Genomic DNA, 225304 nt, shown 5'->3' with positions numbered 1-225304 from the left:
CTCCAACCGGTCATCGCGGGGGGCGGGGTTTTGCGCACTCCTGGCGGGTGGCCATCGCTCGCGACACCGGTATAAGGTTATCACTGGTGTTGAAATCTGAGGGAGAGGGATCACCATGAGCGGTGTCGCGCGCATGCACTCGGTCGTGCTCGACTGTCCGGAACCGAAGGCCCTGGCGGACTTCTACGCCGGGCTGCTCGGCTGGAAGGTCGCCTCTGAGGAGGAGGACTGGGTCACGCTCGCCGACGACCAGGCCCGTCTCGCCTTCCAGCGGGTCCCCGAATACGTGCCGCCGGCCTGGCCGTCCGCCGAGCACCCGCAGCAGTTCCACCTCGACCTGACCGTGGACGACATGGCCGAGGCGGAGAACCAGGTGCTCGCATTGGGAGCCGTCAGGCACGAGCACCAGCCCGGTGAGGGAAGCGGCTGGACGGTCTTCCTCGACCCGGCCGGGCACCCGTTCTGCCTGGTCACCGAGTGAACCGACGCCTCAGCTCAAGCGCCGGTGGCGGCCTTCTCCCGCGGCGTGCGTGCGAGGCGCCGCAGGACGAGAAGGCCGCCGATTCCCGGCAGCCAGGCCAGCGCCTTGCCGGTCGGGTCGCACCCGCCGTCGCGGGCGGCGGCCACGACGACGACCAGGTACGCGCAGCCGTGCAGGGGGCCGACGAACGAGGAGACGGGCGGCAGGTGCACCGTGGCCAGGTTGACCAGGAGGACGGCCAGGGACCCCAGCTCGACGGCGGCTGCGACGCGCAGGGCGGAATGCGGGCGTGGCATGGTCAGACTCCCGTGGTCGAGCCGGGGCGGACGATCATCAGCACCGTGACGGCCGCCCACAGCAGGTTGAAGACACCGGTCGGCATGGCGAGCCGCGCCACCCCGTCGCCGGCGTCGGCAGGCGTGGAGTCTCCGGCGGTGAGCCGCGCGAGGACGGCGTCCTGGCGCGGCAGGATCGCCAGGGCGAGGATCGCGGCCGCCGCGGCGGTGAGCAGGATGGACGCGATCACCCACGCGTCGCGCAGCACGCCGAGGCCGCTCGCCGTGGCGAACCCGAAAACCGGTACGGCCAGGCCCGCGACGGCGTAGACGCGGCAGATGCGATGCAGCACGCGGAGCGTGGCCACGCCGCCGGCCCCGGTGCCCCGACCCGCCGCGCCCCGATCCGTTGAGCCGCGATCCGTTGAACCGCGATCCGACACGGCCCGATCCGGCACGCGACGTGCGGCAGACGGGAACATGCTCGCCGCCACGGCGACAGGGCCGACCGCGAGGATCGCGGCGAGGACGTGAACGGCCAGGAAGAGCTTGGTCATCGTGCACGCTCGCCGATCAGCGGGCGGCCGACGCGGACGGGCGGCGCGGACGGGCGGCGCTCGCGCCAGACGACGCCGCGCCGTTCATGGGCGAACAGCCGTTCCACGTCGCGTGCGACGTGCGGCCCGAACTCACGCTCCACCAGGTAGAGACCGAGGTCGAGGCCCGAGGTGACACCGGCGCCGCTCACCAGGTCGCCGTCGTCGACGACCCGCGCGTCCACCGCGACCGCCCCGAAGGCGCTCAGCGTGTCCAGGCCCATGTGGTGACCGGTCACGTGACGACCCGGGATCAGCCCCGCCATCGCCAGGATCAGCGAACCTCCGCAGACGGTGGCGACGGTGACGCCCTCCCGCCCGAGCGCCTCGCCCATGAGCCCGGGCAGGCCGGTCGCGAGAGCGCGGCCGAGCCGCGCGGTGACCGTCCCCTGGCGCTCCTCCTCGGTGAGGCCCTCCTCCTCGCGCACGTCCCCGGCCGCTCCGGGAAGGACGACCAGGTCGGCGCGGGCCGGGTCCAGCCGCGCCGTGGCCCGCAGCGACACACCCGGAACGCCGCCGGTCACCTCACGGGGTCCCTCCGCCGTGACGAGCGTGGCGGTGAGCGGGGTCCGCGTGAACATCGCGGCCGCCGTCAGGACCTCGTACGGCGCGAGAACGTCCAGGGGATCGAACCCGTCGAACAGCACGAACTGGGCCAGCATCGGCATCTCTCCTTGTCGTCGGCGGTGCGGTCACCAACCGTAGGAGTGCGGCCGAGGCTGATCCCAGAGGCGAGAACGACAAAGACCAACGGATTCCCGCCAGCAGCTGTCACCTGAGGCGTCGCAGATCTGCCCTGGATTCGTCACTGGCGGGATTCCGTCTATCGTGGCGATCGTGCACACCGTGGCGATCCTGGCGCTGGACCATGTCGTGCCGTTCGATCTGGCGACCCCCATCGAGGTGTTCGGGCGCACCCGCCTGCCGGACGGCCGGCGCCCCTACCGCGTGCGGGTGTGCGGGCCCGCCCCCGAAGTGGAGACCGAGGCGTTCGCCCTGCGCGTGCCGTACGGCGTGGACGCGCTGGCGGAGGCCGACACGATCATCGTGCCCGGCTGCTCGGAGCGGGCGGGGCCGCCCCCGCCCGAGGCGCTGGAGGCGCTGCGCGACGCGACCGCGCGGGGCACCCGCCTCGCCTCGATCTGCGTGGGCGCGTTCATGCTCGCGGCGGCCGGGCTGCTGGACGGTCTGCGGGCGACCACGCACTGGGCGGCGGCGCCCGCGCTGGCCCGGCGGTTCCCGCTGGTGGACGTGCGGCCGGACGTGCTCTACGTCGACAACGGGCAGGTGCTCACCTCGGCGGGCGCGGCCGCCGGGCTCGACCTGTGCCTGCACATGATCCGGCGCGACCACGGCTCGGCCGTCGCGGCCGACGCCGCCCGCCTGTCGGTCATGCCGCTGGAGCGGGAGGGCGGTCAGGCTCAGTTCATCGTCCACGAGCACCCGCCGGTGCCCAGCGGTTCGCTGCTGGAGCCGGTGCTGGCGTGGATCGAGGACAACCTCGGCCGCGACCTCACCCTGCGGGAGATGGCGGCCCGCGGCGGGATGAGCGAGCGGACGTTCAGCAGGCGCTTCCGTCAGCAGACCGGCACCACGCCGTTGCAGTGGCTGCTGCGCGCCCGGGTCCGGCGGGCGCAGTATCTGCTGGAGAACACCGACCACGGCATCGAGCGCATCGCCGCACAGGCCGGTTTCGGGTCGCCCACCGCGTTCAGGGAGCGGTTCAAGCGGGTCGTGGGGACCACACCGCAGGCGTACCGCTCCTCGTTCCACTCCTCATTCCACGGGGGCCCCGCCGCCACCTGAAGGCCACGGGCAGGCGCAGGGGCGGCGGCGCGGAGCTACGAGACCGGCTCCGCGCCGCCTGTTTCAACGGGGTGGCTCTTCGCCGCGTGTCACATAGGTGGCTCTTCGCCTCCGGTGTCGCCCGTGGTGGCCATGCCGCCCTCCGTCGCGGCGGCCTCCTCGTCGCCGTCCGCGCCGAGCGCGCCGCCGATCGCGGCGATGGCGTGCACGAGGCGCACACCCGAGCCGTCGCGGCGGCCGAGTTCCTCGGGCAGCGGCACCGGCTTGCCGGTCGAGGAGACCGCCTTGACCGGCGCCGGGCCGGCGTAGGCGTGCAGCAGGACGTCCTCGCCCTTCAGGAAGCGCTGGGCGCGCACGCCACCGGTCGCGCGTCCCTTCGGCGGGAAGTCGGCGTAGTCGGAGATCTTGCCCGCCCCCATCTGCGTGCCGGGCAGGGCGGTGGAGGACCCGGCGATCGTCACCACACGCGCCTCCCGCGTGGGATCGACCACGCCGAAGAAGACCACCTTCGCGTCGCCGTCGAGGCGCACACCGGCCATGCCGCCCGCCGGACGTCCCTGGGGGCGTACGACGGAGGCGGGGAAGCGCAGGAGTTGGGCGTCGCTGGTGATGAACACGAGGTCGTGGTCGACGGAGGTCAGCTCGACGGCGCCGACCACCACGTCGCCGTCCCGCAGTCCGATCACCTCGAACTCGTCGCGGTTGACCGGATATTCGGGCACGACCCGCTTGACCACGCCCTGGCTGGTGCCGACCGCGAGCCCAGGCCCGTCAGGGTCGAGCGAGCCCAGCCCGACGACCCTCTCGTCCGGTTCGAGGGCGACGTACTCCGACACCGGATGCCCGCCCGCGAGCGAGGGCGGGTTGGCCGAGGGCGGCAGCGCGGGCAGGTCGAGCACCGAGACCCGGATCATCCGGCCGCTGGAAGTCACCACGCCCACCTCGCCGCGCACGGTCGAGCGGACCACCGAGACCAGCACGTCGTGCGCCGCCCGGTCGCCCTCGCCGGAGATCGGCGAGGCGTCGGTCGTACGGGCGAGCAGGCCGGTGGACGACAGCAGCACCAGGCAGGGATCGTCGGCCACCTCCAGCGGCACGACGGCGGCCCTGGCGGCCTCCGACGACTCGAGCAGGACCGTGCGGCGCGGCGTGCCGTACGTCTTGGCCACTTCGGCCAGCTCGGACGACACGACCTTGCGCAGCCGGTCCTCCGAGCCGAGGATCTCGTTCAGCTCGGCGATGTCGGCCTGGAGCTGCTCCTTCTCCCGGTCGAGCTCCAGCTTGTCGTAGCGGGTGAGGCGGCGCAGCGGGGTGTCGAGGATGTAGTTCGCCTGGATCTCGCTCAGCTCGAAGGTCTCCATGAGCCGCGCGCGGGCCTGCGCCGTGTCGTCCGAGTTCCGGATGACCTGGATGACCCGGTCGATGTTGAGCAGCGCGATGATGAGGCCGTCGACGAGGTGGAGCCGTTCCTCGCGCTTGCGCAGCCGGTACGCCGAGCGCCTGCGCACGACGTCGAGCCGGTGGTCCACGTAGACCGACAGCAGTTCGCGCAGGCCGAGCGTGCGCGGCTGACCGTCGACGAGGGCGACGTTGTTGATGCCGAAGGTCTCCTCCATCGGCGTCAGCCGGTAGAGCTCCTCCAGCACGGCCTCCGGGTTGAAGCCGTTCTTGACCTCGATGACCAGGCGCAGGCCCTTGTGCCGGTCGGTCAGGTCCTTGAGGTCGGCGATGCCGGTGAGCTTCTTCGCGTTCACCAGCTCTTTGATCTTGGTGACCACCCGCTCCGGGCCCACGTTGAACGGCAGCTCGGTGACGACGATGCCCTTGCGGCGCGGCGTGACCTGATCGATCGTCGCCTTGGCCCGCATCTTGAAGGTGCCACGGCCGGTCTCGTACGCGTCCCTGACGCCGTTCAGGCCGATGATCGTGCCGCCGGTCGGCAGGTCGGGACCGGGGACGAAGCGCATGAGCTCGTCGAGCGTCGCGTCCGGCTTCCTGATCAGGTAGCGAGCCGCCGCGATGACCTCGCCGAGGTTGTGCGGGGCCATGTTGGTGGCCATGCCGACCGCGATGCCGGAGGCGCCGTTGACCAGCAGGTTGGGGAACGCCGACGGCACGACCGACGGCTCGGTCTCCTGGCCGTCGTAGTTGGGCTTGAAGTCGACGGTGTCCTCGTCGATCGACTGCACCATGAGCATGGCGGCCGGGGCGAGGCGGGCCTCGGTGTACCGCATCGCGGCGGGCAGGTCGTCGGGAGAGCCGAAGTTGCCGTGCCCGTCCACCAGCGGCAGGCGCATCGAGAACGGCTGCGCGAGCCGTACGAGCGCGTCGTAGATGGCCGAGTCGCCGTGCGGGTGGAGCTTGCCCATCACCTCGCCGACGACGCGGGAGGACTTGACGTGCCCGCGGTCGGGCCGCAGGCCCATCTCGCTCATGGAGTAGAGGATGCGGCGCTGGACGGGCTTGAGTCCGTCGCGCGCGTCGGGCAGCGCGCGCTGGTAGATCACCGAATAGGCGTACTCAAGGAAGCTCGTCCGCATCTCCGCGGAGACGTCGATGTCGACGATCCGCTCCTCGAAGTCCTCGTCCGGCGGGGGTGTCGTCGTGCGTCGGGCCATGTCGTGGTTTCCTGCGTGTCGAGGAGCCGGCCCCCGGCCGTCGGGACCGGGGAGGGCGAACGTTAACGGTGGACATCAGTGGTGGACATCGAACATTCTGCCGAGAGTTCACCCTGTTCGCGACTCACCACCATACTGCCGGGCCCACGCCCGCCGTCCCGGCTTCCCCGGCAGGACAGCCCTTGCGGCCCGGAAACGGTCAGTCGCGGGGGCCGGCGCCGGGCCAGGGACCGGGCGTCTCGCCCTCGTCCTCGTCGCCCGGCATGTTCAGCTTCTCGTCGTAGATCCGGAAACCCCGGGCCTTGTAGTTGGCGAGCGCGGCCGGTCCGTCGAGAGAGCAGGTGTGCACCCAGACCCGCCGGGTGACCTCCCGTCCCGGCCAGCGCTCGGCGAGGTCCCAGGCGCGGGCCGCGGCCTCGCCCAGCAGCCACCCACCGAGGCCCTGCCCGATCGCGTACGGCAGCAGCCCGAAGTTGACGATCTCGATCGTGCCGCCGTCCTGGGCCACCAGTTCGGCGTACCCGGCGGGGGTGCCGCGCACCCAGGCCACCCAGGTCTCGACGCCCGGCCGGTCGAGCCAGTCCTTCCACTGCTTCCAGGTCCACGGCAGCCGGTTGGTCCACTGCCAGTCGCCGCCCACGGCCGTGTAGAGGAAGCGGCTGAACTCCGGGCTGGGGACCTCGGCGCGGACGACCTGCGCGGGGAGCGCGGGCGGCCGTCCCGGCCGCAGGTCGGCGGGGCTGGTCTGTTCGAGATACCAGGTGGTCACGTCCATAGCGGGATTCATCCAACCACGACGCCCGCCCGGGTCGGTCCGGCCGCTTCGCGGTCGCGGCGGAAACGGTCGGCCGGACCTGGTACCAATGGGCGGGTGAGCGAAGAAGAGGTGATGCTGCGGGAAGAGGCGGAGGCCCGGCTGCGGGCGCTCGCCGGCGATCAGGCGCGGCTGCGCGACGACCAGTGGGCCGCCATCAAGGCCCTGGTCATGGACCGCAGGCGGGCGCTGGTCGTGCAGCGCACCGGCTGGGGGAAGTCGGCCGTCTACTTCATCGCGACCGCGCTGCTGCGCGAGCTCGGCGAGGGGCCCACGGTCATCGTCTCCCCGCTCCTGGCGCTGATGCGCAACCAGATCGCCGCGGCCGAGCGGGCGGGCATCCACGCCGAGACGATCAACTCGGCCAACCCCGAGGAGTGGGAGAAGGTCTACGGCCAGGTCGCCGAGGGCGCGGTCGACGTGCTGCTGGTCAGTCCCGAGCGGCTGAACAACCCCGACTTCCGCGACAACGTGCTGCCCGAGCTCGCCGGCAGCGCGGGTCTCCTGGTGATCGACGAGGCCCACTGCATCTCCGACTGGGGCCACGACTTCCGGCCCGACTACCGCAGGCTCCGCACCCTGCTGGCCGAGCTGCCGCCGGGCATCCCCGTGCTGGCCACGACGGCCACGGCGAACGCCCGGGTCACCCGCGACGTCGCCGAGCAACTCGCCGTCACGCAGGAGTGGGACGAACTGGCCGGCGGCGAGGTGTTCGTCCTGCGCGGCCCCCTGGAGCGGGAGAGCCTCCACCTGAGCGTCGTACGGCTGGGCGGCGCCGACCAGCGGCTCGCCTGGCTGGCCAGGACGCTGCACGAGCTGCCGGGCTCCGGCATCGTCTACACGCTGACCGTGGCCGCGGCCCAGGAGATCGCCGCGTACCTGCGCGAGCAGGGCCACACCGTCGCCGCGTACACCGGGCAGACCGAGCCGGCCGACCGGCTGGCGGCCGAGGAGGACCTGCTCGGCAACCGGGTCAAGGCGCTGGTGGCGACCTCGGCGCTGGGGATGGGCTTCGACAAGCCCGACCTGGGCTTCGTCATCCACGTGGGCGCCCCTGCCTCGCCCGTGGCGTACTACCAGCAGGTGGGCCGGGCCGGGCGCGGCGTGGAGCGGGCCGAGGTCATCCTGCTGCCCGGCCCCGAGGACCGGGAGATCTGGGCCTACTTCGCCTCGCTCGCCTTCCCGCCGGAGGGCGTGGTCAGGGCGACGCTGGAGGCGCTGTCCGAGGGGGGAGTGCTGTCCACCGCCGCACTGGAGACGAGGGTCGACCTCAGCCGGAGCCGGCTGGAGATGATGCTCAAGGTGCTCGACGTGGACGGCGCCGTACGCCGGGTGAAGGGCGGCTGGGAGGCCACCGGCGAGCCGTGGAGTTACGACACCGAGCGCTACGCCCGGGTGGCCGCCGAGCGCCGGGCGGAGCAGGAGGCCATGCTCGGGTACATCGCGACCACGGAATGCCGGGAGCAGTACCTGCGCCGCCACCTCGACGACGACTCGGCGACGCCGTGTGGCAGGTGTGACAACTGCACCGGCGCCCACCGTTCCGCCGAGGTGCCGGACGAGGCCGTCCGGGCCGCCCAGCAGCGGCTCGCGCGCCCCGGTGTCGAGATCGAGCCGCGCCGCCAGTGGCCCACCGGCCTGCCGGACCTGAAGGGGCGGATCAAGCCGGAGCTGTCCGCCGAGCCGGGCCGCGCGCTCGGCCGCCTGACCGACATCGGCTGGGGCACCCGGCTTCGCGAACTGTTCGCGGCGGGGGACGGGCCGGTGCCCGACGACGTGTTCGCGGCCGTCGTCGAGGTGCTGAAGTCATGGGGGTGGGAGCGGCGGCCGGTCGCGGTGGTCGCGGTGCCGTCGGGCACGCGACCGGCGCTGGTCGGGTCGCTCGCCGAGCGGCTCGCCCAGGTCGGCCGGCTCGAGTATCTCGGGGCGCTCGGTTATCGAGACGGGCCGCCCGCCGCCAGGCACAACAGCGCCCAGCGGGTGACGGCCATCCGGGGGACGCTCGCGATGCCGCGTGACGTCGCCGCGAGGATCGCGGCGGCGGGCGGGCCGGTGCTGCTGGTGGACGACCGCGTCGACAGCGGGTGGACGATGGCGCTGGCCGCCGCCCAGGTCCGTCACGCCGGGGCGCCCGCCGTGCTGCCCTTGGCCCTGGCCGTCACCAGCTGACCACCTCCCGAGCCCAGCCCCGGGGCGGACCGGCGCGCCCCTGAGACACGGGCCCTCACAGGCCGGCCCTGACACACGGGCCCTGACACACGGGCCCTGACACACGGGCCCTGACACACCGGCCCTGACACACGGGGGCGGCGAGCCGAGGCCGGGCTCCGGGACGGGTCAGGGTGAGGTCAGGGTGATCACCCCATCCCGGGGCCGCGCGTGGTCGCCAAACTTGTCGCCATGAGATCACTTGTTGCGGCTCCGGCCCTGGTCGGCGCGTACGGCGTCGCCCGGATCGCCGACGGATTCGACGGCAGCCGGGGGCCCGGCCTGGCCTGGACCGTGGGCCACCTGTTCTTCCTGGCGGCGTTGATCCTCTTCGTCCGGATTTTCGGGCGGCTCCGGACGATGGCCGGCGGCGGCGTGACGGCCACGGCGGGGTACGCCGCCGGCCTCGCCGGCGCGCTGGCGCTGGCCGCGCAGTTCACGATCGACATCGTGGTCGGCCTCCTGTCCGCCGACCACGACGCGATGGGGCCCCGCTTCGACGCCGTCAAGGCGATCCCGGGGGTCGAGCCGGTCGTGTACACCGTCGTGCCGTTGCTGTTCTACGCCGGCATGGTCGCGCTGGTGGCCCGGCTCGCCGCGGGGCGGCGGGTGCCGTGGTGGAGCCCGGCGCTGGTGCTCGTGCAGGCAGTGCTTCCGCTCGCGAGCAAGGACCTGATCCCGCTGGCGGCGGCGCTGCTCCTGCTGGCCTTCGTGCCGCTGCTGCGCCTGCGGCCCGCGCAGCCGGTCGTGCTCGTGCGAAGCCCGTTCTGAACCGCGCCGCTCTGACCAGGCCGTTCTGAACCGGGCCGTTCTGAACCGGGCCGTTCTGAAATCCGGGTCAGAGACGGGGGCGGGCGCCGAGGTTGGAGATGCACTTGGCGGCGAGGGCGTTGCCCGCCGCCAGCGCCTCGGCGGCCGGCTTGCCGTCCAGCCAGACGGGCAGGAAACCGGCGGCGAAGGCGTCACCGGCGCCGGTGCCGTCCACCACCCGGTCGACGACCTCGGCGGGCGCCCGGACCGGTTCGGGACGGCTGTTGGAGTACCAGAGCGAGCCCTCGGCGTTGAGCTTGATCACGACCTGCGGGAACCAGGCGGTGAGCACCTTGGCGGCCGCGGCGGCGTCGTCCCTGCCGGTGAGCACCTTGGCCTGGTCGGCGTTGGCGAACAGCAGCTTCGCGCCGTCGGTCCACTCGAGGAACGGCTCGGCGCCGGTCCGCTCCAGCGGGGCGGAGGAGGCGCAGTCCACGGAGATCGACATGCCGGCGCGCCGGGCCATGTCGAGCGCGGCGATGCCGGCGTCGCGCGACCCCTCGTTGATCAGCGTGTAGCCCGACATGTGCAGGTGGCCGCCGGTGCCGAACAGGTCGCGCGGCAGGTCCTCGGGGGACAGCGCGGCGTTGGCGCCGGGGTCGGACAGCATGGTCCGCTCGCCCTTGTGGGTAACGAGCACGACGCAGGTGCCGGTCGGCCGCTCGGGGTCCATGACGAGCCGGGCGTCCACGCCGTACCCCATGAGCTCCATGTCGCGGTTGCGGCCGGTGATGTCGGCGCCGCGGCGGCCGATGAAGGCGACCTCCGAGCCCTCCACGGCCAGCCAGGAGGCGATGTTGGCGCCGGAGCCGCCACCGTGCATGGTCACGACGGCCGGGGTGTCGCTCGCCCTAGCAAGAGGGAACTTCGCGCGGGCGACCGCGTCCGTCATGAGATCGCCCACCACGACGACCCGCGTCATGATGTCACCACCTTGCCAACTGCTTGTGGAGGTGAGCCATGCCCTAGGAGGGGCGGCGTCCTCTCCGTGCTGTGAGGCTGACGTCCAGAAACCTAACAGCTTCCAGGGGCGTCGTGGGGTGGAGAGCGGACAGACGGGCACAGTCGATGCACAAGCGTTGCCCAACTTGCCACGTCAGGGCTGGTAGATCCCCTATAAGCGGATCCAGAAAGCGGGCCCTCCAGTCGTAAGGAATGTCTCAATACAGGCCAAGCCGGACACCGCTAGCCTCGATTGCGTGCACCCTCAGTACCCCGCCCACTGGGAGGCGGACGTCGTGCTGTCCGACGGCGGCACCGCCCACGTCCGCCCGATCAGGCCGGACGACGCCGACATGCTGCGCTCGTTCTATTCGCGCCTGTCCGCGGAGTCCATCTACTTCCGGTACTTCGGGCCGCGGCCGCGGCTGACCGACAAGGACGTGGTCTGGTTCACCAACGTCGACTACGTCAACCGGGTCGCCCTCATCGCCACGATCGGCACCGAGATGGTCGCGGTCGTACGGTACGACCGGGTGCAGCCGCGCGACCACGCCGAGGTGGCCTTCCTGGTGGAGGACGCCCACCAGGGCAGGGGCGTGGCCTCGGTGCTGATGGAGCACCTGCGGGCCGCCGCGCGCGAGCGCGGGATCAAGACCTTCATCGCGGACGTGCTGCCGGGCAACCACCGGATGATGGGCCTGTTCCGCCAGGCCGGCTACACGGCGCAGAGCCAGTTCGAGGACGGCGTCGTGCGCATGACGCTCGACCTGTCCAGCACCGAGACCGCGCTGGAGGTCCGGCTCGCCCGCGAGCACCGCGCCGAGGCGCGCTCGATCGCCCGCCTGCTGACGCCGGAGTCGGTCGCGGTCATCGGCGCGAGCCGCGAACCGGGCGGCATCGGCCAGACGGTCCTGCGCAACCTGCTCGCCGCCGACTTCACCGGCCCCGTCTACCCCGTCCACAGGCACGTACGGGCGGTGGCCGGCGTGCGGGCCTACCGCAGCGTGTCGGCCATCGACGGCGAGGTGGACCTCGCCGTGCTGGCCGTCCCCGCCGAGGGCGTGCTCGAACTGGTCGAGGAGTGCGCGGAGAAGGGCGTGAAGGGCCTGGTCGTGGTCTCCTCCGGATTCGGCGAGACCGGGCCCGAGGGCCGCGCACGCCAGGAGGAGCTGGTCCGCATCGCCCGGGCGTACGGCATCCGGGTGGTGGGGCCCAACTGCCTGGGCATCGCCAACACCGACCCCGCCGTACGGCTCAACGCGACGCTCGCGGCGACCCTGCCGGGGCGGGGGAGGGTCGGGTTCTTCAGCCAGTCGGGCGCGCTCGGCACCGCGCTGTTGCAGCGGGTGGCGCAGCGCGGCATGGGCATCTCGACGTTCGTCTCGGCCGGCAACCGGGCCGACGTGTCCGGCAACGACCTCCTCCAATACTGGGAGGAGGACCCGGCGACCGACGTGATCCTGCTCTACCTGGAGTCCATCGGGAACCCGCGCAAGTTCACCCGGCTGGCCCGGCGGATCTCGCGGTCCAAGCCGATCGTGGTGGTCAAGTCGCGGGGCGTCCCCGGCGGGCACCGCGCGCCCGTGCTCGCGCTGCCCGACACAGCGCTGAGCTCGCTGTTCGCGCAGGCCGGGGTCATCCGGGTGGACGACCTGGTCCAGCTCTTCGACGTCGCCCAGCTCCTGGCGCACCAGCCGCTGCCGGCCGGGCCGCGGGTGGGCGTGGTCGGCAACTCCGACGCGCTCACGCTGCTCGCGGAGGAGGCGTGCGCCGGCGCCGGCCTGCAGCCGAGTCTCCCGGTGAACCTCGGCGCCCGCGCCGGAGCGGCCGAGTTCGCCGAGGCCCTGCGGAGCGTCCTGCCCGAGGTGGACGCCGCCGTCGCGATCTACATGCCGCCGATACCCGGCGACTGCCGTGAGGTGGCCGAGGCGCTGCTGGAGGTCGCGCGGGAGTCGGGCAAGCCGGTGCTGGCCACCTTCCAGGGCGAGCTGGGCATGCCGGCCGAGCTGCGCGTGGCGGGCGGCCCCGGCGACGACTCCCCTCAGCGCGGGTCGATCCCGTCGTACCCCGCCCCGGAGGAGGCGGTCCGCGCGCTGGCCCACGTCGTGCGGTACGCCCACTGGCGCAGGCAGCCGCCGGGCACGGTCGCGTCCGTCGAGGGGATCGACACCGCCGCGGCGCGCGAGATCGTCGCCGCCGCCCTGGTTGGTGAGGGGGCGGCCGGTGAGGGGGCGGACGGCGAGGAGCGGGAGATCGACGCGACCGCGCTGCTGGCCTGCTACGGCATCGAGGTGTGGCCGGCGCACGTCGCCGCCGACGCCGAGGAGGCCGTCGCCGCCGCCGAGCGGATCGGCTGGCCCGTGGTGGTCAAGTCGGCCGACCCGGAGGACGCGCGCCGCGCCGGCACCGTCCGCATCGGCCTCGGCGAGCCCGCCGGGGTCCGGCAGGCGTACGCCGACCTCGCCGCGCTCCTCGGGCCCGGCACGCCGCTCGCGGTGCAGCGCATGGCGCCGCAGCCCTCGGTGCCCACCGTCGTCGGCGTGACCCAGGACCGCTACTTCGGCGGGGTCGTCACGTTCGGCCTCGGCGAGGTCACCGCCCGGCTGCTCGGCGACCAGGCCTACCGCCTCGCGCCGCTCACCGCCGAGGACGCGGCGGGGCTGGTGCGGTCGGTCCGCGCCGCGCCGCTGCTGTTCGGCGAGTACGGCTACCAGGCGGTGGCCGTGGAGGCGCTGGAGGAACTGCTGGTGCGGGTGGGGCTGCTGGCCGACGCCCTGCCCGAGGTCGCCAGGATGGACCTCGACCAGGTCCTGGCGGGCGCGTCGGGAGTGGCCGTGCTCGGCGCGCGGGCCGTCCTGCGGCCCGCCACCGCGTTGCGTCCCGACGTCGGGCCCCGCCGCCTGAGCTGATCGGTGCCATCTGATCTGATCGGGCCGGCGTCACGCCGTGGGCGGAAAACCCGTCCCGTCGGGGTGTGAAACAGGTGTCCCTTACAGGGCAGGATGGACCCATGAGGGAAACCCGAGTCTCCGCCGCGGGCTTGCGCGAGGCCATAGATCGCAGCGGCTACTACCCGGATCTGGTGGCCGACGCCGTCGACTCCGCGCTCGGCAACGAGCCGGTCACGGCGTACGTCGTGCATCACGAGGCCACGTTCGACCCGGCGATGGAGGTGCGCAGGCACGTCACGGTCCTGGTCCTTTCGCCGACCCGGCTGCTGGTCTGCCACACCGACGAGCACCCGCCCGCCGAGGGCATGCCCGCCTCGCACGCCTCCACCACCACCGAGGCGGTGAGGCTCAGCCGCATCCAGTCGGTCGCCGTGACCAGGGTCGTGCCCGACCCCGCGTCGTACGCGCCGGGCGTCCCCCCGACGGAGGTCACGCTGACGATCGGGTGGGGCGCGATCTCCCACGTCGATCTCGAACCGGCGACCTGCGGCGACGAGAACTGCGAGGCCGACCACGGCTACACCGGCGCGATCACGGCCGACGACCTGTCCCTGCGGGTCAGCGAGGCGGCCGACGGTCCCGAGGCCGTCACCCACGTGCTGGCGTTCGCGAAGGCGCTGTCGGAGGCCACCGCCAAGGCGGCGACGGCCTGACCGTCCCCCCTCGAGCCGCCGGGAGGTGACGTGATCGACCCCCAGCCCTCGGGAGCTCTGCCCGGGGAGCCGCCCGTGGCGTCGCCGCCCGTGCCCGTGCCGCCTGTGCCCGTGCCGCCTGTGCCCGTGCCGCCTGTGCCCGTGCCGTACGTGCCCGCGTACGGCACGGCCTCGCTGGCCGATCTGCCGGGCTCGCTGCTCGCCTCCCTCGGGCTGGCGGCCGACGACACGCTGGCGCTGGAACCGGCCCCGCGGGTGTGCCTGTTCCTCGTGGACGGCCTCGGGGCCGAGCTCCTTGCCGCACATCCCGGCGCCGCGCCGTTCCTGTCGGCCCATCTGCGGGGGACGCTCACGGCCGGCTTCCCCTCCTCGACCCCGACCAGCCTGGCCACCCTGGGCACCGGAGCCCCGCCCGGGGAGCACGGCATGGTCGGCATCCAGATGGCCGTGCCGGGAGAGGGGCGGCTGTTCAACTGCCTGCGCTGGACCGCCCCCGGCCTGTCGATCGACCCGGACGTGTGGCAGCCCGCGCCGACTGTCTACGAACGGATGGCGGCGGCGGGGATCGAGCCCGTCTACGTGGCGCCCGCCTCGTTCGACGGCACAGGACTTACCCGCGCCGTCTACCGGGGCATGCGCCACCGGGCGGCCGAGAGCCCCGGCGAGCGTGTCGAGTCCGTGCGGCAGGCGCTGCGCGAGACCAGGTTCGTCACCGTCTACTACGGCGAGGTCGACCGCGTGGGGCACTTCAGCGGGTGGGGCAGCGGTGAATGGCTCGAACAGCTCGCCGTCGTGGACCGCATGGCCGAGCGCATCGCCGGGGCGCTGCCGCCGGGCGCGGTCCTGTACGTCACGGCCGACCACGGCATGATCAACGCGACCGACAAGGTGGACGTGGACCACCGCCCCGACCTGCGGGAGGGCGTGCTCATGCTGGGCGGTGAGGCCCGCGCCCGCCACGTCTACACCTCTCCCGGCGCGGCTTCCGCGGTGCTGGAGACCTGGCGGGAGGCCCTGCGCGGACGGGCCTGGGTGGTCACCCGCGAGGAGGCCGTCGCGGCGGGATGGTTCGGCCGCCGCGTCCGGCGTGAGTGGCTCGGCCGCGTCGGCGACGTGGTGGCCGTGCCGTACGGCGAGTGCGTGATCGTGGCCTCGGCCGTGGAGCCGGTGGAGTCGTCCATGATCGGCTACCACGGCTCGCTGACCCCCGCCGAGCAGAACGTCCCGCTTGTGGAGATCCGTCGCTGACGCGCCCGCAGATCTGCCGCTGACGCCTCTGCGTATCTGCCGCTGACGCTTCTGGGAGATCCGCCGCTGATCCGCTTGCCTTCTGATCAACAGCCTGGACTGCTCAGTTTGAGGTGTACAGTCTGAACTGTCTTTCTGGCTGTCTTCCGGGAGGAGTCCCATGAGCGATGCCGTCTCGGAGGCGGCGGCGCAGGCGGCCGGCGACGCCTGGGTGGCGGTCAGCCGGCTCGTTCGCAGGCTGAGAGAGCTGGACGCGGAGGGAGACCTCAGCTCCGGCCAGGTCTCCGTGCTGGTGCGGCTGGCCAAGCACGGCCCGGCGTCGGCCAGTGAGCTGGCCGCGGCCGAGCGGGTCAGGCCGCAGTCCATGGCGGCGATCGTCCAGGCACTGGAACGGGCCGGGCTGGTGGAACGCCACCGCGATCCCGAGGACGGCCGGCGTCAGCTCGTCACGCTGACCGAGCTGGGGCGCGAGCGCCGCCTCGACGACCGGAGGGCGCGCGAGGCGTGGCTGGCACGGGCGCTGCAGGAACACTGCACCGAAGCACAGCTGCGCACGATCATCGAGGCGATGGCGCTGCTGGACGCCGTGGCCCAGTCATGATCAAGGAGCGGGCGTGACCCGGGTTCCGGCCGCCTCCCGGGCCGGGCGCCGATCGGACGCCGGCGGCTTCGACCGCCGGCTGATCGCCCCGATGATCCTGGGCTCGATCCTGAACCCGATCAACTCCTCGATGCTGGCGGTGGCGCTCGTCCCGATTGGCCGCTGGTTCCACGCCTCGCCCGCGCACACCGCGTGGCTGGTGACGGGGCTGTACCTGGCCACCGCGGTCGGGCAGCCGGTCATCGGACGGCTGGTGGACACCTTCGGCCCACGGCCGCTGTACCTGACCGGCACGGCGCTGGTCGGCGTCGCCGGGCTGCTGGGCGTGTCGGCGCCCAGCCTGGGCGTCCTGATCGTGTCCCGGGTCCTGCTCGGGATCGGCACCTCCGCCGCCTACCCCGCCTCGATGTTCCTGCTGCGGGCCGAGGCCGACCGCACCGGCATGCGAAGTCCCAGCGGAATCCTGGCGGCGCTGTCGATCTCCAACCAGGTCGTCGCGGTCGTCGGGCCGACCCTGGGCGGTCTGCTCATCGGAGCGGGCGGCTGGCATCTCATCTTCGCCGTCAACGTGCCGCTCTCGGCCGCCTGCCTCGTCCTCGGCGCGCGGCGACTGCCCCGCCGCGTCACGACCTCCTCCGCGGCCGCCCGGCCCGGCGGGGGACTGGACGTGATCGGCATGGCGCTGTTCGCCGGCACGCTCACGGCGTTCATGACGTTCCTGATGAACCCGGCGTGGGGGCTCTGGTGGCTGCTGATGATCGTCGCGATCACCGGGACCTGCTTCGCCGTAAGGGAACTGCGGGTGGCGCAGCCGTTCCTCGACCTGCGGGTGCTGGGCGGCAACCTGCCGTTGCTGGCCACGTACGGCAGGCAGTGGCTGGCCTACACGACCTCCTACGCCTTCATGTACGGGTTCCCCCAGTGGCTGCAGGACGGCCGGTCGCTCACTCCCTCGGCCGCCGGGCTGCTGCTCCTGCCCATGTCGGCGATGGCCATCGCCGTGACCGCCCTCACCGGCCGCCGCGCCGAGGTGCGCGGCAAGCTCGTCGCGGGCGCCGCGGCGCAGATCGCCGGCTGCGCCGCGCTGCTGACGGCCGGCTCCGGCAGCCCGATGTGGCTGCTGGCGCTGATCGGCGCGTTCGTCGGCGTCGCGCAGGGCCTCAACGGGCTGGCCAACCAGAACGCGCTGTACGCGCAGGCCGATCCGGCCCGCATGGGCTCCTCGGCCGGGCTGCTGCGCACATTCGGATATCTCGGCGCGCTGAGCGCCTCGGCCGCCGACGCGGCGTTCTACCGGCACGGCGCCACCACGCTCGGGCTGCACCACCTGAGCCTGCTCCTGCTGGGCGTCTCGGTCCTGTTGCTGCTCGGCATCCTCGCCGACCGGTCGCTCCGCCGCGTCGGCCGTACCTGACCCTCTGTTCACATGGCACAAAGGGAGATTTCCATGCCCGTTACCACGCTCGACCCCAGGACCGCGCTCGTCGTCGTCGACCTGCAGAAGGGTGTGCTGGCCGTCCCCGGCAGCCCGTACTCCGCCGCGGACGTGCTCGCCCGGACGGTCCGGCTGGCCGAGGCCTTCCGCGCGCGCGACCTGCCGGTCGTCCTCGTCCGCGTCACCGCCGCGGCCGACGGCTCCGACGCCGTCCCGGGACGCACCGACCTGTCACGCCCCGGGCGCGCGCGGCCCGACGGCTGGGACGAGATCGCCGACGACCTGGCCGGACATCCGGGAGACGTCGTCGTCACCAAGCGCAACTGGTCGGCGTTCTACGGCACCGACCTCGACCTGCACCTGCGCCGCCGGCGCGTCACCCAGATCGTGCTGACCGGGGTGGCCACGAGCATCGGCGTCGAGTCCACCGCCCGCGCCGCCCACGAGCACGGCTACCACGTCACCCTGGCGACCGACGCCATGACCGACCTCGACCCCGAGGCCCACCGCCACAGCGTCGAGAAGATCTTCCCGCGCCTCGGCGAGACCGGCACCACCGCCGAGATCCTCAAACTGCTCGCCGCGACCGCGTCCTGAGGCGCGTGGAGCCCCGTCGGCTTGACACAATGGCCGCGGCACCGTCCGACAGATCCAAAGGCGAGGGGATGGCATGAGCCCGCTGATCACTCCTGAGGAGCTCGCCGCGATCGGCGACGCCGCGATCCTCGACGTCCGCTGGCGGCTGGGCGGACCGCCCGGCGTCGAGGCGTACCGCGAGGGCCACATCCCCGGCGCGGTCTTCTGCGACCTCAACGCCGATCTCGCCGCCCCCGCCGGGCCCGCCGGACGGCATCCGCTGCCCGCGCCGGAGGCGTTCCAGGGGGCGATGCGCCGCCTCGGGGTGTCCGAGGGCCGGCCGGTGGTCGTCTACGACGAGGCCGACTCGACGGCGGCGGCCAGGGCCTGGTGGGCGCTGCGCTACTTCGGCCACGGCGACGTGCGCGTGCTCGACGGCGGGCTGCGGGCCTGGACCCGGGCCGGGCTCCCGGTGACCAAGGACGAGAGTCCCGTCCCGCCGGGCGACTTCACCGCGCGGCCGGGCGGGATGCCGGTGCTCGACGCCGATCAGGCCGCCGCGCTGGCGTCCGACGGCGTGCTGCTCGACGCCAGGGCGGCCGAGCGCTATCGGGGTGAGGTGGAGCCGATCGACCCGGTCGCCGGGCACATCCCGGGTGCGGTCAGCGCCCCGACCACTGGGAACGTCGAGCCCGGCGGGCGATTCCACAACAGGGAGTTCCTCCGCGAGCGCTTCAACAGCCTCGGGGCGGTCGAGGGCGTGCCCGTGGGCGCGTACTGCGGGTCGGGGGTCACGGCCGCCCACGAGGTGCTCGCACTGGAGATCGCCGGGCTGCCGGCCGCCCTGTACGTCGGCTCGTGGTCCAACTGGGTCGCCGACCCCGGCAGGCCGGTCGCGACCGGCTGACGGGGTGCGTGGTGGCGCGACCGTGGGCGCCCGCTGACCGGGACGCGGAGCGCGTCAGGCACCGCCGTCGGTGAGGGTGCGGCGCGTCAGCGGGCGACGAGAGGCTCGTCGCCGGCGCCGAAGCAGACGAAGCCCGGCACTGCCGTCTTCTCGGACGCCTGGGCCAGCGCCTCGGCGGGGGAGCGGCCCTCTGCCAGCAGCGTGTGGAAGAGCGTCATGAGCGTCAGCGCCTCGTCGTCGCGCACCGGCACCACACCGGCCACCACGCACGCGGCGTCCCCGTTGCGGGCGGCGCTGTCGAGGAAGGCCCCGGCGAGGCCCAGCGCCGCGCCGTCCACCGGGGCGTGCGCCATCCCGGCGTCGCAGGCCGACAGCACGACGAGACGGGGGATCCGCCGCGCGGTCAGCAGGTCGTAGGCCATGAGCGGTCCGTCGTCGAGCGTGATCTGCGACAGCATGGGCCCGCGCGGACTGAACATCCCATGGGCCGCGACGTGGAGCACGTCGGCCCGCTCAAGCGCGCGGAGCGCCTCCGCCCTGGTGGCGCCGACGCGCCGCGCCCGCGCGTGCGCGGCGGCGACCACGTCGGCCTCGGCCGCGGCGTGGTCGAGCCCCGGTCCCGCGAGCGACAGCACCAGGGGGACGCCGGCCGGGCCCGGCCGCGGGGCGAGCCACGCGGCGGCGTCGGCCGCCACCGACACCGGCCGGCCGCGCAGCGAGGGAAGCAGCGGCCAGGGCAGCGTGCACAACGCTCCGGTGGGCACGACCGTCACCGGCCCGCCGGGCCGGCTCCCCGCTGACATGAGGGTGCCGGGACCGGACAGGAGAGCGCGGTCGAGCGCGGACAGCTCGCGGGCCGTCCCCTCGTCCACCACCCCGGGAAGATCGCCCGCGTCACGCGCGGCATCGCGCAGGGTGTCGAGCAGAGCGCGGCGGCGCAGGCCGTACCGGATCCGTACGGTCGCCTCCACCGCCGCCTGGTAGGAGCCGAGGGCTCGCAGCGCGCATCCCTCTGACCCGGCTGTGACGGCGAACAGGTCGTCGCCGCGCCGCACGAGCTCCACGAGGAGCCCGGACCCGGCGGGCAGGAGACCGTGGAGCACTGACGTGGGAGCCGCGGCGCCGCGCACGACCGCCCGCCATCGCTCGGCCCACTCGAGCACCGTCCGCGCGTCCCCCGTCCGCCGGGCCCGGTCGAGGGCGATCTCCAGGCCGAACGCGGCGAGATCCTCGGCCGGCCGCGCCGCGTGCACCCGCAGTTCCGCGTCCCGCGCCAGGTCGCGCTCGCGTGGACCGACGTCGCCGCCCGGGGCGTGCACGGCCTCGATGCCCCGTGCCGTGGCCGCCAGGGCCCGATCGAGGTCTCCGTCCAACCGGTGCCGCATCGCCACCGCGTGCCAGCGTACGAGCGGGCGGGTGGCGGTGGCGGCGACGAGATCGAGCTGCGGGCGGGCGGTCGTGATCGCGCCCAGCCGTACGGCCGCCGCCGCGGCGGTGAGCCGCAGCGCCGCCGAGGCCCCGGGCCAGCCGCACGCCGCGAGGTCGCCGGCGCAGGCGACGAGGTCGGTGACCAGGCTCTCGGCCCCCGCCGCGTTCCGGCTGCCGCCGGCCTGGGCCTCCGCCGCCGCGTCCCGTGCGTGCGCGGCCTGCGGGGCGGGAGTCTCCGCGAGGCGGGCGCGCAGGACCACCTCCCTGGCCAGGGGCAGCCAGGCCGTCCTGCCCTGCGCGTCCAGCTCCGCGAGCGCCGTGCGCGCCGTCGTCTCGGCCAGCGGGGCGTCCCCGGCGAGGAGCGCGGCCTGGGCGAGCAGCAGCCGCGCGCCGGGGAGCGCCGCCTGCGCCCCGGCCGCCACCAGTTCGGGCACGGCCTGTTCGAGCAGCGTGCGCGCCTCACCGGGCAGTCGCGCGGCCACCAGCGCCTCGGCGAAGTCCGTGCGCATCACGGCGAGCCGTTCGGGGAAGCCGAACAGCGTGGCCTCGGCCGCGCGGTATCGCGCGAAGGCGGCGGCGATGTCGCCGCGCCGGGCGGCCACGAACGGCAGGTTGCCCTCCGCCAGCATCGCGACGTGATCCAGGCCGGCCGACCTCGCGACCCGGGCGCACTCGGCCAGGTCGGCCTCGGCCTCGCCGTACTGATCGAGATAGGTGTGGGCGAGCCCGCGGTTCAGCAGCCCGCCCGCCCGGAAGCGGGGATCGTCGTCCAGCAGGCCGATCGCCCGGTCGCAGTGCCGTACGGCCTCCTCGTGCCGTCCCAGCAGGATCAGGGCGACCGACCGCTGCACGCCGAGCCTCGCGAGGTCCGCTCCCGCGAGATCCCGCTCGGCGAGGTCGGCGAGGCGCAGCCCGCCCTCGGGGTCGCCGAGCTGGGCCCTGACCGTGACGAGCGACATCCTGGCCTGCGCCACCCGGCGCGGGAACCCCCGCCCCGCCGCGATCGCCTCCTCCAGCCGCTCTCCGGCGAGTTCGAGGTCGCCCAGCTCGCGAGCCGCCAGCGCCGCCGCGCGCAGCGCCACCGACGCCGCCTCGCCGTACGCGCCGGCGGCCAGGTCCAGTACGGCTCTCGCCTCCCCGAGGGCCAGCCGAGGATCGGTCGCGGAGAGCCGCACGGCGGCCTCGGCCCTGTCGAGCAGCAGGTCCCCGGAAGAAGTCATGGGTGCACGTGGATCCAGCGGGTGAAGACGGGAGGGTGGCCGGGCCGGTGGCAGACGACGCTGACCCACCCGGGCGGCAGACCGGCCACCGCGAAGTGGCCACTGCCGGAGGGCACGCGGACCTTGGCGATGTGCGGTGTCCGCACCTCGATCCTGGTGTCCGGCCCGGGCGTGGGGGACACCTGACCCGCCACCTCCATGCGCCCGCCGGTGACGGCCGTCTCGACGTCGATGACCAGGTCGTTCGCGCTGAAGCGCCGGACGCCGGCCTGCGCCGCCCCGGCCTCGGGGGAGGAACGGGCTCCCGGCGGCACGGGGAGGTCGACCGGCCCGGCGGGCACGCCTCCGGGCACCCGCAGGCCGAAGACCGCCCGGGCGGCGGCCGACACGCCTTCCGGCACCGGATCGGCGCCCGCTCCCATGCGCAGGGCCGCCAGCAGGTATTCCTCTCTCAACGGGTCTCCTCCTCCACGAGAGCGCGCAGGCGGGCCATACATCGGGCCCGGGTGGGGCCGATGCTGCCCACCGGCAGGTTGAGACGGACCGCTATCTGGGCGTACCGCGCCTCGGGGTGGAGCACGTAGAGGCGGATGAGCGACCGGCACGGCTCACCGAGCAGGTCGAGCCTGCGCCACACCTGCCTGCCGAATTCGGCGTCCACCACCGCGGCCGTCGGGTCGGGCAGCGCCGTGTCCGGCACGTCCAGGTCGGAGACCACCTCCCCGCGTGCTCTGCGGCTGAGCCGGGCCGCCTCGTGGCGGGTCGTGGTGACGAGCCACGCGCCGATCCGTTCGGGGTCGCGGATCGCGCCCGCGTTCTCCACGAGCCGGAGCCATGCGCCCTGCACGGCGTCGGCCGCGTCGGCGGCGCTCAGCCCGAACGCCCGGGCGACCGCCCACATCCTGCCGTCGAATCGGGCGACCAGGTCCTCCCAGGAGGCCTGGTCGATGATGGCGATGGAGTCGTCTGTCGACATATGTCACTCTGCGCGATCGGGGGGAAGCTTATGGTGACAGGAACCCTATCGATCTCCGCTCGTCACGACCACCCCGAGATCCGCGATCCGCCGGCCGCCGTCGAGCAGGCGCCGTACGGCCCGGCCCGGCGGGACCTCCCGGCACAGGCGGGCGAGTGCGCCGGTGACGACGGCGGCGGCGAACGAGGTGCCGCTCCAGGTGGCGTAGCCGTGGAAGTCGCCGAAATCGAGGAAGCTGCTGGCCAGGCCGACGCCCGGGGCCCAGACGTCCACCCAGGGGCCGTAGGCGGAGAAACCGGCCCTGACGTCGCCGTCGAGCGCGCCGACCGCGACCACACCGGGCAGGGCCGCGGGCCAGAAGGGACGCGACGACGCGGTGTTGCCCGCGCACGCGACGACGGCGGGGAAGCCCGCGAGCGCTTCGGCCAGCCCGAGGGGCGGCGCGTCGTCGAAGGTGTGCCCGCCGAAGGAGAGGTTCACCACGTCGGCCCGGTCGCCGCGCAGCGCGGCGAGCGCGCGCAGCAGCGCCGCCTCGTCGCTCACGCCGTCGCTGTCGAGAAAGCGCAGGACGCGCAGCCGGACGCCGGGCGCGTGCCGCTGGATCAGCCCGGCCACGAACGTGCCGTGCCCCGCCTGCCGGTCGCGCGCGCCGTCGCCGTCCGCGTCGGGCGTCTCGGCGATGTCGTCGCTGTACCACCGCGCCAGCCAGGGGTGCGGCGCCAGGCCGGTGTCGAGGACCGCCACGGTGACCTCGCCGGGCTCACCCGGCTCGTACGGCGGCGCCGCCGCCGGCAGGGGCGGTCCCCCGGGCCCGCCGAAGAACAGCGGCTGGCCGGACAGGACGTGGTTGGGGGAAGCGGCGTGCCCGCGGTCGCGGAGCGTGGCCGTCAGGTCGATCACGTCGGTGCCCGGCGGCAGCCGTACGCGATGGACGCGGCCGGCACCCGGAAGGGGCTCGGAGCCCAGGGCCCACCGGGCGACGGCGGCGGGGGAGGAGGTCAGGAGTTCGTCCGGCCGGATGAGAACGGGCCGTCCCGGGAGGGGTTCGACGAGCCGGCTGCGCATCGGGGAGCCTTTCCGTGATGGTTACGGAACGCGTCCTTCCCGATTCAGTTGGTCGCCAAGCGCCAATCGGTATGACCCCCCTCTGGTGCCAGGCTGCGACGGACGGTAGTCTCTCCTACAGTCATCCAACCGTGATCATTCCAAGTGTGAGGCCGTTGGGGAAGGCGCACCTCATGCGAATTGGGAGGTCCGGTGGCTGCTGCTCGTGGCGTCCTGTACGTCCACTCGGCTCAGCCTGCGCTGTGCCCGCACATCGAGTGGGCCGTCGCAGGCGTTCTTGGCGTTCCCGTCGACCTGACGTGGACCGCCCAGCCCGCCGCGCCCGGGACCCTGCGGGCCCAGGCCGAGTGGGAGGGGCGTCCCGGCACGGCGGCGGCGATCACGTCCTCACTCATGGGCTGGCAGCGCATCCGCTTCGAGATAACCGAGGACGCCTCGCCGGGCGTGGACGGCTCCCGGCACGCCTACACACCGACGCTGGGCGCCTTCACGGCGGTCGTCGGCGCGAACGGGGACATCCTGATCCCCGAGGACCGGCTACGCAACGTGATGCTGATGGCCGCCCAGGGCCGGGTCGTCCTCGAGGAGGAGCTCGACCGCCTGCTGGGCAAGCAGTGGGACGAGGAGCTGGAGTCGTTCCGGTACGCGGGCGAGGGCGCGCCGGTGCGCTGGCTGCACGCGGCCGTCTGACGCCTTTTTATGCGGATGGTGATAACAATCCGCCCTTGCGCCTTGTGAAAGCGACATAGAAAGTCGTCTTTTTCGCAGATATACCGGGACTCATCCACGTCCGCACCCCCCGACGCGGACCCGAGGAGGAGTCCATGAGCGTTCTTGCCCGGCGCCTGGCGATCGGCGTGGCGGCGGCGGCGCTGCTGGCCGGCTCGGCGGCGCCCGCCCACGCGGCCGCCGCCTACGACTACCACCCGAGCGACGCCGACTGGGCCGACTGCCCACGGCTTCCGGCCGGTGCCACGCCCGACACCTGGAGTTGCATCTTCATCATCACCGTGGGCGGCTCGATCAAGCTCGGCTCGATCACCCAGGACATCAGCGAGCCGCTGCGGATCACCGTCGCACAGGGCAAGCTCGCCGACGGCAGCACGGCGGCAGCGTTCGGCAGCGTCGCCGGCGGCCGGATGAAGGTGCCCGGCGGCCTCATCGGCAAGCCGTTCGAGGTGCCCAAGCTCACCGACGTGTACGTGGAGACCCAGGGCACCGGGAAGGTCGAGGCCGGCCCGATCTTCCCGACAAACGTCGGCATCAAGATCCGCATGATTCACTCGCTGCTCGGCAAGAAGTGCTACATCGGGAGCGACGCCGCTCCGATCGTGCTGAACCCCGAGGTCACCTCGCTGGACCTGACGTCCATCGACGGGACGCCGGTCTTCAAGGTCGCGGCCAAGGACACGACGTTCGCCGTGCCGAAGGCGTCGGGCTGCGGCCTCAACTGGGGCCTGGTCAACACGGCCGTGAACCTGCGGGCCGGGCTGCCCTCGCCGAGCGGCAAGAACGCGGCCGACTTCCAGTGGTTCGTCCGCGGCAAGTCCTACCTGGAGCTTCCCCAGCTCACGTCCTGACCTCCTCCGCGTCCGCCCGGTCCCCACCCGTGGAGGCCGGGCGGGCGACGGCTCAGGCGAGCCCGTCCAGGACGGCGATGTCCTCGGGGGACAGGCACAACCGGGCCGCGGCCATGTTCTCCTCCTCGACCTGTTCGCGCAGCCGCTCCGGCTCCGCGGCGGCCTCGAAACCGCGCCACTCGTCGCGGACCACGCCGACCTTGGTGGCGATGACCAAATCGTCAGGATAAGGGTGCAGGGCCTGCCTGATCAGGTCGTTGGCGACGTGCGGGCCGTAGAAGTCGCTGGTGTCGATATGGGTGACGCCCAGCTCCACGATACGAAAGCGCCGGCCCCCGGATGCGGGGACCGGCGCCTTCAGTGCGTCGTCAGAGCGGGATGTTGCCGTGGGCCCCCCGGGCCGGGGTGGCCTGGGCGAGCACCCGGGCGATCGCGCCGCGCGTCTTGGCCGGCTCGATCACCTCGTCGATCACGCCGAGGTCGAGGGCGCGCTGGAGGCCGCCCGCCGCCTTCTCGTGCTCCTCGGCGAGCCGGGCCTCGAGCGCGGAGCGCTCCTCCTCCGGGGCGGCGGCGAGCTCGCGCCGCTTGAGGATGCGCACCGCGGCGACCGCACCCATGACCGCCACCTCGATGGACGGCCAGGCGAACACCCGGGTCGCGCCGAGCGAGCGGGAGTTCATCGCGATGTACGCGCCGCCGTACGCCTTGCGGGTGATCAGCGTGACGCGGGGCACGGACGCCTCGGCGAACGCGTGCAGCAGCTTCGCGCCCCGCCGGACGACCCCGTCGTGCTCCTGGCCGACGCCGGGGAGGTAGCCCGGCACGTCCACGAGCACCACCAGCGGCACCCCGAAGGCATCACACATCCGGACGAACCGGGCGGCCTTCTCGGCCGAGGCGGAGTCGAGGCAGCCGCCGAGCCGCATCGGGTTGTTGGCGATGACGCCGACCGTGCGGCCGCCGAAGCGGCCCAGGGTGGTGACGATGTTCGGCGCCCACTTGGGGTGCAGCTCCACGCCGGGCTCGTCGAGCAGCCCGTTCACCAGCGGATGCACGTCGTAGGCGCGGCGGGGGTTGTCGGGGAGCAGGTCGCTGAAGTCGACCTCGTCCACCTCGCCGCGCACCCGGCCCTGGTGGCCGAGCAGGCAGGCGAGCTGGCGGGCCCGCAGCATCGCCTCGGGCTCGTCCTTGGTGACGACGTGGACGACGCCGCTGCGCTTGCTGTGCGGCTCCGGACCGCCGAGGGCGGCCATGTCGATCTGCTCGCCGGTGACGCTGCGGACGACGTCGGGGCCGGTGACGAAGATGCGGCCCTGGTCGGCCAGGATCACGATGTCGGTCAGGGCCGGGCCGTACGCGGCGCCGCCGGCCGCCGGGCCGACGACGACGGAGATCTGCGGGACCAGGCCCGACGCCTTGGTCATGGCGGCGAACACGCGGCCCACGGCGTGCAGCGACTCCACGCCCTCGGCCAGGCGGGCGCCGCCGCAGTGCCAGAGGCCGATGATCGGCACCCGCTCGCGCACGGCCACGTCGTAGGCGTGGACGATGTGCTCACAGCCCTCCGCGCCCATCGCGCCGCCCTGGACCTGGGCATCGCTGCAGAACGCCACGACCGGCACACCTTCGATGCGCCCGGTCACCGCACGCACGCCGCTCTTGTCCTCGGGGCTGATCGGCCGGATCGAGCCCTCGTCCAGCAGGTGGCCGAGGCGCACCAGGGGGTCACGATGGTCGACGGCGGCCGCTCCGGCGGCATCGGCCACCGTCCTGCTGTCCAGCACTGTCATTCGAGACTCCCTTGTCAAACCGTCGTGAAGGCCACGGCGACGTTGTGTCCGCCGAACCCGAAGGAGTTGTTGATCGCGGCGAGCTGGTCGCCCTCGAGCTTGCGGGGTTCGCCGCGTACGAGGTCGACTTCGATGCCGTCGGCCGGGTCGTCCAGGTTCGCGATGGCCGGCACGATCCGCTCGTGCAGGGCGAGAATGGTGAAGATCGACTCGATGCCGCCGGCGCCGCCGAGGAGGTGGCCGGTCATCGACTTGGTGGCGGTGACGATCGCGTGGTCGCCGATGGCCTCCTTGATCGCACGGGCCTCGATCTCGTCGCCGAGCGGGGTCGATGTGGCGTGGGCGTTGACGTGGACGACGTCCGACGGGGCGAGGTCCGCGTTCTTGAGGGCCCGGAGCATGGCCTCCGTGCCGCCCTTGCCGTCCGGGTCCAGCCCGGTGATGTGGAAGGCGTCGCTGGTGTAACCGGCTCCGGCGGCCACGGCGTAGATGCGGGCGCCGCGAGCCAGGGCGTGCTCCTCCGACTCCAGCACCACGATGCCCGCGCCCTCGCCGAGCACGAAGCCGTCGCGGCCCTTGTCGAACGGGCGGGAGGCGCGCTCGGGCTCGTCGTTGCGGGTCGACATGGCCCGCGCCGCGGCGAACGACGCCACGTTCAGGCCGTGGATCGCCGCCTCGGTGCCGCCGGCGACCACCATGTCGGCCCGGCCGGAGCGGATCATGTCGATGCCGTAGCCGATGGACTCGGCGCCGGTGGCGCAGGCGCTGACCGTGGCGTGCGCGCCGGCCTTGGCGCCCAGCTCGATGCTGATCCAGCCGGCCGAACCGTTGGGCATGAGCATGGGCACGGTGAACGGCGACAGCCGGTTCCAGCCCTTCTCCCGGTAGAGGTCGTAGGCGGAAAGGATCGTTCCGATTCCGCCGATGCCGCTGCCGACCACCACGCCCAGACGGTCGCCGTCCACCTCGGGGGCGCCCGCGTCCTGCCAGGCCTGCCTGGCGGCGATCAGGGCGAACTGCTCGGCGCGGTCGAGCCTCCTGGCCTCGGGCCGGGGAAGCACCTCGCCGGGGTCGACGGCCGCCACACCGGCGAACTTCACCGGCACGGTGTCGACCCAGTCCTCGGTGAGCGTGCGGATGCCCGACCGCCCCTCGAGGAGCGCCGACCAGGTCGATGCGACGTCTCCACCGAGGGGCGTCGTCGCGCCGAGCCCGGTGACTACGACACGTACCCGGTCCTTACTCACTTGTCTGCACTCCTCTTGGTAATCAGGGCGTGAAAGGGGGCCGGACGCGCCCTGTCGCCTCGCCGGAGGCGGGGGCGGGCACGTCCGCGCGACCGTCGTACGGCGAAGGTCAGGCCTGGATGAAGTTGATGACGTCCTTGACGGTCTTCAGGTGCTTGAGCTGGTCGTCGGGGATCTCGACGCCGAACTCGTCCTGGGCCGCGACGGCGATCTCGACCATGGAGAGCGAGTCGATGTCCAGGTCGTCCACGAAGCTCTTCTCCGGGGTGACCTCGTCGGCCGAAATGCCGGTGATCTCGTTGATGATCTTGCCGAGGCCCGCGAGGATCTCCTGCTCGGTCAGTGCCATGTCGCGACTACTCCTTGGATTTACTGTCTTCCGGGTTTCCTGGGTTGCCCCAGCTCTGTACGGCAGGCCGTACAAGTTCCTCAGGGGATCTCGATCACCTGGGAGGCGTAGGTGAGGCCGGCGCCGAAGCCCAGCAGCAGGGCCAGGCCGCCCGACTGGACCTCGCCGCGCTCGATCATGCGCGAGAGCGCGAGCGGGATCGACGCGGCGGAGGTGTTGCCGGCGAGCACGATGTCCCTGGCGACGACGGCGTTGTCGGCGCCCAGCTTGCGCGCGATGGCCTCGACGATCCGCAGGTTCGCCTGGTGGGGAACGAAGGCGGCCAGGTCGGCGGGGTCCACGCCCGCACGCTCGCAGGCGAGCTTGGCCACCGGGTGAAGCGCGGTGGTGGCCCAGCGGAACACCGTCTGGCCTTCCTGGTAGAGGAAGGACTGACGGTCCTTGATCATGATTGCCTCGGCCTTGTCGCCGGCGCTGCCCCAGGCCACCGGGCCGATGCCGGGCCGGTCGGAGGGGCCCACGACCGCGGCGCCCGCGCCGTCGGCGAAGATCACGGCGGTCGACCGGTCTTCGCCGTCGACCCACTGGGTGAGCTTCTCGCTGCCGACGACCAGCACGTTGGTCGCCGAGCCCGACCGCACCGCGTCGGACGCGGCGGCCAGCGCGTAGCAGAACCCCGCGCACGCGGCGTTGAGGTCGAAGGCGCCGGGGGCGGTGATGCCGAGCCGGTGGGCGACGCGGCCGGCGGCGTTGGGAATCGGGGCCTCGATCGTGCAGGTCGCCACGATCACCAGGTCGATGTCGTCGCTGGACAGGCCGCTGGCCGCCAGGGCCTTGCCGCCGGCCTGCACCGCGAGGTCGATCTCCGACTCCTGCGGGCCCGCCACGCGGCGTTCCTTGATGCCGACGCGGCTCTGGATCCACTCGTCGTTGGTGTCGAGCCGGGCGGCGAGGTCGTCGTTGGTCACGACCTGGGCGGGCTGGTAGCCGCCGAACGCGAGAATCCTCGCCGCAGGGGCGCCTTGACCGAGCCTCACTTCAGCACCTCCCGTGCGGTGTCCAGGTCGGCAGGGGTCTTGAGCGCCACTGTCTTCACCCCGGGCAGGGCCCGACGGGCCAGGCCCGTCAGCGTGCCGCCGGGCAGCAGCTCGATCATGGCGGTGACGCCGCGCTCGGCCATCGTCGCCATGCAGGCGTCCCACCGGACCGGGTTGGCGACCTGATTGACCAGCCGGTCGAGGAACTCGCCTCCTCCTGCGACGGCCGCGCCGTCGGAGTTGGACAGCAGCGTGACCGACGGGTCCGCGGGGGTGAGGGCCGCGGCCTCGGCGCGCAGATGGTCGACGGCGGGGGCCATGTGGACGGTGTGGAAGGCTCCGGCGACCGCCAGGGAGCGCACCCGCGCCTTCTCCGGCGGCTCGGCCGCGAAGGCCTCCAGCTGCGCCCGAGTGCCGCCCGCGACGATCTGGCCCGCGCCGTTCATGTTGGCGGGGGTCAGTCCGTGCTTGGAGATCGCGGCGAGGACGTCCTCCTCCGCGCCGCCGAGCACGGCGCTCATGCCGGTCTCGGTGACGGCGGCGGCCTTGGCCATCGCCCGGCCGCGCTCGCGCACCAGGGCGAGGGCCTGCTCGGGGGTCAGCACCCCGGCCATCGCGGCGGCGGCGAGTTCGCCCACGCTGTGCCCCGCGACCATGTCCGGCCGGACCCCGAGAGTCTCGAACGACGCCAGGGCGGCCGCCACAAGCAGGGGCTGGGCCACGGCGGTGTCGCGGATCTCGTCGCCGCCGGCGGTCGTCCCGTACGTCACGAGATCGAGCTCCACGATCTCCGACCACGCGGAGATTCGGTCGCGGAACTCGGGTATCTCGAGCCACGGACTGAGGAATCCTGGGGTTTGGGCGCCTTGGCCCGGAGCGACGATGACGAGCACGTACTCAACCCTGCCCTGTAGAGGTTCACCACACCGATGGAGATCCGAACGAACTTTGTGGCCGCCGCGTTGTGGGGTACCTACAGTTTCGGTGTCGAGAAGATTAAGGCACCCGGCTCAGGTTACGGACAGGCGCCCGAGTATGAGACCCACCTGGAGGGTGAATGCGGACCGCCCCTCCGTGGGCTGGTACCCGGTCAGTTCCGTGATCTTACGTAGACGGTACCGCACGGTGTTGGGATGGACGAACAGCAGCCGGGCCGTCGCCTCAAGGGAGGTTCCCTGCTCCAGGTACGTCGCGAGCGTGTCGAGCAGCGGAGTCCCGGCGAGCGGCTTGTAGACGTTCTCCACCAGCTGGGCCCTGGCGTCCTCGTCACCGTCCAGCGCGCGCTCGGCGAGCAGGTCCTCGGCGAGGACCGGGCGCGGGGCGTCGGGCCAGCCGGCCGCGGCGCGCAGACCGGCGATGGCGGCGCGGGCCGAGCTGGCCGCCGCATGCAGGTCGGGCACCTCCGGCCCGATCACGACGGGCCCGGGGCCGAAGCGCGCCACCACGCCGCGGGCCGCGTCCTTGACGCCGTCCGCGCCGCCCACGATGACGATGAGCCGGTCGCCCTGCACCCCGGCGAGCAGCTCGTGGCCGAGGCGCCGCCCCTTGTCGCGCAGCCCGTCGATGACGCTCTGCGGGTCCTCGTCGGGGGCGTACCCGGCGAAGACGACGACGGGCGCGGAGGTCCAGCCGAGCGCGGCGGCCCACGAGTGCAGCCCGTCGTCGACCTGGCCGCGCACCAGCGCGTCCACGATCAGCGCCTCCAGCCGCGCGTCCCACGAGCCGCGCGCCTCGGCCTCCCTGGCGTACACCTGGGCGGCGGCGAAGGCGACGTCGCGCGTGTAGCGCAGCATCGCGTGCCGCAGCAACTCCGCGCCGCCGGGCGCGGCCAGCTCCTCGACCTGGGCCTCGACGACCTCGACGACGATGCGGACGAGGTCGACCGTCTGCTGGAGCGACACGCTGCGCTTGAGCTCGCGCGGCGCGGTGCCGAAGAACTCGATGCTCGGCGTCGGCCGCCCCTCGCCCGCGTGGCCGAACCACTCGACGAACGCCGCGATGCCGGCCTGTGCCACCAGGCCGACCCACGACCTGTCCTCCGCCGACAGCGCGCGATACCAGGCCAGCCGCTCCTCCATCCGGGCCATCGCGGCCGTTCCGAGACTGCCCATGGCCCGGTCGAGCCGCCGCGCCGTGTCTTCCCGGATCTTGTCGCTCATCGGCACACCGTCTCCGGCCATCCGGACGACGTCGTCGCTCTGCCCGTCCGTACGCACCTGTCCGCCGTTCCACGCGCCCCGCTCGCTCACGCCCTCTAGCGTGCCAGGTCATCCCGGTGATCGTGCCGTACGGGGGTGTGGAGGGTGTCGCCGCAGGTCGGAACGGCGGCCCGCGGCCTCAGGCGCCGATGCGGTGAAGGACGACGATGTCCTCCCGGTCGAGGCGAAGCTCGTAGCCCTCGGTCAGGTAGCTGTTCACCACGCCGCGCAGGTCGTTGTTGACCGAGGCCACGATCCAGGGCGTGCCCCGCTTCTGGTAGTCCCACCACAGCACGGTCGTCCGGCCGGACAGCCGCGCGCCGAAGTCGTCGCTCGCCTCCACCACCACGCCGTCGGGGACCATGCTCATGGCCTGCTCCCTGGCCGCCGTACGCGGATCGGGGTGGTAGAAGTCCGGGCTCATCAGGTTGTCGAACGGCCGGTAGGGAACCGTGGTGACAGCGACCGCGAAGACCGCGGCGGCGTAGGCCAGCCGCAGGCCGTGCCCGGGGCGCGGCACCCCGCGCCGCTCCAGCCACCGGATGAGCCGGGCCGCGCCGTCCACCCCGGCCATCAGCAGGATCACCACCACGAACGCGTCGTAGTGCCAGCCGGTCGACCACCAGTTGTCGGAGTCGGCCAGCAGCCGCTCCAGGATGAGCGGCAGCGCCGCCAGGACCAGCGGGGACAGCAGGCACAGGAACAGCGCCGGCCACAGCAGCAGGCCCCAGGTGTCCCACTTCGAGTGGTCGTCGAAGAGCATGGCCACGAACGCGTGCGGCCGCGTCACGGCGCTCCACAGCATCTGCGGCAGGTCCTCGCCGAGCTTGGAGTAACGCGTGTAGTAGGCCGGGTTGCCGCCCGCCAGGGGGATCACGAACTTGCGCACCACCTCGAACACGGCCACCCCGGTGAACGCCAGCCCGGCGCCGAGCCTGCGCTGCCCGGTGAAGAACAGCCAGACGCCGATGCCCGCCACCATGAGGCCCAGGTCCTCCTTGGTGAGCAGCAGGCCGAGCACCGCGAGCACGCCGGGCAGCCGCCGCCCGGCGTGCAGCCGCTCGATGGCGATCGCGCTCAGCAGCGGCACGAAGGCCACCTCGTGGAACTCCACCGCCGTCGCCTGCGCGACCGGCCAGGAGATGGCGTACGCCACGGAGACGAGGTAGGCGTGCGGCGTGCCCAGCACGCGGCGGGTGAACATCCACACGAACGGGATGGCCAGGGCGAACAGCACGGCCTGCGCCACGAGCAGCGTCTCGGGCCCGTTGTGCAGCCAGTAGAGGGGTGCCAGCACGGCCAGGATCGGCGAGAAGTGGTCGGCGAGCTGGATGTAGTCCATGCCGAAGCCGCCGGTGACCCCGCGCAGCGGCACCGTGGGCGCGGAGAAGTGTGAGTATCCGCGCACCGCCTGGTCGAAGATGACCAGGTCGTAGGTGGCCACCTGGAAGTGGGCGAACCTGAGCAGCGAGAGGGTCCAGTTCAGGGCCGACGACAGCGCGCAGAGCACGGACACCGCGATCAGGTGCCGGTTGGACCTCAGGAACCGCGCGGCGGGGTGCGGGGCCGCCGCGCCGTCCGGCTGTTCCTCCGGTTCGACGGCGGCCGTGGCGCCGGCGGTGTCTCCAGGCTCCGCCTCGCCGGCTGCCCGGGTGCCTGCGGTGTCTCCGGGCTCCGCGACGGCCGTTCCGTCCACGGCGGCTGCCTCCAGGGTGTCGTCGGGGTCGCTGCCTCTCCGGGGCGGCTCCTCCGCCGGTTGCCCGGACGTCGCGGTCCCCGTGATCACGAGGAGGAGAGTAGGCCCTCCGGGCGGGAACGGTCTATACGGGCGTATCCCCGGAAACGCCTTAATGGGACGTACGACGCTCCCACCTGGGCCTCCTCACGCGCGCCCATGAATCTTTCACGGGCGTCGTCCCGGGGCGTCCCCCGGTGTCGGCGGGTCAGATGACGGCGACGGCCGTGATGAGGCCGATGAAGAAGTGCGTCACGCCGAGGAGGACGGCGGCGGGCTGCAGCGTGGTCTCCCGGACCAGCTCACGCACCGAGATGCCGGCGACCTTGTCGAAGGCCACCATGCCGAGCGTCTGCACGGCGATGCCCACCAGGCCGAACACGAGCGTCGCGAGCAGGCCCTCGCGCAGCGCGCCGCCGGACGACCAGATGGAGGCCGCCACCACGAGTCCGACGCCGGCGACGCTGGAGGCGGCCAGCACCGTGGCGTTGGGATTGCGGTCGGTACGGATGACCTTGCTGAGCCGCCCGGGCGTCGCCAGGTCGATGACGTAGAACCCGGCGACGAGCAGCAGCACGCCCAGGATGGCGTACGCGAGGATCGCCAGGGCGCCGTGCGTGAGCACGTCGGCGATGGAGGTTGTGGTGTTCACGGGGGGCCTTCGCTTTCAGCCGTGGATGCGGTGGGGGACGAAAGAGGACGTGTCGTCGGTGACGAGGCCGGAGGTCTCCCGGATGCCGAGCCCGGCCGACTCCTCGTCGACCATCCACGCCCCGAGCACCGGACGCCAGCCGTCGAAGTCCGGCAACGGCAGGAACTCCTGGTAGACGAAGCCCTCCCTGCCGTAGTCGCCCTCGGTCTCCACCTCGACGCCCGGCGCGGCGATCCGCATCGAGGCGCCCTCGCGGCCGAGCAGCGGCTTGCGCACGTATCCGGGGCCGCCGGCCAGTTCGCGGGGACCGTCGAGGTAGGCGGGCAGCAGGTTCGGGTGGCCCGGGTACAGCTCCCACAGGATCGCCAGCAGAGCCTTGTTGGACAGCAGCATCTTCCACAGCGGCTCGATCCACGTCATCGAGATCTGCTGCGCGAGCGCGTGCGGCGCGAACGGCTCCGCGACGATCCACTCCCAGGGATACAGCTTGCACAGCGTGCGGACGACCCGGTGCTCCATGTCGACGAACCGGTGGTTGAGCGCGTCCCAGCCGATGTCCTCCATGGCGATCGCCGCCGTGACCAGCCCGGCCTGCTCCGCGGTCTCCTGGAGGTAGCCGATGGTCATCGCCTCCTCGCCCGTCTCGTCGGCGCTGGTCCACGCGAAGTGGGCCGGGCCCGTCTGGAGCGTGAGGGACTTCCAGCGGTCGACAAGGCGCTCGTGGATCGAGTTCCACTGGTCGTCTTCGGGATACACGTCCTTCAGCCAGAACCACTGCACGACGGCGCTCTCGACCAGGCTGGTCGGCGTGTCGGCGTTGTACTCCAGCAGCTTGGCCGGTCCCGCGCCGTCGTAACGCAGGTCGAACCTGCCGAAGACGTGCGGGTCGCGCCGCCGCCACGACTCCGCGACGGCCGCACGGCAGTGCGGTGGGATGCCGAGGTCGGCGAACCTGCCGGAGGCCACGATGTGGTCGGCCGCGGCCAGGCACATCCGGTGCAGCTCCTCGACCTGCTCCTCCAGGGCGAGGACCTCGTCCATGGTGAAGACGTAGTGGACGCTCTCGTCCCAGTAGGGCCGGGTGAGGCCCTCGGGGTGGGCGGAGCGATGGAACGCGAGCCCCTGCGACTCGATGAGGGCGGCCCAGTTCTCCCTGGGCGCCGAGGTCAGCCTGCGCACGTGCCGGCCCCGCTCAGCCGCCGCCGCCGAAGTGGAAGCCGAAGCCGCCCCGCTGCACGACCCGCCCCGACCGGGTCGTGATCTGGGCGTCGGCCGGCCGGACCGTCGTGCCGTGGTAGACCCGGCCGCCCACGTGGCTGCCGCCGTAGTACCAGCGGTACGCGCCGTGCGAGCCGTAGTAGTGGCTGCCACCGCTGCCGTCGTCGTCGCAGTAGTCGTCGTCGACGACCACGTACGACCCGTCCGGATTGAGCGTCGAGGTGTCCACGCAGTCGGCGCCGACCTCCTCGTAGTCGTCCTGCGCCGCGCAGAAGCCGACGACGAGGACGGACAGCACGCCCAGGGTGCCGAGTTTGATCGCCGTGGAGGACTTGATGCCGCTCGACGGCGGCGGCGTCTCCGGCCGCGGCGTGCCCATCGCCATGGGATGGGTGGGCAATGAGGAGCCACCGGGTGGCGTCGTCTTCGGTGGGGGGCTCTCCCCGGGTTCTGCCAATCGGGCTCCTGCTGTCGAGATCGGCACACATTATCGTCTCGCTGGACGAACGGGACAGGCAGCCGCGGGGTTCCTGATCGGTCTGTTATCTCCGCCCGGCTGAGATGCCGTACGCCGGGTAGCGTCCCGGGTGTGGATCCCGTCGAGGCACTGAAGCGCATCGCCTTCCTGCTGGAACGGGCCGGCGAGCCGACCTACCGCGTGCGCGCCTTCCGGGGCGCCGCCGCCGCGATCGAGGACCTGCCCCGGGAGGAGCTGGTACGGCTCGCGCGCACCGGCGGCCTGACCGACATGCGGGGCATCGGCAAGGTCACGGCCCTGGCCGTCACCGAGGCGCTGGACGGCGCCGTGCCGACCTACCTGCGGCGGCTCGAGGACACCAAGGACGTCGACCTCGACGAGGCCGCGCAGGCGCTGCGGTCGGCGCTGCGCGGCGACTTCCACAGCCACTCCGACTGGTCGGACGGCGGATCGCCCATCGCGGAGATGGCCGACGCCGCCCGCGCGCTCGGTCACGAGTACCTGGCGCTGACCGACCACTCGCCCCGGCTGACCGTCGCGCACGGCCTGTCCGCCGACCGGCTGCGGCGGCAACTCGACGTGGTCGCCGAACTCAACGAGCGGTACGCGGGGGACGGCGGCCCGCCGTTCCGGATCCTGACCGGCATCGAGGTGGACATCACCACCGACGGCTCGCTCGACCAGGAGCCGGAGCTGCTCGAACGGCTCGACGTCGTGGTGGCGAGCGTCCACTCGCTGCTGCGGATGGAGTCCGCGGACATGACCCGGCGGATGGTCGCGGCGGTGGCCGACCCCAACGTGGACGTCCTCGGGCACTGCACCGGCCGGGTCGTGCGCGGACGAGGGCGGCCGGAGTCCCGGTTCGACGCCGAGATCGTCTTCGAGGCGTGCCGGAGGTTCGGGGTCGCGGTGGAGATCAATTCGAGGCCCGACCGGCTCGACCCGCCCAAGCGCCTGATGCGGCTGGCGTACGAGATGGGCTGCGAGTTCGCGATCGACTCCGACGCCCACGCGCCCGGCCAGCTCGACTGGCAGCGGTTCGGGTGCGAGCGCGCGGCCCTGTGCGGGATACCGCCCGACCGCATCCGCAACACCCGCCCCTGGGGGACTGCTGCGGACTTGGGGTGATAGTGCTGTGGCGCCCGAGTGAGGTGTGTTGGGCGGGTTTCGCCGGACTGATCGACGTAGCGTCGAATCATGAAACGCCGCGACGCGCTGGTGAAGGAGCTGGAATCCGCCGGATGCCTGTCGGCCCGCGAGCTCGCCTCGCGCCTCGGGGTCAGCAAGAGCACCGTCGTGCGCGACGTCGCGAAGCTCCGGGAGGCCGGTGTCCCGATTCGGCTCGACCAGGGCGGGTACGCGCTCGCGGGCCCCGAGTCCGTGAAACGCGCCATCGACAGGGCGCTGCGCGGGCGGCACGTGCTGCGCCTGGAGTATGTGAACAGCAAGGGCGTGCCCACCGTCAGGGACGTCGAGCCCAGCATCTGCCTGGGTGGCCGGGGCGGGCACTGGTATCTGGTGGCCTGGTGCCGGTTACGCGACGACGTGCGCGTCTTCCGGCTCGACCGGATCTCCTGGGCCGAGGTCATGGACGAGCGCTTCCCCGAGCCGGGCCGCGACCGCCTGGCCGAGCTCGCCGAGGCCGTCGGCGGCTGAGTCGCCGCCCCGCGGCGCTGGGAGGCGGCGCGGGTACGACCGGAAACGCGGGCGGCACGGCCGGGGCCGGACGCGGCTGGTGCGGCGGAGTCGTGAGGACCCGCGAATCCGTGAGCCGGGTGGACGGGCGTCGCTCGGGTGTGCCCGTTCTGACGTGCGCCGATGCGCGGGAGTCGAACGCGTCAGCGAGAAATGTCGGTGGGGTGGCCTACCCTCTGCGGCGTGAACCGTACCGACCGGCTCTATGCGATCGTCGAGGACCTGCGGGCGATCTCCCCGCGCTGCCGGTCCGCGCGTGAGCTCGCCCTGCGCTTCGAGGTGAGCTCGCGGACCATCGAGCGGGACATCTCCGCGCTGCAGCAGGCCGGCGTGCCCATCTACGCGGAGGTCGGGCGCAGGGGAGGGTACGCGCTGGACAAGAGCATGTCCCTGCCCCCGCTCAACTTCACCCCGGCTGAGGCCGTGGCGGTGGCGATCGCCCTCAGCCGCACAGAACAGCAGCCCTTCGCCGACGAGGCGCGCAGCGCGCTGCGCAAGCTCGTCGCCGCCATGCCCGGCCCCGAGGGGGAGCGGGCCCGGCAACTGGCCGCCCGCGTGCAGATCCTCACCGACGACAAGCCGGAGTCCCGATACACCGGGTCGATCGGCAGGGTCATCGAAGAGGCCCTGCTCAAGGGGGTCGTCCTACGCATCCACTACAGCGACGCGCAGGGCGTGCTGACGACGAGGGAGGTGGAGCCCGGGGCGTTCGTCGGCGGGCGGAGCGGGTGGTGGTATCTGGTGGCCTGGTGCCGGCTGCGCGACGCCGTCCGCGTCTTCCGGCTCGACCGGATCGCCGATGCCGTCCTCACCGAGGATCCGGTGCCCGGCCGGCCCCTGGAGGCGTTCGACGCCGGCGTGCCCGACATGATCGCACGCACGCCGGTGCTCGACTGACCGTTGATTCGAAAGAATGTTCGCGAGTTTCTGGAAACGCCGACAGGGGGGTGTCGCCGAAGGGCGGGAGGCTCTACTCACACGACGGACCGGCCATGGTCCACCGAGCACCTTCCCCGCTCGCCACGCCGTCTGCCGGTGCCGTCGCGTAGGAGAGCGAGCGCCTGCATACAAGGCAACAGAGAAAGAGGCCGACGATGACCACTCCCGCCGCCCCCGCCGTCAACACGGTCGCCTGGTTCGAGATCGCGAGCGACGACCCCGAGGGGGTCCAGCGCTTCTACGGCGACCTGTTCGGCTGGCGGTTCCGGACCGACGAGGACTCGGCCGCCATGGGTATCGACTACCGGCTCATCAGCTACGCCGGTGACGAGGAGATGCGCGGCGGCGTGTTCGGCACCCGTGGCGACATGCCCGGCCACGCCGTCTTCACCGTGCTGGTGCGGGATGTGGCCGAGACCTGCCGGAAGGTGGAGGCACTGGGCGGCAAGGTGCTCAGCCAAGTCGTGGGCAACGAGAGCGGTCCCGACTTCGCCTACCTCCACGACCCGTCCGGCAACCTCTTCGGCGTCTTCGCTCCGGCCGGTGCCTGACCGGCCGGAGCGTACCCAGGCCGTCCGAACGCCCGCCGGGATCCCCCGTGCTTCCCCTGCGGCGCCTTTCCCCCGGGCCCTTCCCCTCCGGGCCGTCAGGGCGCTCGGACGGCCGTTCCCCGCCACCGCCGGTCGGGTGGGGTCCGCCGGCCGCCCGTTCGAGGTGCCGATACGGGCGGCCGGCGGCGGCGCGTCGCCACGCATGCGGTGGCGGTGCCTGCCAGGTGGCCGGCGGTGCGTCGCCTCCGGTGAGGTGGCGGTGTCAGGCGGCCGGACGCGCGACACCACGCGTGCCGCGGCGGTGTCGGGCGGCCGGCGGCGGGGTCTCGTCACGCCTCCGGCGGGCGGTGCTGCAACTGGCGGCGCAGTTCGGCGATCTCCCGCTCCAGGTCGGCGACGTCCGGGGCGTTGGAGTCGGCCGGGCCCTGGCCCGGTGAGGCCTGCGGCCGCTGCTGTCCATAGGGCGAGGGAGCGGGACGCACGTACTGCGTCGCGCCGTCGGGCCGCTGGGGATCGTAGCCCCCGCCCGGCCGCTGGGGATCGTAGTCGCGCGGGCGCGGAGCCTCGTAGCCTCCCGCCGTCCGCCCGGGCTGGTGGCCGTTGGCCGGCGGCAGGCTCTGCGGCTGCCAGCCCTGTGGCAGCACCTGGCCGTTCACCGGCTGCCGGTCATAGCCGCCGCCGACCTGCGCCGGGTAGCCGCCGCCGTTGATCCCGGGGTAGGGCCCGCCGTACGCCGGCGAGGGCGACTGGTCCTGCGGGGAGGAGGGGGCCTTCTTGCGCCTGCGCATGAGGACCAGCAGCAGGAGACCGCCGCCGACCACGATCAGGACACCGGCGCCGATGGCGATCCACAGCCACATCGGCTGCGGGGTCTCGTCCTTGCCGGACGAGATCGCCTGCTGGGAGTCGGTGATGTACTTCGCGACGTACGGGTGGCTCGGGAACAGCGCCTGCACCTCGCGGAACTTCGGCAGGGCGTCCTTGTAGTGCCGCTGGAAGAAGTCGTCGAGCGCCTCGTTGTACTTCGTCGTCGTCAGCGACGCGGCGGGCTTGACGTTCTTCTCGTTGAGCTTCTCCTTGATGATCGAGACCGGGAGCACGAAGCTCTCGTTCTCCGACGCCTCGCCGTTCTCGCTCACGGTGCCGGCGATCAGCATGCCGACGACCTTGCCCGCACGGCTGAAGACCGGACCACCGGAGTTGCCGTGGTAGGAGGGCGCCTGCGTCTGGATGTACGGCACGCCTTCCTGCGTCGTGCGCTTGGCGTTGTACGGCCCCTCGGTGAGCGCGGGGTCGAGCTTGGACTCGACGCTGAACCACGGCGTGTTGGTCACCAGGCCGGGAAAGCCGCTGATGTAGAGCGTGTCGCCGGTCTGCACGTCGGCGTCGTCGCCGAGCGGCACGGTCGGCAGGTTCTGCTGGCCGTTGACCTTGAGCAGCGCGAAGTCCTTGCCCGGGTAGCTCTCACCGACCGACACCAGCTCGGCCGGGACCTCCTTCGCCGTCTTGTCGACACCGCCGCCGGGCAGGCTCTGCAGGACCGACAGGCTCTTCTGCAGGCCGCGGATCTCCAGGTGGGTGCTGTTGAAGGTGACGTAGATCTGCTGGACGAGCTCGATCATCTCCTTGTCGGCCTCGAAGTTCCGCAGGGCGTTGATCATGTCCTTCGCGTCCTGCTTGTTGAACTTCTCCAGCGCCTGCTGCGCGAAGGTCTGCGACAGCTCCTCGTCGCTCATCTGCACGCAGTGCGCGCCGGTGACCATGTAGCCGTCCGGGGTCACCCACCAGCCCGTGCACATACCGCCGACCTGGGCCTTGACGGTGCGCTCCGGGCCGACGGGCTGGAGGTACCGGTCGACGTCGGCCGCCACGCGCTGGAAGAGGAACTTGGCGATGCTCCGCTCGTCGGAGGGGATCTTGCCGGCGAGCACGGCCTGGGTGGCGTCGTTGGTCAGCTGGTCCCAGGCCGCCTGCTTGGCCTGGCTGCTCGGGACGACGACCTCGCCCGAGTACGTGATGCTCGTGAGCTGCACGGCCGGGTGGGTGCGAGCAGCCAGCCGGGTGCCGACGGGGACCTCGTCCCCGGTGTCCGCCGAAGCGGGAGCGGCCACGACGAGCAGGGCGAAGGCCGCCATCGCGGCCATCCCCCCGGTCAGTCTGCCGAAGTATTTCCTGAGATTTCCATCCACGGCAGCAAGCGTGATGGAACGGTCTTGTTTATTGCTTGGAGGTGGCTTGGGACCGGACGGTACCGCACTGCAAGGTTGCTTTCGCGCCGCTCAGGTGCGGTGCGGGCGCGGGAGACGACGGCGGCCCCCGCCGGAACGGGGGCCGCCGGACGATCCGCGGATCAGACGCCCATCGACTGGGTGTCGTTGGTCTCCGGGGTCTGCTGAGCCGACACCTCGGTCACCCCGTTCTTGAGGTGGTAACGGGCGACGGCCTCCTGCAGCGTCTCGGCCTTGACCTCGCCGCGCCGCACGAGCTGGGTCAGCACGGCCAGTGTGATCGAGGCCGCGTCCACGTGGAAGTGGCGGCGCAGCGCCGAACGCGTGTCGGACAGGCCGAAGCCGTCGGTGCCGAGCGAGGTCCAGTCACCGGGCACCCACTGGGCGATCTGGTCCGGGACGGCGCGCATGTAGTCGCTGACGCCCACGAAGGGCCCCGGCACACCCGTCAGCTTGCTGGTCACGTACGGCACGCGCTGCTCGGCGTCGGGGTTGAGCAGGTTGTGCTCCTCGACGTCCAGGGCGTTCCTGCGCAGCTCGCTCCAGGAGGTGGCCGACCAGACCGAGGCCGACACGCCCCAGTCCTCCGCCAGCATCCGCTGTGCCTCCAGCGCCCACGGGCCGGCGACGCCGGACACCAGGATGTTCGCCTTCGGCCCGTCGCCCGTCGCCGGGGCGTAGAGGTAGAGGCCCTTGAGGATGCCCTCCACGTCCACGTTCTCCGGCTCGGCCGGCTGCGGGTAGGGCTCGTTGTAGACGGTCAGGTAGTAGAAGACGTCTTCGGGCTGCTCCCCGTACATCCTCCGCAGGCCGTCCTTGACGATGTGCGCGATCTCGAACGCCCACGCCGGGTCGTACGAAACGGCGGCGGGGTTGGTCGAGGCGATCAGCGGGGTGTGGCCGTCCTCGTGCTGCAGGCCCTCGCCGTTCAGCGTGGTGCGGCCGGCCGTCGCGCCGAGCAGGAAGCCCCGGCCCATCTGGTCGCCGAGCTGCCACATCTGGTCGGCGGTCCGCTGGAACCCGAACATCGAGTAGAAGATGTAGACCGGGATCATGTGCTCGCCGTGGGTGGCATACGAGGTGCCGACCGCGAGCACCGAGCCCATCGAGCCGGCCTCGCTGATGCCCTCGTGCAGGATCTGACCCTCGGTCGACTCCTTGTACGACAGCAGCAGCTCACGGTCGACCGCCTCGTACGTCTGCCCGTGAGGCGAGTAGATCTTGGCGGTCGGGAACATCGCGTCCACACCGAACGTGCGGGCCTCGTCCGGGATGATCGGCACGAACCTGGCGCCGATCTCCTTGTCCCGCATGAGGTCCTTCAGCAGGCGGACGAACGCCATGGTGGTGGCGACGTTCTGCTTGCCGGAGCCCTTGCGCAGGCCCGAGTAGACGGGGTCGCCGGGGAGCTTGAGCGGCTTGGCGCGTACTACCCGCTTGGGCAGGTAGCCGCCGAGCGCCGCCCGGCGCTCCTTCATGTAGGCGATCTCGTCGTTGTCCTCGCCGGGGTGGAAGTAGGGCGGGAGGTCGGCCTCGAGGTCCTTGTCCGGGATGGGCAGGTAGAGCCGGTCGCGGAACTCCTTGAGCTCGGCCTTGCTCATCTTCTTCATCTGGTGCGTGGCGTTGCGCGCCTCGAAGTCCTTGCCGAGCGTCCAGCCCTTGATCGTCTGGGCCAGGATGACGGTCGGCTGGCCGACGTGCTCGCGGGCCGCCTTGAACGCGGCGTACACCTTGCGGTAGTCGTGGCCGCCGCGCGACAGCTTGCGGATGTCGTCGTCCGACATGTGCTCGACCATCTTGCGCAGGCGCGGGTCGCCGCCGAAGAAGTTCTCCCGGATGTACGCGCCCGACTCGACCGAGTAGGTCTGGAACTGTCCGTCGGGCGTCGTGTTCATCTGGTTGACCAGCACGCCGTCGACGTCGGCCGCGAGCAGCGGGTCCCAGTCACGGCCCCAGACGACCTTGATCACGTTCCAGCCGGCGCCGCGGAAGTACGACTCCAGCTCCTGGATGATCTTGCCGTTGCCGCGCACCGGGCCGTCGAGCCGCTGCAGGTTGCAGTTGATCACGAAGGTGAGGTTGTCGAGCTCCTCGCGGGCCGCGACGCCGATCGCGCCGAGCGACTCGGGCTCGTCCATCTCGCCGTCGCCCAGGAAGCACCAGACGTGGCTGCGGCTGGTGTCCTTGATCTTGCGGCTGAGCAGGTAGCGGTTGAACCGCGCCTGGTAGATCGCGCCGATCGGGCCGAGGCCCATGGAGACCGTGGGGAACTCCCAGAAGTCCGACATCAGCCGGGGGTGCGGGTAGGAGGGCAGGCCCTTGATCCCGTGGGACAGCTCCTGACGGAACGCGTCGAGCTGGGGCGCGTCGAGGCGGCCCTCCAGGAAGGCCCGGGCGTAGATGCCCGGCGCCGCGTGGCCCTGGATGAAGATCTGGTCACCCGACTCGCCGTGGTCCTTGCCGCGGAAGAAGTGGTTGAAGCCCACCTCGTACAGCGAGGCCGCGGACGCGTAGGTGGCGATGTGGCCGCCGACGTTGGTCCGCGCGTTGGCACGGGTCACCATCACCGCCGCGTTCCAGCGGATGTAGGCACGGATGCGGCGCTCGACGTACTCGTCTCCCGGGAACCAGGGCTCGCGCTCCGGGGGGATGGTGTTGATGTAGTCCGTGCTGCGCAGGCCGGGCACCCCGACCTGGTGTTCGCGGGCGCGCTCGAGCAGCCGGAGCATCAGGTAGCGGGCCCGGGTTCGGCCCTCGGTCTTGATGACGTTGTCGAGCGATTCGAGCCATTCGTTGGTCTCGCTCGGATCGACATCAGGCAACTGGCTGGGTAGGCCGTCACTGATGATCGAAAAACGCTGGCGTCCGGAAGCCACTGGGTCTCGCCTTCCGAGAATGGACTTTGTCTCGTCGGATCTGTTACGTCTGTGTTGCCTGCTGCGATGCGGTCAGCGCTTGATCGCGGCGTTGCGGTCTTCTTCCATCCTGTCTCGTCCCACCGGAAAGTGCATCTCTACTGCCCGGTAACCGAACCGTCCGCGCTGGCTGCGGGGCAGGTGTTGGCCTAGACCACCGATGGTAGGACGATTTTTACCTACCATCCATTCCCGGTCGCCGCCGGGGGCGCCGCAAGGTCGCCTGCGTCACATCGTGCCTGGTCGGAACCTCCGTACCCGGCCTGACCGCGCCCTACCCGGAACGCCGGGCGAAGTCGCCGCGCGGTCGCGGTCGTAGCCGTCCCGCCATTGTCTTGGGGACCTTCCGCCTCGCCTGTCTCCACGTCTCCGGCACGTTTCCGGGGGTGCGCGGGCGGGGCCGGGGCGGCGTGCCGGCCACGTAACGTTTTGGTATGAGTTGTCCCTTCCTCTGAGGAGAGGGGGGTTTCTCCTCTTTCCAGGTGGCGATAGCCGTACCAGGCTCTGGAGAGAGGGGGATCGAGATGCACGCAACGGTAGGGGACCGGCTGGTGGTGCACGGTGCCGTCGTGGGCGACCACGAGAAGCACGGTGTGATCGTCGAGGTCCGCGGTCCAGAGGGCGGCCCGCCGTTCCTGGTGAGGTACGAGGACGGGCACGAAGCGCTCGTCTTCCCCGGTCCGGACGCTGTCGTCCTTCCAGCTCAGCGCGAATCGTAATATCGCGGATGTGAAATCGACGGTGATCGAGGTGCGGACCGGCGCGCGCGAGCGCGTGCACGACATAACGAAGGAGTGCGCCGATTTCGCGCGCGAGTGCGGGGGAGACGGGCTGCTGCACGTCTTCGTTCCGCACGCGACGGCGGGCGTGGCGCTGCTGGAGCTCGGCTCCGGCAGCGACGAGGACCTGCTGGCCGCTCTGGGGGACCTGCTGCCGGCGGACGACCGGTGGCGGCATGCGCACGGCTCTCGTGGGCACGGAAGGTCGCATGTCATGCCCGCCTTCATTCCGCCGTACGCGACCGTTCCCGTCCTCAAGGGCGGGCTGGCGCTGGGGACCTGGCAGTCGGTCGCCTTGATCGACCTCAACGTCGACAACCCTGACAGGCGTGTTCGTTTGTCGTTTTTGACCGATTAAGAGATAACGGTGCGGGTCACCCGCCGTGGCGACCGTTGACGACGGCGGGTCGCAGCGTGTGGACTGTGCCGAAGCATGGCTCTCAACGAGCCGGGACAACCGCAAGACATGGGCGGGGTCACCCCAAGCAGGAGGGATAAACGTGAGCGCGACCGCGGGTCAGGCGCAGGACGAACGCGGCCTGGCCGAACGACTCGGCCTCAAAGCCGGTCAGGTGGTGCAGGAGGTCGGCTGGGACGAGGACTGCGACGAGGCGCTGCGCCAGTCCATCGAGGAGCTGACCGGCAACGAGCTGGTGGACGAGGACTACGAGGACGTCGTCGACGTGGTGCTGCTCTGGTGGCGTGACGGCGACGGCGACCTCTTCGACGCGCTGAGCGACGCGATGACCGCACTCGCCGACGGAGGCCAGATCTGGCTGCTGACCCCCAAGGCGGGGCGCGAGGGCCACGTGGAGCCCAGCGACATCGGTGAGGACGCGGCGACCGCCGGGCTGTCGCAGACGAGCAGCGTGAGCGCCGCCAGGGACTGGTCGGGCACGAGGCTCGTCGCCCCGAAGGCTCGCCGCTGAGTATTGCCCTGCCGTACGGCCCGGGGATGCCGTACGGCAGGATGATGGGCGGACACCTGGGGAGGGACTGCTCATGGCGATAGAGGTCGGGCAGCAGGCTCCGGATTTCGCACTCAAGGACCAGCACGGCGTTCCCGTGCGCCTCTCCGACCTGCGGGGCAAGACGGTCATGCTCGTCTTCTATCCCCTGTCCTTCAGCCCCGTCTGCCACGGCGAGCTCGCGGCCATCCGCGACGAGCTCGCCGACTCCCTGTCTCCGCATGTCCAGGTGCTGGCGGTGTCGGTCGACTCGATGTTCAGCCAGCGCGCCTGGGCCGACCAGGAGGGCTTCTCTTTTCCTCTGTTGTCGGATTTCTGGCCCCATGGTGAGGTCGCCCGGGCGTACGGTGTCCTCGATGAGGACAGGGGACTCGCGCTCCGGGGCACGTTCATCATCGACGGCGAAGGCGTCGTGCGCTGGAAGGTCGTCAACCCGATCGGTTCCGCACGCGATCTCGACGAGTACCGGAAGGCGCTCGCGGAAATCTGATCGTTTCATTGCCCGCCCCCGGGCACTGACATATTCGACTCCGACTCCGACTCGCCCCATTGGAGGCCACGATGCCCTGCTACAGGTGCGGGGCCCGGCAGACCGATCCCGTCCGCGGCGCCAGCCCATGGAAGCGCGCGGTGCGCCGCGAGGCGCAGGTCCTCGTCTGCCCGGACTGCCAGCGTGTGCACGACCTCGATCTCGACACGTGCGCCTCGTGCGGCTCGATCGCGCTGATCTGCCGCCTGGGGGAGATCGAGTGCCGCTCCTGCGGCGAGGTGCGGCTCGCCCGTGCCGGTGAGCCGCTCGTCACGGCCGGCTCGCCGGGTTCCGGTCGCATGCCCGGCCTCGCCGCGGAGGTGGAGGCGGCCCTCGACCGCGTCCTGGGCCGCTCGTGACCTACGTCGTCGCCCTGGATGTGGGGGGCACCTCCATGAAGGGCGGCCTGGTCACCCGCGACGGCGAAGTCACCGTCCTCGCCGGGCGCCCCACGGGCCGCGAACACGGTCCGGACGCGGTGGTGGAGGCCGTGCGCGCCTACGTCGGCGAGATCGCCGACCTCGGCCGCTCCCGGTACGGCGTCGAGCCCGCCGGGGTGGGCCTGGCCGTCCCGGGCATCGTCACCGCGTCCACCGCCGTCTACTCGGCCAACATCGGCTGGCGCGACGTGCCCGCCGAGGCGTTCACGCCGCCCGGCGTCCCGGCGCGGCTCGGCCACGACGTCCGCACGGGCGGCCTGGCCGAGAGCGTCTTCGGCGCGGGCCGCGACGTCGCCGACTTCCTCTTCCTGCCCATCGGCACCGGCATCGCGGGCGCGGTGGTGCTCCGCGGCGAGCCGTACGGCGGCGCGCACGGCTGGGGCGGCGAGATCGGGCACGCGTCCGTCTGGCCGGCGGGGGAGAAGTGCGCCTGCGGGCAGATCGGCTGCCTGGAGACCTACGCCTCCGCCTCGGCCGTGGCCCGCCGCTTCACGGCGCGCTCCGGCCGTACGGCGACCGCGAAGGAGGTCGTCGAGCTCGCGGTCGCGGGAGACGCGGTGGCCGCCGAGGTGTTCGGCGAGGCGATCGAAGCCCTGGCCATCGCCCTCGCGTCGTACGTGCTCGTGCTCGACCCGGCCCTGATCGTTATCGGCGGCGGCCTGGCGGAGGCCGGTGCGGCCCTGTTCGAGCCGTTGCGGGAACGGCTGGCCGGCCGGTTGACCTTCCGGGAGCCCCCGCCCGTACGCCCGGCCGCCCTGGGCCCCCGGGCGGGCATGCTGGGGGCGGCCCTCCTCGGCTGGCAGGCGGCGGGAGACGACGACGCGGGCGCCGACTGGTCACTCGATGTGCTGAGAGGCGGGTCGGTGTCGTAAGGTGTAGTCCGGTCCGGGCGGTTAGCTCAGCGGTAGAGCACTCGCCTTACAAGCGAGGGGTCACTGGTTCGAACCCAGTACCGCCCACCAGGTGAAACGGCGTGTTGTCGATCTTGTTTTCGCGGACCGAGTGACTATCTGAGTGACTACGCCTCGAAGAGGCTGTCCATCTTCTCAGCGCCCTGCATGAGCACAGGGCGGATCTGCTTGCGGTAGACGGTCTCGGTGACCACGGTGTTCCGATGGCCGACGAGACGGGAGATGTCCTCGATCGGAACGCCGGAGTCCGACAGCAGCGAGACGAAGCTGTGCCGCATCTCGCGTGGAGACCAGTCCTTGCCAGGGAGATCGGCGTCGTCGAGGATCTTGCGGAAGTCGCGTCGTACGTTGTGCGCGGTGAGTGCTGTGCCGTTCTTGGTGCGGAAGACGAGATCGAACTCGGTTGAGGCCTGCTTGTCGGCCAGGGCGTGAAGAGCGTCGACGCAGAGCCGGGGCAGCTTGAGGGATCGGCGGGACTTGACGGTCTTGGTGTCGCCCTTCTGCCGGACCGAGCGCCAGACGTGGATGGCGAACTCCTCGTGGCCCCAGCCGGCCTCGGCGACAGGCAACCACGCCTGCCGCTTCTCGTCGTAGGCGACGACGTGTGACCAGGTGAGCGCGCGAAGCTCCTCGGTCCGAGCGCCGATCAGCAGCGAGAGCACGATGTACGCACGCATGCGCGGCGTGGCCTTGGCCGTCTCGTCGAGGATGGCCTGAGCCTGCGCCAGGGTGAGCGCCTTGGAGGGACGACCGGCGCGCCCTTCGGGGATCTCGCAGAGGTCGACGACGTTTCGTTTAACCTTGTCGCGGCGCATGGCGCTCTTGACCGCGCGGTTCAGGATGCCGTGGATCAGCTTGAGTGATCGTGTGCTGAGCTCTCCTTTCTTGCTGGCCAGCCAGGAGTCCACGTCCTCCACGGACAGGTCACGCAGCTTGCGCGCGCCGAGCGCCGGGAGGACGTGGGTCTCCGCGAATGTCGCGTACATCCGGACCGTGCTGGGGGACCGGCCGCCCAGGCCGTGAGCGAGCCAGTAGGTCACGGCGTCGCTCACGGTGTAGTTGGTTGGGGCGATGGCCAGCCCGTCCTCGTGGTCGCGGATGATCTCTTTGAGTTTGGCCTTGGCTTCGGTCTTGGTCTTGCCGCTGGCCTTCTTCACGATGCGTTTCCCCGCAGGGGAGTAGCCCAGGGTCACCGAGGCGATCCAGCGTTGCCGCTGTTCGTCCCAGTGCAGGCCGCAGTCTCCTTTGCTGCGTCGGGCGGTCATGATGCCTTCCTTGCCTCCTTCTCCAGTAGCCGGATGTAGTCGTCGATGGCCGAGGCCGGGATGAGCCGGGTACGGCCCTGGCGGACGGAGCGAAGCCGCCTCGAGCGGATGAGTTCGTAGATGACGCTGCGACTGAGGCTGAGCAGGCGCATCGCGTCAGGGATGCGGTAGAGCCGCCGATCGGCGGATGGGGGTGGGGTCATCCGCCCTCGCGCTCTGCCCTGATGGCGCGGGCGGTCTGGACGCGCTGGCGGATGCGTTCGGCCATGATCGCCTCGCCAGGCGTGTGGCCGATCCCGGCCAGGCGCCAGTGGCCAAGGACGAGCGTGGTCGCGTCGCCGAGGTCGGGCAGCCCGTGGCGTTCGCGTGCTTCGGCGGCTCGGTGCTGGGCGCGAGCGCCGCGCAGGTCGCCGAGCTTGAGGGAGTAGGCGCGGCTCTTGCTGGAGAAGTGACCCCGGAAGCCGAGCATGTGCGCCCATGGCCGCAGGCGCAGGGCGGCGAACTCCGGGCGTCCGCCGAGGTCCCAGCAGGTGCGGATCATGCGCAGGGCGTGGTCTGTGACCGGCAGTGCGTCCAGGTGGAGCCCGGGTTTGAGGCCGGTTCCGTGGCAGCGCCCGCAGGTAGCGGTCAGGGCGAGCCGCCCACGACCGCCGCAGGCCGGGCACGACACGCGGTGATCGACGGTGCCGGAGGCTTCCGCACCCTTGGTGGCGTACTTGGCGATGTAGCCGGCCACCGCCCGTTCGCTGACTCCTTCCGCCTTCTCCTCAAGGAGGATGGGCCGGATGTCGAGCTGGTCGCCCCAGGTCAGCTCCCACTGTCCGAGTTCGCTTTCGGGTGAGGAGAGACGGACACGGGCGACCGCAGGTGGGACCGCCCGTACGAGCAGGTCGTGATCGGCCCATACGGGAGGGGGTTCAAGGGCTCCTGCTGGGCCGTCGAGACGAATGACCGCGTGGAAGTGGACCAGGCCGCGCCGCTGATACTCGGCAACCTTGGCGAACGAGACGCGCACCTCCTTGCCGAAGGCACGGCGGCTCATTCCCATCTGTGCGGCCAGCTCTTGCCGCATGGCCAGGGTGAAGCGGTGCCACAACGCGCCCGCGTGTGCCTGCCAGAGGACGGCCCCGATGTAGTCGTAGCAGTCCGGGCAGATGGGCTGTCCGAGCCGGTCATCTCGTGGTTCGTGCCGGGCATGACAGCCGACCGGCCGCCCGTGCTCGCACACCTTGTCACGCCTCCGGGGACGGCAGGCACTTCCGTCCCGGTGGGAGTGGACCGGGCCGAAGGACGGCGCGGTCAGCGTGACGAAGGCCCGCGGATGGGAGCTGACCGTCTCCGGGACTCCCTTGCCGCCCGACAGGCCAGCGCGGATCAGGTGGAAGGTGTCTGCCAGGTAGACCTCCGAGCAGGCCGGGCACACCGAGGCGCGCCGGTTGCCGCAGGCGATGAGCAGGCGACCGCCCGGCTCGTCGGCTGTGGTGTAGCTGTGCAGGACCTCGCCGGTGCCCGCGTCCACGATGGCCGACTCGCCGGCCAGGTGGATCGGGTGAGAACAGCCGCCTGTCGCGGCCACCATCGAGCGCCACCGGTCATAGCCGGGTGCGTTGATGACCCGAACGAGGTCGGTCATCCAATCGTGTTCGTCGTTCGCGCTCATGATCGGTACTGGCTCTCCCCTCGTAGCGTGGAGACCTGACCTAAGGAGAAGGTTGGGTCGTGGGAGAGACCAGACGCAGGTTCGATCCGGAGTTCCGGGCGGGTGCGGTGCGCATCGTCCGTGAGACGGGTAAGTCGATCGCCCAGGTCGCAAGGGACCTGGGAATCAACTCGGGCACGCTGGCCAACTGGGTGCAAATGGACCGGCTGGCCCGAGAGCAGGACAGCGGTTCCGGCGGAGAGTTGGCCGAGTCCGAGCGTGAAGAACTCGCGCGGCTGCGCAGGCAAAAGGCCGAGTGGGCCAAGGAACGCGCTGAGCTGGAGATGGAGCGTGATGTCCTCAAGCGCTCCGTGGTCCTCTGGGTCAAGGAAGCGACGGGCCGGTGAGCGTGGCGGCCTTCATCGCTTCCCAGAAGACCGAGCATGACGTTCCCCATGTGCTGACCTGCCGGGTCTTGGGTGTCTCGCAAGCCTGGTTCTACAAGTGGCGCGATCGGGCGCCGACCGCCCGCCGGCAGCGGCAAGACCGGTTGGATGAGGCGATCGCGGCACGGTTCACCGCCTCCGCCGGGACTTACGGGTCCCCGCGAATCGCCCGGGATCTGCACCAGGACGGCTGGCGGGTCTCGGTCAACACCGTGGCGGCGCGGATGGCCGAACTCGGTCTGGTCGCCCGCGAGCGCCGCAAACCCCGAGGGCTGACCAGGGCGGGGAAACGGGCCGCGGCGCCGGATCTGGTGCGACGGCAATTCACCGCGATAGCGCCGGACGTGCTGTGGTGCGGCGACGTCACCGAAATCCCCACCGGCGAAGGCAAGCTGTATTTGGCGACAGTGGAAGACCTGTTCTCTCGCCGGATGCTCGGCTATGCCATGTCCACCCACCACGACGCGGCCCTGACCATCGCTGCGCTGCAGATGGCGGCCGTCACCCGCGGCGGCACCATCGAGGGAGTGATCTTTCACAGCGACCGCGGCAGCGAATACACCGCCGCCCGTTTCCAGGCCGCTTGCCGGCACTGGGGCGTGGTGCAATCCATGGGCCGGGTGGGCTGCGCCCTGGACAACGCCGCGGCCGAGTCGTTCAACTCCACCCTCAAAGTCGAGTTCGTGCGCCGGCACCGCTTCGCCACCCGGGACCAGGCACGGATGAAGATCGCCATCTGGATCGCCGACTTCTACAACCCGCGCCGGCGCCATAGCGCCGCCGACGGCCTACCCCCGATCGAGTACGAGCAACGGATCATGGCCGCCCGAGCGACCGCCACGGCGGGGGCTCACGAAGCCATCGCCGCATAGAAACGTCTCCACGGTTTCAGGGGATTGCCACCACCGTTGGGTCCGTGGCGACTTACGCCCGGACCACCAGCGGTAGCATCGGCCATCTGTCCAGACAACCAGTTCGACCCACACAGACACAAGGGCGAGCCCATACCCCTCGTGAACATCAGTCCGGATTCCGAGAGCCGCCAATTCGTCGGTCAATCGTTCAGCGGCTCGTGATGGCGTTGTGGGTGTTTTACCTCGTGCGTGAATGGGACGGAATCCCGCCATGGTCGGGTGCATGGTGCAACGCTATGAGCAGGCGCAACAGGCCCGGAAGTGTGATTTCGTGTCACTTCCTGATGCCTGTAAGTGGAAGTGACACGGCCGGTGTCACAAGTCAGTATTCGAGTCGCACAAAGTCAGCGAGATCGCGCATGTCGTCGGTGAGGGCGCGCCGCTTGCCGATAATTCCCTGGAGGATGTCTCGGGCGTATCGCTGGTTGGTCATCTATTCCGGGGCGTCATGCCGGACGCCTCGCAGGATGTCGAAGGCTTCGCTGTGCCGGTGCATCCGGCGGTGCGCCTCGGCCACGTCGAGGAGATGACGGTTCCGGTTGTTGGAGGTTGGCCGCAGGTCCGTAACCGGGATCGTCTGCGAGAGCTGGAGGACCTTGTCCGGCCGATCCTCGATCATGGCGTTCTCCACGCGCTTCATCGCCACGGTGATCGGGCCAAAGGCGCGCAAGAAGTCCTCGTCCGGCGTCAGGTCGCGCCCCATCGCGACGGCTGCGGTTCGCGCAAGGCGGATTGTGTCATCTGCTTCGCCGGGCCGGTTGTCGCGGATGGCGGCTGCCGAGGAGCGAAGCAGGAGCCATCCCCAGGCGGATAACTGGTGTGGCGTCGCACGAGAGATCCGGGGCTCCACGTCGTCAGCCCACTGTGTCGCCATCTGGCGGGCTTCGTTGAGCCGCCCCTGGCGCAGGAGAAGCCAGCAATGGGTGCCGACTGTCGCCGCCGCGTCCAAGGGGTCGTTCATGTCGTCCATGGCCCGCGACAGCGCGAACTCGGCTTCGTCGAACTGACGCGTCTGGGTCATCAGCCAGCCGACAAGGTGCAGCAGTCTGCCTCGTACGTGGCGCGCTGACAGGTCCGCCTCTACCAGCGCATCGGCGTCCCGAAGCATCACCGGCAGCATGGCCGCGATCTGCGAATAGCGGTCCTGCTTCCACAGCGGCATCGACGCTTCCAGGGCTGAGCCCAGTCCTTCTCGGGTCGGCGCCTCTAAGAGCGGACCTTCGAGGCCATACAGCGCCCGCCGTACCGGCCCCCACAGGTCGAGAGTCTGCTCGTCGGCCGGCTCTGCGTCGTGCCGCATCATCAGCGAGGTCGTCGGCACCTTGAGGGCCACCACTATTTTGCGCAGCGTTTCCAGCCGCACGTCTCTCCGGGCGTCCTGCTCAAGCTTGCGGATGAGCGAGGCGGACACGCCGGCAAGGTTGGCGAGGCCCTGCTGAGTCAGGCCCCGGCGCTTCCGGACGCTGCGGATGCGTTCGCCTATCGTCGCCACGAATCCATGCTAAAGACAGCCCGCTCAAGCGTGGCGTGATCACCAAACCTACCCATACACAAGCTGTGGCGAGGCGGGCAGCAGAGGCAGGTGGGGCGCATGCCACCCCGCCGATACGACCTGTATCCACAGGATGAAATGCCGAGTTCCGTCTCTTGAAGGCGACGAAAATATGCCCATCTCATAGCTACTCGGTCTCTCTTCTGCCCTCATATCGTACGTTCAGCCGATACCTCCGTTTCTCCTGGCGAGGGGTGCGAATGGGACGCAGGGCATGGGTTGAGCGCTGGTTCGACGCGTGGTTTCAAGATCGGGTCGAACGTCAACTTGACGCACGGGTGGATGCGCGGCTCCAGGTGTGGGCCGACACCTACCTCAAAAATCAACTCGACGCTCACTTCGAGAGTAGATTCGACGAGCAATTCGGCGCCTGGGCTGACACCCATCTGAAGAGTCTCCTCGATGGCTACTTCACTGTTATGGCTACGGACTTCGTGGAGCACAAGTTCGACATCCGCTTCTTCACTTGGGCTGATACCTGGGCCGACGCGAAACTCAAGCCACGCCTCGATTCCCACTTCGATAGCCGGCTCAAGGAGCGACTCGACACTCATATTCAAGCGCGCGTCGCCAACCGCATCAGCCATCACATTGACCGTCGCATCGCAGAATGGCTTCACGCGACGCGGACCAAGCCGCCTGAGAGGACAGAACCCGGCGTAGACGACGCCCAGACGCCAGCGCCCGCGGAATTGGAGCCGGCGGCAACTCTGGTTACAGCGGCGGAGTTGGCAAGCCTCCTGAGGAAGGCGCATATCAGAGCAGCTCACGTGCGGAGGCTTCTGAGGGGGAACGAGGCAAGCAGCGGCCGGCCACACCGGTACCGGCTGGGCGATGCGGCCGCATCGATACTGCTCCGCAAGGCAAAGCCTGTGAAGGGGAACGAGCGCAGGCACCTTCGGCGGCAGGACCCGTGACAGTGCTGCCGAAACTTCTGCATGAGGCGGAGCCCCGTCCGTGATTCTGGGACTGCTGTTACGCCGCTCTCCTCCCCACCTCGTGTCGGCCCCGCCCCCAACGATCTTTCGGTGGCCGGGTTACGCCCGATGCTCGTGCCCTCGTCACGCTGCAGACCTAGACTGAGGGCATGAGCGTCATGCGCGAGGAACTGCACTACCTCGTGGACCAGTTGCCGGAGTCGGAGCTACGCCCGGCTCTGGAGTTGATTCGCGGCCGTCTGGACGAGCCTGCCCCGGTGGAGCGTGACCTTCCGTTCTTCGCGTCGTTCGAGGCCGAGCCGGACCTCGCCGAACGCCACGAGGAGATCCTGCGCTCCGAGATGGGCCGCTGACGTGCTCCTGTGCGACACCGGCGTCCTTCTCGCTGCTGGCAACGCCAAGGACGAGCACCACCAGGCCTGTCTCAAGCTGCTGCGCCAGGCGGAGGGGCCGTTGCTTGTGCCGTCGCCGGTGATGGGAGAGGTCGGCTACCTCTTGGAATCGCGTGTCGGCCCGCAGGCTGAGGTCACGTTCCTGAAGTCTTTCGGCGGCAACGGGTTCCACGTGGCTGAGTTGGAGGACGAGGATCTTCCTCGGATGGCGGAACTCGTCGAGAGGTACGTCGATCTTCCTCTCGGATTGGTGGACGCTGCCGTCATCGCGATCGCGGAGCGTCTGGGGCTGAGGGAGGTCGCGACAGTCGACCACCGGCACTTCCGGATCGTGCGTCCACGCCACGTCGAGGCCTTCACGCTGTTGCCCGGCTGATCACGGACGCTGCCGCCTGAGTGACTATCTGGGTGACAATCGCGGTGGACGAGGCCGGACGGCGGTGGACAACGGGGGACCGTAGGCCCAGGTCAGGGCGGGTAGCGGTGCTGGTCCCGCCCGTTCCTGGGTTGACTTACAAGCGAGGGGTCACTGGTTCGAACCCAGTACCGCCCACCAGCAATAACAAGCCCCGTAGCGATCACGCCACGGGGCTTCGTGCCATCAACGTGCCATTAGCTTTGGATCTTGGCTGTTTTGATCTTGCGATTCATCGCGTCGGCGATGCCCTTGTCCGCCTCCGCCGTGCGGTGCTGGTAGATCATCGCGGCGCGCACACTGTCATGGCCCATGCGTGCCATCAGGTCGCGGAGTGAAGCGCCGGCACTGGCCGCGATCGTGTTCCCGGTGTTCCTTGGCTCGGGAGCGCGTTGGCGATGACGGCTTAGCCGTGCCCGCCGGGTCCGTCTTCGAGGCGCTTCTCCTCCGCTCTCCGACGGGTGGCGCAGCGCGGGTGTCGATCGCGCCGGGGACGCCCAGGGCTGCACGTTCCGCTCGCCGGCGCTGAGCGGACGGGACAAGGGCAGGACTGCGAAAATGGCCGTACCTGACAGAAGATCGGAGCCGGGATGGACATGCGCGCAGAGGTGGAGTGGGTGGACTCACGGGAGAGGCTGCCGGGGGACGGAATGCCTGTGGCCGCCGCGATCACGGGCCGTTTCGTGTCCGACGATGCGGACGAGCTCGATCTGAACGCCGGGCAGGATTTCTGGCTGGTGAGGCCGATGTACTTCACCACCCGTCACTTCGATGAGGACGGGCGTGAGCACCACGACTGCTTCGTCGACTCTGACGGGGTCGTCCGTTTGCCCTACGGCCGGGACCGTGACGACCCACAGGAGTGCGACGATCCGATCACTCACTGGGCCGAGCTGCCCACTCTGCCGGGCACGACCGTGCATTACCTGGTGGGCGAGGAAGCGAGGACCGCTCGCGAGAACGCCCTGGGCAAGGGGATATAACGGCGTTTATGGCGCGCTCGCGATCACATGAGTCCCGCCAGCATGGCGTCGGCACCACCATTCCGGAACGCGCCGACCAGGTCCGCGACCCGGCTGCGCAAAGGCCGCCGAGGCAGGCGGCCACTCGCCTGGCGGCAGCTGCACCGTACAGGGATCGAGGTGGCGGCTGCACGGTTGCCCGGCTGATGCGCGCACTCGTCCTGCACGGCGCGTCTGCCTGAAGCTACTTGGCCATCCAAGGCTCGGCTCGGGCCGTACCCGCTGGTGCCGAGGACGGTAGAGCTGGGTCCGGAGGGCGAACCACGCTTGGGAGTCATTGGCGATCGGCTGGGCCGCGCTGGGCACCCGTACGTACACTGGCGGCATGAGCGCGCAACCGCAGGAGTTCACCCCTGAAGGTCCTCTTCCGGAGAAGAATCTGCGTGCCATCCGTAGAGCGTTGGTCGTACCCCAGGACCGAGAAGGGCCCGATCCTGTCGCCCAAGAATAGATCGCGGCCCTGCCAGACGATGCCTTGCGGTATCTGGCCGGAGTACTGGACCTGATTGAGTTTGAGCCCTGGGCCGGTGGACCGCAGTCGCCAAGCAAGCTCGACGGCAATATGAGGGTCATGCCGTTTGGGGAGCGCGGGCTGGTGACCTATCTCGTATTGGAGCCCCAGCGCGAGGTGTATATCGTTCGCGTGCAGTGGATCTAATCGTCCGGCTGCTTTCAAGCATGGCAGCACTGGGCGACTATCCGGGTGACAATCGCGATGGACGTGCCCGGACGGCGGTGGACGATGATGGACGTATGCCCAGGTCAGGGCAGGTGGCGGTGCTGGTCCTGCCCTTCCTGGGTTGATTTACAAGCGAGGGGGCATTGGTTCGAACCCAGTACCGCCCACCTGCGAAAAGAGTCCCGTTCCGATCTTCGAAACGAGGCTTCGTGCCATTGACGTGTCAATATCTTGGATCTTGGCACTTTGGTCTTGCGGTTCATCGCGTCGGCGATGCCCTTGTCCGCCTCCGCCGTGCGGTGCTGGTATGCGCAGCAGTTCGCGGGTGTCGGGGTCGAAGAACATGAGCGTGTGCTCTTCGATCCGGACGGTGGCGCGCCGGCCGCCAGGATCTCGGCGGCGAGCACGATGGGCCCCGCGAGGCTGACCGTGCCGGCTCGGCTGACGGTCCGGTCCACCTCCACCGTGGTGCCCGGCTCGGCGGCCGGCAACGGCGCCGGCCCACCCCCCCGCTCGCGGGCGAGTTTGGCCAGGCCGGCGGCCAAGCCTTCAGCTGGGCCTACGCTGCCCGGTTTTTCACGACGCAGCGGTAAGTGCCGATTCGGAGGTGTCGGTATCTGTCGCCTGGTCGGCGGATTCCGGCCGTTGGACGCGTCGGCTGATCGCTGAGGCGAGCACGACCGAGGCCAGCAGCAGCGGTGTGGTGAACGCGACGAAGCCGAGGACGCGTCTGATCGCTGTAGCCACGCCAGCCAATGCGATCACGGCGGGATGGGTGCGGGGCCAGTCCAGCAGCAAGGCCCATATGCCGATGTTCTCGACGTAGTCGAGGACGGTCATGGCAACTGTCGGCACCAGGACCGGCCACCATCGGTCGCCATAGCGGCGGGCCAGCAGTGCCGTTGCCACCACAAGCAGCGCGGCGAGGGCGGCCGGATATGCCAGGTCGAGCAGTTGCTGGTGCAAGTACGCGGTGCGGCCGGCAGGGCCGCATGCGGTCAGCATGGCCCGGGCCTCCTGCAGGGTCCACCAGCTGCGGACGTCCAAGGGCGGCAAATCGGCGCAGGCGCGGCTCACCGCCGCGAGGGAGCCGGCCGAGCCACCGAACATGAGCCCAGCCAGTGGGAGGTAGACGGCTGCCGGCACAGCGAGGTGGCGAGGACGGACGAAGGAGATGATTGAGCGCAGCACGGGGGTCGCCATCACTTCAGTTAGTGCTGTTCATCCGCTGGATCACCGATCGCGACGCATCGCCCGCCAATCGTCGCTGACCGGCCGTCATCCAACACAGCTGCCGACGGTACGCCAGGAACGGCAGCGCCGGCAGACCGCGGTCTATTGCCGCGGAGCGTGAGCGTCGCCTCGTTCGGAACAGTCAGGACTGCCAAACATCCGGGCGTTTCGCGGCGCTCGTGGACCGGCCGCGCTGAGTGACTATCTGGGTGACAATCGCCAGGGACGGGCCCGGACGGCGGTGGACGACGGACCGTACGCCCAAGTCGGGGCGGGTGCCGGTGCTGGTCCCGTCCCTTCCTGGGTTGACTTACAAGCGAGGAATTACTGGTTCGAACCCAGTACCGCCCACCAGCGAAAAGAGCCCCGCCTTCCGACAAGGGAAAGCGGGGCTGGCGCCATTGAATCGACGTGCCACTGCCTTTGACTCTCGACTTCCGGGCATCGGTGACCAGTCCGAAATCTCGAAGCCGCGGGAGGGGATGGCTGGTGGCCTGTGGAGGCGGCGGTTCAGGCGACCTTGACGGAATGAGAGCCGACGCTGATCGTCACCTGAAGGTGTCCTCCCAGGGCGTTCGCGTAGGCGCGAAGGGTTTCTATCTCCATAACCTCAGGATCGCCGTTCTCGATTTGGGAAACACGGGATTGCGAGATGCCCAGGGCAGCGGCAATATCGGCCTGAGTCTTCCCTAGTGCCTTACGCAGTTCCTTCAGGTGATGTCCGGCCACGTACGCATCCAGCTCAGCGTCGGCTGCGGCCTGCCGGGCAGGATCGGCCAGCTCCGGATGGCGGCGGTGCGCCTCCGCCTTGACTTCGCGCCAGCTACGAGCAGGGCTCATCTCGGTCTTCCTTCGCCATGTCTGCGCGGTATTGGGCGTAGCGGTGCTTGGCCAGAGGGATTGCCTCGTGGTACCAGCGCGACCATCGTCCAGCCTTGTCTCCGGCTACTAGAAGGATCGCTTCCCTGTCTGGGTCGAAGACGAACACGATCCTGATCTCTGAGCGGCCTCGGGAGCCGGGGCGCAACTCCTTCAAATTGTTCAGGTCGTCGTCTTCTAAGGTGTCCACGAGCGGACGGCCCAAAGCCGGGCCGACCTCGGCCAGCCGGTCGATGGCCCGTTCGACCAAGGTCGCGGTATGAGGGTCGGTCTCGCAGAGCTTGAGGAACCAGTCCTCAACCGGTTCGAGCAGTACGACGTTCCAGGCCACACCTCGGAATATAACCTCTGGCTTCTACCGCTGTCAGGCTACTGCACGGGTTCCCTGCGCTGCCGACCAGGGCTGGCGAGTGAGGCTTGCCGAGAGAGCCTCGTGCGCTTCTCGGTACGGGCTTCGCCGATAGCGACAGGTGACTATCTGGGTGACAATCGCCGTGGACGAGCCCGGACGGCAGTGGACGACGATGGATCGTACGCCCAGGTCGGGGCGGTGGCGGTGCTGGTCCCGACTCTTCCTGGCTTGACTTACAAGCGAGGGGTCACTGGTTCGAACCCAGTACCGCCCATCAGCAATAACAAGCCCCGTAGCGATCACGCCACGGGGCTTCGTGCCATTACCGTGCCATCAGCTTTGGACCTTGGCCCTTTTGATCTTGCGATTCTTCGCGTCCGAGATGCCCTTGTCCGCCTCCGCCGTGCGGCTGGTAGATCATCGCGGCGCGTACGCTGCCATGGCCCATGCGGGCCATCAGGTCGCGGAGGGAAGCGCCGGCACTGGCCGCGATCGTGTTCCCGGTGTGGCCAAGATCGTGGAAGTGGAGCCCGGGGACGCCGATCTTCTTGGTCGTCTCACTCCACTTGACCGCCCGGTGGAAGTTGCTGCGTCGCAGGATGCCGCCGTTCGCCCCGGTGAAGACGAGCGCGACCGGTTCTGGCTCGGTGAACGGGTCGAGGCGCTGACGCAGCGCCGGAATGATCGCCTCCGGGATCGCCCCCGTTCGCAGACCGCCATGGGACTTGGGCGGCCCGACGAGGAGTTCGCCCGTGTCCAACTCGACATGCTGTTGCCGAACGCTGACGGTCCCGGCCTTCAGGTCCAGGTCCATCCGCCGCAGTGCCGCGACCTCGCCCCACCGCAGACTCGCGAAGGTGGCGAGCAGGATCAAGGCGGTGGCGCACCGCGCCGCCGCACCCCCGCGCCGTCCTCCCCACGCTGCGCGTGCGGCCTGGGAGCCGTTCTCGCGCGGGGGACGCGCGGACCGCCGCGCGCCCGCCGCGCCGCACCAAGGCACTGCGCCGACCGCCAGCACGCCACCGCGGCTCACTGCCCCCGTAGCTCTGTTGACCCTGATGGTCACCGCGGCATCCACACCTTCCATCTCCTGGGTGTCGAGCGCGGAATACGAAGCCGTATGTCACCCTGACGCGCGTAACGAAGAATGGGACCCTAAACGCAGCGGAGAGTGGAACCGGCCATTCGACATCCACAGGAGAATAGAGCTACTTGTGGTTGAACTCGTGATGTCGCCGGGTGGCTTAGGTGGGTCTGATTGTCGGGCCGGTCTCGGCGAGGCGGCCGTCTATGACCAGACCGCTGGCCGCCGCTGATTACCTGGTGCGCTCAGTGCGGTCGTCGTACTCTTCGCGGGCGGTGATGACTTCTTCGATGTGCAGCACGGACCACTCCGTGAGCGCCTTCAGCGGTTCCCGTAGCGTCTGGCCGAGCGCGGTCAGCTCATACTCCACGTGCGGCGGCACCTCTGGGTAGACGGTCCGGCTGACCAGCCCGTCGCGTTCGAGGGTGCGCAGCGTCTGAGTGAGCATCTTCTCGCTCACGCCCGCCAGCGCCTGCCGGAGATGACCGAACCGGGAGGTCCCGTTCCGGCCGAGTTCGCCCAGCACGAGGACCGCCCACTTGCTGCCGATCTGGTCGAGCAGGTCCCGCGACGGGCAGCCGCGCTCGTACGGATCGAATGACGGCATGGGCCCGGTCGCATTCTCGACAGCAGCCATACGGCTCACCTCAATGCTTTCGCTGCGGTAAGTACCCTACCAAGAAGTGGCTACTCCCCAACAGAGAGTGTTCAGGTCATTCTGTGTTCCATCCCGCGGCGGACGGACCGCGGCAGGCGTGCGAGGCACGCGCGGAAGGAAGGAATGACCATCATGCCGATCGTCGTCACTGGAGCCACCGGCCAGCTGGGCAGGCTCACCGTCGAGGCACTGCTGCGGCGCGGGATCCCGGCCGCGGACATCATCGCGACCGGCCGGGACATCGCCGGGATCAAGGATTTGGCCGACCGAGGCATCACGGTACGCCGCGCCGACTTCGCGGACACGAACGGCCTGGCCCAGGCATTCGCGGGGGCGGACAGGCTGCTGCTGATCTCGGCCTCGGTCCCCGTGGGCGAGCGGGTCGCCAACCACCGCCGCGTGATCGACGCCGCGGCATCCGCAGGCGTGTCGCTAGTGGCGTACACGAGCACGACGCACGCGGACACGGCCACCACCGTCATCGGTGCCACGCACAGCGAGACCGAGGCGTATCTGCGGGACCGCGGAATCCCCAGCGTGCTGCTGCGCAACGGCTGGTACTTGGAGAACTACACCAGCCAACTGCCGCAGATCCTGCAGAACGGCGCGGTCGTCGGCGCCGCAGGCGAGGGGCGGATCAGCGCCGCGTCCCGCGCCGACTACGCCGAGGCCGCAGCGGTCGTCCTCACCACTGAAGGCCACACCGGCGCCGTGTACGAGCTCGGCGGCGACGAATCCTTCACCCTGACTGAGCTCGCCGCCGCGATCTCCGCTGCGGCCGGAAAGCAGGTTACCTACGCTGACCTCCCGGTGGCCGACTTCGCCCAGGTACTGGACGCCGCGGGCCTACCCGCCGAGCTGGCGGAGGTCCTCGCTGACGCTGACCGCGGTATGAACCGCGGCGAGATGTACACCGACTCTGGCGACTTGCGCCGCCTGATCGGCCGCCCGCCCGTGACCCTGGCCGAGGCACTCGCGGCCGCCCTGCATTACTGAGGTTGAACTCGTGATGTGGCCGGGTTGCTCAGGTAGGTCTGATTGCCAGGCCGGTCTCGGCGAGGCAGCCGTCTATGAGTTCGCTGCGGTACTGGATGTGCCGTAGGCCGCGCCGGATGCGCTGGACGAGGTGTTCAGGGGTACTGAAGGCGACGTTGGAGAGCCAGCCGCGTCGCAGGAGGGACCAGATCCCCTCGACTGGGTTGAGGTCGGGTGCGTAGGGCGGCAGATAGTAGATGGTCAGCCAGTCCCGGGCCTCGGCGAACTTTTGCAGGTCGGCGGCCTTGTGGACGTTGAGGTTGTCCCAGACGAGAACGATCGGGCCACCGAGCTGCTGGTGTGCTGCGATCAACAGGTCCCGGTAGTCGCGCCAGGAGAAGCTCTTGCGCCCATCGCGACGGCCGTCGTCATGGCGGGGCCGGTAGATGAGCCTGGAGCGGCGACCGGGTTTGTAGCAGGTCAGCGCGGCGATGGAGATCCGTCTGCGGGAGCGGCCGCGGACCCGCACCACCGGGGTCCGGCCGCGCTGTGACCAGGTCTTCGCGTGCGGCGGCGTCATGGAGAATCCGGCTTCGTCCTCGAAGACGAGCCGGGCTCCACGGGCCGCCGCGAGTCTTCCGCGCAGGGCCACACCTCCTTGACCCACCCGGCCACCACCCCGTCGTCCCGCTCCATGGCCCGTCGGGCCGGGACCTGCCAGGACCAGCCGTTACGCGCCAGCAGTTTCCGCACGCCCTGGATCGTGTAGGCCATGTGAAAGCGCCGACCGATCACCGTCTTGATCCGCGCCAGTGTCCAGCGCTGGTCCTCCCAGCCGTGCGCGGTCGGCCCCTTGGCCAGCTCCGCCTCCAACTGCGCGAACTGCTCCTGGCTCAGCCTCGGCAGCGATGCCGGCCCCTGCGACCGCAGGGCCCGCGGACCGCCCTGCTCCCACTTCTGCCGCCACCGTTGTACCGAGCGGACGTTGACGCGCAGGGCCTTGGCGATGACCGAGCTCGCCTCGCCCTGGGCGAACCGCTCGGCCGCCTTGAGCCGTAACTCCTCGCGGAACTGCTGCCGTTCGGCAGTCAGCCCGCCTCCTTGTGGATATCGCATGCTCCGGTGATACCGCACGGACGACGAGCCATCAGCCCCTACGACACCACGAGTTCAACCTCAGTAACCAGGCATGGGGCGATCAAGATGCGAAACATCGTTCTCTGCAGGACGATCCCTTGACCTGTGGCCAGTTCATTGCGCCTCCGGCGGGGGCCTCAGCTCCGGGATGATCGCGACGAGCACGAGCCGGGTCCGTAGTGGCTGAGGTGGGCCTGATAGTCCCGCCTGCCCCGACCCAGGCAGAGCCCAGCAGCCCGACTCCTCCAGTTCAAGCCCGTCCGTGACCGTTGGCATCTGGTGATCGAGGAACGGCGGCCGGTTGAGGTAAGCGCGAGGACGGGCTCGGCCTTCCGTCGCCGGCCCGCTGCCGCTTCGCGGTGGGTCGAGGCAGACGGGAAGATCGGCCCATGGACGACCGGCGTCAGGCCGCGATGGGACGCGACCCTGCTCCTCGTGCCGTCGCCGGTCATGGGAGAGGTCGGCTATCTCCTGGAGTCGCGTGTTGGTCCACAAGCCGAAGTCGCGTTCCTGAAGTCGTTCGGCGGCAGCGGCTTCATGTAGCCGAGCTGGAGGACGGGGATCTTCCTCGGATGGCGGAACCCGTCGAGAGGTACGTCGATCTTCCTCTCGGGCTGGTGGACGCCGCCGTCATCGCGCCGCTTTCGGGTGCGCCGACCGGCTACGCCGCCACCGCTCGGCCGCCGCAGCGGACGTCGCCGGTCGACGCGGACAGGATCGGCTGGATGTTCGCGGATACCTCGCGGGTTGATCCTCTTCGGCGCAGTGGCGGGTCTGGTGCACGGCCGTGGTCAGTGGCCGGGGTGGACGAGGCCGCATTCGTAGGCGAAGACCACAGCCTGGACTCGGTCGCGTAGACCCAGCTTGGCGAGGATGCGGGTGACGTGGGTTTTGACCGTTGGCCCGCTGAGGTAAAGTTCCGCGGCGATCTCTGCGTTGGAGCGGCCTCGGGCGATGAGCCTCAGTACCTCGAGTTCGCGCGGGGTCAGCGTCTCGAGCCCGGCTGGGCGGTCAGAGCCCCGCCGTGGGCGGCGGACGTAATCCTCGATCATTCGCCGGGTGATCTCTGGTGCCAGTAGTGCCTCGCCCGCGGCGACCGTACGGACGGCCCCGGCGAGCTCGCGCGGCGGTGCGCTCTTGAGCAGGAAGCCGCTCGCTCCGGCCCGCAGCGCCTGGTAGACGTACTCATCCTCATCGAATGTCGTGAGTATGAGGATGCGCGCCCGGCAGGTGCCGCCGTTCAGCAGGTGGCGCGTCGCCTCGATGCCGTCCAGGCGCGGCATGCGGATGTCCATGAGGATGACGTCGGGCTGCAGCACGGAGCCTCGGTCAACGGCCTCGATGCCGTCGACCGCCTCGCCAACCACCTCGATATCGTCCTGACCCTCCAGAATCGAGCGGAAACCGCCGCGTACGAGGGCTTGGTCGTCGACGAGCAGGACCCTGATCATCGCTGACCCGCCTCCAGCGGCAACTGTGCCGTAACGGTGAAGCCACCGCCGGGCGTGCCCGCTGTCTCAAGCGAGCCACCGTAGAGCCCGACCCGTTCGCGCATCCCGATCAGGCCGTGCCCGACGCGGCTGGTGTCGGCTCCGCCCCGCCCGCCTGTTCGCCCGGTGTCGCGGATGCTTACCCGTACGGACTGATCGTCGTAGTGCAACCTGACGTACGCGGTGGTCGGCGCGGCGTGTTTCAGCACGTTGGTGAGCGCCTCCTGCACGATCCGGTAGACGGTCAGGTCTACGCCGGGTGAGAGCGGGCGGCCCGAACCCTCCACGGTGAGCTCGACCGGCAGGCGGATCGCGGCCATGTGGTCGACCAGTTCGGCCAGGTCGGCCGTGCCCGGCTGCGGCTTGAGCGCGAGCTGGGCCCGTTCCCCGCGCAGCAGGCCGAGCATGCGCCCGAGTTCGCCTACGGCCTGCCGCCCGGTTTCCTGCACCGAGCGCAGCGGTGCTCGCGCCTTCTGCGGGTCGCGGTCGAGCAGGTCCTCGGCGGCGCCCGCTTGGACCACCATGACGCTGACGCAGTGGGCCACGATGTCGTGCAACTCACGCGCGATGCGGGCGCGCTCGTCGGCAAGCGCGACTCGGATCGCTTCCTCGCGCTCGGCCTCCAGCTGCCGGGCCCGGGCGCGGTCGTCGGAGTGGCTGCGGGCACGGGCACGCAGCACCCGGCCGGCGACGAAGCACACCGCCAGCGGCACCGCGACGAACGGGATGTTGCCGACGGTGCCGGACTCCGGGTTGCGCAGGAACACTACGACCAAGCCGGCGCCGACGGCCGCCACGCCGATGAAGGCCCGCGCCGACACGCTGTGCCGGGCCACGGAGTAGGTGGCGACCAGGATGGGCAGGAGATCGCCCCACAGCGTGACCGTCAGCGGCGTCACCAGCATCGGCCCGGCGATCGCGACCGCGAGGATCACGGCAGTGGCGAGCGGCGTCACCCGGCGCAACGCCAGGATCGAGGTCGCCACCAGCGTGGAGGCGACCACGGCCGGCATCGGGCCGTACGGCGCCGAGTTGTCGAGATGGAACGCAAGGTCGGCCTGGGCGAAGCCGGTGATCGCAAGGGCGAGCAGCGCGTCCGGGAGCAGCCCGGCCGGCCTGTGCCGCAGCCACGCTTGCGCCGGCGACTCCACCCGGGCCCGGGCCGGGTTTGTCACGTCCATCACACCCGCAAGTTACCTACGGGCGCGCTCGCGTGGCGTCATCCGCAGGTCGCATTTCCGGCAGCGTGGTTCGCGACCGGGGTATCAACCGGTGCCGACCCCGGTACGACGACGCCGCGGGTGCGCAGGGCCGACGCTGAGGACGCGCCGCCGACGGACGGCATCGCGCACAGCGCCTGGCGCTGCGAACCATGGAGGAGACCATGACCGTGAACGTGAGACGCCTCGCCGGGTGGGCGCTCATCGTCGGCACGATCGTCGCGGGGGCGGGCTACCTCGCCGCCAACCTGCTCGCGCCGGGCAGCGGCGACGAGGTGTTCCGCTACCAGAACTGGCCGCTGTTCGAGGGGATCGCGCTGGTCGGGGACGTCGTCATCGCGCTGGGGCTGCCGGTGATCCTGACCTTCGCCGGGCGTGCGCCGAAGCTGCACATCGTCGGCTACGCCGGCATATTCGCCGCGCTGGTGATGCTCAATGTCGGCGAGGGCACCACTGAGGCGTTCGTCAAGCCGTATCTGGTCGGCCACGGCGGCATCCCCGCACAGGAACCGCCGGGTTTCGCGGTCTTCGAGGGTGTCGCGCTCCTGGCGCTGGTCGTCGGCTCGATCTGCCTCGGCATCGCTGTGCTGAGGGCGCGGATGCTGCCGTGGTGGATCGGGATCGCGTTGATCGTCTCTTGCCTCCTCGGCGCCCTCGGGCTGCCCGGGGCCTGGTTCCTGGTGCCCGACGGCGTCTTCTTCGCGGCGCTGTTCGCCATCGGCGTCTTCGCCGTGCGGGGGAGGCCGGACCATACCCCCGCGACGGTCGGGCAGGCGCCTGCCGGCATCCGGGATTGATCTTTTCGCCCTGGCGTGGAGGCGGCGCCTGTTCCTACCGAACACCCTGAGCCGGCGCTTCGCGGGTCCAGGCTTGAACCAGGGCTACTCCATCAGTCGTAGGTGGAGATCTCGATGAGGTTGTGGTCCGGGTCACGGATGTACAGGCTGGTGATCGGACCGAGCGCGCCGGTCCTGGGAACCGGACCCTCTTCTATGGGTACGCCCGCGGCGGTCAGGTGAGCGGCCACCTGGTCCAGGGGCGAATGGGTGATCAGGCAGAGGTCGGCGCTGCCCGGCACGGGGCGGAGGGCGTGTGGCCGGATCTCGTGCCCGGCCTGGTGCAGGTTGATCTTGCTGGAACCGAAGGCGAGCGCGTGGCGGCCACCGCTGAAGGTCACCGGCTCCATTCCGAGGGCGTCCCGATAGAAATCGATCGTCCGGGGGATGTCCGCCACGGTCAGGACCAGGTGATCGAGGCTCGCGATGCGGACGGCGAAGGTCTCCTTGACGGCCTCCCAGGCGACCGGTGGCAGGAGAACCCGGTTACGGGCGAAGAACGCGTGAAGCGCGGCCCCGTGTTCCGCGCGGATGTCCGCGTTGTGCTGGGCGACGTCGATCTCGTTCGCGGCTGTGATCAGGATGAACGCTCGGAGTTCGGCGACGGAGGGGTCAACCGGCCGGCCTATGAAGCGGTCTACGAAGCGCAGGGCGGGATAGGTGGCTGCGCGGTCGCAGGAGGCGTAGAGATACACCAGCGCCTCGGCCGGGGCCCCGATCACCTCGGCCAGCGCGGCGCGATCGGCGAGGTCGAGGAGCGGGTGGTCGAAGCCGTCTGTGCCGTAGGTGGCGTGACACAGACCGGCGAGCTGCACCTCTTCAGGCGCGTCCCAGTCCTTGAGCTGGGCGGCGACACGGTGCAGGTGCTCCAGGAGCGTGCCGCCGGGGTGAGGGATCTCGGCGGCGCCCTTGGAGGCGAGGAATGCTGTCGAATCCGTAAAGGTATCCGCTGTCATGTTCGCCTTGTATACACCGGCGGGTGAGACCGACGCGGACAGGGGCACCCACCCGATGCGGGCCCAGCCTCACCGGCCCACCTGGAGGAGAACATGGCGGCCGCCGACCTGATCCTTTCAGACGACGACCTCGCCGTCTTGGACACGCTCGCCTGATCAGGCCCCTCCGCCGGACGAAGCGGGCCGCAGCCGGTACCGGGTTCGATCAGTGCGGCGTACAGTCCGAGACGGTCCAAAGCCGGCGAGGAGCGCCGGCGGGGCCGGAACGCCCGACAGCGACGACGCTCACTGGAGGCGTGTGATGACGCCCGCTCGCCCGGCCGTTCGCCGCGGTGCCCGTTATGCCGCCGCGCGCACAAGCACGACCAGAACGCAGGACCCCTCCCTGCGATGGCAGATTCTGGTACTGATCGTCGCGGGCGCCTTCGCCGTGCACGCCAACGGCCTCGGCAACGGCTTCATCTATTTCGACGATCCTGAGGGCGTGGTGGACAACGTCTCCATCCGGGAGTTCAGCGGGACCAACATCGGCCACTGGTTCACCACGCCGCTGCAGTTCATGTATACGCCGCTGGTGTACGTGTCGTACGCGATCGACTATCTGTTCGGCCACGGCGCGATCGGCATGTACCACTTCACGAACCTGATACTGCACCTGGCCAATGTGGCGTTGGTGTTCGTGTTGTTCCGCCGGCTCACCGAGCGCGCTTTCCTGGCCTGCTTCGTCGCGGTGGCGTTCGCGATCCATCCCGTGAACGTCGACACGGTCGCCTGGATCTCCGCCCGCAGCAACTTGCTGGCCACGCTCTTCTCACTGGCCGCGCTCCTGGTCTACCTGCGTTACATCAGGTCACAGCGCTGGCAGCCGTTGGCATGGTCCGTGGTCCTGTTCGGGCTGGCCGCGCTTTCCAAGTCGACCGCCGTCGCGCTTCCCCTGGTGTTGTTCCTCGTGGACCACCTGCAGGGCCGCAGGCCGAGCCGACGTCTGTTCCTGGAGAAGATCCCGTTTCTCGTCATCGCCGCGATCACGGTTCTCGTCGCGCTGAACGTACGGCAGGATGTGGTCCCGCAGCACGGGTACACCGTTGTCGACCGGATCCTCCTGGCCTGCTCGGCGTTGGTGAACCATCTGGTGCAGTCGATCTACCCGTTCCATCTGTCCCTCGTTTACGAGTACCCCCACAAGCCCTTCCCCTGGTACCTCTACCTTTTCCCGTTGGTGCTCGCGGCCGGGGCCGCCGCTTTGTGGCTGGTGAGGCCGGCTCGCAAAATCGTCGTCTTCGGGCTCGGATTCTTCGCGGTCACCATCGCGCCGACCCAGGCCGTGCTTCTCATCGACGGCTACCACGCGAACAGATATGCGTACCTGCCGTATCTCGGCATCTTCCTCATCGCCGGATATTTCACGGACACAGCGCTCCGGCACCGTGATCGCAGGCTGCGTTTCGGCGCGATCGGGGCGACCGCGGGGTTCGTGATCCTCTTCGCCACGCTGACCATCATCCGGAACACGGCCTGGCGGAACACGGAAACCATCATGAGCGACGCCATCGCCGAAGAGCCCGGCGTTGCGTTGACGTACAACAGCCGGGGCATCGCCAGATTCCGCGACGGAAACTACGCCGACGCCACAGCGGATTTCGAGCGTACCGTCGAACTCGACCCGGACTTCGTCCTGGCGCACCACTACCTCGGCATGATCAAGTACCACGACCGTGACTACACCGGGGCACTCGGCGAGCTCGACTATGAGGTGTCGCGGCTTCCGACCTTCGCAGCCGCCTACAACGAGCGCGGTAAGGTCAAAATCGCTCTGCGTGATTACTCGGGCGCGTACGCGGACCTTTCCACGGCCATCGCCTATGACCCGCAGCTGGCAGAGGCCTACTACTCCCGGGGAGCGGCCGGGATCGGGCTGGGTAACCCGCGCGGGGCGATATCCGATCTGAACGCGGCGATCGGACTGATCCCCCAATACGCCGACGCCTATTATCAGCGTGGAGTGGCCGAATCCCGGCTGGGCGACACCGGTGCCGCCTGCGCCGACTGGAACGCGGCGGTGTCCCTCGGCAACCCCGATGCGAACAAATCCCTCGCCGACAACCACTGCGCCGGTTGACCATATGGTCTCGGCGCGTCTCCTCGAGATCTCACCCGGACCCGGCATCGAACAGATGGCGGCCCTCCCCGAGGAGGCCTTGCGATATACGGCCCGGGTGCTCAACCTGTGCGGCTCCGCTTGACCTTGACACAGTGACAAGGTCTTGACTGTCGCCGAGGAGGTGGTGGTTCCGATGACCACACCGGAAGACGACACGAACACGTTGAGAGCTCTTCAAGCGCTGGAGAGCAGCAGCTCGTCGGTGCGGCTGCAGGCAGTGCTGGCGGCCGGCACGACCCCGGACCCGCGGTTCGTCGACAAGCTCGTCGAACGATGCGCGATCGAGCCCGATTTCTACGTGCGCGACATGCTCACGTGGGCGCTCACCCGCCACTCGTCATCGATGACGGTTCCGAAGCTCATCGAAGAACTTCGCTCGGAGCGTGCGCAGGCGCGAAGCCAGGCGTTGCACACGCTGTCCAAGATCGGGGATCGGCAGGCATGGCCGGCGATCACACGGGCGCTGCTGACCGACACCGACGACGAGGTGGCGCGGAGCGCCTGGCGAGCAGCGGTCGTGCTCGTGCCCGAAGGTGAAGAACCCGAGTTGGCCGGGGTGTTGGCGACACAGCTGGGACGCGGTGAGCGTGAGACGCAGTTGAGCCTCAGCCGGGCGCTGATCGCGCTCGGTAAGGTGATCACACCGCCCCTGGACGCCGCGATGACGAATCGCGACCCTCGTGTGCGTCAGCACGCGATCGCCACGGAACGGCTGTTGCGCAACCCGGAAGCCGGATTCGAGTTCGCGATCGAGGAGGCGAAGCGCGTCGCAGTCCTCGGCACGGCCGGCCAGGAGGGGTGACAGGCGGTGTTGATCGGTGATGTGGCACGACGGTCCGGGGTCAGCGCCCGCATGCTCAGGCATTACGAATCGCTCGGCCTGGTGCGGCCAACGGGTCGTACCGAGGCCGGCTATAGGGAGTACTCCAGCGAGGACATCCAGCGGATCTTCCATATCGAGATCCTGCGGTCATTGGGGCTGTCGCTGCGCGAGGTCGGGCGTGCGCTGGATGATCCCGGCTTCACGCCCTCGGAACTCGTCGACGACCTCATCCGCCAGACGCGAGAGCGCATCGCGGCCGAGACGGAACTGCTCACGCGACTGCGTCGGATCGGTGCCGCGGAACCCGCCGGCTGGGAGGACGTCCTCCGGATTGTGGCACTCCTCCAGGCCTTGGGGTCGGAGAGCGCCGGGAAGCGCCAGCGTGCGGCCCTGTCCTCGGTCGAAGAGGTTTCGGTGCCGGTGGAAGCTCTGGTCGAGGCAGCGCTGAGCGAGACGGACCCGAACGTCGCCGGAGCCCTGCGATGGGCTCTGGCGCGATCGGGCGACAGCGGAGTGGCGCTGCTGGCGGAGGGCCTCGACTCACCAGTGGCCGCGGTGCGGAAACGGGCCGTCCAGTCCATCGCCGAGATTCCGAGCGGTGCGGCCACCGCGCTGCTGCAGCAGGCCCTCACGAACTCCGATGTCGTGGTTCGCAGCTGTGCGGCTCTGGCGCTCGGGGCACGTGGAGCAGCCGACGCGGTCCCGACGCTCATCGACATGATCGTCGAGGGGACGAACGACGTCGATGCGGCCGATGCGCTGAGCACGCTGGCGAGTGACCCCGCGTTGACGGAGCAGATCGCTACCAGGCTCGTTGGCTGCCTCGCCCAGAGCGGCATCGAATCGTCCGCACGTCGACGGCTGACACAGGCGCTCGCGGACATCCCGGGGATCACGACGTCGCGGGCCCTCGCAGATCTGTCGGACGACGAAGACCGTGCCGTTGCGCTTACTGCGACATACCTTCTCAAACTGCGCAGCGCGCAATGACGGATGACCGGCAACGAGCCCAGGGCGCCCGGCACCGTCCCACTTCTGATCATTCGGCGAGATATCACGATCGGTCTGCAGCATGCAGTTGTTCCGGCATGGCCGACAAGACGTGGGGGACGGGGAAGTCGCGCAGGGGGCGGAACGGGCTGAGCAGCAGGACGGCGAGTGAGAGGAGCTGGATGACGGCCATCAGCATCAGGGTCTCGCGTACGCCGACCGCCTCGCCCAGCACACCGCCGAGCAGCCCGCCGAGGGGGATCGCGCCGTAGTTCAGGGCCGAGGCGCTCGCGGTGATCCGTCCGAACAGTTCGGCCGGGCAGTAGTGCTGGCGGAAGGTGCTCGTCAGGATGTTCGAGGCGACGATGCCCAGGCCGGTGCCGAAGCCGGCGGCGGTGAAGAGAACCAGTCCCGTGCCGCCGCTGCCGATCGGCCCGAGCAGAGCCATCGGTGCGGCGAGGGCCTCGCACAGCAGGAATCCCCGTGCCGTTCCGAATCGCGTGGCCGTCCGGCCGGACAGCGCGGCGCCGAAAAGGCCGCCCGAGCTTGCCACCGCCAGCACGACGCCCACCTGTCCTGCCTCGGCGCCGAGGTCCCGGGTGAGGAACACGACCTGGATCGACGAGTAACCCATCAAGGCGATGTTGGACATCGCGCCGAAGGCCGTGAGTGTGCGCAGGTAGGGGTCGCGGACGACGAACCGCAGCCCGTCGCGGATCTCTGCGCGCAGCCGCCGTTTCGCGGCGCCCTCCCGGCGGGTCTCGCGCGTGCCCACGGAACGCAGGCACAGCACGGCGATCGCGAAGCTGACCGCGTCGGCCAGTACGCCGCTGACCGCGCCGAACCACTGCGCGAGCAGCCCTGCCAGCCCGGGACCGGCGATCTGCGCGGCCGATTCGCTGCCCTGGAGCTTGGCGTTGGCTTCCAGCAGGCGCTCGCTCTCGACCAACACGGGCAGGTAGGCCCGGTAGGCGAGGGTGAAGAACACCTTCGCCGCACCGCCCGTCGTGGCCGCAACGAGCAGGTGCGCCGTCGTCAGCGCGCCGAGCCATGCCACGATCGGCACGCTCGCGAACACCGCCATGGACACGCTGTTGCACACCAGCATCACCGGCCGTTTCGGCATCCGGTCCACCCATGCGCCCGCGGGCAGTCCGACCAGCAGCCACGGCAGCCAGGCGGCCGCGGTCAGCAGCCCGACGGTCAGCGGGCTCGCGTGCAGAGTCATCACGGCGACCAGCGGAAGCGCCACGCCGCCGACGGAACTGCCGAGCGTGCTCGTCGTCTCGCCGATCCACAACAGCCGGAAGTCGCGAGTCCCCAGCAGTCCGCCGCGTACGATCGGCGTCGTGGTCACGGCCGGCCCGGCACGGCGCGGACGGTGAGGAAGACCAGCTTGCGTTCTTCCCCGTCGTCGGGAACCTCCCGGTCGGCCAACGAGGCGAACAGGGCGAATATCTGCTCTTCCAACTCGGCGAGCTCGGCGACCGACAGCCTCGCCCAGTGATCGGTGGTGAACGCCGCTCGCCGCCACGGCTCCGGGTAGCCGTCGCGCTCGGCGAACCACTGCCGTACGAGCGCGGTCTGCCGGTCGAGGACGAGCGATTCCGCCGCCGCGGCCACGGGATCGTCGGGGAAGTCCGACGCCGACCAGCTGAGGACGTCCGGCGACCTGCGCCACCAGCGCTCCCGGCGGTCACGCGCGAGCTCCGGCACCTCCTCGACGAGTTCGCTCGCGGCGAGGACCTTCAGATGATGGCTGATGTTGCCGACGGCCTGCCCGGTCCTGTCGGCGAGCACCGACGCCGTCGAGGGCCCGTCCACCCGCAGGATGTCGAGCAGCCGCCGGCGCAGCGGGTGGGACATCGCGGCGAGCACCTTCGAGTCGCGTACTTCACGCGTTGGACGATCACTCACCTGCCCACCCTAGAAGCACAAGAGATGTTGTGCAACAGCTCTTGTACGTCTGGTTGGATCGCCGCTTGACGCCCGGACGGAGCTGGAGCGCGTAGCCGACGGGGACGACCGCGAGCCGTCTTTTGCCAAGGCGAGGCACTTCGGGAACCATGAGAAAACCGTGCTTTGCGTAAATTGAGTAGCCGATATTCGACGCACCGAGGGCGCCCTATGGCTACTTTCTGGGACCTCAAGCACTGGTTGGCCGACGCGATCAACAGTCACGACATACCGGGGATTCTCTGCTGCTACAGCCCCGGCGCCGTGTATGTCACGCCGTCAGGCGTGGCGGAAGGCCACGACCAGATCGCCTGGATGTACGAGCAGTTCTTCAGGGCCTTTCCGGACTTCCACGCGACGGCCTGGTTCGAGCTCGGCGACTGTGACAACCCCGCCGTCACGGAATGGACCTATACCGGCACCCATAAGGGGCCTTTCCTGTTGCCGGACGGGCGCGAGATAGAGGGAACGGACCGTCACATCACTCTCCGCGCCACCTGCTCGACCTTCGTCAGGGACAGCAGGATCGTCACGCACCGCGAATACTTCGACCAGCTGGAGCTCTACAGCCAGCTCGGCTTCGGGCTGACGAAGATCGAGCACGGGTGACCGCGGCCGGGAGGCGTCGTCCTCCCGGCCCGGATCGGCGTTCGGCGGCAGGCTGGTCACACCGTCACAGCGCGGAGACGATCTCCTCGACGCGTTGCCTGGCGTCGCCGAAGAGCATCCTGCTGTTGTGCCGGAAGAACAGGGGGTTCTGCACCCCGGCGTAGCCCGTGGCCATCGACCGTTTGAAGACGACCACGTTCTCGGCCTCCCACACGCGCAGGACGGGCATCCCGGCGATGGGGCTGTCCGGGTCCTCGACGGCCCCCGGATTGACGGTGTCGTTGGCGCCGATGACGAGGACGACCGACGTGGTGGCGAAATCGTCGTTGATCTCGTCCATTTCGAGCACGATGTCGTACGGCACCTTGGCCTCGGCGAGCAGGACGTTCATGTGACCGGGCAGGCGGCCGGCGACCGGGTGGATGCCGAAGCGCACCTCGACGCCGCGGTCCCGCAGTTTGCGGGTGAGGTCGGCGACCGGATACTGCGCCTGCGCGACCGCCATGCCGTACCCGGGGGTGATGACGACGGACTTGGCCTCCTTGAGCAGGTCGGCGGTCTCGGTGGCGGTGATCTCCTTGTGCTCGCCGTAGTCGTGGTCGCCGGCTGGGCCCGCCTCGATGCCGAAACCCCCGGCGATCACGGAGATGAACGACCGGTTCATCGCCTGGCACATCACGTACGACAGGTAGGCGCCGGACGAGCCCACGAGGGCGCCGGTGACGATCAGCAGGTTGTTGTCGAGCAGGAACCCGGACGCCGCGGCCGCCCACCCCGAGTAGCTGTTCAGCATCGAGACGACGACGGGCATGTCCCCGCCGCCGATGGAGGCGACCAGGTGCCAGCCGAGCAGCAGCGCCACGGCGGTCAGCGCGATGAGCAGCCCGAGGTTCGGGGAGATCACGAAGAGCACGGTCAGGACCGCGAACGCCGCGAGCGCGCCCAGGTTCAGGTGGTTCTTGCCCGGCAGCATCATCGGGCGGGAGTCGATCCGGGCCGACAGCTTGAGGAACGCGACGACCGACCCGGTGAACGTGAGCGCCCCGATGAACACGCCGATGGACACCTCGGCGTGGTGGACGCCCAGCAGCGAGCCGGGGACCTCCGCCTGCGCCCCGCCCCCGTTCTCGACCTCCAGGAAGCCGTTCCAGCCGACCATGACGGCGGCGAGGCCGACGAAGCTGTGCAGGATGGCGATGAGTTCCGGCATGGCGGTCATCTCGACGATCCGGGCCCGCCAGAGCCCGACGGCGGCGCCGATCGCCATCGCGGCCAGGAGCAGGACCACCGCGAGGGTCTCGCCGCCGTCCGCGGCGAGGACGACCGTGGCGGCGAGCGCGATGACCATGCCGGAGATGCCCAGCACGACGCCGGAGCGTGCGGTCTCGTGCTTGGACAGGCCGGCGAGGCTGAGGATGAACAGAAGGGCGGCGACGATGTAGGCGGCCTGTGCGGCCGTGGTGAGGGTCACGGTCAGCTCCTCGTGAACATGCCGAGCATGCGCCGGGTCACGGCGAAGCCACCGACGATGTTGATGCTCGCCAGCAGGATGGCGACGAACGACAGGACGGCGACGACCGTGTCGCCCTGGCCGATCTGGAGCAGCGCGCCGACCACGATGATCCCGGAGATGGCGTTGGTGATCGACATCAGCGGCGTGTGCAGCGCGTGGTGGACGTTGCCGATGACGTAGTAGCCGATCACGATCGACAGGACGAAGACGGTGACGTGCTCGATCAGCGTGTTCGGCGAGAAGGCGGTCAGGAGGAACAGCGCGGCGGCGACGGCGGCGGTGACCAGATGGCGTCGCCGTCCGGGCGGCGACGGCGGTCTCCCGGCGGGAGCCGCCGCCGTTCCCCGCACCGGGGTGGCCGGGGCGGCCGGGGCGGCGGGGGCCGCGCTCACCGGCACGGGCGGCGGCGGCCAGGTCTTCTCGCCGTCGCGGACGACGGTCATCGCGCGCTGCACGACGTCGTCGAAGTCCAGCACGAGCCTGCCGTCCTTGCCGGGGGTGAGCAGCTTCATCAGGTTGACGACGTTGGTGCCGTAGAGCTGCGAGGCCTGCGCCGGCAGCCGCCCCGCGAGGTCGGTGTAGCCGATGATGGTCACGCCGTTCTCGGTCACGACCGCCTCCCCGGGACGGGTGCCCTCGACGTTCCCGCCCTGCGCGGCGGCCATGTCGACGACGACGCTGCCCGGGCGCATGCGTGCCACGTGCTCGGCCGTGAGCAGCCGGGGGGCGGGACGTCCGGGGATCAGGGCGGTGGTGATGACGATGTCCACGTCGGCGGCCTGCTCGGCGTACATCTCGGCGGCGCGGCGGTCGTAGTCCCGCGAGGTTTCCCGGGCGTACCCGTCCGTGCTCGTCTCCTGGGCGACCCCGACGTCGAGGAACTCCGCGCCCAGCGAGCGCACCTGCTCGGCGACCTCGGGACGGGGGTCGGTCGCGCGTACGATCGCGCCCAGGCTGGTCGCCGTGGCGATGGCCGCCAGCCCCGCCACGCCCGCGCCCGCCACCAGGACCTTGGCCGGGGGGACCTTCCCCGCCGCGGTCACCTGGCCGGTGAAGAGCCGCCCGAACGCGTGCGCCGCCTCGATGACGGCGCGATAACCGGCGATGTTCGCCATCGAGCTCAGCACGTCGAGCGACTGCGCACGGGAGACGCGCGGCACGGCGTCCATCGCGAGCACGGTGATCGGCCGTCGCGCGAGCGCGTCCACCAGATCGGCGTTCGCCGCCGGGCCGATCAGGGAGACGAGCGTGGCTCCCTCGCGCAACGCCGCGGTCTCGTCCGCCGACGGCGCGTTCACCTTCAGCACGACGTCGGCGTTCCAGGTCTCCTCGCGGCCGGCGATCCGCGCCCCGGTCCTGGCGTACGCGTCGTCCGTGAAGCCCGACCGTCTGCCGGCGCCCGATTCGACGATCACCTCGTAGCCGAGCGAGACCAACTGCGCGACGGTGGCCGGGGTGGCCGCCACGCGTGTCTCGCCCGGCGCCGATTCGGCGACCACGCCCAGGCATTGCGCTGAGTGACTCATCACGATCCTTTCTGTCGGGCGGGTCGTCGGGTTGGCCGACCCTGCGGTCGCCGCCGTCCTCCGCTCACTCGTGGGTCGCGGTGGTTGGAACGGCGGCATGCCACGCGTCGCCGTACGGGCGGCGGTGAAAGGGATGGATGCGATTTGACGTGAATATCGGGGAAATTGTCCCGACTTCCCTGCGTGCGGATCAAGGTGTACCTGCCGGTGGTTGTCCACACGGCATGAGTCCTCGGATCTCCCAGCTCACCGGGCGCTCAGTTCCCCGGGCGCTGCAACTTTCATCCGAGGCGCCGGCCGCCCCGGCTCGTTTCGGCGGAAACCCGAGGTCATCGGCGGCTCCCGCAGGCGGCGCCGGCGTCGCTCTGGCGCGGGGCCTCGGGTGGTTGACATCATTGCCGATCATGGGCGCGGCCGCCGCTCGCCGCGTACGGCCCAGGGGAGCAGCAGTGGTCCGGGGGATGGACCCCGCTTCGAGGCGGAAGGACACCGTGCTTTGAAGCGGTAGGACACCGCGCGGCGAGGACCGGCAGGTGCGAGAGGAGACGGCACGTGACGGCTTTCGTCCAGGAAGCTGAGCACGACCCCGAGCGTGGGGAGCGAACCGGGCCGGACACGGAGGCCGCCGGGCACTCGGACTTCCCCGCCGGCGGGGGCGCCGCAGAACCGCTGTGGCGCAGCGCCACCGTCCGGGACGCCCTGCTGCTGTGGGTGGGCACCAGGGCGGGCATGCTCCTCGTGGCGGTCTACGGAATCCTGATCGTCTCCGGCCAGAACCACGCCCCGCTGCTGGAGCGGTGGAAGTTCTGGGACGTCGACCTGTTCCGGAAGATCGCGGAGTTCGGCTACGACGGCGACCCGAAGCTGGAGCCCGATCCGGGGCTGCCGGCGTTCTTCCCCGGCCTCCCGCTGGCGCTGCGGCTGGTCCACCTGGTGGTGGACGACTGGACGCTGGCCGGGCTGATCATCTCGTTCGTGGCCGGCGCGGTGGCCGTGGTGGCGCTGGCCCGGCTCGCGGACTTCGAGGGGCCCGCCGGGGCGGGGCGCTGGGCCGTCCTGGCGCTGTTGCTGTGTCCTCCTGCCGTCTTCCTGTTCGCCGGCTACACCGAGGCGCTCTTCCTCGCCTTCGCGCTGCCCGCCTGGCTGGCGGCCCGCCGCCGCACCTGGCCGCTGGCCTGCGCCCTGGCCGCCGGAGCTTCCTGCGTACGGATCACCGGACTGTTCCTCGCCGTCGCGCTGATCGTTGAGTTCGTCGTGAGCCGCATCCGGAGGGACGGCTGGGCGGGCTGGTGGCGGGGGGCCTGGCTGGCGCTGCCGTTCGCGCCGATCCTCGCGTACGCCGCCTACCAGTACTCCCGTACGGGTGACTGGCTGGCCTGGAACAACGCGCAGCAGACCGGATGGGGGCGGAAACCGGTCTGGCCTTGGGAGGCGTTCCGCACGACGTGGGACTCGACCGGCGGGGACGGCGGGTTCGCGCCGATGTTCCGTCTCGAGATCGCGGCGGCGATCGTGGGGGTGCTGCTGCTCGTCTGGCTGCTCGTCACCCGCCGCTGGGCGGAGTTCGTCTACGTCGGGCTGCAGGTGGGCGCGCTGGTCACCTCCACGTTCTACATGTCGATCCCCCGGTCGGCGCTGCTGTGGTGGCCGCTGTGGGTGCTCATCGGCCGGGCGGGCGCCCGCCACCGGTCGGTGATCATCCTCTATGCCGCGGTGATCGGGCCGCTCATGGTGCCGATGATGATGTCCTTCCTCAACAGCTCCTGGACCGGCTGAACCGCCGCCCGCCGCGCCCCGCCCGCCTGGGGCCGGCCGGCTCACTCGCCTAGGGAGTCCACCTGGACGCGGCACACTACCCCTCGCTGGAGGGAGAAATCAGATCGTTAGCAAGATCCTCGTCGCCCGATAAATGCAGATGCGGGCGCCTGATCCAGCTCGGCAGGATGGCGAGGTGGATCGACAACTGCTCAGCGCCATCGCCCATCGTGATCATCCCATCGCCGCGCCCGTCTCGGCCGCCAACCTCGATCGGCTGCTGCGCCGCGCGGCGCTGCCGGAGGGAGCACGCATCCTCGACCTGGGATGCGGCGAGGGCGAGTGGTCGCTCCGGGCGCTCGAACTCGTCCCGTCCGCCCGCGCCGACGGCGTGGACATCTCCCCGCACGCCGTGGCGGCCGCGAACGAGGCGGCCGTCAGGCGAGGGCTGGCCGACCGGCTGACGCTGCACACGTCGCCGGCCGACGCCTTCACCGCCGCCCAGCCGTACGACCTGGGGTTGTGCGTGGGCTCGACGCACGCCTTCGGCGGGCTGACGGAGACGATGGAGGCTCTCGCCCGGTTCGTACGGCCCGGCGGCCTCGCACTCGTGGGGGAGGGGTACTGGGAACGCCCTCCCGCTCCCGAGGTCGCGGAAGCGATCGGCGAATATCCGGATCTCGCGGGCACGGTGGAGGCCGCCGAGTCCAAGGGCTGGCTGACCGTCTACGCCCACGTGAGCGATCTGGCGGAATGGGACGAGTACGAGTGGTCGTGGACCGGCACGCTGGCGCGCTGGGCCGCGGACAACCCCGGCCCCGACGGTGAGCAGGCCCTCGCCGTGATGAGGGAGCATCGCGACATGTGGCTCGACGGCTACCGGGGTGCGCTCGGTTTCGTCACCCTGCTCCTCCGCCGCATGTGACCCCCCGCGATCAGCGCCGCAGCAGCCCTACCAGGCGGAACCCCGCGAGGACGCCGACTCCGAGGTGGGCCGTGACGAGGGCGATCTGGAAGACCCGCTGGCCCGCCGTGAGGTCGGCGGCGTAGCCGCCGTCGTAGAAGCCGGACATGAAGGCGAGCACTCCTGCGACGACCAGGAGGGCCGAGGCGGGAACGGCGACGCCGCGGCGACGCCGGGTCGCGCCGACGACCAGCAGGACCTGCGCGATCATCATCGGAATCGGCGCCGACAGCCGCGCCTGCGGCCCGAGGGCGTCGAGCAGGGTCGGGCTGAGGCCCGCGGACAGGGAGATGATCGCGCCGGCGACGTCCATGGCGAGCAGCAGGCCCACGCCGGCGACGAGCGCGGACGAGAGCGGGCGGGCGGCGGGAACGGTGGTGGGTGTGGCGGTGGGTGCGGACATGTCCTCTCCTCGAAGAACGTGGTGAAGGGTTGCGGATTCGAGGGTCCTGCGGGGGACGTCCGGCGGGCATGAGCCGCCGGTCCTGCGCGGGACGGGACATCTCGTCCCGTGACGACGGGACACGCGGATGGCAACATCCCCCTCATGACGGACAGATCGGCCCGGCGCGCCGCCGTGGCGGCGGGCGCACTGCTCGTCCTGGTCCTCGGGACGCTGGTCGTCGAGCCCAGGCTGCGGCAGTTGGGCGTGACGGGGATCGTCGAACGGTTCGACGCCTTCCGCGCGGTCGCGGCGCTGTCGTTCGGCGTGCCCGGCCTCTTCGTGGTGGCGCAGCGGCCGGGGAGCCGGGTCGGCTGGGTGATGGTGGTCGTGGGGACGGCCCAGGGGCTCGGGCTCGCCCTCGGCGCGTACGGCCTGCTCGGCATCAACGACGGCACCGGCCTGCCGGGGGACGAGTGGGCGATGTGGGTGTCCAACTGGGTGTGGATCCCCGCCTACCTCCTGGTTCCGACGATCTTCTTGCTGATCTTCCCGGACGGCCGCCTCCCTTCGCGCCGCTGGTGGCCCGCGTCGGCCGGGGCGTACGCCGGCATCGGGGTGAACACGCTCGACTGGATGCTCCGCCCGGTGACCTACGAGCAGGTCCCCGGGCTCTTCCCCAAGGGGTACGACGGCGTGCTGGCCGGGCTCACCGGGGTTCCGGACGCCCTCAGGACCGCGGGCACGGTGTGCACGGTCGGCGCGGTGCTCGCCGCGGTCGGCTCGCTTGTCGGCCGTTACCGGTCGGCGGACGATGAGGTGCGACGGCGGCTCCAATGGGTGCTGGCCGCCGCGCTGCTGACGGTGGGCCTGCTCGGCGTCGCCCTGTTCGTGCCGTGGGGGCCGGTCATCGTGGCGCTCGCCGCCGTCCCGCTGCCGGTGGCGGTGTCGGTGGCCGTCGTCGCGCACCGCCTCTGGGACCTCGATCTCCTGCTGTCGCGCGCGCTCGCGTTCGGCGCCGTCAGCGTCGCACTGCTGGCCGCGTACGCCCTGGTCGCGGCCACGCTCGGGAACGCGATCGGCTCCGGCGCGTCCGCGCTGATCGTGGCGCTCGCGGTGCACCCTCTCTATCTGCGGGTGTCCGTCGCCGCGAACCGCCTCGTGTACGGCGATCGCGACGACCCGGCGCGTGCGCTGCGTCGCCTTGGCGTGCGGCTTTCGGACGCGGGTGCGCCGGGTGACCTCCTGGAGCGGATGGCCGCGGAGGTCGGGCGGGTCCTGCGCATCCACTATGTGGCCGTCGAGGAGCCGGGTGCGGTCGTGGCCTCCTGGGGACGCCCGAGCGGCGCCGACACAAGTGAGAGCGTTCCGCTCCTCTACCAGGGCGAGCGGGTCGGCACGCTGGTGCTGGGGGAGCGGCTGCGCCCCAAGGACCGTGCCCTGCTGGCGCAGCTCGCGCCGCACGTCGCGGTGGCCGTGCGGGCGCACCGCCTCGGGGCCGATCTCGAGCGTTCGCACGGGCGGCTGCTGGCGGCCCGGCAGGAGGAGCGTGACCGGCTGCTCTACGAACTCCACGACGGGCTCGGCCCCACGCTGGCGGCCCTCGCGCTGCAGGTGGACCGCGGCAGGCGCCTGGTCGACACCGACCCCGAGGGAGCCAAACGGGTGATGGACGAGCTGTCGGGCCGCATCCGCGGCACGGTCGAGAACGTCCGTGCGATCGTCAACGACCTGCGCCCGCCGCCCCTGGACATGCTGGGGCTCACGGGCGCGCTGGCCGAGCTCGGCAGGGGCTTCGCGGGCGACCTCGCGGTCGAGGTGGAGGCCCCGCCCGACCTGCCCGCCCTTCCGCCGCCGGTCGAGCTGGCCGCCTACCGGATCGCGGCCGAGGCCATGACGAACGCCGTACGGCATGCCATGGCGTCCAGATGCACGGTCAGCCTGCGGGCGTGCGACGCGCCGGGCGTTCTGGAGCTGCGGGTCGACGACGACGGCGTCGGGGTGGGGGCTCCCGCCCGCCACGGGTTCGGCCTCGCCTCCATGCGGCGCCGCTCCGAGGAGCTCAACGGCACCTTCGAACTGCTCGACCAGGCCGGGGCGGGCACGCACCTGGTCGTACGGCTCCCGCTGGCGGTCCGATGATCCGCGTCATGGTGGTGGAGGACCACCCGGTGTTCGCCGAAGGGCTGGTCGCGCTCTTCCGCGATCTGCCCGAGGTGGAGGTCGCGGGGGTGGCGAGCACCGGCGAGGCGGCCGTCGAGCTGGTGGACCAGGTCGCTCCCGACGTCATCCTGATGGATCTGCATCTGCCGGGCATGAGCGGGATCGAGGCGACGTCCCGCATCACGGCCCGGCATCCCGGCGTGGCCGTGCTGGCCCTGACCATGCTGTCCGACGACGCGTCGATCCTCGCCGCCGTACGGGCCGGCGCCCGCGGCTACCTGCTCAAAGAGGCGACGCCCGCCGACATCGTGCGCTCGCTGGAGGCGGTGGCCTCGGGACAGGTCGTGTTCGGCGCGGCGACCGGAAGCCGGGTGCTGGCCGCTCTCACCGCGTCGGCCGTACGGCCCCGGCCGGTGCCCGAGCTGACGGAACGCGAACTGGAGGTGCTGGACTTCGTCGCAGCCGGTCTCACCAACCACGCCATCGCGCGGCGCCTGTATCTGAGCGAGAAGACCGTACGCAACCACGTGTCGAACATCTTCGCCAAGCTCGGCGTCTCCGATCGCGCCGCGGCGGTGGCGCGCGCCAGGGACGCCGGCCTCGGCGGGCGGTAGGGGTCCGGAGAACAGCAGGTCATGCCGGTGCTTCAGCCGGAGGGGCGGCGAATCGTCAAGGACGTTCAGCGGTCAAAAGCACCGGGAACCGCCGAGGTATGTCACCGCGGCGAGTGCGTACAGTGAGGAGGTGCTGATCCATCCCTGGGACTCCGCCACCGACGAGGAGGCGCTGGCCTTCGTCCGCGCGAACGAGTTCGGTCACCTCATCGCGTCCGGACGCGACCGCGACGTGCCGGTGGTCGTGCCGACACAGTTCCTCCTCGCCGACGCGTCCACGATCCTGCTGCACCTCGCCCGGCCGAACCCCGTCTGGTCGGCGATCGAGGAGAACCCCGCCGTGGTCATGGCCGTGGCCGGCGACTGGGCGTACGTCGAGGGAGCGTGGAAGGCGCTGCCCGGCGCCGACGAGGATCCCCGGCTCGGCGTCCCCACGACGTACTACGCGGCCGTCCAGCTGGTCTGTCACGCGGAGATCGTCGACGACCCGGACGGGAAGCTCGGCATCCTGCGTGCCCAGCTCGCCCGCCTGGACCACGGCCTCGCCGACCCCGCCGAGCATCACCGGCGTCTGCCGGGCATCCGCGGCCTCCGGCTGGCCGTCCAGAAGGTCAACGGCAAGTTCAAGTACGGCGGGAACGTGGACGAGGCCCACCGCCGGTACGTCGCGGAACGCCTCGCGGAGCGGGGCGGCCCCGGCGACCGTGCGGCCCGCGAGCACCTCCTGCGCCGGCTCGGCTGACACCCGGAGAAACCGCTGGCGCGTCGATGTCACCCGGCGGCGGACCGAACTCGCCCTGCGGGCGGGGCGAGCATGAGACGCCGCCGCGGGAGCCGGGACGCCGCCGAGGCCGACGCCCGGGAGCGGGACCACAAGACCGCAGAGAGCCGGGGCTGCACGCCGGACTCCGACAGCTCGGAGTCGCGCAGTGAGTAGGAGGCGGTATGTGGCAAGAGGGGTGCCGGGCGGCTACCGGATCTGGGACAACAAAGCCCGCCGATGGTGGGGAGATCTCTACGAGCTGTGCCCCGACGATCTGCTCGACGAACTGAACGGCGGCGCGGACCACGAGAAGATCACCGCTCTGCTCAAACGGTACCGAGCCCTCAAGCGCTGATCAGCCGCCTGCGTCGGGGATCGAGGTCGGAAAGCATGCCGTCCAGAGCCCCGTGCGGCGCCCGTCCGTCCGCCCGCCCGGCGACGTCCTTGAGCCTGCCGCTCACCCACTCGTTGCGCCCCGTGATCTCCGGATATCCCGGCTGCTCGATGCGCCAGGTGTGCCGGAGCGGACGCTTCGGCGGGATCCGCTTCACGGTGCCGATGACCTGGCCCTGACCGTCGTGCACGACGTGGTGGCGCTTCCTGTCCACCTCCCGGGGAGGTGCGACGTAACAGAGCGGACGCCGCTGGGCGGCGTCCTCGAAGAGGGTCGGCTCCGGAGCGGCGGGCAGCCCCTGGGACCGCCCGGAGGCGACATACGCGCATGGTGCGAGGACCTTGTCGAACTTCCCTCCGCGGGGCACCCGTACCGCATGGGCCCCCTGGCTCTCCGTATTGCGCTCGGGCGTCTCCGGGCGCTCCACACTGCTGAATCACCGGGGATGCGCGACTTGTCGTACCGGAGGTGTAGAAGTGTGGCGTGGTTGCTGAGACGACCTGGGCGCAGGTGCTCGCCTGGAGGCTGAGACGGCAGTTCGTCGGGCCCGCGGGCGGCGGCGACGCGGTGGCGATCGCCCGGCGGCTGTGCGGGGTGCAGGCGCAGGTCGCCTCGTCGGCGGCGCTGGCCGTGGCCGTGCGGCATGCGAGCCCGCGCCCGGGGGAGATCGAGGACGCCCTGTGGCGTGACCGCACGCTGGTCAAGACCTGGGCGATGCGCAGCACGCTCCATCTCCTCCCGGCCGACGAGCTGCCCGCCTACCGGGCCACCCTCGGGGCGCTCCGATTCTGGGAGAGAGCCTCCTGGCAGCGCGGTCACGGGGTGTCCGCCCGGGAGATCGAGGCCGTCCTGGACGCCGTTCCGCGCGCGTTGTCCGGCCGGGTGCTGACCCGCGAGGAGCTGGTCGAGGCGGTCATCGAGGTGACCGGGGACGCTCACCTGAGGGAGGCCCTCACGTCCGGGTGGGGCGCGCTGCTCAAGCCGCTCAGCTTCCTGGGCGAGCTGTGCTACGGCCCGCCGCGTGACCGCAGGGTCACCTTCACCACGCCGGCCGACTGGCTTCCCGGCGGCCGGGGGGAGGCGCTCTCCCCGGAGGAAGGGGGAGTGCGCGTGCTCCGGGCGTTCCTCGGCGCCCACGGCCCGGCCACCCCCCGGATGTTCGACGCCTGGCTGTTCCGCGGCGTCACGCCGAAGGCCGTCCTGCGCGGCTGGTTCGGGGAGCTCGAGGGTGAACTCGCGCAGGTCGAGGTGGAGGGCATGCCCGCCGTGCTGCCGGCGGAGCTTCTCGACGACCTGCTGGCCTGCCCGCCGTCGGAGGACGTGCCTCTGCTGCCCGGCTTCGACCAGTTCATCCTGGGCGCGCCGCGTGACCTGGAACCGCTCCTGCCGAAGGCCGTACGGCCCAAGGTGAGCCGGGCGGCGGGGTGGATCTCGCCCGTCGTGATCCATCGGGGCCGGGTGGCGGGTGTGTGGGAGGCCAAGGAGGGGCGTCCGGTCGTGGAGCTCTTCGAACCGGTGCCGGAGCACCTCCTGGCCGAGGAGACCGACCGGATCGCCATGCTCCTCGACCGGCTGTAACTCACCGGGCGGGCCGGTCAGGTCACCTCCTCGCGGAGCACGCGGACCAGGCCGACGGCCATGGGGATGACGATCCAGAAGACGACCGACGTCGCGAGGCGGGCTCCCTCGCTCCAAGTCATGTCGCCGCTCATCAGCGGAGTGGCGGTGGTGTTGAGGTCGAGCCATTCGGCGAGGGTCGCGCCGACAGAGCCGAGCCTGCCGACGACGGCCCACAGGACCGGAGCCGAGAAGTTGATCACGATCGCGGCGGGCGCGTTGAGAAGCAGCGCGCCGAGGGCGAGGCCCGCCGCGGCCACGAGGACGTTCCCCCCGGTCCAGCCGAGCAGCCCGAGCGGCTGGACCTCCCAGACGGCGGCCATGTTCCGGACCTCGGACACGACGGCCGTGGCCGGCACCGCGACCAGCATGGCGAACAGCGAGAGCGCCACCGCCGCGAGCAGGGGCGGCAGGCATTTGGCGGCGAGGACGCGATGGCGGCGCGGTTCGAGCACGAAGGTGGTCAGCGCCGTGCGATGCGCCCGCTCGCCGGTCACCGTGAGGATGCCGAGCACCGGGAGCAGGGTGCCGAGGGCGATCCCCGCCGTGCCCACCAGGGTCTGCAGCTTCGGCCCGACGACGGCGCCGCGCGCGACGACGGACGCGATCACCAGTCCGACCATGATCAATGAGATGATCTTGCCGCTTCGGGTGTCGACGAGCTTGCGGGCTTCGACCGCGAGCAGCCTGCGGAACGGGACCGGCGTGTCGGCGTTCATCTTGTCGTCCTTCGTGACGGGGCTCGATGCGGCCCCCGCGATGTCGTTCAGGTGGTGGTCGGCGCGGGTCATGCGCTGCCCCGGCCGGCGCCGGTTCCCGGGGACGCGGTGGCGCCCGGGCTCCGGTCCGTGTGCGCGGTCAGTTCGAGGAAGGTCTCTTCGAGGCCACGGCCCCGGCTGAGTTCGTCGGCCGTGCCCTGGGCGAGCACGCGTCCACGGCCGATCATCACGATGTGGTCCGCCACCTGTTCCACCTCGTGCAGCAGGTGCGAACTGAGCAGCACGGCGCACCCGGCCTCGGCGAGGTCGCGCAGCAGCCGGCGCATCCAGTGGATGCCCTGGGGATCCAGGCCGTTGGCGGGCTCGTCCAGGACGAGAACCTCGGGAGCGCCGAGCAGGGCGTGCGCGATGCCGAGCCGCTGGCGCATTCCGAGTGAGTAGCCGCCGATCGTCCGCCGGCTCTCCCGCTCGGTCAGCCCCACCAGGTCGAGCACCTCGCCGACCCGGGTGCGCGGCAGTCCGAGCGTCATCGCGCCGAGCGTCAGGGCCTCCCTGCCGGTGCGGCCGGGATGCTGGGCCCCGGCGTCGAGAAGGGTGCCGACCCGCAGGCCCGGGCAGGCCATCTCGGCGTACGGCAGGCCGAGCACGGTCGCCGAACCGGAGGAGGGACGGGCGAGCCCCACCAGGATGCGCAGGGCCGTCGACTTCCCGGCGCCGTTGGGCCCGAGGAAGCCGGTGACGCTCCCGGCCCCGACGGTGAAGGTCACGTCGTCGAGCGCCTTCACTTTCCCGTAGATCTTGCTGACGTGTCTGAACTCGATCACGCTGCCCAGTCCACCGCGAGGGCGGACGCCGCCGCATCGGACCGGAGTCCGCCGCGTCTCGACGCGGGGCCCGGCCGTTCGGCCGCGGGCGATACCCACGGTTGTCCACAGGTCGACCCAGGTCGCTAAGACCTGTTCTTTGTGGTCCCTAAGCTGTGGGGCTGTGCACGGCCGACCGGACTACCAGCCACCCCTGGACAGGCAGGGTGTCGCGCTGCGCTACCTGTGCGCAGTGGTGCCGATGCTCTTCCACGGCACGGTGCTGGCCTGGCTCGTCCTGCACGACGGCGGCCGTCTCCCGCAGGCGCTGATCGACACGACGCTCGGCCTGATCGGGCTGGTCCTGATGCGGTGGCGGCGCCGCTGGCCGTGGCAGATCGCCCTGGCGACCGCCCTGCTGACCACGTTCTCGGCCACGGCGACCGGTCCCGCGCAGGTCGCGTACGTGTCCCTGGTGACCCATCGCCGATGGAGCCGGACGGTCCCGGTCGCGGTCGTGTCCGTGGTGTGCCTGCTGGTCAGCGGGGCTCTGGGCGGCATAGACCAGGCCACGGTCGTCTCCTCGGTGTCGGGGCTGACGATTCTCGGCGGGCTGACCGTCTTCGGCCTCTACCTGCGCGGACGCCGCGACCTGGAGCTGTCCCTGCGCGAGCGGGCGCGGGCCGCCGAGCGGGAGCAGCGGCAGCGGATCGACCAGGCGCGGCTGGCGGAACGGGTCAAGATCGCCCAGGAGATGCACGACGTGCTCGCGCACCGGATCTCCCTGCTGGCGATGCTGGCCGGCGGCCTGGCCTACCGGACCGACCTCGGCCCGGAGCAGACGCGCGAGGCCGCGCTCGCCATCCAGGAGAACGCGCACCAGTCGCTCAACGAGTTGCGCACGGTGCTGCGCACGCTCCGCGACGACGGCGCCGTGGAGGCGCCGCAGCCCAACCTGACCCATCTGGACGCGTTGTTCGGCGAGGTCCGCGCCGCCGGCCAGCAGGTCGAGGTGGACGACAGCATCGACGGCCGGGAGTCGCTGCCCGCGCAGACGGGGCGGCACGCCTACCGGATCGTGCAGGAGGCGCTGACCAACGCGCGCAAGCACGCGCCGGGCGCCAGGGTCACCGCCGAACTCGGCGGACGGCCGGGGGAGGGCCTGAGGATCCGGGTGACGAATCGCACGCGCTCCGGCTCGGCCCCCGGCCCGGGCGGCAGGCTGGGCCTGGTGGGCCTGGCGGAGCGGACGAGGATGGCCGGCGGCACCCTGAGCCATACGATCCAGGACGGGCGATTCATCCTTGATGTCCGATTGCCATGGGAGGCTGCGGATCGTGACCCGGCTGGTGATAGTGGATGACGACGCGATGGTGCGGACCGGGCTGCGTCTCATCCTCGGCGGCGAACCCGACCTCGACATCGTCGGCGAGGCCGAAGACGGGCTGCGCGCCATGGACGTGATCCGCGACCTGCACCCCGACGTGGTGCTGCTGGACATCCGGATGCCCAACCAGGACGGGCTGACCACCACCGAACTGCTGCGGGCGCGGACCGGCCCGCCGAGGATCCTCGTGCTCACCACGTTCGACGCCGACGACATGGTGCTGCGGGCCCTCCGGCTCGGCGCCGACGGCTTCCTGCTGAAGGACACCCCGCCGCCTCGGATGATCGAGGCGGTCCGTGCCGTGGCGAAGGGCGAGCCCGTGCTGTCGCCGAGCGTCGCCCGGCAGGTGATCGCCGCGGCGACCGGCGGGTCCGGACCGGCCCTTCCCCGGGCGCGAGAGGAGCTGAGCAGGCTCACCGAGCGCGAACTCGAGGTCGCGGTCGAGGTGGCGCACGGCAGGTCGAACGCCGAGATCGCCGAACGTCTCTACATGAGCGTCGCCACCGTGAAGGCGAACATCACCAGGATCTTCGCCAAGCTCGGCACCGACAACCGCGTCCAGGTGGCGATGAAGGTGCGCGACGCCGGTCTCCTGTGAGCGCACTCCTTGACCGCGTCCGCGCCCGCCGGTCCGGCTGCGACGGCCCGCGACAGCACCGGCGCCGGGTGGAGGCCGCGTGTGCGGCCGCACGACAACCGGGAAGCCGAGCGGGCGATCAGTCCAGCGAGACGGCGGGGGAGGGCAGGTGCCGGTCGAGCTCGTCCCACAGACCCGGCGGGATCGGGAGGGTGGCGAGGCGCAGCGTCTCCTCGATCCGCTCGGGTTCCGAGACGCCGACAATGGTGGACGCCACCCTGGGGTCGCGCAGCGAGAACTGCAGCGCGGCGGCGGCGAGCGGCACGCCGTGCGCGTCGCAGACCCGTCGCATGGCGCGGACCGCGTCCCGGACGGACTCGACGGTGTCCCGGTAGGCGTAGCGGGGCTGGGCGTCGGGTCCCTTGACCAGCATCCCGCCACCGTACGGCGCGCCGTTGACGAAGGCGACGCCGCGATCGCGAGCCTCGTCGAGCAGCGGGCCGGCCTCGCGGTTCACCAGCGTCCAGCGGTTGTGGCTGATCACGGCGTCGAACACGCCGGTCGCGACGAATCTGCGCAACAGGCCGACCGGGCCGCCCGCGATGCCGAGATGGCCGGCGACGCCGGCGTCGCGCAGCGCCACCAGCGCCTCCACCGCCCCGCCCGGGCCCATGGCCTCCTCGAACGTGATGTGGAATTCGGGGTCGTGCAGGTACAGCAGCGGCACGTGGCCGACGCCGAGCCGCTCCAGGCTCTCCTCGGCCGAACGGCGCACGCGCTCGCCGGAGAAGTCACCGGTGTGCGGGTCCGCGTCGACCTTGGTGGCCAGGACGAACCCGGCGGGGACGCCGCCGCGGTGGCGGACCACGGCGCCGATGCGCCGTTCTGCGCTGCCGCCGCCGTAGTTGTTCGAGGTGTCGAGGAAGTTGAACGGCCCGTCGAACACGGCTTCCACCGTGGCCCGCGCGCGCTGCTCGCCGACCTCGTACCCGTACAGGCCCGGCATGCTCGCCAGAGGACTGGTCCCGACGCAGATCGGTGTCACCGCCAGGCCGGTGCGCCCGAACGGCCGGCGCAGCGCCGGTTCCGGGACCGGCAGGTCGTCGGGGGGATCGAGGGGCATCGGGGGGCGTCCTTCCGTCACAGGCCGTCGCCCTCACCGGGGGCCGGCCGGGCCACGGCCGCCGAGGCGAGCCGGTGTCCTTCGGCCAGCCGGGCCAGCACGGCGTCGGTCGCGGCGTCGGGCCGGGTCTCCTCGGGATGGGCGGACCGCCAGGCGTGCAGCCGCCTGGCCCCTTCCGGCCAGGTGACGACCGGCCGGAACGACGGGACGAACCGCCTGATCTTCGTGGTGTCGAACACGGCGGTGTGCTGGAGGTCGCCGACGATCAAATCGGACCAGAACCAGTCCGGCGCGACGAGCGGCAGGAACTCCGCGGGCAGGTGGAGAAGCCGGGCCGGTGTCGCGGCCGCCCGCCCGACGACCTCGTAGATCTCGTTCCAGGTCAGCGCCTCGTCGGAGGTGATGTGGAAGTCCTCGCCGAGCGCCTGCCAGGTGCCGATCAGGCCGACGAGGCCGACGGCGAAGTCGTCCGCGTGCGTCAGGGTCCACAGGCTGGTGCCGTCGCCGGGCACCACGATCTCGTCGCCGCGTGCGACTCGGTCCCACGCCGTCCAGTCGCCCGGCAGCGGCGGGTGCGCGTCGTCGTAGGTGTGCGAGGGGCGCACGATCGTGACGGGGAAGTCGCGCTCCTCGTAGGCGCGGCGCAGGACGTCCTCGGCCGCGATCTTGTCTCGTGCGTACGCGAGGTAGGGGTTGCGCCGGGCGGTCGACTCGGTGAACGGCGCCCGGCGCACCGGCTTGTGGTAGACGGAGGCGCTGCTGATGTAGACGTACTGGGCGGTGTGGCCGTCCAGCAGGTCCACCGCCGCAGCGGCGTCCTCGGCCGTGTAGCCGAGGAAGTCGACGACGCAGTCGTAGGCACTCCCGGCCAGGGCCCGGCTCAGCGCGTCGCGGTCCCGCACGTCGGCGGTGAGCGTCGTGACCCCCTCGGGCAGGGGACGGCGCCGGGCGGTGTGGCCCCGGTTGAGCACGTGGACGTCAAGGCCCCGGCGCACCGACTCGGCCACGCAGGCCGAGCTGATCGTTCCGGTGCCGCCGATGTAGAGGACCTTCACGCGGACTCCGAATCATGTGGCGGCGACGGGCCGTGCCGCACCCGGTCCGGCGGGTATCGGCCGACCCGAAATTTTCGGGAGGTTTGTGAAAATTGTCGGTTTCGGCAGCAACCTAGGGCGTGGCGTCGTTTCGCGTCAAGAGCGCCCGCCGCTGGACACCTCAGGTGCCGGCCCACCTGCCGGTGGCACCGCCTAGAGCCGTCTCGCCACCATCTGGAAACCGGCCGTGCAGAGATCGGCGGGGTGGCCCTCGTACCGGACCCCCATGATCGCGACGCGCGGGTTCCACGATTTGTAGAGATCGACTCGTGCCTCGGTCCAGGTGTACTGGTCGTGCATCAGACAGCCTTCCTGGCCGTCCGTGGTCTGGGCGTGAATGTTCAGCTTGACGGTGTCGCCGAATTTCCCGCGGATCTTGACTGTGTTGTTGTTCTTCGAATAAGCCGTCCGGCACCAGCGGTACGTTTCGGTCTGGCACATGGGACGGTCGGCCACGTTGAAGTTCGTCGAACTTCCGATGAACACCGGGAAGTCGGGATCGTCGGTGCTGGACCAGTTCTCGGTGCGGTTCCAGTTGAGCGGACCCCGGTCCCACGTGCCGATGTTGCGCACGCGGTAAGGGCCGACGACCTCGCCGCCCTCCACGCTCATGGACGCGTTGATCCGTTCCCAGGCCCCGCACTCGGGCATGGGGTGGGGCCCGATACGGCCGCCGCCGACAATCGGGCCGGTCGGATCGCAGCTGCTGCGTTCGATGAAGGAGAACGAGCGCCAGGTGACCTCGAGTTCGAAGTCGGGGTCGGTGGCGGCGGCGGGGGCGGCCGGCGCGATGGCGGCTGCCGCCGCGAGGGCGAGCGCGGACACGCCGACTCGGGTTCTGCCGAAGGTGTTCGCCATTGTTTTATTCCGATTCTCTCGGGTCGCTGTCGCCTCTCATGTTTCCGGCGGCCCGCCGGGAAAGGGATATCCAGAAAGGGGTGGCTTCTCCGGGGCAGTGGCCATATGTATGCGGGGGGAATTACCGGTTCGTGAGCGCGTTTCGTCGTTCAGCCGGCCACGAGGTCGCGGATGCGCGCGGCGTACCCGCGGGGGTGGGTCGTGCTGCCGTTGTGCCCGCCGGGGAACTCCCGCGCCTCGACGCCGAGGAGTACGGCGAGCTCCTGCGCGCACCGGTAGTCGAAGACGTGCCGGGGCGTGGTGCGGCCGACGGCCGGGACGACGCGGACCGGGGTGTCTCTCAGCGCGGCGACGTCCAGCGTGTCGCGGGCGATCGCGGTGAAGTCGTTGCGGATGAAGAAGTCGAAGCCGGCCCGCCGCCGGTCGTTCAACGGGTGCGGGGTCAGTCCGGGCTCGGTGTCCTGGGCGACGGGGTCGATGCCGAGCGTTTCGGCGATCTTGACGAACGCGTCGGCGAGGCCCCGCTCACGGTAGAGGTGCTGCAGCTCCTCCAGCTCCCGCACGTGATGGGCGCGTTCGGAGGCGGGCAGGAGACCGGGGGCGACCGGCTCGTGCGCGATCAGGGTGTGGAGCTGTTCGGGATGCTCGACGGCCAGGTGCAGCCCGATGACCGCGCCGAAGCTGCATCCGAGCATGTGCGCCGGCCGGTCGGTCACGGCGGCGAGCAGGCGGTGGACATCGTCGACATGGTCGGCCATGGTCGCGCCGCCGCCGGAGTCGTCAAGGGTGCTGCGGGACAGGCCGCGCCGGTCGTAGGTGATGACGGTGTGGTCGCCGGCGAGGTGCCGGACCAGGTCGGTGGTGCGGTCCGCGTCGCCTTCCCCGCTCTGCGAGATGAGGAGCGCGGGCCCGGTGCCGTGCACCTCGTAGTAGATGGTGGCGCCGTTCGTGCGGAGCATGCCGTTCATGAGTCGTCCTCTCGGATCAGGTGATCAGGACCATAACCCATCAAGTCTGATGCATCAAGTCTGATGTATTGTGGAGCGGTGAACGGAGTAGATCTCTTCCTGCTCGGCAGGACCCTTATGAAGATCGGCGAAGAGGCCATGCCGGTCGGGGACATCGGCCCGTCGAGAACGACGCAGGCCGCCAGTGTCCGGACCGTGCTGGTGGTCGTCGCCGACCTGCGCACTCATCCGGAGACCTCGGTCGGGGAGATCGCGGCCCGCACGGGGTTGCCGCAGAGCGCGGTGTCGGGAGCCGTCGCCCGGCTGAAGGAGGCCGGGGCGGTCGTGACGGCCCCCGATCCGGCCGACCGCCGCCGGGTCGTGATCAGGCAGGCCGAGCGGTCCGCGCGCGTGGAGGCCGTGCGGGCGGCCGGTGTCGAGGGGCCCCTCGCGGCGGCTCTGGGCACCGACGACCCGGCGCAGGTCGCCGAGGTCGTCGCGGCGCTCGAGTTCCTCGCCCGCCGCCTCGCGCCGGGATCGGATCCCCGCCGTCCCTGACGCCCGGGAACCGGCCTCATCCGCCGCCGGGCCGCCGCTGAGTCGGCCGCCGCCGGCCGTGTTCCCGGCGCCGAGCTTCCGGGCTCTGATAATCCGGGGAGGTCACCAGCCGGACGGCCCGGGCGGCGAAGACGGAGCCGCTGACGACGTTCACTCAGGCCGCGCACAGGTGCGGGCACCGGCGCACCGCCGTGATCCGCGTGCTGAGACGGCGGGTCAGCGGGACTTCACGCCGAGACGGGCGGCGCGGGCGGTCAGGTAGCCGCGCTCGGGCAGGCTGGCCGTGAGGCTCGCCGCCGCGCGGTAGTCCTCGGCGGCCGCCGTGAGGTCGCCGGCCATCTCCAGCAGGTGCGCGCGCGCCGCGTGCAGGCGGTGGTGCCTCGCCAGCGGGCCGCCGGCCAGCGGTTCGAGCAGGGCCAGCCCGGCGGTGGGGCCGTGCACCATGGCGGCGGCGACGGCGCGGTTGAGGGAGACCATCGGGTTGGGCGACATGCGCTCCAGCAGGCCGTACAACGCGAGGATCTGCGGCCAGTCGGTCTCCTCGGCGGTCGCCGCCTCGTCGTGCACCGCGGCGATCGCCGCCTGGATCTGGTAGGGCCCGGCGGCGCCCCGGTGCAGGGCGGCCGTGAGCAGCGCCGTGCCCTCGGCGATCGCCTCGCGGTCCCACAGGCCGCGGTCCTGCTCCGCCAGCGGGACGGGGACGCCGCCCGGACCGGTCCTGGCGGGTCGCCGGGCGTCGGTCAGCAGCATCAGTGCGAGCAGCCCGGCCGCCTCACAGTCACCGTGCGGGAAACCCCGCAGCAGGCGGTGCAGCGTCCTGGCCAGCCGGATCGCCTCGCGGGACAGCTCGACGCGGTGCAGGCCGAGGCCGCCGCTGGCGGCGTACCCCTCGTTGAAGACGAGGTAGAGCACGTGCAGCACGGCGGCGAGCCGCGCGGAGCGCTCCTCCGGCTCCGGCATGCGGAACGGCACCCCCGACGCCCTGATGCGCTGCTTCGCCCGGCTGATCCGCTGCGCCATCGTCGCCTCGGGCACCATGAAGGCCCTGCCGATCTCGGCCGTGGTCAGCCCGCCGACGGCGCGCAGCGTCAGGGCGATGGCGGACGCCGGCGTCAGCGCGGGGTGACAGCTCAGGAACAGCATGACGAGCGTGTCGTCCCCGTCCGCCTCGTGCGCCAGGTCGGCTGCCGGGGAGGTCCGATGGTCGGCGGGAGCCCGCGCGGCCACCAGTTCCTCGCGGCGGCGGCGTGCCTGCTCGCCCCGCACCTGCTCGATCATCCGCCGGTGGGCGACCTGGACCAGCCAGCCCTTCGGGTTGTCCGGCACGCCCTCGCCGGGCCACTGGGCGAGGGCGTCGAGCAGCGCCTCCTGGACCGCGTCCTCGGCCGCGTCGAAGTCGCCGAACCTGCGGGTGAGCACGCCGACGACCCGCGGCGCCAGCGGGCGCAGCAGATCGTCGACGTGCGGGTGCGGGGCGTTCACAGTTCCTGAGGCGGAGCCGCCATCACCTGACGCACCTCGATGGGCATGTTGAGCGGCTCGCCGGTCAGGCCGGGCGCCGCCGAGATGTGGCCCGCCAGCTCGTACGCACGCTCGGGCCCCTCGCAGTCGATGATCCAGTAACCGACCAGGAACTCCTTCGTCTCGGGGAACGGGCCGTCGGTGACGACGGGGACGCCGCCCTCGCCGGCCCGCACGATCCGCGCCTGGTCGGGCATCGCCAGCCCCTGGGCGTCCACGAACTCGCCGGCCTCGACGAGCCCGCGGTTCACGTCGTGCATGAACTCGATGTGCGCCGTGATGTCCTCCGGCGACCAGGTGTCCATCGAGGAGATGCCGCTCCGCGGGCCGAACTGCATCAGCAGCATGTACTTCATGTCGCGCTCCTCCTGCCGCCCGCCCCTCGCGGGCGCGCTCACCCCTGGGTAGAAGCCGGCTCCCCGCTTCTCGACATCCTGTCGAGAAATCTCAGAGATTTCTTCCAGCCGATCTCAGGGACACGGCTCAGAGGGACACGGTCACCTCGGCGTCTCCGGGCTCGTCCAGGGTGAACGCGACGGACCGGCCGCCGGCCGTGATCTCGTACTCGCCGAGGAAGCCGTCGAAGCGGACGCGGCCGTCCGCGTCGGTGACCATCGTCGTCGGCGGCAGCCACCACTCGCCCTTGACGAGCGAGCGCAGCGCGTCGTACGACGGCTTGGGGGTGCCGTCGGCACGGACGAAGCCGCCCGGCGCGCCGAGCCAGCCGCCGTCCGACAGGCCCCAGTAGGTCATGGCCTCCACGGCAGGGTGGGACAGCAGGGTCTTGTAGTGGCGCACGACCTCGTCGGCCTGGCGGGCCTCTCCCTCGGGCGTGGTCGGCCACTCGGGGATCTGGTAGTCGTTCAGGTCGACGATCTCCTCCGGCATGATGTGGCCGGAGACGATCGTCGTCTCGGTGAAGTGGATGGGCAGGCCGTACCGCGCGAAGCGGTCGATCGTGGCGAGCGTCTTCTCCTCGCCCCAGTAACCCTGGTGCATGTGGCTCTGCAGGCCGAGCACGTCGATCTTTATGCCCGCCTCCAGCACACCCTCGATCAGGCACTCGTACGCCGCGGACATGTCGAAGTCGTTGAGCAGCAGCGTGGCGTGGGGATTGGCCTCGCGGGCCGCGTCGAAGACCATCCGGACCATCGGGATCCGGCCCATCTCGCGGCAGATCCGGGTGATGCCGTTGTCGTACTTGTCGAAGATCGGCATGATGACGACCTCGTTGATGACGTCCCACATGTCGATCACGCCCGCGAAGTCGGTCATGTCGCGCCGGATGCGGTCCACCTGGGCCTTGGCGATCTCGGTGTTCGACAGGTCCATCAGCCAGTCGGCGGTCTCGGTGTGCCAGGCGAGCGGGTGCCCCTTGACCGGGACGCCCCGGTCGGCGAACCACCGCGCCGTGGTGAGCAGCCGCTCGGTGTCCGGGCGGCCCCGGACCGGCTCGAACTGCCCCCAGTAGAAGGGCAGCGTGGCGAAGTTGAACAGGTCGAACCACAGGTCGGCGACCTGCTGGGACCCGGCCGCAGGAGCCTCGCCGAGCGACCGCCGCTCGCCGGTGTCGGTCGCGGTCTCGCCGTTGGCCAGCGGGATGAAATCGAACCCGATGCAGCCGAACAGGAACTTGTGCCCGCGCTGCGCGACGACCACCTCCTGATCGGCGAGGGGCGCGCCGTTCGCGGTCACGGTGAGCGTGGCGCCGGCGGTGCGGTGCTTCCTGATCAGCGGGTCGGGGTCGACGGCCCCGGAGCTGGACGCAGGGTGGGACGACATCGAGCGGCCTCCAGGGATGCTCAAAGCGGAGAAGTCCCCTCCGGGAGCCTCCTCGCCCCCGCCGGAGAGGTCTGTGATCCCGAGCACGTTAACGCTCTTGACGCTCGAAAGCACACAGACCTCTCCATCGATGCGATCAACGGCCGAAGTAGCGCGTTCAGTGGATGAAGCGGGCGGCGGGCTCGCCGCGCAGTCGTCCCTCGGGCAGCCGGCGGCCGCACAGGACCAGCACCAGATCCTGCGCGGCGCCGGACAGCGGGGTGCCCGCTCCGAGCGACCAGTCGACGTCGTCGGCACGCAGTTCGACGCCGTCCAGGTCGACGCCGAAATACTTGCGGCTCCGTGGGGACAGCGCGTTGCCGAGCAGGACGCGCAGCCGGTCGCCGGGAATCCGCCGGTCGATCCCGAGCGCCACGGTGATGTCCATGCCGTGGATCACGTCGTGCGACAGCGCCCCCGCGTAGCCGCCGCCCGGAGGGCGCCAGGGGTGCTCGGCGTTGTCCCGCAGGCACGCGGTCAGCTCTCGCGGGCCGAGCGCCGCCGCGTCCCGGCGGGCGATCCGGTCGGCCAGCCGGTCGAAGTTTCCCCGGGCCCTGACGAGACCGGCCAGCACGCTCAGCCCGGAGTGCCGGTAGGGCATCGTCATGTGGGCCACCACCTCCCGCACCCGCCACCCCGCGCACAGCGAGGGTGCGTCCCACGAGTGCGGCGGCAGCTCGCTCAGCAGGTCCGCCAGTTCGCGGCGTTCCGCCGCGATCTGCTGCCGGATATCGGTGTCCATTCGTTCGTCGCCCTTCCGGTCGTGTCCGTCCGTACGCCCACCCGACGAACGGACACGGCCCGGATGGACACCTTCCGCGTCAGCAGGGAAGAGCACAGGGGAAGCCGGTGGCGATCACTATCGGACCTGACGCCGAAGCGTCAGCCGAGGGCGGCGAGGCGACGGGCGAGGTAGCGGCGCTCGGCGTCGGTGGCGGCCAGGCCGGCCGCCTCCCGGTAGGCGTCGGCGGCCTCGGCCGTACGGCCCAGGCGGCGCAGCAGGTCGGCGCGGGCCGCGGGCAGCAGGTGGTAGCCGGTCAGGGCGCCCGTCTCCCGCAGGGCGTCGACCAGCGCCAGGCCCGCGGCCGGGCCGTGCGCCATGCCGACCGCCACCGCGCGGTTCAGCTCCACGACGGGCGAGGGGACCAGTCGCCCGAGCCGCGCGTACAGCACGGCGATCTGCGCCCAGTCGGTGTCCTCCGGGCGGGCCGCGGTGGCGTGGCAGGCGGCGATGGCGGCCTGCACCTGGTAGGGGCCGGGCCGCCCCCGCCGCAGCGTGCCGTCCAGCAGGGCCACGCCCTCGGCGATCTGGCCGGCGTCCCACCGGCCGCGGTCCTGGTCCTCCAGCACCACCAGGTCGCCGGCCTCGTCGAGGCGGGCGGCGCGGCGCGCGTGGTGCAGCAGCATCAGCGCGAGCAGGCCCGCCGCCTCGGGCTCCTCCGGCATCAGCCGGACCAGCACCCGGGCCAGGCGGATCGCCTCGGCCGAAAGGTCGTGCCGTACGAGGTCGGCGCCAGCCGTCGCCGAGTAGCCCTCGTTGAACAGGAGATACAGCACGGCGAGCACCGCCGGGAGGCGCTCGGGCAGCAGGTGCGCGGGCGGCACCCGGTAGGGGATGCCCGCGTGCCTGATCTTCTGCTTGGCCCGGGCCAGCCGCTTGGCCATCGCCTGCTCGCCGACCAGGAACGCCCGCGCGATCTCGGGCGTGCCGAGCCCGGCGAGGGTGCGCAGGGTCAGCGCCACCCTGGCCTCCAGCGCGAGCGCCGGATGGCAACAGGTGAAGATCAGCCGCAACCGGTCGTCCGGCACGTCCGGCTCGTCGCCGGCGTCGTCGTCGTCCATCCTGAGCACGCCCGCCACCTCCCGTAGCTTGGCGGCGCCGGTGGCCTCGCGGCGCAGCAGGTCCACGGCCCGGTTGCGCGCGGCGGTGGTCAGCCACGCCCCGGGCCGGCGCGGCACGCCGTCGCGCCGCCAGGTCCGCAGGGCCTGGGCGAAGGCGTCCTGCGCGCACTCCTCGGCCAGGTCCCAGTCGCCGGTCCAGCGGATGAGGGTGGCCACGACCTGCCCCCACTCCTCCCGGAAGGCCCGGTCGACGGCGGCCTCGACCGGCGGCGTCACAGGTCTATGAGCGGCCGGATCTCGATCGTGCCGTACGCCGCGGCGGGATGGGCGGCGGCGATCTCGATGGCCTCGTCCAGGTCGGCGCACTCGATCAGGCAGAATCCGCCGAGTTGCTCCTTGGTCTCCGCGAACGGCCCGTCCGACAGCAGCACCTCGCCCTCGCGCACCCGCAGCGTGGTGGCGTCGCTCGGCGGGCGCAGCCCGGCGCCTCCCCGGAGCACGCCGCGCTCCGCCATCCTCTCCGACCACCCGCCGCACCCGTCGTCGGCGTGCTCCGCCGCCGACTCGTCGCCGCAGATGAGCAGCACGTACTTCATGCGTCCTCCTCAGGCCGGTATCCCATCATGTCCGTACGACGAACGGGGACGGCAGGAACGGACACCTCTGTACGGGGAACCGGGCGGCGGGACGGGTCGTTGGCAGCGGTGAACGACCCGCGACCAAGGGAGTGATCGGTGTTCCGCAAGCTGATGGCCGCGCTCGGGGCCGGTGTCGAGGTCGACACGGTGCTGCGCGACCCGCACGTCCGCCCGGGGGAGACCCTGTACGGCGAGGTCCGCTTCAGGGGCGGATCGTCCGACCACAAGGTGGACGGGATCACCGTCGACTTCACCGCCGTCGTGGAGGTCGAGCACGGCGACCAGGAACACCACTCGACCTACAGCTTCCTGCGGGCGCCGGTGTCCGGGCCGTTCGACCTGCGCGCGGGGGAGGCCCGCACGCTGCCGTTCGCGATCCCGGTGCCGTGGGAGACGCCGGTCAGCGCGGTCGGCGGGCGCCCGCTGCCCGGCATGCGGCTCGGCGTGGCCACCGAGCTGGCGCTCGCGGGCGCGCTCGACAAGGGCGACCTCGACTCGCTGTACGTCAACCCGCTGCCCGCGCAGGACCACCTGCTGGGGGCGCTCGTCCACATGGGCTTCCACTTCAAGCGGGCCGACCTGGAGCGCGGCACGCTCCGGGGCTCGACCATGCCGTTCTACCAGGAGATCGAGTATCACGCCGGTCCGGAGTGGCGGCGCCACTTCAACGAGCTGGAGCTGACCTTCATCGCCGGACCGCACTCGATGGACGTGATCCTGGAGGCCGACAAGCGGGGCGGCTTCCTCACCTCCAGCCACGATGTCTACAACCGCTTCCGCGTCGGCTACGGCGACAACCCCGGCAGGGTGGAGCAGGCGCTGCGCGACGGCCTCGCCGCGATGGCCCGGCACCGCGGCTGGTTCTGATATCCCGTACGGCTGATCTAGCCTGGCGGGCATGGACGAGATCTGGCGGTTGGGCGAGTGCTGCCACGCGCCGGTCTACTTCGCGCCCGAGGCGAAGGAGGTCTACGCCGCCGCCGGCCTCAAGGGCTTCTGGATGGGGTATTTCGCCTCCAGGTCCGCCGCGCTCGGCCCGGTCTCCCCGCAGGTCGTGACCGCCGCGTTCTACAACTTCGCCCCGTCGATGGTCGCCCGGGCGATCCCCGACGCCTGGCGGTTCTGCGCACCGGAGGAGGTGCTGGCGGCCCGTCGGGAGGTGGCCGGCCGGTGCCTGCGCCGTCTGCTCGGCGACCTCGCCGATCACCCGGACGTGCGGGAGGCCGCGGGCCTGGCCGGGGCCGCGGTGGAGGCCTGCCCCGCCGCCGGGCGGGTGCTGTTCGCGGCGCACGCCGCCCTGCCGCCGCCCGGCGAGCCGCTCGCGGCGCTGTGGCACGCGCTCACCGCGTTGCGCGAGTTCCGCGGCGACGGGCACGTGGCCGCCCTGGTCACCGCGGGGATGGACGGCTGCGAGGCCAACGTCGTCGCGTCGGCGCTCGGGCTCGTGCCGCCCGAGCAGCGGGCCTACCGGGGGTGGACCGAGGAGGAGTGGCGGGCCGCGGCCGACCGGCTGCGCGAGCGCGGCGTTCTCGACCGCGAGGGAGCCGTGACCGAGAAGGGCCGGTGCGAGCGCGACGCCGTCGAGGCCGCCACCGAGCGTCTCGCCCGGGCGCCGATGGACGCCCTGGGCGAGGCGGGGGTGGCCCGGCTCGCGCACCTCCTGCGCCCGCTCGCCACCCGGATCATCGACGGGGGAGGGGTGCCCTTCCCCAACGCGATGGCCATGCCCCGCCCCTGAACGCCCTGGCCGTGAACGCATTCGGTCCGCGGCGCGGCGTGTCTCGTGCGGGGTCGGCCGGGGGATGCCGGACGAGGCCGGCCGGAGGATGGTCGTGCCGGTGGCCGTCGAGGACGGCGTGGTGGTCCACACCGTCGCGGGGCAGCGGGTCGGCGTGCACGATGGCGGCCGTCAGCCGGGGGATGGCGTGGATCAGGTTGTGCTCGGCCTCGGCCGCGACCCGATGGGCCTCGACGACCGTGGCCGCCGGGTCGACGACGACCTCGCACTCGGCCCTGAGCCGGTGGCCGATCCAGCGCAGCCGCACCTGGCCCAGGCCGAGCACGCCGGGGGTGCCCCGCAGGGTCGCCTCGGCACGGTCCACGAGAGCGGGGTCGACGGCGTCCATCAGCCGCCGGTACACCTCCCGCGCCGCCTGCCGCAGCACCATCAGGATCGCGACCGTGATGAGCAGGCCGACGGCGGGGTCGGCCCAGGTCCAGCCCAGGGCCGCCCCTCCGGTTCCGGCCAGCACGGCCAGTGAGGTGAAACCGTCGGTGCGGGCGTGCAGTCCGTCGGCGACGAGGGCCGCCGAGCCGATCTCACGCCCGACGCGGATGCGATGGCGGGCGACCAGCTCGTTCCCGGCGAAGCCCGCCAGCGCCGCCGCCGCGACGGCCCACAGGTGGGAGACCTCTCGGGGCTCCAGGAGCCGCCCGATCGCGGCGTACGCGGCGGCGATCGAGGATGCGGCGATCGTCATGACGATGACCACGCCGGCCAGGTCCTCGGCCCGTCCGTAGCCGTAGGTGTAGCGGCGGTTGGGCGGACGGCGGCCGAGCAGGAAGGCGATCCCGAGCGGCACGGCGGTCAGGGCGTCGGCCGCGTTGTGCAGGGTGTCGCCCAGCAGCGCCACCGACCCCGACAGGGCCACCACCGCCGCCTGGACCAGCGTGGTCGCGCCGAGACCGGCGAGCGACACCCACAGCGCGCGCATCCCCCGGGCGGACGACTCCATCGCCGGGTCGACCTTGTCGGCGGGCTCGTGCGAGTGCGGGCGCAGCAGGTGCGCCACCCGCGCGCGGAGCGTCTCCACACCGTCTTCATGCCCGTGCCCGTGCCCGTGCCCGTGCCCATGGCCGTGCCCGTGCCCATGGCCGTGGCCGTGGCCGTGGCCGGGGGCGTGGCCGGGGGCGGCCTGTCGCTGCCTCATGGCACCCACGATGCCGTGGAAAATCCGCCGCAGCATCTCGACAAGAGCAGTCGCGGCGCAGTTGCGAACGCCCCGCACCTGCCCCGTCCACCGGCAACCCGCCTGCGGGCGCTCCGGCGTCAGGCCGGCGCGTCGCCCGTGCGGCCGGCGTCCCCCGCGACCGCACGGATCTCGCGCAGGAGCGCCTCGCTGCCGCTCACGAGATGGGTCAGGCCGAGCCGCCGGTGCGCGTCCCGCCCGGCCTCCGCGTGCGCCAGGGCGGCCGGAACGTCGCCGGCCCGGTGCAGGAGCCGGGCGACCACGTCGTGAAGCGTTCCCCACGACAGGCAGCCCGTGCCCATGGTCATGAGCTCGCCGGCGATCGGCCGCAGCTCGCCGAGCAGCTCGTGCGGGTCGGGCCGGCCGAGTTCGGCGGCGACCAGGGCCCACTGCCAGGCGACGAACTGCCACGTCCAGTCGCGTGGCCGCACGGCGCCCCAGCGGTCGATCAGTCGATGGGCCAGCTCGTGGTCGCCCGCCTTCAGCGCGGCGAGGACGGTCGTGGGCCGCGCGATCATTTTGGAATCGTCGGCCGCGGCCTCGACCAGGTCCGGCAGCAGTGGGCTGGGCCGTCCCTGGCACCAGTCGGCGTAGAACGCGTAGATCAGCTTGAGGACGTCCGGCCCCCACAGGCTGGTGCGGCGGAAGCTGCCGGTGCCGATGACCGCCTGCCGGTCCATCTCCGCCCAGTCGCCCGCCAGCATCGCCCGCCCGGCCGCGGCGTACGCGACCTGCGTCTCGATCTCCGGCATCCGCACTTCGGCGGTGAGCCGCAGGCAGCGGGCCAGCTCGGCGTCGTAGTCGGCGAGCATGCCCGCCTTCAGGAACTTGGGCATGCGGTGCAGGCGGGCGACGATCTCGGTGGCCCTGGGCAGGCCGGGGAGTGCCAGCATCTCCTCGGCCGCCCGGTAACGCTCCTCCTCGTGCTCGGGCGTCCAGGCCGCGATGACGAAGTTGTTCAGCGTGCGGGCCAGCAGCAGGGGGTCGCCGGTGCGCCGGGCCAGTTCCACGGCCTCCAGGGCGTGGCGGCGGCCCTCCTCGCGCCGGTCGCCGTAGTACAGCTCGACGCCGAGCGTGCCGAGCAGCTCCGCGCGGGTGCGCACGGCGTCCGGGCCGAGCCGGGAGAGCCGGTCCTCCAGCACGGTCACCATGCGCTGGTCCACCACGCCGTACGAGCGCCAGTTCCACAGAGTGACGCCGCCGAAGACGGTGGCCGCCTCGATGACGGCGGCGTCGTCGCCGATGCCGGTCGCGAGCGTCACGGCCTCGTCCAGCGCGCCGCGCGCCCCCTCCACATCGCCGGTCACCCGCCGGGCCTTGCCGAGGCCGATCAGCAGGGCGCAGCGGGTGGCCGCGGGCCCGGCGGCGCAGGCCTCGAGGGCCTGCTCCCAATAGAGGACGGCCTCGTCGTAGGCGAGCCGGGCCGTCGCCTGCCCGGCCGCCTCCATGGCGTACAAGACGGCCTTGTCCGCGTAGCCGACCCGGGCGGCGAGCCCGAAGTGGTGGGCCAGCGCGGGCAGCCGCGACGCGGCCTCACCCCACCGCAGGGTCTCGATGGCCTCGCCCACCCGGCCGTGGAGCTGGGCTCGCTGCCTGCGGCTGAGCCCGGAGTACAGCGCCTCCTGCACCAGTGCGTGAGAGAAGCGGTAGTCCCAGCCGCCGTCCACCTCGACCAGCAGCCCGGTCGCGACGGCCGGTTCGAGCAGCATCATCACCCGGGCGCCGCCGGCCCCGGTCGCGGTCTCCAGCACGTCGGCGTCCACGTCCCTGCCGATCACGGCGGCCGCCCGCAGCAGGGTCTGGGAGTCCTCCGGCAGCCGCGACACCCGCTGGTTGATCACGTCGCGCACGCCGTCGGGCACCGCCAGGGCGAGCACGTCCGCCACGCCCACCCGGCCGTCGGGATGGGTGCTGGTCAGCAGGCGCAGCAGTTCGCCCAGGAAGAACGGATTGCCACCGGTCCTGTCGTGCAGCGCGGAGGTGAGCACCGGCCCGGGGCCGGCCCATCCCGCCTCGCGCAGGTAGTCGGCGATCTGCTCGGGGGTGAGCGGAGCGACGGTCATCCGTTCGGTGCCGCGCTGGCGGGTCAGCTCGCCGAGCGCCTCGGTCAGCGCCTGCCTGTCCACCGCCGGCTCGGGCCGTACGGTGGCCAGGACGAGGAGCGGGACGCGATGCAGGTCGGCGCCCAGGAAGGTGAGCAGCTTCAGCGAGGCGGCGTCGGCCCAGTGCAGGTCCTCCACCACGACCAGCACCGGGGCGGCGCAGGCCCGCCGCGTGAGCGCCCGCGCCACGCTGTCGTGCAGCAGGAACCGGGCGGTGTCGGGGTCGGCCGTGTCCGTGCGGTCGCCGTCCGTGCGGTCGCCGTCCGAGAGGCGGTGGGCGAGCCTGGCGAGGTCGCCGCCCGCATCCCCGGCCTCCCCGGCCTCACCGGTACCCGGAGCCCGCCCGGTCGCCGGAGCCCTGTCCACAGCGAGAGCCTGGGCCGTTCCCGGAGCCTGTGTTCCCGGCGCAGGGCCCGCGCCCAGGGCGTTGAGCGCCTGGATCCAGGGCCAGAACGCGGGGGCGCCGCTGCCCTCGACGCACCTGCTCCAGGCGACCGCTGCCCCGCGCTCGGCCGCCATGCTCGCGGCGGCCTCCGCCAGGCGGGTCTTGCCGACGCCGGACTCCCCGCTCACCAGGAACACCCCGCCCACGCCCCGGCGCAGGTCGTCGAGCCGCTCGGCGATCCGGCGCAGGTGCGGCTCCCGCCCCACCAGTCCCGGCACGGCCGCGTCCCCGGCGTTCTCGTACTCGGCGGTCCCGTCCCCGGTGTTCTCAGCTGCAGCGCCCCGCACGCCCGCGCCCGTGCCTTCCCGCGCGACTGGGGCCGGCGCCGGCGGCACGGCGGCCACGGGGGCCCACATGCCCGCCAGGGACTCGTCCTGGGCGAGGATGGCCTGCTCCAGCCGCCGCAGTTCGGGACTCGGGTCGAGGCCCAGTTCGTCGCCGAGCAGCGTGCGGCAACGCTGGTAGGCGGCCAGCGCCTCGGCCTGCCTGCGCTCCCGGTAGAGGGCCCGCATGAGCAGCGCCCACAGGCCCTCGCGGTAGGGGTCCTGTTCGAGCAGGCGCTCGGCCTCGACCGTCACCTCGGCCGCCCGCCCGAGCGCGAGCAACGCCTCGGCGCGTACGGTCAGCGCGTGCAGGCGGGTCTCGCTCAGGCGGGCGACGGTCGACCGGGCGAACGGCTCGTCGGCCAGGTCGGCCAGCGGCTCGCCCCGCCACAGCGCCAGCGCCGGGCCCAGGATCCGCTCGGCCTCCTCGGGACGGCCCGCGGCCAACGCGGCGTGCGCGGCCTCGGCCGCCCGGCCGAACCGCTCGGCGTCGACCTGGTCCGGCTCGATGTCCAGCAGGTAGCCGGGCTCCCGCGTACGCAGGACCCGGGCCGGGGAGCGCGGGCTGCGCCGGGGTTCGAGCGTCCTGCGCAGATGGGAGATGTACGCCTGGAGCGTTCCCGTGGCGCTTGAGGGCGGCTCGTCCCGCCACAGCCGGTCGATGAGCTGGTCGAGCGGCACGACATGGGGAGCGTTCAGCAACAGCAGCGCCAGCACGGCCCGCTGCTTGCGAGGCCCGAGGTCGAGGATCGTCCCCGTGCCGTCGGCGACCTCCAGCGTGCCGAGAAGGCGGAAGTCCAGAGCGGGGCCCTGGCGGCCGTCCAGGCCCGGGCGCGGCGCCGGTAGCCGCGCGCCGTCGATGCTTGTGCGCATCACAACTCCCGAGAGAGCCAGGCGGCCCAGGGCCGGATTTCTGGCTCATCATACCCATATGTCCGCTCGTTCTCGCGGGAGAGACCGCGGTCCGTGTCGTCCCTGAAACCGGCGCTCTCCAGCAGGGCGCGCAGGCCGTCGTCCCCCGCCCCGGGGAGGAACCACACGGCCCGTACGCCGTCCGCGCGCAACTCCATCAGCAGGTCGTCGAGCAGGCGGCGGCCCAGCCCCCGGCCGCGGTGCGGCACGGCCACGGTGAGCGCGTGCAGCAGGGCCCACTCCGGGACGTGCCGGGGCGCCCCGGTCTCCAGGAGCGCGGCGGCGAGCGGGGCGGCGCCGGCCGGCCGGCCGAGGTCGGTCAGCACGTAGAGCCGGCACCGGGCGGCCGGCGCCTCGCGCAGGACGTGTTCCAGCGCCGGTCCGATGATCCGGGCTCCCGGCGCGCCCGCGTGCGCCGGCACCTCGCGCAGCAGCAGTGTTCCCGGTGACGTTCCCGGTGATGTTCCCGGCGACGCGGCGTACCGCGGCCGGCGCTTCTTCGACGGCGACGACATCGCCCCAGCGTGCGCGGGCCGTTTTGGACACTCCTAGTGCGTCTCTAGGAACCCTTTTGAACGCCCCGCAGAACCCCCGCCCGGAAGGCGCAAGAGAACACCAAGACCCGGCTGCGACAACTGTCCCCGTCACAGACGACGACATCCGGAGGACGGACATGCACAGCACCATCGAAGACGCGCTGCGGGGACAGGTCGCCGGCCGGGTCCTGCTTCCGGGACAGGACGGGTTCGAGGAGGAGGCCGCCGGGTTCAACCTCGCCGTGCGCCACCGGCCCGCCGTGATCGTCGCGGCGCGGGACGCCGGCGACGTGGCCGCGGCCGTACGGCTCGCCGCCGCGCACGGGCTGCCCGTGGCCGTGCAGTCGACCGGCCACGGCGCCGTGCAGGCGGCCGACGGCGCGGTCCTGGTCAGCACCCGTGCGATGCGGGAGGTCGTGGTGGACCCCTCCGCCCGCACCGCCACGATCGCGGCCGGCTGCACGTGGGGTGAGGTCGTCACCGCCGCGGCGCCGTACGGCCTGGCCCCGCTGTGCGGCTCGGCGACCGGCGTCGGCGTGGTCGGCTTCACGCTCGGCGGCGGCATCGGGCCGATCGCGCGGACCTTCGGGTTCGCGGCCGACCACGTGCGGGAGCTCACCGTCGTCACCGGGGACGGCGTGGTGCGCACCGCCGACGCGGTCCGCGAGCCCGACCTGTTCTGGGCGCTGCGCGGCGGCAAGGCCGGATTCGGCGTCGTCACCTCGATCACCGTGGACCTGCTGCCGCTCACCGGCCTGTACGGCGGCGGCCTGTTCTACGCCGCCGAGGACGCCGGGCGGGTCCTGCACGCCTACCGGAGCTGGGCCGGCACGCTGCCGGAGACCACCACCACCTCGGTCGCGCTGCTGCGCCTGCCCCCGCTGCCCGAGCTGCCGCCGCAGCTCAGCGGCAGGTTCGTCGTCCACCTGCGGGTCGCCCACGTGGGGGACGGGCAGGAGGCCGAGGCGCTGCTGGCCTCCATGCGGGCCGTCGCCGAGCCGGTGCTCGACGCCGTCGGCCCCCTGCCGTACGCGGCGATCGACTCCATCCACCAGGACCCGACCCAGCCCATGCCGGTGGCGGAGCGGGGCGCGCTGCTGCGTGAGCTGACGGCGGAGGCCGTCGAGGCGCTGCTCGCGGTCGCCGGCCCGGCCGCGCGGGTCCCGCTGGCCGTGGTCGAGCTCCGTCAGCTCGGCGGCGCGCTCGCCCGCCAGCCCAAGGAGCCCAACGCCGTGGGCGGGCGCGACGCCGCCTTCACGCTGCTCGCCATCGGCGCGCCGGTGCCCGAGCTGATGGACACGGCCGTCCCCGCGGCCGTACGGGCCGTGATCGAGGCCCTCGAGCCCTGGTCGACCGGGGGCGCGCTGATCAATTTCCAGGGCGGCGCCCTGGCCCCCGAGCAGATTTCCCGGGCCTGGCCGGTGGAGACGCTGCGGCGGCTGGCGAAGCTGCGCGAGGTCTACGACCCGGCGAACCTGTTCCGCTTCGGCCACGTCGTCCCCCGCCAGGGCTGAGCATGGTCCTGTGAAGGATGCTCGTGTGCTCGGTGTCGACGCGTGCAGGGCGGGCTGGATCGGGGTGGTCCCGCCCGCCGGCCCCCGGGACGGGGGTGCGGCGCGCGCCTACTTCGCGCCCCGCGTCGCGGACCTGGTCGCCCTGGCGGACGCGGACGGCGAGGTCGCCGTCGTGGCGGTGGACATGCCGATCGGCCTGCCCGATCCATACCCCGATGCTCACTCCGGCGACCCTCAGGGCCGGACCCGCCGCCGGGCCGACGTGCTGGCCCGCGCGGAGCTCGGCCCCCGGTGGCGGTCGGTGTTCATGACACCGGTGCGCGCCGCGCTCGAGGCGGACGACTACGCCTCGGCCGTGGCCCTCAACCGCCGCCTGGCCGGCGAGGGCGTCTCCCGCCAGGCGTTCGGGCTCAAGGAGAAGCTGCTGGAGGTCGAGCGCTGGGTGCGGGAGGCCGGCAGGCGCGTCGTGGAGGTCCACCCCGAGCTGAGCTTCGCCCGGCTCGCAGGGGCGCCTCTGCCGCACCCGAAGACGACGTGGGCGGGCGCGGAGCGGCGGCGTGAACTGCTGGCGGCGGCGGGCGTCGTGCTCGCGGGCGACCTCGACAGGGCCGGGGCGACGGCGGGGGTGGACGACGTGCTCGACGCGGGCGCCGCCGCCTGGACCGCCCTGCGGGTCGTGTCCGGGGAGGCGCGGCCCCTGCCCGATCCTCCCGAGGTCTTCTCCGACGGCATCCCTTGCGCCATCTGGGCCTGACGGCCGTGCCATCCGGAGCCCGCACGGCCAAGGCCGTACGCCGCGTCCCCCGGGGGGTGCGGCGTACGGCCGGGGAGATTTCAGGCGAGATGCTCGGCGAGCCGGTCGAAGAACTGGAGCCAGCCCGCCTTCGCTGCCTCGGCGTGCGCCTCGTCGGTGTTGTAGCCCTCCTGCCTGAAGCTTATCTCCGTGCGGTCCCCGAGGTCGGTGAGCGTGACGGTCGCGACCGAGGCCACGGCGCCCTCCCGGTTGTCCGGGTCGCCGGTGGTGAACACCAGCCGCTCGGGCGCCGCGATCTCCCGGTAGACCCCGCCGAGAGGGGCCTTGGCGCCCTCCGGCGACACGAGGCACGCGCTCCACTCGCCGCCGGGCCGCAGGTCCATGGTGATCAGCGAGACCGGAGTGGTGAAGCCGCGCGGGCCGAACCACTCGCTGAAGCGCTCCGGCTCGGTCCACGCCTTGAAGACGGCCTCGCGGGGAGCGTCGAGGACGCGGGTGATGGTGTATTCGAGGTCAGGGGTGTTCGTCATCGTCAGGCCCTTCGTGGTCAGGAGTTCGGACGTGCGTTTTCGCTGGGAGGTCAGGGGAAGAGCCGGGAGAGCCAGGACCGCCAGGCGGCCTCGACGTGCTCCTGGTCGGCGTCCTCGGCGAAGACGTGGTGCCCGAGGACCACCACGTTGCCCCGCTGCGGACCGGAGTGGATGAACCGGTAGAGCCCGTCGGCGGTCCGCACGCCGAGGAAGGTCGGGAAGCCGGTGTAGTCGACCACCCCGTCCTCCGGCGCCAGCCCGTCCACCGCGAGCCGCACGGGGTCGCCCAGCCCGACCGTGGCCGGCAGGCCCAGCGCGTCCTTGATCGCCGCCCAGGCCGGCGCGTTCTCGGCCGCCTGGGGGCGTACGGCGGACACGACCGTGGCCGGACGCCCGCGGAAGTACGTGAGGTACTGCGCGAGCTTGTGCAGGTACATGTCCCAGCCGACGCCCATCGCCTCGAACTCGGTCTCCCAGTCGTCGCCGAGGAAGCCGTGCTGGACCAGGCGCAGGACCGTGCTGCCGTGGTCGCGTCCCTCGATGAGGTACTCGAACGCCATGAACGTGCCGTCGGGGTTCTCGTCGCCGCGGTACGCGAACCGCTTGCCGGGCTCGTACCCGGTCACGGTGGTGCCCTCGCTGTTGCCGAACATCGTGAACCGGCCGCGGCCGCCCTCGACGGGCTCGATCTCGGTGCGTCCCATGAACCAGGAGTCCACCCCCGGGCCGGTGGCGATCGCGTCCCAGACCTGCTCGGGGGTCGCGTCCAGCTCGATTTCCTTGCGCAGTTCGAACTCGTGAGGCACGCTTCAGCGCTCCTGTATGTCGGCCGTCCGGGGGACGGCGGGATGGACGGCGACGACCAGACGGTGCTCGCGCCCGCCTTCGGCCGAATCGTCGTGGTATTTGCTCACGAGCGCGGCCACGGCGGCCGACAGCTCCTCGGCGAACGCGGCCCGGTCGGCGGCCGAGGCGAAGCGCACCCGGCCGTCGATGGCGAACGTCGCGAGCTTCTTGCGTGCCTGGGACGCTCCGACGATCAGCGTGCCCACGTCGCGTACGAGCTGGGCGGCGAGCGCCAGCAGCCACCGCGCCGACAGCCGGTCGGGTGCGCGTGACGGATCGGGCGCGACCGACGCCAGCGCGGCGGGAGAGATCACGAACGACGCCGCCGTCGCCCGCATGACCCGCTCGTTGACGTTGCCCTTGCGGCGCTCCTCGACCAGCTCCACGAGGCCGTGCCGCTCCAGGGTCTTGAGATGGTAGTTCACCTTCTGCCTCGGCAGCCCTACCTTGGCCGCCAGCATGGTCGCCGAGCTGGGCTCCGTCAGCTCGGCGAGCAATCGCGCCCGCATCGGATCCAGTGAGGCCTCCGCCGCCGCCGGATCCTCGATCACCGCCACGTCTTTCATGCCTCAAGGATGGCTTCCGACAAACTATTTTGTCAAGGCAAAGAGAGATGTCGGTGTCGAACCCGCACTGGTGCGGTCGTCCACCTCCGCATCGGCGATTCACTTCAAGAAGGCGAACAGGAGGGTTCGTATGGGCAGGCGCAGGAACGAAATGACTGCCGTCGAGGCTCTGACCGTGGCGCTCACCACGGTCGGCACCTTTCAGGGTTACGTGCAGCATGCCGACGCCAAGGTCGCTACCGTCACCACCGTGCACCTCGGAGCAGCGGCCGTGGCGGCCACACAGATGGGGGCGCTGGCCGGCCTGCGAGCACCGGGAGCGCCTATCGCACTGGGCGTGGTCGCCGTTGTTCTGGTCGCGCTCTATGTCGCGGGGTTCCTCGTCGCCGGCTATCACCTCGTCCAGGGCTTGCGTCCTCGCCTGGGCGGACCTGGCGGGCCGAACAGGTTCGGCCTGGCCGGTCCTCGAAGTGGATCGTCGGGGGTGAGCGTCGTGCAGCAGGAACGGGAGGCATGGCTCCTCGTGAGCACGCTGGCCGAACTGAGCCGTGAGAAGCACCGCAGGGTGGGACGAGCGCTGCCGTGGACGGCCCTCATGCTCGTCTCCACCCTGCTGTGGCTTGCGCTGGGAGCGCTCTACGGCTGACCGGACCCGCTCGGCAGCAGCGGGTCGGGGTCAAGGGGCGGCACCGCCAATCCGAGCGCGGTCATCGCGCTCCGCAGAGCGCTCTCACTGCCGACGATGAGTTCGTAGACGTCGCCCTGCCGATGAGAGCTCACCAGCTTGTCGAGTTTGTCGATGAAGTGGGCGGCGGTGTCCTCGCCCTTGTCGAGCATCTCCGCAATGATCGCCGCCTTGGCTTGGGGCTGCTCGGCCAGTCTCACGGCGTACCTCGTCAGGTCGCTCCTGCGGGCCCCGGCCAGGAAACGCTCCCAGGCGAGGCGCACCTCCTCGGCGGTCTCCGCGCGGCGCTTCGCCTCCGCGACCTCGCAGTCGACCTGATAGAGGCGGCGCGCGCGGTCTCGGAGCAACTGGCGCACCTCTTCAGAGGGCCTTACCTCGGCCCGTGCCGTCCACCGCAGGATCACACGCCTGTCATGTCGCGACAGCCGGCTGAGGAAATCGTCGAGGACGCTGTTCACCTCACGTTCGGCGTCCTCGGATTGGTACGGCGAGTGCCTCCGCGCGATCGCACGAGTCTCGGCGCGAACGCGTCCCTGGACGTGGTCGCGCTCGGCCGCGTCGGGACCTGCCTGCCAGCGCCGGCCCACAGCGGACCATGCGAGGGAGACCGTGACGTCGAAATCGAAGACGTCTCCTCGCGCCGGGGCGGTGAACGAGAGCTCGTTCACATCCTCCGCCGTCTCCTCACCAGTAGTGGGCATGCTGTAACGGATGAGCCACATGATGCTCAGCTCCCTTCGACGAGCTCGGCGAGCCGGCCCGCGAGCCCGGCGTCGATCTCTCCGGTCCGGTGCCAGAGCCGGAGGTGAAACAACAGGGGTGCCCGGACGTCGACGGGCGGCCTGGTGAGGACCTCGGAGAGGACGCCGCGGACCCCGGCGTCCGTCTCCCACGTCGCGAGCCAGTCGCCCAGCACGCTCCATGCCTCCGGTGTGAGAGCGGCCCCGGTGTCCTTGGTGACGGCCAGGTCCAGGATGTGTCGCCAGAGAGCGACTAGGTCGACGGCCGCGCCGGGATCCGCTGCGAGATCGAGGACCTTGGCCCCTTCGGGAGAGGCGAGCATCCGCACGAACGCGAGAGCCGCGGCGCTTGTGAGGCCAGGTAGATCGCTTTGGGCCGACCATTGGGCGAGGGCGGCGATGATCCTCCTGGTGTTGTCGGGGACGTCGCCGACACCGCTCCGATGGGACGTTCTGTTGCTCCCGAGTTGGTGGATTTGCGCGATAGAGAGGGCGACACGCTGTGGAAAAGCCCGCGCATTGGTCTTCGCGATGGTGGCGAGGGCCCGGAGCGCCTCATCGACCCAGTAGGCGCCCAGCCACGACCCGAGGGCCCGGATGACGACGGACTGTTCTTTGCGGCTGCCTCGGGCCCAGCGTCCTAGGCACTCGAAGACACGCGCGGTCAGATCGGGGTCCTTGGCCGCCGAGCCCAAGGTCCAGGCCGCCAGCTCGTGGGTCAGGTACCGCTCGCTCTGGCACCATGTGCTCAGAAAACGTCGCTGGATGGCAAGGAAGTCGTAGGTCGCCAGCAGACCGATTGCTTGGGCCGCCCGCATCTGGACGCCAGGATCCTTGTCCTCGGTCAGCTCGCCTAGCCAGGTGAGCAGGGGCTCGTGAATCGTGGGCTGTTCCTCCCAGACCACGCGGAGGACGGTTCCGGCCATGCTCGGATCGGGGAAGTCGACAACCTGCCCATCTCCGCCTCGTCTGGGTGACAGCAGAGTGATCTCCGCAAAGCCGAGCCAGTCGCTGAGCTGCTCCCAGACGTGCGGCTGGGGCGGTTGCTCAATCGTCGTCTGCCGAGCCAGCTCCTCCTCGATCAGCGTGGCCAGTTTCACGGTCTGGGCGGCCACGACGGCCGATGGCGCTCCACGCAACACCGCACTGGCGATCATGAAGCAGCGTGCCCTGCGGGGAGTCTCCACCGCGAGGAGGTCCTGCGCTTTCCGGCGCCGCTGCTCGGGCAGGCTGTCCAAAATCTCGTCGAGCGATCGGTCTTCAAGCAACCCTCTGGCCACCCGCAGGGCGAGCTCTCGCGCCTTGCGGGGGCACCGGTAGCCCGCCAGCGTCTCCCGGACCAGTTCGTCGGCCGCCGTCTTGCCGGCCCACTCCTGGGGATGGGCCTCGCCGCCCTCGTGTAACTCGTGAGCCAGCCAGTTGACGAAAATCTGATCCATCGGTGGCGGCTCGTGGTCGACGGCCCAGTCATGTTCGGGGAACTCGGGGCTGGCCAGGACGACGACGCGGGCGCGGGCTCGTTCGGCCGTCCTCCGGAGGTGCCCAAGCATCTGGTCGGGGCGACCGTTCCAGGTCGCATCGTCGCCGACCTGGAGAAGATATCCAGTCGCCTCGTGCAGGTCGCCCGGAGCTAGGTGGAGAGGGTTCCCGCTCATCTGCAGCCAGGCGAGACGGCCGTCGTCACCGCTCCAGCGTGCGAGGGCGGCCAGGGCGGTGGTCGGCTGCCCGGCCCGTGGCTCACCGCGCAGCAGCAGCACATGCTCGCTGTCGAGACGCGCGAGCAGTTCGCCGTACGACTTGGTCGGGACGTGACAGCGCCGGATGACGCCGACCTCGCGTGCCGACACGGCCACAGTGAACACGGCCCTGTCCTCCGCGGTCACGCCGAAGAAGTACTGGTCGCGTCCTGCCGCGTTGACCGTGCCACCGTCGGTCGCCCGGTGCGAGGCACCTCCGATGTCGTCGCCGCCGATAACGGTGTCGGCGTAAAGCGCGTCGAGGTTTTGCGCGGAGATGCGACTCTGCCGCTTCTGCTCGCTGAGCTCCTCATGCAGGTCACGCTGGGTGTTCTGCTCCGCGCCACCGTCCGGTCCGCGCTCCTTCTCGCCGCGTGTCGGTTCGATGGCCGGGGCTTCTTGCTCCGCCATCAGTGCCCCTCGCGCCAGTTACCTATGATCTGGTCCCGGCCGGGGGCGTTCACAATCCCGTGGCCGTCGGCCCGGTGCGAGGCCCCGCCGATCTGGTCACCGTGGACGATGAAGGGGGTGCGCCAATCCTCCTCGCCATGGCTGGTCTCCGTCGCCGGGCGAGGCACTTGCGATGTGCCGGGCGCTTCAGGGACGAAGGCATTCAGGACGCTGAGCGTGCCGATGTCATGTCCCGGCACGTGCAGGTACGCCGTGCAGGAGTGCTCCTTGACCCGCACCTGGACGGGCCGATAGGCATGTGGCTCGCCCAGTCCCTGGCTGATGTAGTCGTCGTACACCCGATCGGAGACGATCAGAGCCAGGTCTGCGGCCGGGCAGGCGTCGAGGGCCCGCCTCACTGGGGCGGAGTCGAGGAGCCGGGCCTGCTGTACGGCGTGGCGGCCGGCGACCCCGTTGGCGGCGCCCAGATGGACGGGGCCGAAGTGGACGGCCATGCGCAGGCGCATGCGCGTCCAGAACGGACCGGCGTGGCGCCGGTTGTACAGGCCGAGTTGCCCGTCCAGTTCACGGACGAAGCCGCCGACGAGCACGCCGAGGTGCGCGTGGGGCGGGAGCCAGGAGAACTCGCCGTCCCCTTGGGGCTGACGCTCGGTCCACGTCGACCTGTCGAGACCGGCCTCGGCCGCGGCGGTGTCAAGCACCCGGATGAGGGCTTCCTGAAGGTGAAGTTGCTGCTGGTCGTTGCGCCCACTGTACTTCTCGATGTCCACCGCGATCATCGCGTGAGAGGTGGGCATGGGAGGGTGAGTCATCGTGCCTCCTGGCTGGTCTGCGTCGGCCGCACCACGATGACTCCGGCGGGCTTTTCGCAGCCCGCATTGATGCGGCTTTCAGCCGGGCGATTGGAGTCGCAGGTCGGCGAAGTCGGTCAGGCCGTCGAGGTCCCTGATGATTACGCCCCGGTGCCGTTGCAGCACGAGACCGCGTGAGGAGAGGTCGTGCATCGCCTTCTGCACCGTGCGTTCCTTGATTCCGATGAGCTCGCCCAGTTCGGTCTGGGTGACGGGCACTCCGATGTCGATGCCCTCGCGGCGGGGCCGCCCGTGCCGTACGGCGAGATCGACCAGTATCCGGGCCAGACAGATATCGGCCTCGTATCCCGCGAAGTCGAGGCGCCGACGGTTGGCGAACCGCAAACGATCGATCGTGACCTGGCTGAGGACGGCGGCGACTTCGGGAGTGCGGGCGAGATGAGCCGTGAAGACGGGACCCTTCAGAACACAGACGAGAGATCGTTTGCAGGTGGTCACCGTGGCCGTTCGCGGGTGGTCCGTCAGAGGGGCCATCTCGCCCACGATGTCGCCGCTCGCCCGGATCGACAAAAGCGTCCTGGAGCCGTTCTCCGTGGATGCCGTGACCTTTACCAGCGCGTCGACCAGCAGGTAGACCGCATGGCCGGGGTCGCCCTCCCGGATCAGCATATGTCGGCTCGGATACGTCAGCAGGGAGCCGAGGCGGAGGAGTTCCTCACCCGCCCGCACCGGGAGCAGGTCGAGGAACGATCCATGTAACCAGGTACGCCGCTCAGCACTCTGCGTCATGCCGACACCTCCAAGCGGGAGTATGACCGGCGCGATCCGTTGCGTCACCGAGGCCGAGCGCCAAGTCTGCCTTATCTACTCATTACGCCTATAACGTTGTGCGACTGATCTGTCACGCGATGTAATCACATCGGCGATGGGCCGGACCTACTGGCTCCGAAGGAGTGAATATGACGTTCACAGCTATGAACCCCACGTCCATGGCGACCACGCTGGGGTACGGCGCTCAGCACCAGATCTCGCCCCTGCAGCAGCTCGGTCAGCAGATCCCGGCGATGCAGCAGCAGCTGTCGCCGCTGGCGATGATCCAGCAGGAGGAGCACATCCTCCCGCAGGAGCACCTGGTGAGCCCGGTGACCTTCTGGACCAAGGTCGCGCGGTACAGCGTGCGTTACGGCGCTCCCGCGGCCCGCCAGATGCTGGAGGGCGTGCTCTACCAGCACCAGGTCCGGGAGCAGATCCAGCAGCAGGTTCAGCAGCAGATGCTTCCGCCGCAGGTTCTGCAGGCCCTCCAGGCCATCCAGGCCCAGGCCCAGCAGATCCCGCAGGTTTACGGCCAGCCGTACGCCACCCAGGCGTACGCGCAGCACCCCGGCCAGCAGGCCCTTCAGTTCGGCGCCCCCTCCATCCACGGGGCGTACGGGCAGCAGGTCCCGCTGACCATGCAGCCGCTGTCGCAGGTCTACGGCCAGGCCTACGGCCAGCCGTACGGCCAGCTGCACCAGCAGGCCGCTCAGCAGGTCCCGGTGCCGGCCGGTGCCGCACTCTGATCGGAGGAACACCGTGGAGTCGATGGGTCCCGGGATGGGTCCGGTGACGCCCCCGGCCGTGGGAGTCGCGACGGGGCATCCGGCGCCGGTCGCGCCGCTGCAGGCGCACTGTGCCGTGACGCTCCAGCGGCTGTACGGCTGGCTGCAGGCGTCACTCCCGCAGGCGCCCCAGGTCGCGGGGATCATCCCGCTGCTGGTGCAGGCGGTACAGCTGTACCGGGCCGGGCGGTACGACGCGTGCCTGGCGCAGATCCAGTTCGCGCTCGGCGCCGTCACCCCTGGACGGCCCACCGTTCCACTGCTGTGACGTGATCACCTCGGTGGCCCGGACCGGTCGGCGGCCGGTCCGGGCCCCCGCCGTCCCGAGACCGGCGAAATGTGATGACAGAGCCTGAACTGCCCGCCGCGCCGTACGGGGTGCGGCCGGCCACACCAGCCTGAGCTGGGGAGAGTCGGAGACGTTGTGACCAATAACGACAAGCCCAAGGACGGAAGCGAGGAGCCGCGCCCGGCGTCCCCGCGGGGGCGGCAGGCGTCCCGCCAGGCGCCGCAGCCGGTGGAGTCCCGGCCGCGGCGCTACATGGTGGCCGCGATGCCCCAGCCGCACCCGGCGACGCCGGGAGCGGCCGCGCCGGCTCTCGACGGCGACACGGTGCGCAGGCTGCTGGAGGACGACCCCGAGGTGCGCGTGCTGCGCCGCCTGCGGGGGACGGCGGGGAACCCGGGGGCTCAGGCACCCGGGTTCCCCGCTGTGGTCGTGGCGGAGACGACCGCCGAGCACGTCGAGGCGCTGCGGCGGCAGTATCCGCAGCTCTACTTCGAGCGCGACCGGCTGCTCAGCTACAGCGACGTGCCCCAGCCGCCGCGCAGGCGGCGGCCCGCACCGGCGGTGGTGCCGCCGGGCGTGGAGAGCACGTTCGCCTTCCTGGTCAGGGACGCGGACGGCACGCCGCTGCCCGGCGCGAGCGTCCTGGTGACCGGGCACGGCTGGCCGGCCCAGACGTCCACCGGGGCCGACGGCCGCGCGGTGGTCACGATGGTGGGGGAGACCCCGGAGTCGATCACCGGGGTGACGGTCCGGCCGCGCTCCGGCTACTGGAGCGTCCACATCGATCGCCCCGCCCTGTCCACGACCCGGGACAACCTGATCGAGCCGATGCCCCTGTCGGAGACCTTCAGCGGTTTCCCCGGCAAGCAGGTATTCGGCTGGGGCCAGCAGGCGATGAACCTCGACCGCCTGCCGCCCACGCTGCGCGGCGCGGGGGTCAGGGTCGCGATCATCGACTCCGGGGCCGACATACGGCACCCCGACCTGCGTGACCGCGTCCGCGCCGGCGTCGACCTCGTCGGCGGCGAGCCGGACGGCTGGTCCGTCGACGCCGCCTACCACGGCTCCCACTGCGCGGCCGTCGTCTCGGGCGCCGACGACGGCCACGGCGTCGTCGGCTTCGCGGTCGAGGCCGAGGTGCACGCCTGCAAGATCTTCCCGGGCGGGCGGTTCAGCGACCTCATCGAGGCGCTCGATTACTGCATCGAGCAGCGGATCGACGTCGTCAACCTGAGCCTGGCCAGCAGGCACCACTCCCCGCTCGTCGCCGCGAAGATCGAGCAGGCGCGCGAGGCGGGGGTGGCGTGCGTGGTGGCCGGCGGCAACGACGGAGGACCGGTCGGCTTCCCCGGCATCCTGCCCGGCGTGCTGACCGTCGCGGCCGTCGGCAAGGCCGACGCGTTCCCGCCCGGCACCGCCCACGAGGCCGAGATCCACGGGCCGATGACCGGCGACGGCTACTTCTCGCCGCGCTTCACCTGCCACGGCCCCGAGATCGACGTGTGCGCCCCGGGCGTGGCCGTCCTGTCGGCCGTCCCTCCGGACGGGTACGCCGCACTGGACGGCACCTCCATGGCCGCGCCGCACGTCGCCGGCCTCGCGGCCCTGGTGCTCGCCCACCACAGCGACTTCCGGGGCCCCTTCAGCGGACGGGACGCACGGCGGGTCGATCACCTCTTCCACATCATCAAATCGAGTTGCGTCCCGCTGAACCTCGGCGACCTCCACCGCACCGGCGCGGGGATGCCGAACGCGCTGCGCGCTCTCGCGCCCGCCCTCGCGCAGATCACGCCCGAGCCGGTCGAGGCCGACACGCTGCTCGGGCAGCTCACCGCCGAGATGACCGGCGCGGGACTGCTCGCGTCGGCGGCCTGGGGACCGGGCGGCGACTCCGGGCATGCGGGCCATGGCGGCCAGGCGGGCCCGGGGACGCAGCCCGGCATGGCGGCGTGCGGCGCGGGCACGACGGCCAACGGGCCGGTGCCCGGCGGTCTCGTCACCGGCGGCCCGCGCGGGCGCGCCACGTCGGCCGGGGGCGGCGTCCCGCCAGCGGACCAGGGCGGAGCGCCCGGAGGGGCGGGGACACGGGGCAAGCGAGGGGGAACACGCGCGGCCAGGCCGTACGTCACCGGGCCCGGCGGGGGCCGGACGCCCGGCGGTGCGGCGGGCGACGTCCCGGCAGGTCCCCGTATGGCGAACGGCACGCCGACGGCCGGGACCGGCCCGGCCGGAGGCGAGCAGGCCGCCATGGCCTGGCTGAAGGAGGAGATGCGGGCCGCGGGGCTCCTCGGCGACGACCCGGCCGACCCCGCGGAATGAGGACGCCGCGCAATGAGGACGCCGTGGAATGAGGACGCCGGTGTAATGAGGGCGTGCTGCGCGGACTCCCGGGGGCTCGGGCGGAGCCCCCGGGCGCCGGCTCCGCTGCCGGGCCCGTCCCCGGCGCTCCGGCCTTAAGCACGCGGATGGCCGGAGAACGGGCCGGGGTCTCAGTACGACTCGTAGGCGGGACCGGCGAGCTGGGCCACGTCCTCCGCGCCATCCCCGATGAGTTTGGCCCCCAGGTCGGCGAGGGCCCGTCCGGCCGCCAGTTCGTCGCCGATCTCGGGCACGGGCCGGTCGGACGGGTTGCGGCGGGCTCGGCCGACGCTCTCGTGGCGTCGTCCCGCGGGCGTGTAGAGCACGGCGGTCGCGGTGGTGACGTCGTCGTTGTCGTCCTCGTTCACGAAGATCTCGACGGTCCAGCGCTTCGATTCCATGTCGGACCACCTCCAGGACTCCAGCATCCCTCCCGGCCGCGCGGCCCCGGCACCGGCCCCGGGCCGAGGACCTACGACCCTGGAGGGGCGCGGCCGCCGGTGGTGACATGGAGGAGGTTCCAGGTCGGAAAGGCCAGTGAGGAAGGAAGGAGCGCCCATGCCCGGCCCGATCATCGTCGGCACCGACGGTTCGCCCGCCGCGACGGCCGCCGTGCGGTGGGCCGCGGACGACGCCGCCCGCCGCGGCTGCCCGCTGCGCTTCGTCTCCGTCGTGGACCACTGGGCGTACGGCATCCCGAAGTTCCCCGCCTCGGGCGGCGACCCGCTCACCGCGCACGCCGAGCGGGCGCTGTCCGCCGCGGAGGCCGTGGCCCGCGAGCGGCAGCCGGACGTGAAGATCAGTACGGAGATCATCGAGGGCATCCCCTCCCGCGTCCTGCGGGACAAGGCCAAGGAGGCCGTCGAGATCGTGCTCGGCAGCAGGGGACTCGGCGGCTTCGCCGGCATCGTCGTCGGCTCGGTCAGCACCCACGTCGCCGGGCACGCCCCCTGCCCGGTCGTCGTCGTACGGCCCGGGTGGAGCGGCGAGAGGGGGGAGGTCGCCGTGGGCGTGGACGACTCGCCCGAATGCGAGCCCGCCCTGGCGTACGCCTTCGAGCAGGCCAGGGCGCACGGCGACGCGCTGCGCGCCGTGCACGCCTGGCAGTTGCCCGCCCATCCGCTCGCGCCCGAGATCACCTATGACGTGGAGGAGGTGCGCGAGGCCCGTCAGCGCGTGATGCGGGAGAAGCTGGCGGACCCGCGGAGGCGGTATCCCGAGGTGCCGGTGCGCGAGGAGATCGCCTACGGGCATCCGGTCGACGCGCTCGTCCAGGCATCACGCGGGGCCGACCTGCTCGTGGTCGGCTCCCATGGCCGGGGCGCGCTGGGCTCGGCGATGCTCGGCTCGGTCAGCCGGGGAGCGCTGCACCACGCCGAGTGCCCGGTCGCCGTCGTACGGTCCCCGTCGGCGCCCTGAGCCTGCCCTGAGCCTGCCCTGGGCCTGCCCTACGACGGCCCTGGCCCGGCCAGGCCCTACGCAGGCCAGCGGGCCCTGAGCCGGGCGAGCTCGGGCCCGTCCGCGCGGCGGACGGGCCCGGCGTGGGCGCCCTCAGCTCTGCTGCTGCTGCCCGGCTCCCGGCTTCTCGATCGGGATTCGCCTGCGCTCCTCCCGCTCCTCGGCGAGCCGCACGCTCACCTCGAGGAGTCCCTTGTCATAGGTCGCCTTCACGTCGTTCTCGTCCGCGTTCGGCGGCAGCACGACCGACCGGGTGAAGGCTCCGTACCGGAACTCGGTGCGGTGCGCCTGCCGCTCCTCGTGGCGCCGTTCGGCGTGGATGGTCAGCACACCGTTCGACACGCTGATCTCCACGTCCTTGTCCGGGTCGATTCCGGGCAGTTCGGCGCGCAGCACGTACCGGTCGTCCTTCACGTAGTCCTCAAGCCGCATCTGCTGCCCGGCCATCGGCCGGAGCGCGGCCATCGGCGCCTCCAGCAGGTCGAACAGGTCGGGAACGAGACCTCTGGACTCCCGTCTCATCGGAACGCTCATGCCTGTCACCTCCGTCCGGCAAGACTCATCATGAGAGAAATACCCGACAGAAATCAGACAAATCGCCACGACTGGGCCGCTGTCCGGCCCGTGATGCAGGATGGTGATCATGCTGCCAGAACGGCTTTATCAGGGCACCGGCCCCGGCCCGATCACTCCGGACGGGTGCGCGGTCGACTACTACGCGACGCTCACGCCCGCCGGCGAACCCGAGATCGTCCACGCCGCGATACCGGAGGGTGCGGCGATCCTCGAACTCGGCGCGGGGGTGGGCCGGATCACCCACGCCCTCCTCGCGCTCGGCCACGAGGTGGTCGCCGTCGACGAGTCGCCCGAGATGCTCGCGCACATCCACGGGGCGGAGACGGTCCTGTCCCGCATCCAGGACCTGTCGCTGCCCCGGATGTTCGACGTGGTCCTGCTGATGTCGTACGTGATCGACACCGCCGACGACGACCTGTGCCGGGCGTTCCTGCGCACCTGCCGCCGCCATGTCGACTCGGACGGGTGCGTGATCCTCCAGCGCCAGCCGCCCGAGTGGTACGACACGGTGGGGCCGTCCGAGACGCGCCGCGACGGACGGGTGATCCGGATGACGGACGTGAGCCGGCCCGAGCCGGATCTGCTCGACGCGACGATGGAGTACGTCGTGGGGGACCGGCGATGGACGCACACGTTCGTCAGCAGGCGCCGCACGGACGACCGGTTCGAGGAGTTGCTGCGCGAGGCCGGGCTCACGATGGAGGGCTTCCCCGGCGGGGATCGTGGATGGGTGCGGGCGGTGCCGGCATGACGCGACCGGCCCGCGGCGAAAGGAGCGCGTGATGAGGTTCGTACGAGAAGGCGAGATCAAGGCCACCCGGCCGGGACCGGACAGGTTCACCGACGGGGTGTGGGAGGCGGAGGCGCTGAAGGAGGTGGAGCCGGACGGCCTGCGCGCCCAGCGTTTCTCCTACGAGCCGCAGGCCCGCTCGGGCTGGCACACCCACGACGGGGAGCAGGCGCTGTACGTGCTGTCGGGACGCGGGGTGGTGACGCGCTGGGGCGAGACCGAGGGCACGCTCATCGGGCCGGGCGACTGGGTCCACGTGCAGCCGGGCGAGAAGCACTGGCACGGCGCCGCCGACGACGACACGCTTGTGCACATCGCCGTCACGGCGAGCGGCAAGACGCACTGGCACGGGCCGGTGACCGACGAGGAGTACCGCGCCGGACTGGGCTGAGCGGCGGCGGGACGGCTTCGGCGGCCGTCGGCCCGGCCCCGAGGGTCCCCGGGTGAGAACGGCCGGACGTGTTCCGGCGGCCGCCGGCCGGTGAGAACGGCCACGATGAACGCAGGATTCGACTACCCGGAGCCGCCCGGCTCGGTGCGCCCGCTGGAGCGCACCGGCGCCTTCCGCGTGTACGCCGATCCCGCCGATCTGCTGACGCGGCTCGACGAGGTCGGCGTGCGGGTCCGTTCCTGACGCGCCTCAGCCGGTGACGCCTGACGGGCCTCAGCCGGTGACGATGACGAGGTCGGCCCGGGAGCGCACGTCATGGCGGGCGTAGTACCGCTCCTCCTGCTCGGCCCAGCGCCGCCAGTGGGGCGCGTACAGCTCGCCGTCGCGGGCGAGCGCCCGCGCCCGGCGGACCTCCTCACCGGCCTCCAGCCACACCAGCCCGCTGAGGTACGGCCCCGCCTCGCGGGCGCCGGAGCCCACGCCCTCGATCACGACGGCGTCCGCCCCGGCGATCTCGTGCCATTCGGCGTACCGGCCCCGCGTCCAGTCGTAGCGCCGCCAGCGTGCCCGGCCCCCGCGGCCCAGGGGGCGCAGCACCCACTCCAGCAGGGCGTCCACCCCGGCCTGCAGGCCGTCCCAGCCGTCGTACAGGTCGTCCATGCGGACGACCGGCGCGGTGAGCGCCGCGGCCACGGCGACGGCCAGCGTCGACTTGCCCGCACCCGAGCGTCCCTCGACGGCCAGGACGCGGATGCCGGCCCCGCGGGCGGGCCGCGTACACAGCCAGCGCGCGACGGCGGCGGGATCGGGGGTCACGCGCGCCGAGCCTAACGGAGGCGCCGCGTGCCGATTTCCATCACCCCTGACGGGGGCTGACTCCCGCCATGGACAGGCCGAGCAGTCGCTGCGCGTCGGCGGCGGGATCCGGGTGGTGTTCCGTGGCGAGGGCGATACCGGTGATCAGGGCGAGCAGGTCGCCGGTGGTCACGCCCGGCGCCAGCGCGCCGTCATCCGCGGCGCGGCGCACCAGCGGCTCGCCCGCCTCAGTGAGCTGCGCCGAGCAGCAGTGCTCCTGCGCCGCGTCGGGGCCGGCCGCCCGGTCGCGGGTCAGCGCGGTGGCCAGCCCGCGGATGGTCGCGGCGTCCGCGAGGACGGCGCTCAGCCATTCCAGCAGCGCGGCCCGGGTGTCGGCCCTGCCGGTCAGCTCGCGGGCGTGCGCGCACAGGGTTTCGACCCGCTCGCGGAAGACCGCCTCCAGCAGCGACTGCCGATTGGGAAAGTGCCGGCGCACCGTGGCTGATCCGACTCCCGCGGTGCGGGCGATCTGCTCCAGGGACGCGTCGGGGCCCTCTGCGGCGATCGCCTCCTTGGCCACGGCGAGCAGGCGCGCGTAGTTGCGCCGGGCGTCCGCACGCTGGACGGGCATGGTGTCACCTCATCGGTTGCTAAGTGGCGGGGTCCGCCGTATTGTACCGAAGCATAAACGGCGGGCCCCGCCGTTTCTTTGCTCGCCCCAGGAGGGCCTCATGGCAATCGATTCCGCACCCGTTCTGGTCACCGGCGCCACCGGCCAGCAGGGGGGCGCCACCGCCCGTGCCCTGCTGGCGAACGGCGTCCCTGTCCGGGCACTGGTCCGCGACCCCGCGACCGAACGAGCGAGGGCGGTCGAAGCACTCGGCGCCGAGCTGGTCACCGGCGACCTCCGCGACCGTGACTCCGTGATCAGGGCCGCGCGAGGAGCCCGGGCCGTCTTCTCGGTGCAGATGCCGCCGTTGCGGGCAGGCGCCTTCGACTTCGAGGGCGAGCTGGTCCAGGCCGTCAACCTGGTCGAGGGCGCGCTGGCCGCGGGCGTGCCGCAGTTCGTGCACACGTCCGTCACCGGCGCGGGGCGGCACACCGAGGCCCCCGGCTGGGCCGAAGGCCGCTGGGCGTCGCTGGAACCCGCCCTCGCCGCCAAGGCCGCCGCCCAGGATCGCGTGCGTGAGGCGGGCTTCACCCACTGGACGATCATCAAGCCGGGCTTCTTCATGGAGAACTTCCTCCCGTCCGCGGCGTACCTGCTTCCCCGCGGCGTCGAGGGGGGCATCGTGACCGTGCTGAAGCCCGGCACCCGGCTCTCCCTCGTCGCGGTCCACGACATCGGCGCGGCGGCCGCCGCGGCCTTCGCGGCACCGGAGCGGTTCCACGGCGTCGAACTGGAACTGGCCAGTGACCACCGGCCGATGAAAGAGATCGCCGCGGTCCTCTCCCGGGCTCTGCGCACCGAGCTGCCCGCGCCCGACATGACGGTGGAGGAGGCGGTCGCCGCGGGGATGCCGGGCTACGGCGTCGCCGTACACGAATTCATCAACGTGGTCGGTCAGTCCGCCCGCCCGGAGTACGCGCGGGCCCTCGGCATCCCGCTCACGACCTTCGAGGACTGGGCGCACGAGCGCCTGCGGGCCGTGGCCTGACGCCTCCCGCAACGGCCGGGGGTGGTCGCGCAGCGGCCCGGAGGGGCCGTCCGGTCCCTCCGGGCCGCTTGTGGAAGCCCTTGCCCGCCCTCGCTACACGCCGGCGCGGGTGGGGCGGCGGATGTCGCTGCTCTGCTCCTGCCACTCGGGGGTCTCCTGCCCCTTCTCCTGGGCCATCTCCTCCATTCGCAGGGCGACCCCCATTGCGAAGAAGGTCGGCGCCCACTCGCCGACGAACAACGCCCAGCGGTCGGCGCGCTCTATGCCGGCCGCCTCGTACTTGTTCGAGACGATCCATGAGGCGATCGACATGCCGATCGACCCCAGAGCGGCGCTGTACATGTGATTGGAGCGCAGTCCCATCTTGTGGAGTGTCCTGATCATGCGTGTCCCCCTTGTGGTGATTTGCCCCGATTCGGGGCGTACCCGGCCTGTCCTCACGTAACCCGGCCGGTCCCACGACGCCGTGCGATACTCGCGACCGCGCATGAGGCGGGGGCGGCTGGGTAGCCGTCCAGCCGGACCAGGAGGTTAGTCATGGAAGTTCTGGGCATCGACGTCGGCGGTTCCGGGATCAAGGGCGCCACGGTGGACACGGCCGCCGGCGTGCTCACCCGGGAGCGCCTGCGCATCCCGACGCCGCGGCCCGCCGCGCCGGGGGCCGTCGCCCAGGCCGTACGCGAGATCGCGGAGCACTTCTCCTGGACCGGTCCGATGGGCGTCACCTTCCCCGGAGTGGTCCTCGACGGGGTCGTCAGGACGGCGGCCAACGTGGACAAGTCGTGGATCGGCGTGAAGGGCGCCGACCTGTTCGGCGAGCAGACGGTCGTGCTCAACGACGCGGACGCGGCCGGCGTCGCCGAGATGACCTTCGGCGCGGGCCGGGACCGGCACGGGGTCGTGCTCATGCTGACCTTCGGCACCGGCATCGGCAGCGCGCTCTTCGTGGACGGCACGCTGGTGCCCAACACCGAGTTCGGCCACATCGAGATCCGCGGCAAGGAGGCCGAGCACCGCGCCTCCGACCGGGTGCGCGAGGAGGAGGACCTGGGCTGGGACAAGTGGGCCCGGCGCGTGGAGGAGTACCTCAGGCACATGCGCGACCTGCTGTCGCCCACCCTGATCGTCGTCGGCGGGGGCGTGAGCAAGAAGGCCGACAGGTTCCTGCCGTATGTCGATCTCGGGGACACCCCGGTGGTGCCCGCCGTGCTGCGGAACGAGGCCGGGATCATCGGCGCGGCGATGGCCGCCGCGGGGGCCGCCCGCATCCCCTGAGCGATAGAAGTCCCTTATTCCTACCTGGACAGCGGGTAATATCGCTGCCATGATGATCCCATGAGTTCCTCGGGGAGGTTGACCCAGCGCCGGCACATCGACCTGCTGCGCGTCTGCGCCGCCGCCTGTTGACGACCGCGGTCACCACCGTCCGGTACGCCACGAGGCAAGGAGAGGGGCATGTCCCACCAGAACGTGATCGACTTTGTGGAGCGCAGGCGCGAGCAGGGCCACGAGCCCCCCGACATCGGGCAGGGGTCCGTGCTCGGCGTGCTGCCGGTGCCGGAGGCCGGCGCCGTGCTGATGATCGTGGGCTACCTGGTGCCCGCCGCGGTCGCGGCGGACGCGCCGGAGCCGCCGGCCGCCGCCCTGCAGCGGCGGGCGACCCCCGGCGAGGAGGAACTGGTCCTGGACCGGGCCGCGCGGGTGGCCCGGGCCGATGGCGAGGAGATCGAGCTGACCTTCCGCGAGTTCGAGCTGCTCGACTATCTCAGCTCGGCCCCAGGCCGGGTCTACAACCGCCGCCAGCTCATGGCCGCCGTCTGGGACCGGTACGACGACGAGGGCGGCCGTACGGTCGACGTGCACGTCCTGCGGCTGCGCCGCAAGCTGGGCCGGCACGCGGGCCGGATCGTGACGGTGCGCAACGTGGGGTACAAGTATCAGCCGTCGCGCCGCCGCTGACGCCGCCGGGAAAGGGCCGCCGGAAAACGGCTGGCAGATCGGCGGGGGGTGTTGCCTATCCTTGAGCATGGAATGAACACGCTCGCCGATCTCCAGGCCCGCCTCCCCGACCTGATGCTGCGCGACCAGCGCAGGCTGCGCCGCCGTCTCGACGGCATGCGCCGGGTCCGCGACCGCGCCGCCCGCCAGTCCGTCGTCCAGGAGATCGCGGGGGACGTGGAGGCCGCGGAACGCCGCGTGGCCGCGCGCCGCGCGGCCCTTCCCGCCCTCAGCTACCCTCCCGAGCTGCCGGTCAGCCGGCACAAGGACGACCTGCTCACAGCGATCAGGGACCACCAGGTCGTCATCGTGGCCGGTGAGACCGGCTCGGGGAAGACCACCCAGATCCCCAAGATCTGCCTGGAGCTCGGCCGGGGGGTCCACGGCCTCATCGGCCACACCCAGCCGCGCCGCATCGCCGCCCGCACGGTCGCCGAGCGCATCGCCGAGGAGCTGTCGATCGAGCTGGGGGAGGCGGTCGGCTACAAGGTCCGCTTCACCGACCACTCCAGCGACGGGACGCTGGTCAAGCTGATGACCGACGGCATCCTGCTCGCCGAGATGCAGACCGACCCGATGCTGCTGCAGTACGACACGCTGATCATCGACGAGGCGCACGAGCGCAGCCTCAACATCGACTTCATCCTCGGCTATCTCAAGCAGCTCCTCCCCAAGCGGCCCGACCTCAAGGTGGTCATCACCTCCGCGACCATCGACCCCGAGCGGTTCGCCCGGCACTTCGCCCGACCGGGCGGGGAGCCGGCGCCCGTGATCGAGGTGTCCGGACGCACCTATCCCGTGGAGGTGCGCTACCGCCCCGTCGACGAGGACGACGACCAGACGCAGGCCATCGTCGACGCCGTGGACGAGCTGTGCGCCGAGGGGCCGGGCGACATCCTGGTCTTCCTCAGCGGCGAGCGGGAGATCCGCGACACCGCCGACGCGCTCAAGGGCCGTCCCGAGGAGGTCCTCCCGCTGTACGCGCGGCTGTCGGCCGCCGAGCAGCACCGGGTCTTCCAGTCCCACCGGGGCCGGCGGATCGTGCTGGCCACCAACGTCGCCGAGACCTCGCTGACCGTTCCCGGCATCAAGTACGTGGTCGATCCGGGCACGGCGCGGATCTCCCGCTACAGCCACCGGCTGAAGGTCCAGCGGCTGCCGATCGAGCCGATCTCCCAGGCGTCGGCCAACCAGCGCAAGGGCCGCTGCGGCCGTACGTCGGACGGCGTGTGCATCAGGCTCTACTCCGAGGAGGACTTCCTCTCCCGGCCGGAGTTCACCGACCCCGAGATCCTCCGTACGAACCTGGCGAGCGTCATCCTGCAGATGACCTCGCTGGGCCTGGGCGACATCGCGGCGTTCCCGTTCGTGGAGCCGCCGGACAGCCGTCAGGTCAGGGACGGCGTCAACCTGCTGCTCGAGCTCGGCGCCCTCGCGGACAAGGCCGCGGGCCGGGAGACGGGGAAGGGCACCCAGCTCACGCCGCTCGGGCGCAAGCTGGCCCAGCTTCCGGTCGACCCCCGCCTCGCCCGGATGGTGCTGGAGGCGGACAAGAACGGCTGCGCCCGTGAAGTGATGATCGTCGCGGCCGCGCTGTCGATCCAGGACCCGCGCGAGCGGCCGGCCGACAAGCAGCAGGCGGCCGACGAGAAGCACCGACGCTTCGCCGACAAGGAGTCGGACTTCCTGACCTACCTCAACCTCTGGAACCACCTTCGCGACAGGCAGAAGGAGCTGTCGTCGAGCGCGTTCCGGCGGCTGTGCAAGGCCGAATACCTCAACTACCTGCGTGTGCGTGAGTGGCAGGACATCGACAGCCAGCTCCGCCAGGTGGCCAAGACGCTGGGCATCGTGCCCAACAGCGTGCCCGCCGACCCCCAGCGGATCCACCAGTCGCTGCTGGCCGGCCTGCTGTCGCACATCGGGGTCAAGGACGTCGTCGAGAAGCGCAGGCAGGACGGCCGCAGGCCGATCACGGAGTACATCGGCGCCCGCAACGCCCGCTTCGCGATCTTCCCCGGCTCGGCCCTGGCCAAGGCCCAGCCGCAGTGGGTGATGTCGGCCGAGCTGGTGGAGACCTCCCGGCTGTGGGCCCGGGTCAACGCCAAGATCGAGCCCGGGTGGATCGAGCCCCTCGCGCAGCACCTGGTCAAGCGCACCTACAGCGAGCCGCACTGGGAGAAGGACCAGGCCGCCGTCGTCGCGCTGGAGAAGGTCACGCTGTACGGCGTGCCGATCGTGACCGAGCGGAAGGTCAACTACGGCCGCATCGACCCCGAGCTGAGCCGGGAGCTGTTCATCCGGCACGCGCTGGTCGACGGCGACTGGCGCACCCACCACAAGTTCTTCCACGAGAACCGCAAGTTGCTCGAGGAGGTCGAGCAGCTGGAGGAGAAGGCCCGCCGCCGCGACATCCTCGTGGACGACGAGACGCTGTTCGACTTCTACGACCAGCGGATCCCGGCCGACGTGGTCTCGGGCAGGCACTTCGACAGCTGGTGGAAGAAGGCGTCGCGGGAGACGCCCGAGCTGCTGACGTTCTCGCCGGAGATGCTGGTCAACGACAGCGCCGGGGTCAGCGCCAGGGACTACCCCGACGCCTGGCGGCAGAACGGCCAGCGGATGCGCCTGACCTACCGCTTCGAGCCCGGCGCGGTGGAGACGGGCGAGGCCGACGGCGTGACCGTCCACATCCCGCTGGCCGTGCTCAACCAGGTCGACCCGACCGGCTTCGACTGGCAGATCCCCGGCCTGCGCGAGGACCTCGTCACCGCGCTCATCCGGTCGCTGCCGAAGAACCTGCGGCGCAACTTCGTGCCCGCCCCCAACTACGCCAAGGCCGTGCTGGAACGCGTACGGCCCGGCGGCGAGCCGATCCTCGGCGCGCTGGAGCGCGAGCTGCGGGCGCTGACCGGGGTGGAGGTGCCGCGCGACGCGTGGGCCCTCGACCAGCTCCCCGCCCACCTGCGGATCACCTACCGGGTGATCGACGACCGCAAGCGCACGGTGGCCGAGGACAAGGACCTGGAGGCGCTCAAGCGGCGGCTCGCGCCGAAGCTGCGCGCCACGCTGTCGAAGGCCGCCGACGACCTCGAACGCGACGGCCTGCACGGCTGGACGATCGGCACGCTGCCGAAGGTGTTCGAGCAGGGCAGGATGCGGGCCTACCCGGCCCTGGTGGACGAGGGCACGAGCGTCGCGGTCCGGATGTTCGAGACCGAGCGCGAGCGCGACAGGGCCATGTGGGCGGGCACCAGGAGGCTGCTGCTGCTCAACGTGGTCAACCCGGCCAAGGCCATCCTGCGGACCCTGGCCACCGCGCAGAAGCTCGCGCTCAGCCGCAGCCCGCACGGCGGGGCCGCCGCCTTGTTCGACGACTGCACCGCGTGCGCCGCCGACACGCTGATGGCGGGGGCGGGCGGGCCCGTCTGGGACGAGGCCGGGTTCGAGCGGCTGCGCGACCACGTGCGGGCCTCGCTGTTCGAGACGACCGAGGAGGTCGTCTCGCGCGTGGAGCGCGTCCTCGCGGCCTGGCACGCCGCGCAGAACCGGCTCGGCGCGCTGGGCGGCGGCGTGGCCGATCTCAGGGCCGACATCGCCGACCAGCTCGACGGGCTGGTGCACGACGGGTTCGTCACCGAGACGGGCTACGACCGGCTGCCGGACGTGCACCGTTATCTGCGGGCGGTCGAGCGCCGGCTCGACAAGCTCCCGGACGACCCCCACCGCGACCGTGAGTGGATGCACCGGGTGCACGACGTCGAGGACGAGTACCGTGACCTGCTCGACCGGCTGAAGCCCGCCGAGCGGGACGCCAAGGCCGTGCGGGACATCCGGTGGATGATCGAGGAGCTGCGGGTGAGCTTCTTCGCCCAGCAGCTCGGCACGCCCACCCCGGTCTCCGAGAAGCGCATCCGCAAGGCCATGCAGCAGGTCGAGTCCGCCGCCCGGGCCGGCTGACCCGAGCCTTCGACCTGGGCTGCTGGTCTGTGCTGCTGGTCTGTGCCGCTGGCCTGGGCGGCCGGGTCTCCGTTCAGCGACCCAGGGCGGCGCCGATCAGCGCGCGAGGGTCGGCCGCCCCGGCGAGCACGCCCGACGGGAGCAGGTCGATCAGGTGGGCGTGGCCGAAGTTGGAGCCCCACTCCACCGTCTCGACGGCGTGCCCGCGCTCGCGCAGGCCGTCCGCCCACGGCGCGCCCTCCTCGACCTCCACGACGGGGGCGGACCGCCAGGTGTCGAAGCCGGTGCCGCTGCCGAGCGCCCAGCGCGGCGCGGCGATCACCTCGCCGGGCGTCTGGCCGTGCGCGAGCAGGCGGGTGACCAGCTGCAACAGGATCTGCGGCTGCGCGTCGCCGCCCATCGTGCCGAGGACCGTGCGCAGCGTCCCGTCCGGCCGGGTGACCAGCGCCGGGCACAGCGTGTGGGGCGGACGGCGGCCCGGGCCGTACTCCGCGGGATGGCCGGGCGTGAGCGAGAAGCCGATGCCGCGGTTGTGCAGGTTGATCCCGGTGCTGGGCTCGAAGAGCAGGCTGCCGAAGCCCGACGCGTTCGACTGGATGAGCGAGACGCCCATGCCGTCCCCGTCGACCACGCACAGGTACGTCGTGTCGCCAGGCCCGGCGGGAGCGTCGGGCAGGGGGGAACGCCGCTCGGGGTCGACCAGCGCGTGGCGGGCGGCGGCCGTGCCGAGCGGCGCGGCGGCGGCCTCGTGGAGGACGTCGAGCCGGTCGTGCCCGGCCGCCCTCGCCGACTCCACCAGCAGGTGGGCCCAGCGCGGGTCGGCCGGGTCGGCGGGCGGGCCGAGCTCGGCGAGGATCTCCAGGGCCAGCAGGAGCAAGTAGCCCTGGGAGTTCGGCGGAACGGTCCAGATCCGGTGCCCGAACACCTCGACGCTCAGCGGCTCCACCCAGTCGGCGTTCGGCCGGGCCAGGTCCTCCTTGGTGTACTCGCCGCCGCCCAGCTCCAGCAGGCCCTTGCCGAACTCGCCCTGGTAGAACGCCGCACGGCCGCCCTCGCCGAGCGCGGTGAGGGCCCTGGCGACGCCGGGCCTGCGGATCACGTCCCCGGCGCGGCGGGCGGCCGCGAAGTCCCCGGCTCCGGGCAGCGAGCCGATGAACTCACCGCCCGGGGCGAGCAGCGGCGAGGCGGGGAAGCCCTCCGTCGCGAGGCGGATCGCGGGGGTCAGCAGGTCGGCGAGCGGCAGGCGGGCGTACCGCTCGTGCAGCGCCAGCCACCCGTCGGCGCAGCCGGGCACCGGGACCGAGCGGATGTCGTACAGGTGGGGCATCCGGCCGAGGCCCTCCGCCCGCAGCCGGCCGGGATCGGCGCCGGAGCCCGCCCGCCCCGAGGCGTTGAGCGCGCTCACGGTTCCGTCGTGGACGAGGGCGAACAGGTCGCCGCCGAGACCGCACATGTGCGGGGCGGTGACCGCCAGCACGGCGTTGGCGGCGATGGCCGCGTCCACGGCGTTGCCGCCGTTGTCGAGCATGGCGACGCCCGCCGCCGAGGCCAGATGATCGACCGTGCACACCATGCCGTTCAGGGCATACCGAGTCTCGCTCACGTCCGGCGATGTTACGGCACACCATAGAGTGGCTGCCGTAACAGGACGAAGGGGAGAGGCGGTCATGGTCCGGGCGCTCGTGTTCGACGTGGGGGAGACGCTCATCGACGAGACCCGGATCTGGTCCCGGTGGGCCGACCGGCTGGGCGTGCCGCGCCTGACCTTCATGGGGGTGCTCGGCGGCATGGCCGCGCTCGACCGGAGCCACCGGGAGGCGTTCGAGCTGATCAGGCCGGGAATCGACCTCGACGCCGAGATTGAGGCGTGGCGGCGCGAGGACACCGGCGGGCTGCGCGAGAACTTCGACGCCGACGACCTCTACCCGGACGTGCGGCCCGGCCTCGCGGCCCTGCGGGAGGCCGGCTACGACCTGGTGGTGGCGGGCAACCAGCCGCCCCAGGCGTACGACGCGCTGGTCGCGATGGACCTGCCGGTGGACGGGATCCACACCTCGGCGGGATGGGGAGTGGAGAAGCCCGATCCCGCGTTCTTCGCCAAGGTCGCGGCGGTCTGCGGCCATGAGCCCGGGCAGATCCTGTACGTCGGCGACCGCCTCGACAACGACGTCCTGCCGGCCGCGCGGGCCGGGATGCGGACGGCCCTGCTGCGCCGGGGGCCCTGGGGCTACCTGCACTCCGAGCGCCCGGACGCCGCCCGGGCCGACCTCGTCGCCGACGGCCTCGCCGACCTCGTCCACCTGGTCCCCGCGCTCGGCTGAACCGCCGCAGGTCGCGCGGCTGATCAGGGGCGCAGCCGGCGGGCGAGGAGTTCGCGCAGCGCGCCGGTCTCGTCACCGAGGCGGTTGAGCGACGCCAGGAACTCCTCCGGCTGGTCGAGAAGGCCGAGCATCCGGGCGGACACGGCCTCGCGGGCGGCGCGGCCCGCCTCGACCGCGGCCCTGCCGTGCGGCGTCAGCTCGATCATTCGTGCCCGCTGGTCGCCGGGATCGGCCCGGCGTGCCACGTAGCCGATGCGCTCCATCTCGGCCGCCACCTTGGAGGCGCCCTGGGGGGTCATGCCGAGCAGCCCGGCCAGGTCGGACACCCGTACGGGGCCGGTGAGCAGGTGCTGGAACACGTATCCGTGCACGGTGCGCACCCGGTCGTGCCCGGAGGCGGCCATCAGGGCGCGCACCTCGGCGTCGCAGGCCGCGGCGAGGGCCGTGAACAGCAGGGTCAGATCGCTTGACACCACCCCCGGATGCTCCAATACTCAACCATGGTTTCGCAACTCAGGTTGAGTAATTTGGAGGAGCGCTCATGTGGTGTGATCCGGCCTTCGCGCCCGTCGCCGACGCGTTCAGGGAGACGGGCGGCGGAGAAGGCGGCGCGGCCCTCGCCGTGTACGCGGGCGGGCGCATGGTCGTGGACCTCTGGCAGGGCACGGCCGACCCGGACGGCGTACGGCGCTGGGAGCGGGACACGGTCGTCAACGTCTTCTCGGTGTCCAAGGGGGTGCTGGCGACGCTCGCGCACCTGTACGTCCAGCGCGGACTGCTCGATCTGGACGCCCCCGTGGCCCGTTACTGGCCCGGGTTCGCCACCGCCACCACCATCGCCGACCTGCTCGCGCACCGGTCGGGGCTGCCCGCCGTCCGCCGGGAGCTGCCGCCGGGCTCCCTGTTCGACTGGGACGCGATGACGGCCGCGCTCGCGGCCGAGAGCCCGTGGTGGACGCCGGGGGAGCGGCACGGGTATCACGCGGTGACCTTCGGCTGGCTCGTCGGCGAGGTGCTGCGCCGGGTGGGCGGGCGGCCGCTGCGCGACCTGGTCCGCGACGAGCTGGGCGTCCCCGACCTGTGGATCGGCCTGCCCGCCTCGGAGGCGGGACGCGCCGCCTACCTCGCCCCGCCCGAGGCCGGGCCGGACGCCACACCGTCATCGTTGACCGGCGCCATGTCCGAGCCCGGCTCGATCACGACGATGGCCTTCTGCAACCCGGCCGAGCAGCTCACGCCCGGTCTGGCCAACACCGCGCGCTGGCGGGCCGCCGAGATCCCCGCGTCCAACGGGCACGCCAGCGCCAGGGCTCTCGCCACGCTGTACGGCAGGCTCGTGTCGTGCCGCAGGCGCGTCGCCGGTCGCGCGGGCGCGCTCCTCGGCCCCGACGTGCTCGGCCGGGCCGTCGCGCCCCGGAGCGAGGGGCGCGACGAGGTCCTGCTGGCGCAGACCAGGTTCGCGCTCGGCTACATGCTGCCCTGTGAGATCCGGCCGTTCGCGCCGAACCCGCGCGCGTTCGGGCACAGCGGCTCGGGCGGGGCGCTCGCCTTCGCCGACCCTGACGCGGGGGTCGCCCTGGCCTACACGCCGAGCCGCCTCGTCGTCAGCGCGGCCGGCCCGGACCCGAGGTGGAAGCCCATGGTCGCGGCGCTGTACGCCTGCCTCTGACGGTGCGCAGGGGCGGACAGCGCCGCGCCTTCGACGGTGCGCCGGGGCGGACAGCGCCGCGACGCGGGCGCGCTCAGCCCCGCGCCTGCTTCTTCCGCTTGACGGCGGCGGCCAGCTCGTCCTTGCTCATCCCCGACGCACCCTCGACGCCCAGTTCCCCGGCCTGGTGCAACAGCTCGTCCTTCGTCCGCGAGCGCGGCTTGATCGGAGCGGCCAGCACCTCGGCCTTCCGCTTGCTGAAGGCCTTGCCGAGCTGCACCCGCTCCTCGAAGGGGACGGCCTTCTCCAGAACCGGGAGGATGTCGTTCTCCTCCTCCTCGACGTGGTGCGTCACCGCCTCGATCAGCTCGTGCAGCAGCGTGTCGAACTCGGGGCTCTCCGGGGCGGTCTCCAGGAGCTGGGAGATCATCTCCTCGGCCTCGTGGTGCTCCTCCGTGCCGTGGTGGACCTCCTCCTTCTCCTCGGGCTGCCGCTTGGCGAGCACGGGGTAGACCTCGTCCTCCTCGCCCTCGCTGTGGGCGATGAACTTCGCCGCCAGCTCCGCGAGGAGGGCCGGCCGGTTCTCCGGCATCCTCCGGAGCCGCTCGAACAGCGACTCCACATCGCGGTGATCTTCTTTGATCAGGCTGATGACGTCGGTTGCCATGGGTTTCCTCCTGTGCGTGGACGCGCTCGCACTACCCGGCGTCACCGCGCTCACACCGGTCCCGGCCGGACCTCCATCGGGGAAGGGCGCCGAGATGAGGGTTTCGCAGGCGCTCGGTCGCGGATGACGGCGAATCCCGTCCCGTAGACTCGCCTCATGATCGAGGGAGACCGGTCGCGAAGGCGCCGAGAACCTCGGCGCGGCGACCTCGGCGTCGCTGCGATCGCCCAGCTCGCCGGGGTCTCACCGCCGACGGTCTCGAAAGTGCTGCACGGCCAGGCCGGGGTGGGGGAGAGCACCCGTCTGCGGGTGGAGGCGCTCCTGCGCGAGCACGGGTATCGCAGGCCGGTGCCCGCCGGGCCGGCGCACGGCCTGGAGGTGGTGTTCAGCCACATGCTGGGTTCCATCGCGCTCGAGATCATGCGGGGCGTCGAGCAGGTCGCGGCCTCCCGTCATCTGGTCGTCGGCTTCACCGACGTGCGCTCGCGCGTGACGGCGGGCCTGCCCTGGGTGGAGCCGTTGTTGCTGCGGCGGCCTGTGGGGGTGGTCGCCGTCGTCTCCGGGGTCACCACCGAGCACCGCGACTTGTTCGAGGCCGGTGGCGTCCCCCTCGTGGCGCTGGACCCGACCGGGGACGTGAATCCCACGCCGTCGGTGGGATCGACCGGCTGGAGCGGCGCGCTCGCGGCCGCGCGGCACCTGCTTGAGCTGGGGCACCGGCGGATCGGCGTGATCACCGGGCCGGCCGGCTTCCTGGCCTCGCGGGCGCGGCTGGACGGGTTCCGCGCCGCTCTGGACACCGCCGGCGTCCCGTTCGACGAACGGCTCATGCGCGACGGGCCGTTCCTTTTCGAGCACGGCCGGGACCTCGGAGCGGAGCTGCTGACCCTGCCCGACCCTCCGACGGCCATCGTGTGCGGCAACGACCTGCAGGCGTTCGGCCTCTACGAGGCCGCCCGGCTCGCCGGTCTGCGCATCCCCGACGACCTCAGCGTCGTCGGGTTCGACGACATCGAGCACTGCGCCTGGGTGGCGCCGCCGTTGACCACGGTGCGCCAGCCGTTCTTCGAGATCGGCGCCACCGCCGCGCGAATCGTGCTGGCGCTGGCCGACGGGGAAAGACCGTCCGAGACGCTCGTCGAGCTCGGCACCACCCTCGTGGTTCGCGGCAGCACGGCCCCGCCCCGCCGGAACGCGAAGATCAGGAGTCCTTGGTGAGGGTCCCCTCGTAGGCGAACAGCCCGAGGTCGTCGGTATGGCGGTAGGCGAGGCCGTCGCCCTTGCGGGTGAGCACGACGTCGCCAGGGACGCACTGCGGGACGTCCTCCAGCCGGAACGTGAGCGCCGAGCCGGACGCCGCGGTCAGCCGCAGCGTGCCGTCGCAGGAGTTCGCGGGCTCCTTCCACCTGCCGGATGGCTTGCCGCGCTTCAACTCGATCTCGATGTCGTACTCGCTCGTGAGGAGGCCGGCGGTGGGCGCGATGTGCCCCCGCCACTTCCCCTCGAACGCCTGCGGGATGCCCGCGGGTGCGGAGGCGGTCGCCGGGTCCGTCCCGGCGGTGCCGCCGGGCTCGGGGGTGGTCGGCGTCGGGTCCGCCGCGTACGGGCTCTGGGCGGGGGCGCTCGCCAGGGACGTGGGGGACGGGCCGCCGGACATCGCGGCCAGGCGCGGGACCAGCAGCGCGGCGGTGATCCCGAGAGCCGCGACGGCGGCGCCGGCCCCGGCCAGGACCCGGGTGCGCGATCCGCCCCGGCGGCCACCGGGAACGGTGTCGGCCGCCCCGTGCCCCCCGGCGGCCCCGTGCTTCCTGGCGGCCCCGTGCTTCCTGGCGGCCCCGTGCTTCCTGGCGGCCCCGTGCTCCCCGGCGGCTCCGTGCTCCCCGGCGGGACCCGCCGACGGCGAGGCCGCCGTCCACGGAGACGGATCATACGGCTGCGCGGGCCCGCCGGGCGCGACGCCGTTCGCCGCCGCGCCCGTACGCACCGGGCCGGGCGCGGAGCCGACCAGTTCGAGCAGCAGGTCGCGGGCGGCGGGGCGGGCGGCGGGGTCCTTGGCGAGGCAGCGTTCGACCAGCGCGCGCAGGGGCGGGGGCACCGGCGTCAGGTCGGGGAAGGTCGTCATGATCCGGTGCAGCACGGCGGCGACGTTGCCGGCGCCGAACGCCGCCCGGCCGCTGGCGGCGAAGACGATCGTCGCTCCCCACGCGAACACGTCGGAGGCGGGGGTGGCCGGATGGCCCGCGATCTGCTCGGGCGCCAGGTAGGCCGGGGTGCCCACCGGGCCCGCGGTCATCGTCTCGCTCTCGCCCTGGCGGGCGATGCCGAAGTCGACCACACGGGGACCGTCCGGCCCCAGCAGCACGTTGCCCGGCTTGAAGTCGCGGTGCACGATGCCCGCGCCGTGGATCGCCGCCAGCGCGGTCGCCGTCCCCACAGCGAGTCGTTCCAGCTCGCCTCCGCGCAGCGGCCCCGACGCGGTCACCCGCTGCTGCAGCGAGGGGCCGTCGACGAACTCGCTCACGACGTACGGCTCGCGCCCGTCCACCATCGCCGTGATCACCCTGGCGGTGCAGAAGGGAGCGACGCCGCGCAGGACGTCGAGTTCGCGCGCCAGCCGTGCCCGGACGACGGGGTCGAGCCCGGTCTTGAGCACCTTCACCGCGACCGGAGCGCCGTCGGGCGCATAACCCAGGTAGACGACGCCTTGGCCGCCCTCGCCGAGACGTCCGCTGATACGGAACCCGCCGAGCGTGCGCGGGTCGTCGGGCTCAAGGGGGGCGACCATGGTCACACGGTAGCGATCCCGCGGCCGTTCCGGGATCAGAGCAGGCGGGGGTTCACCGCGTCGGCGAGCGCGAGCCGCCCGGCGTCGCTCAGGTGCAGGTGATCGCCCGAGTCGTACGAGACGGCCAGCTGCTCGGGAAACTCGGGATCGCGTACGGCCCGGTCGAAGTCGAGGACGGCGTCGAACACCCCGCTCGTGCGGATCCAGGCGTTCAGCCGCTGCCTGATCTCCTCGCGCTCCGGAGTCCAGGTGCTCCAGCCGTAGAAGGGGGTGAGCGTGGCGCCCAGCACCTTGACATCGCGGGCGTGCGCCTCGCGGATCAACCTCTTGTATCCGTAGGCGAGCGGTTTGATCGAGGTGTAGTCGCCCCGGGCGATGTCGTTGATCCCCTCGTAGACCACCACGGTGCGCACCCCCGGCTGGGACAGCGCGTCGCGGTAGAACCGGCTGAGACCGCTCGGGCCGACGTTGGGGTGCAGCAGCCGGTTCCCGGCGATGCCGGCGTTGAGCACCCCCAACCGCCGCGACGGCGACTGATGGGCCAGCCGCTGCCGCAGGTAGTCGGTCCAGCGGCGGTTGGCGTCGACCGCCTGGCCCGCGCCGTCGGTGATCGAGTCGCCGAACGCGACCAACGAACCGACCGTGGCCCCGCCCGCCTCGACCGCGATCCGGTCGAGGAAATACCACTGCGTGCTGGTGTAGGTGAAGCCCGCGCCGCTCTCCTCCGCCGCGTGGTCTCCCGGGTCCGACAGGTAGGTGGTGCTGTAGGCGCGTTCGTGCCCGGTCACACCCCTGACCGTCCCGGGCAGGTGGAGGCTGACGACCAGGGCGGAGCCGCCGGCGATCCGGCCCGGGATCGGATCGCTCCAGACGGCCTGGCCCGGCGGCACCTTCACCGAGGCGCCCTTGCGGAAGGTCACCGGCCGGTTGGTCCCCGCGAGGATCTCGGCGCCGTACGCCTGGACGCCCACGTGCACGTTCGCGAACGTCACCGGCGCCGCCCCGAAGACGTTGGACAGGCGCAGGCGCATGCCGGCACCGCCGACGCTGGCGCGCACGACCATCCGCACGGTCTGCCCGCCGAGGGCCGCCGTGATCCGGTCGGTCGAGGTGGTCCACGCGCCGACGAGGCGGTGCTGCACGGGCGAGTCGCCATCGGGCTTCGGCGCGGCCGCGCGGTGCCTGCGGGTCGCCGAGGCCGCTGCGAGTCCTCGGGCGGCGGAGGACGAGGCGACCGCGGTGCTCGCGGCCGTGAGGGACTCCGCGTGGACCGGCGCCGTGGGAAGCGCCGCGGTCGCGCCGCTGACGGCGAGGGCGAGAGCGGCCATGGTCAACCGGTGAGCCGGCCGTGCCATCCGGGTCCTCCATTGGGGTGTGGCTGCCTGGTGCGGGTCCGTGGCGGCCCCGCTTCCGATCACTCCGCCGAGACCGCTGATCGAGAAGCGTCCGCGACGCCATACATTACGGCTGTTTGGCGAACACTGGGGAAGAACTTGACCGTCAGGCGTAACAGTCGCTCCCATTCTGGTTGAATCGCGACTGTAGCCTTGCCCGTTCTCCGAGCCGTCCGACGTCGACCGCACGCCCTGGAGGACCTGACGGATGCTCCCGTCCACGCGCGACGACGACGTCCCCGGCGTACGGCCGCCCGCTCGCCGGCGTGGTTCGCTGGCAGCGCCCGCCCTCGCGGGTGTCGCGGCGGCCGTGGCGAGCGCGCTCGGCACCTCCCTCGACATATGGACGCTGCCGGTGCCCGCCCGCGTGGTGATCACCGTGGTGGCGGCGGCGCTCGTGGGCACCATGACCTGGGCCACGCTCGCGCCCTCGTCGGCGGTGTCCGGCCCGCGGGCGGCGAGGGGGACGCCGCCGCCCGCCGAGCTGCCGCCGGTCATCGCGCACTTCACCGGCCGGCGTGAGGTGCTGGCGGAGCTGCACGAGCGGTTCGCCGTAGGAGGCCGTCCTTCGGCGGGCGACCAGGACGCCCCACTGGTCGTGTCGCTCTACGGGCGGGCCGGCGTCGGCAAGTCGGCGCTGGCCGCGCGGTTCGCCCACGAGGTCATCGCCGAGTTCCCGGACGGCCAGCTCTACTTCGATCTGCGGGGCGCGGACGGCGCGGTGCGGCCCGAGGAGGTGCTCGCCGCGTTCCTGCGCGCCCTCGGCGTCCGGCTGACCACCGACCCCGGCGGCCTCGCCGAGCTGCAGAAGCTCTGGTGGACGTGGACCAAGGATCTGCGCGTCCTGATATTCCTCGACAACGCGCAGAGCGCCGAGCAGGTCAGGGTCCTGATCCCGCCGGAGCCGGGCTGCGCCGTGATCGTCACCTCCCGGCAGCCGCTGTTCCTGCGCAACCGCTACGACCGGCAGCTCGCCGTCTTCACCGAGGCACAGGGGGTCGAGCTGCTCGCCCGGCTCGCCGGAGACGAGCGCGTCGCCGCCGACCTCGACTCCGCCCTCGCGATCGTCCGGCTGTGCGATCGGCTGCCGCTCGCCATCAGCATCTGCGGCGGGCGCCTGGCGACCAGGGAGCGGTGGTCGCTGCGGGAGCTGGCCGACCGGCTCGCCGACGAGCGGCGCAGGCTCGGCCAGCTCGAGGTCGGCGCGCAGATCGACCGCAGCGTGCGGGCCTCGCTGCAGCTCAGCTACGACGACTGCACCGGCATCCAGCGCCGGTTGCTGCGCCTGCTCGGCCTGCTGCCGGCGCCCGACATGCAGGCGTGGGTGGCGGGCGATCTGCTGGGCGCCTCGGAGCTCGACGGCGCCGACCAGCTGGAGGCGCTGGTGGACGCGCAGCTCGCCGAGTGCTCGGGCCGCGACGTCACCGGCCGGATGCGCTACCGCCTGCACGACCTCGTCCGGCTGTTCGCCCGCGAGGTCGCCGTACGGGAGGAGCCGGAGGAGCGCCGCCGCGCGGCCGTCGAGCGGGTCCTGTACGGCTACCGCCGCCGCGCCGAGAGCGCCGCCACCGAGCGCTGGCCCCAGGACTGGCGGCGGCGCGGCGTACGCGCCGGCGGCGAGAGCGGCGACAGCGGGGAGATCTCCTCGGCCGCCTGGTTCACGGCCGAGCGGCTCGCCCTGCTGTCGGCCGTCCACATGGCCAGGTCGCAGGAGCTGTGGGACCTGGCCTGGGCGACCGGGCGGGCCTTCTGCTCGCTGTGCCACTCGCTGCGCGCGTACTGGTCCGACTGGCGGGAGGTCGCCGACCTGGTCTGCGAGGCCGCCGAGCGGACCGGCGACCTCAGGGCCGTGGGAATCGCGCTGATGGAACGGGCGGCGGTCGTGGGCGGCAGCGGACGATCCGCCGCGGCGAGAGCGGACGCCGAGCGGGCGCTGGAGCTCTTCACCGGCCTGGGGGAGTCGTGGTGGGCGGCGCGGGCCATGCGGACGGTCGGGATGACGCTGTTCGGCGAGGGCAACCTCGACCGCGGGCAGGGGTACCTCACCGGTGCGATCAGCGCGTTCAGGGCCGAGGACGACCGCTGGTGGCAGGCGCGCACCCAGCGCAACCTGGCCGAGCTGCGCCTGGCCCAGGGCAGGCTCGCCGAGGCGAGGGGGCTCCTTGAGGACTCTCTCGCGGTCTTCGAGAGCGGGGGCAACCGCTATTCGGAGGCGCAGACCCAGCGGGTGCTCGGAGAGGTGCTGGCCGCCGAGGCGCGCGAGCTGCTCACGGCCGGGGACGCCTCGGCGGCGGAGCGCAGGTTCGTCCTGGCGGGCAACGCCCTCCGCTTCGCCGTCCGGGCGTTCCACGAGCGCGGGGAGGAGTGGGAGGAGGCCCGCTGCCTGCGCGCCGCCGGCGAGATCGGCGACCCGCAAAACGGCCTGCGCGAGTACGCCGGGGTGCGCCTGGCGAAGGAGACGCTCGAGAAGCTCGGGGACCCCTGGGGCGTGGCCAGGACCCGGTCGTCGGAGGGCGCGGTGCTGGCCCGGCTGGGGCGTGCGGACGAGGCGGTCGCCGTGCTGCGCGAGGCCGTAGGGGAGTTCGCGGAGCTGGGCGACCGCTGGTGGCAGGCCCGCGGGCTCCGCACGCTCGGCGAGGTGCTGCTGGAGGCGGGCCGCGGAGACGAGGCGTACGAGCCCGTCGCCGAGGCCCTGGAGATCTACCGCAGCCTCGGCAACGAGGCGGGTGTCGCGCGCGCCCGGACCCTGCTTGACCGCGTCACCCCGTCCTGACCCTGCGGTCCCGCACATCACGCGCCTCGTTCTTTCAGGAAGGGACGTTGAGGCGGGTAGCGGGACCGATGCGACAGCAGGCGCAGATCTTCACTCTGCACTCATTCTTCCGTCATAGAGGGACGGATAGGCTCGGCTTGATGAATGCATACGAGCGTTGGATCGTTCTGGAAGGCGCGGCGAACGTACGGGACCTCGGCGGGCTGCCCACCGCGGACGGCGGGACCACGGTGCCCGGCCGGATCCTGCGGGCCGACAACCTGCAGGGCCTGACCGAGGGCGACGTGGCACTGCTCGTGGGCGACCTCAAGCTGCGGCACGTGGTCGACCTGCGGTCGGAGACCGAGGTACGCCTGGAGGGGCCCGGTCCGCTGACCCTCCTCCCGGAGGTCGGCATCCACCACCACAGCCTGTTCGCGGAGGGCGGGCACCTCACCGACGTCGAGGCCGACACCATCGACGACAGGGCCCTGCCGTGGCAGGGCGAGCGGGACGAGGAGGACCTGGCCGAACTCCGCGTGACCGGCTACTACTACGGATATCTGCGCGACCGGCCCGACTCGGTGGTGGCCGCCCTGCGGGTGCTCGCCCGTGACGACGGCATGGCCGTGGTCCACTGCGCGGCGGGCAAGGACCGCACCGGAGTGGTCTGCGCCCTGGCGCTCGCCGTCGCGGGCGCCACCCGGGAGGCGATCGTCGAGGACTACGTCGCCACCGGCCAACGGCTGGAGGGCATCCTCGCCCGGCTGCGTGCCAGCCGCACCTACCGTGAGGATCTCGACTCGAAGCCGGCCGACAGCCACCTGCCGCGGCCCGAGTACATGGACAAGTTCCTGTCGACGCTGGACGACCGGTTCGACGGCCCCCTCGGCTGGCTGCACACCCACGGCTGGACCGACGCCGACACCGACGCGCTGCGCGCCCGCCTCCGCGACTGACCCCCGCCGCCGGAAGCGGGGTCAGGCGAGCGTTTCGCCGCCGTCGACGGTGATGACCTGGCCGGTGACGTAGTTGTTGGCCATGAGGAAGACGGCCGTGGCGGCGGCCTCCTCGGCGGTGCCGAACCGGCCGAGGGGGGCGGTGGATCCGGCGGCGGCGACCGCGTCGTCGGAGTCCAGCCCCGGCAGCGAGCGCAGGAGCGGGGTGTCGATCCGGCCGTAGCGGACGGTGTTCACGCGCACCCGTGCGGGGGCGAGCTCGACGGCGAGGGCCCTGGTGAGGGTCTCCACGGCGCCGGCGAGTGACAGCGGGACGGTCATCCCGGGATAAGGGCGGACCACGAGGATGCCCGAGCTGAACGTGAGCGAGCCTCCCGCGGGAAGCCGGGCCGCCGCCGCGCGGGCGACGGCGAAGACCGTCTGGAGGGGGCCCGAGCCGAGGGTCGTGCGGATGTCGTCGGCCGGCAGCGCGGTCAGGGGGCCGATGCCGCTGAGGCCGCCGGCGGTGACGTACACGTGGTCGACGTGACCCGCCCTGTCGAAGGCCTCGGCGAGGGTCTGCTCGTCTCCGCCGTCGCCGGGAACGCCCAGCACGGCGTCGTCGGAGTCTTCGGCCGGGCCCGCACCGCGCACCCGGGAAACGCCGCGCACCCGGGAAACGGCGGCCTTGAGCCGGTCGGGGTCGCGGCCGACCAGCACGACGCGGGCGCCGATCGAACGCAGCAGGACGCCCGCCGCCAGCCCGATGCCCGAGCTTCCGCCGACGAGGACGGCGGTCGTGCCGGAGAGGGCGCTCGGCAGCGGCGACCGGACGGGGATGGGTGTCACAGTGCTCATGGGAGAGCCTTTCGATAAATTAAACCATCTGGTTGTTTTATTGCTGACCTGATACTGCCGCCTGGACGGCAAGGAGTCAACCGGATGGTTTAATTCCTTCATGGCCTACGACGCGGAGGACACCAGACGGCGGATCTTCGACGCCGCCGCCGCCGAGTTCGCCGAGCACGGCCTGGCCGGGGCCAGGGTGGACCGCATCGCGACGGCCGCCAAGGCCAACAAGCAGGCCATCTACCTGTATTACGGCAGCAAGGAGAAGCTGTTCGCCGCCGTCCTGCGGGCGAAGCTGGAGGAGGTCCGCGTCTCCGTCTCCATCGATCCCGACGCGGTGGCCGAGTCGGTCGGGCAGATGTTCGACTGGTATCGGGAACACCCGGAGCTGATCAGGCTGCTGCTGTGGGAGGCGCTGGAGGCGTGCGACGAACCCGGCGAGAGCGAGCGGGAGCGGCGTGACGCTTTCCGCGAGAAGGTCGACCAACTCGTGGACGCGGGCGCGGTCGGCCATCTTCCCGAGGACACGCGGGTCCGCGCCTGCCAGGACCTGCTGTTCACCATCATGGGACTGATCTCGTGGAACTTCGCGGTGCCCCAGATGTGCCGCCTCGTTCTGGACGAGGAGACCGAGCAGGCCGCCCTGGCCCGGCGCCGCGAGACGGTGGTCGAAGTCGCCCGCAGGCTCGCCACCGCCCCGGACGCCCCCGCGACGGAGTCCCGGGCCGGCGCGGGCTGATCCGCCCCGGCGACGAAAGGGGGACGCCGGGCTCGGGAAACCCGGTGGCTATTCCTCCTGATCGGGAAGGGTGACCACCTGGCCGCGGGCGGCCGAGAGGGCGGCGGCCTCCAGGACGGCGATGGCCTCCGCGGCGTCGTCCGGCTCGACCGGGGGCGGCGCGCCGTCCCGCAGGCAGGCCACGACGCCCTCGTAGAACCGCTGGTACGCCCCGGGCTCGGTCGGGACCGGGCGGGCGTCGCCCTCGACCCCGAGCGTGCCCCAGCCTCCTGAGGCCTCCGCCCCCCATCCGGTGCCCGCACCGGAACTCCTGCCCGGGCCGAAGTCGGCGGCGTCCGGGCGTTCGCCCGCGCGCAGGCGTTCCTCCTGGGGGTCCAGCCCCCACTTGACGTACGACGCGCGGGAGCCGAGCACCCGGAACCTCGGGCCGAGGTTCGCGGCCACCGCGCTCATCCACAGGTGCGAGCGGGTCCCGCTCCGGTGGGTCAGCGCGACGAACGCGTCGTCGTCGTTGCGCACCCCGGCCCGCCTGACGTCGGTCTCCGCGTACACCTGGGAGACCGGGCCGAACAACCGCAGGGCCTGATCCACCAGGTGGCTGCCGAGGTCGTAGAGAGTGCCGCCGATCTCCTCCGGGCCGCCCGACTCGCGCCAGCCGCCCTTGGGCACCGGCCGCCACCGCTCGAACCGCGACTCGAACCGGTGGACCTCGCCCAGCTCGGGCAGCAGCCGGCGCAGCGTGAGGAAATCGCCGTCCCAGCGCCGGTTCTGGAAGACCGTCAGCATCAGCCCGCGGTCGCGCGCGAGCCGTACGAGGTCGCGGGCCTCCGCGGCGGCGCCGGCCAGCGGCTTGTCGACGACCACGGGAAGCCCGGCCTTGAGCGCCTCGGTCGCCAGGGGCACGTGCGTGCGGTTCGGCGTCGCGATCACCACGAGATCGCAGCGGTCCCACAGGTCGTCCGCGGCGGGCACGACGTCCGCGCCGGGATAGTGCGCGCGGACGCGCTCGGCCCTGGCGGGGTCGCGGGTGACGACGGCGGTGAGGCGCAGTCCCGGCGTGGCGGCGATCAGCGGCGCGTGGAAAAAGGATCCGGCCGGACCGAAACCGGCCAATCCGACGCGAATTCCGGGGGAATCTGAGGGCGGCATGAGGGGCGAGGGGTCCTTCGGATGGGTCGGGGCGGGGGTTCCGCGGCGGCTCAGGTGTCGCGGTCGTCCCGTTCGGCGAGGAACGCCTCGAACTGGGCGGCGAGCTCGTCGCCCGTGGGCATCTGCGCCTCCTCTGCCAGCAGGCTCTCCCGTTCGGCGCCCGACTGGAACGCGTCGTACTGCTGCTCCAGGCCGTGGATGGCGCCGGCGAGCTCCTCGGACGCCGCGATCTGCTCCTCGATCTCGGTGTTGGTCTTGTCGGCCGCGTCCCTGAGCGCGTCCGTGGGGAAGACCAGCCCGGTGCCGCGGGTGACGGCCTCCAGTGCCGTCACGGCGGCCTGCGGGTACTCCGCCTGGGCGAGGTAGTGGGGCACGTGGACGGCGTAGCCGAGCGCGTCGTGACCCTTCGCCCCGAGCCGGAACTCGATGAGCGCGGCGAGGCTCCCCGGGACGCGGACCTTGCCGAAGGGGCTGGTCTGCCCGTGGACGAGGTCGGGGCGCGTGGCGTGGGCCGTCATGCCGAGCGGCCGGGTGTGCGGGACGCCCATCGGGATGCCGTGGACGGTCACCAGCCTGCTGATGTTGAGCCGGGTCACCAGCATGCCGACGGCCTCGGTGAACAGCTCCCACTCCCGGTCCGGCTCCGGGCCGTTCAGGATGAGGAACGGCGTGCCTGTGACGTCCTTGGTCAGGTAGACCGCCAGCTCAGGAGTGTCGTAGTCGCTCCAGTGATCGGTGTCGAAGGTCATCGCCGGGCGGCGGGACCGGTAGTCGAGCAGCCGGTCCACGTCGAAGGTCGCGATGACCCGGTGCTCCAGTTCGGCGAGGAGGTGCCCCAGGGCCAGCCGCCCGGCGGCGCCGGCGTCGACGAACCCCTCGAAGTGGTAGAGCAGCACCGGATCGGTCAGCTCGGGCAGGTCCCCGTCGAGCCGATAGAGATCCGTGGGGTCGGACACGTGTCCCAGCCTTTCTCACGAAGTCTTTACCTAGTGAACCTACGGGACCCCCGGTCGATTCCATGCTTGTTCCGTGCTCGATTCCGGAGGGGTAGCGGCGACCTTACCGTTGGACTATGGGGAACATGGAGCCGGACCCTGAGCTGGAGGAGTTCGCCACCAGGCTCTTCGACCTCGCGAGGTCGGGGCGGACCGAGGCGCTGTGCGCGTACGTCGACGCGGGCGTGCCCGTCAACCTGCGCAACCAGAAGGGCGACACCCTGCTCATGCTGGCGGCCTACCACGGGCACGCCGCCACGGTGCGCGCCCTGGGCGAGCGGGGCGCGGACCCCGACCTCGCCAACGACCGCGGGCAGACCCCGCTCGCCGGCGCGGTGTTCAAGAAGGAGCCCGAGGTCGTGCGGGCGTTGCTGGAGATGGGAGCCGATCGCTACGCCGGGATGCCGTCGGCCGTCGACGCCGCCCGCATGTTCGGGGACGCGGAGATCGTCACCCTCATCGAGGGCTCATCCGGCTGAGCAGAGCTGAGCAGATCTGTGTGGCCGATGTGTCCGTAATTATGGTAAGGCTAGCGCCGATCATCTGGTAGGACCATGCTTGTCGGATGGCTACTGCGAAAGCGGATTCCCTCAGTGGGCGCCCCCTCCGCCTTCCCTCGCTCACCTGCCCCTTCCCGAGTGCGGTGAACCCGCACGTCGACGAGGTGAACCGAGACACGCTGGCCTGGCTGGCCGCCTCCGGCATGATCGCCGACGACGACCAGCTCGAGCGTTTCCGGCTCGCTCGCTACGGATGGCTCGGCGCCCGGACCTACCCGTACGCCTCCCGGGAACTGTGCCAGCTCGTCACGGACTGGTGCGTGTGGCTGTTCGCGTTCGACGACGCCTACTGCGAGTCGGACCGGCGGGCGGCCGAGATCGCCCGGGCCCTGCCCCAGCTCTACAGCGTGGTCGAGGACAACGAGGGGGACGAACCGGTCGAGAACGTCTTCGCCCGCGCGCTCCTCGACATCAAGACGCGGATCTGGAAACACGGCACCGCCGACCAGCTCGACCGGTGGCGCGCGACGACCAAGGACTATCTGTTCGCCCAGGTCTGGGAGGCCGCCAACCGGGAGGACGACGTCGTTCCCACGATCGACGACTACATTTTCATGCGCCGCAGGACCGGCGCGATGCTCACCGTCTTCGCGCTGATCGACGTGGCCGCGGAGGTCTGCCTCACGATGGACGAGTGGCGCCATCCGGTGGTGCACGAGATGACCGAGCACGCCAACGACGTGGTCGTCTGGGACAACGACCTCATCTCGTACGCCAAGGAGCGAGGTGAGGCGAACATCCGCAACAACCTCGTCAGCGTGCTGGTCGGGCACACCGGCTGCACGGTCCAGGAGGCGATGGACCGGATCGGCGCGATGCGCGACGAGGCGGTCGCCGCGATGGCGGCGCTCACCCCGGCCACCGAGGCCCTCGGCTCGCCCGCCGTCGACGCGTACGTGAACGGCCTGCAGTACTGGATCAGCGGCAGCGTGGACTACTCGCTGACCAGCTCCCGGTACGTCGGCGCCTGGCAGTGACCGTCGGTGACATCGGCGGCCCGTCCGGTCCAGGTTGAACCCGTTCGGTCCGGGTTGAACCCGGTCAGTCCAGGTGGAAGTCGTCGAGGTCGTCCAGCGCGTACTCGACGAGGTCGCCCAGACTGAACCGGGTCCCGACGGCGTACGCCTCGTCGTAGGCGGCGTCGCCGATCAGCTTCTTGCACTCCTTGACGCACTGCTCGTGCTCGGTCGTGAAGAACGGCGACCCGAACTGGGGCAGCCCGAAGGTCCGCCAGTTGGCCTGGGCCGCCCCGAGGAGGGTCGCCGTCCGTTCCGGCTCACCGGCCTCGAGGTTCAGGGTCGCGAGGTTGTCCACGCACAGGACGATCCCGAGCACGTCGTGGAAGTGCCGCTTGATGCGCAGCGCCTCCTTGCACGCCACCAGCGCCTCGTCGCGCCTGCCGGTCGCCCGGTGGACGAGGGAGGAGACGTACCAGGCGTAGGACCGCAGCCACAGCTCGCCGCGCTCCTGGCAGACCTGCAGGCAGTCGACGAGCAGCGTCTCCGCCTCCTCGAAATCGCCCTGCGCGAACAGCACCATGGACAGCTCGACGATCGCCGGCAGCAGGCCCGGGTTCAGCTCCCGGCCGCCGCGGTGGAACTCGATCGCGACGCCGAGCAGCGCGGTCGCCTTCTTCGCGTCGCCCTGCAGCATGGCCGCGGTGCCCTGCATCTTGGTCGCGAGCAGCACCGCGCCCGAGTCGCCCACGCGCACCGCGTCGGTGCTGCACTGCTCGGCCGCGGCGAGCGCGCCGGCCATGTCGCCCTGGGCGCTGCGGATGTAGGCCAGCACCCACAGGGCCTTGCAGCGTTCCTTGCTGGGCGAGGGGCTGGCCTTGAGCGCGCGCTCCAGGTAGATCACGCCCTCGCGGGCGAAGCCGCAGGAGACCCACAGGAACCACAGCGCCGACAGCAGCTCGAGGCCGACGCGCTCCTCACCGGGGGTGGAAAGGCAGTAGTCGAGGGCGACGCGGATGTTGTCGTGCTCCTGGCGCATCCGCGTGTACCAGTGGACCTGGCGCGGTCCCGACCACGAGTGTTCGCTGCGCTCGGCGAGCTGGAGGTAGTAGTCGCGGTGGCGAGACGCAGGTCCTGCGTCTCGCCGAGCTTGTCCAGCCACTCGCCGCCGTACTGCCGCAGCGTGTCGATCAGCCGGTAGCGCTGACCGGCCGGAGTGGGGAAGCTCAGCAGGACCGACTTGTCGACCAGGCCGCCGATCACGTCGAGGATCCGGTCGGAGGGCAGGGCGTCGCCGGCGCAGACCTGCCGGGCCGCCTCCAGCTCGAAGTCGCCGGCGAACACCGACAGCCGCGCCCATAACAGCCGCTCGGCCGGTTCGCACAGCTCGTGGCTCCAGCCGATCGCCGCGCGCAGCGTCTGGTGGCGGGGCAGCGCCGTACGGCTGGCTCCGGCGAGCAGGCTGAACCGGTCGGCGAGCAGCGCGAGGATCTGCTCGACCGACAGCGTGCGCAGGCGCACGGCGGCCAGTTCGATGGCCAGCGGGATCCCGTCGAGGCGGCGGCACAGCTCGGCGACGGCCGTGATGTTGTCCTCGTCCACCCCGAAGTCGGGCACGACGGCGGAGGCCCGCGCGCCGAACAGCTCGACGGCCTCGTTGGTGAACGCGTTGTCCAAGGGGTTGTCGCCGGGCACGGTCAGCGGCGGCACGGCGGCCGTGTACTCGCCCGGCGCGTTGAGCGACCGCCGGCTGGTCGCGAGGATGCGCAGGTGCGGCGCCGTGTTGAGCAGTTCCTGGGTGAGCTGGGCGCACGCGTCGACCAGGTGCTCACAGGTGTCCAGGATGAGCAGGAGCTCCCGTTCGGCCAGCCATTCGGCGAGGGTGTCCGCCCCTCCGCGGGGCGACTGGTCGGCGATGCCGAGCGCGGCCGTGATCGTGTGGTAGACCATCGCGGGGTCCTGCAGCCGGGCCAGGTCGACGTACCAGACGCCGTCCCTGAACTGCCGTCGCACCTGGTGTGCGAGACGCAGCGCGGTGCGCGACTTGCCGACTCCGCCGATGCCCGTCACGGTGATCAGCCGGTACTCCTGCAGCTTCTGTCGCAGCGATGCGAGCAACCGCGTCCGCCCGACGAAGCTGGTCAGCTCCACGGGCAGGTTGCCCTCTTGCCGCCATCCTGCTGGCGTTGCCATGCCGCCTCACGGGGGGTTCGTCCGGCGTGCTCCCTGCTCCCGCATCGTACCTTTGCGTGCGGTTGGCTGTCCGGTGGTACGGGCGTGACGTTTGCCCGGCGATGAGGCGGCGTGATCTCCCCTCGAGGGAAGGAGTCCCAGCGCCGCCCGGCCGTGGTCCCGACTCCACGGCTGCCAGGTTCCACGGCTGCCCGGGACTCACCGCCCCCTGGCCGCGCGGCTCCACGGCTCCCCGCCTCTCGCGGCTTCGCGGCTCCGGGGCGGAGCCAGTAGCATTGGCCGCGTGAGTGTGCAGCATCCGGATGACATGCGTCCGGTGGACCTCTTCGACGAGGGGCTGCCGGTGCTGCCCGACCAGACGAGCGACGACACCGACCTCGGGTGGGGCGATTGGCGCTCCGACTCCGACGTCTCCCGCCTGCTGGAGGAACGCCCGCCTCACTGGAGCTAGCACCGCACCGCCAGCTCGAACCAGACGGCCTTCCCCCTGCTCGTCGGGCGCAATCCCCAGGCGCGGGACAGGGACTCGACGATCGGCAGCCCCCGGCCGCCCTCGTCCTCGTCCGGTGACCCGTCGCGGGCCCGCAGCGGAACGCGGGCCTCGTCCTCGACCTCGCACCGCAGGACGTCGTCCCGCAGCAGGAGCGTGAGGACTGGTTCCCCCCGCCCGTGCCGCAGGACGTTGGCGACCAGCTCGCTGACGAGCAGTTCGGCCACCTCGGACGCCTCGCCCTCCGCGGTGCCCGCCCAGTCCCGCAGCGCGGCGCGGACGAGCCGGCGCGCCCGGCTCGTGGAGGACGGGACGGCGGGGAGGACCCAGGAGGCCCGGCGCACGTTCGGCACGCCGTCGTCGGCCGCGTCGTCCGGCGCGGCCGGGAGCCGTTCCCCCGGGAAGGCGCCGTGCGGCCGCCGGGTCATGGGGACGAGCATGGCCAGCCATGCCACGCCCGTGGACTCACGCGGCCCGCGCATAGCAGGCCCGGTGCGGGAGAAGGCTCCGGCCGTCGGGCAGCAGTTCGCCGGTGTCCTCGAACACCACGACACCGTTGCAGAGCAGTCCCCACCCCTGCTCGGGGTGGAAGGCCACGAGACGGGCGGCGTCGTGGTCGGGGGCGTACGCGGTCGGACACGGCGGGGTGTGCGGGCACATGCGTGTCACCTCGATCCTTCAGCAGGCGGCGGACACTTCACGAAGAGCCGGTTGGGGCCGGGTGACCAGGCGCAGCAGGCGGCCGAGTGCGGCGTTGACGCCGAGAGGCCGTTCGAGCATGAGGTTGTGGCCGGACGGCAGCACCACGAGGCGAGCCGAGGGCAGGGCGCACGCGATCGCCTCGCTGTGCCCGACCGGCGTGACGAGATCGTCGCGGCCGGCCATGATCAGAGTGGGGATCTCCCGCAGCGCCGCGAGCGCGGCGAACCCGTCGTACGCCATCAGGGCCGGGTAGAAGTCCCGGAACACCTGCGCCGGGGCGGAGCAGATGACCCGGACCGCGGCCTCCCGCACGCTCGACGGCACCTGCGAGGTGAAGGAGTAGTGCCGCACCAGCAGGTGCACGATCTCGTCCACGGCATGGCGCCCGTGGCGGGCCGGGTCGTCGCCGAGCAGCCTGAGCAGCGCGGGCACCAGCGGCCGCAGCAGCCTCGCGCCGTACGCCGGGAGGCCCAGCGTCACGCCGGCCAGCCCGCCCGCCGAGGTCGCCAGCAGCGCGACACCCGCGACGCGCCGGCCGAACAGCTCCGGGTGGGCCTGCGCCAGCGCCATGATCGTCATGCCGCCCATGGAGTGTCCCACCAGGATCACCGGTCCCGCCGGGACGACCTCGTCGAGGATCCGCCGGAGATCGCGGCCGAGCTGCGCGACGGTGACCGACCCCGGGGAGCCCTGACCCGACCGGTTGTGACCGCGCTGGTCGTACGTCACCACACGGGCCCGGCCGGCGAAGGCCGTCCGCTGGTTCTCCCAGCACTCCAGGCATGAGGACAGCCCGTGGCAGAACACCATGGTCGTCTCGGCGTCGGCGCGGCCGTCCACCGTGACGTACAGCTCCACTCCGTCGTCGGCCACGACGATCCGGGACGTGCCGGTGGCCCGCTCCGGGCCCGCAGCGGACCCGACCGGCGTCGGCGCGGCCGGACCCCGGCCGGTGGCCTCGCCGTCCCACGCTTCGTGGCGGTCGGTCGGCATCGCCGCCTCCTTCCGGGCCCCGGGTGATCTCACCTGCCGCGCGGTCGCTCGCTGACACCTCCCACGATGGCCTCTGGGAGGCACCGCCGTCTGCGCCGGCAGCCCCCATGCGACGGGCGTGCCCGCGGCACCTCGGCATGCCAGCTAGCTGCAATGACGCGGGCGCGTTCCGATGTCACTCTGAAGACGTGCCCCTGCGGTGTCTGATCGTGGACGACAGCGATTACTTCAAGGAGGCCGCCCGCCTGTTGCTGGAGGCGGACGGCGTCGCCGTCGTGGGCGTCGCGTCCACGATCGCCGAGGCGCTCGGCCGGTTCGGCGAGCTCCGGCCGGATGTCGTGCTGGTCGACATCGACCTGGGCGGGGAGAACGGGTTCGACCTGGCCCGGCGTCTGCACGACGCGGGCGACGGGGACCCGCCGCGGGTCATCCTGATCTCGACGTATGAGGAGCAGGACTTCGCCGAGCTGATCGCGACCAGCCCGGCCGTCGCCTTCCTGTCCAAGCCGCGCCTGTCGGGACGGGCCATCGACGAGATCCTGCGGGGCGCGGACGCCTGAACGGGCCGGACCGGCGACACCGGTACGGCCTCAGCGGGCGTCGAGGAACGCGAGCACCGCGAGCACGCGGCGGTGGTCGTCCTCCGCCTCCGGCAGCCGCAGCCTCGACATGATGCTGCGGACATGCTTTTCGACCGTGCCCTCGGTGATCCACAGTTTGTGCGCGATCCCCGCGTTCGACCGGCCCTCCGCCATGAGGGAGAGCACCTCGCGCTCGCGCTGCGTGAGCTCCTCCAGTGGATCATGCCGGCGGCGCGCGTTGAAGAGCTCGGCCACGAGGCTGGGGTCGACGACCGAGCCGCCGTGGACGATGCGCTGGAGCGTCTCGACGAAGTCGGACACCGCGGTCACCCTACTCTTGAGCAGGTAGCCGATCCGGTGCCCGGTGGCGAGCAGCTCCATCGCCTGCTCGACCTCGACGTGCGCCGACAGCAGCAGGATGCCCACCTCGGGGAACTCCGCGCGGATCACCTTGGCCGCCTCGACGCCCTCCGTCGCGTGCGCCGGAGGCATCCGGATGTCGACGACGGCGAGATCCGGGTGGTGCTCCCGTACGAGGGCGAGCAGCTCGGCCGCGTTCCCCGCCTGGCCGGCGACCTCGAACCCCGATCGCTCCAGCAGGCTGGCCAGCCCCTCACGCAGCAGGACGTCGTCGTCCGCCAGCACCACTCGCGTCGGAGTATCGTCCACCGCTCTGCCGCCTTCGTCGCGTGCCGGTCCGATGCGGCCGGCGACGGCGTTGACCAGGGCTTTCGCCTATACCTCTATCAGTCCTGCGAGAGTAGTGTGGCCTTGTGCGCGCGCGGTTGCTGTCGTTGCTGCTACGCGCGAGCCGCCCGCCTCTCCTGTGGGGCATCCTGACGGGCGCCGCATGCGTGGCAGCCGAGACATTCATAGCCTTTGCGCTGGCGCAGGTGGCGCCCAGCAACGCCCTGGACGTAGTTTACCTGCTCGGCGTTCTCGTGGTCGCGTACCTCTGGGGTATGGGGCTCGGCGTGATCGTCGCCGTGGCCAGTGCCGTGGTCTACGACTTCTTCCAGATCGCGCCCCTCCACCAGGTCACCATCTTCAGCGGCTGGACGTGGGTGCCGCTGCTGGTCTTCCTGACCGTCGGGTTGCTGGTGAGCGCCGCCGCCTCGCTGATGCGGTCCCTGGTCGTCGAGGCGGAGGAACGCCGCCGCGAAGCCGATCTCGACGCCAGGACGGCCCGTCTCCTCCTGCGTGCCGAACATCTGCGCGCGGCGCTGCCGGTCGTGGCCCGGCGCCTGGCGCAGGGACTCGGCCTGCCGTTCCTGGCCATCGAACTCGGGCCGGTCGGCGAGGACCCGCGCCACACCACGCTGCGGCTGACGGACGACGGCGCCGGGATCGGCACGCTCGTCGTGCCCGCGAACCTGCCGGCGGCCATGATGCGCCGCCTGCGGGAGCGCGTGGTGCCCTCGCTGGAAGCGGTCCTGGTGGCGGCGCGCGACCGCGAGGCCATCAGCACCGCCCTGGCGGCGAGCCGGGACGAGCTCGCCAAGATCGCCGAGGAGCAGGCCGCCCTGCGACGGGTCGCCACCTTGGTCGCCCGCGGAGTCTCGCCGACGGAGATCTTCAGCGCGGTCGCCCGTGAGATGGGCCTGATCGTGAACGCGGACCACACCGCGATCGAGCGCTACGAGCCCGACCGTACGGTCGTCCTGGCGGGCTCGTGGAGCGCGTCGGACCAGGGGTCTCCCCCGCCGGTGGGCTCGCGCCGCCCGATCAGGGAGAGCGGCCTGTCCGCCCTCGTCCTGCGGACGGGACAGCCGGACAGGATGACGGCAAAGGAGGGCGAGGCAGGGGAACTGGACGGGTGGGCCGGGGACGAGCAGGTCGTCTCCGCAGTCGCCAGTCCCATCGTCGTCGAGGCCCGCCTGTGGGGCGTGATGATCGCCTTCTTCCGCGCTCCCGAGCCGCAGCCGGACGACGTCGAGGAACGCATGCGGGACTTCACCGAGCTGGTCGCCACCGCGATCTCCAACGCCGAGGCCCGCGACGAGCTCGCCGCCTCGCGGGCCCGCGTGGTCGCCGCCTCGGACGAGACCCGGCACCGGATCGAACGCGACCTGCACGACGGGGCCCAGCAGCGCCTCGTCTCCCTGGGGCTGCAGTTGCGCATGGCGGAGACCACCGTGCCACCGGATCTGCCCAAGCTCAAGGAGCAGCTGTCCCACACGGCCGAGGGCCTGACGCTGGTGCTGGAGGACCTGCGGGAGCTGTCGCGCGGCATCCACCCGGCGATCCTCTCCAAAGGAGGCCTCGGGCCCGCGCTGAAGATGCTCGCGCGCCGCTCGGCCGTCCCCGTCGAGCTGGACGTACGGGTCGACGGGCGCCTGCCGGAGCGGGTCGAGGTGGCGGTCTACTACATCGTCTCCGAGTGCCTGACGAACGTGGCCAAGCACGCGCAGGCCACGATGGTGTACGTCGAGGTCGAGGCGGCGGGCGACACGGCGAGGGTCGGGGTCCGCGACAATGGGAAAGGAGGCGCCGACCCCGGCAGGGGTTCGGGGCTCATCGGTCTCATCGACCGGGTCCAGGCGCTCGGCGGTGCGATCGAGGTCACCAGCCCGATCGGCCATGGCACCACGCTGACAGCTGTGATTCCGGTCGGCGACGGCTGACGGAGCGGTCACGCCCCCCGGCCGGGCGCGGGATCGGCGAGCGGCAGGCGGACGACGAACCGGGCGCCGCCCTCCGCCCCGTCCTCCACGCCGATGGTCCCGCCGTGTGCCCGCACGATCTCGCGCGCGATGGCCAGGCCCAGGCCCGAGCCGCCCCCGCCGGCGCTGCGGGGCTCCTCCAGCCGGGTGAACGGCTCGAACACCCTCTCCCGGTCGGCTTCGGCGATGCCGCCGCCGTCGTCGGAGACGGCGAGCTCCGCGTGGGCGCCCTCCTGCCGCACCTCGACCAGCACCCTGCTCCTGGCGTGCCGCTGCGCGTTGTCCAGGAGGTTGCCCAGCAGGTGGTGCATCTCGTGCTCGACGGCGTGGACCGCCACGCCGTCGATGAGCCGGAGCAGCACCGGCGACCGGTGCGCCCGGCTGGAGACCTCCGTCCGGACCAGCTCCGCCAGGTCGGCCGCTCTTCTCCCGGGGGGCGGCTTCGTCTCCGCCTTCAGGAGCAGCAGCAGGCCGGAGACGACCGCCTGCAGACGGTCGACGTCCTTGAGCGAGCGGTCGACGAGCTCGGTGAGGTCCGTCTCGGCGGGGTGCAGCCGGGCCTCCTCCAACTGCGCCCGCAGCCCGGCGAGCGGGGTGAGCAGCTCATGGGAGGCGCCGGACAGGAACCGGCGCCGCCGCTCGGCCTTACGGTCCAAGCGCCCTCCGTTGTCGGCGAGCCGCTCCGGCATCCTCTCCGCGTGCGGCGGCACGGCGGCCCCGTCCTCGCCGATCGGGGCGGGGACGCGGGCACTCGGATCGCCGGCGGAGGCGGGGCCGCTGTGGCACATGACGCTCATCGCGACGCTGCCGTCGATCTCGTGGCCCCCACAGGCCCGCCCGGACCGGGAACCGGTCTGCGGCGGCGCCGGCCGGGTGGTGCGGGCGCACCCGGCGAAGGCGCCCGGCACGGCCAGGGAGCGGTCGGTTCCGGGAGTGTCCTCGGCACCTGATCACCTCCGGCTGCTGTCGTGTGCTGTGGCGACGTTCTCCTACGTCCGGGCGGCCGTGGCCGATCGAGAACCACGCCGCCGGGCGTGAGGGGCGCCGACCTGGATGTCCTGATCGGTTCCGATATCAGCTTGTCTCCGCCGGCGGGGGCCCGTCTTCGCTGGCAGCCTCCATTCCGGTCCCACCGCCAGCCTTCCCCGGGCCTTCCGGCTAGCCGGAAGGCCCGGGGAAGGCGCGGGTTCGCATCAGGACACGATGTCCCGGCGCCGGAAGCGGCGGAAGGCCAGGGCGACGAGGACCGCGGAGTAGGTCACGGAGACCGCCACGCCCTTCACCATGCCGCTGTAGTCGGGCTCCGGCGCGAGCGCGTCGAGCCACGCGGAGTTCCAGAACGTGGGAAGGAACTCGCGCAGCGAGCCCAGCGCCTCGACCGCCTGCAGGATGCTGCTGACGATCACCAGGCCGACCGCGCCGCCGACCGCGCCGAGCGGGGAGTCGGTGCCGACCGACAGCAGGAAGGCGACCGCGGCGACCACGAGCTGGCTGACCAGGGCATAGCCGATGACGACGGCGAACTTGGGCAGCACGTCGGCGGCGGGGATCACCTCGCCGGTCCCCGGCACGGTGATGTCGTTCCACCCGAAGGCCAGCGTGCCGGCGAGCAGGGCCATCAGCGGAAGCACGGTCACCGCGGCGGCCGAGTACGCCAGCGCCACCACCAGCTTCTGGCGCAGCAGCCGGTCGCGGGGAACCGGCGCGGCCAGCAGGTAGCGCAGCGACGACCAGCTCGCCTCGCTCGCCACCGTGTCACCGCAGAACAGCGCCACGGCGACGACCAGCAGGAAGTTGGCCGACACCGACAGGGCGAACGCGGCGAAGTTGAGCCCGCCCGCCGTGGCCAGATCCGACAGCCGCAGGCTGCCCTGGCCCCGCCCGGCCGGCCCGAACTGGAACGCCACCACGAGCACCCACGGCAGGGCGAGCAGTACGGCGAACATCGCCATGGTGCGGCGCCGCCGCAGCTGCCGCACGAACTCCACCCGCAGCGGCAGCGTGCGTCCCGGAGCGTAGCCGGGCGCCCGGCCTCCCACGGCGTCACCGCGCGTGTCCGGTTCGTCCTGGGCGACCGGCGTGGCCCGCCCGCCGTCGTGGATGTGTCCGGTCAGGTCCGGGGCGGGTCGCTTCGCCGGGCTCAACGGCTCTCTCCGATCAGGTCGAGGAACACGTCCTCCAGGCGGGGGCCGGCGCCGTTGGCGGCCGGCGCGGTGCCGAGCAGGTCGCCGACCGGCCCGGCCGACACCAGCCGCCCGCGGTGCATGACGACCACGTGGGTGCAGGTCTGCTCGACCTCGGCGAGCAGGTGGCTGGAGACGATGACGGTGCGCCCCCGCTCGGCGTACGCCTTGAGCACCCGGCGCATCTCGGCGATCTGCGGCGGGTCGAGGCCGTTGGTCGGCTCGTCCAGCACGAGCAGGTCGGGGAGGCCGAGCATGGCCTGCGCGATGGCGAGGCGCTGGCGCATGCCCTGGGAATAGGTGCGCACCGCGCGCTCCAGGGCCGCGCCGAGCCCGGCGATCTCCAGCGCCTCCTCCATGCGGGCGTCCTGCGGCGGTCGTCCCGTGGCCTGCCAGTACAGCTCCAGGTTGGCCCGGCCGGACAGGTGCGGCAGGAACCCCGGGCCCTCGACGAACGACCCCAGCCGCGACAACACCGGAGCCCCCGGCCGTACACGGGTGCCGAAGATCCGGATCTCGCCCTCGTCGGGGTGGATGAGACCCATCAGCATGCGCATGGTGGTGGTCTTGCCCGCGCCGTTCGGCCCGAGCAGGCCGAGCACCTGGCCCTTCTCGACCCGGAACGACAGGCCGTCGACCGCCCGCTCGCCGTTGCGGTAGCGCTTGCCCAGCCCGCTGATCACCAAGGGCACATCGGCCGACTCGGCGTCCACCGCCGGGTCGTCACCCGCGTCTCCGCCGCGCCTGGCCCTGCCGGTCAGCAGGAGCACGGCCGCGACCGCGATCGCGGCGAGCGGCATGGCCCACGTCCACCACGCCGGGCCGGTGGCGGGCGTCCGCAGCGCCGCGTCCCCGGGCAGCTCCAGCGTGGGGGACTCCAGCGCGACGCGGTAGACGGCGGGGGCGGCGGGCGTCGCGTAGCCGAGATCGGTGGTCGAGACGACGACCCGCATCCTGTGCCCGGCGTCGAAGCGCCTGTCGATGGCCGGAAGCGTCACGGTGACCGGCGTGCCCGCCTCGCTCGCGGTGACCCGCAGTGGGGAGACGAGGCTCGACGGGAGCACCGGAAGCGACCCTCCGGAGACGTCGTAGAGCTTGGCGAACAGCGTGGCCTCACCCGTGCCGTACACCCTGATCGTGACGGTCGGGCTGCCGGTGACCTGCGCGGGCCTGGCCAGCGGGGCGGACTCGAAGGCGGCCGCCTGGCCGGGCATGTCCAGCGCGATCGACGCGCCGCCGCTGTTTCCGCCGAGCAGCCCGCCGAGGCCGGGGACCGCCGAGATCGACGACGGCGACCCGCCCGCCGGGTTGGCGATCGGCTGCTGGGGGCCGTTGAGCGCGACCGTGGTGCGCTCCCCGCCTGGCAGGCCGGGGTAGCGGTCGGCGGTGGCGTGCAGGAGCACGGGGCGGCGCGTGCCCGGGTCCCGGCCGCCGTCCCTGGTCACGGTGAACGCCGTCGAGTCGCCCTCGGCGACGGAGGACCCCTTGAGGTAGCGGTCGAACCAGCCGGTCGTACGGTCGGACAGCCAGTCCGCCTCGCCGTCGCCGCCGTCATGGCCGCCGTTGAACCAGGCGACCTCGACCGGAGCGCCGGTGGCGGCGACGGCCCGGGCGTTGGCGTCGGCGTGCGAAAGCGGGAACAGCGAGTCGCGCTGGCCCTGGATCAGCAGCGTCGGCACCTTGATGCGGCCGGGCACCGAGATCGGGCTCGACCGCCGCAGGAGATCGACCGCCTCTTTGGTGGCCCGGCCGGTCTCGGCCACCTTCTGGTACATCTCGCAGATCTGCGGCAGGAACCGCCCGCACTGGACCTGCTCGATCCCGGGCGTCCGCCCGGTCACCCGGCCCCCGGACGCGTCGCCTCCGGAGCCCGCGGCCGCGCCGGTGAGGCCGGCCAGGCCGCCCGCGCCAAGGCCGCCGTCCGGGGCCAGCCGGTCGGCGGCGGCGCTGAAGAAGATGCCGGCCCACATCTTCTTGAAGACGCCGTTGAGCGGACCCTTGCCCGAGGCGTCGGGGAAGAGCGCGTCGGCGAGGTCGTACCAGGTGATCTGGGGGACGACCGCGTCGACGCGGCTGTCGTAGGCCGCGGCCATCAGCGCGATCGCCCCGCCGTACGAGCCGCCGGCGATCCCGACGCGCGGGTCGCCCGGGGCGTCGAGACGCACTTCGGGGCGTTTGGCCAGCCAGTCGATCAGCCCCCGAACGTCCTTGACCTCGTAGTCGGGGGAGTTGAGCGCGATCTGCCCGGTCGAGCGGCCGAACCCGCGAGCCGACCAGGTCAGCACGGCGTAGCCCTGCGCGGCGAGCCGTCCCGCCTGCTCGCGCATGCTCTCCTTGCTGCCGCCGAAGCCGTGGGCGAGCAGCACGGCCGGAGCCCTGCCGCCGGAGGCCGGGGGATAGAAGGTCGCGTCGAGATCGACGTGCTGGTCGCCGGCCGGTCCGTCCACGACGGGGATGACCAGGTCACGTCCCTTCACCACGGGGCCAGAGGGCCATAGGGCCCACGCCACGCCTCCGGCCATCAGGATGACCAGCGTGACCACGATCGCGAGGGCACGCCGCCCACCCGGAAACGTCATGTCGCGATGCTACTTGTCTCTGCTGAGAGACCGCTGAGGAGCCGCCGCGCCTGTGGATAACCGCCGCGTCTGCGGGCGCCGACCCGGTCCGCGCACGAATCGTGATGATGCATCGGGGTAAACCCTGATTGCGTCCCACCATAGGGAACGGCATCATTTCGCGCGTGAATGGAACGCCGCTCAAGCAGATCCCCGCTCGCGCGATCGAGTGGGCTCTTCCGTACTGGACGCGGGGGGAGGCGGGCAGGCAGACGCCGCAGGACCTTTTCCGGGTGCTCTACCTGGGCTGGCTCGCGGCGTTCGTCCTCAAGGTGCTCGGGTCGAGCTGGGACGTGTCGTGGCACTTCAGGTGGCTGCGCGACGACCTGGCCCCGCCGCACCTGCTCAACACGGTCGGCACGGTGATCGCCGTCGCGCTGACCATCGTGCACTGGTACACCGGCTACGGAGTGGACCGCACGTCCTCCCGCCTGATCGTGTGGGGCACCGGGGTCTTCCTCATTGCGATCCCGCTCGACCTGATCAACCACCGGGTCAACGGGATCGACATCACCGCGTGGAGCCCCTCTCACGCCCTGCTGTACATCGGCACCGCACTGATGCTCGCCGGAGCGATCCGCGGCTGGTACCTCGGCTCGGGCCGGTACGCCGGGATCACCCGCGGCCGGCGTGCGCTGGTGCTGGGCGGCCTGTTCGCCTTCTTCCTGGAGAACGCGCACTTCCCCGAGCTGCAGCAGGAGTACGGCGTGCTGGAGCTGGCCTCCTGGGACCGCGGGCAGCCGTACGCCGAGCCGACGCTGCTCGAATTCGCGGCCAACCAGATGGGCCGGGGCGTCGACCGGGCCATGGTGCTCAAGTTCTCGCTGCCGATCCCCGACGTCGTCTACGCCCTGTACGCGGGGGTCGTGGGCGTCGCGATCCTGGTCTTCGCCCGCGTCATGGTCGGCCGCCGCTACACGGCCACCGCGATCGCCGGGGTATACGTGGCCTACCGGTGCCTGATCTGGCCGCTGCTCGTCGGTGGCGGGTTCCCGCCGTCGACCATCCCGTTCTTCTTCCTGCTCGCCGGACTCGCCGTCGACCTGGCCTTCCTGGTGCCGATCAGGCAACTGCGGCCGCTCGTGGGCGCGGTGCTCGCCACCGCCGCGGTGTACGGAGGGCTGCTGGCGCAGGACCGGGTGCTCGAAGCCCCGCCGTACGCGCCGCGGGCCTGGCCGGTGGCGCTCGCCGCGCTGGCCGTCGTGTGGTACGCGGTGGAGTGGTTCGCCGGCCGCAAGGGGCTGACGGCCGCCGCCGCGGAGGACAGGATCGCCAGCGAGACGCGGCCCGCGCACACGGTGGTCACGGCCGAGCCCGGCCCGGCGCGCGTTGCCGCGCCGGAGGCGGCGTCCGAGCCGGCGTCCGAGGCGACTCCCGCACCCGCCACCGTGTCGAAGCCGACGGCCTGACGGCCCGCGCCCGCGCTCACCCGCCTTTCCTGAGCCGCTCCCTCGCCGGGGGCGGCTCTCGGCGTCTCGGAGGCGGGCCGGGCCGGGCCGGGCCCTGGGTCAGGCCACCGGGGTCTTGGTGGGTCAGGCCACCGGGGTCTTGGTCAGTGCGACCGCGACGCCGTACGCGAGGCCCATCACGGTGAGTTCCAAGGCCGCCCAGGCGGCGAACGCGGTCGGGGCCTGACGCGTGACCGCCGGCAGCAGCCGCCAGCGGATGTTGCCCCCCAGCAGTGCGATCACGCCGGTGAACACCGCCTTGGCGACCACGAGCCGGCCGTACCCCGTCGTGACCAGCGACGCGGGGAAGCTCTCGCCGGGCGTGAGCAGAAGCTCCACCAGGCCGTTGAAGAGCCCGGACAGCCCCACGACGACCAGCGCGTACGTCGCCAGCCGGGAGAACCGGGGCAGCGTGCGGGCGAGCAGGTCGCGATGACGCGGCAGCAGGACGGCGAGCGCGACCAGGCCGCCCACCCAGGCACACGCCCCGATGACGTGCAACTCCATCGAGACCATGCTGAGGTCGTGCCAGTACCAGTTCGAGGCGTGGCCGGTGACCGGGAGCGGCAGCAGCCCGAACCCGGCGACGAGCACCCGCAGCTCGGCCGGCACCTTCTCGCCGAACCGCACCGCCAGCATCCCCACGGAGGCGCTGGCCAGGGCGCACGACGCGCTCACGATCATGCCCTGCCCCGCGCCGATGCCGTCGACGTACGCCGCCACGTCGGGAAACACGCCCGGGGTGACCTCGGCGGCGCTGAGGACGGCCGACACCAGCGCCGCCGCGCACCAGACCAGCGAGAACAGCACGGCCCAGTGCCGGGCCCTGGCGGCGAGCGGCTCGGTCCGGTCCGGGTCGTCGAAGCCGAGAAGCTTGGGGAGCAGGCTGAGTCCGATGGTCGCGGTGGCGGCCAGGTCGAGCACGAGCCGGACGACCGGCAGTCCGTACTCCACGATCGTGCCCGGCATGGGAAGCCCGGGCGCCGTTCCTGGCAGGGTGAGCCAGGTCGCGATCACGACCGCGAGCAGGGCGCCGGCGGTCAGCCCCGCCGCCGGGACCCGGGCGCGGGCGTGCTCGGTTCCGGAGCCGGACCGGCCCGCCGAGACGCGAGGCTCCGAGGTCGTGGTCACGCGGCGCCGCCCGAGGCCGGAGAGCTTCCCGCACCGGTCCCGGCGGCGGTGGAGCGTCCGGCGGCCGGGCCTTCCGCGCCGGAATCCGCCGCCGGTGCCCCCGCCGCAGGTGTGCCCGCCGCCTCTGTCTCTGGCGCCTCTGTCTCTGGCGCCTCTGTCTGCGACGCGGGTGTTTCCGACGGTTCCGGGTCGCCTGGAGAGGCCGCCCGTGGCGTCCCCGCCGCCGGGGGAGCCGGGATCGTCCCGTCGCGCAGGCGCCGGTCGTGCCGCACGAGCACGCGGGCGCACAGCGCCAGCAGCGCGGCGGTCACGGCCAGCAGCCCCCATACCCAGCTTCCGCCGCCCTGACCGGCCGTCCCCACGCCGGTCGTCGGAGCGCCGGAGTTCGCGGTGACGGGGTTGGCCGTGCCGGGCGCGGGGGTGGCCGTCGGCGCGGTGACCGCCCCGGGGGCCGCGCCCCCGCCGGTCACGGTGAACTTCACGGCGCCGGTGACCGGGTGGCCGTCGTTCGACACGATGCGGTAGCCGATCGCGTACGCCCCCGCGGGGGTGCCCGTCCGCACACCGATGGAGACGTTCCTGCCGTCCACCGTGATCTCGCCCAGCTCGTAGTGGGCGCCGTCCGGCCCGGTGACGGCGAGCCGCGCGAAGTCGCGGCGTACGGCCTGGTCGAAGGTGAGCGTCACCGAGGCGGGCATGGCGCCGAGGACCGCGCCGTCCTTGGGGTCGCTGGCGACGAGCACGTCGTGGGCCCGCGCGGGCGTCGCGATCAGCATCACCGAGAGCAGAGCCAGCAGCGGCACGGCGAGCGCCCGCAGCCGGCCACGCGGCACGGCGAGCACCCGCGGCCGGTTACGCGGCGGGACGGCGCGCGCGGCCGCCGGGGGCGGTGCGGTCCGTCCGGTCCTTCGCCGACCGCCGCGCGTGGTCGGGGCGTCGTTGCACATCCGGGCGACCTGGTCCACCTGCCTTGCCTTCCTTTTGCCGGCGCCGACCCAGCCATGGTCCCACTGATCGCAGCCCGTGCATGCCGCGCGGCGGACCGGCGACGGCTGCGGACCGTGCCGTGGTGATCGGTTACGGTGATGTGCCGGACGGCGTACGCATTCTCCTGGTTGAGTGGAATCCGGCCTGACGACACCGCGCGAAGGAGGGCTCATTGACCCCCCAGCCGACCGTGGGCGGATCCGAGCGGAGTGAGGCGCCGGTGCGGCGCTCGCCGTGGCTGACGATCGTCGTCATCTACCTCGCCGGCGTCGTGGCGGCGATGAGCTACGGCAAGTTCGCCGCGGTCGGGCCGTCGATGGCCGGCGAGCTCGGGCTGTCGCTGTCGCAACTGGGCTGGGCGATCTCGGCGGTGGTCGGGGTGGGCGCCGTCGCCGGGCTGCCCGCGGGCTATCTGGTCCGCCGGTTCGGTGCGGGCAGGTCGCTCGTCGCCGCCCTGGCGCTGATGGTGGCGGCGAGCGCGCTGAGCGCGGCCGCGGGGAGCTTCGCCTGGTTGCTGGCCGCCCGCGTCGCCGAGGGCGCCGGCTATCTCGTGGTCACCATCGCCTGCCCGGCGCTGGTCCTCCACCTCGCCGAGGAACGGGACCGGGGGGTCGCCCTGTCCGTCTGGGCGACGTTCGTCCCGGTGGGCATCGGCGTGAGCACCCTCGTGGGCGGCGCCGCCGGCGAGGTCCTCGGCTGGCGCGGCTGGGTGCTGCTGATCGCGGGGCTGACGCTGCTGATGACGGTGGCCGTCCGGGTGCGGCTGCCGCGGACGTCCGCCTCCGGCGCGGCCGCCGGGTCCGTGCCCGGTGCGCGGGCGCTGGCGTGGCCCGCGCTGCTCACCGTGTGTTTCTGCCTGATGGTGCTGGTGACGATGCCGGTGGTCGTGCTGCTGCCCACGCTCCTGGTGGATGAGCACGCGAGCTCCGCCGGCGCCGCCGGGGCCCTGACCTCGGCGATCTCGTTCGTCGGCGTTCTCGGCGGGCTGTCCGTGGGGGTCCTGCTCCGGCGGGGTGTGCCGCTCGCCGCGCTCGCCGTGTCCGGGCTGCTGGTCGTGCCGGCCGCCTGGCTGGTCTACGGCGCCGACGGTCCGCTGGCCGCCGCGGCGACCGGCGCGGGGATCGTCTCGCTGGAGAACGGGGTGCTGGGCGCCTTGGCCTTCGCCGCCCTTCCCTTCGTGCTGGAGCGCCTCGACCACGCCGATGTGGGCACCGGGATGGTGGCCCAGATGGGCAGCGTGGGCGCGCTCCTCGGCCCCCCGCTGTTCGGCCTCGTCGCCGGGGCCTCCGGGTTCGGGGCCGTCGTGCCGGTCATCGCCGCCGGGATGCTGGCCTCGGTCGGCGGGATGCTGCTGGTGAGCAGGAACGTCGCCCGCCGCGCCCGGGGTCTGAGCGCGGAGCGATGAGAAGGTCCCCGGACGGCGCGACGCCCGGCGGTCTCTCGACGTGTGATCGGCTGAGACCGCCGGGCATCGGCTCCGGGCCGTACCGGTGTCACCGGTCCGGGACGGCCCGGAGGCTGTGCCGTACGTCCGGGCGAGTCGCCGCGGGGCGTACGGGCAGGGGAGTGGGTCAGAGCCTGGTCCAGAGGGCGGGGACGTTCGGCGGCTCCCAGCCCGCCAGGGCGGTGTGCGGCTGACGGCACTGGTAGACCACGCCGCCGTAGGTCACCCGGTCACCCGTCGCGTACGCCGTGCCGGCCGCCCAGCCGGGGTAGCCGCCGGGGCTCGCCGACGGCGAAACCGGAGGCGAAACCGAAGGCGACGCGGACGGCGAGGCGGACGGCGAGGCGGACGGCGAGGCGCTCGGAGACGGGCTGGGCGAGGCACTGGGGGAGGCCGAGGGAGAGGCGGAGGGCGAGGCGGACGCGCAGGGCCCCTGGTCCAGCCACACCTGGGCGTTGCCGGGCGTCTCGCCCTGGGTCCACCACTGCGCCTTCCACGTGTGGCCGGCGTACGAGACGAGGTTGCCGCCCGTGTAGACGGTCGTGGACGACCACGCGGGAGCCGTGCACGTCCCGGCCGACGGCGACGCGCTGGGAGACGCCGACGGGGAGCCGGACGGGGAAGCGGAGGGTGAGGCCGTCACGCCGCCCCTGGCGAGGTCCTGCGTGATGCCGTACGTCGCGCCGCCGAAGGAGACCGTCCAGTTGGAGGGGGTCGAGGTGGGAAGATAGTAGACGAAGGCGACGTCCACTGAGGCGCCCGGCGCGAGGGCCTGCCAGCCCGGCAGCTTCAGCGACACCCGGTTGTAGTCGCCCCTCAGACCGCCGACGTTGTCGGGCGCGGTGTGGTCCCTGCGGATGACCGTGGAGCCGAAGCCCGACTGGTCGGCCGCGTTGCCCGGAGCCGAGCTCGCGTAGTCGAACTGGAACTCCGTCCCGCCCGGCAGCGTCACGCCCGAGTCGTTGGTGATGTGGATCTTCGGGTTGATCGGGTAGTTGTTGTCACCCAGGGCGAAGTCGCGGAACTCCACCGAGATGTCCAGCTTCTGCGCCGGGATCGGGGTGGTCGCCCGCACGTTCCCGTACGGCGTGGCGGCCTTGAACTTGTCGTACATCAGCGTGGTCAGCGTGGCGCCGGGCTCGTATTGGCCCTTGGCCGAGTTCCAGCCGTAGTCGCCGGCCAGCTCCCAGATCATCGTGCCGCCGATGCCCCTGGAGATCACGTAGTCGGCCTTGGCCGCCACCGACTGGTCGTCCTCGGTGGACAGGAACACCTTCTTGGTGGAGTTCCACAGCCAGGGAGCGGTGAGCGTCGAGTCGTAGTAGCGGGCGTAGGCGCCGGTCAGCGACGTGTCCGTGACGCCGTAGGCGGCCAGATAGTCGCCGAGGATGCCCTTCTCGAGGTTCTTGGCGTGCCACATCGGGTTGGAGCCCGCCGGGGACTCCTTGCCGTCGTCGTCGAGGTCGTGCCACAGGTTGTCGATGCCGACCGCGCCGTCGCCGCAGGTGGTGAGGCCGGAGCCGGCCGGGCAGGTGGTGGCTGCGGCGGTGCCCCACAGCCCGTTCGTGCCGCCCTGCACGTTCTTGAACCCCCGGGTGTAGTACGGCAGGCCGATGTTGATCCGGCCCGGCTGCATGGCCCCGCGGAAGTAGTGGTAGGCCCAGTCGGTGTTGAGGTAGCCGATGCCGCCGTACTGCCCGGCCCCGTACACGCCGGCGGCGGCGAGCTCGCCGTCCTTGCCGTCGTCGAAGAGGTACGCGTTGGGGCCGACGTACTTGTTCCACGCGCCGTGCAGGTCGTACGACATGATGTCGACGTAGTCGAGGTACTGCGTGACCTGGTAGGTCTCCATGCCGCGCAGCAGCCAGCCGGACGCGGGCGCGGCGACGGTCAGCATGTAGTACTTCCCGTCGGCGGCTGAGGCGCGGTCCAGCTTCTCGCGAAGCGTCTTCATCAGCGCGGCGTAGCCCTTCATCAGCGTCGCGCGCTTGGAGTTGGCGATCGGCCGGTCGAGCGGGTTGCCCGCGTCGTTGTTCGACGTCGGGTACTCGTAGTCGATGTCCACGCCGTTGAAGCCGTACGTGCGCAGGAACGACACGACGGAGTCCGCGAACGTGTCGATGCCCGCCTGGGTCGACGTCATCGTGTAGAAGCCGCCGCTCGCCTGCCGCTTGCCCGCGTCGTCGAAGTAGCCGCCGGTCTCGGCCCAGCCGCCCACGCTGATCAGGGTCTTGGTGTCCGGAAACTGCTTCTTGAACTTGCCGAGCAGGTTGAAGTGGCCCTTGTAGGAGTACGCCGGGTCCATCTCGGCGCCGGCGACGCCGGGCCAGGTCATGCCGACGGCCGGATTCTTCGCGGTGTCCGACCCGACGGAGATCTTGTTGTCCGGCCCCACATGGGCGAACGCGTAGTTGATGTGGGTGACCTTGCCCCACGGGATGTCCTTGACCAGATAGCGGGTCTGCCCGTTGGAGCCGTCGCGCCAGCCGGTGAAGTAGCCGATGATGCGGCGGGGGTGGTCCCCGCCCATCTTCTCGCGGCCGTCGGTGTCGTAGGCCAGGCAGTAGGGGACCTCCACGCCGGGCGTCCGGTAGAGCCCGTCGGGCCGGCACGCCTCGTCGGCGGCGGCCGCCCCGGCGGCCCCGCCGGTCGCGGCCAGTGCCGCGGCCCCGGCGGCGAACGCGACGCAGACCGCCGTAGCGGTCCGTGCCAACGATGATCTCAACAGGCGCACAGCCATACCTCCGACAGGCGAAGTGCCGATCCTCCACACCCCGCCCCCCAGGGGTTGATCGGAACGTAAGCCGCCGGAACAGCCGCGTCAATGCTTTCTATTAAGAAACTTTCCTTTTAATCAGCACTTAAGGCAAGCTTGATCAAGACAGCATCCAGCCGTACAGCCAGGCGAGGAAGGCGAGGCCGGTCAGGACGGGGACGATTCGGGCGGCGGCGGCGTTCAGCCGGAACGCCTCGACGATCGACAGCCCGGTGGAGACGAGGGCCAGCAGGCCATACCAGGCCAGGGCGTGCGGCACCCCGATCGCCAGCGTGGTCACGTCCTGGATCCCCGACAGGCTGAGCGCCGACAGCCCGCACAGCGCGACGCCCGCCAGGCCCGCGAGCGCGCTCAGCCCGCCGCCGCGCCTGCGCAGCAGGGAAACCAGCCCCGCGACGAGCTGGACGGCCGACACGAGCAGGAAAACCGCGGGGACGCCCAGCGGGATCGGCGACCGGGACATCCGGTAGGCCGACGACGTGAGGAGCAGGTCGCCCGGACGCACGATGGGGTACGGCGCGGCGCCGGGGTCGCACGCGCGGGCCGTCGCGGCCGGGTCGTCGAGGAACGCGGCGATCATCTGGCGGCTGCAGGCGCTCGACAGGAAGACGGCGTGCCCGACCCCGGCGAACTCGGCGAACCGCGCGCCCGGCACGGCCGACACCGCCTGCCGCGCGGCCTCCGGCGGGGTGGTGGGGTCGTACTGGCCGCCGAGGACCAGGACCGGCGGCGTCGCCCCCTCCGACGACGCCCCCTCGATCGACGTGCCGTCCGACGAGGCCGGGGTGACCGACGCGTGCGGGGTCAGCAGGTCGGCGTCGGCCCGCGCGGCCGGCAGATCCCAGGCGCCGCAGACCGCCGCGTCGACGACCCCGGTGAACAGCCGGGGGCCCCGCGAGGCGGGGAAGGAGTTGTACGGCGTCTCGTCCTGGCACTGGACGGCGTAGTACAGGCCCCACTCGTGCGAGGTCAGCCCGCCGCCGGCGGCGTCGACCAGGGGTTGCAGCAGTTCGGTGCGCCCGGAGGCCAGCCCGTCCACGAGGGCCGGCACGATCGGGATCACCTCGGTCTCGTGCAGCGCCTCGCCGAGGATCGTCGCGACGTCGTCCCCGTTGAGCTGCACCGTCAGCCGCTTGCGGGTGAGCGGGTCCCGGGTCTCGTACGTCGCGGGGTGCGCGTTGAGCGCTTTCACCATGGCGTCGAACCGGGCGGCGATCCCCAGCTTGGTCATGGTCGCCGAGAGCGCGGCGGACGACTCGTCGTACCAGCGGGCGCCCGCGGGAAGCAGCGAGTCCAGCACGACCCCTCGGGTGCCCTGCGGGTCGTGCGCCGCTGCCAGCAGCATCGGGCGGGTGGAGTAGCTGACGCCGAACAGGTACCACCGCGGGTAGCCGAGCGCGGCACGCAGGTCCACGACGTCGGCCGCGATCTCGGCGGTCCGGTAGCCGCGCAGGTCGACGTGCTCGCCCTCAAGGCGCGACTGGCAGGCCAGCGCCTGCCCGGCGAGCGGGGCGGTCTCGGCCGACGCGGGCCCGGGCGTGCGCAGGGTGTCCACGACCCCGCGGACGATCTCGGGGCAGTTCAGTCTGGGCTCGGAGTAGCGCCCGCCGCGCTGTTCGAGGACGACCACGTCGCGGCCGGGGAACATCTGGGAGAGGAACCCGGTGAGCTGGAGCGAGGCGGATCCCGGCCCGCCGCTCATGTAGACGACCGGGTCGGCCGCCTGTCCTGAGGCCTGTGACGCCCGGTGCACCGCGTAGCCGACCTTGATGGTCCTGCTGTTGGGGACGTCACGCCGCTCGGGGGCCAGGAGGTAGCCGCAGGTCGTGCCGGACGGCACGGCGACCGGACAGGGATGCTCCTCGACGGACGGCCCTTCCGCCGCCCCGGCCGCCCGCCTGCCGGGAACCGCCGACACCGGGGCGGCCGCCGCGTGCTCCGCGCCCCGCACCGTCCCGGACCATACTGTCCCGGCCCGCACCGTCCCGGCGTGATGGCGGACCGGCGCCGCGAGGGCCGCCGACCCGGAACCTCCCAGAAGCATGAGCGCCGCGGCGAATGCCGTGACGGCCGCTCCACGCGAACTCCGCAACCGTCAGCCCCGTCCCGCGAACCCGGCGATATCCGCAGAAACCTTAGCGTGTTCGTCGGCCATCCCGCCCCCATTCGTCCAAGCGCTCCCATTTTGGACGATCATGGGGCGAGCCCGGTTTCACCGGGGCCGTGCGGTGCTCTCCCGGACCACCAGATCGGTGGACAGCTCGACGCGGCGCGCCTCGGTGTTCTCGCCCCGGCCCATGGCCAGCACCATCCGCGCGGCCAGCGCGGCCATCTCCTCCAGGGGCTGGCGCACGGTGGTCAGCGGCGGCCACGCGGACCGGGACAGCGGCAGGTCGTCGAAGCCGACCACGCTGAGGTCCTCGGGCACCCGCAGGCCCCGCTGCCGGGCCGCCTCGAACACGCCGAACGCCTGCATGTCGCTGCCGGCGAAGATGGCGGTCGGGGGGTTGTCCAGCGAGAGCAGCGCGTGACCGGCGTCGTGGCCCGAGTTGACCAGGAAGTCGCCGTAGCGGATGAGCTCGGGGTCGATGGACACCCCGGCGGTCTCCAGCGCGGCGCGGTAGCCGTCGATCCTGGCCCGGCTGCACAGCATGTCCGGCGGACCGCCGATCATGCCGATCCGGGTGTGACCGAGGTCGAGAAGGTGGCGCGTGGCCGCGAGGCCGCCGTGCCAGTTGGTCGCGCCGACCGACGCCACGCCGGGCGGCGGCTCGCCCTCGGGGTCGACGACGACGAACGGGATCGAACGGGCGCTGAGCTGGCCCTGCTGGCGCACCGAGAGCCGGGAGCTGACGATGATCACACCGTCCGTGCGCCGCGCCGCGATGCGCTCCAGCCAGTCACGGCCGGGGCCCGCGTGCGTGTGCAGCACGGAGATCACCACGCTCGCGGCGGCCTCGTGTGCCGCCTGCTCGGCCCCGCGCACCAGTTCCATGGCCCACGGGCTCTCGATCTCGGCGAACACCAGGTCCAGTAAACCGACCGGGCCGTCGCCCTGCCCCGTCCTGCGCTGGTATCCGTGCTTCTGGAGGAGGCGCTCCACCCGCTGACGGGTCTCCGGCGCGACCTCGGGACGGCCGTTGATCACCTTGGACACGGTCGGAACGGAGACTCCGGCCTCCTCCGCTATCTGGGCGATGGTCACCCGCCTCTTCACTGGCATGAAGCAGATCGTAGCCGAAAGTTTCGGGCGACCTGAACCGGTTCCCCCTGATGAGACGCGTGACCGCCGTGATCATGCTCTGAGTGGCCTTGACGCTCAACCTTAGCTTTACTTATTCTCCGGACCACGAAACATTCGGATGTTAACCGAAACTTTCAGCGCGACTGTCGACAGCGGGTAGCGGAGGAGAAGGCGGGGGCCGCCGCTCTCCGGCCACGCCGCCGGTTTCGAGGATTGAGGAGAATCTATGACGCTGCTGCGCGTGTCCGGATCCCGGCTGGTCGACGAGGCGGGCGACCCGGTGAGGCTGCGGGGTGTCGGCCTGGGCGGCTGGCTCAACATGGAGAACTTCATCACCGGTTACCCCGCCAACGAGTCCTCGATGCGCGCGGCGGTGCGGGAGGTGCTCGGCGAGGAACGTCACGAGATGTTCTTCGACCGCTTCCTGACCTCGTTCTTCACCGAGGCCGACGCCGACCTCCTGCGGGACATGGGCGTCAACTGCGTGCGGATCCCGGTGAACTACCACCACTTCGAGGCGGACGACCGGCCGATGGAGATCGTCGAGCGCGGCTTCCACCACCTCGACCGAGTCGTCGACATGCTGGGTGAGCGCGGCGTCTACAGCGTCATCGACCTGCACGCGCTCCCGGGGGCGCAGAACCAGCACTGGCACTCCGACAACCCCACCCACGTCGCCTCCTTCTGGGAGCACCGGCACTTCCAGGACCGGGCGGTTCACCTGTGGGAGGCGCTGGCCGACCACTACAAGGACAACCCGTGGGTGGCGGGCTACAACCCGATCAACGAGCCGGGCGACCCTGGCGGCCGGGTGGTCGGGCCCTTCTACGACCGTCTGGTCAAGGCGCTGCGCGCGGTGGACCCCGCCCACGTGCTGTTCCTCGACGGCAACACCTACTCCACCGACTTCTCGGTCTTCCACGAGGTCTACGAGAACACGGTGTTCGTCTGCCACGACTACGCGCTGGCCGGCTTCGCCCACGGCGGCCCCTACCCGGGCTTCACCAGGGGTGAGTGGTGCGACCGCGACGAACTGGAGCGCGCCTTCGCCCGCCGCACCGCCTTCCAGCGGGAGACCGGCACGCCGATCTGGGTCGGCGAGTTCGGGCCCGTCTACACCGGCGACCCCTCCGTGGACGAGCAGCGCTACCAGATCCTGCGCGACCAGCTGGAGATCTTCGACGCGTACGAGGCCGGCTGGTCCATCTGGACCTACAAGGACGTCGGCCTGCAGGGCCTGGTCTGCGCGGGCGGGTCCTACATGGAGCGGTTCGGGCCGTTCATGGCGAAGAAGAAGCGGCTCGGCGCCGACCGGTGGGGCTCGACGATGGAGGAGACGGCGAGCGAGCTCGCGCCGCTGCACCGGCTGATCGACACGGAGTTCCCTTCCTGGGACCCTTACCCGTGGGGCGCCCGTTACCAGACCGACGACCTCATCCGGCACATCCTCATCGCCCAGGCGCTGCTGCCCGAGTACGCCGAGCTGTTCCGCGGGCTGGACGACGACGAGCTGCTCGCGCTCGCCGACTCCTTCGCCCTGTCGACCTGCACGCGGCGCGAGCCCCTGATCCGGCTTCTCGCCGACAACCTGGCCGCGCGCTAGCGCGGCACGAGGAGACCCCCCGATGCGCAGCCTCCTTCACCGGGCGGCCCAGGCCGTCCTGCGTTCGTTTGCAGTCCGGCCCGCTGCCGCGGCCGTCCTGTGCTTGTTCGTGGGGCTGCCGGCGGTCGCGGCGAGTGCGACTCCCGCCGACGCCGCGGCCGTGCAGGTCGCGAAGTACGACTTCGAAGACGGCACCACCCAGGGATGGGGGGCCAGAGGCGACGGGGTCGAGGTCGGCGCGACCTCCGACGCCGCGCACTCGGGGTCGCGCTCCCTGCTCACCTCCGGCCGCACCGCCACCTGGCACGGGGCGTCCATCGGCCCGCCCTTCCAGAAGGGCGTCACGTACCAGGTCACGGCGTACGCCCGGATGGTGAGCGGGGAGCCGTCGAGCACGATCGCGCTGACCGTGCAGCGCACACCCGACGGCGGCGACACCACCTACGAACGGGTGGCCGCCGCCACCGTGACCGACGGCGGCTGGGCCGAGCTGTCGGGCACCTACTCCTTCGGCGCCGACTCCACCGGCCTGCAGCTCTACGCCGAGAGCTCCGAGGCCACCGCGAAGTACTACATCGACGACATCGTCATCACCTCGGACACCGACCCCGCGCGTTCGGGCCTGAGCACCGACTTCGAGACCGGCACCGCCCAGGGCTGGTCGCCGCGCGCCTCGGCGTCCCTGGCGGCCACGACCGACGCCGCGCACGGCGGCGCCCGCAGCCTCGCGGTGACCGGCCGCTCGGCCTCCTGGGACGGCCCGGCGATCAGCGTGCTCGGCAAGATGGCCGAGGGGTCGAAGTACACCCTGTCGGCCTGGGTGCGGCTCGGCCCGGACACGCCCTCGGGCAACCTCGGCCTGTCGATCGAGCGCCGGACGAACGGCACCCCCAGCTACGAGCGGGTGGCCGCGCCGAAGGCCGTCCCCGAGGGACAGTGGGTGCAGCTCACCGGCACCTACACGCTCGCCTACGACGTGGACTTCCTCGGCGTCTACGTGGAGTCCGACGCCGGCACGTTCCCCTTCTACCTGGACGACTTCACGCTGACGTACGTCGAGCCCAAACCGATCCAGACGGACATCCCCGCGCTCAAGGACGAGGTGCCGTTCACCCTGGGGGCGGCCGTCGCCCGCGCCCAGACGCTCGGCGAGCACGGCGACCTGCTGCTCAAGCACTTCGGCGGGGTCACCCCCGGCAACGACCTGAAGTGGGACGCGACCGAGCCGCGCGAGGGTGAGTTCACCTTCGCCGAGGGCGACTACCTGGTGAACTACGCCGTCCAGCACGGGCTGACCTTCCGCGGGCACACGCTCGCCTGGCACAGCCAGACGCCCGACTGGGTGTTCAAGGACGGCGACCGCGACCTCACCTCGTCGCCGGAGGACAGGGCACTGCTGCTGAAGCGGCTGGAGAACCACGTGAAGACGCTGGTCGGCCGCTACAAGGGCAGGATCGCGGTCTGGGACGTGGTCAACGAGGTGGTGGACGAGAACCAGCCCGACGGCCTGCGCCGGTCGAAGTGGTTCCAGATCACCGGCCTCGACTTCATCCGCACGGCCTTCCGCGTCGCGCACGAGACCGACCCGGCCGCCAAGCTGTTCATCAACGACTACAACACCGAGTTCCCGCGCAAGCGGCAGGCGCTGTACGACCTGGTGAAGAGGCTGAAGGCCGAGGGCGTGCCGATCGACGGCGTCGGCCACCAGCTCCACCTCAACATCGAGCAGCCGCAGGCTTCTGACGTCGAGGACACGATCTCGACGTTCGCCACGCTCGGGGTGGACCAGCAGATCACCGAGCTGGACGTGAGCGTCTACCCCGACTTCGTCTCTACCTACGACGAGGTGCCGGCCGAGGTGCTCGCCGAGCAGGGCTACCGCTACAAGGAGCTGTTCGACGTCTTCCGCAGGCACAAGACGCAAATCAGCTCGGTCACCGTATGGGGCCTGGCCGACGACGCCACCTGGCTGTCGACCTTCCCGATCACCCGGCTGAACGCCCCGCTGCTCTTCGACGACGAGCTCCAGGCCAAGCCGGCCTACTGGGGCGTCGTGGACCCGGCGAAGCTGCCGCCGCTGGTGCGCAGGCTTGAGGCCCCCGCCGCGACGCCCAAGGTGGACGGCGGGCGCGACCTCGAATGGGACCTGCTGCCCGACACGTCGATCGCCCGCGTCGGTGACGTGTCGGCCGGGTTCCAGGCCCGCTCGTCGGCCAAGTGGCTGTACGTCCTGGCCGAGGTGCGCGACCCGAGCGACGACAGAAGCGACCGGGTCACGTTCACCGTGGGCGGCACGCCGTACGCCGTCCGGCGCGACGGCGGCCACCCGCGCGGCGTCGACGCGGCCGTGAGGAAGACGACCGGCGGCTACCGGGTGGAGGCGCGGCTGCCGATCGGAACCGATGTCGCCGTGGCGGTCACGGACGCCTCCGGCGGCTCGCAGACCTCCTGGACCGGAAAGCTCACGGCCACGCCCGCGGTGAGGCTGACCACCGCGCCGGGCCGCCGGCCGGTGGTCGACGGCGCCGTCGACCCGGCCTGGGCGGCGGCGCCGGAGATCCGCACCGCCACCTGGATCCAGGGCGCGTCGGGGGCGACCGCGCGGGCCAGGGCCCTGTGGAGCGGCGACACGCTGTACCTGCTGGCGCAGGTCGCCGACCCCACGCTCAGCGAGCAGCCGGCCAACCCGTGGGAGCAGGACTCCGTCGAGTTCTTCGTGGACCCCGGCAACGGCAAGACCAGGGGCTACGGCGACGACGACGGCCAGTATCGGATCAGCTTCTCCGGGAGGACGTCGGTCGGAGGTCCGCTCGACCCCGCCGCCATCGCGGGCAATCTGAAGGCCGCCGCCAGGGCCGTCCCCGGCGGCTACGTGGTCGAGGCCGCCGTGAAGCTGCCCACGATCACGCTGCGGGACGGCACGCTGCTCGGCTTCGACGTCCAGGTCAACGACGCCACGGGCGCCGCCAGGACCAGCGCGGCGACCTGGAACGACGCCACCGGGCAGGGATACCGGGACACCAGCCACTGGGGCGTGCTGCAACTGCGGCGCTGAGCTCACACACTGGGCTCACCTACTGGGCTCACACACTGAGCTCCGGCACGGCATGGGACACCGGAGCCCGGCAGACGGGGCCTGGCGCAGGGAGGCCCCGCGCTGAAAGGCTCTGGCGCACCGTGCCGGTGCCGGACGGCCCGGTTCCCCGCATGGGGGACCGGGCCCGTCACGTTCGAGGAAGGGACGAATGATCGACGAAGCCGACGGGTGGGAGTACCGGAACCCCGTCATCCCCGGATTCCACCCCGACCCCTCGGTGTGCCGGGTGGGCGAGGACTACTACCTGGTGACCTCCAGCTTCGAGTGGTTCCCAGGCGTGCCGATCTTCCACAGCCGCGACCTGGTCAACTGGCGGCAGCTCGGGCACGTGCTCGACCGGCCGTCCCAGCTCGACCTGGACGGTATGCGGCCCTCGGGCGGCGTCTACGCCGCCACAATCCGCCATCACGACGGCGTCTTCTACGTCATCACCACGCTGGTGGACGGGCGGGGCAACTTCATCGTCACCGCCGCCGACCCCGCGGGCCCCTGGAGCGATCCCCGATGGCTGCCGGACACCCGCGGCATGGATCCCTCGCTGCTGTTCGACGACGACGGCCGCGTCTGGTTCACCGGCACCAGGGAGAGGGAGGCGGGCCGCTACCCCGGCGAGACCGAGGTCTACCTCCTGGAGCTCGACCCGGCCACACTGGAGCCGCGCGGTGAGGAGCGGGTCGTCTGGGAGGCCGCCCAGCGGGGCGCCGTGTGGGCCGAGGGCCCCCACCTGTACAAGATCGGTGGCAGGTACTACCTGCTGACGTCGGAGGGCGGCACGTCGTACGACCACGCGGTCGTGGTCGCCAGGGCCGACGACGTCACCGGGCCGTACGAGCCGAACCCGCGCAACCCGATCCTCACCCACCGGCATCTCGGCCTCGGCCACCCCATCGCCTGCACGGGCCACGCCGACCTCGTGGAGACCCAGGACGGCGAGTGGTGGATGGTGCTGCTGGCCACGCGCCCGTACGGCACTCCCGGCGACCTGGGCGCCGGCAACCTGAGAGGCGACAACCTGGGCAGGGAGACGTTCCTCACCCGGGTCTCCTGGGAGGACGGCTGGCCGGTCGCCGCGCAGGTCGCGCCCGTGGCCGCGGGACCGGCGCTGCCCGAGCACCGCTGGCCCGCCGTGCCCGCCTGCGACCACTTCGACGCCGACCGGCTCTCGCCCGTCTGGAACCACCTGCGCACCCCGCGCACGCCCTACTGGAGCCTGGGCGACAGCCGCCTGCGGCTGCGGCTGCGGCCGGAGACGCTGGCCCAGCGGGTCAACCCCAGCCTGGTCGCCCGCAGGCAGCAGCACATGGACTTCGCCGTCCACGCCGCGCTCGACTTCACGCCCGCGGCCGGGGAGTGCGCGGGTCTCGCGCTGGTGCAGGACGACGACCACCACGTGCTGCTCGTACGGACCGCGCGCGGCCTCGAACTCGTCCGCAGGAAGGCGGGCGGCGACGACCTGCTCGCCTCCGTACGGGTGCCCGGCCAGCGGCGGCTCTACCTCGGGGTGGAGGCGCGCGGGCAGGCCTATCAGGCCAGGTACGCCGTGGCGCCGGGGGAGTGGACCGACCTCGGCGACCCGGTGGACGGCAGGATCCTCAGCAGCGCCGTGGCCGGCGGCTTCACCGGCGCCTACATCGGCATGTACGCCAGCTCCAACGGCCGCCCGAGCTCCAACGTCGCCGCGTTCGACTGGTTCGAGTACCTGCCGCTCGGCCCGTGATCCGGCCCTGACTCAGCGCATGATGCGGCGGAAGGCGGAGCCGGCCGCCCGCACCGCCAGGGCGGGCGAGAGCCGTACGGCCCGCCAGGTGGCGCGGGCGGACGCGGGCGCGACGATGAGCGCCTGGTTCCTGGCCACGCCGCGCAGCACGTCGCGGGCGAGCGACTCCACGGGATACAGGCGGCCCTGGGCCCGCACGGCCGTCGTGCGGGCGCGCAGGCCGATCTCGGTCTGCGGCAGCCCGGGGTTGGCGTTGTCCAGCAGCGGGGTGTCGGTGAACCCGGGACAGACCACGCTGACCTTCACGCCGTGCGCCGCCGCCTCGGCCCGCAGCGCGAGCGACAGCCCGACGACGGCGTGCTTGGTCGTCGTGTAGGGCAGCATCATGGGCGCGGGGGTCAGCCCGGCCAGCGACGCGGTGTTGACGATGTGCCCGTAGCCCTGCTCGATCATGAGCGGGTACGCCGCGTGCACGCCGTGGACCACCCCGCGCAGGTTCACGTCGATCGTCCGGTTCCAGTGGTCGAGCGTGAGCTCCTCGGCACGGCCGCCCACAGCGATGCCGGCGTTGTTGAACAGGAAGTCGAGCCGCCCGTGCTCGGCCGCCACGCCGGTGACCAGTTCCCGCACGGCCTGCGCGTCGGAGACGTCGCACACGACGCCCGCGCAGCCGAGATCCTTGGCGGCGTCCTCGGCCCCCCGGACGTCGGCGATCGTGACGTGGGCGCCGCGCCGTACGAGCTCGGCGGCGACGGCCCGCCCGATTCCCGACGCCCCACCCGTGACGACGGCGGTCTTCCTCACGCGTTTCCCCTCGCTTGAGCCTTTGGCTCATCCCAGATGCCCATCGCCCGCCACAAACGGCGGCTGATCGGGTTCATCATGCCCAGATCGGCGCAAAGCTCTCTCGTTCTGGCCACCGAGTCGCGGGTCTGCGCGGCCGTCTCGGGGTTGTCGAGGTAGACCTCGCGCACGACGTCGTCCGGGATGCGGAACGCCCTGATCATGGAGCCGGGCGGGGACAGCATGATCCGCGCCATCAGGCCGACGATCAGCGGCGTGAGCAGGCTCAGCGCGAAGCGCCGGTAGCGCGGCATGTGCGGCACCCGCCGCCGCAGGTAGTGGCGGGCGAAGGAGATGTGCCGCGCCTCCTCCGCCACGTGGATGCGCATGATGGTCTCCTCGAGCGGATGCCGGATGCGCCCGCTCTTGAGCGTCGTGCGCTGCACGTGGTCGATCGGGTCCTCGCCGCCCAGCACGAAGATGAAGAACAGCTCGGTGGAGATCAGCGGAATCCACGGCACCACCTGGGCGAGCAGGCTGAGCGGCCCGGGCATGCCGCGAATCGGGAGCTTCGTGCGGTTCACGAACTCCTGGAACATCATCCCGTGATGACCTTCTTCGATCATCTCGTGGTAGACGTACCGGAACTCGGGAGAGCCGTTCGGCAGCCGGTAGGCGTAGTTGAGCAGCCCGCGCTTGAGCAGGTTCTCGAACTGCAACCCGATCTTCATGGCGGTCGCGACCCGCCAGAGGCCGATGCGCGCCCTGACCTCCGGCGGCCGGCTCCGATACCAGGAATGGCCGCCCAGCCTGTCGGCCGGCGGCAGCTCCCAGCGCGGGTCGGTCTGGTCGACGTGGAACTCGGGGTCGTCCCAGGGGATGTCGACGTACGGCTCCCAGTGCTTGTCGACCGAGGCCTTCGACAGGCGTTCGATGACGGCCTCGTACGCGCTCCGGTCGGCGACGTGCTCGTCCTTTTCCCTGGTCGCGGTGGTCTTCGGCGCGGCGGACATGCGGCCCTCCCTTCCGGCGCCGCAATTGTACGACCCATCCAATAACTGGGGAAGAGGTCGCCGTGACGCGACTCGGCGGAATTCCCGGCCGGCAAGATTCCCGCGCGGTACAGTTCGGCGAGGTCACCCGTGTGTGACCTTCTTGAACGGCCCTCCCTCGCCTACTGTCGAAGCGAGGGGACGGCGAATTGGAGCCCGCGTGCCTGAGACCTGCGACGTCGTGATCATCGGTGGTGGCGTGATCGGCTGCGCGATCGCGCACAGGCTCGCCGCGCGCGGCACGAGCGTGGTGCTCGTGGACGCGGGGCAGCGTCTCGGGCTCGGCGCCTCCGACGGCGCGATGGGCGGCATCCTGACCCAGACGGAGCCCTCCTGCCTCGGCCCGCTGAGCAGCGTCATCAAGCGCAGCCGCGACGTCTACCCGCAGTGGCTGGAGGAGATCCGCGCCGCCTCCGGCGTCGAGGTCCCGGTGCTGGACGGCGGCGACATCCAGGTCGCGCTGGACGAGGCCGAGATGGAGCGCCTGGAGTCCAAGGTGCTGCCGCAGTGGAAGAACTCGCCGTTCGCCGTCGAGCGGCTGACGGCGGCCGACGCCAGAAATCTCGAACCGCTGCTGAGTGAGCGCGTCGTCGGCGGTTTCCTGCTGCCGGAGGAGCTCGCGCTCGACCCGCGGGTGCTCATGGCCGCCCTGACGACGGCCGTGCTGTCGGGGCGCACGCCGATCCGGGTGCTGAGCGCGGTGCGTGCCACCGGCCTGCGGACCGGGCCCCGCGGTGTCGAGGTGGACCTCCACGACGGCCGCCGGGTGTCGGCGGAGCAGGCCGTCGTCGCGGCCGGGCACCTGAGCGGGGTCTTCCTGCCCCGCCACGCCGCCCACCTGTTCCCCATCAAGGGCGTGGCCTTCGACGTCCGCCCGCCCGGGGCGGTCACCTACCCGCTGCGCCACCACGTCTTCGCGGAGATCAAACAGGACGGCCGGGAGTACTTCCCCTATCTCGTCCCCCGGCACGACGGCAGGGTGGCCGTCGGCGTCACCTACGAGGAGAACGTGGGGGACGTGACGGTGACCGCCGCGGCGATCGAGGAGATCCGGCGGGGCGTCGCCGCCCTCATGCCCAGGGCGGCCACCTGGCCCATCGGCCGGCGCTGGGCCGGACTGCGGCCGGGCAGCGCCGACCACATGCCCATCCTCGGCCACGTGGACGACCACGGCCGGGTCGTGGCGGCGACAGGCCACAGCGGCCTCGGCGTCACGCTCGCCCCCGTCACGGCGGAGCTGGTGGCGGCCCTGGCCGGCGGGACCGCCGGCGCCCGGGAGAGCGAACTGCTCGCCGTCTGCCGGCCCGACCGCCCCTTCCCGCCCGCGCCGGTCCCGCCTACGCCGCCGGTCCCGCCTACGCCGCCGGTGTCGCCGCCTCCCACAGTTCGGTGAACCGTTCGGTCCGCTCCCGCACCCTCTCCTGATCCCGTACGAGGATCGTGCTGTGGATCACCGGGGCGATGCCGTCGCCGACCTGCGGGGCGGGGTTGGACTCGTAGTAGACAACCCCGTCGAACAGGATGAAGTCGGACAGCGAGCCGCGCAGCAGGGGCGGCGCGTCGGCGAGGAGGAGCGTGCGCACCTCGATCCCGACCGTGGTCTGCCACTTCCACACCCGGCGGAACGCCTCGGAGTCGAGCCGCTCGGAACGATCCACCACGAACACCCGGCGCACCCGCGCCCCACGCTGGACGAGGTCGCGCTGGAGCTTGACGTAGCGCTGCCCGAGGTCGGTGTGCCAGAAGCCGCCCTCGAACTCGGTGTCGCGGGCGTCCACGCTGGTCAGGCTGATCGCGTCGAGACTGACCCGGGCGTTGCGCGCGAGCGCGAGCAGCCAGTCGCGGTCCTCGCCCTCGTACAGGGCGTACCTGCCGTCGGACAGCTCGCCGAGGAACTTCGCCATCCGGGTGACCTCGTGGTGCACCAGGCTCTTGACGAGGTCGGGCATGTCGTCGCGGATCTTGGCGGCGTTCTGCACCAGCTCGGCCACACCCCTGGTCTCCAGCGCGGACATCTCCACGACGCCGAACAGCTTGCTCGCCTCGTTGATCTTGGCGAAGCTGTCGGCCACCAGATTGTGGGTCTTCGTGTGCTGCCTGCGCTGCTCCTGCAGCACGGTCTCGAGCTGGTCGTCCACGTCCGCGAGGAACTGCACGACGAAGACGACGCCACTGATGAACGTCGCGAGCAGCAGGCTCCACAGGTCCTCGTTCGGCCCGTGGATGAGCGCGTTGCTCACGAGGTAGCTCACGCCACCCACGAGCACCGTCACGAGGACCTTGCGCACGATCCTCGGGACGAGCGACGGGGAGGGCTCGGGTGCTGCTCCGGTCACGGTCACCTCCGTCCGGCTTCGGCGGTTGCGCTGAGCAGGGCCAGGGTGTTCATCGCGACCTGGTCGCGGACCCGGTCGACAAGGGAACGCCACTGCCGGGTGAACCCCGGCCGCCGCTCCAGGCTCTCCCAGAACGGCGTCAGCCACTCCTCGACCCGGGCCGCGGGCATCCACAGGTGCATGAGGTGGTCGATGGCGGGTGCCAGGCGGGCCACGGCCTGGGCTCCCGGCGTCCCGCCGATCCGCGCCCGCTCGACGATGACCAGCAGCGACGTCAGCAGCCAGTCGTGCGTCGCCAGGTCCTCGCACAGGTCGACCACGGCGGGGGTGAACGGGCCGGGATGCGTCAGGCGCAGCGTCCGCTCCTGCTCGGTGTGCAGGGTGAACCGGATAGACGGCTCGCCGGTCTCCGTCACCCACCGCAGGCTCGTACGCGGGATCTTGAAGGGGGCCCGCCGGTCAAGCAGCGGGGACGCCTGGACGAGGTCGAGGAAGCGTCCGCTGACGGCTCCCAGGTTGAGGCAGCCGGGTGCGGAGTCGCCGGTGAACCCTTCGGCGAGGTCGGCCGCCTTCGCCTTTCCCAGGACCTCCACGACCCCGGGCCGGGCCAGGTAGTGCGACCAGGGCAGCCTGCGGTCGGCCTCCGAGCGCACCACCCGCACGTACGTCGATCCCTGGGCCATCCGGCCTCCGGTCACCGCGCAGCGGGACACCACCGTGCCGACGCCCCTGACCCGGGAACGGGACGCGGTGGGCAGCGCGCAGTCCACCCCGGTCAGTCGTTCCGGCGACAGCGCGTGGACGATGGGACGGCGGGAGACGCGCACGGTCTCCCCGGTCATGAGCCCGAGCACCTGACGGCACGTCGACTCGGAGATCTCCCCGGAGTTCTGCAGCAGCCCGGTGTGGACTTCCCCCATCACCAGCATCGGGCCCCTCAGACGAAGACGTAGGAGATGCGGTCGACGAGCTCCTCTTCGAGCCGGACTCCCTCGCTCTCACTCCGGGTGACGACCTGCCGCAGGACCTCGTCGTCCACTGCGACCTGGCCCAGGATCGTCCGTACGGCCAGCTCGACGGGCAGGAACCGGGGGGAGAGGACGGACAGCGTGGTGTACGCGCTGAACGGCGCGGCCTGGGGGTTGAGCCGGACGACCGCGGGCAGCCCGTCCCAGTCGCGGGGCCAGTCGCCGTCCAGGGCGACCGGCGGGAGCGGCACGTGGCCGTCGCTGCGCAGCAGTCCCAGCCGCAGGAGCTGCCAGACGGCCGCGAGGAAGGGGCACGACCAGGTGCGCCGCGGTCCTTTCTCGTCCCACAGCTCGACGTCCACGAAGATCGAGTGGCCGCGCTTGGCGTTCTGCGCGGGCGGCTCCCACGGCCGGGTCTTCCCCATCGCCTGCATCGGCGTGGTGCGGGGCGAGCGGGAGCCGTTGCACAGCCAGCCCGTCTCCTTCACCGGCGGGCGGGACCCGTCGGTCTCCGGCGGCGGGTCGTCCACGAGCCGGTCCTCGACCAGCCGGGCCAGCTCGACACCGCCCGACTGTGCATCCTCGAACTGGGCACAGGCCGACTCCCGGGCCAGGTAGTCGATGGTCAGGTCGTGCTCGGCCGCCGCATCGAGGACCATCGGCACCAGCTCGGCGGGGGTGCTGAAGCGGCTGAAGTAGTCGTCCACGAGGAAGCAGGTGCTCACCCGGGCCCGGCCCCCGGGCACCCGCTCCCGCCATAAGGAGCGGACCGTGGCGAGCCACGGCGCGACCCTGCGGAACTGCTCGCGCAGCCGGTCGGGCCCCGCCTCGTAGTCCTCCATGTACAGGTGCCCGAGCTCGACGGACACATGGGAGAGGGGGACGGAGGCGATCCTGCGCTCGGCCGCCACCTCGCCGAACGTCGCGTGCACCGGCGTCACAAGCCCTCCCACGCGCTGTCGTCGACGATCTTCTTGGCCAGATCCTCGAACGCGGCGGCGGTCTCCGCGTTGGCGATCTTGCTGGCCAGCACGTCCTCGTCGGTGATGAGCTGCTCGCGCCACTGGAGGACGGGGTCCAACGGGATCTTGCCGAGCATGGCCGTACGGCCGACGCCGTGGCGGCCCGCCAGCTCGCGCAGCTCGCTGTCGCACGCGCTCAGCCAGGCCCGCTGCTCGTCGCGCAGCCCGACGAGCTCCGCCGCGTCCGGTTCGAGCACGGCCGTGCGCACGAAGCGGATGCGGTCGCGCAGGTCCTCAGTGTCGTGGCCGAACCTGGTGCCGACGTCGAGCAGCCCGTCGGCGCCGGTGACGAGCCCGTCGGCCGCGATGATGTGCTGGCGCGTCCAGCGATGGAAGACCAGCCAGCGGAACGGGATCGCGGGCATCCGCACGGTCGCCGCCAGGACCAGCTCGGCGGTGAACGACCGGCCGGCGCTGACGTCGACCACGCAGAGGTCGAACTCCTCGTCCAGCCGGCCGAGCAGCTGGACGCAGCGGCCGACGACCTCGTCGGTGAGGGCCGACAGCTCGCCGCCGCCCTCGCTGCCCGGCAACAGCACGAGCCGGCCCGCGCCGGGCGGGCGGGCGCGCAGTCCCTCGCGGTCGGACTCGGCCCACACGTCCACCCGCCGCGGCTGGGGGCACTCGCCCCGCAGGTAGTGGTGCAGGCCGTTCTCCCGGGTGCCGCGGGCCACCGCGCTGACGCTGAAGATGGCCCCCGCGGTCGGCGAGCCGAAGTCGAAGTCCAGGTAGCAGACGTCGTTGCCCTGCAGGGCGTGGCGGTACACGATGTTGGTGCCGGTGACCGAGCGCCCGGTCCCTCCCTTGTCGGAGATCGCGAAGACCAGCATCTAGATCGCCTCCGACGCGCTGTCGCGGGCGGCGGACAGCCGTTCGAGGCCGAGCAGGGCGTCGTTGATTAGCGCCTGGGCAGTGGCCGGCCGGTCGCTGACGATCGCCCTGGCCCGCTGCAGCGACGCCTGGATCGAGCGCAGCTTGGGCTGGATCGTCTGCCCGCCCACCAGGGGCCGGGTGACCAGCTCCTGGTCCAGCAGGTGCTCGGCCTCCCCGAGCATCTGGAGGGCGAGCTCGACGAGCTGGGGGCTGCGCAGCGGCGGTTCCCCGCTGGACGTCGCGGCGGAGACGAGGAACTCGACGACCCGCTCGCTGAAGTACCAGGACGGCTCCTCGTCGCGCACCTCGATGTCGGTGAAGACGTTGCCCGGCTGGTCCCACAGTCCGGCGGCCGAGCCGTCCGCGTGGCGGCGCAGCATGATGTGCCGCCAGATCTGGTCGGCGAGGGCGACCAGCCGCTCGCGCATCCGCGTGTTCTGTGCGATGGAGGCGGCCCAGATGGTCCGTTTCAGCAGCGTGATGGCGAAGTCGGAGACGACCCAGAGCAGGTGGGGGCCGAGCGCGTCGCTGCCGTGCAGGTTGATCGGGACGCCGGGGGAGTGCATGAGCACGGGCGGGTCGCCCGGCACCGCCCTGCGGATGATCCTGGCACGGACGGCCAGCTCCTCCAGCACGGCGGCGACCCGGCCGAGGTCGACGTCGGCCGCCCGGTTGTTGACCAGGCTCTGCACGACCATGGCGGTGACGCCGAGACTGTAGTAGTCCGACTCCTTCTCGTCGACCGTCCGCCAGGGGATGTCCTCCAGCGGCCAGGTGCCCCGTCCGTACGTCGCGATGGTGCGCCAGTAGGACTGGGTGAGGTCCCAGCGGCGCTGGATGGCCTGGGCGAGGGTGATCTGGTCGTCGTTGAGCAGGCTCAGGACACGGGTGCGGGCGGAGAACAGGTCGGCGATGCCGACGAGGGCGTTGACGGTGAAGTACAGGAACGGCGTGTCGGCGGCCACGCCCTTGGGCTGGGGGCCGATGTCGAGCGGCGTGACGATGTCGGGGGCGTCCTTCACGATGCCCCACGTCCAGCCGCACTCGAACAGCAGGTTCTCGTTGTCCAGGTCCACCTGGCTGCCCGAGCCGATCGTCAGGTCGCGCAGGCCGGCCCGTACGGGCCGCAGCTCGCGCCGCAGGTCGTCGAGCACGCGGCGGGTGGGCGCGCCGGTCTGGTTCACGGTGCGCAGCAGCGCGCGGCCCGCCGTGGATCCGGGGTCGAACGCGTTGACCGTGAAGCTGCGCAGCAGGCCCGCCATCGCGGCCGACAGCCGTTTGCTGGCCAGGTCCTCCAGCTCGCGGATCTCGCGGCGGATCGACTCGCGCCGCACGCTCTGGCGGAAGACCTTCAGGAAGCCGAGTGTGCCGAGCGCGAGCGTGACCGACATCGAGAAGGAGTCGACCACGTCCAGCTGGAGCTGCTCGGGGGTGACCTTCGCCTCGTCGTCCAACGGCCGGAAGTAGCTGCCGCCGGAGAACAGGGGGCGCCCGTCCTCGGCGGTGTAGGTGCGCAGATACTGGCCCATCACCCGCAGCAGCAGCTTGGGGATCTCCACAGAGTCGCCCAGGACCGCGAGCGCGGCCAGCACGTCGTCGGCCGTCTCGTCCGGTGTGTCCAGGCGGAAGCCCGGCAGTTCCGAGGCCGGGTACATGAAGCACAGAAGCTGCTCCGCGTCGGAGATGGAGTTCGACCCGTCCCGGCCGCCCCACGTCCAGACGCGGTCCCGGTAGGAGGCGCGCGCGGCCGCCTCCCACAGCTCCAGAAGCTGCTGTCGCGGCTGGAGTTTCATTCGCGGCCCTCTCTGCGACTGTGCCGTCCTGCGTGCCCTCTCCGTGCTGCCGTCAAGGAGAAAGGCATGTTCGTGTGGCCGGGCGGGACCGAGGCCGGGGTCCCCAGACCCTCCCCAGGGGTTTCCTTTTCCGATTCAGGTGGAGACGGGACCACCACAACCCTTATACCATTGGATTCCTGCTCCGTCGCCTGGACCATCCGTGGTATTTCATGCACCGCCTGGTTGTCGTGATTGGAGAGATACCACAGAGAAAAACAGACATATATGTCCTAAGTCTGAGAGATATTTGAAATGTCCCAAACTGCGGCTCCAAGGGATATAACGGACTATCGTCCCGCGCGGCCGCGGCCGGCGGCCGGAGCGGCGCGCAGGGGTGGGACGGTCCTGGTGACCGGCGCCGGCATCGACGGGGCGCTGCTGGAGCCGCTCGCCAGGCAGGGGCTCACGGTGCGGCGGCCCGCGTCGCCGCTGACCGAGGACCTGCTGGCGCGCGAGCTGCGGGGGGCGGTCGCCTACCTGCACGGGGGCGAGGAGCGGGCGACCGCGCGGGCGCTGCGCAAGGCGAAGACGCTGAAGGTCGTGGCCTTCCTCGGCGTGGGCTACGAGAACTTCGTCGACGTGGCTGCGGCCGACCGGCTGGGCATCGCCGTCACGAACACGCCGGGGGCGGCCACCGACGCGGTCGCCACGTTCACGGTCGCGCAGATCGTCAACGCCAACCTGGGCATCCCCCGCCATCTGGGCGAGCGGGTCCCCGGCTGGCAGGGCTCCGACGAACTGCCGCACGAACTCGCCGCCCGCAGCGTGGGCATCATCGGCATGGGCGCGAACGGCCGGCGGATCGCGGAGATCCTGCGCCGGGGCTTCGGCGTCCGCGTGTCCTACTACAGCCGCACCCGCAAGCCGGACGCCGAGCGGGACCTCGGCATCTCCTACCTGCCCCTGCTCGACCTGGCCGCGGGCAGCGACATCCTCGTGGTCATGGTGCCGGAGACCGGCGAGACCAGATCGATGATCGACTCTTCGGTGATCAGCCGGATGCCGGAGGGCGCGATCCTCGTCAACACCGCCCGCCCGGCCATCGTCAGTCCCGGCGCCCTTTACGCCGGTCTGGAGAAAGGCCGCGTCAGCATGGCGGTCTTCGACGGTTTCTATGGCCGGGAATGCGAGGAGGCCGGCGAATTGCGGCGGGATTTTCCCGACCGCCTCCTGGTCACCGGGCACATCGCCTCCCACACCGCCGAAGCGATGCACCGGATGGTGCGCCAGGCCGTGCAGTCCATTGAAAATGTGCTGACGTACGGATCGGACGAACACGAGGTGGGAACGCGTCCCCGTCCCCGTTTCTGAAAAATCCGGCACGCGGAACGGTAGGGCGGCGCCTGGAAGGGGAAACCATTTTGGGAAACCCAAGGGAAACCCCTCCGCTCTCCCGGGAAGTGATACGTGGACGGCCATGACCCGATCCCCCCTGCGGGGACGATCACGACGCCCACGGGGGCGCGCGCCCTGGTCGAGGCACTGAGGCTGCACGGCGTCGACACGATCTTCGGCATTCCGGGCACCCACAACCTCGCGATCTACGAGGAGCTCGACCGGACGGGCGTGCGCTGCGTGACGCCCCGGCACGAGCAGGGCGCGGGATACGCCGCCGACGGGTACGCCAGGGTGACCGGCAGGCCCGGCGTCGTCGTCACCACCACCGGGCCCGGCGTGGTCAACGCGGCCACGGCCCTCGGGCAGGCGTACTCCGACTCCTCGCCGATCCTGCTCGTCTCCCCGGGCGTTCCCACCGGCCATCCCCGCGACGGCCGCGGCTACCTGCACGAGAGCAGGGACCAGTCGCGGGCGATCGACGCGTTGTGCGCCTGGAGCCACCGTGTGACGACCGTGCGGGAGATCCCCGCCGCCGTCGCCCGGGCCTTCGGCCGTTTCGCCGAGGGCCGCCCCCGGCCGGTCCACATCGAGATCCCCTTCGACCTGCTCGACCTGAGGGGCCCGGTCAAGATCGTCCCGCCGTACCGGATCACCCGCCGCGAGCCCGATCCGGTGGCCCTCGACGCGGCGGCCGGGCTGCTGCGCACGGCGCGCCGCCCGGGTTTCGTGCTCGGCGGCGGCGCCCAGTGTCCGGGTGAGAGGCCCCCGGGCGAGGACGAGCCCCCGGTGGGCCGCCTGACGATGCGCCTGGCGGAACGGCTCGGCGCGCGGGTCGTGACCACGGTCAACGGCAAGGGCGCGGTGCCGGAGAGCCACCCGCTGGCGCTCGGCACCACGCTGCACCTGGCGGCCGTCCGCCGGTGGCTCGCCGCGTGCGACGTCGTGCTGGCCGTCGGCACCGAGCTGGGCCCGGCCGACCTGTGGGACGACGCCTTCACCCTCTCCGGTCGCCTCGTGCGCGTCGACATCGACCCGGGGCAGATGCACGGCGATCACGTGGCCGACGTGGCGATCGTCGCGGACGCGGAGCTCGCCCTGCGCGGACTGGCCGAACGGCTCGACCGGCAGGGCGTCGTGCCGCGTCCGCGCCGGGAGCGGGATGCCGGCGCCGGCCACGAGGCGGAGCTCGAAGAGCTCACCCGCAGGTGGTCGGGCCAGCTGGCTGCGCTGCGCCGGGCCCTGCCGCAGGAGAGCGTCGTGGTGGGGGACAACTCGATGTGCGTCTACCACGGCGCGCTCGTCGGCATGCCGATGGACCCGCCCGGCCGGTTCCTGTTCCCGACCGGGTTCGGCACACTCGGCTTCGCCCTGCCGGCCGCCATCGGCGCCAAGCTCGGCCGGCCCGGCGTCCCCGTGGTGGCGCTGGCGGGCGACGGGGCGTTCCAGTTCAGCCTGCAGGAGCTGGCCATGGCGGTGGAGCTGCAGCTGAGCCTGCCGATCGTCGTCTTCGCGAACGGCGGCTTCGGGGAGATCCGCGAGGAGATGCGGGAGCGGGGCATGCGGCCGGTCGCCGTGGACCTGCACGCGCCGGACTTCCCCGCACTCGCCGCCGCGTACGGCGCGCGGGGCCGTGCCGTCAAGACGCCGGGGGAGCTGGAGGAGGCGGTCGCCGAGGCCCTGCGCACCCCGGTGCCCACCGTGATCGTCGTACCCGAGGAGGAGTGACCCGTCAGCGGGCCGGCGCGAGCGGGAGCCGCAGCACGAAGCGGGCACCCTGGTCGCTGTCCTCGATCGTGAGCGTCCCCCCGTGCGCCTGGGCGATCTGGCGGGCGATGGACAGTCCGAGCCCGGTGCCGCCGGCGTCCTTCGACCGGGCGGCGTCGAGCCGGGTGAAGCGCTGGAAGACCAGCTCCCGCTTGTCCGGCGAGATTCCCGCGCCGTCGTCGAGCACCTCCAGCACGCCCTTGCCGCCCTCCCGCCGCACGGTCACCGAGAGCTTGGACACCGCGTGCCGCTCGCCGTTGTCGAGGAGGTTGTTGAGCAGGCGGGCCAGGGCCAGCCGGTCGCCGACGACGACCACACCGGGCGTCAGGTGCCGCACCACCTCCACCTTGCGCGACCTGCGGTCGAGCTCACGGGCGACGAGGCCGCCGAGGTCGGCGGGCTCACGGCGGGGCGGCGCGCCGGAGTCGAGCCGGGCGAGCTGGAGCATGTCGGTCACGAGCGCCTGCAGGCGGTCGCAACTGCCCAGCAGGGCGCGCCCGGTGGCCGGCCAGTCGGCGTCCTCGCTGTGCAGCAACGCCTCCTCGATCTCCGTACGCATCGCGGTCAGCGGGCTGCGCAGGTCGTGAGAGGCGTCGGAGGCGAAACGCCGCTGCCGCTCGACGGCCGTCTCCGCCCGGTCCAGGGTCTGGTTGGCGGTCTCGGCGAGCCGCCGGATCTCGTCGTGGTACTTCGGCACCGGCACGCGCTGGCTCAGGTCGGTCGCGGTGATCCTGGCCAGGTTGCACGTGATCGCCTCGACCGGGCCGAGCGCCTTGCGCACCGTCTGGTAGGTGCCGAGCACGGTGAGCGCGACCAGCAGGAGCGAGCCGCCGATGAGCGCCGCCAGCAGCGGGCCGCTGACGTACCACGGCACGGTGTCGTCGGCCGCGTAGACCGTCCACAGCCCGCCGGTGTTGTGGAAGCGGAACGCGACGACGACCATGCACCGGTCCGGGAACGCAGGGGAGGCGCACAGCACCTTGCTCGTCTCCGGGGTCGTCAGCTCCGGCCGGAAGGCGGCCATGCGCGGGCGGCCGGTCAGGGTGTCGCTGACGGAGACGATCCGGCCGCTGTTGTCGATCACCTGCACGCCGGCCACGCCCGGGTCCAGCAGCACCGGAGGCAGCCGGTCGCGCTTGGCCTGGTAGGCGAGGCGTACGGCGGTGGTGGTGATCTCGTCGGTCTTGTACCGCTGGGCGGTGCCGTGCAGGACGCCGAGGACCAGCAGCACGGCGACGGCGCACAGCAGCGCCATCACCGCGCTCGCCAGCACCGTCAAGCGGATCCGCACCGAGGATCCCCGCCACCCGCTCATCTGATTCCCCCCGGTAATCAGATGATCAATTAGGCCTCGTGGCCGCCGTCGTGTGTCCCCACCCGGCTCACCTGGCACGTTACCTCTGCCGGTGATCGCCGCCGTGGCCGGGACGCCGCTGTCCGGTCCCTACCCATTCCGGCCCCGTACCCAGCGCCCGGTCACGCCGCCCGTCTCACGCCGCCTGTCTCACCGAGGGGCGGGGGAGCGCCGTTCGACGACGTAGCAGCCGCCGGCGAAGCCCGTCACCGGACGGCCCTGCGCCATCAGCCCGCCCAGCACCTCGCGTACGGCGTGCCGCCAGGCCTTGGCCGTCTCCGGGGCGGCGCGGCGCAGGGTCTCCACGTCCGCGGGCACGGCGACGAGCACGGCCGGGCCGTCCGCGGGCAGGAACTCCGGGCACCCGTCCCGTTCGGCGAGCACGGCCACCGCGCCGTCCGCCCCCGCGGGCCGGTGCGGCAGGCCGGAGCACGCCCGCGCCACCCGCGGGTCGTCCAGCCGCCACACCGCGAGGACGCGGTCGGACTCGTCGCCGGCGTTGACCGCGTCGCCCATCGGGCCGTAGAAGTCGGGCAGGTACTCCTCCGGCAGAGCGGCCAGCTTGGCCAGGTTGAAGTGGGCGTTGCGGCGCACGAGGGGATCGAAGGTCCAGGTGATCCGGCTCAGCCCGCGCTCCAGGGCCCAGGCCCGCTGGTGCAGCTTGAGCGCGAATCCGGCGCCGGGCCGCACGGCGCCGGTCACGTGCGAGTGCAGCGCCTGCCCAGCGGGCGCCGCGAGGAAGGCGACGGCGGCCCCGACGAGTTCCGGGCCGTCGAAAGCCCCGGCGACGTACCCGCCGGCGTGGGTCAGCGCCCGCATGAGCTCCGCCGTTATGGGAGGGTTCCACGGCTCCGGACGCCAGATGCCGTCGAACAGCCGGACCACCCGCTCGAACTCGGCGACCGTGCGCAGCTCGGCGATCCGCAGGCCGCGCCGCCCGGCGGCCCCGGCCGCCTGATCCCGGGCGGCGGCGGGGTCGCACGGGTTCACGCGGTCTCCCCGGCGGTCTGCCTCATGTCCCGGGGCGCGGGATCGGCGCCGCCGGTTATCGGCCCGCCCGACAGCACGTACGTGGCCAGCGCCGCGACCAGACGGGCGCGGACCGGCATCTCGGCGACCAGGACGTGCTCCTCGGCGGCGTGCGCGCCGCCCCCCACCGCGCCCAGGCCGTCGAGCGTCGGGCAGCCGACGCCCGCGGTGAAGTTGCCGTCCGAGCCGCCGCCGACCGGCACCCCGCGCAGCGGCGCCATGCCCAGCTCGGCGGCGAGCCGTACGGCGACGTCGAAGAGCCCGGCGGAGGCGGCGGGGTCGAGGGGCGGGCGGTTCGGCCCGCCGCGCAGCTCCAGCCGGACGCCCGGGGTGCGCGGGGCCAGCGCGCGCATCAGCTCGTCCACCCGGCGCTGCGCCGCCCGGTCGGGCACGCGGACGTCGACCGCCACCCGGCCCCGGGCCGGCACCGTGTTGGTGCTCGTCCCCGCCGTCAGCATGGTGGGGGTCACCGACGTCGACCCCGCCCTGGACGACGACTCGATCTGGGCCGCGATGCCCGCGATGGCCAGCACCTGGTGGGCCAGCTCGACCCCGGCGTTGGCCCCCAGCTCGGGTTCGAGGCCGGCGTGCGCGGCCCGGCCGTGCACGGTCAGCTCGTACCGCGAGATGCCCTTGCGTGCCGTCTTCAGCGCGCCGCCGTCCGCGCTGGCCTCCAGCACGAACGCGGCGGCGCACCGCGACGCGATCGACTCGATCAGCGGGCGGGAGGTCGGCGAGCCGAGCTCCTCGTCGCCGACGACGAGCACGGTCAGCCCGTCGGGGGACGGCAGCGAGGCGACCGCGTGGAAGAGCTGCACGAGACCGGCCTTCATGTCGAACACGCCCGGCCCCCGCGCGACCCCGTCCCGCACCGACCAGGGATGCTCGCGCAGCGTGCCGACCGGCCAGACCGTGTCGTGGTGGCCCAGCAGCAGGACCTGCGGCGGGCCGAACGACCAGCGCAGATGGGTGACTCCGTCGATCACCAGGGTCTCCGGCTCGGCCCCCAGCAGCCTGCGGCCCAGCGCCCCCACGACGCGGGCGCTGCGCGCCACCGCCTCGTGGTCGGTGGAGTACGACTCGCAGAGCACCAGTTCCTCGAGGTCGGCCAGCATGGCCTCCAGGTTCACGGCCGCGGCCGTCCCGGCTCGGGCCGTTCCCGGGCCCGGTCGTGAGCCGGGCGGCCCAGCTCCGCGCGGAACAGGCGCATCACGTTGGCGCCCAGGATCTTCTGGATCTCCTCGTCGGAGAAACCCCGCTTGACCAGCGCGTCGGTCACCAGCGGCAGGCCGCGCGGGCCCTCCAGTCCCGGGATGGCGGCGTTGGAGTCGATCCCGGAGTAGCTGAAGCCCTCGCAGCACGGCGGGGTGAGGTCCTCGTTCACCTCGCGAATGAAGTCGGGGCCGAGGCCCACGTGGTCGATGCCGGCGGCGCCCGCGACGTGCTCGATGTGGTCCACGAGGTGGTCGATCGTGGCCGAGCGGGCGTCCTCGGTGAGGAAGGCGGCGAGGAAGTTCACGCAGACGACGCCGCCGCCCGCGGCGACTCCCCTGAGCTGCTCGTCGGTGAGGTTCCTGTGGTGGTCGCGCAGGGCGCGCGCGGAGGAGTGGGTCGCGATGACGGGCCGGGTCGCGATCTCCAGCACGTGCGCGACGCCCGTGGCGCCCAGGTGCGAGATGTCGAAGAACATGCCGAGCCGCTCCATCTCCTGCAGCGCCTCGACCCCGTGGCTGGTGAGCCTGGAGCCGGTGCCGTCCTGGCCGCTGCCGTCGGCGAGAGCCGTACGGCCCCAGTGGGCGATCGAGGCGACGCGGACCCCGAGGCGGTGCAGGGTCGGGATCAGCTCGACGCTCTCGTCGATCCCCGGCATGCTCTCCAGAGCCGGCACCAGGGCGATCTTTCCGAGGGCGAGGGCCTCGTCGATCTGCTGCCCGTCGTGACACAGCGCCACCGCGTCGGGGTTGCCCTCGGCCAGCACGTGGGCGCACTCGATCATCCGCAGGGTCTGGCGCAGCGCGCCCTCCGGGCGGAACCGGCTCTCCACGAACACGGGCAGCACCTGCACGTCGACCCCGCCCTCGACGAGCTGGGGGAGCCACCGCTCGCGGAAGAACGAGGCCCATGTCGCGGGCGGCCGGGCGGAGACGGCCATGAGCAGGTCGTTGTGGGTGTCGGCGACCACGGACCTGACGTGCAGGCTCTGCTGATCAACGGGCACGGTGTCGACGGGCACGCTGGGGATCCTTCCTGACGGCGGGGTCAATGGGGACGTTACTCTTCCCGGGTCGTTCCGCCAGCAGGCTGTAGTGTGCGCGGGTGGAATCGATCTCCTGCACCCTCGCCGAGGTGGTCGAGCGCCTGGAGGCGCTGTACGACCCCTCGTGGGCCGAGTCCTGGGACGCGGTGGGCCTCGTCTGCGGCGACCCGGAGCAGGCCGTACGGAAGGTCCTGTTCGCGGTCGACCCGGTCGCCGCCGTCGTGGACGAGGCCCTCGGCTGGGGGGCCGACCTCGTCGTCACCCATCACCCGCTCTACCTGCGCGGCACCACGAGCGTCGCCGCCACCACCTTCAAGGGCCGGGTCGTGCACCGGCTCATCCGCGGGGGCACCGCCCTCTACGCCGCCCACACCAACGCCGACGTCGCCGACCCCGGGGTCTCCGACGCGCTCGCGCGGGCGGTCGGCCTGACGGGGGACCTGCGGCCCCTCCAGCCCTCCGCCGACGACCCGCGCCGCGGGCTCGGCCGGATCGGGGACCTGACCGCCCCGATGCCGCTGCGGGAGTTCGCGGCGCTGGCCGCCTCGGGCCTGCCCCGTACGGCGGGGCCGCTGCGGGTCGCGGGCGACCCCGGCCGGCCGGTTCGGACCGTCGCCGTCTGCGGCGGCGCGGGCGACTCCCTGCTGGGCACGGCCAGGGCCGCGGGCGTGGACGTCTACCTCACGGCCGATCTGCGGCACCATCCGGCGAGTGAGCACATGGAGGCGGACGGGCCGGCGCTGGTCGACGCGTCCCACTGGGCCACCGAGTGGCCGTGGCTGGCGGACGCCGCCGGGCGTCTGACGTCAGCGTTGGCGGCCAGGGGCATTACTGTTGAGGCGCGCGTCTCGGTCGCCGTCACGGACGCCTGGACGGCGACGACCACCGACTTGGACCCCCGAGCATCTTGAGGGATTTGGGATGAAGGCCGCACCGGAAGCACAGAAGCGTCTGCTCGATCTCGCTGAGCTCGACACCGGTCTCGACCGGCTGCGGCACCGCCGCCGCAGCCTGCCGGAGCTCGCCGAGATCGACGAGCTGTCCAAGAGGCTGGCCCAGGTCTCCACGCAGATCATCGCCGCCGAGACCGAGGCCGGCGACCTCGCCCGCGACCAGGCCAAGGCCGAGTCGGACGTGGACGCCGTACGCGCCCGGGTCGAGCGCGACCAGAAGCGCCTCGACTCCGGGCAGGTCTCCTCGCCCAAGGACCTGGCGAGCCTCCAGTCCGAGATCGTCTCCCTGCGGCGCAGGCAGTCGGACCTGGAAGAGGTCGTGCTGGAGATCATGGAGCGCCGGGAGGCGGCCGACGCCCGGGTCGCCACGCTCAAGTCGGAGCGCGAAGAGGTGACCGGCTCGCTGCGCGCCGCCGAGGACCGCAGGGACGCGGCGTTCGCGGAGATCGACAAGGAGGCCGGCGAGCTGACCTCCGGCCGGTCCGCGATCACCGCCGACGTCCCCGCCGACCTGCTCGGGGTGTACGAGAAGATGCGCGAGCAGACCGGGGTCGGCGCCGCCATGCTGCACGGCGGCCGGTGCCTCGGCTGCCGCACGAGCCTGTCGATCGCCGACCTCAACCGGATCCGGGCCGCCGCCCACGACGAGGTTGTCCGCTGCGAGGAGTGCCGCCGCATCCTGGTCCGTACGGCAGAGTCGGGTCTGTGACGGTCGCCGTGGAGTTCATCGTCGAGGCCGACGGCGGGTCGCGGGGCAACCCGGGCCCGGCCGGGTACGGCGCGGTGGTCAAGGACGACGCCGGGCGGGTGCTCGCCGAGGCCGCCGAGTCGATCGGCACCGCGACCAACAACGTGGCCGAATACCGCGGCCTGATCGCCGGGCTCCGTGCGCTGCTCGCGCTCGGCGCGGAGGGCGGGCAGGTCGAGGTGCGGATGGACTCCAAGCTGGTCATCGAGCAGATGGCCGGCCGATGGAAGGTCAAGCACGAGGGCCTGCGGCCGCTCGCCCTGGAGGCGGCGGGCCTGGCCCGGCGGTTCCGGATCACCTGGACGTGGATTCCGCGCGAGCGCAACAGCCACGCCGACCGGCTCGCCAACGAGGCGATGGACGCGGCGGCCCGGGGGGAGACCTGGCAGGCGAGCGCGATCACCTCCGCGCCGGAGTCCGCTCCCGCCGTCGAGCCCGGCGCCGAGCCGCCCAACACCGACGCGCCCTCGCTGTTCGACGACGCTTCCGGCGCCCCTGCTCCCGTCGCCCGGACTCCGGCCGCCGCCGCTGGTCGCACGGGGACTCCCGGCGCGACCGGTGCGGGGACCGCCGCCGGAGGTGCGGGCACGGCGGCGGGAACGGCCACGTCCCACGACAGGCGCGGGCACGGGTGGATGCCCCGGGCCACGCGCGTCGCCACGTCCCTGCTCCTGCTCAGGCACGGGCAGACGCCGCTGTCGGTGGAGAAGCGGTTCTCCGGGCTGGGCGACCCGTCGCTCACCTCCACCGGGCTCGCGCAGGCCGAGGCCGCCGCCCTGCGCCTGTCGCGGCAGCCGTACGAGGTCGAGGTGATCGTCACCTCCCCGCTCGCGCGCGCCCGGCAGACGGCGGAGGCGGTGGCCGCCCGGACGGGCCTGGCGGTGCTGGTCGACGACGACCTGCGCGAGACCGACTTCGGCGAGTGGGAGGGACACACGTTCGCGGAGATCCAGGAGCGCTGGCCCCGCGAACTGGCGGCCTGGCTGGCCGACCCCGACGTCGCGCCGCCCGGCGGGGAGAGTTTCGCGTCGACCGCCCGGAGGGTCGAGCAGGCGAGGGACCGCGTCGTGAAGGCCAACGAAGGCCGCAGCGTCGTCGTGGTCTCCCATGTGACCCCTATCAAGATGCTCGTCCGCTTCGCGCTGGGCGCTCCGCCGGAGGCCCTCTATCGGATGCACCTCGACCTGGCCTGCCTGTCGGCGATCGACTACTACGCCGACGGGCCCGCCGTCGTACGGGCGCTCAACGACACCGCCCACCTTTCCTGACAGCGTCCCCGCAGGGGACGACGCGCCGCGGGACCGCACGCTCGGCCGTGCCCCCGCGGCGTCGGCGTTTTCCGACCCGGACACGCCGTGCCCGCACGCGAGGGCGCTTGAAGTCCCCAGTTGAGGGTTTCGCCCTGTGGTTCTGGCGATTCGACGGACAAGTCTCCACCTAAAAGTTCAACGATACCGTTGAAGGTATGGATACCGGCATCGTGGACACCGCCCATCCCGTCGACGCCGCCTCCGTCATGAGGCTGCTCCCGGCCCGGCCACGGCTGCTCGCCCTGGGCGAGCCCACCCACGGCGAAGACCTTCTGCTCGAAGTGCGCAACGAGCTCTTCCGGCAGCTCGTCGAGCAGGAGGGCTACCGGACGATCGCGATCGAGAGCGACTGTCTGATGGGCCTGGTCGTGGACGACTACGTCGCCTCGGGCACGGGCAGCCTCGACGAGGTCATGGAGCGCGGCTTCAGCCACGGCTGGGGCGCGTCCGCGGCCAACCGGGAGCTCGTGCGCTGGATGCGCGCGTACAACGAGGGCCGGCCCGCGGCCGAGCGGATGCGCTTCGCCGGTCTCGACGGCCCGCTGGAGATCAGCCACGCCGCGAGCCCCCGGCAGGCCCTCACCGCTCTCCACGGCTACCTCGCGGCCCGGGTGGACGCGGACCTGCTCCCCTGTGACGCGGAGACACTCGACCGCCTGCTCGGCCTCGACGACCGCTGGGCCAATCCCGCCACGATGATGGACCCGTCCCAATCCGTGGGGCAGTCGGCAGAGGCCAGGAAGCTGCGGCTGCTCGCCGACGATCTCGTGGCGCTGCTCGACGCGGAGACGCCGCACCTGACCGCGGTGTCCTCCCGGGACGACTGGGACCGGGCGCACCTGTACGGGCGCGCCGCCACCGGCCTGCTGCGCTACCACCACTGGATGGCCGACACGTCACCGGGCCGCATGCCGCGGCTGCTGGGCCTGCGCAGTTCGATGATCGCCGCCAACCTCCTCGCCGTCGCCGAGCGGGGCCCGGCGCTGGTCCACGCCCACAACGCGCATTTCCAGCGGGACAAGAGCACGATGCGGATGGGCGACCTGCCGTTCGAATGGTGGAGCTCCGGCGCGATCGTGAGCGCCCACCTGGGTGAGGGATACGCCTTCCTGGCCACGGCCATCGGCACGATCCGGCACCAGGGAGTGGACGCCCCGCCCCCGGACACGCTCGAAGGGCTCCTGTACGCGCTCCCCGAGGACCGCTACGTCGTCGACGCCCGCCGCCTGGCCGCCGCCCTCGGCGACGCGCGGCCCGCCCCCCGCGAGTCCCCCTGGTTCGGCTACTCCGCGCTGGACCCGGCCCACCTCGACGCCTACGACGGGATCGTGTTCGTCAAGGACGTCACGCGGAGCTAGGCCCCGCCCGGCCCTGTCCGGCCGCCTGGCGGGAGTCCCTCGAGGGGCAGGACGACGCGGAAGGCGGCCCCGGCGCCGGGACGCGTCCGCAGCTCCACCCTGCCCCCGTGCGCGGTGACGATCGACCGGACGATGGCCAGCCCCAGCCCGGCGCCTCCGGCGCCGCTGCGGCTGCGTGAGCCGTCCACCCGATAGAAGCGGTCGAACACCCGGGCGGCCTCTTCCGCGGGCATCCCCGGCCCCTCGTCGGCGATAACGAGGACGCCGTCCCCGCCGGCCGTGCCGACGCCGATCCGCACCGGCGTGCCCGGCGGGGTGTGGGCGACGGCGTTGCCCACGAGGTTGGAGATCACCTGTCGCAGCCGCGCCTCGTCGCCGAGGACCGGAGCCTCGCCCGGCGGCCCGCCGTCAGGCCCGGTCAGCGTGACCTCCCGCCGGGGGTCCAGCGTACGCAGGTCGTTGTGGGCGTCGGCGGCGAGCGTCCGCAGGTCCATGGGCGCGAGATCCATGGGCAGGGCGTCCTCGCCCTCGTCCAGGCGGGCCAGCAGGAGCAGGTCCTCCACGAGCCGGACCAGGCGTCCCGCCTCGCTCTCGATACGGTCGAGGGTGAGGTCGACGTCGGGCAGCCCGCCCATCCGGTGCAGTTCCGCGAACCCCTTGATGCCGAAGAGCGGGGTGCGCAGCTCGTGGCTGACGTCCGCGACGAAGCGGCGCATCCGGGCCTGGGCCCGTTCCCGCGCGGCGAAGGCCCCCTCCAACTGGCCGAGCATGACGTTCAGGGCGGCGGCCAGCCGCCCGACCTCGGTCTGGGGCGCGGCCAGCGCGGGGACGCGCCGGGACAGATCGCCCCCGGCGATGGCCGCAGCGGTCTCCTCGATCGTCCGCAGTGGCCGCAACCCCCGCCGGACGGCGAACCACCCGATGACGGCGAGCGACGTCATGAGCGCCGCCGCGGTCGCCGCGCAGACCATCGTCAGGCGGCCGACGGTCGACCTGACCCCGCCGAGCGACGCCGCCACGACGACGCTGCCCCGGCTTGTCGCGGGCGTGGCCGTGAGTGCCGTCGCGGGGGCGGGCTGCGTCGTGGGGGCGGGCCGGGGGACGGCGACGACTCGCCATCCGCCGTCGGAGCCGGTCGCGTCGAACGGCCGCCCGCCCAGCCGCTCGACCGCGGCGGTGTCGAGCCGGGGCAGCGCCGGGCCCCGATCCCGCGGCCCGTCCCGCAGCCACCGGACGCTCTCCTGTTCGACGCCGCCGTCCGCGCTCAGATAGGCCACGTACACCTGGTCGATCAGGTCCATGCCGGGCACCGTGGTCAATGGTTGCGCGCTCAGTGGTTGCGGGCTCAGCGGTTGCGGGCTCTGCCGCTCGGACGGTACGGCGATCAGCCGGGCCGGGATCCGCGACAGCACCGCCGCCATCGGTGCGAGCTGCTGGTCCACGCGTCCGATGAGGTGGGCCCGCAGCGTGGCGACCGCGACCGCGCCGCTTACGGTCAGGCCCGCCGCGAGCAGGGCCATGGTGGTCAGCAGGAGCCGCCCGCGCAGCGACAGGCCCTTCGGCCGTGATCCAGGACGCTTCCATGACTCCGGCCGCTTCCAGGACCCGGACGGCGTCGTGGTCACGGCCGTGGCCCGCGCAGGACGTAACCCACGCCGTGCATGGTGTGGATCAGCTTGGGCCCGGCCCTGTCGATCTTGCGGCGTACATAGCTCACGTACGTGTCCACGATGCTGGAGTCGCCGGCGAAGTCGTACCGCCAGACGTGCTCCAGGATCTGGGCCTTGGACACCACCCTCCCGGCGTTGAGCACCAGGTAGTGGAGCAGCCGGAACTCGGTCGGCGACAGCCGCACGGGGGTGCCCGCCCGAATCACCTGATGGCCTTCCGGGTCGAGTTCGAGGTCGGCCACCCGCAGCGTGCGGTCCTCGGGAGCGGCCCCGGCCCGCCTGAGCACGGCCTCGATCCGGGCGAGCAGTTCCTCCAGGTCGAACGGCTTGGTGACGTAGTCGTCGCCGCCCAGACGCAGACCGTTGATCTTGTCCTGCGTCGTGTCGCGCGCGGTCAGGAACAGCACCGGCACCTGACCGGGACGGCCGCCGAACAGCGGGCGGGGAAGCTCCCGGAGACGGCGGATAACCTCGAAACCATCCATGTCGGGCAGCATGACGTCGAGGAGCACGAGGTCCGGCGGCGTGGTTTGCGCGGTCTCCAGGGCCTGAGACCCCGACGCGGCCGAGGTCACCTCGTAGCCCGCGAAGCGCAGGGTGGCCGCCAGCAGTTCCCGCACCACGGGTTCGTCGTCGACCACCAGCAGGTGCCGCCCGTCCACTCCGGCCTCCCTCCGCCGATCACCGGAAGAATAGGTACGCGGTGCTAAGCCCGCCGTACAGGCCGGCGCGTCACGCGTCCCGCCTGCGGAAGACGGCGACGGCGGCGCAGAGCAGGACGAGCACGGTGGCGGTCAGCACACCCGCGCCCGCGAGCGGCGCGAGCAGTTCGGTGCCGGGATGCACCGCGAAGATCCGCGCGCCCGCCGCGCTCGGCCACCAGGTGACGATCCACCTGGCCACCGGCTTCGGGAACAGACTCGCCATGCCGGGCAGGATCAGAAGGAACGTCCCGAGCGAGATGGCCCCCGCCGACCTGCGCAGCAGGAACCCGAGCGCCATTCCGTACAGCCCGATAAGGCCGGTGAACAGGCCCGCGCCCAGCAGCGCTGCGGGCACGCCGGGATCACCCGGTCCCACGCTCGGCACGCCCTGCGCCGCCAGCGCCGCCTGGCTGAGCGTGAACGACAGGAGCGCCAGCGGCGGCCCGACGAGGAGCGTGGTCAGCGCGACGACGGCCCCCTTGCCGAGGAGGAGGAGTCCGCGTCTCGGCACGGCGGTGATGCTGACCGGCATCGTTCCCGCGGCGTACTCGGTGGTCACGGCCAGTACGCCGACCGCGCTGACGAGCACCCCCACCAGCACGAGAGCGCGGAAGGCCGTCTCGGTGGGGTCGAAGGCCGCCCGGTCCGCGGCCGACGCGCCGAGGTACTCGCGTGCGGCCGCCGTGCCGAACAGATAGCCGTACGACCCGGCCGCCACCACAGCCCCGGCCAGGCAGCCGAGCATGGCCCGGACGCTGCGGAACTTCACCCACTCCGAGCGCAGCACGCCGTACGCGGTCATGAGGCGACCCAGGCGGCACTCGTGGCGAACTCGACGCTGTCGCCGGTCAGCTCCAGATAGGCGTCCTCGAGGGAGGCCCGCCAGGGCGTGAGTTCGTGCAGGACGATTCCGTGCGCACCGGCGAGACCACCGACCTCGGCGCCGGACATTCCGGTCACCATCAGGCCGCCGTCGACGCCCGGCCGCACGGTGGCGCCGGACTCCCGGAGCAGTGGGGCGAGCCGCCGCGCGTCGGGGGTGCGCACGAGCACCCCCTGCCGCGCGGCCGACTGGACGAACGCCTCCAGCCCGGTGTCGGCGATCAACCGCCCCCGGCCGATGACGACGAGGTGGTCGGCGGTGAGGGCCATCTCGCTCATCAGGTGGCTGGACAGCAGGACGGTTCTGCCCTCGGCGGCCAGGCTCCGCGTCAGCGTGCGGATCCAGCGGATGCCCTCGGGGTCCAGTCCGTTGACGGGTTCGTCGAGGAGGACCACCGGGGGATCACCGAGCAGCGCCACCGCGATGCCGAGCCGCTGTTTCATCCCCAGTGAGAACCCGCCGGGACGCCGGCCCGCCACGTCGGCCAGGCCCACGAGCCCGAGCACCTCCTCGACCCGGCGCCGTCCGATGCCGTTGCCGTACGCCAGAGAGAGCAGGTGGTCGAACGCGGTCCTGCGCGGGTGCACGGCCTGCGCGTCGAGCAGCGCCCCCACCTCCCGCAGGGGTACGGGCAGGTCGGCGTAGCGCCTCCCGCCGATCGTCGCGCTTCCGCTCGTCGGCCTGTCGAGCCCGAGGATCATCCGCATCGTGCTCGTCTTGCCCGCGCCGTTCGGCCCGAGGAAGCCGGTGACGACGCCCGGCCGTACGTCGAAGCTGAGGCCGTCCACGACGGCGACCTCGCCGTACCTCTTGGTCAGCTGCCGCAACTCAATCATGGGACGCAGCCTCGCCCACCGGTCTGCGCGACCTCTGAGAGGATCTGTGCGGTTCCTGTGAGCGGTCGGCCCCCGACCTGCGCCGGTGTCGTCCCACGCTCCCGCCCGGCGGGAGAACTCAGAGAGTCTTCACATGATCCCCAGCCGGTCCGGGGAATGATGCGGAAGCCGCTAGGCTTACCTTCACGGTGGACGAGCCGGCCGGGCGGCCGCGTCAGGGCCTCACGGCCCTGCCGAGGAAGGTCCGGGCTCCACAGGGCAGGGTGGTCGGTAACGCCGACCCGGGGTGACCCGCGGGACAGTGCCACAGAAAACAGACCGCCCCCTTCGCGGGGGTAAGGGTGAAACGGTGGTGTAAGAGACCACCAGCGCCCACGGTGACGTGGGCGGCTCGGTAAACCCCACCCGGAGCAAGGTCAAGAAGGGACGTTCTCCGGAACGTCCCGCGCGCGACGTTCGAGGGCTGCCCGCCCGAGCCGCGCGGGTAGACCGCTTGAGGCCGCCGGCAACGGCGGTCCTAGATGGATGGCCGCCGGTCAGCCCTCACGGCTGATCACAGAACCCGGCCTACAGGCCGGCTCGTCCACCTTCACATCCCTGATCTGGGCCGGCTCCCGGATCATTCCTGCCAGCAAGCCGATCCTTTAGACGGATTGAAGTGGGTTCTCGGTCGCCGAGCGCGTTCACCGGTTGTCGTATCCGGATCTCCAAGTCACAAGTGGTCTCATTCCTCGTCGCGGCCATGCAGGTAGTCCTCGAAGGTGGGGCGTCGATCCCTTCGGCGCGACAACACGATTGCGGCCACCAATGCGGCAGGGACCATCGCGAGCCTGAGCGCCCGGCGGCCCAGTCGACGGACCACCGTGAGCAGTTCCTTGAGCGACTGCCAAGGGTGTCTCAGGGCCATGACGGTCAACATGAAGGCCGCGCCGCCGAGGCTGATCCCCGAGAAGTCGTCGGGGTCGTCTCGCTCCTTCTCCCTTGTCACGGTGCGGAACTGAAGGTGCAGGGCAGGAGCTTGATGCTGCGGACCAATGGAATCCCCCCAAGTCCCCATGGACATCAGGGTCGCAATTGAGCCGAGATCGTGAGCGTACATCAGGGAGCTTCACGTGGCTCTCCACTGTGCGCGCCGGGCTTGTAGCCACGGGCATAATGTGCTGATGCTCCAAATCGATCGCGGCTACACGATCCAGGATTCGACGTGCGAATGCTGCGGCGAGCAGCGCCGGCAGTCCCGCGGTTTCGTACACAAGCAGGGAGTCGGCAAGTACGCGGTCTTCTTCGCGACCTGCTACCACCATCACGGCATCCATGAAGCGTGGATAGACGTAATCTTCGATGATCAGTGGGGCGCCGAGCACCTGGAAGTGCCCTGTGACCGGCGGGTCACCTTCGGTTGCAGAGTCGGGCCGGTCGAAAACAGCCCGCTCCCGGCCTGCACTCTCGTCAACGCAGCCGCCGTGGCTCCTGACGAACCTCTCTATGGGCGCAAACTGTCGCGAAATGAAGCTCTTTCACACCCGATGCTGAAGGAGTACTGGGAGGTGGTCGACCATATCCTCGAAGCGGAACAAATGCTCCGCAGTCATATTTACGGTCCGCAACCCTGATGCAGTGGGCACAGTGCTGGACCAGCGCGGCCTTCGCCGGATGCATCACGCTACGTCCCGATCGTGGTGGAAGACGTCATGTAGCCAGTGATCGAAGTACCTGCGTACAGCGTCGCTGTCCCGAGGGTTCAGGGCCAGCCATTCCCGGGCGGCCCGGACCATCTCGGCCTTGGCAAGGTCTTCCTCGGCCGGCTTGAGCTCCACCCAGTCCGTGAGATCACCCCACAGGTTGTACATACTGACCGCGTACTCGTACTCACCGCTGGTGATGACCTCGATCGTGTCCCCCATGAACTGCAGCCCCAGCTCGTAAAGGTCGTCTGCCTGAAGGAGCTGTCCCGCAGCCTGGAGGTGTCCACACCGCCGGTGCCCGCCGAGGCCATCGAGGCGGTCACCACCTGCCTGACCCGCATCGCCGTGGCCCGTCACGGATTCCTCCCGGTGATCCGCACCCTGTCCCGCCGCGAACGCGCCGCCGATCCGATCGCAGCGTTCTGAAGCCCTGTACTTCCGAGAACATCAGGCGTCAGAGCGCAACAGATCATTCAGCCGGAATCTCACCCGCCTCCCGAGCACGACCCGTCGCCCGGGTCTTGGGACCTGAACCAGGCTGTTTCGGCTGACTGCGTTCGCTGCGGTCCGGCCTGTAGGCCGGGGTTCGAATTCGGCACGCTCCCTACCGGCGACAACGGCGCACAACCTGTCGTCGATCTGGGAAACACTTCCGCTGGCGGCGCGGGCGGTGCGGCGGAGTGCCGGCGAACGAGACCGAGAGATCGGGACGGGGGCCGACGCCGTATGGGGACGCTCCGACTCGTCCACCTTCCGTCCCTCCAAGCCTTGTGCTCAGGCTTCCGGCACCCGCGCGAGCCCGCTCGGAGACTGGCCGTGGTAGCCCAGCCGGCCCGTCATGTGGATGCCGTGGGCGTCGGCCCTTCCACGCTTGCCGGCAAGCCTGCCGAAATTGGTTGGCGTGACGGGTCCCCGAGTGCCTAGCGTTGATTCCCCCCATGGGCGCGGAGGACGTGCCCTGTCTGCGGCTTTGTATCAGCGAATGGAGGTGCGGAGCGGAATGACATGTCACCTGGTCGCGCTCTGCTTCGATGCGCACGACCCGCTCCGTCTCGCGCGCTTCTGGGCCGGCGTCCTGGGCTGGGAGATGACCGAGGACCCCCAGGACGGCATCACGCTCCTGCCGAGCGATGACACCGGGTTCCGGATCCGATTTCTTCCTAGTCAGGAGCAGAAGACCGGCCAGAATCAGATGCACTTCGATCTGACGAGCACGTCCCTTGAGGACCAGCAGCAGACGGTGGCGAGGGCGCTCGGGCTCGGCGCCCGGCACATCGACATCGGTCAACGTCCGGACGAGGATCATGTCGTGCTCGCGGACCCCGAAGGCAACGAGTTCTGCGTCATCGGGCCGGACAATCAATTCCTCGCCGACTGCGGCTTCATCGGAGCGCTGGCATCCGACGGTTCGCAGGAGGTCGGGTACTTCTGGAGCAAAGCACTGGGCTGGCCGTTGGTCTGGGATCAGGACCAGGAGACCGCCATTCGCTCGCCGCACGGCGGTCCGAAGATCACCTGGGGCGGTCCGCCGCTCATGCCGAAGACCGGGAAGGAGCGGCTGCATTTCGACCTCGCTCCACCCGCCGACGGCGATCAGCAGGCGGAGGTCGACCGTCTCATCTCCCTCGGGGCGACGCGCATCGACATCGGTCAGGGCGAGGTCAGTTGGGTGGTCATGGCCGATCCCGACGGCCACGAGTTCTGTGTGCTGACCCCGCGATAGCGCTGACGCGGCGTCCAGATCCGGACCGTTGCTCCCGCCGATCGTAAGCCCCTGCAACACAGGAAAATGGGTACAAACGTCGCCGGATTCGGTGCAAGGCTGAGCGCGTGAACCAAACGCACACCGTGGTCCTTGTCGAGGGAATCAGTGACAAGTCGGCCATCAAGGCGTTGGCCGAGCGCCGGGGCCGGAACCTCGCGGCCGAAGGCATCTCCGTTGTGGCGATGGGCGGCGCCACGAACATCGGGGCGTACATCGGCAAGTTCGGCCCTCCCGGTCGCGATCTCCGGCTGACGGGTCTGTGCGACGCCGGCGAGGAAGGCGCCTTCCGGAGGGGTCTCGAGCGCGCCGGCTTCGGATCCGACCTCACCAGAAGCGATCTGGAGGCGCTCGGATTCTTCGTGTGCGTGGCCGATCTGGAAGACGAGCTGATCCGCGCCCTGGGCACCGCCACGGTCGAATGCGTCGTCGATGCCCAGGGCGAGCTCAGCTCGTTTCGCACACTGCAGAAGCAACCCACATGGCGCGAGCGCAGCACCCACGACCAGCTGCGCCGGTTCATGGGAGCAGGCAGCGGCCGGAAGATCCGCTACGCGGGCCCGCTCGTCGCGGCACTGGAGCCCGAACGTGTGCCGCGACCGCTGGACCTGCTGCTGGCCCACCTGTGAGGCTGCTCATGCAGGGGACGAGCCGACTGCCGGAGCGCTGCGCCAGGTCGAGGTGTGGATCGCATCGTCAACCTCCTGCGCGGCGCGTGACCCATTCGCCGCAACGCCGGGCTTGACCTTCCGTCACCGGCCCACCGTCCTGTGAACGGTGCCGGGGCGGACGCGTGGGATCAGGCCAGCGGATGCTGTGTGTGGTTGCGTCCACGGGAGTGGTGTAAGAGTTTCCGCTGGCAGAGGCGTGGCGTCATGAATCCCTGCTGGTGACGATCCGCCGGTAGCGGAGCACCGGGTGTGGGCATGTGCGGCGCCAGGACACCAGCCGCGCCGCCGAGCCGCGGGCCGCGAGCTGATGGTCAAGCTGATCGAGTCGCTCAGCGCCGGCGTCCCCATTGAACCTGCCGCAGGTGAGGTGCTGGGGCGGATCGGCGTCGGCTGCCCGACCAGGGACAGCGATGCGCGAATGCAGCCGGAGGCCCGATCTTGTGTCACCGTTCGCACTGGACTTCTTCGCGTACCCGCTCAGATCGGTCAACGGCGCACCCGATAGCGCAGGTGAAGCACCCGGTTGCCCTGAATCACCACGTCAGGATCCTCCAACAGGTGCTGCGCGTGGACCGACCCGAAGTAGCGCTTGCCGGACCCGAACACGACGGGTACGACGTCCATGCGCACCTCGTCGACCAGACCCGCGGCAAGCACCTGGCCACCGACGTCGCCGGCGGCGACCTCGATCAAGCGGTCACCCGCAAGCTCCTGCGCCTTGGCCATGGCTGCCTCGACGCCGTCGACGAAGTGAAACGGCGCCTCGGGGTCCCAGCCCTCGGGCTGCGGCCGGTGCGTCACGACGACCACGTGGTCGATCCCGCTCGGTGGCTTTCCGTCCCAGCCGTCCGTCAGGTCGAAGACGTGGCGGCCGACGATCGTGACTCCGATCTGGTCCCAGTACGTCCGGGTGTAGTCGTAGGACGTCTGCGACACCTTCAGCTCGCCGCTCTCGTCCAACGGGACGTCACCGCTGGACAACCAGTCGAACAGCGGTCCGGGCTGGTCATTCTCGTCCGCGACGAAGCCGTCCACCGACACCGAGCTGTACATGACCACCTTGCCCACGGGGCTCTCCTCTGCTTTGGGGTGCCCCAAATTAGCGTGTCGTGAGCTGTCGCTCTTGTAAGAAATCAATCGGCCGGCAGCGGCCAGCCGTCCATCACGTGGCCGGGATGTTCGCGCAGGAACCGCCGCCGGACTTCGACGTACCGGGTCGGCGTGAGCCCGGTGAACGCCCGGAACTCGTGGCCGAAGTGGGCCTGGTCGAAGTAGCCTGCGCCACTGGCGAGGTCGCCCCAGTCGATCGGTCCGGCGGGGTTGATCGCGAACACGGTGGCGGTGAAGCGGTAGGTGCGGGCCAGCCGCTTCGGCGTGACGCCGATCAGCTCCTTGAACCGCTGTGCCAGATGAGTGCCGCTGACACCGGCTGCCACGCTCAGGTCGCCGATCGCCGCCGCCCCGCTGGTCGCCGCGATGACGCTGCTCGTATGGCGGACCAGCCCCAGGCCGGCGGTCTCGCACAGCCGTCGCATCAGCTCCTGCTCGAGCAGCGTCAGCATCTCGTGCGGTCCGTCCGCCGTGGCCAGCCGGTCTCGCAGCTCAGCAATGGCGGGCCGGCCCCAAACCTGCTCTACTGTCACCGGCCGGTCACACAGCTCGGCCGCGGGCATCGGCAGGAACGGCGCCAGCCCCCACGGTTTGACGTGCACGCCGACGGACCGGGTCCGGGGTGGGTAGCCGAACTCCAAGGCGCGGGTGGGCATGGTGACCACGCAGCCGTCGGCGTACTCGGCCGTCTCGATGTCGGTGCCGGCGCGGATGCGGAACGGCGCCCCGAGGTTGACGATGAGCAACGCCGACGGCATCGGCGGCAGCGTCAGCCGGGGGTACGGCGGCGCACCCTCCAGGTAGTAAAGGTCGTCGATCAGCTCGTCCAGCGGCGGTCGCGGCACTCTGGACACGTACTCCACGACCACAGCATCGCCGCCACCGTGTTCGCGATCAACCTCGCCGGCATCGCGCCGACCTCGTCCAGCGCGGGGTCGAACACGTCCGGCGATCACGCCCTGGTTGCCGAACCGGGGTCAGGCGGAGAATCCGTTGTAGGCCTCGGCCTTGTTGGTGGCCGCGGTCACCCGTGCCCGCAGCCCCGAGTCGGCGAGGAATCGCAGCAGCGCCACGTTCCGCATCACGCTCCCGACATCCCGGAACGCCTTGTAGATCTGGCTCTTACGCGAGTTCGACGACAATCGGCGCTTCAGCGTCACCGAAGACACTTTGCATTGTGAAGAGCCGGAGGGGAGGGCCTATCGATAGTGACACGGCCGAAATTCGTCGAGGAGCCTTCACCCCGCGACTGGCTCCCGTTCTCGAGCAGGACGTTGGGGAGTTCGAACGTCGTCCCCGTGAGACGATCTGACCGTCTACGGCTCGCCCGGGAAGAACATCGGCCCCTCGCCCCACAGGGAATGCCACATCAGCGCCAGTGCGAAGAAAACGCCTGTCCCGATCGTGGCGCCCAGCAGGAGAGTCACCACGACCAGCTTCACCAGCGCGTGCGGAGAGCGCCGGGTTTGGCGCTGGGGAAGCGTCATATCAATAATCCTTCGTCACCAGTCCCGACTGGTCAATCCTGTTTTCGGAGGAGGTCCGGACCGCACATGGATTCGGCGGACGATGGGAGGGACGGCGACGCGGTTCTTGGATCTCGGCGATGTGCCGCGGCTCGAAGACCCGCAGGTATCGCAGAACCACATCCGCATTCCGTTTACTGACGTCTTCCGGCATGTCCGGGCCCTGCCGTACGGACCCTATTTCTGGTCGGAAACAAGTCGTAGATGCTGATTTTAGCTGTCCATGGGAATCGTCGTGGATGGGTCAGGGAATCTGGGAGACGTGACATCGCTCCGCCACCTCCGTGAATGTCTCGGCGAACTCGATGAGCTGGAGCGCAGCATCAAGCACGGCATCGACAGCATGTGCGGCAAGCTGTATCGGGCCATCGACTGGCAGCGGCGGTTCGAGGCCGACGTGTCGCACGAACTGCGCACCCCGATCGCGGGGCTGCGGGCACAGCTGGAGGAGGCCCGGCTGCATCCCAGCGAGATCGACGTGGACGACCTGCTCGAACGGGCGCTCAACGACGTGGAACGGCTGCAGGCGCTGGTCGACGACCTCTACCTGCTGGCTCAGCTTCAGGCCGCCGCCCAGCCGGCCGAGCCGTCCCTGCTGGACCTCGGGGATCTCGTGCAGAGCGAACTGGCCCGGCGCTCCGACAGGCTCGACGTGAAGGTGCAGGTCGTCCCCGGAGTTCTGGTGCGCGGTCTGGACGCGCGGCTCAGGCGAATGCTGTCCGAACTGCTCGACAACGCGCAGCGGCACGCCAAGACGGTCGTGTTCGTCCAGGTCCGGCGTACGGCCGATCTGGCGGAGCTCGTGGTGGCCGACGACGGCGACGGAATCGGGGAGGAGGATCGGGAACGGATCTTCGATCGCTTCACCCGCCTCGACGCCGCCCGCTCCCGCGACCGCGGCGGGACCGGCCTCGGCCTGGCCATCGTGCGGAACATCGCGTACGGCCACGAGGGCGAGGTACACGTGGAGCGGTCGCCGGCAGGTGGTGCGGTCTTCGTCGTCCGGCTCCCGCTGGCCTGACCGGTCGCCCAGGGCGGTCTGGAGCACGACGCGTCATACGGGGGGCTCAGCCGGGCTTCACAGCCCGGCTGAGGGGCCTCAGCCCTGCGGAGAGTCCACCGAGCCGTCCGCATAGGTGATTTCCGGCATCGGGGGCGACGACGCGCCGGTGAGCATCGCGCAGGTGACCATGCCGACCCCGCCCCCCGCCGGATCCTCGGTGGCCACGCAGGCCACCCGGGACGTGGTGGGGGTCTTCGCGGAGGTGTCGACCGGCCGGGACACGCGCTCGGCGTCCATGGTCACGGTGCAGGTCCGCGACTTCGGTCCCTCGTCGCAGCCGTACCAGTAGGGGGTGTTCATCGGCCGGTAGTTGGGATTGTTCTGGGCCCGCATCGGGTTGGGATCCGGGCCGTGGAGCTCGGCGGTGAGCCGGATCCGCTGCCCCTCGGCCAGCTTGAAGCGGCACTGCCGTCCGTCCGTGGAGGTCTCGTTGGTCTCCGCGGCGCAGCTCACCGGAGCGCCCGACACCTTCACACCCCACCCGGTGAGCATCACGACGGAGAAGTCGTACTGCTTCCTCTCCGTGCTCGGCTCGGGGGCCGGGGTGTCACCCGGGACCGTCACGTGGCTGGCACCGTCCGGGCCGGGGATGGTCAGCTTGTGCAGCACCGTGGTGAGATCCTCGGCGGACCTGGCGAACTGAGGTTTGGGTGCTCCGGTGGCGGCGGCCAGCTGCCTCAGACCGTCCTGCCGGCTCTTGGGCACCTGGTAGCCGACGAACCGGAACTCCAGGGTCAGCCCGGCGGCGGCGATCCTGTCCCGGATGGCTTTCCGCAGTGCGACCTGGTCCTCGGTGCATGCGTCCTCGCCATGGCCGGTCACCACGACGATCCGGTTGCTCTTCTTGCCACGGAACGGATAGAGGCCGGAGAAGTCGTCGATGGCCGCGAGGACGCCGTCCCCCAGGGTCGCCGCGCCGGACGGGGTGAGGGTGCGCGCCGCGGTGGCGATCCTGTCGCCCTGGCCCCGGCCGGTGGGCACGACCTCGGCGGTGGTGCCGGTGGCGCCGCAGGTGCCGCCGAACCGGCGCACCGAGAGCGCGTCGCCGTCTCCGGAGTTGCGGGCCGCGGAGCCTACGGCGGCGGCGATCGCGCCGAACCGGCCGGCCGGCCCGGCGGAGGCGTCCACCAGGAACGCGGTGCGGTAGTCGGGAACCAGCACGAACCAGACGTAGGCGCCCGCGCCCGCGACCACAGCGGCGACGGCGAGGAGCACCGCCACCACGCGACGGCCCCTCCTGCGCGGCCCGGTCATCGCGGGGCCTTCGGCAGAGTGAGCCGGAGCGCGGCGAGTGCTCTGTTCATGGCGTCCACCTCGTGGTTGTAGCGGTCGGCGATCGCGGTGTAGTCCGTGGGCGCGACGGTCCTCGACCGGGCGGCGTCGAGCAGGTCCCGGGCGGCGGGGACCAGTTCCTTCTGCAGGTCACGCAGGCCGATGGCTCTGCGCTGGATGTCCCGGGTGGCAGGGGTCCTCGCCCGGTCGGCGAGCACCTTGAGCTGCGCGTCGGCGTCGCCCGTCCCGGCCCGGTCGAGCTCGCGCTCGGCCACGTCGAGCCGGCCGGCGCCGATCGCGGCCACCGCGGCGTCGACCCGCTTCGCGGTGGGGTCGAGGATACGGATCACCTCGTAGGCGTTCGTCCGCACCGGTTCGGTGTTGGTGAGCCAGTCGAGGGCCACCCGCAGCTGCTCCGGGGTCTCGGTGAAGACAGGCTCCGGCGCGCCGACGGCCGAGGCGATCCGGCTGAGCCGGTCCCGCTGGTCGTCCGGCACCCGATAGCCGACCAGCCGAAACTGGATCTTCAGGCCGGCCGAGGCGATCCGCTGCCGGATCTCGTCCTCGGCGTACTGGGCGTCGCAGGCGTCCGCGCCGTGCCGGGTGACGACGACGACCCGGTTGACCTGGGTGGCGCGCAGGGGCCAGAACCCGGAGAAGTCGCCGGCCGCCTCGACGATGCCCTTCACCAGCGTCGGCCTGCCGCCCGCGGGCACCCGTCGCGCCGCGTCGGAGATCCGGCTCCGGTTGCCGGTGCCGAAGTCCACCAGCCGGGTGGTGTTGCCGTCCCGGCCGCACTCGCCGCCGAAGCTGCGCAGGCCCAGCGCGTCGTCGTCTCCGGAGTTGCCCACGGCGGTCTCCAGCGCCCCTGCGACGTCGGTGGCGTCCGCGCTGGCGTCGATGAGGAACTGGGTCTTGTACGCGGGGGACAGGGCCGGGATCAGCCAGTTCACCGTCGCCCAGCCGCCGCCGGCGATGAGGGCGGCCGCGGCGACGGCGAGGACCAGGGGTTTGAAGTCGACGGCCAGATGGATGATCAGGTCGCGGCCGGCCTGGAGGATCCAGCCCAGGCCGAAAACGCGCGCCTCCTGCCGTACCTCGTCAGGGCCGGTGTCCGTCTCCTGGCTCACCCCCGGCCGATCCGGATGTCGCGGCCCGCCTGGTTCACCCGGCCGAACCCGGAGACCGTGGCGTTCTGGTTGACGGTGGTCTGCCGGCCGGCCGGGGGCAGCAGCGGGGTGAGCTCCTCGTCCACGATCCGGCGCAGTTCCCGGGCGGCCTCGGGGTCGGCGGCCGCCAGCCGGCGCAGGCGTTGCCGCCACTCCACCACCAGGGCCTGTTCGGCCTGCTCGTCGCCCGCCTCCCGGGCGGCCAGCAGTTCCGTACGGGCCTCCGCGAGGTCGGCCTCGACCGCCGGCGCCTGCTCCGGGCGGGCGCGCCGCCACAGCGCGACGACGGCCCTGCGGCCGTCCTGCCACCCCTCGGTCGCCAGCACACCTACCAACGCGGAGGCCGCGGCCAGCGCGAGCGCGTCCATTGCACTCCCCCAGACGAGCGTGATCGACGGGCCTTCCGAGCCCCGGCTCAGGGACAGGATCGGCCGGGGTGGTGGCGGAGTCGAAGACGGGCTGCCTATGGGGGCATAGGCGACGGCTATGCCCGCAGGTCACCCAGGTCGGAGGAGGCGGGCACCTTACCCGGGGCGGAACGGGCCAGCCCGCGGACGGTCCGGGCCGCGAGCGAGCAGAACGCCTCGGCGAGCCCGCCCCGGTCCTCGCGCCGGCGGGCCGCGACGACCGTCGCCGGCGGCAGGCCGGTGAGCTCGATCATCCGCAGGCCCGTCGGCAGCGCGGTGTCCCTGTAGTTGTACGGAGCCGGGCACACCACCCGGTTCAGGCGCACGCTGAGCAGCACTTCCTCGGGGGTGGCGCCGGGCGCGCCGCGGTATCGGGGCGGCTCGTCGTTGCGCTGCTCGTCCATGGTCCACCAGCGCACCGCGCGGACCGGGACCTCGGCGTGCACCGGGGCGAAGGCCTGGCCGAGCACGTCTGTGAAGTGGACGGCGTCCACGTCCCACAGGTCGTGTCCAGTGGACACGGCGAGCCCCCGCGGTTCGTGGAGCACCGGCTCCCAGGCGAGGCGTTCCGGGTCCACGGGCATGAACATCAGCGCCACGTCGATCTCGCCGCGGATCAGCGGCCGGTCGAAGTCGACCAGGCCGAGCTGCCGGGGACTCACCTGCACCTCCGGGTAGGCCTCGGCGAACGCGGTGAGCACGGTGAGGTGAATCTCGCGCGGCATCGGCAGCGCCACGCCCACCCGCAGCGTGCCCTCCCGCAGGCCGGCCACGTACCGGGCGGTCGAGGCCGCCTCGTCCACGGCGTGCAGCACGCCGCGAATCCGCTCGTAGAAGGCGGCCCCGGCCGGGGTGAGCCGGGTCCCGGACGGGTCGCGGACCAGCAGCGGGGTGCCCACCTGGCGTTCCAGGTCCCGGATCTGCTGGCTGAGCGTCGGCTGCGACACGTGCAGGCGGGCGGCGGCCCGGGTGAAGCCGCCGTACTCGGCGACCGCCACGAAGTACCGGAAATGGCGCAGTTCCATGTGTCCGTCCCCGTGGCCGCTTGTCGGGAGGTACCCGATGTGGACGCTCATCCGGATGTCGTGGCGACGCGCCCCGGCGTTACAGAGAGTCGCCGGCCGATCGTGAAGTGGAGTCGTGCGCCCGCTGCTCTCGCCTTCGGTCAGGAGCCGGTCCGTGCGCCGGCGATCGCCGCCACCGCGTCGGCGATCTGGGCGCGCAGCGTGGCGGGGTCGGCGGCGAGTCCGGGGCTGAGTCGCGGGCCGAAGGGGCTCGCCGCCGACCAGGCGGTGGCGAGCGCCAGGATGGCCGTCAGCAGGAATTCCGGCGGGAAGCGCGCCTCCGGGGCGTCCGCGTCCCGCGCCGCCTCCATGGCCGACACCTTCGCACTCTGCGCCGCGTTGCGCAGGGCGACCTCGCCGGTCTCCTGTTCCAGGCCCGCCCATGCCATGAGCCGCATCAGGCCGGGCTGGGCCATCGCGAAGTCGAACACCCGCGCCGCGTATCCGGGCAGGTCGTCGGGGGTGAACCGCAACTCGTCGTAGACCCGTCGCAGGTTCTGCTCCAAGACGGTGGCGAACAGGGTCTCCTTGCTCTGGAAGTAGATGTAGAGCAGGTTCTTGTTGCAGCCGGCCGCCTTGGCGATGCGGTCGACGCGCGCCCCGGCGATGCCGTGGGCGGAGAACTCGTCCCGTGCCGCTTCGAGGATGCGTGCCTTGGTCGCCTCGGCGTTACCTGTCGCCACGGCGCCATCCTAGCGATTGACTAACCGGTTAGGTGAAGGCATAAGCTAACTAACGAGTTAGCTACAACAGAAGGGGCACGCTGATGGAAGCGCGTACATGGCTGATCACCGGAGTGAGCAGCGGCTTCGGCCGGGAGATGACGGAACGGCTCCTCCGGCGCGGCGACCGCGTCGCCGGGACGGTCCGGCGGATGGAGGCGATGGACGACCTGAAGGCGGAGTACGGCGACCGGCTGTGGCTCGCCCGCCTCGACCTGACCGACGGCCGTGCGATCGGGCAGGTCGTGGACCGGGCGTTCGCCGACCTCGGCAGGATCGACGTGGTCGTCAACAACGCCGGGTACGGCCTGTTCGGCGCGGCCGAGGAACTCACCGACGAGCAGATCGTCCACCAGATCGACACGAACCTGCTCGGCTCGATCCGGGTGGTCCGCGCCGCGCTGCCTCACCTACGCCGCCAGGGCGGCGGCCGCCTCATCCAGCTCTCCACGTACGGCGGTCAGGCCGCCAACGCGGGCGCGTCCCTGTATCACGCGAGCAAGTGGGGCATCGAGGGGTTCATGGAGTCGACGGCCAAGGACGCCGCCCCGTTCGGCATCGGCGTGACCATCGTCGAGCCGGGCAGCGTCCGCACGCGATTCCGTGACGGAGGCGCGAGGCTCGCCACGCCGATGAGCGCCTACGACGACAGCCCGGCCGCGCTTACCCGAGGCATCCGCAACCCGGCGCTGCCGTCCGTCGGCGACCTCGCGAAGACGGCCGCGGCGATTGTCGGCTGTGCGGACCTGGACCCCGCGCCCGTACGGGTCGCCCTGGGCAGCGACTCCTACACCCACATCCGCACAGCACTCACCGATCGGCTCGCGGAACTGGAGGCGGGACGGGACCTCGCCTTCTCCACCGACTCCGCCGACGCCGGTGCGGGCGCAGTGGCCGCGCGCCGCTGAATCGCGCGCACGCGAAGAGCCGGAGCCGGGTCAGGAGAATCGCTCGACGGTCACGGGGACCGGTCCCGCGTGGCGCATCGCCGTCGTCAACCGTCGCAGCAGCGGCCCGAGGGCCTGGCCGGACGCGGTCCCCAGGTGGGCGGTGAGGTCGAGGCAGCAGGCGACACCGGGCCCGATCCGGCGCACCTCCCAGGTGAAGACGTCCGGGTCCGTTCGCAGTTCACCCGAGCCGATGACCCGGGTCCGCGGGTCGCCGGTCTCCCCGGCGAGCGTCACCACGTCCGCGAGGCGGGAAAGGTGCGGCTCACCGGCGAACAGGACGCGGTAGACCCGCGTGTCGTGGAACCCGCCGGGGACCCGGGGCGGGCTGAGACGCAGGGGAGGCGAGTCCGGCAGAGGCTGGTGGTCGTGGAACAGCGCCCGCAGCCGCGTCTCGCCGGGCAGTTCGCCCCCGCCGAGACCGCGGTACGCGGCCTCGGCATCGAGGCGGCTCACCGCGCGGGCCCGGGAGCGCAGTCCGGGGTCCTCGCGCATCGCACGCCCGAAGGCCGCGGAACTCCACCAGACGCCGTCGGCCGCGGTCCATCCGGCGGTGTCCAGGCCGACGGTCCTGAAGTCGCCGGTGAGCGCGAACTCCTCGACGACGATTCCCTCGGCCGGGGCGTCGTCCGTGCCCGCAGCCGAGGTGATCAGGTAGTAGTCGAGAGCCGCCTGCGATTCGGACTCGGCGGTGACCGCCGCCCGCCCGCGCCCGCGCGTGTCGCTGGTCATGGGCGCACCCTACTGACTCTGATCGCGGGTGGCCCGCCCGGCGTACGCGGGGGAGCGGGGCGGGATCAGTCGTGCGACATGGAGCTCATGTCCGAGCCGCTGCCGGAGCTCATGCCGCCCATGTCGTGGCCGGGTACGTTCCCGTTCTCGTCGGCCACCATGAACACTCCGGCCATCCCCATGTCCGAGTGGCTCTGGACGTGGCAGTGGTACATCCAGGCCCCGGGACCGACGCGCTCTCCGGCGATCACCTGGAAGCCGAACGACTCGGCCGGCCCGGTGATCTTGGTGTCGATGATCCGGGTCTGGTCCTGCGGGTTGTCCAGCAGACCGGTGCGGTTGTCCGCCCAGCGGTGCCCGTGCAGGTGCCAGGTGTGGAAGAAGTTCCCGTGGGTGACCACGATGAACTCCACGCGCTCGCCGATCTTCGCCATGAAGTGCGGGGCCTCACCGGCCTTGGCGTTGTTGACCGTCATGTCGTTGAAGAAGACGACGGCCTGCTTGTCCGGGAGGATGTCGCCCTTCCGGCGGACCACCAGCGCGCCGTAGAGCCCTCTGCTGATGCCGCCGGTGCCGTGGTCGGTCCCGACGACGTGGTCGTGGTAGTGCCAGTAGCCGGCGCTGCCGGGCTCGATGGTGCCGCCGGGGCGGCGGCCCGGCGCGTGGGTGCGCCAGACGTAGGTGCGCCGGCCTCCCGGCTCCACCACGCTGTCGCTCATCCTCGTGCCGTCGCTGGTGAACTCGTAGTCCACACCGTGCACGTGCAGGCTGGCGGTGACGTCGGTGTTGTTGACCAGCTCGATCTCGAGGGTCTCGCCTTCGACCATCTCGATGAGCGGGCCGGGGATCGTGGCCTTGCCGGGCTCCAGGCCGTATCCCAGCAGATTGTTCGGCAACTTCTCCGCGTAGAGGGTCATGCGGCGGACGTCGTCTCTCCCGGGCTTGCCCGTGACCTTGTCGGACGGCGCCGCGTTGGCCTCGCCCGCCCCGACCAGCGGTGCGAACGCGGCGGCCGTCGCGGCCGTGGTGAAGGCGCGCCGGGAGAACATGCCTCGCGTCGTACCCCTGCCTACCTCGGTCATGGTTCCCCAATCCGGTCATGACGCCTCACTGCCGTGAGGCTTTCGACGCCGTTGATAAGGCTTTTGATGGAAGTAGGCGATAGTTCTGCCAAAAAGTCAAGAAGTCAGTGTGTAAGCAAGAGAACTTTGTCACAGGACTGGATGAAGTGCGGTGAGGCTGCTACGTTGAGCCCAAACCGCCCACTTGACGCAACCGGAACTGTCGCAGTCCGCACCGTCTCCTGGGCATCACCTGGCCCTCGTCCACCCGCATACGCAACCATCCGCGACTCTCGGAAAGGCTCAGCGGTGCTTCGGCGACACCCCCCACGGCCGACATCCGCCCTGCACGGCCCGCCCTCTCATATCCCGGCGGACCTGCGGCTCGGACATGCCGGACCACGCTCCGGCGGCGCTGCCGCCGGGCGTCGCCGGCTCGGCGGCGCCCCGGTCTGAGACCGGGAAGACCCCTTCATTTCGGTCGCCGTCCCGACGGGACGGCCGCCTACCGCCGCACGCGATCCGTCCCCAGCGCCCGTGACGACGGGCTCCGCGGCGATCGCCCGCAGAACAGCGCGACGAACGGCGATGCCGCACGTCCGCGACGGCCCGAACCGCCCTGACCGCGTCACCGCGATGCCGGGATCAGGGATCAACCGGCGAGCGAGAGGAGAAGGAGACCGGCAAACCCTCGTGCCTCCCGGCATCTGCGTGCCCGGTCGCCGCCATGGCCGACCGCACGACCTCCGCAAGGTGCTGATCCAACCCCCCGAACCTGAAGGAGCGAACGATGGGTCGCAGAGACCTGCTCGTACACCCTCGGCCACCCGCCTGGCGCCGCGCTCTGATCACGGCGTCGAGCGCCGCCCTGACGCTGGGACTGGCGACGGTCCCCGCCGCGCAGGCGCAGGCCGCACCGGCCCTCCCCGCCGCGCAACTGCAGGCCCAGGCCAAGCCCAACCCTCCAGAACCAGACGCCGACAAACCCGATAAGCCTGATACGGATGGCAAGTCGGTCGGTGTGCTGGTGTTCCACGGCCCCGCCAAGGAACAGAGCGACCCGGTCGAGAAGGCCGCCGACTCGATCAAGGACCTGGGCAAGGACAACGGTTTCTCCGTCGAGGTGTCCGAGGACCCGGCGGTGTTCACCTCCAGCAACCTGGCGCGCTATCGCGGCGTGGTGTTCCTGTCCGCCAAGGGCGTGACGCTGAACGCCGCCCAGGAGGCCGCCTTCCAGGCGTACATCCGGGACGGCGGCGGGTTCGTCGGCGTCCACGACGCCGTACGCGCGCAGCCCGACTCGTCCTGGTTCACCGACCTGGTCGGCACCCGCCCCGCCGGCAGCCTGCCCCCGGCCGAGAAGGTCGTGGAGATCACGGCGAACGGGGACAACCCGCCGAACGAGACCAAAGAGAAGCTGGTCGACGGGAACAACAACAGCAAGTGGCTGACGTTCAACCCGACCGGCTGGGTCTCGCTGAAGCTGGAGCAGCCGAAGGCGATCGCCCACTACGCGCTGACCTCGGCCAACGACTTCCCCGGCCGTGACCCCAAGGACTGGACGCTGCAGGGCTCCCAGGACGGGAAGAGCTGGACGGACCTGGACAAGCGGACCGGGGAGACCTTCCCCTCGCGGTTCCAGACCAAGGAATACAAGTTCACCAACGGCACGGCGTACGCGTACTACCGGCTGAACATCACGGCGAACAGCGGTGAGCCCCTCATCCAGCTGGCCGAGCTGCGCCTGTTCGGTCCCGACGCCGGGCCTCCGCCGGACAGCCAGGTGCAGAAGGCCACGGTGGACTTCACCGACAGGCAGCACCCGGCGAACAAGGGCCTGCCGTTCAACACGACGCGGTCCGACAAGTGGATGAACTGGAGCCCGAGCCCGCTGGGCAAGGTCCAGACGGTCGCGCAGGTCGAGGAGTGGACCTACAAGGCGGGCCTGAACGGCAACGGCGCCTTCCACCCGATCTCGTGGTGCCGCGACTACGACGGCGGCCGGTCGTTCTACACCGGCATGGGCGGCACCGAGGACAGCTACACCAAGGACGAGCAGTTCAAGAGCCACCTCGGCGGCGCGATCAAGTGGGCGGCCGGCCTGGTCCGCGGCGACTGCCAGGCGACCATCGCGTCCAACTACAAGACCGAGCGGCTGACCGCGCAGAACCAGTCGGGCCAGCTCGACCAGATCGGCGAGCCGCACGGCCTCACCGTCGCCCCCGACGGCAAGGTCTTCTACGTCGGCAAGGCGGCCTGCCCCAGCGGCCCGATCGCCGACTGGAACAACCCGAAGGTCGGCCTCGGCTGCGGCACCATCCACCAGTGGGACCCGAAGACCAAGCAGGTCAAGCTCCTCACCACCCTCGCCGTCATGGGCAACCGCGGCAGCGGCGACGAGCTGGTGAAGAACGAGGAGGGTCTCCTCGGCATCGTGCCCGACCCCAAGTTCCAGGAGAACGGCTGGCTGTACGTCTACTGGATGCCGCACGAGTCGATCGACAGGGACAAGCGGATCGGCAAGCGGACGATCTCCCGGTTCACCTACGACTCCGCCACCCAGACGATCGACCAGAAGACCCGCAAGGACCTGCTGCAGTGGGACACCCAGATCCACAGCTGCTGCCACGCGGGTGGCGGCATGGCCTTCGACAAGGAGGGGAACCTCTACGTCGGTTCCGGTGACAGCAACTCCTCCGGCGGCTCGAGCGGTTACTCCGGGAACAACTGGACGCAGGACTACAAGGGCACCTCGTTCCAGGACGCCCGCCGCACCGCCGGCAACACCAACGACCTGAACGGCAAGATCATCCGTATCCACCCGGAGGCCGACGGGACGTACACGATCCCGAAGGGCAACCTGTTCACGGGTAAGGAAGAGGGCGGCGGCAAGACCCGCCCGGAGATCTACGTGATGGGTGTTCGCAACATCGCGCGGATCCAGTGGGACAACGTGAACGACTGGCTGACCGCCGGATGGGTCGGTCCCGACGCGGGCGGCCCGAGCGAGATCTGGGGTCCGGCGAAGTACGAGACCGCGACGATCCTCACGTCCGCGGGCAACCAGGGCTGGCCCTACTGCATGGGCAACAAGCAGCCCTACCGCGACCGCAGCAACGTCGACGCCAACCAGCCCGCCGACTGGTACAACTGCGACAACCTGAAGAACACCTCGCCGCGCAACACCGGCCTGGTCGACATCCCGCCGGCCCGCGACAACATGATCTGGTACTCGCCGCAGGGCGGCGGCCCGGTCTACCCGAAGCGGACCGACGGCAGCGGCCTGCCGACCTACAAGCTGGGCGACGAGACCTTCACCCAGCCCTACCTCTCCGGCGGCGGCCAGGCGGTCATGTCCGGGCCGACCTACCACCGCTCCGAGGTCGACACCGACAGCGGTGTCGCGTGGCCCGCGTACTGGGACGACAAGTGGTTCATCGGTGACGAGTCCAACGCGAACAACCGGGTCGCCGTCACCGTCGACCCGAAGGGCGTCAAGGACGCGAAGCCGCCCGTCTTCGCCGAGGACCTGCGCTCCATCATCCAGCCCGGCGGCGGCGCCACCCAGCTGCAGTCGTGGATGGACGCCAAGTTCGGCAAGGACGGCGCGCTGTACATGCTGGACTACGCCGGTGGCTTCTTCAGCCTGCACCCCAACCAGAAGCTGATCCGCATCACCTACCAGGGTGGTCCTGCGACGCCGAACCCGAGCCTGGCCACGGTGCGCCCGGAGCGGCAGAGCACGCCGAAGACGGTGGTGTTCTCCCACACCAGGGCCGGCGGCGTGAAGTGGGAGTGGGACTTCGGTGACGGCAGCAAGCCGTCGACCGAGGCCGACCCGACGCACACCTACAAGGACTTCGGCACCTACAAGGCCAAGCTGAAGGTCACCTACGCCGACGGTGAGGTGGCGACCGGCGAGGTCACCGTCGAGATCGGCTGCCCGGCGCCCGACGCCCGGCCGACGGTCCGGCTGCTCGACACCGACACCGGCGTGGCCAACCGCGTCGTCGCCGGCGGCTGCACGATCAACGACCTGATCGACGACGAGCGCACGTGGTCGAACCACGGCGAGTTCGTCAGCCACGTCAACAACCAGGTGAACGAGTTCCGCAAGGCCGGCGTCATCGACAACCGCGAGGCCACCACGCTGAGCAAGGCGGCGGCGCAGTCCGAGATCGGCAAGACGAACGGCTACGAGACCGTCTTCGACGGGACCGCGCAGTCCCTGCAGGGGTGGTCGCAGGCTCCGACCGGCCAGTTCATCCTGCAGCAGGACGGCACCCTCCGCACCTCGGGCGGTATGGGCATGCTGTGGTACTCCGCCAAGGCGTACGCCGACTTCTCGGTGCGGCTGCAGTTCCGTGACGTCGCGCCCGGCACGGCTCGGGCCAACACCGGCGTGTTCGTCCGGTTCCCCGACCCGCGGACCCCGCTGGACCAGCGTCCGGCCGGGAGCTGCGGCACGGTCGGATCGGCCCGCACGTCGGAGGCGTGGGTCGCGGTCTACTGCGGCCACGAGATCCAGATCTACGACGGCGACACGGGCGAGCCGCAGAAGACGGGCTCGATCTACAACTTCCAGCCGAACACCATGGACAAGGCGGGGGCGACCCCGAAGGGCCAGTGGAACGACTACGAGGTCCGGGTGGTCGGGCAGCACTACACGATCATCCGCAATGGCGTCGTGATCAACGAGTTCGACAACACCCCGGGCAAGTCGTCGTCCCGCGGCGGCGACCCCGCCACGGACCTGCGTCAGTTCGTCAGCGGGTTCATCGGGCTGCAGAACCACAGCAACACCGACCTGGCGGAATTCCGCAACGTACGCGTGCGGGAGCTCTGACCCGGTAGCCGGGCGGGGGGAGTCCCCCCGCCCGGCCCTCACCCCATGACCTCAGGCGGACGGACGCCGTTCGTCCGCCCACATGCACGTTCTGTGAGGTGCGACCTCAGATGCAGTTATTGACAGGAAGGCTACGCGGGGCGCTACGCGCCGCCGTGGCCGTGGTGCTGTTGTGCGTGGCGCTGCCGGCGCTGTGGCTGTCGCCGGCCGAGGCCGCCGCGCCGCAGCCCGAGGCGCGGCAACAGGTCAGCCAGGCGGCGGCGCAGGTGCTCACCTGGACCGCCGACAACAGCATGACCGCGTACAAGGACGCGCCGACCACGGCGGTCGCGGGACCCACGACGATCGTCTTCGAGAACAGCATGGCGACCGGCAGCACGTTCGGGATGACGCACACGCTGACCTTCGACACGACGACGCCCGGATACAACCACGACGTCACCGTCAACATCATCGCGAGCCCGTACGACGCGGACGGCGGCCGGCACGAGGTCCAGGTGAACCTCACCCCCGGCACGTACCGCTTCTTCTGCGCGATCCCCGGTCACCAGATGGTCGGCGAGCTCGTGGTCACCTCCGGTGGCCCCACCGACACGACCGCGCCGCAGGTCTCCGCCAACGTGTCGGGCGAGAAGGACGCGGACGGCAACTACGTCGGTTCCGCGACGGTGACGGTCTCGGCGAGTGACACCGAGTCGGGTGTGGACAGGGTGGAGTACGCGCTGGACAACGGGGCGTTCACCACGTACTCGGCTCCGGTGTCGGTGAAC

The 225304-nt window shown here is 71.6% G+C and carries 214 protein-coding genes, 2 tRNA genes, 1 other RNA gene and 1 pseudogene; 95 read left to right on the top strand and 123 right to left on the bottom strand.

All coding sequences use genetic code 11. From position 1 onward, the window contains the following. The first annotated feature begins 115 nt into the window (after positions 1-115). Positions 116-481, top strand: a complete 366-nt coding sequence (locus tag HHX35_RS27495; RefSeq protein ID WP_182901587.1) for a VOC family protein — start codon at positions 116-118, stop codon at positions 479-481. A gap of 14 nt (positions 482-495) precedes the next feature. On the opposite strand, the gene HHX35_RS27490 is transcribed toward HHX35_RS27495, so the two are convergent. Genes HHX35_RS27490 through HHX35_RS27480 form a run of 3 tightly spaced genes read right to left on the bottom strand, consistent with a single transcriptional unit; the run spans position 496 to position 2014 of the window. Continuing rightward, positions 496-777 carry a DUF3817 domain-containing protein gene (locus tag HHX35_RS27490; RefSeq protein WP_182901586.1) on the bottom strand — a complete coding sequence of 94 codons (282 nt, stop codon included), beginning with the start codon at positions 775-777 and terminating at the stop codon, positions 496-498. A 2-nt stretch (positions 778-779) separates the two neighbouring features. Beyond that, positions 780-1313, bottom strand: a complete 534-nt coding sequence (locus tag HHX35_RS27485; protein WP_182901585.1) for a hypothetical protein — start codon at positions 1311-1313, stop codon at positions 780-782. After that, the gene (locus HHX35_RS27480; protein ID WP_182901584.1) at positions 1310-2014 is read right to left on the bottom strand and encodes a DJ-1/PfpI family protein; all 705 of its coding nucleotides are present in this window, start codon (positions 2012-2014) and stop codon (positions 1310-1312) included. Before HHX35_RS27480 ends, HHX35_RS27485 begins: the two co-directional genes overlap by 4 nt. Positions 2015-2189: 175 nt before the next feature. Here HHX35_RS27480 and HHX35_RS27475 point away from each other — a divergent pair, with 175 nt between their 5' ends. Next, positions 2190-3158 (top strand): helix-turn-helix domain-containing protein, encoded by a 969-nt coding sequence (locus tag HHX35_RS27475; RefSeq protein WP_310739337.1) that lies wholly within the window; start codon positions 2190-2192, stop codon positions 3156-3158. 89 nt (positions 3159-3247) lie between these two features. Here HHX35_RS27475 and HHX35_RS27470 read toward each other — a convergent pair whose 3' ends face one another. Both HHX35_RS27470 and HHX35_RS27465 read right to left on the bottom strand, forming a co-directional pair. Beyond that, positions 3248-5776 carry a DNA topoisomerase (ATP-hydrolyzing) subunit A gene (locus tag HHX35_RS27470; RefSeq protein ID WP_182901582.1) on the bottom strand — a complete coding sequence of 843 codons (2529 nt, stop codon included), beginning with the start codon at positions 5774-5776 and terminating at the stop codon, positions 3248-3250. 199 nt (positions 5777-5975) lie between these two features. Then, on the bottom strand, positions 5976-6551 hold the full coding sequence (locus HHX35_RS27465) for a GNAT family N-acetyltransferase (protein WP_182901581.1): 576 nt from the start codon (positions 6549-6551) through the stop codon (positions 5976-5978). A gap of 114 nt (positions 6552-6665) precedes the next feature. Here HHX35_RS27465 and HHX35_RS27460 point away from each other — a divergent pair, with 114 nt between their 5' ends. Then, positions 6666-8759 (top strand): RecQ family ATP-dependent DNA helicase, encoded by a 2094-nt coding sequence (locus HHX35_RS27460; protein ID WP_182901631.1) that lies wholly within the window; start codon positions 6666-6668, stop codon positions 8757-8759. Between the two features lie 231 nt (positions 8760-8990). Continuing rightward, entirely contained in the window at positions 8991-9569 is a 579-nt protein-coding gene (locus tag HHX35_RS27455) for a hypothetical protein (RefSeq protein WP_182901580.1), read from the top strand. 67 nt (positions 9570-9636) lie between these two features. Here HHX35_RS27455 and HHX35_RS27450 read toward each other — a convergent pair whose 3' ends face one another. Further along, on the bottom strand, positions 9637-10530 hold the full coding sequence (locus HHX35_RS27450) for a carbohydrate kinase family protein (protein ID WP_182901579.1): 894 nt from the start codon (positions 10528-10530) through the stop codon (positions 9637-9639). 277 nt (positions 10531-10807) lie between these two features. Here HHX35_RS27450 and HHX35_RS27445 point away from each other — a divergent pair, with 277 nt between their 5' ends. The 7 genes from HHX35_RS27445 to HHX35_RS27415 all read left to right on the top strand — a co-directional run bounded on the left by HHX35_RS27445 (position 10808) and on the right by HHX35_RS27415 (position 18921). Beyond that, positions 10808-13459, top strand: coding sequence for a GNAT family N-acetyltransferase (locus HHX35_RS27445; protein ID WP_182901578.1), 2652 nt, complete (start codon positions 10808-10810; stop codon positions 13457-13459). Positions 13460-13560: 101 nt separating this feature from the next. Then, complete coding sequence (locus HHX35_RS27440; protein WP_139576394.1) at positions 13561-14154, top strand: DUF5998 family protein; 594 nt, start codon at positions 13561-13563, stop codon at positions 14152-14154. Positions 14155-14184: 30 nt separating this feature from the next. Continuing rightward, entirely contained in the window at positions 14185-15402 is a 1218-nt protein-coding gene (locus HHX35_RS27435; RefSeq protein ID WP_310739336.1) for an alkaline phosphatase family protein, read from the top strand. A 160-nt stretch (positions 15403-15562) separates the two neighbouring features. Beyond that, positions 15563-16003: a MarR family winged helix-turn-helix transcriptional regulator gene (locus HHX35_RS27430; RefSeq protein ID WP_182901577.1), complete on the top strand. Its 441-nt coding sequence runs from the start codon at positions 15563-15565 to the stop codon at positions 16001-16003. Between the two features lie 13 nt (positions 16004-16016). Then, entirely contained in the window at positions 16017-17417 is a 1401-nt protein-coding gene (locus HHX35_RS27425; RefSeq protein WP_220505928.1) for an MFS transporter, read from the top strand. Positions 17418-17450: 33 nt separating this feature from the next. Next, complete coding sequence (locus HHX35_RS27420; protein WP_182901576.1) at positions 17451-18035, top strand: hydrolase; 585 nt, start codon at positions 17451-17453, stop codon at positions 18033-18035. Between the two features lie 73 nt (positions 18036-18108). Then, positions 18109-18921 carry a sulfurtransferase gene (locus HHX35_RS27415; protein ID WP_182901575.1) on the top strand — a complete coding sequence of 271 codons (813 nt, stop codon included), beginning with the start codon at positions 18109-18111 and terminating at the stop codon, positions 18919-18921. Positions 18922-19007: 86 nt separating this feature from the next. Here HHX35_RS27415 and HHX35_RS27410 read toward each other — a convergent pair whose 3' ends face one another. Genes HHX35_RS27410 through HHX35_RS27395 form a run of 4 tightly spaced genes read right to left on the bottom strand, consistent with a single transcriptional unit; the run spans position 19008 to position 23610 of the window. Then, the gene (locus HHX35_RS27410; protein WP_182901574.1) at positions 19008-21569 is read right to left on the bottom strand and encodes a CHAT domain-containing tetratricopeptide repeat protein; all 2562 of its coding nucleotides are present in this window, start codon (positions 21567-21569) and stop codon (positions 19008-19010) included. Beyond that, positions 21566-22024 carry a hypothetical protein gene (locus HHX35_RS27405; protein ID WP_182901573.1) on the bottom strand — a complete coding sequence of 153 codons (459 nt, stop codon included), beginning with the start codon at positions 22022-22024 and terminating at the stop codon, positions 21566-21568. Before HHX35_RS27405 ends, HHX35_RS27410 begins: the two co-directional genes overlap by 4 nt. Beyond that, the gene (locus HHX35_RS27400; RefSeq protein ID WP_182901572.1) at positions 22021-22545 is read right to left on the bottom strand and encodes an RNA polymerase sigma factor; all 525 of its coding nucleotides are present in this window, start codon (positions 22543-22545) and stop codon (positions 22021-22023) included. Before HHX35_RS27400 ends, HHX35_RS27405 begins: the two co-directional genes overlap by 4 nt. A 45-nt stretch (positions 22546-22590) precedes the next feature. Further along, on the bottom strand, positions 22591-23610 hold the full coding sequence (locus tag HHX35_RS27395) for a S8/S53 family peptidase (protein WP_182901571.1): 1020 nt from the start codon (positions 23608-23610) through the stop codon (positions 22591-22593). 192 nt (positions 23611-23802) lie between these two features. On the opposite strand from HHX35_RS27395, the gene HHX35_RS27390 reads away from it, so the two are divergent. Both HHX35_RS27390 and HHX35_RS27385 read left to right on the top strand, forming a co-directional pair. Beyond that, positions 23803-24300 carry a DUF3145 domain-containing protein gene (locus tag HHX35_RS27390; protein ID WP_179155579.1) on the top strand — a complete coding sequence of 166 codons (498 nt, stop codon included), beginning with the start codon at positions 23803-23805 and terminating at the stop codon, positions 24298-24300. A gap of 134 nt (positions 24301-24434) precedes the next feature. Continuing rightward, a complete protein-coding gene (locus tag HHX35_RS27385; RefSeq protein WP_139576402.1) occupies positions 24435-25190 on the top strand; it encodes a hypothetical protein in 756 nt (251 codons plus the stop codon). 52 nt (positions 25191-25242) lie between these two features. Here the strand turns inward: HHX35_RS27385 and HHX35_RS43825 are convergent, their stop codons facing one another. The 11 genes from HHX35_RS43825 to HHX35_RS42745 all read right to left on the bottom strand — a co-directional run bounded on the left by HHX35_RS43825 (position 25243) and on the right by HHX35_RS42745 (position 35795). After that, a complete protein-coding gene (locus HHX35_RS43825; RefSeq protein WP_396780921.1) occupies positions 25243-25506 on the bottom strand; it encodes an aldo/keto reductase in 264 nt (87 codons plus the stop codon). Between the two features lie 52 nt (positions 25507-25558). Beyond that, positions 25559-26980 (bottom strand): acyl-CoA carboxylase subunit beta, encoded by a 1422-nt coding sequence (locus HHX35_RS27375; protein ID WP_182901570.1) that lies wholly within the window; start codon positions 26978-26980, stop codon positions 25559-25561. A 14-nt stretch (positions 26981-26994) separates the two neighbouring features. Next, a complete protein-coding gene (gene fabF, locus HHX35_RS27370; protein WP_182901569.1) occupies positions 26995-28227 on the bottom strand; it encodes a beta-ketoacyl-ACP synthase II in 1233 nt (410 codons plus the stop codon). A gap of 109 nt (positions 28228-28336) precedes the next feature. Further along, positions 28337-28576 carry an acyl carrier protein gene (locus HHX35_RS27365; protein ID WP_079320816.1) on the bottom strand — a complete coding sequence of 80 codons (240 nt, stop codon included), beginning with the start codon at positions 28574-28576 and terminating at the stop codon, positions 28337-28339. Between the two features lie 80 nt (positions 28577-28656). Next, the gene (locus HHX35_RS27360) at positions 28657-29613 is read right to left on the bottom strand and encodes a beta-ketoacyl-ACP synthase III (protein ID WP_139576408.1); all 957 of its coding nucleotides are present in this window, start codon (positions 29611-29613) and stop codon (positions 28657-28659) included. Beyond that, positions 29610-30506: an ACP S-malonyltransferase gene (locus HHX35_RS27355; RefSeq protein WP_182901568.1), complete on the bottom strand. Its 897-nt coding sequence runs from the start codon at positions 30504-30506 to the stop codon at positions 29610-29612. The genes HHX35_RS27360 and HHX35_RS27355 overlap by 4 nt, the downstream gene beginning before the upstream one ends. A 117-nt stretch (positions 30507-30623) precedes the next feature. Beyond that, positions 30624-31793, bottom strand: a complete 1170-nt coding sequence (locus HHX35_RS27350; protein WP_139576453.1) for a CdaR family transcriptional regulator — start codon at positions 31791-31793, stop codon at positions 30624-30626. 157 nt (positions 31794-31950) lie between these two features. Further along, positions 31951-33597, bottom strand: a complete 1647-nt coding sequence (locus HHX35_RS27345; RefSeq protein ID WP_182901567.1) for a DUF2079 domain-containing protein — start codon at positions 33595-33597, stop codon at positions 31951-31953. A 157-nt stretch (positions 33598-33754) separates the two neighbouring features. Beyond that, positions 33755-34198, bottom strand: a complete 444-nt coding sequence (locus tag HHX35_RS27340) for a DUF350 domain-containing protein (protein WP_182901566.1) — start codon at positions 34196-34198, stop codon at positions 33755-33757. A gap of 15 nt (positions 34199-34213) precedes the next feature. Next, complete coding sequence (locus HHX35_RS42750) at positions 34214-35377, bottom strand: glutathionylspermidine synthase family protein (RefSeq protein ID WP_310739335.1); 1164 nt, start codon at positions 35375-35377, stop codon at positions 34214-34216. Positions 35378-35390: 13 nt separating this feature from the next. After that, positions 35391-35795 (bottom strand): hypothetical protein, encoded by a 405-nt coding sequence (locus HHX35_RS42745; RefSeq protein WP_259405429.1) that lies wholly within the window; start codon positions 35793-35795, stop codon positions 35391-35393. A 210-nt stretch (positions 35796-36005) separates the two neighbouring features. On the opposite strand from HHX35_RS42745, the gene HHX35_RS27330 reads away from it, so the two are divergent. From HHX35_RS27330 to HHX35_RS27315, 4 genes are all read left to right on the top strand, one after another. Then, a complete protein-coding gene (locus tag HHX35_RS27330) occupies positions 36006-37022 on the top strand; it encodes a PHP domain-containing protein (protein WP_182901564.1) in 1017 nt (338 codons plus the stop codon). Between the two features lie 69 nt (positions 37023-37091). After that, entirely contained in the window at positions 37092-37550 is a 459-nt protein-coding gene (locus HHX35_RS27325) for a YafY family protein (protein WP_182901563.1), read from the top strand. A 222-nt stretch (positions 37551-37772) separates the two neighbouring features. Next, positions 37773-38486 carry a YafY family protein gene (locus HHX35_RS27320; RefSeq protein ID WP_182901562.1) on the top strand — a complete coding sequence of 238 codons (714 nt, stop codon included), beginning with the start codon at positions 37773-37775 and terminating at the stop codon, positions 38484-38486. 197 nt (positions 38487-38683) lie between these two features. Next, a complete protein-coding gene (locus HHX35_RS27315; RefSeq protein WP_139576416.1) occupies positions 38684-39079 on the top strand; it encodes a VOC family protein in 396 nt (131 codons plus the stop codon). Positions 39080-39408: 329 nt separating this feature from the next. Here HHX35_RS27315 and HHX35_RS27310 read toward each other — a convergent pair whose 3' ends face one another. After that, positions 39409-41268: a trypsin-like peptidase domain-containing protein gene (locus HHX35_RS27310; RefSeq protein WP_310739334.1), complete on the bottom strand. Its 1860-nt coding sequence runs from the start codon at positions 41266-41268 to the stop codon at positions 39409-39411. A gap of 161 nt (positions 41269-41429) precedes the next feature. Further along, entirely contained in the window at positions 41430-44183 is a 2754-nt protein-coding gene (aceE, locus tag HHX35_RS27305; protein WP_182901561.1) for a pyruvate dehydrogenase (acetyl-transferring), homodimeric type, read from the bottom strand. 563 nt (positions 44184-44746) lie between these two features. Between aceE and HHX35_RS27300 the strand changes: the two genes are divergently transcribed. The 7 genes from HHX35_RS27300 to HHX35_RS27270 all read left to right on the top strand — a co-directional run bounded on the left by HHX35_RS27300 (position 44747) and on the right by HHX35_RS27270 (position 47900). Beyond that, positions 44747-44941, top strand: coding sequence for a DUF1918 domain-containing protein (locus tag HHX35_RS27300; protein ID WP_139576418.1), 195 nt, complete (start codon positions 44747-44749; stop codon positions 44939-44941). Positions 44942-44951: 10 nt separating this feature from the next. Continuing rightward, positions 44952-45359, top strand: a complete 408-nt coding sequence (locus HHX35_RS27295) for a YjbQ family protein (RefSeq protein ID WP_182901560.1) — start codon at positions 44952-44954, stop codon at positions 45357-45359. Between the two features lie 142 nt (positions 45360-45501). Then, positions 45502-45930, top strand: coding sequence for a DUF3052 domain-containing protein (locus tag HHX35_RS27290; RefSeq protein WP_030505660.1), 429 nt, complete (start codon positions 45502-45504; stop codon positions 45928-45930). A gap of 73 nt (positions 45931-46003) precedes the next feature. Then, positions 46004-46459, top strand: a complete 456-nt coding sequence (locus HHX35_RS27285) for a peroxiredoxin (RefSeq protein ID WP_182901559.1) — start codon at positions 46004-46006, stop codon at positions 46457-46459. A 71-nt stretch (positions 46460-46530) separates the two neighbouring features. After that, on the top strand, positions 46531-46857 hold the full coding sequence (locus HHX35_RS27280; RefSeq protein WP_182901558.1) for a hypothetical protein: 327 nt from the start codon (positions 46531-46533) through the stop codon (positions 46855-46857). Continuing rightward, complete coding sequence (locus tag HHX35_RS27275) at positions 46854-47810, top strand: ROK family protein (RefSeq protein WP_182901557.1); 957 nt, start codon at positions 46854-46856, stop codon at positions 47808-47810. The genes HHX35_RS27280 and HHX35_RS27275 overlap by 4 nt, the downstream gene beginning before the upstream one ends. A gap of 15 nt (positions 47811-47825) precedes the next feature. Beyond that, positions 47826-47900: transfer RNA gene (locus HHX35_RS27270), tRNA-Val, on the top strand. Between the two features lie 56 nt (positions 47901-47956). On the opposite strand, the gene HHX35_RS27265 is transcribed toward HHX35_RS27270, so the two are convergent. The 3 genes from HHX35_RS27265 to HHX35_RS27255 are packed head-to-tail and all read right to left on the bottom strand — an operon-like array spanning position 47957 to position 50747. Next, positions 47957-49114: a site-specific integrase gene (locus HHX35_RS27265; protein WP_182901556.1), complete on the bottom strand. Its 1158-nt coding sequence runs from the start codon at positions 49112-49114 to the stop codon at positions 47957-47959. Next, positions 49111-49317 (bottom strand): helix-turn-helix domain-containing protein, encoded by a 207-nt coding sequence (locus tag HHX35_RS27260; protein ID WP_182901555.1) that lies wholly within the window; start codon positions 49315-49317, stop codon positions 49111-49113. The genes HHX35_RS27265 and HHX35_RS27260 overlap by 4 nt, the downstream gene beginning before the upstream one ends. Next, positions 49314-50747: a replication initiator gene (locus tag HHX35_RS27255; RefSeq protein WP_259405428.1), complete on the bottom strand. Its 1434-nt coding sequence runs from the start codon at positions 50745-50747 to the stop codon at positions 49314-49316. Before HHX35_RS27255 ends, HHX35_RS27260 begins: the two co-directional genes overlap by 4 nt. An 86-nt stretch (positions 50748-50833) precedes the next feature. Here HHX35_RS27255 and HHX35_RS27250 point away from each other — a divergent pair, with 86 nt between their 5' ends. Continuing rightward, complete coding sequence (locus HHX35_RS27250) at positions 50834-51160, top strand: transposase (protein WP_182901553.1); 327 nt, start codon at positions 50834-50836, stop codon at positions 51158-51160. Continuing rightward, on the top strand, positions 51157-52071 hold the full coding sequence (locus HHX35_RS27245; protein ID WP_182901552.1) for an IS3 family transposase: 915 nt from the start codon (positions 51157-51159) through the stop codon (positions 52069-52071). Before HHX35_RS27250 ends, HHX35_RS27245 begins: the two co-directional genes overlap by 4 nt. Positions 52072-52546: 475 nt before the next feature. Here HHX35_RS27245 and HHX35_RS27240 read toward each other — a convergent pair whose 3' ends face one another. Further along, a complete protein-coding gene (locus HHX35_RS27240; RefSeq protein ID WP_310739332.1) occupies positions 52547-53605 on the bottom strand; it encodes a helix-turn-helix transcriptional regulator in 1059 nt (352 codons plus the stop codon). A gap of 260 nt (positions 53606-53865) precedes the next feature. On the opposite strand from HHX35_RS27240, the gene HHX35_RS27235 reads away from it, so the two are divergent. The 3 genes from HHX35_RS27235 to HHX35_RS27225 all read left to right on the top strand — a co-directional run bounded on the left by HHX35_RS27235 (position 53866) and on the right by HHX35_RS27225 (position 55371). Beyond that, positions 53866-54582 carry a hypothetical protein gene (locus tag HHX35_RS27235; protein WP_182901551.1) on the top strand — a complete coding sequence of 239 codons (717 nt, stop codon included), beginning with the start codon at positions 53866-53868 and terminating at the stop codon, positions 54580-54582. A 170-nt stretch (positions 54583-54752) separates the two neighbouring features. Beyond that, positions 54753-54956, top strand: a complete 204-nt coding sequence (locus HHX35_RS27230) for a hypothetical protein (protein WP_182901550.1) — start codon at positions 54753-54755, stop codon at positions 54954-54956. Position 54957: 1 nt separating this feature from the next. Then, on the top strand, positions 54958-55371 hold the full coding sequence (locus tag HHX35_RS27225; protein WP_182901549.1) for a type II toxin-antitoxin system VapC family toxin: 414 nt from the start codon (positions 54958-54960) through the stop codon (positions 55369-55371). Between the two features lie 236 nt (positions 55372-55607). On the opposite strand, the gene HHX35_RS43820 is transcribed toward HHX35_RS27225, so the two are convergent. Next, the gene (locus HHX35_RS43820; protein ID WP_259405427.1) at positions 55608-55733 is read right to left on the bottom strand and encodes a hypothetical protein; all 126 of its coding nucleotides are present in this window, start codon (positions 55731-55733) and stop codon (positions 55608-55610) included. 267 nt (positions 55734-56000) lie between these two features. Between HHX35_RS43820 and HHX35_RS27220 the strand changes: the two genes are divergently transcribed. After that, positions 56001-56393: an AQJ64_40280 family protein gene (locus HHX35_RS27220; RefSeq protein WP_182901548.1), complete on the top strand. Its 393-nt coding sequence runs from the start codon at positions 56001-56003 to the stop codon at positions 56391-56393. Positions 56394-57194: 801 nt separating this feature from the next. On the opposite strand, the gene HHX35_RS27215 is transcribed toward HHX35_RS27220, so the two are convergent. The 4 genes from HHX35_RS27215 to HHX35_RS27200 all read right to left on the bottom strand — a co-directional run bounded on the left by HHX35_RS27215 (position 57195) and on the right by HHX35_RS27200 (position 59554). Beyond that, positions 57195-57656 carry a hypothetical protein gene (locus tag HHX35_RS27215; RefSeq protein WP_182901547.1) on the bottom strand — a complete coding sequence of 154 codons (462 nt, stop codon included), beginning with the start codon at positions 57654-57656 and terminating at the stop codon, positions 57195-57197. Between the two features lie 31 nt (positions 57657-57687). Then, entirely contained in the window at positions 57688-58302 is a 615-nt protein-coding gene (locus tag HHX35_RS27210) for a hypothetical protein (RefSeq protein ID WP_182901546.1), read from the bottom strand. 552 nt (positions 58303-58854) lie between these two features. Continuing rightward, positions 58855-59184, bottom strand: a complete 330-nt coding sequence (locus HHX35_RS27205; RefSeq protein ID WP_142618018.1) for a helix-turn-helix domain-containing protein — start codon at positions 59182-59184, stop codon at positions 58855-58857. After that, positions 59168-59554 carry a type II toxin-antitoxin system RelE/ParE family toxin gene (locus tag HHX35_RS27200; protein ID WP_142618016.1) on the bottom strand — a complete coding sequence of 129 codons (387 nt, stop codon included), beginning with the start codon at positions 59552-59554 and terminating at the stop codon, positions 59168-59170. The genes HHX35_RS27205 and HHX35_RS27200 overlap by 17 nt, the downstream gene beginning before the upstream one ends. Positions 59555-59768: 214 nt before the next feature. On the opposite strand from HHX35_RS27200, the gene HHX35_RS27195 reads away from it, so the two are divergent. Then, positions 59769-59849: transfer RNA gene (locus tag HHX35_RS27195), tRNA-Val, on the top strand. A 48-nt stretch (positions 59850-59897) separates the two neighbouring features. Here the strand turns inward: HHX35_RS27195 and HHX35_RS27190 are convergent. Beyond that, complete coding sequence (locus HHX35_RS27190) at positions 59898-60449, bottom strand: site-specific integrase (protein WP_182901545.1); 552 nt, start codon at positions 60447-60449, stop codon at positions 59898-59900. A 442-nt stretch (positions 60450-60891) separates the two neighbouring features. Beyond that, on the bottom strand, positions 60892-61296 hold the full coding sequence (locus HHX35_RS27185; protein WP_068897377.1) for a helix-turn-helix domain-containing protein: 405 nt from the start codon (positions 61294-61296) through the stop codon (positions 60892-60894). A 144-nt stretch (positions 61297-61440) separates the two neighbouring features. Here HHX35_RS27185 and HHX35_RS27180 point away from each other — a divergent pair, with 144 nt between their 5' ends. After that, complete coding sequence (locus tag HHX35_RS27180) at positions 61441-62313, top strand: SDR family oxidoreductase (protein WP_259405426.1); 873 nt, start codon at positions 61441-61443, stop codon at positions 62311-62313. A gap of 28 nt (positions 62314-62341) precedes the next feature. Here HHX35_RS27180 and HHX35_RS27175 read toward each other — a convergent pair whose 3' ends face one another. The 4 genes from HHX35_RS27175 to HHX35_RS27160 all read right to left on the bottom strand — a co-directional run bounded on the left by HHX35_RS27175 (position 62342) and on the right by HHX35_RS27160 (position 66100). Continuing rightward, positions 62342-62944, bottom strand: a complete 603-nt coding sequence (locus HHX35_RS27175) for an IS630 family transposase (protein WP_182901544.1) — start codon at positions 62942-62944, stop codon at positions 62342-62344. Beyond that, entirely contained in the window at positions 62869-63408 is a 540-nt protein-coding gene (locus HHX35_RS27170; protein WP_182901543.1) for a winged helix-turn-helix domain-containing protein, read from the bottom strand. The genes HHX35_RS27175 and HHX35_RS27170 overlap by 76 nt, the downstream gene beginning before the upstream one ends. Before the next feature lie 812 nt (positions 63409-64220). Beyond that, positions 64221-64880 (bottom strand): response regulator transcription factor, encoded by a 660-nt coding sequence (locus HHX35_RS27165; protein ID WP_182901542.1) that lies wholly within the window; start codon positions 64878-64880, stop codon positions 64221-64223. Then, entirely contained in the window at positions 64877-66100 is a 1224-nt protein-coding gene (locus tag HHX35_RS27160) for a sensor histidine kinase (RefSeq protein ID WP_259405459.1), read from the bottom strand. The genes HHX35_RS27165 and HHX35_RS27160 overlap by 4 nt, the downstream gene beginning before the upstream one ends. A 203-nt stretch (positions 66101-66303) precedes the next feature. Here HHX35_RS27160 and HHX35_RS27155 point away from each other — a divergent pair, with 203 nt between their 5' ends. After that, positions 66304-66936, top strand: a complete 633-nt coding sequence (locus HHX35_RS27155; RefSeq protein WP_182901540.1) for a hypothetical protein — start codon at positions 66304-66306, stop codon at positions 66934-66936. Between the two features lie 92 nt (positions 66937-67028). On the opposite strand, the gene HHX35_RS27150 is transcribed toward HHX35_RS27155, so the two are convergent. After that, positions 67029-67931, bottom strand: coding sequence for a VOC family protein (locus HHX35_RS27150; RefSeq protein WP_182901539.1), 903 nt, complete (start codon positions 67929-67931; stop codon positions 67029-67031). A gap of 301 nt (positions 67932-68232) precedes the next feature. Here HHX35_RS27150 and HHX35_RS27145 point away from each other — a divergent pair, with 301 nt between their 5' ends. From HHX35_RS27145 to HHX35_RS27135, 3 genes are all read left to right on the top strand, one after another. After that, positions 68233-70050 carry a tetratricopeptide repeat protein gene (locus HHX35_RS27145; protein ID WP_182901538.1) on the top strand — a complete coding sequence of 606 codons (1818 nt, stop codon included), beginning with the start codon at positions 68233-68235 and terminating at the stop codon, positions 70048-70050. A 145-nt stretch (positions 70051-70195) separates the two neighbouring features. Next, the gene (locus HHX35_RS27140; RefSeq protein WP_310739331.1) at positions 70196-70894 is read left to right on the top strand and encodes a HEAT repeat domain-containing protein; all 699 of its coding nucleotides are present in this window, start codon (positions 70196-70198) and stop codon (positions 70892-70894) included. A gap of 6 nt (positions 70895-70900) precedes the next feature. Then, the gene (locus HHX35_RS27135) at positions 70901-71905 is read left to right on the top strand and encodes a MerR family transcriptional regulator (protein ID WP_182901537.1); all 1005 of its coding nucleotides are present in this window, start codon (positions 70901-70903) and stop codon (positions 71903-71905) included. A gap of 64 nt (positions 71906-71969) precedes the next feature. Here HHX35_RS27135 and HHX35_RS27130 read toward each other — a convergent pair whose 3' ends face one another. Further along, positions 71970-73262, bottom strand: coding sequence for an MFS transporter (locus HHX35_RS27130; protein WP_220505924.1), 1293 nt, complete (start codon positions 73260-73262; stop codon positions 71970-71972). After that, a complete protein-coding gene (locus tag HHX35_RS27125; RefSeq protein ID WP_220505923.1) occupies positions 73259-73822 on the bottom strand; it encodes a helix-turn-helix domain-containing protein in 564 nt (187 codons plus the stop codon). The genes HHX35_RS27130 and HHX35_RS27125 overlap by 4 nt, the downstream gene beginning before the upstream one ends. A gap of 210 nt (positions 73823-74032) precedes the next feature. On the opposite strand from HHX35_RS27125, the gene HHX35_RS27120 reads away from it, so the two are divergent. Further along, complete coding sequence (locus HHX35_RS27120; RefSeq protein ID WP_182901536.1) at positions 74033-74470, top strand: ester cyclase; 438 nt, start codon at positions 74033-74035, stop codon at positions 74468-74470. Positions 74471-74534: 64 nt separating this feature from the next. Here the strand turns inward: HHX35_RS27120 and pntB are convergent, their stop codons facing one another. Both pntB and HHX35_RS27110 read right to left on the bottom strand, forming a co-directional pair. After that, positions 74535-75941, bottom strand: a complete 1407-nt coding sequence (gene pntB, locus HHX35_RS27115) for a Re/Si-specific NAD(P)(+) transhydrogenase subunit beta (RefSeq protein WP_182901535.1) — start codon at positions 75939-75941, stop codon at positions 74535-74537. 2 nt (positions 75942-75943) lie between these two features. After that, a complete protein-coding gene (locus tag HHX35_RS27110; RefSeq protein ID WP_182901534.1) occupies positions 75944-77509 on the bottom strand; it encodes a Re/Si-specific NAD(P)(+) transhydrogenase subunit alpha in 1566 nt (521 codons plus the stop codon). Between the two features lie 552 nt (positions 77510-78061). Between HHX35_RS27110 and HHX35_RS27105 the strand changes: the two genes are divergently transcribed. Continuing rightward, positions 78062-79285, top strand: a complete 1224-nt coding sequence (locus HHX35_RS27105) for a hypothetical protein (RefSeq protein ID WP_310739330.1) — start codon at positions 78062-78064, stop codon at positions 79283-79285. Positions 79286-79460: 175 nt separating this feature from the next. Continuing rightward, a complete protein-coding gene (locus tag HHX35_RS27100) occupies positions 79461-80189 on the top strand; it encodes a cyclopropane-fatty-acyl-phospholipid synthase family protein (protein WP_182901533.1) in 729 nt (242 codons plus the stop codon). Positions 80190-80199: 10 nt separating this feature from the next. On the opposite strand, the gene HHX35_RS27095 is transcribed toward HHX35_RS27100, so the two are convergent. Then, positions 80200-80631 carry a hypothetical protein gene (locus HHX35_RS27095; RefSeq protein ID WP_139580540.1) on the bottom strand — a complete coding sequence of 144 codons (432 nt, stop codon included), beginning with the start codon at positions 80629-80631 and terminating at the stop codon, positions 80200-80202. A 144-nt stretch (positions 80632-80775) separates the two neighbouring features. Here HHX35_RS27095 and HHX35_RS27090 point away from each other — a divergent pair, with 144 nt between their 5' ends. The 4 genes from HHX35_RS27090 to HHX35_RS27075 all read left to right on the top strand — a co-directional run bounded on the left by HHX35_RS27090 (position 80776) and on the right by HHX35_RS27075 (position 84505). Continuing rightward, positions 80776-82752: a GAF domain-containing sensor histidine kinase gene (locus HHX35_RS27090; protein WP_182901532.1), complete on the top strand. Its 1977-nt coding sequence runs from the start codon at positions 80776-80778 to the stop codon at positions 82750-82752. Continuing rightward, on the top strand, positions 82749-83387 hold the full coding sequence (locus HHX35_RS27085) for a response regulator transcription factor (RefSeq protein WP_182901531.1): 639 nt from the start codon (positions 82749-82751) through the stop codon (positions 83385-83387). Before HHX35_RS27090 ends, HHX35_RS27085 begins: the two co-directional genes overlap by 4 nt. Positions 83388-83517: 130 nt before the next feature. Beyond that, positions 83518-84129 carry an FMN-binding negative transcriptional regulator gene (locus HHX35_RS27080; RefSeq protein WP_182901530.1) on the top strand — a complete coding sequence of 204 codons (612 nt, stop codon included), beginning with the start codon at positions 83518-83520 and terminating at the stop codon, positions 84127-84129. Between the two features lie 205 nt (positions 84130-84334). Continuing rightward, positions 84335-84505, top strand: a complete 171-nt coding sequence (locus HHX35_RS27075) for a hypothetical protein (protein WP_220505921.1) — start codon at positions 84335-84337, stop codon at positions 84503-84505. On the opposite strand, the gene HHX35_RS27070 is transcribed toward HHX35_RS27075, so the two are convergent. Further along, positions 84495-84911, bottom strand: a complete 417-nt coding sequence (locus HHX35_RS27070; RefSeq protein ID WP_182901528.1) for a hypothetical protein — start codon at positions 84909-84911, stop codon at positions 84495-84497. The two genes, HHX35_RS27075 and HHX35_RS27070, sit on opposite strands and share 11 nt — an antisense overlap. Before the next feature lie 116 nt (positions 84912-85027). Here HHX35_RS27070 and HHX35_RS27065 point away from each other — a divergent pair, with 116 nt between their 5' ends. Beyond that, positions 85028-86122: a winged helix DNA-binding domain-containing protein gene (locus tag HHX35_RS27065; protein WP_182901527.1), complete on the top strand. Its 1095-nt coding sequence runs from the start codon at positions 85028-85030 to the stop codon at positions 86120-86122. A 17-nt stretch (positions 86123-86139) separates the two neighbouring features. Here the strand turns inward: HHX35_RS27065 and HHX35_RS27060 are convergent, their stop codons facing one another. Together HHX35_RS27060 and HHX35_RS27055 are read right to left on the bottom strand one after the other, a co-directional pair. Continuing rightward, complete coding sequence (locus tag HHX35_RS27060; protein WP_182901526.1) at positions 86140-86952, bottom strand: ABC transporter permease; 813 nt, start codon at positions 86950-86952, stop codon at positions 86140-86142. Beyond that, complete coding sequence (locus HHX35_RS27055; protein WP_182901525.1) at positions 86949-87704, bottom strand: ABC transporter ATP-binding protein; 756 nt, start codon at positions 87702-87704, stop codon at positions 86949-86951. The genes HHX35_RS27060 and HHX35_RS27055 overlap by 4 nt, the downstream gene beginning before the upstream one ends. A gap of 163 nt (positions 87705-87867) precedes the next feature. On the opposite strand from HHX35_RS27055, the gene HHX35_RS27050 reads away from it, so the two are divergent. After that, the gene (locus HHX35_RS27050) at positions 87868-89046 is read left to right on the top strand and encodes a histidine kinase (protein WP_182901524.1); all 1179 of its coding nucleotides are present in this window, start codon (positions 87868-87870) and stop codon (positions 89044-89046) included. Further along, positions 89021-89668, top strand: coding sequence for a response regulator transcription factor (locus HHX35_RS27045; protein ID WP_310739329.1), 648 nt, complete (start codon positions 89021-89023; stop codon positions 89666-89668). Before HHX35_RS27050 ends, HHX35_RS27045 begins: the two co-directional genes overlap by 26 nt. Positions 89669-89786: 118 nt before the next feature. Here the strand turns inward: HHX35_RS27045 and HHX35_RS27040 are convergent, their stop codons facing one another. The 4 genes from HHX35_RS27040 to HHX35_RS27025 form a co-directional block, all read right to left on the bottom strand. Further along, positions 89787-90770 carry an aldo/keto reductase gene (locus HHX35_RS27040; protein WP_182901522.1) on the bottom strand — a complete coding sequence of 328 codons (984 nt, stop codon included), beginning with the start codon at positions 90768-90770 and terminating at the stop codon, positions 89787-89789. A gap of 17 nt (positions 90771-90787) precedes the next feature. After that, a complete protein-coding gene (locus HHX35_RS27035) occupies positions 90788-91825 on the bottom strand; it encodes an NAD-dependent epimerase/dehydratase family protein (protein ID WP_182901521.1) in 1038 nt (345 codons plus the stop codon). A gap of 192 nt (positions 91826-92017) precedes the next feature. Continuing rightward, positions 92018-92722 (bottom strand): hypothetical protein, encoded by a 705-nt coding sequence (locus HHX35_RS27030; RefSeq protein ID WP_182901520.1) that lies wholly within the window; start codon positions 92720-92722, stop codon positions 92018-92020. Positions 92723-92871: 149 nt separating this feature from the next. Then, complete coding sequence (locus tag HHX35_RS27025; RefSeq protein ID WP_182901519.1) at positions 92872-93690, bottom strand: alpha/beta fold hydrolase; 819 nt, start codon at positions 93688-93690, stop codon at positions 92872-92874. 78 nt (positions 93691-93768) lie between these two features. Between HHX35_RS27025 and HHX35_RS27020 the strand changes: the two genes are divergently transcribed. Further along, complete coding sequence (locus HHX35_RS27020) at positions 93769-94227, top strand: MarR family transcriptional regulator (protein WP_182901518.1); 459 nt, start codon at positions 93769-93771, stop codon at positions 94225-94227. A gap of 216 nt (positions 94228-94443) precedes the next feature. Here the strand turns inward: HHX35_RS27020 and HHX35_RS27015 are convergent, their stop codons facing one another. The 6 genes from HHX35_RS27015 to HHX35_RS26990 form a co-directional block, all read right to left on the bottom strand. Further along, positions 94444-95709 (bottom strand): RNA polymerase sigma factor, encoded by a 1266-nt coding sequence (locus HHX35_RS27015; protein ID WP_182901517.1) that lies wholly within the window; start codon positions 95707-95709, stop codon positions 94444-94446. Next, positions 95706-96104, bottom strand: a complete 399-nt coding sequence (locus HHX35_RS27010) for a YciI family protein (RefSeq protein WP_182901516.1) — start codon at positions 96102-96104, stop codon at positions 95706-95708. Before HHX35_RS27010 ends, HHX35_RS27015 begins: the two co-directional genes overlap by 4 nt. Before the next feature lie 127 nt (positions 96105-96231). Continuing rightward, positions 96232-97530, bottom strand: coding sequence for an endo-1,4-beta-xylanase (locus tag HHX35_RS27005; RefSeq protein WP_182901515.1), 1299 nt, complete (start codon positions 97528-97530; stop codon positions 96232-96234). Positions 97531-97687: 157 nt separating this feature from the next. Then, complete coding sequence (locus HHX35_RS27000) at positions 97688-98311, bottom strand: maleylpyruvate isomerase family mycothiol-dependent enzyme (protein WP_182901514.1); 624 nt, start codon at positions 98309-98311, stop codon at positions 97688-97690. 140 nt (positions 98312-98451) lie between these two features. Then, positions 98452-99687 (bottom strand): RNA polymerase sigma factor, encoded by a 1236-nt coding sequence (locus HHX35_RS26995; RefSeq protein ID WP_182901513.1) that lies wholly within the window; start codon positions 99685-99687, stop codon positions 98452-98454. Beyond that, complete coding sequence (locus tag HHX35_RS26990) at positions 99684-100007, bottom strand: YciI family protein (RefSeq protein WP_182901512.1); 324 nt, start codon at positions 100005-100007, stop codon at positions 99684-99686. The genes HHX35_RS26995 and HHX35_RS26990 overlap by 4 nt, the downstream gene beginning before the upstream one ends. A 138-nt stretch (positions 100008-100145) precedes the next feature. Here HHX35_RS26990 and HHX35_RS26985 point away from each other — a divergent pair, with 138 nt between their 5' ends. Beyond that, positions 100146-100916 (top strand): sporulation protein, encoded by a 771-nt coding sequence (locus HHX35_RS26985; RefSeq protein WP_310739328.1) that lies wholly within the window; start codon positions 100146-100148, stop codon positions 100914-100916. Positions 100917-100947: 31 nt separating this feature from the next. Next, positions 100948-101787 (top strand): SCO6745 family protein, encoded by an 840-nt coding sequence (locus tag HHX35_RS26980; RefSeq protein WP_182901511.1) that lies wholly within the window; start codon positions 100948-100950, stop codon positions 101785-101787. On the opposite strand, the gene HHX35_RS26975 is transcribed toward HHX35_RS26980, so the two are convergent. The 3 genes from HHX35_RS26975 to HHX35_RS26965 form a co-directional block, all read right to left on the bottom strand. Further along, positions 101732-102979, bottom strand: a complete 1248-nt coding sequence (locus HHX35_RS26975) for a cation diffusion facilitator family transporter (protein WP_182901510.1) — start codon at positions 102977-102979, stop codon at positions 101732-101734. The genes HHX35_RS26980 and HHX35_RS26975 overlap by 56 nt on opposite strands. 119 nt (positions 102980-103098) lie before the next feature. Beyond that, a complete protein-coding gene (locus HHX35_RS26970; RefSeq protein ID WP_182901509.1) occupies positions 103099-106761 on the bottom strand; it encodes a BTAD domain-containing putative transcriptional regulator in 3663 nt (1220 codons plus the stop codon). Beyond that, on the bottom strand, positions 106761-107315 hold the full coding sequence (locus HHX35_RS26965; RefSeq protein WP_182901508.1) for a GNAT family N-acetyltransferase: 555 nt from the start codon (positions 107313-107315) through the stop codon (positions 106761-106763). Before HHX35_RS26965 ends, HHX35_RS26970 begins: the two co-directional genes overlap by 1 nt. 158 nt (positions 107316-107473) lie before the next feature. Here HHX35_RS26965 and HHX35_RS26960 point away from each other — a divergent pair, with 158 nt between their 5' ends. Continuing rightward, positions 107474-108850 (top strand): FAD-binding oxidoreductase, encoded by a 1377-nt coding sequence (locus HHX35_RS26960; RefSeq protein WP_182901507.1) that lies wholly within the window; start codon positions 107474-107476, stop codon positions 108848-108850. Positions 108851-108875: 25 nt separating this feature from the next. Then, positions 108876-109604 (top strand): DUF429 domain-containing protein, encoded by a 729-nt coding sequence (locus HHX35_RS26955; RefSeq protein WP_220505920.1) that lies wholly within the window; start codon positions 108876-108878, stop codon positions 109602-109604. A gap of 80 nt (positions 109605-109684) precedes the next feature. Here HHX35_RS26955 and HHX35_RS26950 read toward each other — a convergent pair whose 3' ends face one another. Genes HHX35_RS26950 through HHX35_RS26940 form a run of 3 tightly spaced genes read right to left on the bottom strand, consistent with a single transcriptional unit; the run spans position 109685 to position 111546 of the window. Continuing rightward, on the bottom strand, positions 109685-110134 hold the full coding sequence (locus HHX35_RS26950; RefSeq protein ID WP_182901505.1) for an SRPBCC domain-containing protein: 450 nt from the start codon (positions 110132-110134) through the stop codon (positions 109685-109687). A 50-nt stretch (positions 110135-110184) separates the two neighbouring features. After that, positions 110185-110940 (bottom strand): SRPBCC domain-containing protein, encoded by a 756-nt coding sequence (locus HHX35_RS26945; RefSeq protein ID WP_182901504.1) that lies wholly within the window; start codon positions 110938-110940, stop codon positions 110185-110187. Between the two features lie 3 nt (positions 110941-110943). After that, positions 110944-111546, bottom strand: a complete 603-nt coding sequence (locus HHX35_RS26940) for a helix-turn-helix domain-containing protein (RefSeq protein ID WP_182901503.1) — start codon at positions 111544-111546, stop codon at positions 110944-110946. A 151-nt stretch (positions 111547-111697) separates the two neighbouring features. Between HHX35_RS26940 and HHX35_RS26935 the strand changes: the two genes are divergently transcribed. Beyond that, positions 111698-112192, top strand: a complete 495-nt coding sequence (locus HHX35_RS26935; protein ID WP_182901502.1) for a hypothetical protein — start codon at positions 111698-111700, stop codon at positions 112190-112192. Here HHX35_RS26935 and HHX35_RS26930 read toward each other — a convergent pair. The 4 genes from HHX35_RS26930 to HHX35_RS26915 all read right to left on the bottom strand — a co-directional run bounded on the left by HHX35_RS26930 (position 112183) and on the right by HHX35_RS26915 (position 116719). Further along, positions 112183-112953, bottom strand: coding sequence for a hypothetical protein (locus tag HHX35_RS26930; RefSeq protein ID WP_182901501.1), 771 nt, complete (start codon positions 112951-112953; stop codon positions 112183-112185). The two genes, HHX35_RS26935 and HHX35_RS26930, sit on opposite strands and share 10 nt — an antisense overlap. Positions 112954-112958: 5 nt before the next feature. Continuing rightward, the gene (locus HHX35_RS26925) at positions 112959-115118 is read right to left on the bottom strand and encodes a hypothetical protein (protein ID WP_182901500.1); all 2160 of its coding nucleotides are present in this window, start codon (positions 115116-115118) and stop codon (positions 112959-112961) included. Then, positions 115118-115930 carry a hypothetical protein gene (locus tag HHX35_RS26920; RefSeq protein WP_182901499.1) on the bottom strand — a complete coding sequence of 271 codons (813 nt, stop codon included), beginning with the start codon at positions 115928-115930 and terminating at the stop codon, positions 115118-115120. Before HHX35_RS26920 ends, HHX35_RS26925 begins: the two co-directional genes overlap by 1 nt. A gap of 78 nt (positions 115931-116008) precedes the next feature. Beyond that, entirely contained in the window at positions 116009-116719 is a 711-nt protein-coding gene (locus HHX35_RS26915) for a Crp/Fnr family transcriptional regulator (RefSeq protein ID WP_182901498.1), read from the bottom strand. Positions 116720-116889: 170 nt separating this feature from the next. Between HHX35_RS26915 and HHX35_RS26910 the strand changes: the two genes are divergently transcribed. From HHX35_RS26910 to HHX35_RS26900, 3 genes are all read left to right on the top strand, one after another. Further along, on the top strand, positions 116890-117489 hold the full coding sequence (locus tag HHX35_RS26910) for a hypothetical protein (RefSeq protein WP_182901497.1): 600 nt from the start codon (positions 116890-116892) through the stop codon (positions 117487-117489). A 22-nt stretch (positions 117490-117511) separates the two neighbouring features. Continuing rightward, on the top strand, positions 117512-117796 hold the full coding sequence (locus tag HHX35_RS26905; RefSeq protein WP_182901496.1) for a hypothetical protein: 285 nt from the start codon (positions 117512-117514) through the stop codon (positions 117794-117796). Between the two features lie 156 nt (positions 117797-117952). Continuing rightward, positions 117953-120136, top strand: coding sequence for a S8 family serine peptidase (locus tag HHX35_RS26900; RefSeq protein ID WP_182901495.1), 2184 nt, complete (start codon positions 117953-117955; stop codon positions 120134-120136). Positions 120137-120306: 170 nt separating this feature from the next. On the opposite strand, the gene HHX35_RS26895 is transcribed toward HHX35_RS26900, so the two are convergent. After that, the gene (locus tag HHX35_RS26895; RefSeq protein WP_139580661.1) at positions 120307-120576 is read right to left on the bottom strand and encodes a DUF1876 domain-containing protein; all 270 of its coding nucleotides are present in this window, start codon (positions 120574-120576) and stop codon (positions 120307-120309) included. A gap of 157 nt (positions 120577-120733) precedes the next feature. Between HHX35_RS26895 and HHX35_RS26890 the strand changes: the two genes are divergently transcribed. Next, positions 120734-121594 carry a universal stress protein gene (locus HHX35_RS26890; protein ID WP_182901494.1) on the top strand — a complete coding sequence of 287 codons (861 nt, stop codon included), beginning with the start codon at positions 120734-120736 and terminating at the stop codon, positions 121592-121594. Between the two features lie 132 nt (positions 121595-121726). Here the strand turns inward: HHX35_RS26890 and HHX35_RS26885 are convergent, their stop codons facing one another. Continuing rightward, entirely contained in the window at positions 121727-122167 is a 441-nt protein-coding gene (locus HHX35_RS26885) for an Hsp20/alpha crystallin family protein (RefSeq protein ID WP_139580663.1), read from the bottom strand. 109 nt (positions 122168-122276) lie between these two features. Here HHX35_RS26885 and HHX35_RS26880 point away from each other — a divergent pair, with 109 nt between their 5' ends. The 3 genes from HHX35_RS26880 (at position 122277) to HHX35_RS26870 (ending at position 123633) form a co-directional block, all read left to right on the top strand. After that, positions 122277-122960 carry a bifunctional 2-polyprenyl-6-hydroxyphenol methylase/3-demethylubiquinol 3-O-methyltransferase UbiG gene (locus tag HHX35_RS26880; RefSeq protein ID WP_182901493.1) on the top strand — a complete coding sequence of 228 codons (684 nt, stop codon included), beginning with the start codon at positions 122277-122279 and terminating at the stop codon, positions 122958-122960. A gap of 31 nt (positions 122961-122991) precedes the next feature. Further along, positions 122992-123390: a cupin domain-containing protein gene (locus tag HHX35_RS26875; protein WP_139580665.1), complete on the top strand. Its 399-nt coding sequence runs from the start codon at positions 122992-122994 to the stop codon at positions 123388-123390. A 105-nt stretch (positions 123391-123495) separates the two neighbouring features. Next, a complete protein-coding gene (locus HHX35_RS26870; protein WP_259405424.1) occupies positions 123496-123633 on the top strand; it encodes a hypothetical protein in 138 nt (45 codons plus the stop codon). Between the two features lie 30 nt (positions 123634-123663). Here the strand turns inward: HHX35_RS26870 and HHX35_RS26865 are convergent, their stop codons facing one another. Next, the gene (locus HHX35_RS26865; RefSeq protein ID WP_220505919.1) at positions 123664-124206 is read right to left on the bottom strand and encodes a hypothetical protein; all 543 of its coding nucleotides are present in this window, start codon (positions 124204-124206) and stop codon (positions 123664-123666) included. Between the two features lie 40 nt (positions 124207-124246). Further along, a complete protein-coding gene (locus HHX35_RS26860) occupies positions 124247-124816 on the bottom strand; it encodes a TetR/AcrR family transcriptional regulator (RefSeq protein WP_182901492.1) in 570 nt (189 codons plus the stop codon). 100 nt (positions 124817-124916) lie between these two features. Between HHX35_RS26860 and HHX35_RS26855 the strand changes: the two genes are divergently transcribed. Next, a complete protein-coding gene (locus tag HHX35_RS26855; protein ID WP_182901491.1) occupies positions 124917-125843 on the top strand; it encodes an NmrA family NAD(P)-binding protein in 927 nt (308 codons plus the stop codon). Between the two features lie 93 nt (positions 125844-125936). Here the strand turns inward: HHX35_RS26855 and HHX35_RS26850 are convergent, their stop codons facing one another. Then, entirely contained in the window at positions 125937-126227 is a 291-nt protein-coding gene (locus HHX35_RS26850; protein ID WP_182901490.1) for a hypothetical protein, read from the bottom strand. Positions 126228-126380: 153 nt separating this feature from the next. On the opposite strand from HHX35_RS26850, the gene ppgK reads away from it, so the two are divergent. From ppgK to hrpA, 3 genes are all read left to right on the top strand, one after another. Then, positions 126381-127118, top strand: a complete 738-nt coding sequence (ppgK, locus tag HHX35_RS26845) for a polyphosphate--glucose phosphotransferase (protein ID WP_182901489.1) — start codon at positions 126381-126383, stop codon at positions 127116-127118. A 180-nt stretch (positions 127119-127298) separates the two neighbouring features. Next, positions 127299-127802 carry a winged helix-turn-helix domain-containing protein gene (locus HHX35_RS44790; RefSeq protein ID WP_182901488.1) on the top strand — a complete coding sequence of 168 codons (504 nt, stop codon included), beginning with the start codon at positions 127299-127301 and terminating at the stop codon, positions 127800-127802. Between the two features lie 72 nt (positions 127803-127874). Further along, a complete protein-coding gene (gene hrpA, locus HHX35_RS26835; protein WP_182901487.1) occupies positions 127875-131801 on the top strand; it encodes an ATP-dependent RNA helicase HrpA in 3927 nt (1308 codons plus the stop codon). A gap of 73 nt (positions 131802-131874) precedes the next feature. Here the strand turns inward: hrpA and HHX35_RS26830 are convergent, their stop codons facing one another. Beyond that, positions 131875-133404, bottom strand: coding sequence for a gamma-glutamyltransferase (locus HHX35_RS26830; protein WP_182901486.1), 1530 nt, complete (start codon positions 133402-133404; stop codon positions 131875-131877). 64 nt (positions 133405-133468) lie between these two features. Between HHX35_RS26830 and HHX35_RS26825 the strand changes: the two genes are divergently transcribed. Further along, complete coding sequence (locus tag HHX35_RS26825; protein WP_182901485.1) at positions 133469-134122, top strand: HAD family hydrolase; 654 nt, start codon at positions 133469-133471, stop codon at positions 134120-134122. A 23-nt stretch (positions 134123-134145) separates the two neighbouring features. Here HHX35_RS26825 and HHX35_RS26820 read toward each other — a convergent pair whose 3' ends face one another. Further along, positions 134146-134598, bottom strand: a complete 453-nt coding sequence (locus HHX35_RS26820) for a MarR family winged helix-turn-helix transcriptional regulator (RefSeq protein ID WP_220505917.1) — start codon at positions 134596-134598, stop codon at positions 134146-134148. 65 nt (positions 134599-134663) lie between these two features. On the opposite strand from HHX35_RS26820, the gene HHX35_RS26815 reads away from it, so the two are divergent. Continuing rightward, a complete protein-coding gene (locus HHX35_RS26815) occupies positions 134664-135791 on the top strand; it encodes a serine hydrolase domain-containing protein (RefSeq protein WP_182901484.1) in 1128 nt (375 codons plus the stop codon). 73 nt (positions 135792-135864) lie between these two features. Here HHX35_RS26815 and HHX35_RS26810 read toward each other — a convergent pair whose 3' ends face one another. After that, positions 135865-136437 carry a hemerythrin domain-containing protein gene (locus tag HHX35_RS26810; RefSeq protein ID WP_182901483.1) on the bottom strand — a complete coding sequence of 191 codons (573 nt, stop codon included), beginning with the start codon at positions 136435-136437 and terminating at the stop codon, positions 135865-135867. A 156-nt stretch (positions 136438-136593) separates the two neighbouring features. On the opposite strand from HHX35_RS26810, the gene HHX35_RS26805 reads away from it, so the two are divergent. Continuing rightward, positions 136594-137655 (top strand): LacI family DNA-binding transcriptional regulator, encoded by a 1062-nt coding sequence (locus tag HHX35_RS26805; protein ID WP_182901482.1) that lies wholly within the window; start codon positions 136594-136596, stop codon positions 137653-137655. Here HHX35_RS26805 and HHX35_RS42740 read toward each other — a convergent pair. Continuing rightward, complete coding sequence (locus HHX35_RS42740) at positions 137639-139222, bottom strand: serine/threonine-protein kinase (RefSeq protein ID WP_220505916.1); 1584 nt, start codon at positions 139220-139222, stop codon at positions 137639-137641. The two genes, HHX35_RS26805 and HHX35_RS42740, sit on opposite strands and share 17 nt — an antisense overlap. Positions 139223-139257: 35 nt before the next feature. Beyond that, positions 139258-140577, bottom strand: a complete 1320-nt coding sequence (locus HHX35_RS26795; protein WP_220505915.1) for an SGNH/GDSL hydrolase family protein — start codon at positions 140575-140577, stop codon at positions 139258-139260. 247 nt (positions 140578-140824) lie between these two features. Between HHX35_RS26795 and HHX35_RS26790 the strand changes: the two genes are divergently transcribed. Together HHX35_RS26790 and HHX35_RS26785 are read left to right on the top strand one after the other, a co-directional pair. Then, entirely contained in the window at positions 140825-143389 is a 2565-nt protein-coding gene (locus HHX35_RS26790) for a tetratricopeptide repeat protein (RefSeq protein ID WP_182901481.1), read from the top strand. 140 nt (positions 143390-143529) lie between these two features. Continuing rightward, positions 143530-144327 carry a tyrosine-protein phosphatase gene (locus tag HHX35_RS26785; RefSeq protein ID WP_182901480.1) on the top strand — a complete coding sequence of 266 codons (798 nt, stop codon included), beginning with the start codon at positions 143530-143532 and terminating at the stop codon, positions 144325-144327. Positions 144328-144348: 21 nt separating this feature from the next. Here HHX35_RS26785 and HHX35_RS26780 read toward each other — a convergent pair whose 3' ends face one another. Next, on the bottom strand, positions 144349-145164 hold the full coding sequence (locus HHX35_RS26780) for an SDR family oxidoreductase (protein ID WP_182901479.1): 816 nt from the start codon (positions 145162-145164) through the stop codon (positions 144349-144351). A gap of 100 nt (positions 145165-145264) precedes the next feature. Between HHX35_RS26780 and HHX35_RS26775 the strand changes: the two genes are divergently transcribed. Next, positions 145265-145894, top strand: coding sequence for a TetR family transcriptional regulator (locus tag HHX35_RS26775; RefSeq protein ID WP_182901478.1), 630 nt, complete (start codon positions 145265-145267; stop codon positions 145892-145894). Between the two features lie 48 nt (positions 145895-145942). On the opposite strand, the gene HHX35_RS26770 is transcribed toward HHX35_RS26775, so the two are convergent. Together HHX35_RS26770 and HHX35_RS26765 are read right to left on the bottom strand one after the other, a co-directional pair. Next, on the bottom strand, positions 145943-147043 hold the full coding sequence (locus tag HHX35_RS26770) for a Gfo/Idh/MocA family oxidoreductase (protein WP_182901477.1): 1101 nt from the start codon (positions 147041-147043) through the stop codon (positions 145943-145945). A gap of 50 nt (positions 147044-147093) precedes the next feature. Further along, on the bottom strand, positions 147094-147999 hold the full coding sequence (locus HHX35_RS26765) for a proteasome assembly chaperone family protein (RefSeq protein ID WP_182901476.1): 906 nt from the start codon (positions 147997-147999) through the stop codon (positions 147094-147096). A gap of 116 nt (positions 148000-148115) precedes the next feature. Between HHX35_RS26765 and HHX35_RS26760 the strand changes: the two genes are divergently transcribed. Together HHX35_RS26760 and HHX35_RS26755 are read left to right on the top strand one after the other, a co-directional pair. Beyond that, complete coding sequence (locus HHX35_RS26760) at positions 148116-148517, top strand: ankyrin repeat domain-containing protein (protein WP_182901475.1); 402 nt, start codon at positions 148116-148118, stop codon at positions 148515-148517. A gap of 185 nt (positions 148518-148702) precedes the next feature. Beyond that, positions 148703-149575 carry a 4-epi-cubebol synthase gene (locus HHX35_RS26755; RefSeq protein WP_182901474.1) on the top strand — a complete coding sequence of 291 codons (873 nt, stop codon included), beginning with the start codon at positions 148703-148705 and terminating at the stop codon, positions 149573-149575. 64 nt (positions 149576-149639) lie between these two features. Here HHX35_RS26755 and HHX35_RS43810 read toward each other — a convergent pair whose 3' ends face one another. Both HHX35_RS43810 and HHX35_RS43805 read right to left on the bottom strand, forming a co-directional pair. After that, positions 149640-150251, bottom strand: coding sequence for a tetratricopeptide repeat protein (locus HHX35_RS43810; protein ID WP_396780935.1), 612 nt, complete (start codon positions 150249-150251; stop codon positions 149640-149642). A 203-nt stretch (positions 150252-150454) separates the two neighbouring features. Then, positions 150455-151747, bottom strand: a complete 1293-nt coding sequence (locus tag HHX35_RS43805) for an AAA family ATPase (protein WP_259405423.1) — start codon at positions 151745-151747, stop codon at positions 150455-150457. 283 nt (positions 151748-152030) lie between these two features. Here HHX35_RS43805 and HHX35_RS26745 point away from each other — a divergent pair, with 283 nt between their 5' ends. Beyond that, positions 152031-152198, top strand: coding sequence for a hypothetical protein (locus tag HHX35_RS26745; protein WP_161627988.1), 168 nt, complete (start codon positions 152031-152033; stop codon positions 152196-152198). Here the strand turns inward: HHX35_RS26745 and HHX35_RS26740 are convergent. Genes HHX35_RS26740 through HHX35_RS26730 form a run of 3 tightly spaced genes read right to left on the bottom strand, consistent with a single transcriptional unit; the run spans position 152195 to position 153932 of the window. After that, the gene (locus tag HHX35_RS26740) at positions 152195-152719 is read right to left on the bottom strand and encodes an ATP-binding protein (protein ID WP_182901473.1); all 525 of its coding nucleotides are present in this window, start codon (positions 152717-152719) and stop codon (positions 152195-152197) included. The genes HHX35_RS26745 and HHX35_RS26740 overlap by 4 nt on opposite strands. Next, positions 152703-152897 carry a DUF5999 family protein gene (locus HHX35_RS26735; protein WP_182901617.1) on the bottom strand — a complete coding sequence of 65 codons (195 nt, stop codon included), beginning with the start codon at positions 152895-152897 and terminating at the stop codon, positions 152703-152705. The genes HHX35_RS26740 and HHX35_RS26735 overlap by 17 nt, the downstream gene beginning before the upstream one ends. Before the next feature lie 18 nt (positions 152898-152915). Then, complete coding sequence (locus HHX35_RS26730) at positions 152916-153932, bottom strand: alpha/beta fold hydrolase (RefSeq protein ID WP_182901472.1); 1017 nt, start codon at positions 153930-153932, stop codon at positions 152916-152918. Positions 153933-154141: 209 nt separating this feature from the next. Between HHX35_RS26730 and HHX35_RS26725 the strand changes: the two genes are divergently transcribed. Next, positions 154142-154492, top strand: a complete 351-nt coding sequence (locus HHX35_RS26725) for a response regulator transcription factor (protein ID WP_220505914.1) — start codon at positions 154142-154144, stop codon at positions 154490-154492. 30 nt (positions 154493-154522) lie between these two features. Here HHX35_RS26725 and HHX35_RS26720 read toward each other — a convergent pair whose 3' ends face one another. Continuing rightward, positions 154523-155182 carry a response regulator transcription factor gene (locus tag HHX35_RS26720; RefSeq protein WP_182901470.1) on the bottom strand — a complete coding sequence of 220 codons (660 nt, stop codon included), beginning with the start codon at positions 155180-155182 and terminating at the stop codon, positions 154523-154525. 104 nt (positions 155183-155286) lie between these two features. Between HHX35_RS26720 and HHX35_RS26715 the strand changes: the two genes are divergently transcribed. Continuing rightward, entirely contained in the window at positions 155287-157137 is a 1851-nt protein-coding gene (locus HHX35_RS26715) for a DUF4118 domain-containing protein (protein WP_182901469.1), read from the top strand. An 8-nt stretch (positions 157138-157145) separates the two neighbouring features. On the opposite strand, the gene HHX35_RS45205 is transcribed toward HHX35_RS26715, so the two are convergent. After that, on the bottom strand, positions 157146-157634 hold the full coding sequence (locus HHX35_RS45205; RefSeq protein ID WP_396780933.1) for a sensor histidine kinase: 489 nt from the start codon (positions 157632-157634) through the stop codon (positions 157146-157148). Next, positions 157635-157865 (bottom strand): annotated as a pseudogene (locus HHX35_RS45200) (histidine kinase dimerization/phospho-acceptor domain-containing protein); the annotation flags it as partial. 97 nt (positions 157866-157962) lie between these two features. Here HHX35_RS45200 and HHX35_RS26705 point away from each other — a divergent pair. Further along, positions 157963-158214 (top strand): hypothetical protein, encoded by a 252-nt coding sequence (locus HHX35_RS26705; RefSeq protein WP_182901467.1) that lies wholly within the window; start codon positions 157963-157965, stop codon positions 158212-158214. A gap of 155 nt (positions 158215-158369) precedes the next feature. Here the strand turns inward: HHX35_RS26705 and HHX35_RS26700 are convergent, their stop codons facing one another. Next, positions 158370-159320 carry an ABC transporter permease gene (locus HHX35_RS26700; RefSeq protein ID WP_310739327.1) on the bottom strand — a complete coding sequence of 317 codons (951 nt, stop codon included), beginning with the start codon at positions 159318-159320 and terminating at the stop codon, positions 158370-158372. After that, positions 159317-161938 carry a CocE/NonD family hydrolase gene (locus HHX35_RS26695; protein ID WP_182901466.1) on the bottom strand — a complete coding sequence of 874 codons (2622 nt, stop codon included), beginning with the start codon at positions 161936-161938 and terminating at the stop codon, positions 159317-159319. The genes HHX35_RS26700 and HHX35_RS26695 overlap by 4 nt, the downstream gene beginning before the upstream one ends. A 164-nt stretch (positions 161939-162102) precedes the next feature. On the opposite strand from HHX35_RS26695, the gene HHX35_RS26690 reads away from it, so the two are divergent. Continuing rightward, positions 162103-163386: a hypothetical protein gene (locus HHX35_RS26690; RefSeq protein ID WP_182901465.1), complete on the top strand. Its 1284-nt coding sequence runs from the start codon at positions 162103-162105 to the stop codon at positions 163384-163386. 123 nt (positions 163387-163509) lie between these two features. Here HHX35_RS26690 and HHX35_RS44785 read toward each other — a convergent pair whose 3' ends face one another. Both HHX35_RS44785 and HHX35_RS43795 read right to left on the bottom strand, forming a co-directional pair. Beyond that, complete coding sequence (locus tag HHX35_RS44785; RefSeq protein ID WP_310739326.1) at positions 163510-164556, bottom strand: CopD family protein; 1047 nt, start codon at positions 164554-164556, stop codon at positions 163510-163512. Continuing rightward, entirely contained in the window at positions 164553-165521 is a 969-nt protein-coding gene (locus HHX35_RS43795; RefSeq protein ID WP_310739325.1) for a copper resistance protein CopC, read from the bottom strand. The genes HHX35_RS44785 and HHX35_RS43795 overlap by 4 nt, the downstream gene beginning before the upstream one ends. Positions 165522-165715: 194 nt before the next feature. On the opposite strand from HHX35_RS43795, the gene HHX35_RS26675 reads away from it, so the two are divergent. Next, positions 165716-166948 carry an MFS transporter gene (locus tag HHX35_RS26675; RefSeq protein WP_182901464.1) on the top strand — a complete coding sequence of 411 codons (1233 nt, stop codon included), beginning with the start codon at positions 165716-165718 and terminating at the stop codon, positions 166946-166948. Between the two features lie 166 nt (positions 166949-167114). Here HHX35_RS26675 and HHX35_RS26670 read toward each other — a convergent pair whose 3' ends face one another. The 3 genes from HHX35_RS26670 to HHX35_RS26660 form a co-directional block, all read right to left on the bottom strand. Then, positions 167115-169700 (bottom strand): chitinase C-terminal domain-containing protein, encoded by a 2586-nt coding sequence (locus HHX35_RS26670; protein ID WP_310739324.1) that lies wholly within the window; start codon positions 169698-169700, stop codon positions 167115-167117. Positions 169701-169863: 163 nt separating this feature from the next. Further along, the gene (locus HHX35_RS26665) at positions 169864-171714 is read right to left on the bottom strand and encodes an alpha/beta hydrolase (RefSeq protein WP_182901462.1); all 1851 of its coding nucleotides are present in this window, start codon (positions 171712-171714) and stop codon (positions 169864-169866) included. Between the two features lie 261 nt (positions 171715-171975). Beyond that, positions 171976-172986: a LacI family DNA-binding transcriptional regulator gene (locus HHX35_RS26660; protein ID WP_079316791.1), complete on the bottom strand. Its 1011-nt coding sequence runs from the start codon at positions 172984-172986 to the stop codon at positions 171976-171978. A gap of 247 nt (positions 172987-173233) precedes the next feature. Here HHX35_RS26660 and HHX35_RS26655 point away from each other — a divergent pair, with 247 nt between their 5' ends. The 3 genes from HHX35_RS26655 (at position 173234) to HHX35_RS26645 (ending at position 179424) form a co-directional block, all read left to right on the top strand. Then, complete coding sequence (locus tag HHX35_RS26655) at positions 173234-174610, top strand: glycoside hydrolase family 5 protein (protein ID WP_182901461.1); 1377 nt, start codon at positions 173234-173236, stop codon at positions 174608-174610. A 22-nt stretch (positions 174611-174632) separates the two neighbouring features. Continuing rightward, a complete protein-coding gene (locus tag HHX35_RS26650) occupies positions 174633-177665 on the top strand; it encodes an endo-1,4-beta-xylanase (protein WP_182901460.1) in 3033 nt (1010 codons plus the stop codon). Between the two features lie 190 nt (positions 177666-177855). Continuing rightward, positions 177856-179424 carry a glycoside hydrolase family 43 protein gene (locus HHX35_RS26645; RefSeq protein WP_182901459.1) on the top strand — a complete coding sequence of 523 codons (1569 nt, stop codon included), beginning with the start codon at positions 177856-177858 and terminating at the stop codon, positions 179422-179424. Positions 179425-179436: 12 nt separating this feature from the next. Here the strand turns inward: HHX35_RS26645 and HHX35_RS26640 are convergent, their stop codons facing one another. Together HHX35_RS26640 and HHX35_RS26635 are read right to left on the bottom strand one after the other, a co-directional pair. Then, positions 179437-180228, bottom strand: coding sequence for an SDR family oxidoreductase (locus tag HHX35_RS26640; RefSeq protein WP_182901458.1), 792 nt, complete (start codon positions 180226-180228; stop codon positions 179437-179439). Continuing rightward, positions 180225-181220 carry a diiron oxygenase gene (locus HHX35_RS26635; RefSeq protein WP_182901457.1) on the bottom strand — a complete coding sequence of 332 codons (996 nt, stop codon included), beginning with the start codon at positions 181218-181220 and terminating at the stop codon, positions 180225-180227. The genes HHX35_RS26640 and HHX35_RS26635 overlap by 4 nt, the downstream gene beginning before the upstream one ends. A gap of 199 nt (positions 181221-181419) precedes the next feature. Between HHX35_RS26635 and HHX35_RS26630 the strand changes: the two genes are divergently transcribed. Continuing rightward, positions 181420-182652 (top strand): FAD-dependent oxidoreductase, encoded by a 1233-nt coding sequence (locus tag HHX35_RS26630; protein WP_182901456.1) that lies wholly within the window; start codon positions 181420-181422, stop codon positions 182650-182652. Here HHX35_RS26630 and HHX35_RS26625 read toward each other — a convergent pair. Genes HHX35_RS26625 through HHX35_RS26605 form a run of 5 tightly spaced genes read right to left on the bottom strand, consistent with a single transcriptional unit; the run spans position 182615 to position 188251 of the window. Further along, positions 182615-183595, bottom strand: coding sequence for a phosphatidylserine/phosphatidylglycerophosphate/cardiolipin synthase family protein (locus tag HHX35_RS26625; protein WP_182901455.1), 981 nt, complete (start codon positions 183593-183595; stop codon positions 182615-182617). The genes HHX35_RS26630 and HHX35_RS26625 overlap by 38 nt on opposite strands. 2 nt (positions 183596-183597) lie before the next feature. Continuing rightward, a complete protein-coding gene (locus HHX35_RS26620; protein WP_182901454.1) occupies positions 183598-184524 on the bottom strand; it encodes an SCO2521 family protein in 927 nt (308 codons plus the stop codon). A gap of 8 nt (positions 184525-184532) precedes the next feature. Further along, positions 184533-185504, bottom strand: coding sequence for an SCO2522 family protein (locus HHX35_RS26615; protein WP_182901453.1), 972 nt, complete (start codon positions 185502-185504; stop codon positions 184533-184535). Then, complete coding sequence (locus tag HHX35_RS26610; protein ID WP_182901452.1) at positions 185501-186415, bottom strand: SCO2523 family variant P-loop protein; 915 nt, start codon at positions 186413-186415, stop codon at positions 185501-185503. The genes HHX35_RS26615 and HHX35_RS26610 overlap by 4 nt, the downstream gene beginning before the upstream one ends. Then, a complete protein-coding gene (locus HHX35_RS26605) occupies positions 186416-188251 on the bottom strand; it encodes an SCO2524 family protein (RefSeq protein WP_182901451.1) in 1836 nt (611 codons plus the stop codon). A 390-nt stretch (positions 188252-188641) separates the two neighbouring features. On the opposite strand from HHX35_RS26605, the gene HHX35_RS26600 reads away from it, so the two are divergent. Further along, complete coding sequence (locus tag HHX35_RS26600) at positions 188642-189604, top strand: 2-hydroxyacid dehydrogenase (protein ID WP_182901450.1); 963 nt, start codon at positions 188642-188644, stop codon at positions 189602-189604. Between the two features lie 96 nt (positions 189605-189700). Beyond that, entirely contained in the window at positions 189701-191356 is a 1656-nt protein-coding gene (locus HHX35_RS26595) for a thiamine pyrophosphate-binding protein (protein ID WP_220505913.1), read from the top strand. A 4-nt stretch (positions 191357-191360) separates the two neighbouring features. Here HHX35_RS26595 and HHX35_RS26590 read toward each other — a convergent pair whose 3' ends face one another. The 4 genes from HHX35_RS26590 to HHX35_RS26575 form a co-directional block, all read right to left on the bottom strand. Further along, positions 191361-192686, bottom strand: coding sequence for a HAMP domain-containing sensor histidine kinase (locus tag HHX35_RS26590; RefSeq protein WP_310739323.1), 1326 nt, complete (start codon positions 192684-192686; stop codon positions 191361-191363). A gap of 213 nt (positions 192687-192899) precedes the next feature. Next, positions 192900-193739, bottom strand: a complete 840-nt coding sequence (locus HHX35_RS26585; protein WP_310739322.1) for a GNAT family N-acetyltransferase — start codon at positions 193737-193739, stop codon at positions 192900-192902. After that, a complete protein-coding gene (locus tag HHX35_RS26580; RefSeq protein WP_182901449.1) occupies positions 193736-194893 on the bottom strand; it encodes a M20/M25/M40 family metallo-hydrolase in 1158 nt (385 codons plus the stop codon). The genes HHX35_RS26585 and HHX35_RS26580 overlap by 4 nt, the downstream gene beginning before the upstream one ends. An 11-nt stretch (positions 194894-194904) precedes the next feature. Next, the gene (locus tag HHX35_RS26575; RefSeq protein ID WP_310739321.1) at positions 194905-196011 is read right to left on the bottom strand and encodes a membrane dipeptidase; all 1107 of its coding nucleotides are present in this window, start codon (positions 196009-196011) and stop codon (positions 194905-194907) included. A gap of 83 nt (positions 196012-196094) precedes the next feature. On the opposite strand from HHX35_RS26575, the gene HHX35_RS26570 reads away from it, so the two are divergent. The 4 genes from HHX35_RS26570 (at position 196095) to HHX35_RS26555 (ending at position 200404) form a co-directional block, all read left to right on the top strand. Next, positions 196095-196946, top strand: coding sequence for a Nif3-like dinuclear metal center hexameric protein (locus tag HHX35_RS26570; RefSeq protein WP_182901448.1), 852 nt, complete (start codon positions 196095-196097; stop codon positions 196944-196946). Positions 196947-196956: 10 nt separating this feature from the next. Beyond that, positions 196957-197697, top strand: coding sequence for a zinc ribbon domain-containing protein (locus HHX35_RS26565; protein WP_182901447.1), 741 nt, complete (start codon positions 196957-196959; stop codon positions 197695-197697). Then, positions 197694-199004: a bifunctional RNase H/acid phosphatase gene (locus HHX35_RS26560; RefSeq protein ID WP_182901446.1), complete on the top strand. Its 1311-nt coding sequence runs from the start codon at positions 197694-197696 to the stop codon at positions 199002-199004. Before HHX35_RS26565 ends, HHX35_RS26560 begins: the two co-directional genes overlap by 4 nt. Before the next feature lie 197 nt (positions 199005-199201). Further along, positions 199202-200404 carry an erythromycin esterase family protein gene (locus HHX35_RS26555; RefSeq protein WP_182901445.1) on the top strand — a complete coding sequence of 401 codons (1203 nt, stop codon included), beginning with the start codon at positions 199202-199204 and terminating at the stop codon, positions 200402-200404. Here HHX35_RS26555 and HHX35_RS44780 read toward each other — a convergent pair. The 4 genes from HHX35_RS44780 to HHX35_RS26535 form a co-directional block, all read right to left on the bottom strand. Further along, the gene (locus HHX35_RS44780) at positions 200401-202029 is read right to left on the bottom strand and encodes a cell wall metabolism sensor histidine kinase WalK (RefSeq protein ID WP_220505912.1); all 1629 of its coding nucleotides are present in this window, start codon (positions 202027-202029) and stop codon (positions 200401-200403) included. The two genes, HHX35_RS26555 and HHX35_RS44780, sit on opposite strands and share 4 nt — an antisense overlap. Next, complete coding sequence (locus HHX35_RS26545) at positions 202026-202736, bottom strand: response regulator transcription factor (RefSeq protein WP_182901444.1); 711 nt, start codon at positions 202734-202736, stop codon at positions 202026-202028. Before HHX35_RS26545 ends, HHX35_RS44780 begins: the two co-directional genes overlap by 4 nt. Positions 202737-202806: 70 nt before the next feature. Beyond that, positions 202807-203580 (bottom strand): hypothetical protein, encoded by a 774-nt coding sequence (locus tag HHX35_RS26540; RefSeq protein ID WP_182901443.1) that lies wholly within the window; start codon positions 203578-203580, stop codon positions 202807-202809. Beyond that, positions 203577-204497 carry an ABC transporter ATP-binding protein gene (locus HHX35_RS26535; protein WP_182901442.1) on the bottom strand — a complete coding sequence of 307 codons (921 nt, stop codon included), beginning with the start codon at positions 204495-204497 and terminating at the stop codon, positions 203577-203579. The genes HHX35_RS26540 and HHX35_RS26535 overlap by 4 nt, the downstream gene beginning before the upstream one ends. A 193-nt stretch (positions 204498-204690) precedes the next feature. Between HHX35_RS26535 and rnpB the strand changes: the two genes are divergently transcribed. Next, positions 204691-205083: RNase P RNA component class A (rnpB, locus tag HHX35_RS26530), an RNA gene on the top strand. 138 nt (positions 205084-205221) lie between these two features. Here the strand turns inward: rnpB and HHX35_RS26525 are convergent. Then, positions 205222-205596: a hypothetical protein gene (locus HHX35_RS26525; protein WP_182901441.1), complete on the bottom strand. Its 375-nt coding sequence runs from the start codon at positions 205594-205596 to the stop codon at positions 205222-205224. Between the two features lie 64 nt (positions 205597-205660). Between HHX35_RS26525 and HHX35_RS26520 the strand changes: the two genes are divergently transcribed. Further along, on the top strand, positions 205661-206110 hold the full coding sequence (locus tag HHX35_RS26520; RefSeq protein ID WP_182901440.1) for a hypothetical protein: 450 nt from the start codon (positions 205661-205663) through the stop codon (positions 206108-206110). A 45-nt stretch (positions 206111-206155) separates the two neighbouring features. Here HHX35_RS26520 and HHX35_RS26515 read toward each other — a convergent pair whose 3' ends face one another. Continuing rightward, a complete protein-coding gene (locus tag HHX35_RS26515; protein ID WP_182901439.1) occupies positions 206156-206539 on the bottom strand; it encodes a hypothetical protein in 384 nt (127 codons plus the stop codon). Between the two features lie 625 nt (positions 206540-207164). On the opposite strand from HHX35_RS26515, the gene HHX35_RS26510 reads away from it, so the two are divergent. Both HHX35_RS26510 and HHX35_RS26505 read left to right on the top strand, forming a co-directional pair. Next, positions 207165-207905, top strand: coding sequence for a VOC family protein (locus HHX35_RS26510; protein WP_259405421.1), 741 nt, complete (start codon positions 207165-207167; stop codon positions 207903-207905). A gap of 107 nt (positions 207906-208012) precedes the next feature. Next, complete coding sequence (locus HHX35_RS26505; RefSeq protein ID WP_182901438.1) at positions 208013-208573, top strand: TOPRIM nucleotidyl transferase/hydrolase domain-containing protein; 561 nt, start codon at positions 208013-208015, stop codon at positions 208571-208573. A gap of 528 nt (positions 208574-209101) precedes the next feature. On the opposite strand, the gene HHX35_RS26500 is transcribed toward HHX35_RS26505, so the two are convergent. From HHX35_RS26500 to HHX35_RS26485, 4 genes are all read right to left on the bottom strand, one after another. Further along, positions 209102-209683, bottom strand: coding sequence for a dihydrofolate reductase family protein (locus tag HHX35_RS26500; protein ID WP_182901437.1), 582 nt, complete (start codon positions 209681-209683; stop codon positions 209102-209104). Positions 209684-209748: 65 nt separating this feature from the next. Further along, entirely contained in the window at positions 209749-210588 is an 840-nt protein-coding gene (locus HHX35_RS44775) for a helix-turn-helix domain-containing protein (protein ID WP_220505911.1), read from the bottom strand. A 114-nt stretch (positions 210589-210702) separates the two neighbouring features. Further along, a complete protein-coding gene (locus tag HHX35_RS26490) occupies positions 210703-210885 on the bottom strand; it encodes a Tn3 family transposase (RefSeq protein ID WP_182901435.1) in 183 nt (60 codons plus the stop codon). Positions 210886-211041: 156 nt separating this feature from the next. Beyond that, a complete protein-coding gene (locus HHX35_RS26485; RefSeq protein ID WP_182901434.1) occupies positions 211042-211212 on the bottom strand; it encodes a hypothetical protein in 171 nt (56 codons plus the stop codon). A 301-nt stretch (positions 211213-211513) separates the two neighbouring features. Between HHX35_RS26485 and HHX35_RS26480 the strand changes: the two genes are divergently transcribed. Further along, a complete protein-coding gene (locus HHX35_RS26480; RefSeq protein WP_182901433.1) occupies positions 211514-212272 on the top strand; it encodes a cell wall metabolism sensor histidine kinase WalK in 759 nt (252 codons plus the stop codon). A 78-nt stretch (positions 212273-212350) separates the two neighbouring features. On the opposite strand, the gene HHX35_RS26475 is transcribed toward HHX35_RS26480, so the two are convergent. From HHX35_RS26475 to HHX35_RS44770, 5 genes are all read right to left on the bottom strand, one after another. Further along, on the bottom strand, positions 212351-213538 hold the full coding sequence (locus HHX35_RS26475; RefSeq protein ID WP_182901432.1) for a hypothetical protein: 1188 nt from the start codon (positions 213536-213538) through the stop codon (positions 212351-212353). 26 nt (positions 213539-213564) lie between these two features. Continuing rightward, a complete protein-coding gene (locus tag HHX35_RS26470; protein ID WP_182901431.1) occupies positions 213565-214716 on the bottom strand; it encodes a VWA domain-containing protein in 1152 nt (383 codons plus the stop codon). Beyond that, positions 214713-215123, bottom strand: a complete 411-nt coding sequence (locus HHX35_RS26465) for a hypothetical protein (protein ID WP_182901430.1) — start codon at positions 215121-215123, stop codon at positions 214713-214715. Before HHX35_RS26465 ends, HHX35_RS26470 begins: the two co-directional genes overlap by 4 nt. Positions 215124-215239: 116 nt before the next feature. After that, the gene (locus tag HHX35_RS26460) at positions 215240-216187 is read right to left on the bottom strand and encodes a LysR family transcriptional regulator (RefSeq protein WP_182901429.1); all 948 of its coding nucleotides are present in this window, start codon (positions 216185-216187) and stop codon (positions 215240-215242) included. A 140-nt stretch (positions 216188-216327) separates the two neighbouring features. Further along, positions 216328-216909, bottom strand: coding sequence for a TetR family transcriptional regulator (locus tag HHX35_RS44770; RefSeq protein ID WP_182901428.1), 582 nt, complete (start codon positions 216907-216909; stop codon positions 216328-216330). Positions 216910-216992: 83 nt separating this feature from the next. On the opposite strand from HHX35_RS44770, the gene HHX35_RS26450 reads away from it, so the two are divergent. Further along, positions 216993-217856 carry an SDR family oxidoreductase gene (locus HHX35_RS26450; RefSeq protein WP_182901427.1) on the top strand — a complete coding sequence of 288 codons (864 nt, stop codon included), beginning with the start codon at positions 216993-216995 and terminating at the stop codon, positions 217854-217856. 30 nt (positions 217857-217886) lie between these two features. Here HHX35_RS26450 and HHX35_RS26445 read toward each other — a convergent pair whose 3' ends face one another. Both HHX35_RS26445 and HHX35_RS26440 read right to left on the bottom strand, forming a co-directional pair. After that, positions 217887-218627 (bottom strand): hypothetical protein, encoded by a 741-nt coding sequence (locus HHX35_RS26445; RefSeq protein ID WP_182901426.1) that lies wholly within the window; start codon positions 218625-218627, stop codon positions 217887-217889. Between the two features lie 65 nt (positions 218628-218692). Further along, the gene (locus tag HHX35_RS26440; protein ID WP_220505910.1) at positions 218693-219676 is read right to left on the bottom strand and encodes a multicopper oxidase domain-containing protein; all 984 of its coding nucleotides are present in this window, start codon (positions 219674-219676) and stop codon (positions 218693-218695) included. Between the two features lie 802 nt (positions 219677-220478). Between HHX35_RS26440 and HHX35_RS26435 the strand changes: the two genes are divergently transcribed. Together HHX35_RS26435 and HHX35_RS26430 are read left to right on the top strand one after the other, a co-directional pair. After that, a complete protein-coding gene (locus tag HHX35_RS26435; protein WP_182901424.1) occupies positions 220479-224534 on the top strand; it encodes a ThuA domain-containing protein in 4056 nt (1351 codons plus the stop codon). Positions 224535-224644: 110 nt separating this feature from the next. Further along, on the top strand, positions 224645-225304 hold a 660-nt coding region (locus HHX35_RS26430; protein WP_220505909.1), incomplete at its 3' end, for an OmpL47-type beta-barrel domain-containing protein.

Origin of the sequence: Microbispora sp. H10830 (assembly GCF_014161375.1) — a bacterium.
Classification (GTDB): domain Bacteria; phylum Actinomycetota; class Actinomycetes; order Streptosporangiales; family Streptosporangiaceae; genus Microbispora; species Microbispora catharanthi.
The sequence above is the reverse complement of the archived record's forward strand: the minus strand, read 5'-3'. Positions and strand labels throughout refer to the sequence as shown.

What these genes read in the sequence shown, in the direction of transcription:
- HHX35_RS27495 (WP_182901587.1), top strand. Translation starts at nt 116, where the DNA reads ATGAGCGGTGTCGCGCGCATGCACTCGGTCGTGCTCGACTGTCCGGAA.
- HHX35_RS27490 (WP_182901586.1), bottom strand. Translation starts at nt 777, where the DNA reads ATGCCACGCCCGCATTCCGCCCTGCGCGTCGCAGCCGCCGTCGAGCTG.
- HHX35_RS27485 (WP_182901585.1), bottom strand. Translation starts at nt 1,313, where the DNA reads ATGACCAAGCTCTTCCTGGCCGTTCACGTCCTCGCCGCGATCCTCGCG.
- HHX35_RS27480 (WP_182901584.1), bottom strand. Translation starts at nt 2,014, where the DNA reads ATGCTGGCCCAGTTCGTGCTGTTCGACGGGTTCGATCCCCTGGACGTT.
- HHX35_RS27470 (WP_182901582.1), bottom strand. Translation starts at nt 5,776, where the DNA reads ATGGCCCGACGCACGACGACACCCCCGCCGGACGAGGACTTCGAGGAG.
- HHX35_RS27465 (WP_182901581.1), bottom strand. Translation starts at nt 6,551, where the DNA reads ATGGACGTGACCACCTGGTATCTCGAACAGACCAGCCCCGCCGACCTG.
- HHX35_RS27460 (WP_182901631.1), top strand. Translation starts at nt 6,666, where the DNA reads ATGCTGCGGGAAGAGGCGGAGGCCCGGCTGCGGGCGCTCGCCGGCGAT.
- HHX35_RS27455 (WP_182901580.1), top strand. Translation starts at nt 8,991, where the DNA reads ATGAGATCACTTGTTGCGGCTCCGGCCCTGGTCGGCGCGTACGGCGTC.
- HHX35_RS27450 (WP_182901579.1), bottom strand. Translation starts at nt 10,530, where the DNA reads ATGACGCGGGTCGTCGTGGTGGGCGATCTCATGACGGACGCGGTCGCC.
- HHX35_RS27440 (WP_139576394.1), top strand. Translation starts at nt 13,561, where the DNA reads ATGAGGGAAACCCGAGTCTCCGCCGCGGGCTTGCGCGAGGCCATAGAT.
- HHX35_RS27430 (WP_182901577.1), top strand. Translation starts at nt 15,563, where the DNA reads ATGAGCGATGCCGTCTCGGAGGCGGCGGCGCAGGCGGCCGGCGACGCC.
- HHX35_RS27420 (WP_182901576.1), top strand. Translation starts at nt 17,451, where the DNA reads ATGCCCGTTACCACGCTCGACCCCAGGACCGCGCTCGTCGTCGTCGAC.
- HHX35_RS27415 (WP_182901575.1), top strand. Translation starts at nt 18,109, where the DNA reads ATGAGCCCGCTGATCACTCCTGAGGAGCTCGCCGCGATCGGCGACGCC.
- HHX35_RS27410 (WP_182901574.1), bottom strand. Translation starts at nt 21,569, where the DNA reads ATGACTTCTTCCGGGGACCTGCTGCTCGACAGGGCCGAGGCCGCCGTG.
- HHX35_RS27400 (WP_182901572.1), bottom strand. Translation starts at nt 22,545, where the DNA reads ATGTCGACAGACGACTCCATCGCCATCATCGACCAGGCCTCCTGGGAG.
- HHX35_RS27395 (WP_182901571.1), bottom strand. Translation starts at nt 23,610, where the DNA reads ATGCGCAGCCGGCTCGTCGAACCCCTCCCGGGACGGCCCGTTCTCATC.
- HHX35_RS27385 (WP_139576402.1), top strand. Translation starts at nt 24,435, where the DNA reads ATGAGCGTTCTTGCCCGGCGCCTGGCGATCGGCGTGGCGGCGGCGGCG.
- HHX35_RS27375 (WP_182901570.1), bottom strand. Translation starts at nt 26,980, where the DNA reads ATGACAGTGCTGGACAGCAGGACGGTGGCCGATGCCGCCGGAGCGGCC.
- HHX35_RS27365 (WP_079320816.1), bottom strand. Translation starts at nt 28,576, where the DNA reads ATGGCACTGACCGAGCAGGAGATCCTCGCGGGCCTCGGCAAGATCATC.
- HHX35_RS27350 (WP_139576453.1), bottom strand. Translation starts at nt 31,793, where the DNA reads ATGGCCGGAGACGGTGTGCCGATGAGCGACAAGATCCGGGAAGACACG.
- HHX35_RS42745 (WP_259405429.1), bottom strand. Translation starts at nt 35,795, where the DNA reads ATGGGCACGCCGCGGCCGGAGACGCCGCCGCCGTCGAGCGGCATCAAG.
- HHX35_RS27325 (WP_182901563.1), top strand. Translation starts at nt 37,092, where the DNA reads ATGAAACGCCGCGACGCGCTGGTGAAGGAGCTGGAATCCGCCGGATGC.
- HHX35_RS27315 (WP_139576416.1), top strand. Translation starts at nt 38,684, where the DNA reads ATGACCACTCCCGCCGCCCCCGCCGTCAACACGGTCGCCTGGTTCGAG.
- HHX35_RS27300 (WP_139576418.1), top strand. Translation starts at nt 44,747, where the DNA reads ATGCACGCAACGGTAGGGGACCGGCTGGTGGTGCACGGTGCCGTCGTG.
- HHX35_RS27285 (WP_182901559.1), top strand. Translation starts at nt 46,004, where the DNA reads ATGGCGATAGAGGTCGGGCAGCAGGCTCCGGATTTCGCACTCAAGGAC.
- HHX35_RS27280 (WP_182901558.1), top strand. Translation starts at nt 46,531, where the DNA reads ATGCCCTGCTACAGGTGCGGGGCCCGGCAGACCGATCCCGTCCGCGGC.
- HHX35_RS27265 (WP_182901556.1), bottom strand. Translation starts at nt 49,114, where the DNA reads ATGACCGCCCGACGCAGCAAAGGAGACTGCGGCCTGCACTGGGACGAA.
- HHX35_RS27260 (WP_182901555.1), bottom strand. Translation starts at nt 49,317, where the DNA reads ATGACCCCACCCCCATCCGCCGATCGGCGGCTCTACCGCATCCCTGAC.
- HHX35_RS27255 (WP_259405428.1), bottom strand. Translation starts at nt 50,747, where the DNA reads ATGACCGACCTCGTTCGGGTCATCAACGCACCCGGCTATGACCGGTGG.
- HHX35_RS27235 (WP_182901551.1), top strand. Translation starts at nt 53,866, where the DNA reads ATGGGACGCAGGGCATGGGTTGAGCGCTGGTTCGACGCGTGGTTTCAA.
- HHX35_RS27230 (WP_182901550.1), top strand. Translation starts at nt 54,753, where the DNA reads ATGAGCGTCATGCGCGAGGAACTGCACTACCTCGTGGACCAGTTGCCG.
- HHX35_RS43820 (WP_259405427.1), bottom strand. Translation starts at nt 55,733, where the DNA reads ATGGCACGCATGGGCCATGACAGTGTGCGCGCCGCGATGATCTACCAG.
- HHX35_RS27220 (WP_182901548.1), top strand. Translation starts at nt 56,001, where the DNA reads ATGGACATGCGCGCAGAGGTGGAGTGGGTGGACTCACGGGAGAGGCTG.
- HHX35_RS27205 (WP_142618018.1), bottom strand. Translation starts at nt 59,184, where the DNA reads ATGAGCCCTGCTCGTAGCTGGCGCGAAGTCAAGGCGGAGGCGCACCGC.
- HHX35_RS27185 (WP_068897377.1), bottom strand. Translation starts at nt 61,296, where the DNA reads ATGGCTGCTGTCGAGAATGCGACCGGGCCCATGCCGTCATTCGATCCG.
- HHX35_RS27180 (WP_259405426.1), top strand. Translation starts at nt 61,441, where the DNA reads ATGACCATCATGCCGATCGTCGTCACTGGAGCCACCGGCCAGCTGGGC.
- HHX35_RS27170 (WP_182901543.1), bottom strand. Translation starts at nt 63,408, where the DNA reads ATGCGATATCCACAAGGAGGCGGGCTGACTGCCGAACGGCAGCAGTTC.
- HHX35_RS27165 (WP_182901542.1), bottom strand. Translation starts at nt 64,880, where the DNA reads ATGATCAGGGTCCTGCTCGTCGACGACCAAGCCCTCGTACGCGGCGGT.
- HHX35_RS27160 (WP_259405459.1), bottom strand. Translation starts at nt 66,100, where the DNA reads ATGGACGTGACAAACCCGGCCCGGGCCCGGGTGGAGTCGCCGGCGCAA.
- HHX35_RS27155 (WP_182901540.1), top strand. Translation starts at nt 66,304, where the DNA reads ATGACCGTGAACGTGAGACGCCTCGCCGGGTGGGCGCTCATCGTCGGC.
- HHX35_RS27150 (WP_182901539.1), bottom strand. Translation starts at nt 67,931, where the DNA reads ATGACAGCGGATACCTTTACGGATTCGACAGCATTCCTCGCCTCCAAG.
- HHX35_RS27145 (WP_182901538.1), top strand. Translation starts at nt 68,233, where the DNA reads ATGACGCCCGCTCGCCCGGCCGTTCGCCGCGGTGCCCGTTATGCCGCC.
- HHX35_RS27120 (WP_182901536.1), top strand. Translation starts at nt 74,033, where the DNA reads ATGGCTACTTTCTGGGACCTCAAGCACTGGTTGGCCGACGCGATCAAC.
- HHX35_RS27110 (WP_182901534.1), bottom strand. Translation starts at nt 77,509, where the DNA reads ATGAGTCACTCAGCGCAATGCCTGGGCGTGGTCGCCGAATCGGCGCCG.
- HHX35_RS27095 (WP_139580540.1), bottom strand. Translation starts at nt 80,631, where the DNA reads ATGTCCGCACCCACCGCCACACCCACCACCGTTCCCGCCGCCCGCCCG.
- HHX35_RS27090 (WP_182901532.1), top strand. Translation starts at nt 80,776, where the DNA reads ATGACGGACAGATCGGCCCGGCGCGCCGCCGTGGCGGCGGGCGCACTG.
- HHX35_RS27085 (WP_182901531.1), top strand. Translation starts at nt 82,749, where the DNA reads ATGATCCGCGTCATGGTGGTGGAGGACCACCCGGTGTTCGCCGAAGGG.
- HHX35_RS27060 (WP_182901526.1), bottom strand. Translation starts at nt 86,952, where the DNA reads ATGACCCGCGCCGACCACCACCTGAACGACATCGCGGGGGCCGCATCG.
- HHX35_RS27040 (WP_182901522.1), bottom strand. Translation starts at nt 90,770, where the DNA reads ATGCCCCTCGATCCCCCCGACGACCTGCCGGTCCCGGAACCGGCGCTG.
- HHX35_RS27030 (WP_182901520.1), bottom strand. Translation starts at nt 92,722, where the DNA reads ATGGCGAACACCTTCGGCAGAACCCGAGTCGGCGTGTCCGCGCTCGCC.
- HHX35_RS27025 (WP_182901519.1), bottom strand. Translation starts at nt 93,690, where the DNA reads ATGAACGGCATGCTCCGCACGAACGGCGCCACCATCTACTACGAGGTG.
- HHX35_RS27010 (WP_182901516.1), bottom strand. Translation starts at nt 96,104, where the DNA reads ATGAAGTACATGCTGCTGATGCAGTTCGGCCCGCGGAGCGGCATCTCC.
- HHX35_RS27005 (WP_182901515.1), bottom strand. Translation starts at nt 97,530, where the DNA reads ATGTCGTCCCACCCTGCGTCCAGCTCCGGGGCCGTCGACCCCGACCCG.
- HHX35_RS27000 (WP_182901514.1), bottom strand. Translation starts at nt 98,311, where the DNA reads ATGGACACCGATATCCGGCAGCAGATCGCGGCGGAACGCCGCGAACTG.
- HHX35_RS26990 (WP_182901512.1), bottom strand. Translation starts at nt 100,007, where the DNA reads ATGAAGTACGTGCTGCTCATCTGCGGCGACGAGTCGGCGGCGGAGCAC.
- HHX35_RS26980 (WP_182901511.1), top strand. Translation starts at nt 100,948, where the DNA reads ATGGACGAGATCTGGCGGTTGGGCGAGTGCTGCCACGCGCCGGTCTAC.
- HHX35_RS26975 (WP_182901510.1), bottom strand. Translation starts at nt 102,979, where the DNA reads ATGAGGCAGCGACAGGCCGCCCCCGGCCACGCCCCCGGCCACGGCCAC.
- HHX35_RS26970 (WP_182901509.1), bottom strand. Translation starts at nt 106,761, where the DNA reads ATGCGCACAAGCATCGACGGCGCGCGGCTACCGGCGCCGCGCCCGGGC.
- HHX35_RS26965 (WP_182901508.1), bottom strand. Translation starts at nt 107,315, where the DNA reads ATGTCGTCGCCGTCGAAGAAGCGCCGGCCGCGGTACGCCGCGTCGCCG.
- HHX35_RS26960 (WP_182901507.1), top strand. Translation starts at nt 107,474, where the DNA reads ATGCACAGCACCATCGAAGACGCGCTGCGGGGACAGGTCGCCGGCCGG.
- HHX35_RS26950 (WP_182901505.1), bottom strand. Translation starts at nt 110,134, where the DNA reads ATGACGAACACCCCTGACCTCGAATACACCATCACCCGCGTCCTCGAC.
- HHX35_RS26940 (WP_182901503.1), bottom strand. Translation starts at nt 111,546, where the DNA reads ATGAAAGACGTGGCGGTGATCGAGGATCCGGCGGCGGCGGAGGCCTCA.
- HHX35_RS26935 (WP_182901502.1), top strand. Translation starts at nt 111,698, where the DNA reads ATGACTGCCGTCGAGGCTCTGACCGTGGCGCTCACCACGGTCGGCACC.
- HHX35_RS26930 (WP_182901501.1), bottom strand. Translation starts at nt 112,953, where the DNA reads ATGTGGCTCATCCGTTACAGCATGCCCACTACTGGTGAGGAGACGGCG.
- HHX35_RS26925 (WP_182901500.1), bottom strand. Translation starts at nt 115,118, where the DNA reads ATGGCGGAGCAAGAAGCCCCGGCCATCGAACCGACACGCGGCGAGAAG.
- HHX35_RS26920 (WP_182901499.1), bottom strand. Translation starts at nt 115,930, where the DNA reads ATGACTCACCCTCCCATGCCCACCTCTCACGCGATGATCGCGGTGGAC.
- HHX35_RS26915 (WP_182901498.1), bottom strand. Translation starts at nt 116,719, where the DNA reads ATGACGCAGAGTGCTGAGCGGCGTACCTGGTTACATGGATCGTTCCTC.
- HHX35_RS26910 (WP_182901497.1), top strand. Translation starts at nt 116,890, where the DNA reads ATGACGTTCACAGCTATGAACCCCACGTCCATGGCGACCACGCTGGGG.
- HHX35_RS26905 (WP_182901496.1), top strand. Translation starts at nt 117,512, where the DNA reads ATGGGTCCCGGGATGGGTCCGGTGACGCCCCCGGCCGTGGGAGTCGCG.
- HHX35_RS26895 (WP_139580661.1), bottom strand. Translation starts at nt 120,576, where the DNA reads ATGGAATCGAAGCGCTGGACCGTCGAGATCTTCGTGAACGAGGACGAC.
- HHX35_RS26890 (WP_182901494.1), top strand. Translation starts at nt 120,734, where the DNA reads ATGCCCGGCCCGATCATCGTCGGCACCGACGGTTCGCCCGCCGCGACG.
- HHX35_RS26885 (WP_139580663.1), bottom strand. Translation starts at nt 122,167, where the DNA reads ATGAGCGTTCCGATGAGACGGGAGTCCAGAGGTCTCGTTCCCGACCTG.
- HHX35_RS26880 (WP_182901493.1), top strand. Translation starts at nt 122,277, where the DNA reads ATGCTGCCAGAACGGCTTTATCAGGGCACCGGCCCCGGCCCGATCACT.
- HHX35_RS26875 (WP_139580665.1), top strand. Translation starts at nt 122,992, where the DNA reads ATGAGGTTCGTACGAGAAGGCGAGATCAAGGCCACCCGGCCGGGACCG.
- HHX35_RS26870 (WP_259405424.1), top strand. Translation starts at nt 123,496, where the DNA reads ATGAACGCAGGATTCGACTACCCGGAGCCGCCCGGCTCGGTGCGCCCG.
- HHX35_RS26860 (WP_182901492.1), bottom strand. Translation starts at nt 124,816, where the DNA reads ATGCCCGTCCAGCGTGCGGACGCCCGGCGCAACTACGCGCGCCTGCTC.
- HHX35_RS26855 (WP_182901491.1), top strand. Translation starts at nt 124,917, where the DNA reads ATGGCAATCGATTCCGCACCCGTTCTGGTCACCGGCGCCACCGGCCAG.
- HHX35_RS26850 (WP_182901490.1), bottom strand. Translation starts at nt 126,227, where the DNA reads ATGATCAGGACACTCCACAAGATGGGACTGCGCTCCAATCACATGTAC.
- ppgK (WP_182901489.1), top strand. Translation starts at nt 126,381, where the DNA reads ATGGAAGTTCTGGGCATCGACGTCGGCGGTTCCGGGATCAAGGGCGCC.
- HHX35_RS44790 (WP_182901488.1), top strand. Translation starts at nt 127,299, where the DNA reads ATGTCCCACCAGAACGTGATCGACTTTGTGGAGCGCAGGCGCGAGCAG.
- hrpA (WP_182901487.1), top strand. Translation starts at nt 127,875, where the DNA reads ATGAACACGCTCGCCGATCTCCAGGCCCGCCTCCCCGACCTGATGCTG.
- HHX35_RS26825 (WP_182901485.1), top strand. Translation starts at nt 133,469, where the DNA reads ATGGTCCGGGCGCTCGTGTTCGACGTGGGGGAGACGCTCATCGACGAG.
- HHX35_RS26815 (WP_182901484.1), top strand. Translation starts at nt 134,664, where the DNA reads ATGTGGTGTGATCCGGCCTTCGCGCCCGTCGCCGACGCGTTCAGGGAG.
- HHX35_RS26810 (WP_182901483.1), bottom strand. Translation starts at nt 136,437, where the DNA reads ATGGCAACCGACGTCATCAGCCTGATCAAAGAAGATCACCGCGATGTG.
- HHX35_RS26805 (WP_182901482.1), top strand. Translation starts at nt 136,594, where the DNA reads ATGATCGAGGGAGACCGGTCGCGAAGGCGCCGAGAACCTCGGCGCGGC.
- HHX35_RS42740 (WP_220505916.1), bottom strand. Translation starts at nt 139,222, where the DNA reads ATGGTCGCCCCCCTTGAGCCCGACGACCCGCGCACGCTCGGCGGGTTC.
- HHX35_RS26795 (WP_220505915.1), bottom strand. Translation starts at nt 140,577, where the DNA reads ATGGCACGGCCGGCTCACCGGTTGACCATGGCCGCTCTCGCCCTCGCC.
- HHX35_RS26790 (WP_182901481.1), top strand. Translation starts at nt 140,825, where the DNA reads ATGCTCCCGTCCACGCGCGACGACGACGTCCCCGGCGTACGGCCGCCC.
- HHX35_RS26785 (WP_182901480.1), top strand. Translation starts at nt 143,530, where the DNA reads ATGAATGCATACGAGCGTTGGATCGTTCTGGAAGGCGCGGCGAACGTA.
- HHX35_RS26780 (WP_182901479.1), bottom strand. Translation starts at nt 145,164, where the DNA reads ATGAGCACTGTGACACCCATCCCCGTCCGGTCGCCGCTGCCGAGCGCC.
- HHX35_RS26775 (WP_182901478.1), top strand. Translation starts at nt 145,265, where the DNA reads ATGGCCTACGACGCGGAGGACACCAGACGGCGGATCTTCGACGCCGCC.
- HHX35_RS26770 (WP_182901477.1), bottom strand. Translation starts at nt 147,043, where the DNA reads ATGCCGCCCTCAGATTCCCCCGGAATTCGCGTCGGATTGGCCGGTTTC.
- HHX35_RS26760 (WP_182901475.1), top strand. Translation starts at nt 148,116, where the DNA reads ATGGGGAACATGGAGCCGGACCCTGAGCTGGAGGAGTTCGCCACCAGG.
- HHX35_RS43810 (WP_396780935.1), bottom strand. Translation starts at nt 150,251, where the DNA reads ATGCTGCAGGGCGACGCGAAGAAGGCGACCGCGCTGCTCGGCGTCGCG.
- HHX35_RS43805 (WP_259405423.1), bottom strand. Translation starts at nt 151,747, where the DNA reads ATGGCAACGCCAGCAGGATGGCGGCAAGAGGGCAACCTGCCCGTGGAG.
- HHX35_RS26740 (WP_182901473.1), bottom strand. Translation starts at nt 152,719, where the DNA reads ATGCGCGGGCCGCGTGAGTCCACGGGCGTGGCATGGCTGGCCATGCTC.
- HHX35_RS26735 (WP_182901617.1), bottom strand. Translation starts at nt 152,897, where the DNA reads ATGTGCCCGCACACCCCGCCGTGTCCGACCGCGTACGCCCCCGACCAC.
- HHX35_RS26730 (WP_182901472.1), bottom strand. Translation starts at nt 153,932, where the DNA reads ATGCCGACCGACCGCCACGAAGCGTGGGACGGCGAGGCCACCGGCCGG.
- HHX35_RS26705 (WP_182901467.1), top strand. Translation starts at nt 157,963, where the DNA reads ATGACGCTCATCGCGACGCTGCCGTCGATCTCGTGGCCCCCACAGGCC.
- HHX35_RS26695 (WP_182901466.1), bottom strand. Translation starts at nt 161,938, where the DNA reads ATGACGTTTCCGGGTGGGCGGCGTGCCCTCGCGATCGTGGTCACGCTG.
- HHX35_RS26660 (WP_079316791.1), bottom strand. Translation starts at nt 172,986, where the DNA reads ATGCCAGTGAAGAGGCGGGTGACCATCGCCCAGATAGCGGAGGAGGCC.
- HHX35_RS26655 (WP_182901461.1), top strand. Translation starts at nt 173,234, where the DNA reads ATGACGCTGCTGCGCGTGTCCGGATCCCGGCTGGTCGACGAGGCGGGC.
- HHX35_RS26650 (WP_182901460.1), top strand. Translation starts at nt 174,633, where the DNA reads ATGCGCAGCCTCCTTCACCGGGCGGCCCAGGCCGTCCTGCGTTCGTTT.
- HHX35_RS26645 (WP_182901459.1), top strand. Translation starts at nt 177,856, where the DNA reads ATGATCGACGAAGCCGACGGGTGGGAGTACCGGAACCCCGTCATCCCC.
- HHX35_RS26635 (WP_182901457.1), bottom strand. Translation starts at nt 181,220, where the DNA reads ATGTCCGCCGCGCCGAAGACCACCGCGACCAGGGAAAAGGACGAGCAC.
- HHX35_RS26620 (WP_182901454.1), bottom strand. Translation starts at nt 184,524, where the DNA reads ATGCTGGTGATGGGGGAAGTCCACACCGGGCTGCTGCAGAACTCCGGG.
- HHX35_RS26610 (WP_182901452.1), bottom strand. Translation starts at nt 186,415, where the DNA reads ATGCTGGTCTTCGCGATCTCCGACAAGGGAGGGACCGGGCGCTCGGTC.
- HHX35_RS26605 (WP_182901451.1), bottom strand. Translation starts at nt 188,251, where the DNA reads ATGAAACTCCAGCCGCGACAGCAGCTTCTGGAGCTGTGGGAGGCGGCC.
- HHX35_RS26580 (WP_182901449.1), bottom strand. Translation starts at nt 194,893, where the DNA reads ATGCTGGCCGACCTCGAGGAACTGGTGCTCTGCGAGTCGTACTCCACC.
- HHX35_RS26565 (WP_182901447.1), top strand. Translation starts at nt 196,957, where the DNA reads ATGAAGGCCGCACCGGAAGCACAGAAGCGTCTGCTCGATCTCGCTGAG.
- HHX35_RS26555 (WP_182901445.1), top strand. Translation starts at nt 199,202, where the DNA reads ATGGATACCGGCATCGTGGACACCGCCCATCCCGTCGACGCCGCCTCC.
- HHX35_RS26540 (WP_182901443.1), bottom strand. Translation starts at nt 203,580, where the DNA reads ATGACCGCGTACGGCGTGCTGCGCTCGGAGTGGGTGAAGTTCCGCAGC.
- HHX35_RS26535 (WP_182901442.1), bottom strand. Translation starts at nt 204,497, where the DNA reads ATGATTGAGTTGCGGCAGCTGACCAAGAGGTACGGCGAGGTCGCCGTC.
- HHX35_RS26525 (WP_182901441.1), bottom strand. Translation starts at nt 205,596, where the DNA reads ATGTACGCTCACGATCTCGGCTCAATTGCGACCCTGATGTCCATGGGG.
- HHX35_RS26520 (WP_182901440.1), top strand. Translation starts at nt 205,661, where the DNA reads ATGCTCCAAATCGATCGCGGCTACACGATCCAGGATTCGACGTGCGAA.
- HHX35_RS26510 (WP_259405421.1), top strand. Translation starts at nt 207,165, where the DNA reads ATGGAGGTGCGGAGCGGAATGACATGTCACCTGGTCGCGCTCTGCTTC.
- HHX35_RS26485 (WP_182901434.1), bottom strand. Translation starts at nt 211,212, where the DNA reads ATGACGCTTCCCCAGCGCCAAACCCGGCGCTCTCCGCACGCGCTGGTG.
- HHX35_RS26465 (WP_182901430.1), bottom strand. Translation starts at nt 215,123, where the DNA reads ATGGACGCGCTCGCGCTGGCCGCGGCCTCCGCGTTGGTAGGTGTGCTG.
- HHX35_RS26460 (WP_182901429.1), bottom strand. Translation starts at nt 216,187, where the DNA reads ATGGAACTGCGCCATTTCCGGTACTTCGTGGCGGTCGCCGAGTACGGC.
- HHX35_RS26450 (WP_182901427.1), top strand. Translation starts at nt 216,993, where the DNA reads ATGGAAGCGCGTACATGGCTGATCACCGGAGTGAGCAGCGGCTTCGGC.
- HHX35_RS26445 (WP_182901426.1), bottom strand. Translation starts at nt 218,627, where the DNA reads ATGACCAGCGACACGCGCGGGCGCGGGCGGGCGGCGGTCACCGCCGAG.
- HHX35_RS26440 (WP_220505910.1), bottom strand. Translation starts at nt 219,676, where the DNA reads ATGTTCTCCCGGCGCGCCTTCACCACGGCCGCGACGGCCGCCGCGTTC.
- HHX35_RS26435 (WP_182901424.1), top strand. Translation starts at nt 220,479, where the DNA reads ATGGGTCGCAGAGACCTGCTCGTACACCCTCGGCCACCCGCCTGGCGC.